This is a genomic window from Micromonospora sp. LZ37 (genome assembly GCF_059359015.1).
Window position 1 is genome coordinate 1 of sequence record NZ_JCADBL010000013.1, and the last position, 223,539, is coordinate 223,539.

At 73.7% G+C, this 223,539-nt stretch carries 196 protein-coding genes, 3 tRNA genes, 1 rRNA gene, 1 other RNA gene and 3 pseudogenes; 123 read left to right on the plus strand and 81 right to left on the minus strand.

Annotated elements, in window-relative coordinates; genetic code table 11:
• The 4 genes from rrf to AC5L3Z_RS23870 all read left to right on the plus strand — a co-directional run.
• A 5S ribosomal RNA gene (gene rrf / locus AC5L3Z_RS23855) occupies positions 1-75 on the plus strand; the annotation flags it as partial.
• A gap of 75 nt (positions 76-150) precedes the next feature.
• On the plus strand, positions 151-1,059 hold the full coding sequence (locus tag AC5L3Z_RS23860) for a helix-turn-helix domain-containing protein (RefSeq protein ID WP_494845406.1): 909 nt from the start codon (positions 151-153) through the stop codon (positions 1,057-1,059).
• Between the two features lie 66 nt (positions 1,060-1,125).
• Positions 1,126-1,707 carry a dihydrofolate reductase family protein gene (locus AC5L3Z_RS23865; RefSeq protein ID WP_494845167.1) on the plus strand — a complete coding sequence of 194 codons (582 nt, stop codon included), beginning with the start codon at positions 1,126-1,128 and terminating at the stop codon, positions 1,705-1,707.
• 752 nt (positions 1,708-2,459) lie between these two features.
• Complete coding sequence (locus tag AC5L3Z_RS23870; protein WP_494845168.1) at positions 2,460-3,086, plus strand: NADPH-dependent F420 reductase; 627 nt, start codon at positions 2,460-2,462, stop codon at positions 3,084-3,086.
• Between the two features lie 64 nt (positions 3,087-3,150).
• On the opposite strand, the gene AC5L3Z_RS23875 is transcribed toward AC5L3Z_RS23870, so the two are convergent.
• The gene (locus tag AC5L3Z_RS23875) at positions 3,151-4,968 is read right to left on the minus strand and encodes a VanW family protein (protein ID WP_494845169.1); all 1,818 of its coding nucleotides are present in this window, start codon (positions 4,966-4,968) and stop codon (positions 3,151-3,153) included.
• Between the two features lie 155 nt (positions 4,969-5,123).
• Between AC5L3Z_RS23875 and nudC the strand changes: the two genes are divergently transcribed.
• A complete protein-coding gene (gene nudC, locus AC5L3Z_RS23880; protein ID WP_494845171.1) occupies positions 5,124-6,041 on the plus strand; it encodes an NAD(+) diphosphatase in 918 nt (305 codons plus the stop codon).
• On the opposite strand, the pseudogene AC5L3Z_RS23885 reads toward nudC, so the two are convergent.
• Positions 5,935-7,261, minus strand: a pseudogene (locus AC5L3Z_RS23885) (polysaccharide biosynthesis protein). The gene nudC and the pseudogene AC5L3Z_RS23885 sit on opposite strands and share 107 nt — an antisense overlap.
• A 182-nt stretch (positions 7,262-7,443) precedes the next feature.
• Between AC5L3Z_RS23885 and AC5L3Z_RS23890 the strand changes: the two are divergent.
• Positions 7,444-8,199, plus strand: coding sequence for an FkbM family methyltransferase (locus AC5L3Z_RS23890; protein ID WP_494845172.1), 756 nt, complete (start codon positions 7,444-7,446; stop codon positions 8,197-8,199).
• 21 nt (positions 8,200-8,220) lie between these two features.
• On the opposite strand, the gene AC5L3Z_RS23895 is transcribed toward AC5L3Z_RS23890, so the two are convergent.
• Positions 8,221-10,629 (minus strand): hypothetical protein, encoded by a 2,409-nt coding sequence (locus AC5L3Z_RS23895; protein WP_494845173.1) that lies wholly within the window; start codon positions 10,627-10,629, stop codon positions 8,221-8,223.
• Between the two features lie 122 nt (positions 10,630-10,751).
• Between AC5L3Z_RS23895 and AC5L3Z_RS23900 the strand changes: the two genes are divergently transcribed.
• Together AC5L3Z_RS23900 and AC5L3Z_RS23905 are read left to right on the plus strand one after the other, a co-directional pair.
• Positions 10,752-12,470, plus strand: a complete 1,719-nt coding sequence (locus AC5L3Z_RS23900; protein WP_494845174.1) for an MmpA family trehalose lipid delivery protein — start codon at positions 10,752-10,754, stop codon at positions 12,468-12,470.
• Positions 12,467-12,634, plus strand: a complete 168-nt coding sequence (locus tag AC5L3Z_RS23905; RefSeq protein ID WP_334531583.1) for a hypothetical protein — start codon at positions 12,467-12,469, stop codon at positions 12,632-12,634. The genes AC5L3Z_RS23900 and AC5L3Z_RS23905 overlap by 4 nt, the downstream gene beginning before the upstream one ends.
• 87 nt (positions 12,635-12,721) lie before the next feature.
• Here the strand turns inward: AC5L3Z_RS23905 and AC5L3Z_RS23910 are convergent, their stop codons facing one another.
• A complete protein-coding gene (locus tag AC5L3Z_RS23910) occupies positions 12,722-13,885 on the minus strand; it encodes a glycosyltransferase family 4 protein (RefSeq protein ID WP_494845176.1) in 1,164 nt (387 codons plus the stop codon).
• Between the two features lie 256 nt (positions 13,886-14,141).
• Here AC5L3Z_RS23910 and AC5L3Z_RS23915 point away from each other — a divergent pair, with 256 nt between their 5' ends.
• The 6 genes from AC5L3Z_RS23915 to AC5L3Z_RS23940 all read left to right on the plus strand — a co-directional run bounded on the left by AC5L3Z_RS23915 (position 14,142) and on the right by AC5L3Z_RS23940 (position 24,967).
• Complete coding sequence (locus AC5L3Z_RS23915) at positions 14,142-15,803, plus strand: substrate-binding domain-containing protein (RefSeq protein ID WP_494845177.1); 1,662 nt, start codon at positions 14,142-14,144, stop codon at positions 15,801-15,803.
• Positions 15,800-20,170: an alpha-(1->3)-arabinofuranosyltransferase domain-containing protein gene (locus AC5L3Z_RS23920; protein ID WP_494845178.1), complete on the plus strand. Its 4,371-nt coding sequence runs from the start codon at positions 15,800-15,802 to the stop codon at positions 20,168-20,170. Before AC5L3Z_RS23915 ends, AC5L3Z_RS23920 begins: the two co-directional genes overlap by 4 nt.
• The gene (locus tag AC5L3Z_RS23925; protein WP_494845180.1) at positions 20,167-21,015 is read left to right on the plus strand and encodes a class I SAM-dependent methyltransferase; all 849 of its coding nucleotides are present in this window, start codon (positions 20,167-20,169) and stop codon (positions 21,013-21,015) included. The genes AC5L3Z_RS23920 and AC5L3Z_RS23925 overlap by 4 nt, the downstream gene beginning before the upstream one ends.
• A gap of 69 nt (positions 21,016-21,084) precedes the next feature.
• A complete protein-coding gene (pgfA, locus tag AC5L3Z_RS23930) occupies positions 21,085-22,320 on the plus strand; it encodes a cell envelope lipid trafficking protein PgfA (RefSeq protein ID WP_494845181.1) in 1,236 nt (411 codons plus the stop codon).
• Between the two features lie 388 nt (positions 22,321-22,708).
• Positions 22,709-23,305: a DUF6230 family protein gene (locus AC5L3Z_RS23935; protein ID WP_334531596.1), complete on the plus strand. Its 597-nt coding sequence runs from the start codon at positions 22,709-22,711 to the stop codon at positions 23,303-23,305.
• Positions 23,306-23,386: 81 nt separating this feature from the next.
• The gene (locus AC5L3Z_RS23940; RefSeq protein WP_494845183.1) at positions 23,387-24,967 is read left to right on the plus strand and encodes a DUF6114 domain-containing protein; all 1,581 of its coding nucleotides are present in this window, start codon (positions 23,387-23,389) and stop codon (positions 24,965-24,967) included.
• 63 nt (positions 24,968-25,030) lie between these two features.
• On the opposite strand, the gene AC5L3Z_RS23945 is transcribed toward AC5L3Z_RS23940, so the two are convergent.
• The gene (locus AC5L3Z_RS23945) at positions 25,031-26,701 is read right to left on the minus strand and encodes a DUF885 domain-containing protein (RefSeq protein ID WP_494845184.1); all 1,671 of its coding nucleotides are present in this window, start codon (positions 26,699-26,701) and stop codon (positions 25,031-25,033) included.
• Between the two features lie 52 nt (positions 26,702-26,753).
• Positions 26,754-27,353, minus strand: a complete 600-nt coding sequence (locus AC5L3Z_RS23950) for a Uma2 family endonuclease (protein ID WP_494845185.1) — start codon at positions 27,351-27,353, stop codon at positions 26,754-26,756.
• A gap of 116 nt (positions 27,354-27,469) precedes the next feature.
• On the opposite strand from AC5L3Z_RS23950, the gene AC5L3Z_RS23955 reads away from it, so the two are divergent.
• Complete coding sequence (locus AC5L3Z_RS23955) at positions 27,470-28,453, plus strand: DMT family transporter (RefSeq protein ID WP_494845186.1); 984 nt, start codon at positions 27,470-27,472, stop codon at positions 28,451-28,453.
• 17 nt (positions 28,454-28,470) lie between these two features.
• Here AC5L3Z_RS23955 and AC5L3Z_RS23960 read toward each other — a convergent pair whose 3' ends face one another.
• From AC5L3Z_RS23960 to AC5L3Z_RS23970, 3 genes are all read right to left on the minus strand, one after another.
• Positions 28,471-29,541: a PHP domain-containing protein gene (locus AC5L3Z_RS23960; protein ID WP_494845188.1), complete on the minus strand. Its 1,071-nt coding sequence runs from the start codon at positions 29,539-29,541 to the stop codon at positions 28,471-28,473.
• A 72-nt stretch (positions 29,542-29,613) separates the two neighbouring features.
• A complete protein-coding gene (locus tag AC5L3Z_RS23965; RefSeq protein ID WP_494845189.1) occupies positions 29,614-32,511 on the minus strand; it encodes a glycosyl hydrolase in 2,898 nt (965 codons plus the stop codon).
• A gap of 170 nt (positions 32,512-32,681) precedes the next feature.
• Complete coding sequence (locus AC5L3Z_RS23970; RefSeq protein ID WP_494845190.1) at positions 32,682-33,437, minus strand: M23 family metallopeptidase; 756 nt, start codon at positions 33,435-33,437, stop codon at positions 32,682-32,684.
• Positions 33,438-33,514: 77 nt separating this feature from the next.
• Between AC5L3Z_RS23970 and AC5L3Z_RS23975 the strand changes: the two genes are divergently transcribed.
• From AC5L3Z_RS23975 to AC5L3Z_RS23990, 4 genes are all read left to right on the plus strand, one after another.
• The gene (locus AC5L3Z_RS23975; RefSeq protein ID WP_494845191.1) at positions 33,515-33,907 is read left to right on the plus strand and encodes a hypothetical protein; all 393 of its coding nucleotides are present in this window, start codon (positions 33,515-33,517) and stop codon (positions 33,905-33,907) included.
• Between the two features lie 73 nt (positions 33,908-33,980).
• Positions 33,981-34,148 (plus strand): hypothetical protein, encoded by a 168-nt coding sequence (locus AC5L3Z_RS23980; RefSeq protein WP_165942613.1) that lies wholly within the window; start codon positions 33,981-33,983, stop codon positions 34,146-34,148.
• Between the two features lie 118 nt (positions 34,149-34,266).
• The gene (locus AC5L3Z_RS23985) at positions 34,267-34,794 is read left to right on the plus strand and encodes a tRNA adenosine deaminase-associated protein (RefSeq protein WP_494845193.1); all 528 of its coding nucleotides are present in this window, start codon (positions 34,267-34,269) and stop codon (positions 34,792-34,794) included.
• 205 nt (positions 34,795-34,999) lie between these two features.
• On the plus strand, positions 35,000-35,443 hold the full coding sequence (locus tag AC5L3Z_RS23990) for a nucleoside deaminase (RefSeq protein ID WP_494845408.1): 444 nt from the start codon (positions 35,000-35,002) through the stop codon (positions 35,441-35,443).
• A gap of 13 nt (positions 35,444-35,456) precedes the next feature.
• On the opposite strand, the gene AC5L3Z_RS23995 is transcribed toward AC5L3Z_RS23990, so the two are convergent.
• The gene (locus AC5L3Z_RS23995; RefSeq protein ID WP_494845194.1) at positions 35,457-36,611 is read right to left on the minus strand and encodes a sensor histidine kinase; all 1,155 of its coding nucleotides are present in this window, start codon (positions 36,609-36,611) and stop codon (positions 35,457-35,459) included.
• Positions 36,608-37,264, minus strand: coding sequence for a response regulator transcription factor (locus AC5L3Z_RS24000; RefSeq protein ID WP_494845195.1), 657 nt, complete (start codon positions 37,262-37,264; stop codon positions 36,608-36,610). Before AC5L3Z_RS24000 ends, AC5L3Z_RS23995 begins: the two co-directional genes overlap by 4 nt.
• 129 nt (positions 37,265-37,393) lie before the next feature.
• On the opposite strand from AC5L3Z_RS24000, the gene AC5L3Z_RS24005 reads away from it, so the two are divergent.
• From AC5L3Z_RS24005 to AC5L3Z_RS24020, 4 genes are read left to right on the plus strand one after another with little or no spacing between them, the layout of a single operon-like run.
• Positions 37,394-37,924, plus strand: a complete 531-nt coding sequence (locus tag AC5L3Z_RS24005) for a hypothetical protein (protein ID WP_494845197.1) — start codon at positions 37,394-37,396, stop codon at positions 37,922-37,924.
• Complete coding sequence (locus tag AC5L3Z_RS24010; protein WP_494845198.1) at positions 37,921-39,012, plus strand: efflux RND transporter periplasmic adaptor subunit; 1,092 nt, start codon at positions 37,921-37,923, stop codon at positions 39,010-39,012. Before AC5L3Z_RS24005 ends, AC5L3Z_RS24010 begins: the two co-directional genes overlap by 4 nt.
• 8 nt (positions 39,013-39,020) lie before the next feature.
• Positions 39,021-39,698: an ABC transporter ATP-binding protein gene (locus AC5L3Z_RS24015; RefSeq protein ID WP_334616349.1), complete on the plus strand. Its 678-nt coding sequence runs from the start codon at positions 39,021-39,023 to the stop codon at positions 39,696-39,698.
• 7 nt (positions 39,699-39,705) lie between these two features.
• Positions 39,706-40,911 carry an ABC transporter permease gene (locus tag AC5L3Z_RS24020; protein WP_494845410.1) on the plus strand — a complete coding sequence of 402 codons (1,206 nt, stop codon included), beginning with the start codon at positions 39,706-39,708 and terminating at the stop codon, positions 40,909-40,911.
• Between the two features lie 58 nt (positions 40,912-40,969).
• Here the strand turns inward: AC5L3Z_RS24020 and deoD are convergent, their stop codons facing one another.
• Positions 40,970-41,677, minus strand: coding sequence for a purine-nucleoside phosphorylase (deoD, locus tag AC5L3Z_RS24025; protein WP_334616318.1), 708 nt, complete (start codon positions 41,675-41,677; stop codon positions 40,970-40,972).
• Positions 41,678-41,752: 75 nt separating this feature from the next.
• Here deoD and AC5L3Z_RS24030 point away from each other — a divergent pair.
• Positions 41,753-41,839, plus strand: a tRNA-Ser gene (locus AC5L3Z_RS24030).
• A 100-nt stretch (positions 41,840-41,939) separates the two neighbouring features.
• Here the strand turns inward: AC5L3Z_RS24030 and AC5L3Z_RS24035 are convergent.
• Complete coding sequence (locus AC5L3Z_RS24035; RefSeq protein WP_494845199.1) at positions 41,940-43,238, minus strand: WD40 repeat domain-containing protein; 1,299 nt, start codon at positions 43,236-43,238, stop codon at positions 41,940-41,942.
• Positions 43,239-43,448: 210 nt separating this feature from the next.
• Between AC5L3Z_RS24035 and AC5L3Z_RS24040 the strand changes: the two genes are divergently transcribed.
• The gene (locus tag AC5L3Z_RS24040) at positions 43,449-45,101 is read left to right on the plus strand and encodes a hypothetical protein (RefSeq protein WP_494845201.1); all 1,653 of its coding nucleotides are present in this window, start codon (positions 43,449-43,451) and stop codon (positions 45,099-45,101) included.
• An 80-nt stretch (positions 45,102-45,181) separates the two neighbouring features.
• Here AC5L3Z_RS24040 and AC5L3Z_RS24045 read toward each other — a convergent pair whose 3' ends face one another.
• The 4 genes from AC5L3Z_RS24045 to AC5L3Z_RS24060 all read right to left on the minus strand — a co-directional run bounded on the left by AC5L3Z_RS24045 (position 45,182) and on the right by AC5L3Z_RS24060 (position 47,414).
• Positions 45,182-45,712, minus strand: a complete 531-nt coding sequence (locus AC5L3Z_RS24045; RefSeq protein ID WP_494845202.1) for a hypothetical protein — start codon at positions 45,710-45,712, stop codon at positions 45,182-45,184.
• Positions 45,709-46,323, minus strand: a complete 615-nt coding sequence (locus tag AC5L3Z_RS24050) for a hypothetical protein (protein ID WP_494845204.1) — start codon at positions 46,321-46,323, stop codon at positions 45,709-45,711. Before AC5L3Z_RS24050 ends, AC5L3Z_RS24045 begins: the two co-directional genes overlap by 4 nt.
• 141 nt (positions 46,324-46,464) lie before the next feature.
• Positions 46,465-46,656, minus strand: a complete 192-nt coding sequence (locus tag AC5L3Z_RS24055) for a DUF397 domain-containing protein (protein ID WP_494845205.1) — start codon at positions 46,654-46,656, stop codon at positions 46,465-46,467.
• A complete protein-coding gene (locus AC5L3Z_RS24060; RefSeq protein WP_494845206.1) occupies positions 46,647-47,414 on the minus strand; it encodes a helix-turn-helix domain-containing protein in 768 nt (255 codons plus the stop codon). Before AC5L3Z_RS24060 ends, AC5L3Z_RS24055 begins: the two co-directional genes overlap by 10 nt.
• A 271-nt stretch (positions 47,415-47,685) precedes the next feature.
• Between AC5L3Z_RS24060 and AC5L3Z_RS24065 the strand changes: the two genes are divergently transcribed.
• Positions 47,686-47,985 carry a flavin reductase gene (locus AC5L3Z_RS24065; RefSeq protein WP_494845207.1) on the plus strand — a complete coding sequence of 100 codons (300 nt, stop codon included), beginning with the start codon at positions 47,686-47,688 and terminating at the stop codon, positions 47,983-47,985.
• 164 nt (positions 47,986-48,149) lie between these two features.
• Here AC5L3Z_RS24065 and AC5L3Z_RS24070 read toward each other — a convergent pair whose 3' ends face one another.
• Positions 48,150-48,320: a hypothetical protein gene (locus AC5L3Z_RS24070; protein ID WP_494845208.1), complete on the minus strand. Its 171-nt coding sequence runs from the start codon at positions 48,318-48,320 to the stop codon at positions 48,150-48,152.
• 178 nt (positions 48,321-48,498) lie between these two features.
• Positions 48,499-48,583: transfer RNA gene (locus AC5L3Z_RS24075), tRNA-Ser, on the minus strand.
• Positions 48,584-48,665: 82 nt separating this feature from the next.
• Between AC5L3Z_RS24075 and ffs the strand changes: the two genes are divergently transcribed.
• The 9 genes from ffs to AC5L3Z_RS24120 all read left to right on the plus strand — a co-directional run bounded on the left by ffs (position 48,666) and on the right by AC5L3Z_RS24120 (position 58,731).
• Positions 48,666-48,755: signal recognition particle sRNA small type (gene ffs / locus AC5L3Z_RS24080), an RNA gene on the plus strand.
• Between the two features lie 108 nt (positions 48,756-48,863).
• Entirely contained in the window at positions 48,864-51,377 is a 2,514-nt protein-coding gene (locus tag AC5L3Z_RS24085) for a DNA polymerase III subunit gamma and tau (RefSeq protein WP_494845210.1), read from the plus strand.
• 109 nt (positions 51,378-51,486) lie between these two features.
• Positions 51,487-51,795 (plus strand): YbaB/EbfC family nucleoid-associated protein, encoded by a 309-nt coding sequence (locus AC5L3Z_RS24090; protein WP_334531696.1) that lies wholly within the window; start codon positions 51,487-51,489, stop codon positions 51,793-51,795.
• A gap of 8 nt (positions 51,796-51,803) precedes the next feature.
• Positions 51,804-52,397: a recombination mediator RecR gene (gene recR / locus AC5L3Z_RS24095; RefSeq protein ID WP_334531699.1), complete on the plus strand. Its 594-nt coding sequence runs from the start codon at positions 51,804-51,806 to the stop codon at positions 52,395-52,397.
• 396 nt (positions 52,398-52,793) lie between these two features.
• Entirely contained in the window at positions 52,794-54,461 is a 1,668-nt protein-coding gene (locus tag AC5L3Z_RS24100; protein ID WP_494845212.1) for an ABC transporter substrate-binding protein, read from the plus strand.
• An 81-nt stretch (positions 54,462-54,542) separates the two neighbouring features.
• Complete coding sequence (locus tag AC5L3Z_RS24105) at positions 54,543-55,547, plus strand: ABC transporter permease (protein ID WP_494845214.1); 1,005 nt, start codon at positions 54,543-54,545, stop codon at positions 55,545-55,547.
• Positions 55,544-56,506 carry an ABC transporter permease gene (locus AC5L3Z_RS24110; RefSeq protein ID WP_494845215.1) on the plus strand — a complete coding sequence of 321 codons (963 nt, stop codon included), beginning with the start codon at positions 55,544-55,546 and terminating at the stop codon, positions 56,504-56,506. Before AC5L3Z_RS24105 ends, AC5L3Z_RS24110 begins: the two co-directional genes overlap by 4 nt.
• Positions 56,507-56,515: 9 nt before the next feature.
• Positions 56,516-57,631, plus strand: a complete 1,116-nt coding sequence (locus AC5L3Z_RS24115) for an ABC transporter ATP-binding protein (protein WP_494845216.1) — start codon at positions 56,516-56,518, stop codon at positions 57,629-57,631.
• Positions 57,628-58,731, plus strand: a complete 1,104-nt coding sequence (locus tag AC5L3Z_RS24120) for an ABC transporter ATP-binding protein (protein WP_494845218.1) — start codon at positions 57,628-57,630, stop codon at positions 58,729-58,731. Before AC5L3Z_RS24115 ends, AC5L3Z_RS24120 begins: the two co-directional genes overlap by 4 nt.
• A gap of 48 nt (positions 58,732-58,779) precedes the next feature.
• Here AC5L3Z_RS24120 and AC5L3Z_RS24125 read toward each other — a convergent pair whose 3' ends face one another.
• Entirely contained in the window at positions 58,780-59,172 is a 393-nt protein-coding gene (locus AC5L3Z_RS24125) for a hypothetical protein (RefSeq protein WP_494845219.1), read from the minus strand.
• Entirely contained in the window at positions 59,154-59,813 is a 660-nt protein-coding gene (locus AC5L3Z_RS24130) for an HNH endonuclease family protein (protein WP_494845221.1), read from the minus strand. The genes AC5L3Z_RS24125 and AC5L3Z_RS24130 overlap by 19 nt, the downstream gene beginning before the upstream one ends.
• Before the next feature lie 107 nt (positions 59,814-59,920).
• Here AC5L3Z_RS24130 and AC5L3Z_RS24135 point away from each other — a divergent pair, with 107 nt between their 5' ends.
• The gene (locus tag AC5L3Z_RS24135; RefSeq protein ID WP_494845222.1) at positions 59,921-61,366 is read left to right on the plus strand and encodes an MFS transporter; all 1,446 of its coding nucleotides are present in this window, start codon (positions 59,921-59,923) and stop codon (positions 61,364-61,366) included.
• 56 nt (positions 61,367-61,422) lie between these two features.
• Here the strand turns inward: AC5L3Z_RS24135 and leuA are convergent, their stop codons facing one another.
• The 4 genes from leuA to AC5L3Z_RS24155 form a co-directional block, all read right to left on the minus strand.
• Complete coding sequence (gene leuA, locus AC5L3Z_RS24140) at positions 61,423-63,174, minus strand: 2-isopropylmalate synthase (RefSeq protein ID WP_494845224.1); 1,752 nt, start codon at positions 63,172-63,174, stop codon at positions 61,423-61,425.
• Positions 63,175-63,416: 242 nt separating this feature from the next.
• Complete coding sequence (locus AC5L3Z_RS24145) at positions 63,417-63,968, minus strand: hypothetical protein (protein ID WP_494845225.1); 552 nt, start codon at positions 63,966-63,968, stop codon at positions 63,417-63,419.
• Between the two features lie 134 nt (positions 63,969-64,102).
• The gene (locus tag AC5L3Z_RS24150; protein ID WP_494845227.1) at positions 64,103-64,633 is read right to left on the minus strand and encodes a nitroreductase family protein; all 531 of its coding nucleotides are present in this window, start codon (positions 64,631-64,633) and stop codon (positions 64,103-64,105) included.
• Positions 64,634-64,717: 84 nt separating this feature from the next.
• On the minus strand, positions 64,718-65,548 hold the full coding sequence (locus AC5L3Z_RS24155; RefSeq protein WP_494845228.1) for a hypothetical protein: 831 nt from the start codon (positions 65,546-65,548) through the stop codon (positions 64,718-64,720).
• A gap of 291 nt (positions 65,549-65,839) precedes the next feature.
• Between AC5L3Z_RS24155 and AC5L3Z_RS24160 the strand changes: the two genes are divergently transcribed.
• Together AC5L3Z_RS24160 and AC5L3Z_RS24165 are read left to right on the plus strand one after the other, a co-directional pair.
• Complete coding sequence (locus AC5L3Z_RS24160; RefSeq protein ID WP_494845229.1) at positions 65,840-67,105, plus strand: aspartate kinase; 1,266 nt, start codon at positions 65,840-65,842, stop codon at positions 67,103-67,105.
• Positions 67,106-67,110: 5 nt separating this feature from the next.
• Positions 67,111-68,175, plus strand: coding sequence for an aspartate-semialdehyde dehydrogenase (locus tag AC5L3Z_RS24165; RefSeq protein ID WP_494845231.1), 1,065 nt, complete (start codon positions 67,111-67,113; stop codon positions 68,173-68,175).
• A 23-nt stretch (positions 68,176-68,198) separates the two neighbouring features.
• Here the strand turns inward: AC5L3Z_RS24165 and AC5L3Z_RS24170 are convergent, their stop codons facing one another.
• Positions 68,199-69,575 (minus strand): sensor domain-containing diguanylate cyclase, encoded by a 1,377-nt coding sequence (locus AC5L3Z_RS24170; RefSeq protein ID WP_494845412.1) that lies wholly within the window; start codon positions 69,573-69,575, stop codon positions 68,199-68,201.
• A gap of 255 nt (positions 69,576-69,830) precedes the next feature.
• Between AC5L3Z_RS24170 and AC5L3Z_RS24175 the strand changes: the two genes are divergently transcribed.
• On the plus strand, positions 69,831-70,610 hold the full coding sequence (locus tag AC5L3Z_RS24175; RefSeq protein WP_494845232.1) for a phosphodiesterase: 780 nt from the start codon (positions 69,831-69,833) through the stop codon (positions 70,608-70,610).
• A gap of 304 nt (positions 70,611-70,914) precedes the next feature.
• Positions 70,915-71,370 (plus strand): lamin tail domain-containing protein, encoded by a 456-nt coding sequence (locus AC5L3Z_RS24180; protein ID WP_334531747.1) that lies wholly within the window; start codon positions 70,915-70,917, stop codon positions 71,368-71,370.
• 200 nt (positions 71,371-71,570) lie between these two features.
• On the opposite strand, the gene AC5L3Z_RS24185 is transcribed toward AC5L3Z_RS24180, so the two are convergent.
• Positions 71,571-72,368, minus strand: a complete 798-nt coding sequence (locus AC5L3Z_RS24185) for an alpha/beta fold hydrolase (protein WP_494845234.1) — start codon at positions 72,366-72,368, stop codon at positions 71,571-71,573.
• Positions 72,369-72,689: 321 nt separating this feature from the next.
• On the opposite strand from AC5L3Z_RS24185, the gene AC5L3Z_RS24190 reads away from it, so the two are divergent.
• Complete coding sequence (locus AC5L3Z_RS24190; protein ID WP_494845236.1) at positions 72,690-74,402, plus strand: bifunctional metallophosphatase/5'-nucleotidase; 1,713 nt, start codon at positions 72,690-72,692, stop codon at positions 74,400-74,402.
• Positions 74,403-74,651: 249 nt separating this feature from the next.
• Here AC5L3Z_RS24190 and AC5L3Z_RS24195 read toward each other — a convergent pair whose 3' ends face one another.
• Positions 74,652-75,932, minus strand: a complete 1,281-nt coding sequence (locus AC5L3Z_RS24195) for an MFS transporter (RefSeq protein ID WP_494845237.1) — start codon at positions 75,930-75,932, stop codon at positions 74,652-74,654.
• A gap of 120 nt (positions 75,933-76,052) precedes the next feature.
• Here AC5L3Z_RS24195 and AC5L3Z_RS24200 point away from each other — a divergent pair, with 120 nt between their 5' ends.
• The 3 genes from AC5L3Z_RS24200 (at position 76,053) to AC5L3Z_RS24210 (ending at position 78,439) form a co-directional block, all read left to right on the plus strand.
• On the plus strand, positions 76,053-76,526 hold the full coding sequence (locus AC5L3Z_RS24200; RefSeq protein WP_494845239.1) for a hypothetical protein: 474 nt from the start codon (positions 76,053-76,055) through the stop codon (positions 76,524-76,526).
• A gap of 75 nt (positions 76,527-76,601) precedes the next feature.
• On the plus strand, positions 76,602-77,126 hold the full coding sequence (locus AC5L3Z_RS24205) for a SigE family RNA polymerase sigma factor (RefSeq protein ID WP_494845240.1): 525 nt from the start codon (positions 76,602-76,604) through the stop codon (positions 77,124-77,126).
• On the plus strand, positions 77,123-78,439 hold the full coding sequence (locus AC5L3Z_RS24210; RefSeq protein WP_494845241.1) for a hypothetical protein: 1,317 nt from the start codon (positions 77,123-77,125) through the stop codon (positions 78,437-78,439). Before AC5L3Z_RS24205 ends, AC5L3Z_RS24210 begins: the two co-directional genes overlap by 4 nt.
• A gap of 56 nt (positions 78,440-78,495) precedes the next feature.
• Here AC5L3Z_RS24210 and AC5L3Z_RS24215 read toward each other — a convergent pair whose 3' ends face one another.
• Complete coding sequence (locus AC5L3Z_RS24215; RefSeq protein ID WP_494845243.1) at positions 78,496-79,602, minus strand: calcium:cation antiporter; 1,107 nt, start codon at positions 79,600-79,602, stop codon at positions 78,496-78,498.
• A 193-nt stretch (positions 79,603-79,795) separates the two neighbouring features.
• On the opposite strand from AC5L3Z_RS24215, the pseudogene AC5L3Z_RS24220 reads away from it, so the two are divergent.
• Positions 79,796-80,242 (plus strand): annotated as a pseudogene (locus AC5L3Z_RS24220) (SRPBCC family protein); the annotation flags it as partial.
• Positions 80,243-80,928: 686 nt separating this feature from the next.
• On the opposite strand, the gene AC5L3Z_RS24225 reads toward AC5L3Z_RS24220, so the two are convergent.
• Together AC5L3Z_RS24225 and AC5L3Z_RS24230 are read right to left on the minus strand one after the other, a co-directional pair.
• Positions 80,929-81,900, minus strand: coding sequence for a hypothetical protein (locus tag AC5L3Z_RS24225; protein ID WP_494845244.1), 972 nt, complete (start codon positions 81,898-81,900; stop codon positions 80,929-80,931).
• A 211-nt stretch (positions 81,901-82,111) separates the two neighbouring features.
• Positions 82,112-82,918 carry an SDR family oxidoreductase gene (locus tag AC5L3Z_RS24230; protein WP_494845246.1) on the minus strand — a complete coding sequence of 269 codons (807 nt, stop codon included), beginning with the start codon at positions 82,916-82,918 and terminating at the stop codon, positions 82,112-82,114.
• Positions 82,919-83,117: 199 nt separating this feature from the next.
• On the opposite strand from AC5L3Z_RS24230, the gene AC5L3Z_RS24235 reads away from it, so the two are divergent.
• A complete protein-coding gene (locus AC5L3Z_RS24235) occupies positions 83,118-83,387 on the plus strand; it encodes a DUF6959 family protein (RefSeq protein ID WP_494845247.1) in 270 nt (89 codons plus the stop codon).
• 688 nt (positions 83,388-84,075) lie between these two features.
• On the opposite strand, the gene AC5L3Z_RS24240 is transcribed toward AC5L3Z_RS24235, so the two are convergent.
• On the minus strand, positions 84,076-84,516 hold the full coding sequence (locus AC5L3Z_RS24240; RefSeq protein WP_494845248.1) for a hypothetical protein: 441 nt from the start codon (positions 84,514-84,516) through the stop codon (positions 84,076-84,078).
• 154 nt (positions 84,517-84,670) lie between these two features.
• Between AC5L3Z_RS24240 and AC5L3Z_RS24245 the strand changes: the two genes are divergently transcribed.
• Positions 84,671-85,234, plus strand: a complete 564-nt coding sequence (locus tag AC5L3Z_RS24245; RefSeq protein WP_494845250.1) for a hypothetical protein — start codon at positions 84,671-84,673, stop codon at positions 85,232-85,234.
• A gap of 323 nt (positions 85,235-85,557) precedes the next feature.
• Here AC5L3Z_RS24245 and AC5L3Z_RS24250 read toward each other — a convergent pair.
• Together AC5L3Z_RS24250 and AC5L3Z_RS24255 are read right to left on the minus strand one after the other, a co-directional pair.
• Positions 85,558-85,634: transfer RNA gene (locus AC5L3Z_RS24250), tRNA-Pro, on the minus strand.
• 177 nt (positions 85,635-85,811) lie between these two features.
• Complete coding sequence (locus AC5L3Z_RS24255; protein ID WP_494845251.1) at positions 85,812-86,705, minus strand: metallophosphoesterase; 894 nt, start codon at positions 86,703-86,705, stop codon at positions 85,812-85,814.
• A gap of 25 nt (positions 86,706-86,730) precedes the next feature.
• Here AC5L3Z_RS24255 and AC5L3Z_RS24260 point away from each other — a divergent pair, with 25 nt between their 5' ends.
• On the plus strand, positions 86,731-87,186 hold the full coding sequence (locus AC5L3Z_RS24260) for a GatB/YqeY domain-containing protein (RefSeq protein ID WP_494845252.1): 456 nt from the start codon (positions 86,731-86,733) through the stop codon (positions 87,184-87,186).
• A gap of 62 nt (positions 87,187-87,248) precedes the next feature.
• Here the strand turns inward: AC5L3Z_RS24260 and AC5L3Z_RS24265 are convergent, their stop codons facing one another.
• A complete protein-coding gene (locus tag AC5L3Z_RS24265; protein ID WP_494845254.1) occupies positions 87,249-89,696 on the minus strand; it encodes a penicillin-binding protein in 2,448 nt (815 codons plus the stop codon).
• A gap of 404 nt (positions 89,697-90,100) precedes the next feature.
• Here AC5L3Z_RS24265 and AC5L3Z_RS24270 point away from each other — a divergent pair, with 404 nt between their 5' ends.
• Positions 90,101-90,418, plus strand: a complete 318-nt coding sequence (locus tag AC5L3Z_RS24270) for a WhiB family transcriptional regulator (protein WP_334531781.1) — start codon at positions 90,101-90,103, stop codon at positions 90,416-90,418.
• A 6-nt stretch (positions 90,419-90,424) separates the two neighbouring features.
• Here the strand turns inward: AC5L3Z_RS24270 and bagB are convergent, their stop codons facing one another.
• From bagB to AC5L3Z_RS24285, 3 genes are read right to left on the minus strand one after another with little or no spacing between them, the layout of a single operon-like run.
• Complete coding sequence (gene bagB, locus AC5L3Z_RS24275) at positions 90,425-91,573, minus strand: ATPase BagB (protein WP_494845256.1); 1,149 nt, start codon at positions 91,571-91,573, stop codon at positions 90,425-90,427.
• A gap of 54 nt (positions 91,574-91,627) precedes the next feature.
• Positions 91,628-92,605 carry an ATPase BagA gene (gene bagA / locus AC5L3Z_RS24280; RefSeq protein ID WP_494845258.1) on the minus strand — a complete coding sequence of 326 codons (978 nt, stop codon included), beginning with the start codon at positions 92,603-92,605 and terminating at the stop codon, positions 91,628-91,630.
• Positions 92,606-92,631: 26 nt separating this feature from the next.
• Positions 92,632-93,228 (minus strand): Rv0361 family membrane protein, encoded by a 597-nt coding sequence (locus AC5L3Z_RS24285; protein ID WP_494845259.1) that lies wholly within the window; start codon positions 93,226-93,228, stop codon positions 92,632-92,634.
• 319 nt (positions 93,229-93,547) lie between these two features.
• Between AC5L3Z_RS24285 and AC5L3Z_RS24290 the strand changes: the two genes are divergently transcribed.
• The 7 genes from AC5L3Z_RS24290 to AC5L3Z_RS24320 all read left to right on the plus strand — a co-directional run bounded on the left by AC5L3Z_RS24290 (position 93,548) and on the right by AC5L3Z_RS24320 (position 101,371).
• Positions 93,548-94,030: a hypothetical protein gene (locus AC5L3Z_RS24290; protein WP_494845261.1), complete on the plus strand. Its 483-nt coding sequence runs from the start codon at positions 93,548-93,550 to the stop codon at positions 94,028-94,030.
• A 48-nt stretch (positions 94,031-94,078) separates the two neighbouring features.
• The gene (gene sp36, locus AC5L3Z_RS24295) at positions 94,079-94,234 is read left to right on the plus strand and encodes a Sp36 family protein (RefSeq protein WP_334531793.1); all 156 of its coding nucleotides are present in this window, start codon (positions 94,079-94,081) and stop codon (positions 94,232-94,234) included.
• Positions 94,231-94,692, plus strand: coding sequence for a RidA family protein (locus AC5L3Z_RS24300; RefSeq protein WP_334531795.1), 462 nt, complete (start codon positions 94,231-94,233; stop codon positions 94,690-94,692). The genes sp36 and AC5L3Z_RS24300 overlap by 4 nt, the downstream gene beginning before the upstream one ends.
• Positions 94,693-94,817: 125 nt before the next feature.
• Positions 94,818-95,615 carry an MBL fold metallo-hydrolase gene (locus tag AC5L3Z_RS24305; RefSeq protein ID WP_494845263.1) on the plus strand — a complete coding sequence of 266 codons (798 nt, stop codon included), beginning with the start codon at positions 94,818-94,820 and terminating at the stop codon, positions 95,613-95,615.
• On the plus strand, positions 95,612-99,190 hold the full coding sequence (locus tag AC5L3Z_RS24310; RefSeq protein ID WP_494845265.1) for an adenylate/guanylate cyclase domain-containing protein: 3,579 nt from the start codon (positions 95,612-95,614) through the stop codon (positions 99,188-99,190). Before AC5L3Z_RS24305 ends, AC5L3Z_RS24310 begins: the two co-directional genes overlap by 4 nt.
• A gap of 143 nt (positions 99,191-99,333) precedes the next feature.
• Complete coding sequence (locus tag AC5L3Z_RS24315; protein ID WP_494845267.1) at positions 99,334-99,813, plus strand: hypothetical protein; 480 nt, start codon at positions 99,334-99,336, stop codon at positions 99,811-99,813.
• Between the two features lie 31 nt (positions 99,814-99,844).
• On the plus strand, positions 99,845-101,371 hold the full coding sequence (locus tag AC5L3Z_RS24320) for a serine/threonine-protein kinase (protein WP_494845269.1): 1,527 nt from the start codon (positions 99,845-99,847) through the stop codon (positions 101,369-101,371).
• Here the strand turns inward: AC5L3Z_RS24320 and AC5L3Z_RS24325 are convergent.
• On the minus strand, positions 101,358-101,684 hold the full coding sequence (locus AC5L3Z_RS24325; protein ID WP_494845271.1) for a hypothetical protein: 327 nt from the start codon (positions 101,682-101,684) through the stop codon (positions 101,358-101,360). The two genes, AC5L3Z_RS24320 and AC5L3Z_RS24325, sit on opposite strands and share 14 nt — an antisense overlap.
• Positions 101,685-101,942: 258 nt before the next feature.
• Between AC5L3Z_RS24325 and AC5L3Z_RS24330 the strand changes: the two genes are divergently transcribed.
• The 5 genes from AC5L3Z_RS24330 (at position 101,943) to AC5L3Z_RS24350 (ending at position 106,832) form a co-directional block, all read left to right on the plus strand.
• Positions 101,943-102,326 carry a hypothetical protein gene (locus AC5L3Z_RS24330; RefSeq protein WP_494845272.1) on the plus strand — a complete coding sequence of 128 codons (384 nt, stop codon included), beginning with the start codon at positions 101,943-101,945 and terminating at the stop codon, positions 102,324-102,326.
• 2 nt (positions 102,327-102,328) lie between these two features.
• Positions 102,329-103,624 (plus strand): alpha/beta hydrolase, encoded by a 1,296-nt coding sequence (locus AC5L3Z_RS24335; RefSeq protein WP_494845274.1) that lies wholly within the window; start codon positions 102,329-102,331, stop codon positions 103,622-103,624.
• A gap of 141 nt (positions 103,625-103,765) precedes the next feature.
• The gene (locus tag AC5L3Z_RS24340) at positions 103,766-104,707 is read left to right on the plus strand and encodes a transporter substrate-binding domain-containing protein (protein WP_494845276.1); all 942 of its coding nucleotides are present in this window, start codon (positions 103,766-103,768) and stop codon (positions 104,705-104,707) included.
• Entirely contained in the window at positions 104,704-105,774 is a 1,071-nt protein-coding gene (locus AC5L3Z_RS24345) for a hypothetical protein (RefSeq protein WP_494845277.1), read from the plus strand. Before AC5L3Z_RS24340 ends, AC5L3Z_RS24345 begins: the two co-directional genes overlap by 4 nt.
• A gap of 542 nt (positions 105,775-106,316) precedes the next feature.
• Positions 106,317-106,832 carry an allene oxide cyclase barrel-like domain-containing protein gene (locus AC5L3Z_RS24350; RefSeq protein WP_494845279.1) on the plus strand — a complete coding sequence of 172 codons (516 nt, stop codon included), beginning with the start codon at positions 106,317-106,319 and terminating at the stop codon, positions 106,830-106,832.
• 137 nt (positions 106,833-106,969) lie between these two features.
• Here AC5L3Z_RS24350 and AC5L3Z_RS24355 read toward each other — a convergent pair whose 3' ends face one another.
• The 10 genes and pseudogenes from AC5L3Z_RS24355 to AC5L3Z_RS24400 all read right to left on the minus strand — a co-directional run bounded on the left by AC5L3Z_RS24355 (position 106,970) and on the right by AC5L3Z_RS24400 (position 119,802).
• Positions 106,970-107,959 (minus strand): hypothetical protein, encoded by a 990-nt coding sequence (locus tag AC5L3Z_RS24355; RefSeq protein WP_494845281.1) that lies wholly within the window; start codon positions 107,957-107,959, stop codon positions 106,970-106,972.
• A gap of 109 nt (positions 107,960-108,068) precedes the next feature.
• Positions 108,069-109,232 carry an acyl-CoA dehydrogenase family protein gene (locus tag AC5L3Z_RS24360; RefSeq protein WP_494845282.1) on the minus strand — a complete coding sequence of 388 codons (1,164 nt, stop codon included), beginning with the start codon at positions 109,230-109,232 and terminating at the stop codon, positions 108,069-108,071.
• Entirely contained in the window at positions 109,229-111,250 is a 2,022-nt protein-coding gene (locus AC5L3Z_RS24365; protein WP_494845284.1) for an acetyl/propionyl/methylcrotonyl-CoA carboxylase subunit alpha, read from the minus strand. The genes AC5L3Z_RS24360 and AC5L3Z_RS24365 overlap by 4 nt, the downstream gene beginning before the upstream one ends.
• Before the next feature lie 70 nt (positions 111,251-111,320).
• Positions 111,321-112,922 carry an acyl-CoA carboxylase subunit beta gene (locus AC5L3Z_RS24370; RefSeq protein WP_494845286.1) on the minus strand — a complete coding sequence of 534 codons (1,602 nt, stop codon included), beginning with the start codon at positions 112,920-112,922 and terminating at the stop codon, positions 111,321-111,323.
• 56 nt (positions 112,923-112,978) lie between these two features.
• On the minus strand, positions 112,979-114,172 hold the full coding sequence (locus AC5L3Z_RS24375) for an acyl-CoA dehydrogenase family protein (RefSeq protein WP_494845288.1): 1,194 nt from the start codon (positions 114,170-114,172) through the stop codon (positions 112,979-112,981).
• Positions 114,169-115,905: an acyclic terpene utilization AtuA family protein gene (locus AC5L3Z_RS24380; protein WP_494845290.1), complete on the minus strand. Its 1,737-nt coding sequence runs from the start codon at positions 115,903-115,905 to the stop codon at positions 114,169-114,171. The genes AC5L3Z_RS24375 and AC5L3Z_RS24380 overlap by 4 nt, the downstream gene beginning before the upstream one ends.
• Entirely contained in the window at positions 115,902-116,705 is an 804-nt protein-coding gene (locus AC5L3Z_RS24385; RefSeq protein WP_494845292.1) for a TIGR03084 family metal-binding protein, read from the minus strand. Before AC5L3Z_RS24385 ends, AC5L3Z_RS24380 begins: the two co-directional genes overlap by 4 nt.
• A 146-nt stretch (positions 116,706-116,851) precedes the next feature.
• Positions 116,852-117,454: pseudogene (locus AC5L3Z_RS24390) on the minus strand (TetR/AcrR family transcriptional regulator); the annotation flags it as partial.
• Positions 117,455-117,886: 432 nt separating this feature from the next.
• A complete protein-coding gene (locus AC5L3Z_RS24395) occupies positions 117,887-119,005 on the minus strand; it encodes a metallophosphoesterase family protein (RefSeq protein ID WP_494845294.1) in 1,119 nt (372 codons plus the stop codon).
• Positions 119,006-119,124: 119 nt separating this feature from the next.
• Positions 119,125-119,802, minus strand: coding sequence for a Crp/Fnr family transcriptional regulator (locus AC5L3Z_RS24400; protein ID WP_067306583.1), 678 nt, complete (start codon positions 119,800-119,802; stop codon positions 119,125-119,127).
• A 220-nt stretch (positions 119,803-120,022) separates the two neighbouring features.
• Here AC5L3Z_RS24400 and AC5L3Z_RS24405 point away from each other — a divergent pair, with 220 nt between their 5' ends.
• From AC5L3Z_RS24405 to AC5L3Z_RS24430, 6 genes are all read left to right on the plus strand, one after another.
• Complete coding sequence (locus AC5L3Z_RS24405; protein ID WP_494845296.1) at positions 120,023-120,685, plus strand: adenosylcobinamide amidohydrolase; 663 nt, start codon at positions 120,023-120,025, stop codon at positions 120,683-120,685.
• Positions 120,686-120,742: 57 nt separating this feature from the next.
• Complete coding sequence (locus tag AC5L3Z_RS24410; RefSeq protein ID WP_494845297.1) at positions 120,743-121,903, plus strand: CapA family protein; 1,161 nt, start codon at positions 120,743-120,745, stop codon at positions 121,901-121,903.
• Positions 121,904-121,964: 61 nt separating this feature from the next.
• Positions 121,965-122,753: an endonuclease III gene (nth, locus tag AC5L3Z_RS24415; protein WP_494845298.1), complete on the plus strand. Its 789-nt coding sequence runs from the start codon at positions 121,965-121,967 to the stop codon at positions 122,751-122,753.
• Positions 122,750-123,367: a TlpA family protein disulfide reductase gene (locus AC5L3Z_RS24420; protein ID WP_494845300.1), complete on the plus strand. Its 618-nt coding sequence runs from the start codon at positions 122,750-122,752 to the stop codon at positions 123,365-123,367. The genes nth and AC5L3Z_RS24420 overlap by 4 nt, the downstream gene beginning before the upstream one ends.
• 20 nt (positions 123,368-123,387) lie before the next feature.
• Positions 123,388-124,086 (plus strand): NUDIX hydrolase, encoded by a 699-nt coding sequence (locus tag AC5L3Z_RS24425; RefSeq protein ID WP_494845414.1) that lies wholly within the window; start codon positions 123,388-123,390, stop codon positions 124,084-124,086.
• 58 nt (positions 124,087-124,144) lie between these two features.
• Positions 124,145-125,323: a MarP family serine protease gene (locus tag AC5L3Z_RS24430; protein WP_334521298.1), complete on the plus strand. Its 1,179-nt coding sequence runs from the start codon at positions 124,145-124,147 to the stop codon at positions 125,321-125,323.
• Positions 125,324-125,363: 40 nt separating this feature from the next.
• Here the strand turns inward: AC5L3Z_RS24430 and AC5L3Z_RS24435 are convergent, their stop codons facing one another.
• The 4 genes from AC5L3Z_RS24435 to eccCa form a co-directional block, all read right to left on the minus strand.
• Positions 125,364-126,089, minus strand: coding sequence for a phosphatase PAP2 family protein (locus tag AC5L3Z_RS24435; RefSeq protein WP_494845302.1), 726 nt, complete (start codon positions 126,087-126,089; stop codon positions 125,364-125,366).
• A 30-nt stretch (positions 126,090-126,119) separates the two neighbouring features.
• Positions 126,120-126,917: a phosphatase PAP2 family protein gene (locus AC5L3Z_RS24440; RefSeq protein WP_494845304.1), complete on the minus strand. Its 798-nt coding sequence runs from the start codon at positions 126,915-126,917 to the stop codon at positions 126,120-126,122.
• A 42-nt stretch (positions 126,918-126,959) separates the two neighbouring features.
• Positions 126,960-128,321 (minus strand): type VII secretion-associated serine protease mycosin, encoded by a 1,362-nt coding sequence (gene mycP, locus AC5L3Z_RS24445; RefSeq protein ID WP_494845306.1) that lies wholly within the window; start codon positions 128,319-128,321, stop codon positions 126,960-126,962.
• Between the two features lie 74 nt (positions 128,322-128,395).
• Positions 128,396-132,370: a type VII secretion protein EccCa gene (gene eccCa, locus AC5L3Z_RS24450; RefSeq protein ID WP_494845307.1), complete on the minus strand. Its 3,975-nt coding sequence runs from the start codon at positions 132,368-132,370 to the stop codon at positions 128,396-128,398.
• A 100-nt stretch (positions 132,371-132,470) separates the two neighbouring features.
• On the opposite strand from eccCa, the gene eccD reads away from it, so the two are divergent.
• Positions 132,471-133,871, plus strand: coding sequence for a type VII secretion integral membrane protein EccD (gene eccD, locus AC5L3Z_RS24455; protein WP_494845309.1), 1,401 nt, complete (start codon positions 132,471-132,473; stop codon positions 133,869-133,871).
• Positions 133,872-133,927: 56 nt separating this feature from the next.
• Here eccD and AC5L3Z_RS24460 read toward each other — a convergent pair whose 3' ends face one another.
• Positions 133,928-134,434 (minus strand): inorganic diphosphatase, encoded by a 507-nt coding sequence (locus AC5L3Z_RS24460; protein WP_334521285.1) that lies wholly within the window; start codon positions 134,432-134,434, stop codon positions 133,928-133,930.
• A gap of 452 nt (positions 134,435-134,886) precedes the next feature.
• On the opposite strand from AC5L3Z_RS24460, the gene dacB reads away from it, so the two are divergent.
• The 4 genes from dacB to AC5L3Z_RS24480 all read left to right on the plus strand — a co-directional run bounded on the left by dacB (position 134,887) and on the right by AC5L3Z_RS24480 (position 140,287).
• Complete coding sequence (dacB, locus tag AC5L3Z_RS24465) at positions 134,887-136,392, plus strand: D-alanyl-D-alanine carboxypeptidase/D-alanyl-D-alanine endopeptidase (protein WP_494845415.1); 1,506 nt, start codon at positions 134,887-134,889, stop codon at positions 136,390-136,392.
• A gap of 67 nt (positions 136,393-136,459) precedes the next feature.
• A complete protein-coding gene (locus AC5L3Z_RS24470) occupies positions 136,460-137,527 on the plus strand; it encodes a zinc-dependent metalloprotease (RefSeq protein WP_494845311.1) in 1,068 nt (355 codons plus the stop codon).
• A 10-nt stretch (positions 137,528-137,537) separates the two neighbouring features.
• The gene (tilS, locus tag AC5L3Z_RS24475; RefSeq protein WP_494845313.1) at positions 137,538-138,554 is read left to right on the plus strand and encodes a tRNA lysidine(34) synthetase TilS; all 1,017 of its coding nucleotides are present in this window, start codon (positions 137,538-137,540) and stop codon (positions 138,552-138,554) included.
• A 101-nt stretch (positions 138,555-138,655) separates the two neighbouring features.
• A complete protein-coding gene (locus AC5L3Z_RS24480; protein WP_494845315.1) occupies positions 138,656-140,287 on the plus strand; it encodes a gamma-glutamyltransferase family protein in 1,632 nt (543 codons plus the stop codon).
• A gap of 12 nt (positions 140,288-140,299) precedes the next feature.
• On the opposite strand, the gene AC5L3Z_RS24485 is transcribed toward AC5L3Z_RS24480, so the two are convergent.
• Positions 140,300-141,262 (minus strand): GlxA family transcriptional regulator, encoded by a 963-nt coding sequence (locus AC5L3Z_RS24485; protein WP_494845317.1) that lies wholly within the window; start codon positions 141,260-141,262, stop codon positions 140,300-140,302.
• Between the two features lie 99 nt (positions 141,263-141,361).
• Between AC5L3Z_RS24485 and AC5L3Z_RS24490 the strand changes: the two genes are divergently transcribed.
• The 4 genes from AC5L3Z_RS24490 (at position 141,362) to folE (ending at position 145,358) form a co-directional block, all read left to right on the plus strand.
• A complete protein-coding gene (locus AC5L3Z_RS24490; RefSeq protein ID WP_494845423.1) occupies positions 141,362-141,550 on the plus strand; it encodes a hypothetical protein in 189 nt (62 codons plus the stop codon).
• Between the two features lie 101 nt (positions 141,551-141,651).
• Positions 141,652-142,227, plus strand: a complete 576-nt coding sequence (gene hpt, locus AC5L3Z_RS24495) for a hypoxanthine phosphoribosyltransferase (RefSeq protein ID WP_494845319.1) — start codon at positions 141,652-141,654, stop codon at positions 142,225-142,227.
• Between the two features lie 420 nt (positions 142,228-142,647).
• A complete protein-coding gene (gene ftsH, locus AC5L3Z_RS24500; protein ID WP_494845321.1) occupies positions 142,648-144,657 on the plus strand; it encodes an ATP-dependent zinc metalloprotease FtsH in 2,010 nt (669 codons plus the stop codon).
• Between the two features lie 35 nt (positions 144,658-144,692).
• Positions 144,693-145,358 (plus strand): GTP cyclohydrolase I FolE, encoded by a 666-nt coding sequence (folE, locus tag AC5L3Z_RS24505; protein WP_334521344.1) that lies wholly within the window; start codon positions 144,693-144,695, stop codon positions 145,356-145,358.
• Positions 145,359-145,376: 18 nt separating this feature from the next.
• Here folE and AC5L3Z_RS24510 read toward each other — a convergent pair whose 3' ends face one another.
• Positions 145,377-146,072 carry a hypothetical protein gene (locus AC5L3Z_RS24510; protein WP_494845323.1) on the minus strand — a complete coding sequence of 232 codons (696 nt, stop codon included), beginning with the start codon at positions 146,070-146,072 and terminating at the stop codon, positions 145,377-145,379.
• A 55-nt stretch (positions 146,073-146,127) separates the two neighbouring features.
• Positions 146,128-148,695, minus strand: coding sequence for an FtsK/SpoIIIE domain-containing protein (locus tag AC5L3Z_RS24515; protein ID WP_494845324.1), 2,568 nt, complete (start codon positions 148,693-148,695; stop codon positions 146,128-146,130).
• Positions 148,696-148,899: 204 nt separating this feature from the next.
• Between AC5L3Z_RS24515 and AC5L3Z_RS24520 the strand changes: the two genes are divergently transcribed.
• On the plus strand, positions 148,900-149,460 hold the full coding sequence (locus AC5L3Z_RS24520) for a hypothetical protein (RefSeq protein ID WP_494845416.1): 561 nt from the start codon (positions 148,900-148,902) through the stop codon (positions 149,458-149,460).
• 4 nt (positions 149,461-149,464) lie between these two features.
• On the opposite strand, the gene AC5L3Z_RS24525 is transcribed toward AC5L3Z_RS24520, so the two are convergent.
• From AC5L3Z_RS24525 to AC5L3Z_RS24555, 7 genes are read right to left on the minus strand one after another with little or no spacing between them, the layout of a single operon-like run.
• Positions 149,465-150,067: a hypothetical protein gene (locus tag AC5L3Z_RS24525; RefSeq protein ID WP_494845326.1), complete on the minus strand. Its 603-nt coding sequence runs from the start codon at positions 150,065-150,067 to the stop codon at positions 149,465-149,467.
• Positions 150,068-150,080: 13 nt separating this feature from the next.
• Positions 150,081-151,250, minus strand: coding sequence for a M23 family metallopeptidase (locus AC5L3Z_RS24530; protein WP_494845417.1), 1,170 nt, complete (start codon positions 151,248-151,250; stop codon positions 150,081-150,083).
• Between the two features lie 8 nt (positions 151,251-151,258).
• Positions 151,259-151,816, minus strand: coding sequence for a hypothetical protein (locus tag AC5L3Z_RS24535; protein ID WP_494845328.1), 558 nt, complete (start codon positions 151,814-151,816; stop codon positions 151,259-151,261).
• Positions 151,813-153,756, minus strand: a complete 1,944-nt coding sequence (locus AC5L3Z_RS24540) for an MFS transporter (RefSeq protein ID WP_494845330.1) — start codon at positions 153,754-153,756, stop codon at positions 151,813-151,815. The genes AC5L3Z_RS24535 and AC5L3Z_RS24540 overlap by 4 nt, the downstream gene beginning before the upstream one ends.
• A gap of 1 nt (position 153,757) precedes the next feature.
• Complete coding sequence (locus AC5L3Z_RS24545; protein WP_494845332.1) at positions 153,758-157,351, minus strand: ATP-binding protein; 3,594 nt, start codon at positions 157,349-157,351, stop codon at positions 153,758-153,760.
• Between the two features lie 49 nt (positions 157,352-157,400).
• Positions 157,401-157,763, minus strand: coding sequence for a hypothetical protein (locus AC5L3Z_RS24550; protein ID WP_067302246.1), 363 nt, complete (start codon positions 157,761-157,763; stop codon positions 157,401-157,403).
• 13 nt (positions 157,764-157,776) lie between these two features.
• On the minus strand, positions 157,777-158,094 hold the full coding sequence (locus AC5L3Z_RS24555; RefSeq protein WP_334521247.1) for a hypothetical protein: 318 nt from the start codon (positions 158,092-158,094) through the stop codon (positions 157,777-157,779).
• A 358-nt stretch (positions 158,095-158,452) separates the two neighbouring features.
• Between AC5L3Z_RS24555 and folP the strand changes: the two genes are divergently transcribed.
• From folP to AC5L3Z_RS24590, 7 genes are all read left to right on the plus strand, one after another.
• Positions 158,453-159,313 (plus strand): dihydropteroate synthase, encoded by an 861-nt coding sequence (gene folP / locus AC5L3Z_RS24560; RefSeq protein ID WP_494845333.1) that lies wholly within the window; start codon positions 158,453-158,455, stop codon positions 159,311-159,313.
• Complete coding sequence (gene folB, locus AC5L3Z_RS24565) at positions 159,310-159,669, plus strand: dihydroneopterin aldolase (protein WP_494845335.1); 360 nt, start codon at positions 159,310-159,312, stop codon at positions 159,667-159,669. Before folP ends, folB begins: the two co-directional genes overlap by 4 nt.
• On the plus strand, positions 159,666-160,193 hold the full coding sequence (gene folK, locus AC5L3Z_RS24570; RefSeq protein WP_494845336.1) for a 2-amino-4-hydroxy-6-hydroxymethyldihydropteridine diphosphokinase: 528 nt from the start codon (positions 159,666-159,668) through the stop codon (positions 160,191-160,193). The genes folB and folK overlap by 4 nt, the downstream gene beginning before the upstream one ends.
• A gap of 70 nt (positions 160,194-160,263) precedes the next feature.
• The gene (locus tag AC5L3Z_RS24575) at positions 160,264-160,746 is read left to right on the plus strand and encodes a DUF3180 domain-containing protein (RefSeq protein ID WP_494845337.1); all 483 of its coding nucleotides are present in this window, start codon (positions 160,264-160,266) and stop codon (positions 160,744-160,746) included.
• A gap of 100 nt (positions 160,747-160,846) precedes the next feature.
• A complete protein-coding gene (locus tag AC5L3Z_RS24580; protein ID WP_494845419.1) occupies positions 160,847-162,064 on the plus strand; it encodes an ABC transporter permease in 1,218 nt (405 codons plus the stop codon).
• 73 nt (positions 162,065-162,137) lie between these two features.
• Positions 162,138-162,443: a hypothetical protein gene (locus tag AC5L3Z_RS24585; RefSeq protein ID WP_334521239.1), complete on the plus strand. Its 306-nt coding sequence runs from the start codon at positions 162,138-162,140 to the stop codon at positions 162,441-162,443.
• Positions 162,444-162,505: 62 nt separating this feature from the next.
• Positions 162,506-163,006, plus strand: coding sequence for a hypothetical protein (locus AC5L3Z_RS24590; RefSeq protein ID WP_494845338.1), 501 nt, complete (start codon positions 162,506-162,508; stop codon positions 163,004-163,006).
• Positions 163,007-163,046: 40 nt separating this feature from the next.
• Here the strand turns inward: AC5L3Z_RS24590 and AC5L3Z_RS24595 are convergent, their stop codons facing one another.
• Positions 163,047-164,039, minus strand: a complete 993-nt coding sequence (locus AC5L3Z_RS24595) for an ABC transporter ATP-binding protein (RefSeq protein ID WP_494845339.1) — start codon at positions 164,037-164,039, stop codon at positions 163,047-163,049.
• A gap of 2 nt (positions 164,040-164,041) precedes the next feature.
• Here AC5L3Z_RS24595 and AC5L3Z_RS24600 point away from each other — a divergent pair, with 2 nt between their 5' ends.
• From AC5L3Z_RS24600 to AC5L3Z_RS24615, 4 genes are all read left to right on the plus strand, one after another.
• A complete protein-coding gene (locus AC5L3Z_RS24600; protein ID WP_494845340.1) occupies positions 164,042-164,728 on the plus strand; it encodes an ABC transporter permease in 687 nt (228 codons plus the stop codon).
• Positions 164,725-165,450 carry an ABC transporter permease gene (locus AC5L3Z_RS24605; protein WP_494845341.1) on the plus strand — a complete coding sequence of 242 codons (726 nt, stop codon included), beginning with the start codon at positions 164,725-164,727 and terminating at the stop codon, positions 165,448-165,450. The genes AC5L3Z_RS24600 and AC5L3Z_RS24605 overlap by 4 nt, the downstream gene beginning before the upstream one ends.
• A 152-nt stretch (positions 165,451-165,602) precedes the next feature.
• A complete protein-coding gene (locus AC5L3Z_RS24610; RefSeq protein WP_494845342.1) occupies positions 165,603-166,607 on the plus strand; it encodes a glycine betaine ABC transporter substrate-binding protein in 1,005 nt (334 codons plus the stop codon).
• A gap of 113 nt (positions 166,608-166,720) precedes the next feature.
• Positions 166,721-168,259, plus strand: a complete 1,539-nt coding sequence (locus tag AC5L3Z_RS24615; RefSeq protein ID WP_494845343.1) for a hypothetical protein — start codon at positions 166,721-166,723, stop codon at positions 168,257-168,259.
• 28 nt (positions 168,260-168,287) lie between these two features.
• On the opposite strand, the gene AC5L3Z_RS24620 is transcribed toward AC5L3Z_RS24615, so the two are convergent.
• Positions 168,288-169,457, minus strand: a complete 1,170-nt coding sequence (locus tag AC5L3Z_RS24620) for an NADH-quinone oxidoreductase subunit D (RefSeq protein ID WP_494845345.1) — start codon at positions 169,455-169,457, stop codon at positions 168,288-168,290.
• Positions 169,454-170,500, minus strand: coding sequence for an SAM-dependent methyltransferase (locus AC5L3Z_RS24625; RefSeq protein ID WP_494845346.1), 1,047 nt, complete (start codon positions 170,498-170,500; stop codon positions 169,454-169,456). The genes AC5L3Z_RS24620 and AC5L3Z_RS24625 overlap by 4 nt, the downstream gene beginning before the upstream one ends.
• Before the next feature lie 266 nt (positions 170,501-170,766).
• Between AC5L3Z_RS24625 and AC5L3Z_RS24630 the strand changes: the two genes are divergently transcribed.
• The 7 genes from AC5L3Z_RS24630 (at position 170,767) to AC5L3Z_RS24660 (ending at position 177,612) form a co-directional block, all read left to right on the plus strand.
• The gene (locus tag AC5L3Z_RS24630; protein ID WP_494845347.1) at positions 170,767-171,744 is read left to right on the plus strand and encodes a Rossmann-like and DUF2520 domain-containing protein; all 978 of its coding nucleotides are present in this window, start codon (positions 170,767-170,769) and stop codon (positions 171,742-171,744) included.
• 55 nt (positions 171,745-171,799) lie between these two features.
• Positions 171,800-172,648, plus strand: a complete 849-nt coding sequence (panC, locus tag AC5L3Z_RS24635; RefSeq protein ID WP_494845420.1) for a pantoate--beta-alanine ligase — start codon at positions 171,800-171,802, stop codon at positions 172,646-172,648.
• A gap of 33 nt (positions 172,649-172,681) precedes the next feature.
• Entirely contained in the window at positions 172,682-173,107 is a 426-nt protein-coding gene (gene panD / locus AC5L3Z_RS24640) for an aspartate 1-decarboxylase (RefSeq protein ID WP_494845348.1), read from the plus strand.
• Between the two features lie 108 nt (positions 173,108-173,215).
• Positions 173,216-174,112, plus strand: coding sequence for a septum formation family protein (locus tag AC5L3Z_RS24645; RefSeq protein ID WP_494845349.1), 897 nt, complete (start codon positions 173,216-173,218; stop codon positions 174,110-174,112).
• A gap of 73 nt (positions 174,113-174,185) precedes the next feature.
• On the plus strand, positions 174,186-175,880 hold the full coding sequence (locus AC5L3Z_RS24650) for an L-aspartate oxidase (RefSeq protein WP_494845351.1): 1,695 nt from the start codon (positions 174,186-174,188) through the stop codon (positions 175,878-175,880).
• Positions 175,877-176,773, plus strand: a complete 897-nt coding sequence (nadC, locus tag AC5L3Z_RS24655; RefSeq protein ID WP_494845352.1) for a carboxylating nicotinate-nucleotide diphosphorylase — start codon at positions 175,877-175,879, stop codon at positions 176,771-176,773. The genes AC5L3Z_RS24650 and nadC overlap by 4 nt, the downstream gene beginning before the upstream one ends.
• Positions 176,774-176,853: 80 nt before the next feature.
• The gene (locus tag AC5L3Z_RS24660) at positions 176,854-177,612 is read left to right on the plus strand and encodes a type III pantothenate kinase (protein WP_334521205.1); all 759 of its coding nucleotides are present in this window, start codon (positions 176,854-176,856) and stop codon (positions 177,610-177,612) included.
• Positions 177,613-177,647: 35 nt separating this feature from the next.
• On the opposite strand, the gene AC5L3Z_RS24665 is transcribed toward AC5L3Z_RS24660, so the two are convergent.
• Positions 177,648-178,388, minus strand: a complete 741-nt coding sequence (locus tag AC5L3Z_RS24665; RefSeq protein WP_494845353.1) for a class I SAM-dependent methyltransferase — start codon at positions 178,386-178,388, stop codon at positions 177,648-177,650.
• A 91-nt stretch (positions 178,389-178,479) separates the two neighbouring features.
• Here AC5L3Z_RS24665 and lysS point away from each other — a divergent pair, with 91 nt between their 5' ends.
• From lysS to AC5L3Z_RS24680, 3 genes are all read left to right on the plus strand, one after another.
• Entirely contained in the window at positions 178,480-179,988 is a 1,509-nt protein-coding gene (gene lysS / locus AC5L3Z_RS24670) for a lysine--tRNA ligase (protein ID WP_494845354.1), read from the plus strand.
• 107 nt (positions 179,989-180,095) lie between these two features.
• Positions 180,096-180,440, plus strand: a complete 345-nt coding sequence (locus tag AC5L3Z_RS24675) for a histone-like nucleoid-structuring protein Lsr2 (protein ID WP_494845356.1) — start codon at positions 180,096-180,098, stop codon at positions 180,438-180,440.
• 422 nt (positions 180,441-180,862) lie between these two features.
• Complete coding sequence (locus tag AC5L3Z_RS24680; RefSeq protein WP_494845358.1) at positions 180,863-183,394, plus strand: ATP-dependent Clp protease ATP-binding subunit; 2,532 nt, start codon at positions 180,863-180,865, stop codon at positions 183,392-183,394.
• A gap of 356 nt (positions 183,395-183,750) precedes the next feature.
• Here the strand turns inward: AC5L3Z_RS24680 and AC5L3Z_RS24685 are convergent, their stop codons facing one another.
• On the minus strand, positions 183,751-184,656 hold the full coding sequence (locus tag AC5L3Z_RS24685; protein ID WP_494845359.1) for an HhH-GPD family protein: 906 nt from the start codon (positions 184,654-184,656) through the stop codon (positions 183,751-183,753).
• Positions 184,657-184,752: 96 nt separating this feature from the next.
• On the opposite strand from AC5L3Z_RS24685, the gene AC5L3Z_RS24690 reads away from it, so the two are divergent.
• The 3 genes from AC5L3Z_RS24690 to AC5L3Z_RS24700 all read left to right on the plus strand — a co-directional run bounded on the left by AC5L3Z_RS24690 (position 184,753) and on the right by AC5L3Z_RS24700 (position 186,646).
• Entirely contained in the window at positions 184,753-185,265 is a 513-nt protein-coding gene (locus AC5L3Z_RS24690) for a glycine cleavage system transcriptional repressor (protein WP_494845361.1), read from the plus strand.
• A complete protein-coding gene (locus AC5L3Z_RS24695; RefSeq protein WP_494845362.1) occupies positions 185,262-185,825 on the plus strand; it encodes a peptide deformylase in 564 nt (187 codons plus the stop codon). The genes AC5L3Z_RS24690 and AC5L3Z_RS24695 overlap by 4 nt, the downstream gene beginning before the upstream one ends.
• A 107-nt stretch (positions 185,826-185,932) precedes the next feature.
• Positions 185,933-186,646: a hypothetical protein gene (locus AC5L3Z_RS24700; protein ID WP_494845363.1), complete on the plus strand. Its 714-nt coding sequence runs from the start codon at positions 185,933-185,935 to the stop codon at positions 186,644-186,646.
• Between the two features lie 12 nt (positions 186,647-186,658).
• On the opposite strand, the gene disA is transcribed toward AC5L3Z_RS24700, so the two are convergent.
• The 4 genes from disA to AC5L3Z_RS24720 form a co-directional block, all read right to left on the minus strand.
• Complete coding sequence (gene disA / locus AC5L3Z_RS24705; protein WP_334614492.1) at positions 186,659-187,840, minus strand: DNA integrity scanning diadenylate cyclase DisA; 1,182 nt, start codon at positions 187,838-187,840, stop codon at positions 186,659-186,661.
• Positions 187,841-187,982: 142 nt separating this feature from the next.
• Positions 187,983-189,437 (minus strand): DNA repair protein RadA, encoded by a 1,455-nt coding sequence (radA, locus tag AC5L3Z_RS24710; protein WP_494845365.1) that lies wholly within the window; start codon positions 189,435-189,437, stop codon positions 187,983-187,985.
• Positions 189,438-189,529: 92 nt separating this feature from the next.
• Positions 189,530-190,279, minus strand: a complete 750-nt coding sequence (locus tag AC5L3Z_RS24715; protein ID WP_494845367.1) for a copper chaperone PCu(A)C domain-containing protein — start codon at positions 190,277-190,279, stop codon at positions 189,530-189,532.
• 141 nt (positions 190,280-190,420) lie between these two features.
• On the minus strand, positions 190,421-191,260 hold the full coding sequence (locus AC5L3Z_RS24720) for a UbiA family prenyltransferase (protein ID WP_494845368.1): 840 nt from the start codon (positions 191,258-191,260) through the stop codon (positions 190,421-190,423).
• Positions 191,261-191,305: 45 nt separating this feature from the next.
• Here AC5L3Z_RS24720 and AC5L3Z_RS24725 point away from each other — a divergent pair, with 45 nt between their 5' ends.
• The 4 genes from AC5L3Z_RS24725 (at position 191,306) to AC5L3Z_RS24740 (ending at position 195,097) form a co-directional block, all read left to right on the plus strand.
• Positions 191,306-192,058, plus strand: a complete 753-nt coding sequence (locus AC5L3Z_RS24725; RefSeq protein WP_494845369.1) for a methyltransferase domain-containing protein — start codon at positions 191,306-191,308, stop codon at positions 192,056-192,058.
• A gap of 43 nt (positions 192,059-192,101) precedes the next feature.
• Positions 192,102-193,268 (plus strand): acyl-CoA dehydrogenase family protein, encoded by a 1,167-nt coding sequence (locus tag AC5L3Z_RS24730; RefSeq protein WP_494845370.1) that lies wholly within the window; start codon positions 192,102-192,104, stop codon positions 193,266-193,268.
• A gap of 34 nt (positions 193,269-193,302) precedes the next feature.
• Positions 193,303-194,358, plus strand: a complete 1,056-nt coding sequence (locus tag AC5L3Z_RS24735; protein ID WP_494845372.1) for a type III polyketide synthase — start codon at positions 193,303-193,305, stop codon at positions 194,356-194,358.
• Positions 194,359-194,488: 130 nt separating this feature from the next.
• Positions 194,489-195,097 carry a hypothetical protein gene (locus tag AC5L3Z_RS24740; protein ID WP_494845373.1) on the plus strand — a complete coding sequence of 203 codons (609 nt, stop codon included), beginning with the start codon at positions 194,489-194,491 and terminating at the stop codon, positions 195,095-195,097.
• A gap of 8 nt (positions 195,098-195,105) precedes the next feature.
• Here AC5L3Z_RS24740 and AC5L3Z_RS24745 read toward each other — a convergent pair whose 3' ends face one another.
• A complete protein-coding gene (locus tag AC5L3Z_RS24745) occupies positions 195,106-195,831 on the minus strand; it encodes a hypothetical protein (protein ID WP_494845374.1) in 726 nt (241 codons plus the stop codon).
• A 332-nt stretch (positions 195,832-196,163) separates the two neighbouring features.
• Between AC5L3Z_RS24745 and AC5L3Z_RS24750 the strand changes: the two genes are divergently transcribed.
• The 4 genes from AC5L3Z_RS24750 to AC5L3Z_RS24765 are packed head-to-tail and all read left to right on the plus strand — an operon-like array spanning position 196,164 to position 198,927.
• A complete protein-coding gene (locus AC5L3Z_RS24750; RefSeq protein ID WP_007073334.1) occupies positions 196,164-196,649 on the plus strand; it encodes a CarD family transcriptional regulator in 486 nt (161 codons plus the stop codon).
• 54 nt (positions 196,650-196,703) lie between these two features.
• Complete coding sequence (ispD, locus tag AC5L3Z_RS24755) at positions 196,704-197,399, plus strand: 2-C-methyl-D-erythritol 4-phosphate cytidylyltransferase (RefSeq protein ID WP_494845375.1); 696 nt, start codon at positions 196,704-196,706, stop codon at positions 197,397-197,399.
• Positions 197,400-197,415: 16 nt separating this feature from the next.
• Entirely contained in the window at positions 197,416-197,898 is a 483-nt protein-coding gene (ispF, locus tag AC5L3Z_RS24760) for a 2-C-methyl-D-erythritol 2,4-cyclodiphosphate synthase (RefSeq protein WP_494845376.1), read from the plus strand.
• A 6-nt stretch (positions 197,899-197,904) separates the two neighbouring features.
• Positions 197,905-198,927 carry a tetratricopeptide repeat protein gene (locus AC5L3Z_RS24765; protein ID WP_494845378.1) on the plus strand — a complete coding sequence of 341 codons (1,023 nt, stop codon included), beginning with the start codon at positions 197,905-197,907 and terminating at the stop codon, positions 198,925-198,927.
• A gap of 22 nt (positions 198,928-198,949) precedes the next feature.
• Here AC5L3Z_RS24765 and AC5L3Z_RS24770 read toward each other — a convergent pair whose 3' ends face one another.
• Positions 198,950-200,116: a homogentisate 1,2-dioxygenase gene (locus AC5L3Z_RS24770; protein ID WP_334521140.1), complete on the minus strand. Its 1,167-nt coding sequence runs from the start codon at positions 200,114-200,116 to the stop codon at positions 198,950-198,952.
• A gap of 94 nt (positions 200,117-200,210) precedes the next feature.
• Here AC5L3Z_RS24770 and AC5L3Z_RS24775 point away from each other — a divergent pair, with 94 nt between their 5' ends.
• The 5 genes from AC5L3Z_RS24775 (at position 200,211) to AC5L3Z_RS24795 (ending at position 204,655) form a co-directional block, all read left to right on the plus strand.
• The gene (locus AC5L3Z_RS24775; RefSeq protein WP_494845379.1) at positions 200,211-201,095 is read left to right on the plus strand and encodes a hypothetical protein; all 885 of its coding nucleotides are present in this window, start codon (positions 200,211-200,213) and stop codon (positions 201,093-201,095) included.
• Between the two features lie 46 nt (positions 201,096-201,141).
• Positions 201,142-202,341, plus strand: coding sequence for a fumarylacetoacetase (gene fahA, locus AC5L3Z_RS24780; RefSeq protein WP_494845381.1), 1,200 nt, complete (start codon positions 201,142-201,144; stop codon positions 202,339-202,341).
• A 154-nt stretch (positions 202,342-202,495) separates the two neighbouring features.
• The gene (locus AC5L3Z_RS24785; RefSeq protein WP_334521133.1) at positions 202,496-202,705 is read left to right on the plus strand and encodes a DUF397 domain-containing protein; all 210 of its coding nucleotides are present in this window, start codon (positions 202,496-202,498) and stop codon (positions 202,703-202,705) included.
• A 105-nt stretch (positions 202,706-202,810) separates the two neighbouring features.
• Positions 202,811-203,293, plus strand: coding sequence for an SRPBCC family protein (locus AC5L3Z_RS24790; protein ID WP_494845382.1), 483 nt, complete (start codon positions 202,811-202,813; stop codon positions 203,291-203,293).
• Between the two features lie 108 nt (positions 203,294-203,401).
• Positions 203,402-204,655 (plus strand): outer membrane protein assembly factor BamB family protein, encoded by a 1,254-nt coding sequence (locus AC5L3Z_RS24795; protein WP_494845384.1) that lies wholly within the window; start codon positions 203,402-203,404, stop codon positions 204,653-204,655.
• Positions 204,656-204,698: 43 nt separating this feature from the next.
• On the opposite strand, the gene hisC is transcribed toward AC5L3Z_RS24795, so the two are convergent.
• From hisC to hppD, 4 genes are read right to left on the minus strand one after another with little or no spacing between them, the layout of a single operon-like run.
• Positions 204,699-205,802, minus strand: a complete 1,104-nt coding sequence (gene hisC / locus AC5L3Z_RS24800) for a histidinol-phosphate transaminase (RefSeq protein WP_494845385.1) — start codon at positions 205,800-205,802, stop codon at positions 204,699-204,701.
• Positions 205,799-206,758, minus strand: coding sequence for an RDD family protein (locus tag AC5L3Z_RS24805; RefSeq protein WP_494845386.1), 960 nt, complete (start codon positions 206,756-206,758; stop codon positions 205,799-205,801). Before AC5L3Z_RS24805 ends, hisC begins: the two co-directional genes overlap by 4 nt.
• Complete coding sequence (locus tag AC5L3Z_RS24810; protein ID WP_494845387.1) at positions 206,755-207,510, minus strand: RDD family protein; 756 nt, start codon at positions 207,508-207,510, stop codon at positions 206,755-206,757. The genes AC5L3Z_RS24805 and AC5L3Z_RS24810 overlap by 4 nt, the downstream gene beginning before the upstream one ends.
• An 11-nt stretch (positions 207,511-207,521) precedes the next feature.
• Complete coding sequence (hppD, locus tag AC5L3Z_RS24815) at positions 207,522-208,727, minus strand: 4-hydroxyphenylpyruvate dioxygenase (RefSeq protein ID WP_494845389.1); 1,206 nt, start codon at positions 208,725-208,727, stop codon at positions 207,522-207,524.
• A gap of 145 nt (positions 208,728-208,872) precedes the next feature.
• On the opposite strand from hppD, the gene AC5L3Z_RS24820 reads away from it, so the two are divergent.
• The 6 genes from AC5L3Z_RS24820 to AC5L3Z_RS24845 all read left to right on the plus strand — a co-directional run bounded on the left by AC5L3Z_RS24820 (position 208,873) and on the right by AC5L3Z_RS24845 (position 218,072).
• Positions 208,873-209,397, plus strand: a complete 525-nt coding sequence (locus AC5L3Z_RS24820; protein WP_494845391.1) for an Lrp/AsnC family transcriptional regulator — start codon at positions 208,873-208,875, stop codon at positions 209,395-209,397.
• 112 nt (positions 209,398-209,509) lie between these two features.
• Positions 209,510-210,925 (plus strand): hypothetical protein, encoded by a 1,416-nt coding sequence (locus AC5L3Z_RS24825; RefSeq protein ID WP_494845421.1) that lies wholly within the window; start codon positions 209,510-209,512, stop codon positions 210,923-210,925.
• Positions 210,926-210,992: 67 nt separating this feature from the next.
• On the plus strand, positions 210,993-212,660 hold the full coding sequence (locus AC5L3Z_RS24830) for a fumarate hydratase (RefSeq protein WP_494845393.1): 1,668 nt from the start codon (positions 210,993-210,995) through the stop codon (positions 212,658-212,660).
• A gap of 262 nt (positions 212,661-212,922) precedes the next feature.
• Positions 212,923-215,904: an AfsR/SARP family transcriptional regulator gene (locus AC5L3Z_RS24835; protein ID WP_494845395.1), complete on the plus strand. Its 2,982-nt coding sequence runs from the start codon at positions 212,923-212,925 to the stop codon at positions 215,902-215,904.
• A gap of 35 nt (positions 215,905-215,939) precedes the next feature.
• Complete coding sequence (locus AC5L3Z_RS24840) at positions 215,940-217,349, plus strand: class II fumarate hydratase (RefSeq protein WP_494845396.1); 1,410 nt, start codon at positions 215,940-215,942, stop codon at positions 217,347-217,349.
• 150 nt (positions 217,350-217,499) lie between these two features.
• Positions 217,500-218,072 carry a GNAT family N-acetyltransferase gene (locus tag AC5L3Z_RS24845; RefSeq protein ID WP_494845397.1) on the plus strand — a complete coding sequence of 191 codons (573 nt, stop codon included), beginning with the start codon at positions 217,500-217,502 and terminating at the stop codon, positions 218,070-218,072.
• On the opposite strand, the gene AC5L3Z_RS24850 is transcribed toward AC5L3Z_RS24845, so the two are convergent.
• On the minus strand, positions 218,032-218,577 hold the full coding sequence (locus AC5L3Z_RS24850; RefSeq protein ID WP_494845399.1) for a CGNR zinc finger domain-containing protein: 546 nt from the start codon (positions 218,575-218,577) through the stop codon (positions 218,032-218,034). The genes AC5L3Z_RS24845 and AC5L3Z_RS24850 overlap by 41 nt on opposite strands.
• A gap of 83 nt (positions 218,578-218,660) precedes the next feature.
• On the opposite strand from AC5L3Z_RS24850, the gene AC5L3Z_RS24855 reads away from it, so the two are divergent.
• The 3 genes from AC5L3Z_RS24855 (at position 218,661) to AC5L3Z_RS24865 (ending at position 222,093) form a co-directional block, all read left to right on the plus strand.
• Positions 218,661-219,620, plus strand: a complete 960-nt coding sequence (locus tag AC5L3Z_RS24855; RefSeq protein WP_494845400.1) for an EamA family transporter — start codon at positions 218,661-218,663, stop codon at positions 219,618-219,620.
• A gap of 13 nt (positions 219,621-219,633) precedes the next feature.
• On the plus strand, positions 219,634-220,323 hold the full coding sequence (locus AC5L3Z_RS24860) for an HAD family hydrolase (RefSeq protein WP_494845401.1): 690 nt from the start codon (positions 219,634-219,636) through the stop codon (positions 220,321-220,323).
• An 87-nt stretch (positions 220,324-220,410) separates the two neighbouring features.
• Positions 220,411-222,093 (plus strand): S8 family serine peptidase, encoded by a 1,683-nt coding sequence (locus AC5L3Z_RS24865; RefSeq protein WP_494845403.1) that lies wholly within the window; start codon positions 220,411-220,413, stop codon positions 222,091-222,093.
• A 164-nt stretch (positions 222,094-222,257) separates the two neighbouring features.
• On the opposite strand, the gene AC5L3Z_RS24870 is transcribed toward AC5L3Z_RS24865, so the two are convergent.
• Positions 222,258-223,295 (minus strand): endonuclease domain-containing protein, encoded by a 1,038-nt coding sequence (locus AC5L3Z_RS24870; protein WP_494845405.1) that lies wholly within the window; start codon positions 223,293-223,295, stop codon positions 222,258-222,260.
• Positions 223,296-223,539: the final 244 nt, after the last annotated feature.

Consider the following 223,539-nt stretch of genomic DNA (forward strand, 5'->3'; position numbering starts at 1 on the left):
AACCCGGAAGCTAAGCCCTCCAGCGCCGATGGTACTGCACTCGGGAGGGTGTGGGAGAGTAGGACGCCGCCGGACAACCATTCCATTCAGGCCCACCCCTTGCGGGGTGGGCCTGAATGCGTTCCACCACTAGAAACCGGCGCCGGCTCGATGCTGGCGACAGCGCGGCTGGACCATTTCGGCGCGCGATGCCGGCGGGGCGTCGGCGATGATGTGGGCGTGGAGTACGTGTCCAGAGTGCCGCGACCGCCGCTGGACGGGCTGATCGACGACCTTTACTACCTGGAGGGTGCGTCGCCGTACGCCCGGCTGACGCTGCCGCCGATGCCGGCGGCGTTGCTCATCGTCAACCTCGGGGCGCCGTTCCGCATCCGCGCCGGCACCGACATCGAGCCAGCCGAGTACGCCGACGGCTGCGTGGTCACCATGCCCACCCGCGCGTCGGAGTTCGGCTACCCACTCCGGACCCGGTCCGTCGGCGTGCACTTCAAGCCGTGGGGGATGGCGCCGTTCCTGCCGATGCCCGCGGCCGAGCTGTGTGACCGACCGGTGACGGTAGAGCAGGTCTGGGGTCGGCCCGCCATTGCTGAGCTGCGAGACCGGCTGGCCACGGCGGACGGACCGCACGAGATGCTGACGCTGCTCGAGGAGGAGCTGATGCGACGGCTGGGCGAAACCACCGGCCTGGGACTGGTCCGCCATACGAGCAGCGTCATCGCGGCGACCAGCGGGGCGGTGAAGATCGGCGACCTGAGGGTGGCAGCCGGTGTCAGCGGCACTCATCTGGCACAGCGGTTCAAGGAGCTCATCGGCGTCACGCCGAAGCGGCTGGCCCGCACCTACCGCTTCGCCGCCACCGTGTTCTCGATCAACCCCGCCGGACCGATCGACTGGGGCGACCTCGCCGGTCGCGCAGGCTACTTCGACCAGGCCCACTTCGGTCACGAGTTCCGGGCGATCACCGGGCTCACGCCGACCCGGTACGTCGAAGTCCGGCGGCGGTTCCTGCGCGAACATCCCGGCCACGTGCTGGACAGCTGGCCGCTGCCGGCCAATTGATTTCTTACAAGAGCGACAGCTCACGACACGCTAATTTGGGGGCACCCCACAGCAGAGGAGAGCCCCGTGGGCAAGGTGGTCATGTACAGCTCGGTGTCGGTGGACGGCTTCGTCGCGGACGAGAATGACCAGCCCGGACCGCTGTTCGACTGGTTGTCCAGCGGTGACGTCCCGTTGGACGAAAGCGGCGGGGTGAAGGTGTCGCAGACGTCCTACGACTACACCCGGCCGTACTGGGACCAGATCGGAGTCACGATCGTCGGCCGCCACGTCTTCGACATGACGGACGGCTGGGACGGGAAGCCTCCGGGCGGGATCGACCACGTGGTCGTCGTGACGCACCGGCCGGAGCCCGAGGGCTGGGACCCCGAGGCGCCGTTCCACTTCGTCGACGGCGTCGAGGCAGCCGTGGCCAAGGCGCAGGAGCTTGCGGGTGACCGCATGGTCGAGGTCGCCGCTGGCGACGTCGGTGGCCAGGTGCTTGCCGCGGGCCTGGTCGACGAGGTGCGCATGGACGTCGTACCCGTCGTGTTCGGGTCCGGCAAGCGCTACTTCGGGTCGGTCCACGCGCAGCACCTGTTGGAGGATCCTGACGTGGTGATTCAGGGCAGCCGGGTGCTTCACCTGCGCTATCGGGTGCGCCGTTGACCGATCTGAGCGGGTACGCGAAGAAGTCCACTGCGAACGGTGACACCAGATCGGCCTCCGGCTGCGTTTGCGCATCGCTGTCCCTGGTCGGGCAGCCGACGCCGATCCGCCCCAGCACCTCACCTGTGGCAAGTTCAACCCAAGATCACTCGTCGCCGGTTTCCGTCGTATCTCTGGTCGACCCCCAGGAAGAGCGGCAGGGTGGTCGGTGGCCGGCCCAGCGGCTCGTGCGTCAGGCACGTCGAGGTCTTCCAGATGGGCGGCGTAGGAACCTCCATCCTCGGAAGACCTCGACACCTACCCCGGGACCGACGCGCCAGCCACCAGCCAACCAGCGACTACACCCTCAACTGTGCAGAGCCGGGATGGGGCCGTCGGTTCGGTGGGCCTCGTGAGCTGGGCTGGCTGAGCCGCGAAGACCCGTGCGCCTGGCCTGCCCGGCGCTCTTGGCTGGGCTGTGGAGCCGCGGCGCCTGGTTGGCCCGGCCCGTGGAGCGGGCTGCGGCGATGAGGGCGCGGCCCGCCGGCGCGGGACGGCCGGCGGGAAAGACCGGCCCCGATCGGCGAATCGGGCCGGGTGGCCGTCTCCGGGTCGGTACCGTCGTGGCGGGGCCGTCTGCCGACGTGTCCCTCAGGGTGATGGCGAAACGTGACGTGGTGTACGCCTCGTCCGCAATCGGGGCGGACCGGTCGGGGTACCTGCTGACGGTACGACCGGAACTGACCGTCGGGACCGGCGGAGGCAGGAGTGTCATGAAGATCGGAATCATCGGCTCGGGGCACATCGGTGGGACGTTGACCCGGCGGCTGCGCGCCCTCGACCACGACGTGACGGTGGCGAACTCGCGGGGCCCGGAGAGCCTCACCGATCTGGCGCAGGAGACGGGCGCGACCGCCGGCACCCTGGAGCAGGCGGTGGGCGACGCCGAGGTGGTGATCGTGGCGATCCCGCTGCTGGCCGTACCGGCGCTGCCCGCCGAGCTGTTCGACGGCAAGCTGGTCGTCGACGCCAACAACTACTACCCCGAGCGCGACGGTGACATCCCCGAGCTGCTGGACCGCAGCCTCAGCTCCAGCCGTTGGACCGCGGAGCACCTCAAGGGCGCCCGGGTGGTCAAGGCGTTCAACAACATCCAGGCGGCGCACCTGATGGAGAACGGTCGCCCGGCCGGCTCGGCTGACCGGATCGGACTGCCCGTGGCCGGCGACGACGCCGAAGCGAAGCAGCTGGTGATGGAGCTGGTCGACTCGCTCGGCTTCGACCCGGTCGACGCCGGGACGCTGGACGGGAGCTGGCGGCAACAGCCGGACACGCCGGTCTACGGCACCGACCGCAACGCCGAGGGCGTACGGCAGGGCCTGGCCAAGGCGCGACCCTGACGTCGTACCCCAGATGGAAAAGCCCCGCCGGCGACGAGCCGGCGGGGCTTCCTCGTGTCCGGGGTCAGGACGGCTCGGGGCCGCAGATGAACTTGGGCTCGGCGTCGTAGGTCCAGGTGAACTTCTCCCGCTTGACGACCTTGCCGTCCTTCTTCATCACCCGGAAGGCGTCCTGGGTGAAGCCGTCACTGCCCACGGCGGCGATGCACTTCGGGCCGGGCTCCAGGTAGACCGTCTTCGGCTTGGTGATGTTGCGGCGGGGACCGTACTCGGTCTTCACGCTGTCGTAGATCTTCGTGCTCCACATCGACACGGTGATCGTGTCCGAGGTGTACGACGTGTCGATCAGGACCCCGTACGGGGTGTTGTTGCGGAACTTGAAGTCCAGGTCCGGCCAGAAGATCGTCGACTCGATGACCGCCGGGTACCGGCTGAAGTAGTACGAGTGCGGCTTGTGCTCGACGTCCTCCAGGCCGGCGTAGTAGCTGGCGTTGAAGAGCGTCGTGGTGAACTGCGAGACACCGCCACCCACGCCCGGCACCAGCTTGCCGCCCAGGATCACCGGGGCGTCCTTGTAGCCCTGGTCGTAGCCCCGCTCACCGGTGTGCCCGTTGAGCGAGAAGGTCTTCCCCGGCTCGACGATCGTGCCGTCCACGTCCTTGGCGGCCTGGATGATGTTCTGGCTGCGCGGCGAGGAGAGCCCGCCGGGGAAGCGGGTGGAGAAGGTGGAGACCCGCTCCTTGATGCCCAGCTCCGCCAGCTTCGCCTCGGTCAGCTCCGGCTCGGCCGTCTTGAGCGTGGCGGTGATCGTCCGCCCGTCCGACTTCGGCAGCACGGCGAGCAGGTCCCGGCCGAGCGCGGCGGAGTCCACCTGCTTACCGGCACGACCCGGTACGACCTTCGGCTTGCCACCCGCGATGGTCAGCCCGGCGTCCTTCGGCGCCACCTCGATCGCCGCCAGCCGGTCGCCGAGGGCGGCGCGGAGCCGCTTGACGTCGACCCGGGGGGTGAGCTTGCCGGCGTCGTCGGCCGAGAACCGCAGGCCGCGGGCGATCGCGGCGGGCGGGATGGTGACCGAGCCCTTGTCGGTGCTCAGGGTGACCGGGGCGGCCACCGCCGGCCGCGCCAGCTCGGTGACGAGCTGGTCGACCTCCTCACGGGTGGTCGCCGGGTGCTTCTCCACCAGCGGCACGGTCACCGGCCGTCCCGCCAGCCAGCCGTCCCGGACCACCTGGGTGGAGCGCTCCGGGTCCAGCGCCAGGCTCGGCTTCGGGTAGACCGGCTTGGGCGTGGTGCCGGTGAAGATGATCGCCGGCATGGTCATCTCGCGGCCCTGCTTGCCGACGAGCTCGCGCAGCTTCGCGTCGAGCCGGGCCGCGTCGACGGTGACCACCGGCTTCACCTCGCGGGAGCCGAAGAGCCGGCCCGTCGGGCCCGCCTCCGCCTCGGCCGCCGCCGCCACGGTCGCGTCCACGTCCACCGCCAGCCCGACCTCCGCCGGCGTGAGCTGCGCCTCCTTCTCCCCCACCAGAACGGTGAGCGGGGCGTTCAGGGTGGCGGACCGCCGGTCCAGCTCGGCCCGGAGCTCCCGGGCCGCCTCGGTCCGGCTCCGGCCGCCGAGCTCCGCGCCGAGCACCGTCGTGCCGCGCGGCACGTCACCGGCGTACGCCCACGCCGCCGCGCCGCCGACGCCGGCCAGCACCACGGCGGCCAGCACGCCGGCGAGCAGGACGCGGGCGCGTCGTGACCACGACCCGGGACCCCGGCCCGAGCCGGCGGACTTGCCCGCCTGCTCGTCCTCGCCCGGCCAGGAAACCGCGGTGACCTGCACCGTTGGCCGGTCGTCGGAGAGACTTTTGTCGCCGTACAGGGTCACAGCCACCTCGATCGGGACGTACCACAGAGTTCTTGCTCCCCCAGGGAGACACCTACGGTAGCCGTCGCCCGGTCGGGGCGACACCGTGCGCTCGGCCATCCTCGCCCCCGCGTGTCGGGTCCGGTTCGGCGCTTGCGCAGTGTTCGTGGCACGGTGTCCGGGTGAGCGATCGGGTGCTGGCGTACGGGGGCGGTTGGCTGGACCGGGCCGGGGCGCTGCGCGCCGACCCGGGGTGGGTCTCCGCGCGGTTGACCGACCCGACGGCGGTGGTGCTGCCCCTGTGGCGGGACCGTTGTCTGGTCTCCGTCGCGCAGGCACCCGTACGGCTCACCGGGGTCGACGCCGCCGGGGCGCTCGCCGCCGCCGACGAGACCGTCTTCCTCGGCCTCGAGGACGGGACGCCGGTCTTCGCCGTGGACCTCTCCGAGCGCGCCGAGGCCGACGCCGTGGCGCTCACCGGCGCCGCCGGCACGGTCGACGTACGGGCGCTGGTGGGCCGGCTCGGCCCGGCCGAGGCGGCGGTGCAGGCGTACGCGCGGGGCCTGCTGCACTGGCACCGCCAGCAGCGGTACTGCGGCACTTGCGGGGCGGCCACCCGGCCGCGTGACGGTGGGCACGTGCGGGCCTGCGCGGCGCCGCGCTGCGGCCGGCTGATCTTCCCCCGCATCGAACCGGCGGTCATCGTGCTGGTGGAGGCGCCCGCCGGCCCGGACCGTTGCCTGCTGGCCCGGCACGCCGGCGCGCCGGAGGGGGCGTACTCGACGCTCGCCGGGTTCGTCGAGGTGGGCGAGAGCCTGGAGGACGCGGTCCGGCGGGAGATGGCCGAGGAGGCCGGGGTGAGCGTCGCCGGACTGGCGTACCAGGGCTCGCAGGCGTGGCCCTTCCCGGCCGGGCTGATGGTCGGCTTCCGGGCCACCGCCGCCACCGAGGAGGTGCGGGTCGACGGCGTGGAGCTGCTCGAGGCGCGCTGGTTCACCCGGGACGAGCTGCGTGAGCGGGTCGCCGCCGGCCGGCCCCTGGGCCGGGTCGACTCGATCGACCACCAGCTGCTCCGCGACTGGCTCGCCGCCGCCGACTGACCGGCCGGGCGCGGCGGTCAGGGGCGGGGGCGGAAGGCCAGCCAGGTCATCACGGCGGCGGTCAGCGCGGCGGTGGCCAGGGCGCAGGCGAGGACCCCTTCGACCGTGCGCGGGGCGACCAGCAGGGCCGCTGCGGTCAGGCCGGCGGTGGCCACCCACAGCGGCGCGGCGGGGAACCGGGCACTGCTGGCGACCCGGTCGTTGACCAGCATGAAGACCACCGCGTAGAGCGCCCCGGTGGCGGCGAAGAGCGGCGCCTGGCCCGCCAGGTGCAGGTAGTCGGCGCCGCCGGCCAGCCGGAACGCCAGCTCCCCGCCGAGCGTGGCGGCCGTCACCAGGGCCGCCCCGCAGGCGAGGATCAGCGCGAGCCCCGACGCGCGGGCCCGGCGGTCACCCCGGGCGAGCCGGGGCAGCACCAGCAGGGTCACCACCTGCGGCGCCCAGAGCGCGCCCTTGGTGAGCACCGCGCCGACCGCGTACGCGCCGGAGCCGGCCGCCGGGAGCAGCTGCCGGGCCAGGATCAGGTCCGCGTACGAGATGGTGAGCATGGCCAGCGTGGCCGCGCACGCGGTCATCACGTGGGTGGGGCGCAGGTCGCGGTCGCCCGGCGGGCCCGGGTCCGGCGCGGCGCCGGCACCGGCGGCGAGCCGGGCCAGCACGGGCAGGGCGAGGAGGCCGGTGACCGCGGCGAGCGCCAGCGCGGTGACCGCGCCGCCGCCCAGCGCCAGGCCGGCGACCAGACCGCCGTAGCGGCCGACGGCGAGCACGGTCATCGCCGCGGCGAGGCGCAGGAAGCGCTGGTCGCCCTGGAGTTCACCGAGCCAGCGACCGGCCAGCACGGTGGCGAACGTGGTCGCCGCGAGCAGCAGGGTCAGCGCCGCCGGCAGCCGCAGCAGCACGGTCAGCAGGGGCGCCGCCAGCACCGTCGCCCCGGCGGTGAGGGCGGCGGTGACCAGTGCCAGCCGGCCGGTGCGGGTGGCGCCGTGCCGCGCCCGGTGCACCGCGACGGCGATCTGGAGGCCGAAGCCGGGTACGGCCGCGATCGCGGCCAGCGCCAGCACGGTGGCCAGCGCGCCCAGCTCCGCCGCGGCCAACCGGCGGGCGCCCAGCACCGGGACCAGGTACGCGAGCGCGTTGGTCAGGGTGGTGGCCACGGTGACGGCAGCGCCGGCGGCGCCGAGCCGTGCCGCGCCGGAATCCCTGCCGATCGTCTGTGTCATGCCGCCCCGGGTCGCCTGCGCTGCGCTGCTCTGCCGGCGCGGGCCGAGCCCGTCGCGGCCGGTGTGCGGCCGGGACCGCCCCGGCCCGAACCAGGAGACGGTACCGGTCGACCGACCGGCTCGTCAGCCCCGCACCGGTGACCCCTGCCCCCGCCGCCGGGAACGGTCTAGTGTGCTGCCCCATGGCGTCGACGAACGTGACCGCGGCAGCGACCTCCGGGCTGGCCGCGAAGCTCCCCGAGCGGTGGGTGGCGGACGGGATCCGGCTGGTCTATCCCCGGGTGGAGCCGGAGCTGGCCCGGCTGGCCGACTTCGTCCCGCGCGGCGGCACCGCCCTCGACGTGGGCGCCTGGTACGGCCCGTGGACGGCCCGGCTGCTGCGTCGCGCCGACCGGGTCGTCTCCGTCGAGCCGACGCCCCCGCTGGCCCGACAGCTGCGCGCCGCGTTCCCCGACGTCGAGGTGGTCGAGGCCGCCGTCTCCGACCACGAGGGCACCGCCGAGCTCTACCTCCCCGACGGCGGCGCGATCGTCGGCACCTCCTCGCTGGAGGATCCCGGGCAGGGCGACCCGTTGCAGGTGCCGCGGATCACCCTGGACTCCCTCGGCCTCACCGACGTGCGCTTCGTCAAGCTCGACATCGAGGGGCACGAGCTGCCCGCGCTGCGCGGCGGCGCGGAGACCATCCGCCGGGACCGGCCGGTGCTGCTCGTCGAGGTCGAGGAGCGGATCCAGCCGGTCGAGCCGCTGCTGGAGCTGCTCACCGGCTGGGGCTACCGGGGGTACGTGCTGCCGGGGCGTACCTGGGTGCCGCTGGCCGACTTCGACCTCGGGCGGCACCAGCGCGAGGCGATCGCCCGGGTGGGGCAGAGCTTCGCCCGCCGGGTCCTCTGGCCCCGCCCCCGGTACGTCAACTCGGTGCTCTTCCGCCCGGAGTGAGCCCGCCCGGGTCCGGGCCGGTCACTGCTGCGGGGTCGGGGTGCCCACCGCGACCTCGTTGGTGCAGAGGGTGACGTCGGGGTCGGCGAGGCTCAACTCGGCGGTGTCCCCACCGCCGGTGAACTCGAAGAAGATCTGGTGCAGCCCAGTCTTCACCGGGAACCGCTTCTCCGTGTCGCCCAGCCGGAAGGTGGCGGTGGTGTCGCCGGAGCTGAGGTAGCCGATCCGGACCACCCAGAACCAGTCGTCCCGGGGCCCGCTCAGCGGCATCCGCACCGTCTCGCCGTCGGCGACCTTCCAGCCGCAGGCCTGCTCGGGCCCGGGCTGCGCGGTCGGGCCGTCGATGGTGACCGGGGTGATGCGGCCGGTCCGGTCGAGCAGCGACGGCGTCTCCGCCTCGGTGACGAAGACCGGCCCGTCGGGCAGGGCGCGGAAGAAGTGCGACTGGCGGTTGTAGGGGCCGGAAAGCTCCGGCACCACCTCCCCCGGGACCGTCTGGTCGAAGAAGACCGTGCCGGGGGGCGCGGCGGCCAGCTCCGCCCGGACCGTGTCCAGGTAGGTCCGGCCGCTCTTCACCGCCCACTCGTCACCGAACCGGGCCGTCGTCCAGGCGGTGCCGAGACCGCCGGCGACCAGGGCGAGGGCCAGGCCGGCGGAGACCGCTTCCCGGTGGCGTGCCAGCACGGCGGGCGGCGGCGGGTCGTCCGGGTCGCGGTCACCGAAGATCGGCAGGGCGCCCCGCGCGCCGACCGGGACGGGCCGGTGGTCCGGGTCGTCGGCCGGCGTCCCCGGGTGGCCCGGTGCGCCGGTAGCGGGCCGCTCCGGTCCGCCGGTGGCCGGCCGGGCAGGTACGGCCGCGGTGGCCGACGCCGACGGGCGCTGGGGCGGGGTGTCGAAGGGCCGCGCCGCCTGGGGGCGGACCGGCGCCGGGAGTTCGTCGTCGTCGTACTCGGCGTGGATGACGCCGTGGCCCCGGTAGGCGGCGGCCGGGACGGCTACCCGCGGCGCGGGCGCCTCGACCGGAGCGGGCTCGTTGCCGGTGTGCGCCGGGTCGTCGGCCGGCCGCCCGGCGGTGGAGCTGGTTCCCGCGCTCGTCCCCGCCGTGGCCCGGTCCGGTTCCGCCGGGTCCGTCACGCGCTCCGGGTCGCCCGCCGCCTCCCGGGCCTCGTCGTCCGGCGTTCCCGCCACCCCCGTCGTCGGGGTGTCGTCGTCCGGTCCCGTCGGGCGGTCACCGTCGCGGTCGGGCGACGCCGCCCCGGCGGTCGCGAAGCGGTCCGGCGCGGACCGCAGCCCCAGCAGGGCCACGCCGATGCAGAGCGCGGCCACCACCACGACGTCGCTGACGTAGCGCGGGACGGCCCCGGCGACGTCGCTGTAGATCGAGCCGAGCCGGGTGGCGCCCAGCAGCGCGGTCACCAGGGTCAGGTACGAGGCCAGCAGCAGCCAGGCCCGCCCGGCGACCCGGCGCAGCCGTACGGTCACCACCACCAGCACCAGGAAGGCCGCCCAGGCGACCCAGCGGCCCAGCTCCGGCGGGGCGGTCACCGGGGCGCCGTCGCCGGCCGGCAGCCAGCGCCACGGCCCGCCGAGCAGGCCGGGCACGACGGTGGAGCCGAGCAGCTGCCACAGGAACGAGAACACCTCGCCCAGCGAGTCCGGCCGGCGCACCGACGACTCCGCCCGGGACCCGTAGAGGGCGAGGAAGCCCAGCGAGAGCACGGTCAGCACCAGCCACGACGGCCAGTACCGGCGGACCGTGGTCAGCACCGCGCGCACCGGCGGGCCACCGACGAGGAGGAACGCGGTGAACAGGAAGACCAGCGGCACCACCAGCAGCGCCTTCTCGAAGAAGAGCAGCCCGAACAGCACCGCCAGGGCCAGCGTCGCCAGGTGCCGCCGCCGGCCGGTGCGGACGTACCGGAGCTGGGCGCCGATGGCGAGCACCATGGCGATCTGCATCGGCAGCATGTTGACCCCGACCGCCCACCAGGAGGTGGCCTCCAGGGTGAGCGGGCTGAACAGGAACACCGCCAGCGGCACCAGCAGCGCCCAGCCGGGGCGGACCAGGGTGCGCAGCAGTCGGGCGAAGCTGATCGCCAGCACCGCCTGGGCGGCGGTGAGCAGCAGCACGTACGGCCAGTAGGCGATGCCGGCGGCGCGGGTCACCAGCCAGGTGACCAGCAGGGCCGCCGGCATGAAGTGGTTGTTGTAGAGGGTGAGCAGGAAGCCCGGGGTCAGGTCGGACTCCGCGGCACGGGCGATCAGCACCCAGTCGTCGACCGCGAGGTGACCGCGGGACGCGAGCTGGGCCCGCCAGACCAGACTGACCAGGATCATCGCCACGGCCACCGCCCGGACCGGATGGACCCGGGTCCAGCCGCCGAGGAGGCCGCTCCGATCGGTGGTGGGGGTAGCGCCGGTCGATGCCATGGCGGGAAGACTGCCACACCGGTCGGCGGACGTCCCATCAGGTCAACGGGTGGTTCGCGCGTACAGTGGCCGCCACACCAGCGCGGCCCGGGTCGCGCCCGGCAGGCAGGTGAGGTCGAGGGATGCGGGAACGGCTGGTGCCCCACGGCGTGGCCGCCGCCGTGACGGCGGCGGTGCTCGCGCCGCTCGCGCTGCCCGGGTACGTGCTCCGCTACGACATGGTCTTCGTGCCCCGGTCGGCGCTGAGCTGGGAGCTGATCGCCCCGGCCTCGGCGCTGCCCCGGGCGGTGCCGCAGGACGCGGTGGTCGCGCTCGCCACCCAGCTGATGCCCGGCTGGCTGCTGCAACGGCTGGTGCTGGCGGCGATCCTCTGGCTGGCCGTGCTCGGCGCCGCCCGGCTGGTGCCCACCGACCGGACCGCCGTGCGGGTGGTCGCCGCGCTCGGGTACGCCTGGACGCCGTACCTGGCCGAGCGGCTGCTGATCGGGCAGTGGGGGCTGCTGCTGGCGTACGCGATGCTGCCCTGGCTGGTGGCCGCGGCGCTGGGGGTGCGCGCGGCCCGGCCCGGGGCGCTGCCCCGGCTGCTGCTGGCCGCCGCCGTCTCCGCGATCACCCCGACCGGCGGGCTGATCGCCCTCGTGGCGGTGCTGGTGCTGCTGCCCGGCCGGTATCCGGGGGCGCTCCGGCGGGCCGGGACGGCGGTCGCGGCGACGGTGCTGCTGAACGCGCCGTGGCTGGTGGCCGGGTTGGGCAGCGCCACCGGCGGCCGCTCCGACCCGGCCGGGGTGCCGGCCTTCGCCGCCCGCGCCGAGAACTGGGGCGGGCCGCTGGTCGCGCTGGCCGGCACCGGCGGGATCTGGAACGCCCTGACCGTGCCGGTGTCCCGCCAGGTCGCCGTGGTGCCGCTGGCCACCGCGCTGCTGCTGCTCCTCGCCGGGTACGGCGTGCCCCTGCTGCGCCGGCGCTGGCCGGCGGGCGCGGCCGGGCGGTTCGGGCTGCTGGCCGTCGGGTCGTGGCTGGTGGCGGCGCTCGGCGTGCTGCCCGGTGGGGCCGCGCTGCTCGGCTGGCTGGTCGACACCGCGCCCGGGGGAGGGCTCGTCCGCGACGGTCAGAAGCTGCTCGTCCCGTACGCGCTGGCGCTGGCGGTGGCCGGGGCGCTCGGCGCGGAACGGCTCGCCGACCGGCTGGCCGCGCGGTTCGACCGGACCACCGGCGGGGTGCTGCTGGTCGGCGTGGCGCTGCTGCCAGTGGCGCTCCTGCCCGACCTGGCCTTCGGGGCGCTGGGCCGGCTGACCCCGGTCCACTACCCGGCGGACTGGGCGGTGGTGGCGCGGCAGGTGGCCGACCGGCCGGGTGAGGTGGTCTCGCTGCCGTTCCAGGAGTACCAGCGGTACGCCTGGAACGACGGGCGGGTGGTGATCGACCCGGCCCCCCGCTATCTCGCCGCGCCGGTGCTGATCGACGACACCCTGCGGGTGGGGGACGTCGCCGTCGGCGGGGAGGACCCGCGCGCGGCCCGGGTGCGCGAGCTGCTCGCCGCCGGTCGTCCGGTGGCCGGCACCGCCGTGCGGTGGGTGCTGGTGCAGCGGGCGGCGGGACCGCCGGTGCCGGTGACGGCCCTGGCCGGACTGCGGCTGGCGCACGCCGGACCGGAGCTGTCCCTCTACGAGAATCCGGCCTGGGTGGCCCCCGCGCCGCAGCCCGGTCCCGGCCCGGTCGGGTGGGCGCACCTGGTGGCCGGAACGGTGGTCGTGGCCATCGGTTTTTCGGGCACTGCGCGGGTGCTCCGGCGCGTGGTAGCGTCCCGGGACGCGAGTCCCGCGGAAGGAGAAGGTGGATGAGGAACCTGCCCGCGTTCGTCGCCGTCGGGGTACTCGGGGTCGTGCTCGGCCTGCTCGGCGCCGTCGGTCTGGCGAATGCGCTCAGTCCGTCCGCCCAGGAGGCGCTCAACAGCACTTCGGTGAGTGAGCAGGGCTCCGAGAGCACCCTGTACGGCACGCGCTGAACCACCGTCGACCGGGGCGTCCGCTGACTGCGGGCGCCCCGGTCGCGTATCCACCGTCGGGCGTCGCGCCCCCGACCGGTGGCGGGCCTACCGGCGGGCGGCGGTCAGCCGGCCGACCAGCTCGGCGAAGCGCGCCCCGGTCGCCGTCCAGGTGAAACGGGCCGCGTGCGCCAGCGCCGCCTCGCCCATCGCCTTGCGGCGCACGTCGTCGGCGAGCAGTTCCCGCACCCGGGTGGTGAACTCCGCCTCGTCGTCGACGAGCAGGCCGGTCTCGGTGTCGACCATCGCCTCGGCGACGCCCCCGGCGTAGCGGAACGCGATCGTCGGGGTGCTCCGGGCGGCGGCCTCCACGATGGTCAGGCCCCAGCCCTCCTTCAGCGACGGGGTGAGGGCCAGCCAGCAGGAGGAGAGCACCTCGTGCTTCTCCTCCTCGCTGATGAAACCGGTGAAGCGCACCCGGTCGGAGACGCCCAGGGCGTCGCTGAGCTCCCGCAACGGCGCCTCCCACCAGCCCTGACCGGCCACCACCAGCTCCAGGTCGGGCAGCTCCGCGGACAGCTCGGCGACCGTACGCAGCGCGATCTCCACCCGCTTGTGCGGGACCAGCCGGCCCAGCACCAGCAACGACGGGTGGTCGGTGCGGGGCAACGCCGGGCCGGTCACCGGCGGGGTGCCGTTCGGCACCACCTCGATCCGGGTGGCGTCCACCCCCAGCTGGGCCAGCTCCGCGCGGCTCGCCTCGGAGACCGTGACGTAGCGGCAACGGCGGTAGAGGCGCACCGCCAGCCACGACTCGATCCACCAGCCCAACCGGCACATCACCGGGCCGAAGACCACCGGCCACTGCTCCCGGTGCACGTGGTGCACCAGGGCGAGCACCGGCCGGCCGGCGTAGAGCGGGGAGAAGAAGGGCACCCCGTTGCAGACGTCCACCACCAGGTCCGGCAGGCCCAGCCCACGCCGGCCCAGCGGGCCCAGCCCCAACCGGCCGGCCAGGTAGGTCAGCGCCGTGCGGGCGTACACGGTGTGCCGGGAGCCGCGGCGCAGCACCCGCACGCCGTCGGGGTTGGTCTCCTCGGGCGGGCCGTCGGCGTGGGCGGCGCAGAGCAGCGTCACCCGGTGACCGGCCGCGACCAGTTCGGCGGCGATCCGCTCGATGTACACCTCCGAGCCGCCACCCTCGGGGTTCGCGGTGTCCCGCCAGTTGAGGAACAGCACGTGGCGAGCGGTGGTGCTGCTGGAGTCGTCCACGCTGCTCCTACCGGTCGGTAACGGCACGATCGCGCCACCCTAGGGCGGTCCGGCCCGCGTACGCAATGGGTCGTCTCGGCAGCGACGATCGGATAAAGCTCCTCCGACGGGGGTTTGCCGGGGACCCGAAAGCTTGGCAGGGTGTGTCAGCGCGGAACGATGCGGGGCCGGTGGACACACCGGCCGGACCGCCCGCGACACCCGTGACCTGCGGCAGGTCGATGCCGACGGGCGGACGACGAGAGGGGAGGCGGCCGTGGTGCGCGACGTGTCGGTGCGGTCCCTCACCCGACGATCGCCGGTGGTGCTGCTCAGCGCCGCCCTGGTGCTGCTGCTGGTCGGCTGGGGCGGGTACAGCTGGCTGCGCGACGAGCGCACCGCGCCGAGCTGCACCGGGCAGGTACGCCTGCGGGTGGCCGCCGCCCCGGTGGTCGCCCCGGCGGTGGACCGGATCGCCCGCGCCGCCGTCGGCCGGCAGCCCTGCGTCTCCATCGCGGTCGAGTCGCGGGAGTCCGAGGCGGTCGCCGCCGAGCTGGCCAACGGCGTCGACGCGGCGGACGCCTGGCTGCCGGAGTCCACGTTCTGGCTCCGCCGGGCCCGCGCGGCCGGCGCCTTCGAGGTGCCCGGGCAGGGCACCTCGGTCGCCAGCACCCCGGTCGTGCTGGCGGTGACCGAGCCGGTGGCCCGCAAGTCCGGCTGGCCGCGCCGGCCACCGACCTGGAGATCGCTGATCGGGCCGAAGGCCACCAAGGTCAAGGTGGGGCTGCCCGACCCAGCCGTCGACCCCGCCGGGGTGGGCGCGCTGCTCGGCGTCCGCGCGCTGGCCGCCGGGGAACGCGACCCGGGCGGCGCGGTGGCGGGGACGCTGCGCCGGCTGGCCGGCCGGACCTTCAGCCCCGGCGGTACGGCCGCCGCGCTGCCCCCGTCCGGCGGGCTCCCCGGCAAGGCGGAGGCGGTGGCCACCACCGAGCAGGCGGTGCTCGGGCACAACGCGCTGGCCGGCGCGGACAAGCTCGTCGCCGCGTACCCGGAGGTCGCCGTCCCCTCCCTCGACCTGCCGTACGTGGTGCTGCCGGCCGCCCGAGACGCGGTCCGCGACGCGGCGGCCGGCTTCCTCACCGACCTGCTCGCCAGCGCCTCCCGGGAGGTGCTGACCGGGTACGGCTTCCGCACCGCGGCCGGCTACCCGCCCGCGGTGCCGCGGGACCGCCGGCTCAGCCCGGACGTACGCGACCCGGTGCCGCTGCCCGGCGAGGAGACCGTCACCGAGGCGCTGACCGGGTGGAGCGGTGTGCAGCGCAGCGCCCGGATCCTCACCGTGCTGGACATCTCCGGGTCGATGGCCGCCCGGGTGCCCGGTGGCGGCACCCGGCTCGACGCCACCCTCGCCGCCGCCCGGGAGGGCGCCGGGCTGCTGCTGGACAACAGCGAGCTGGGCATCTGGGTCTTCGCCACGAAGGTGGACGGCGACCGGGACTACCGGGAGATCCTCCCCGTCCGGCCGTTGCGCGCCCAGCGGGCCGCGGTGGCCCAGCGCCTCGCTGAGGTCAAGGTGAAGCCGAAGGGCGGCACCGGGCTCTACGACACCACGCTCGCCGCGTACCGGGACGCCCGGCGGCACTGGACCCCCGGACGGATCAACCTGGTGCTGGTGATGACCGACGGTCGCAACGAGGACACCGACAGCATCGGTCGAAGCAGGTTCCTCACCGAGCTGAAGGCCCTCCAGGACCCGCGCCGGCCGCTGCCGATCGTCTTCATCGGACTCGGCCGGGACGTCGACCCGGACGAGCTGAACGCGATCGCCGAGGTCACCGGCGGTCAGGTGTTCCGCACCGCCCAGCCGAAGGGGATGCGGCAGATCTTCTTCTCCGCGCTGGCCGACCTGAGCTGCCTGCCGCCGGAGTGCCGGCGGTGACCACGACGCTGCCGGGGCGGTTGGCGAACCGGTTGGCCCGGCCGGTCCGGGAGGCCCCCGCGACCGCGCTCTGCCTGCTGCTGCTCACCGCCGTCGCGTTCGCGCAGCGCCCCGGCCAGGTCACCTTCGACACCAAGCTCGACCTGGCCGCGAACCCGGTGCACTTCCTGGCCCGGGCGCTGCATCTGTGGAACCCGGAGGCCACCTCCGGCGAGCTGCAGAACCAGGCGTACGGCTACCTCTTCCCGATGGGGCCGTTCTTCGCCGCCGGGCAACTGCTCGGCGTGCCGCCGTGGATCACCCAGCGGCTCTGGTGCGCGCTGCTGTTCTGCGCCGCCTTCTACGGCCTGCTGCTGCTGGCCCGCACCATGCGGATCGGCACCGAGCCCACCCGGTACGCCGCCGCGCTCGGCTACGCGCTGGCGCCCCGGATGCTCACCGAGATCGGCGCGCTCTCCTCGGAGATCCTCTCCGCCGCGATGCTGCCCTGGGTGCTGCTGCCGCTGGTCCGGGTGAACCGGATCGGCTCCCCGCGCCGGGCCGCCGCGCTCTCCGCGCTGGCCGTGCTCGGGATGGGCGGGATCAACGCGGCCGTGGTGCTGCTCGCGCTGGTGCTGCCCGGGGTGTGGCTGCTCTCCCGCCGCTGGGACCGCCAGCACCGGCGGCTGGTCGCCTGGTGGTGCCTCTGCGTGGTCGCGGTATGCCTGTGGTGGATCGTCCCGTTGCTGCTGCTCGGCCAGTACAGCCTGCCGTTCCTCGACTACATCGAGTCGTCCACCACGACCACCGCGGTCGCCTCCCTCTTCCAGGCGGTCCGCGGCACCAACCAGTGGGTGGCGTACATCGTCCAGGGCGACCCGTGGTGGCCGGCGGGGTGGCTGCTGATCGACCACCCGGTGCTGATGGCGCTGACCGCGGTGGTGGCGCTGGTCGGCCTGGCCGGCCTGGCCGGCAACCTGCTGCCGGAGCGGCGCTTCCTGGTGCTCGGTTTCCTGGCCGGGCTGACCCTGCTCACCATGGGCTACGTCGGCAGCCTGGACAGCCCGCTGTCCGGGCTGGTCCGGGACCTGCTCGACGGCCCGCTGGCCCCGTTCCGCAACGTGCACAAGCTGGAGCCGGTGCTGCGACTGCCGCTGATGCTCGGCTTCGCGCACGGGGTGGACGCCTGGGTCACCCGGCTGCACACCGCCACCCGCCGGCGCCGGCCCGGGCTGCGGCTGCGGCCGGTGGTGTTCGTGCCGGTGTTCCTGCTGGTCGTCGGGGCCGCCGCGCCGGCCTGGACGGGTCTGCTGCGGCCCGGCCCCGGCTGGTCGGACCTGGCGCCGCACTGGCGGGCCGCGGCCACCTACCTGGCCGACCGGGACGCCCTGGCCCGGACCCTGGTGGTGCCGGGCTCCGGCTTCGGCCAGTACGACTGGGGACGCACCGTCGACGAGCCGTTGCAGTCGCTGGCCGGGGCGCCCTGGGCGGTACGCCACCAGATCCCGCTCGGCTCCGCCGGCAACACCCGGATGATGGACACCGTCGAGACCGTCCTCGCCAACGGGCGTGGCTCCGCCGGGCTGGCCGACTTCCTGGCCCGCTCCGGCTTCCGCCACCTGCTGCTGCGCAACGACCTCGACCGGACCCAGGTGGACGCCCCGCCGGTGGCGGTGCTGCGCCGGGCGCTGGCCGGCTCGCCGGGGATCGTCCGGGTGGCCACCTTCGGCACCACCGACGCGGTGGAGCGGGCGCCGGGCAGCCCGGTCGACGACGACGCCGGTCCGCTGCCGGCCGTCGAGATCTACGAGGTGGACGGCGCGGTGCCGCTCGCCTCGGCGGTGCTCACCGCCGACGTGCCCACGGTCAGCGGCGGCCCGGAGTCGCTGCTGCCGCTGCTGGAGCAGGGCCTGGTCGAGCGGGACCGCCCGGTGGTGCTCGCCGGCGACCGGCCCGACGACGCGACGGTCGAGGCCACCGGGGACCGGTGGATCGTCACCGACGGGCTGCGCCGCCGGGAACGGGACATCGGCCGGGTACGCGACAACCTCAGCCAGACGCTGACCGCGGCCGAGGCGAGCCGGCAGGGGCGGGTCGCGCTGGACCTGCTGCCGTTCTCCGGCCGCCGGCACCACACCCTCGCCACGTACCAGGGGATCCGCGAGGTCACCGCCTCCACGGCGGCCAGCTTCGTCGACAACCTGGCCCCCGCCGACCCGTCCCACCTGCCGTTCGCGGCGGTCGACGGGGACGCCGGCACCTCCTGGCGTTCGGCGCCGCTGGCCGGGCCGGTCGGGCAGTGGATCCAGCTCGACCTGGACACCCCGCGCGAGGTCCAGCGGGTCTCGCTCTCCTTCGTCGACGACCTCGGGGTCGGCTGGCCGGTGACCCGGTTCCGGATCAGCACCGACCGGGGCGCGGTCGACCACGACGTCGCCCCCGGCCTGGGTGCGCAGACGTACTACACGCTGCCCGGTGCCACCAGCAAGGTGCGGATCACCGTGCTGGCGGTGGCCGGGGGCCGGCTCGACGGTGGGGTGGGCGTCCGCGAACTGTCCCTCCCGGAGATCACGCCCCGTCGGGCGCTGCGGGTGCCGACCGACCTGCCCACGGCGGTCACCGGCCCGGTCTCCTGGTCGTTCAGCCGGGGGTCGGCCAGCCGGCCCGCGTGCTTCCCCGCCCCCGCACCCACCTCCTCGTCCCACTCCGTCCCGGTCGGCTCCGACGCGGGCGGGCGCAACGGCATCCGGGCGGCCGGCACGGTCGTCCGGTGCGACCGCTTCCTGGCCCGGGTCGGCGAGGAACCGCTCGGCGTGGACCGGCTGTTCCGCAGCACGAGTCCGGGGACGTACCAGTTGGCGCTCACGGCGGTGGCCCGACCGGGTGGCGCGCTGCGACCGGCGGGGACGCGGGTGACCGCCGCCGCCTCGTCGTACCTGGCGGGGGCCGCCGCGGTGGCCGGATGGGCGGCGGTCGACGGCGACCCGGGAACGGCCTGGCTCGCCGAGGTCGGCGACCTGCGTCCCACGCTCACCCTGAGCTGGTCGGGGCAGCGCCGGATCGACCGGCTGCGGCTGCGCCCGGCGGAGCTGCCGATCGGCTCGCTGCCCACCCAGGTCGAGGTGCGCGCGGGCGGCCGGACCCAGGTGGCGTCGGTCGACCCGGACGGGCTGGTCCGCATCGCCGCGGTGCGCACCAACCGGGTGGAGATCGTGGTGCGTGGGACGGCCGACCGGATCGCCGACCGGCGCGGCAACGGCTGGACGGCGACCGTCGGCATCGCCGAGGTGGAGATCCCCGGCCTGGCCGGCCTGATCCGGCCGCTGCGGCCGGACGCCCCGCTCACCGCGCCCTGCGGCGCCGGTCCCACGGTCGAGCTGGACGGCTTCCGGTACGACACGGCGGTCACCGGCACCGTCGCCGACGCGGTCGCCGGCCGGCCGATGCCGGTCACCCTCTGCGGCGACACCGGCGCGGTGGTGGACCTGCCCGCCGGCGGTCACCGCCTGGCGACCTCGCCCTCGGCCGGGTTCGTGGTGCAGGACGCCACCCTGCGGCCCACCGGCGCGACGACTGCCGCGCCCCGGCACCGGGAGGTGACGGTGCGGGACTGGGCGCCGACGCAGCGCCGGGTACGGGTCGGCGCGGGCGAGCGCGCGCTGCTGGTCGTACCCGAGAACGCGAACGCCGGGTGGACGGCGACGCTGGACGGACGGGCGTTGCCGGCGACCCGGGTCGACGGCTGGCAGCAGGCGTGGGTGCTGCCTGCGGGCGCGGGCGGTGAGGTCCGGCTGGAGTTCGGCCCGGACCGCGCCTACCGGGGCGGCCTGGCCGTCGGCGCGGCGACGGCGCTCGGCGTGCTGGTGCTCGCCGCCTGGCCGCTGCGCCGCCGGCCGGAGGACGGGGCGGCGATCCCGGCCGAGGGGCCGCCCTGGCTGATCGGCACCCTGCTGGTGGTGCTGCTCGCCGCGCTGGGCGGGGTGCTGCCGGTGGCGATCGTGATCGCCGCGATGCTGCTGCGCCAGTTCGCCCGCCGGGCGCTGCCGGTGGTGGTCTTCGGCGGGTTGGCGGTGGCCACGGTCACCGCGGTCGCGGGCCGGCTGCGCGGTCTCGGCCAGGAGTGGGCGTACGGGACCTGGGTGCAGGCCGGGATGCTGGTGGCGATCGGCGCGGTGGTCGCGGCGGTGGTGCCCGTCCCCGGCACCCCCGTCGACGCGGCAGACCCATCCGCGGTGGACATCGACCCATCCGCGGTGGACATCGACCCACCCCCTGCGGAGCCGGATCCGTCGCGGGTGGACGATGGTCCGTCCGAGAGCGTGACGAGCCCGGTGGCCGGCGCCCGGCCGGGCACCGGTGAGGACGAGGACGGGACGGAAGTGCGATGACCGCAGAGCAGGGGCGGGCGGCCCGCCGCCGGTTCGCCACCCTGGGTCGCTCGGTGGCCCTGTTCAAGGCGTTCCTGGTGGAGCAGACCGACCCCGACCGGTTCTACGGCCTGCTGGCCGACGACTCGGTACGCCAGGTCCGCGGCTACACCGGGCTGACCGACCGGACCGTGCTGGACGTGGGCGGCGGTCCCGGCTACTTCGCGGCGGCCTTCCGCGCGGCCGGCGCGTACTACGTCGGGCTGGACCCGGACGTCGGGGACTTCTCCGCGGCGGACTCGGCCGAGGGGATGCTCCGGGGCAGCGGTACGGCGCTGCCCGTGCGCACCGGCAGCGTGGACGTCTGCTTCTCGTCGAACGTCCTCGAACACGTCTCGGAGCCGCACCGGATGCTGGACGAGATGGCCCGGGTGACCGCACCCGGGGGCGTCCTGTTCGTCTCGTTCACCCCGTGGCTCTCGCCCTGGGGTGGGCACGAGACGGCACCCTGGCACTGGCTGGGCGGCGAGCGGGCCCGTCGGCGGTACGAGCGCCGGATGGGCCACCCGCCGAAGAACCGTTACCGGGAGACGCTCTTCCCGGTCTCCGTCGCCGACGCGCTGCGCTGGGCCCGGGGCAACCGGCAGGTCGAGGTGATCGAGGCGCTGCCCCGCTACCACCCCTGGTGGGCGCGGTGGGTGGTGCGGGTGCCGGGGGTCCGGGAGGTCGCCTCGTGGAACTTCGTGCTGGTGCTGCGGCGGGCCGGCGGGCAGCCGGAAGGCGCCCCGCCGGCAGCCGTCGGTACGGGGGAAGAACCGGCTGCGGCGGAAAAACAAGAGCTGACCGGGGGTCGCGTCGCCATGTGACCAGGTAGTAACCTCGCGGCCATCTCACCGATCGACAACGACGAAATTGAGCTCCTCCAGGGAGGAAACATGAAGCACCGCGCCGTTGGTGCCGTGCTGTTCGGGATTGGCGTACTGCTCCTGGCGCTGGCCGCCGGGCTGGTGTTCGTCGTCGCCCCCGCGTTGACCAAACTCCCGTACGACCTGGAACCTTCGACGTCGGTGGCGGAAGCCAGCAACGCGAAGTTCCTCCAGATCAACAACGGGTCCATCAAGGTCAACGACGGCGACCTCCGTTCGACCGTGCTGGTCACCCCGTCGAAGAAGGACACCGCGAAGCTCGACGGTGACCTCGACGGCAAGGCCGTGGTCTGGCAGGTCGGCCAGACCGTGGACCGGACCGACAACAAGGAGCTGGTCAGCGCGTACGGCGCCAAGCTCGCCCTGGACCGGGTCTCCGGCGCTGCGGTGGAGTGGAAGCAGGCCTGGCTGGACGACGCCGGCGAGCAGGACCCGGTCGCCTTCAAGGGCCAGATGTACAAGTTCCCGTTCAACACCGAGAAGCGGGACTACGAGATCTTCGACCGCGACCTGCGGCAGGTCCGGCCGGCCAAGTTCGCCGGTACGGAGAACATCAAGGGCGTCGAGGCGTACCGCTTCGAGCAGGTGATCACGGACGAGACGCTGAACCTCGCCGCGGAACGGGTCGGGCTGCTGGTCGGCGCTCTGGCGCAGCCGGGGGCGACGCAGGGCACCGTCGTCTACAGCAACCAGCGCACCGTCTGGGTGGACCCGGTGACCGGGTCGTTCCTGAAGGTCCGCGAGGTGCAGAAGAAGGTCCTCACGCCGAACGTCGGCGCACCGGTCACGCTGCTGGACGCGGACTTCGCCTACAACGAGGCGACCATCAACGCGTCGGTGGACCGGGCGAAGGACAGCCGGGGCAAGCTCCAGCTGCTCAGCGTCTACGTGCCGGTGGGCCTGGCCGTGCTGGGTCTGCTGCTGCTGGCCGTCGGCCTGCTGGTGGCCCGTCGGGGTGCCCCCGCCGTCGCCGGCGAGGCGCGGCACCGGGCGGCCGCCGCGCCGGCCCCGGCCGCGGTCGACGCGCCCACCCGGCACGAGGAGCCGGTCGTGGAGGAGGAGCGGCCGACCGCTGAGCAGCCCGCGGTCGACCGTGCGGGTGGTCCGTTGAGCGACGAGATCCCGCCGGCCTCGACGAACTGGAAGTCGGACGACGAGCCGACCGTCCCCACCCAGCGGACGGCCGGCGACGAGCCGACCGTGCCCACCCAGCGGGTGGCGGACGACGAGGCGGAGAAGCGCTGACCTGAGGCAGGGTCAAGGAAGGGCGGGTCGGCTTGTGCCGACCCGCCCTTCGCGTTTCCGCGATCACCCTGAGCGCTTGTTACTGAATCGTAATGCGTCGATGGTATGCGTACCGAACGTGACCGAGCGCCGAGTGGATTGCCCTATTTGAAGGGTTGATCCCAGGGCTCGTGCGGCGGCTTGTTGCACGGAGCGTGAGATCGGGGGCTGTCCGTGCCGTCGGTAACCTACGGAACCGTAAGTGGGCTCTTGTGACCCACGCCTCACTGGGTGCACCATCAGGCGCACGTTCGTTACCCGCCGGTAACAGGTGTCACCGTCCGGCACGGGGCGCGCACCAGCCGACCGGCCCACCCCGAAGAGCACCGCCCCCACCGAGGAGGAATCCGTGCAGGATCGGATCTACAGACCGGGGCGTACCCGGTGGCGGCGTTTCGCCGCGATGATGGTGCCGGCGACCGCAGCCGTCGGCGCCATCCTGTTCGGCATGCAGAACGGCGCGATCGCGTCCGACATCACCGTCTCCGGCCAGACCTTCAAGATCGCGGCCGAGCGCCTGGAGGGTGACGGCTTCAAGCAGTACGGCGGCAAGGTGCGGGAGAAGGGCGGCACCGTCCACCCGATCGCCCTCGCCGAGATCGAGAGCGCCGAGCTCTACAAGCTCTGCCAGTCGGTGCGCGCCAAGGGCATCCCGGTGGTGCTCACCATCCACGCCGGTGAGGGCAAGGAGCCGGCGAGGGCCAAGGACCTCCTCATCGCCATGGACAGCCTGGAGGGCAACGCGACCTTCACCAACATCAAGATCGGCCGGGACGCCTCCGAGCTGAACGCGACGGCGGAGGCCGGCTCCTTCGGCCAGAATGCGGACCGGGTCACCATCCGCGACCTCCAGCAGGTGTCCCGCTACACCACCGCCTCCACGTTCACCCTGGTCGGCCTGCGCCTAAAGGTCAACATCGGGGCGGACGCGAAGGAGTGCTTCTGAGCTGAGCCGAGGCCCGCGGCGCCCACCCGCCGCGGGCCCGGGCTCCGTCCCTCATCCCTCAGCTCCGCTCAGGAGGAGTACGTGACAACCCCTGATCCGCAACACGCCCGCCCCGGCGGCCCCGGCGAGTTGTGGCGGGCCTTCCGCCGCTGGCGGCTCAGCCGGCCGTTCTGGGGCGGCCTGTTCACCGCGCTGGCCGGCGTGGAGATGTTCGCCTCCACCCGGATGACGCTCAACGGCCTGACTTTCACCAGCGGATCCACCGGGCTCTACTCCCTGCTGATCCCGATCATCCTGGTGACCTGCGGACTGCTGCTCTGGTTCAGCCCGGCCCAGCGGCCGTTCTACTCGATCGTCGCCGCGGTCACCGCGGTCTATTCGCTGATCGGGCTCAACCTCGGCGGCTTCTTCGTCGGCCTGCTGCTCGGCATCCTCGGCGCCGCCCTCGGTTTCGCCTGGACGCCCGTCGCCCGGCCCACCCCCGCCGACCCGGCCTCCGACCCGGTCGCGGCGGCGCCCGCACCGGCCCTCGTCGGGCCGGACGACCCGACGTTGGAGGACGAACTGCTGCCGGTCGACGAGCGGGGCATCCCCCGGCAGCGGGGGCCGGTCCCGTCCCCCGGGTACGCGCCGCAGGAGCACGGCGGGCCCGGCCACCCCCCGGACGGCGACGCCCACGCCGGCCCCGGCCCGACCGGGTCGCCGGGCGGCTCGCGGGATCCCCGGTACTTCGCCCTGGTGCTGGTCGTGCTCGGTCTCTCCGCCGGTGGGCTGGCGGTCACCCAGCCGCCGCCCGTGCTGGCCGCGCCGGCGACGCCGGCCGGTCCGGCCTCGACCGCCTGCCCGACGCCGACCGCCGAGGCGCCCGCCCCGACCGCCAAGGCGCCCACCTCGACCGACAGGGCGCCCGCGCCGCCGGCCCCGGCGGGGCGGGGCACCTCGACGCCGACGGCCAGTCCGAGCCCGTTCCCGGAGTCCACCTCGGACGGCAACCTGATCACCGATCTCCTCCGGGGCATCGGCGACCTGCTGACCGGTGGGGGGAACGAGCCCGCCGCGACGCCGTCGGCGAGCCCGACGCCGAGCGCGACGCCGGCCGCGACCCCGACCGCCACCGGCACGCCGACGCCGACCGGCACGCCGACGCGTCGCGCCGGCACCTGCCCGAAGCCGAAGCCGACCCGACCCGGGACCGTCCAGGCGGGCGAGCTGATGCCGAGGATCGCCGCCGAGCCGGGGCAGCCGAGGGTGGCGCAGCAGCCGTCCAAGCTGACCGGTTCCAAGGTCACCATGACGGGTCTGCGGTTCGAGGGGATCGTCGACCTGCCGACCGCGAACGGGACGCTCAAGGCGCTGAAGTTCAGCATGCGCAAGGCGGTCACCGACGACTTCAAGCTGGTGGCGGACGGGCCGGCGGACCGCGCCCAGCAGTACGTCACGGACCGGCTGACCGTGCAGGGCGACGTGTCGTTCTACGCCACCCGCTTCGTCGGCCGGCTGCTCGGCATCAAGATCACCCTGACCCCGGACCTGCCGTTCCCCGACGGCATCCCGATCACCTCGCCGATCCCGATCACCTTCACCAGCCCGGTGATCGACCTGGCCTTCGTGGAGTCCGACACGCTGACCGCCCGGCCCTCGCTGGAGCTCAGCGTTCCCTGACCTCCGTCCCACCACCACCGGTGACCGGGGGCGGGCCGTCCCGCCCGCCCCCGGTCCGACGGCTCAGAGCCGGGTCAGCGCCTTGCGCAGCGGGTCGAGGCCGAGCGAGCCGAGGTCGAGTGCCTGGCGGTGGAACTCCTTGAGGTCGAAGTCGGCGCCCTTGCGGGCCTGCGCGTCCTCCCGGGCCTGGAGCCAGATCCGCTCGCCCACCTTGTACGACGGGGCCTGACCCGGCCAGCCGAGGTAACGGTTCAGCTCGAAGCGCAGGTTCTCGTCCGGCACCCGGCAGTGCGCCCGCATGAACTCCCAACCCAGCTCCGGGGTCCAGCGCTCGCCCGGGTGGAAGCCGAACGGGTTGTCCTTCGGGATCTCCAGCTCCAGGTGCATGCCGATGTCCACGATCACCCGGGCCGCCCGGAACGCCTGCCCGTCGAGCATGCCGAGCTTGTCACCCGGGTCCTCCAGGTAACCCAGCTCGTCCATCAGCCGCTCCGAGTAGAGGGCCCAGCCCTCGCCGTGCCCGGAGACCCAGCAGAGCAGCCGCTGCCAGCGGTTGAGCAGCTCGGCCCGGACCGCGGTCTGCGCGACCTGGAGGTGGTGGCCCGGCACGCCCTCGTGGTAGACCGTGGTCACCTCACGCCAGGTGGAGAAGTCGGTGATGCCCTGCGGCACCGCCCACCACATCCGGCCCGGACGGGAGAAGTCCTCGCTCGGGCCGGTGTAGTAGATGGCGCCGTCGCTGGTCGGGGCGAGGCAGCACTCGATCTGCCGGACCTGCTCCGGGATGTCGAAGTGGGTGCCGTGCAGTTCGCTGATCGCCTTGTCCGCCAGCGCCTGCATCCAGTCCCGGAACGCCTCCTTGCCCTGGATCGTCCGGGCCGGGTCGGCGTCCAGGGCGCTGACGGCATCACCGACAGTGGCACCCGGACCCGCGATGCGCCCAGCAACGGTCCGCATCTCGGCCTCCAGGCGGGCCAGCTCCGCGAAACCCCACGCGTACGTCTCGTCGAGGTCGACCTTCGCGCCGAGGAAGTACTGCGAGGCCAGCTCGTACCGTTCCCGGCCGGCGGCCTGCTTGTCCCGGCCGTGCGGGGCCAGCTCGTCGCGGAGGAACCGACCGAACTCGGCGGTCGCCGCGGTGGCGGCGGCCGCCCCCCGGCGCAGCTCGGCGCCGAGCGTGCCGTCGGCGCCCAGCCGCTCCACCAGGCCGTGGAAGAAGTTGTCGCCGTCCGGGTCCGTCCAGATGTCGCACTGCTTGGCCACCTCGACCAGCTGCACCTTGGAGCTGACCTGGCCGGCGGCGGCCGCCTCGCGCAGCGTGGTCTTGTAGCCCTCCAGCGTCGAGGCGAACCGGTTGAGCCGGGCGGCGATGTTGGCCCGCTCCGCCTCACCCTCGGTCGGCATCAGGTCGAAGACCATGCGGATCTCGTGCAGGCCGCTGGAGATCACGTTGACCTCGCTGGTCACCTCGCCGGCGTCGTACCGGGCGAGGTCCAGGCCGAGGCGCTCCTGCATGGCCTCCTTGGCGGTCCGTTCCGCCTCGGACTCCGGCTCGGTGACGTCGAGGTCGGCGAGGGTGCGCCGGGTCAGGTCGGCCCGGGCCGCGTAGCCGGCGGGCGAGAGATCGTCGAGCTGGTCGTCGTAGCCGGCGATGCCGACGTAGGTGGCGCCGGTCGGGCTCAGCGGGGCCCAGTCGGCCACGTAGCGGTTCGCGAGGTCATCGATTCGTCCCACGCTGCGACCCTACGTGACCGACCGGTGCGGATGTCGACCGTGTTTGCCGTGTTCAGGGGAGCAGTCCGGCCGGGTCGAAGTCGATCGGGAAGGGCGCGTCGGCGCGGAGTCGTCGCCCGCTGACCGCCTCCGCGACGGTGTCGTAGCCCCCCAGCCTCCCGAGGGTGAACAGCTCCACCGCCACGTGCCGCAGGCGGCGGGAGATCTCGACCCGCATGAAGTACGGCACCCGACCCTCCGCGCAGCGGCGGGGCTTGTCGACGAAGTCCTGCCGCCGGCTGCCGGGAGAGACGAACTCAACGGCCATGGTGCAGAGGCCGGCGGGGATCCACCGGTCCTCCTCGTCGGTCTTGGGCAGGGCGTGCAGCACGGTGACGTCCGGCTGAATCCAGCGCTGCGGCGCGAAGGTCAGGTTCACCTGTCCGAAGACGTAGAAGCCGGCGGCTTTCGCGGCCGGCTTCAGGAGGTGAGCCAGCTCGATTTGCCCGTAACTGTTCGTACCGACCTCGGCGGGGGTCATGACCAACCTTCCGTCGATGCACTCGTAGCGCGCATCGGGCAGCTCCGGCAGCGGGAGGTAACGCTCGGCGAGCTGGGTCGTCCACATTCCGTCGAGGTCGACGAGCGGGTCGAAACGCATCGGCATCGCCATCGGGCGCACCTCCTCGGCTGGTCAACGCCCCACCAATGTAAGTGGTTCCTGTGGCGGTGGACACCGCGTCCGAATATCGCGGGACTTCGTCGTACCCCTGCGGCAGAGTGCAAGGGGTGACGGCCCACATCGCTCCTGACCGTACGGCGCTGCGCAGCTGGCTGCCGGGTTTCCTCGCGCTCGCCGCCATCTGGGGTTCGAGCTTCCTGTTCATCAAGGTCGGGGTCGAGGAGCTGCACCCGCTGCACCTCACCCTCTACCGGGTGGCCACCGGCGCGCTGACCCTGCTGGTGGTGCTCGCCCTGCTCCGCGACCGGCTGCCCCGCGAGCCCCGGATCTGGGCCCACCTCCTGGTGGTCGGCGCGTTCGGCGTGGCCATTCCGTTCACCCTGTTCGGCTACGGCGAACAGCGGGTCGAGTCGATGCTCGCCGGGATCTGGAACGCCACCACCCCGTTGATCGTGCTGCCGCTGGCGGTGCTGGTCTTCCGCACCGAGCGGCTGACCACGCGCCGCGCGGTCGGGCTCGGGCTGGGCTTCGTCGGGGTGCTGGTGGTGCTCGGCGTCTGGGAGGGCGTCGGCGGGGCGCACTTCACCGGCCAGCTGATGTGCTTCGGCGCGGCGGCCTGCTACGGCGTGGCCATTCCGTACCAGAAGAAGTTCCTCGCCGGCAGCGCGCACTCCGGTCTCTCGCTCTCCACCGCGCAGCTGCTGGTCGCCGCGCTCCAGCTCGCCGTGGTCGCGCCGCTGGCGGCCGGCGCCCCGCCGGTCCCGACCGGCCTCTCCGCCGAGGTGGTGGGCAGTGTGCTGGCGCTCGGCGCGCTCGGCACCGGCCTGGCCTTCGTGATCCACATGCGCAACATCCGGGTGGCCGGGGCGAGCACCGCCTCCACGGTGACCTACCTGATCCCGATCTTCGCGGTGCTCATCGGCGCGGTGGTGCTCGGCGAGCGGCTGAACTGGCACCAGCCGGTCGGTGCGCTGATCGTGCTGCTCGGGGTCGCGGTGGCGCAGGGCCTGGTCGGCCGTCGCCGGCCGCGCGCGGCGGTCGGGGTGGCCGCGCCCGCCGTCCCGACGGTCGAGCCGGCGTCCCGCGGCTGAGCCCGCGGTGGCGTGGGTCAGCCCCGCGCCCGGGTCCACTCCACCAGGCGGTCCGCCGGCCAGCTGTTGACCACCCGGTCGGCGGGGACGCCGCAGCGGGCGGCCCGCTCGCAACCGAACCGCTGCCAGTCCAGCTGGCCGGGGGCGTGCGCGTCGGTGCTGATCGCGAACCGGCAGCCCGCCTCCAAGGCCCGGCGGATCAGCCGCTTCGGCGGGTCCTGCCGCTCCGGGCGGGAGTTGATCTCGACGGCCACGTCGTGCTCGGCGCAGGCGGCGAAGACGGCGTCCGCGTCGAAGTCGCTCTCCGCCCGGGTACGTGCCCGGTGCGCCCGGTCGCCCGGCCCCTTCACCCCGGCCGGGCGCGAGGAGACCATCCGGCCGGTGCAGTGGCCGAGGATGTCCAGGTGCGGGTTGGCGATCGCGGCGAGCATCCGGCGGGTCATCTTCGCCCGCTCGTCGTTCAGCCCGCTGTGCACCGAGCCGACCACCACGTCGAGCCGGGCCAGCAGCTCCTCGTCCTGGTCCAGGGAGCCGTCGGCGAGGATGTCCACCTCGATGCCGGTGAGGATGCGGAAGCCCGCCGGCAGCGCCTCGTTGACCGCCGCCACGTGGTCGAGCTGCCGGCGCAGCCGGTCCGCGGTCAGGCCGCGGGCCACCTTGAGCCGGGGTGAGTGGTCGGTCAGCACCACGTACTCGTGGCCCAGCTCGACCGCGGCGAGCGCCATCTCCTCGATCGGCGACCCGCCGTCGGACCAGTCGGAGTGGGTGTGGCAGTCCCCGCGCAGCGCGGTGCGCAGCGCGGTCGCCTCGGCGTCCAGGTCGCTGCCCTCGGTGGCGACCAGCCGGCGCAGGTAGACCGGCTCCTCACCGGCCAACGACTCGGCCACGCAGCGGGCCGTGACGTCGCCCACCCCGGGCAGCTCGGTGAGCTTGCCGGTGCGGGCCCGCTCGGCCAGCTCCTTCGCCGGCAGCGCGCCGAGCGCCTTCGCCGCCGACCGGAACGCCCGGACCCGGTAGGTGGCCTCGTTCGCCCGTTCCAGCAGGAACGCGATCCGGCGCAGGTCGGCGATGGCATCCCGGGCGCTCATGCCCTGCAAACTACGCGCCCGCGCCGCCGGTCGCGGGGCGACCGGCGGCGCGGGCTGGTGGTGGGGGTGGGATCAGGCGTACGGCAGCTTGACGAAGGACCGGTCACCGATGCCGAGGGTGGTCGGGTTGGCGCCGATGGCGGACCAGACCTCCACCTTCACCGTGCCGTTGGAGAGGTTGCCCAGGCTGCCGACGGCGGAGAGGAGCCCGGCGTTCTGGGTGTAGTGCTCGTAGCCGGTGACCGGGTCGGTGGCGAAGTACCGGTACGTCTCCACCCGGTCGAAGCTCCCGTCACCGGTCAGGTCGTAGGACACCCGGGCCTGAACCCCGTTGCCGACCGCCGCGCCGGCGTCGAGGAACAGGTCGAACGTGGTCTGCCCGCCGGCGTGGGCGAGGTTCAGGCCGGTCGTGGTGAACACCAGGGGGTTGGTCGGCGTGCCGTCGTGGTTGGCGCCGCCGGCGCCGGCCACCGTGGCGGTCGCCGCGCTGCCGGCCGCCCCCAGGCCGCCACCGGGCAGCAGGTACCGCGTCGGCGAGCCGCTCGGCGGCGGCGTGGTCGGCGGCGGCGTCGGGGTCGGGTCGGTCGGGGTCGGGGTGGGATTGGTGCCGCCGCCCGCGCTGCCGCCGCTCCACGTGTACGCCCCGGTGGTCGCCGTCCTGCCGGCCGCCACCGTGAGCCGGGTGCCGTCGGAGAAGCTCACGGTCAGCGGGGCGGCGGTGATGTTGCTCGCCACGTAGGTGCGGGCGCCGTTGCGTTGGAAGACCGCGGCCAGCGGATGGTTGGCGGTGACCCCGGTGTCGACCTGACCCAGCGCGGCGAGGTTGCGGACCCAGTGGAAGGTGTGCGCCCGGCTCTCGCCCTCCTCGGGGGTGTAGCCGGGGTTGGCGCGCAGCTTCGCCAGCGCCGCGTCCGGGTCCCCGAGCGCCAGGAACTGCCAGAGGATGTCCTGCCACACGGTGGGTTCCCCGCCGTTGTTGCGAACGACTTCGGCGTAGTTCGTCCGGTTGTAGGCCGGGCGGTAGCCGAGGTAGAGGTGGCCGCCGGTGACCGGGAGCATGTTGATGCCCTGGATCATCTCCGGCTCGGCGGTGAACCAGGTGGCGTACGCGCCACCGTCGCCCCAGACCATCCCGACCGTGGAGTGCCCGAACCCCGCCGGGAAGTTCTCGTCGTCGACGTCGAACCAGTACTCCTGGATCGCCGCCGCCTGGGTGGTGTACATGAAGACACCGGCGTCGCGTACGGCGGTGTTGCCGGTCGCCTGTCCCCACTGGATGAGGGCGTTGGCGAAGTTCATCCCCTCCGACGACGACTCCTGGTTGTTGCCGGAGGCGAAGGAGCCGTGCCCGGAGGCCCAGTCGTGGCCGGCGTAGATGTCGAAGTCGCGCAGGTACGGGAAGCGGGTGTCGGCGCGGCTGTAGTTGTTGGCGTCCCGGATGAGCAGGTCGACCATGCCGCCGTACCGGTCGTTGGTGGCCCAGGTCGGGTCGAACTTGGCCAGCGTGGCGGCCGCCGCGATGAAGTAGCCGTAGTGGAAGTGGTGGTCGTTGAGTTCCTGGTCGGACCCGTACGACGCCGGGTAGCCGATCAGGGTGCCCCAGTTCCGGTCGTAGTAGAAGACCTTGGCGGTCTTGCCGGGCGTCGCGGTGAACCAGTCGTTCAGGGTGGTGCGGATGGCGTTCAGCGCGGCGGTCCGGGTCTCCGTGTCGCCGACCTGGTCGGCGATCTCGGCGATCCGGGCGGCCCGACCGAGCCCCTTGCCGGTCCAGTAGGTGTCGGTGCCGCGCTGGTCCATCGGGTTGCTCCGCACCGCCGCCAGCTGCTCCCGGAGCTGGGCCAGGTCGGCCCCGGCGCCGGTGGCGACGGCCGGCAGCTCCGGCAGCACCCCGTGGTAACGCATCGAGGTGCGGAACTCGCCGACCCCGGCGAGCACCTTCATCCGGCCGCGCGCCGACGGGTAGGTCGGGCTGAGCGGGGTGGAGCCGGTCAGCGACTTCCACTGGTGCGGGTAGAGACTCACCACCGTCTGGGTGGTGGTGCCCTCCCGGGGCGTGGTGGTGAAGCCGTACGTGGTGCGCACGGTGCTGCTGGCCGGGTCGTACGAGTAGGAGACCCGGGTGCCGGTGACGTGGGCGTGGGCGTACCGGCCGAAGGTGGACGCCAGCTCGGCGCGGGCGGTGGCGCCGGTGGCCGGCGTGGTGGGGAGCAGGGCGACCGAGAAGTAGCCTCGCCCGGCCAGCGTGGAGGTGATGCGTCCGTTCTGGACGGTCCAGGTGGCGCCGGTGGGGGCGTAGGCGACGTAGTCGTGGCCCTTGACGGTGAAGCCGATGGTGGCGCCGCTGTTGGACCAGACGGTGGGGGTGCCGCCGGTCGGGTTGATCAGGGCGTCGCCGCCGCTGGTCCGGAAGTACGCGAACGGCAGGCCGTGACCGATGGTGGCGCGCAGGGTGCGGGTGCCGTCGCTCCAGTACGGGCTGACCGTCCAGTCGGTCCAGTCGTCGACCTTGACGACGGGCGCGCCGAGCCCGCTCACCCCGACCCGGATGTCCTCGGAGTAGGCGTACTTGTACTCGCCGACGCCGGTCGCGGTGCCGCTGATCGTCGGGGTGGAGGTGGCGGAGAAGCCAAGGCCGTCGCCGAAGGGCTGGTAGGAGACCGGGTGCGCGTGCAGCGGCTCGCTGTACGCGCAGTTGGTCCGCTTCCACAGCAGCGACGACCACCAGTCGTTGGTGGGGACCGGGCCGGCCGGCGCGTTGGCGGTGGCGAACTGCCGGGGGTTGGTGGACATCGGACCGCAGCCGGAGGGGAGCGGGCCCACCGGGTCGGTGGTGTAGCTGCCGGCGCCGACCGGGGCGGCCGCGGCGGTGCCGGTGGTGGCGGCGAAGGTCAGGCCGCCGACGAGGACGGTGAGGGCGGTGGTGGTGGCGAGCACCCAGCGGGTGCGGCGGGGCGGGACGGGAGGTGTCATCGTTCCTCCAGCGGGCCGGCGTACGGGCCGACCGCGCGGTTCGCCGGAATTAGGGAGTCTTGTTAGGTGAGAGAGCGCTCTCTCTCCCTCGGACGTTAACCGGTTGATAACACTTCGTCAATGTGTCGGGCGGATGACAAGCCCCTGGCCGCGCCCGGCGGTCGCCCTGCTCAGTTGGCGCGCGGGGCCGCTGGGCAGCCGTGTCTGCGCTCCCACGCGGCCACCTCGGCCGCCGGCGAGCGGTTGCCGCGGTCCCGCCACGAGTCCAGGTACTTCGCCGGCCAGACCACGCCGCGCCGGATCCACCAGTCGTCGTGCCCGGTGCACTTCGGCGACAGCCCGAAGTGGAGGTGGCAGACGTTGTTCGCGTTGCCCGTCCGGCCCACCTCGCCGAGCTGCTGCCCGGCCCGCACCCGGACCCCGGCGTCCACCCCGGCGCGGACCATCCGCAGGTGCGAGCCGTAGTACCGCACGCCGTCGTCGCCGAGCAGCGACACCGACAACCCGCCGTTGTGCGGCCCCCTCGGACCCCGCCGGTCGAACCGGTCCACCCGGCTCACCTCCAGCACCGTCCCGTCGGTCACCGCCACGAACGGCTCACCGCAGTCGGCGAAGATGTCCGTACCCGGGTACGCCGAGTGCGTCGGGTGGTAGGCGACCTTCCGGGCGGGAACCGGGAAGACCCGGCGTGGCTCGGCCCGGCTCGGCGTGGCCGACGGCGACGGCGACCGGGCGGGCGGCGTCGGCGTGGCCCCCGTGGCGGCCGGCTGCCCGGCGGTGGCCGCCCCGCTCGGGCCGTCCCAGACCGCGCTCGGCGCGGCGACCGGCCGACCGGCCGTCCCGCAGCCGGCGAGCAGCGCCGCCGCGAGGAGCACCAGCACCGGGTACGCCGGACGCGCGCGGCACCCGATCGATCGCGACGACATCCGGCCATCCTGACAGACCGATACGGTGGGGGTGGCCCCCCGGCAGCGACGGTCCGAGAACGGGAGCAGCGACGGCGATGAACGGTCAACCCGCCTTCCCGGCCGAACCGGTGACCAACCACCCCGGCCACCTGCCGCGCATCCCGTCGGGGCTCTTCCCGGCCGGCCCGCCGCCCCGGCCGACCTGGCGCGAACCACACCCGGTCACCGGCGGCGGAGTCGCCGCCGGTGGCGCGCTCGCCGCGGCCTGGCTGCTGCTCTTCGGCCTGCTCGGCCGGGACGTGCCCAGCTACGCCTGGTGGACCGTCGTCGCCGTCGCGGTGGCCTGGCTGGCCGCGCTGGTGCTCGTCCGGCACGGCGACCGCGGGGTCGCCACCGGGGTGGCGATCGTCACAGCGGGTGGTGCGAGCATCGCGTTCGCGGTCGTGGTGGTGCGCTGGGCGACCAGCGCGGACTGGCCGATGTGGTGACACTGTGTCACCGCCCGGCTTCGCTTCGAACGCCATCTTGACGTACCCGCTGTGACTGGGGACGCTTTGCGGTATGGCCTGGACCACCCCGCGGCTCGACCCGGAGCGCAGCCGTCGCCGCCTGCAGATTCTCGCCGAGTTGGCGGGGGCCCGCGCGGTACGACAGCGCGAGCGGCCGCAGCGGGAGCGCACCGAGCGGCTGCGGCAGCTGATCGCCACCCGCCGCCGCGTCGCGGGCTGAACAGACTTTTCCAGGATTGACCGGCCCTTCGGGGCGTTGACCGGTCGCCTGCCGACCCGACCGGTTAACGTGCACGCGTAACGAGTCGGCGTGCTGGGCCGAAGCCTTTGGGGGGACCGTGTCGTACTTCGCTGCCGCCGTGGTGCGCGACGAGGGCGGCTGGAGCGCCGCCGAGGTGAACCTGCGGGGCGCCACCGACATCGACGACGTGGCCGACCGGCTGCGCGACGTCGAGCCGGACGCCGACCTGTCACTGCTCTTCGTCGAGGCCGACGACGCCTACCTGGTGATCCTGCGCCTGGACGAGGGGGAGGACCTGCGGGTCTTCGGCTCCGACTCCGCGTACGCCGAGGAGTCCCGGCTGGGGGCGCTGCTCATCGGCGACCTCAAGACCTCGGTCACCGGGCTGGAGGAGGCCGACGAGCCCCGACCGGCGGCCGGCGGCGACGAGGAGACCGACCAGCCGGCGGTGGACCCGGAGGCCGACCCGGTCGGTGACGCCGACCTCCTGGCCGACCTGGGCATCCCGGCCCAGAAGCTGCTCGCGCTCTGCGGTCACGAGGGGATGCTCCCCGCCGACGTCACCGCCGAGATCTGCGCGGTGCTGGGCTGCGGCGACGAGGTCGAGGAGCTCCGTGAGGTCTGACCCGCCGTCCTCCGGGCCGCACCTGTCCGGCGGCGGCTCGCCGTCGACCGGGGCCGCCGAACCGGCCGACGCGACCGACCCCGCGCTGGGGACCGTACGCCCCGGGTATCCCACCCCCGGCGCGGCGGGCCGGGTCGGGCCCGGCGCCCACGAGGGGCTGGCCGATCCGGGCGAGCTGGGCCGCCGGCAGCGGCACGAGCTGTGGATGCGCCGGGCGCTGGAGATCGCGGTCACCGGCCCGGAGCCGGACGGCGACGCGGTGACCGTCGACGACGTGCCGGTGGGTGCCGTCGTCTACGGCCCGGACGGCGCCGAGCTGGCCGTCGGCCGCAACGAGCGGGAGCTGACCGGAGACCCGACCGCTCACGCGGAGGTGCTGGCGCTGCGCCGGGCCGCCGCACGGCTGGGCCGCTGGCGGCTCGACGACTGCACCCTGGTGGTCACCCTGGAGCCCTGCACGATGTGCGCGGGGGCGATCGGGCTGGCCCGGATCTCCACGGTGGTCTTCGGCGCCTGGGAGCCGAAGACCGGGGCGGTGGGGTCGCTCTGGGACGTGCTGCGTGACCTCCGCGCCACCCACCGACCCGAGGTGTACGGCGGGGTGCTGGAGGCGGAGAACGCGGCGGTGCTGCGGGCCTTCTTCCGCTGACCGCCCGGCGTCGTCAGGGCGCCGGCAGGGTCACCGTGACCGTCAGGCCGCCGCCGTCGCGGGGCTGCGCCTCGACGGTGCCGTGGTGGGCGCGGGCCACCGCGCGGACGATCGACAGGCCCAGGCCGAAGCCGCGGGTGCCGGCCGTCCGCTCCCGGGCCAGCCGGCGGAACGGCTGGAAGATGGTCTCCAGGTCGTAGCCGGGGACCACCGGGCCGGTGTTGCCGACCGTCAACGTGGGCCGGCCGTCGACCAGGCCGGTGCGTACCTCCACCCGGCCGTCGGCGGGCAGGTTGTGCCGCAGCGCGTTCTCCACCAGGTTGACGGTGAGCCGTTCCAGCAGCACCGGGTCGCCGACGGTCCAGGCGGGGGCCAGCTCCCGGTGCACCGGGATGCCGTCCGGCGGGGCCACCTGGTCGATCACGTAGCCGGCCACCTCGGCCAGGTCCACCGGGGACCGGTCGGTCAGCTCGGACTCCGAGTCGGCGAGGGTGAGCAGCCCCTCGATCAGCCGCTCGTGCCGCTCGTTCACCGCCAGCAGCGACTCCCCGAGCCGGCGGGTGTCCGGCGAGGCGTCCGGCCGGGTCACCGCCAGCTCCACCAGCGCCCGGTTCAGCGCCAGCGGGGTACGCAGCTCGTGCGAGGCGTTCGCCACGAACCGCCGCTGGCCGTCGAACGAACGGTCCAGCCGTTCCAGCATCTCGTCGAAGGTGTCGGCCAGCTCGCGTACCTCGTCCCGGGGTCCGGCGAGGGCGATCCGCTCGTGCAGGCCGCGCCCGGCGGTGTCCGCGCCGGCGATCCGGCGGGCGGTGCCGGTGATCTGGTGCAGCGGTTGCAGCGCCCGGCCGGCGAGCAGCCAACCGAACGCGACCGCCGCCGCGGAGACCAGCACCAGCGCGATCCCGCCCTGGGTGAGCAGCGACTCCAGGGCGTTGCGCTTCGCCTCGCTCTGCACCTCGAGGACCAGCCGGCGCAGGTTGTCCTGGTCGCCGGCCGGGACGCCGGGCATCGGCCGGACCTGGGGGACGTCGTCCAGCTCCATCCCGAACGGCTGCGGCATCCGCTGGTCGACCAGGACGTACGTCACGGCGAGCAGCACCACGCCGGCCAGCAGGAAGAGCCCCCCGTAGATCAGCGTCAGCCGGGCCCGGATGGTCAGTCGGGTCATCGGATCCGGTACCCCGCTCCGGGCACCGTCTCGATCACCGACGGGTCGCCGAGCTTGCGGCGCAGCTTCATCATCGTCACCCGGACCACGTTGGTGAACGGGTCGATGTGCTCGTCCCAGGCCCGCTCCAGCAGATCCTCCGCCGAGACCACCGCCCCCTCGGCCCGCAGCAGCTCGACCAGGACCGCGAACTCCTTGCGGGACAGCGGCACGTACCGGCCGTCCCGGTGCACCTCCCGGCGGGCCGGATCGGCGACGATGCCGGCCCGGACCAGCGCCGGCGGGACGGCCGGACGGGCGCGCCGGGTCAGCGCGTGCACCCGGGCGGAGAGCTCGACCAGGGCGAACGGTTTCGGCAGGTAGTCGTCGGCGCCGAGCGCCAACCCGGCCACCCGTTCCCGGACGGCCGCCGCGGCGGTGAGCATCAGCACCCGGGTCTCCCCGCCGGCCGCCACGATCGCCCGGCACACGTCGTCACCGTGCACCACCGGCAGGTCCCGGTCGAGCACCACCACGGCGTACTCGTTCACCCCGAGGCGTTCCAGCGCCGCGTCGCCGTCGTACGCGACGTCGACGGCGAACGCCTCGCGCCGCAGCCACTCCGCGACGGCGTCCGCCAGGATCGGCTCGTCCTCCACCACCAGCACTCGCACCGGTCCATGGTGCCCGGCCCCGGATAACGCCCCCGTTAACGGCCGCGGTTACGCCCCGGATACCGACACCCGGGTCAACTGGGTCGCAACGTCCGGCGGACCGCGCCGGACCCGGACAGGAGACGGACCATGATGCGACGACGAATGCTCGCGCTGCCGGTGCTGCTCGCCCTGGCGCTGGCCGGCTGCGGCGACCCGGCCGACGGCGCGGCGGTGGCGACCGCCGGCGGTGGTGGCGCGCAGCCCAGCGCCGCGGTGACCGGTGCCGCCCTGAGCGACCCGGACCGCCAGCTCGAGTTCGCCCGGTGCATGCGGGAGAACGGGGTCGACATGCCCGACCCGCAGGCCGGCGGCGGGCCGGCGTTCCGGTTCGCCGAGGGCACCGACCCGCAGCAGGTCGAGCAGGCCATGGAGAAGTGCCGGAACCTGCTGCCCAACGGCGGCCAGGCCCCCCAGCTGAACGCCGAGCAGACCGAGCAGCTGCGGAACCTGGCGAAGTGCATGCGGGAGAACGGGGTGCCGGACTTCCCCGACCCGGACGCCGGCGGCCGGATCCAGATCCGGCCGGGCAGCGGCGGGATCAACCCGAACGATCCCACCATGAAGACCGCGCTGGAGACGTGCCGGCGGTACGCCCCGCAGCTCGGCGGTGGCCAGTGAGCCGCTCCGCCCGCCGCCCGCGGTTGCGAGCCCTGGCGGTGGGCGCGGCCGTGCTGCTGGTCGGCGCGCTGGGCGTGGTCGCCGCCGTCGGTGTCGGTGGCGGTTCGGGCGGGGAGGCCGCGGTCGCGGCCACCGCCCCGCCGGCCACCGCCACGGTCACCCGGCAGACCCTGGCCGACGCCGAGACCGCCGACGGGGAACTCGGCTACGGGGCGACCCGCACCGCCACCAGCCGGCTGGCCGGGACGATCACCGCGCTGCCCGCCACCGGGGCCACCGTCACGCGGGGCCGGGCGCTCTACACCGTCGACGCCGGGCCGGTGGTGCTCCTGTACGGGCGGCTGCCCGCGTACCGGCAGCTCGCCCCCGGGGTCGAGGGCGCCGACGTGAAGCAGTTCGAGCGCAACCTCAAGGCGCTCGGCTACGCGGGCTTCACCGTCGACGACGAGTACACCGGCGACACCGCCGACGCGACCCGGGACTGGCAGGAGGACCTGGGCCTGCCGGAGACCGGCCGGGTCGAGCCGGGCCGGATCCGGTACGCCGACGGCCCGGTCCGGGTCGCCGCCCACCAGGCCGAGGTGGGCGACGCGGTGCAGCCCGGCCAGGCGGTGCTGACGTACACCGGGACCAGCCGGTCGGTCACCGTGGAGCTGGACGTCGACGACCAGCGGCTGGCCCGGCGGGGCGCCACCGTGCAGGTGGCCCTCCCCGACGGCGGGCGGGTGGCCGGGAAGATCAGCAAGGTGGAGACCGTCATCACGACCGGCTCCAGCGGGGGCACCGGACAGTCCGCGGAGGCCGAGACGAAGGTCGAGGTGACCGTGACGGTCGGCGACCCGAAGGCCCTCGCCGGCTTCGACCACGCCTCGGCCCGGGTCACCTTCACCGCCGCCGAACGCGAGGGCGTGCTGACCGTCCCGGTGGCGGCGCTGCTCGCGCTGGCCGAGGGGGGCTACGGCGTCCAGGTCGTCGACGGCGGCGCCACGCGGATCGTCGCCGTACGGACCGGGCTCTTCGCCGGCGGCCGGGTCGAGATCACCGGCGACGGCCTCGCCGAGGGCACCACCGTGGGGGTGCCGAGGTGACCGCGGACGTGATCGTGCTGGACCGGGTCGGCAAGCGGTACCCCGGCGGGGTGGTCGCCGTGGACGACGTCTCGCTCACCGTCGGACGGGGCGAGCTGGTCGCCATCGTCGGCCCCTCCGGCTCCGGCAAGTCGACCATGCTGAACCTGATCGGCACCCTCGACCGGCCCACCTCCGGCACCGTCACCATCGACGGGTACGCGGTGGCCCGGCTCGCCGACCGGGAACTCTCCGCCCTGCGGGCCACCCGGATCGGCTTCGTCTTCCAACAGTTCCACCTGGCGCCCGGCGTACCGATCGTGGACAACGTCGCGGACGGGCTGCTCTACGTCGGCGTACCCCGGTCGGAGCGGCGGCGGCGCGCGGAGGCCGCGCTGGTCCGGGTGGGGCTGGCACACCGGCTCGGCCACCGGCCGCACGAACTCTCCGGCGGCGAACGGCAGCGGGTGGCGGTGGCCCGGGCGGTGGTCGGCGAGCCGGCGGTGCTGCTGGCCGACGAACCGACCGGCAACCTCGACTCGGCTGCCGGCGCCGGTGTGCTGGACCTGCTGCACGAGCTGCACCGGGCCGGCACCACGGTGGTGGTGATCACCCACGACCGGGAGATCGCCGACCGGCTGCCCCGGCAGGTACGGATGCGCGACGGCCGGATCCAGGCCGACACCCTGCTGAGCGGGGTGAGCTGAGGTGGTCGTGCTCGCCCCCGCCCGGCTCCGCCCCGCCCGCCTCCGCCCCGGCGACGTGCTGCGCGTCGGCGGGGTGGGCCTGCGCACCCGACCGCTGCGGGCGTTCCTCTCCGCGCTCGGCATCGCCATCGGCATCGCCGCGATGATCGCGGTGGTCGGCATCTCGTCGTCGTCCCGGGCCGAGCTGGACCGCACCCTCGACGCGCTGGGCACCAACCTGCTCACCGTCTCCCCGGGGAACACCCTCTTCGGCGACGAGGCCGAGCTGCCGACCGAGTCGGTGGCGATGATCGATCGGATCGGGCCGGTGACCGAGGTGTCGGCGACCGGGCAGGTCCCCGACGCGCCGGTCTACCGCTCCGACCGCATCCCGGCCGCCGAGACCGGCGGGATCGCCACCCGGGCGGCCCGGCTGGAACTGCCGCACACCGTCGGCGCGACGCTGGCCAGCGGCACCTGGCTCAACGAGGCGACCGCCCGCTACCCGGCGGTGGTGCTCGGGTCGACCGCCGCCCGGCGGCTCGGGCTCGGCGCCGCCGGTGCGGACGTCCAGGTCTCGATCGGCGGCCGCTGGTTCACCGTCGTCGGCATCCTGGCCCCCGTGCCGCTGGCCCCGGAGCTGGACACGTCCGCGCTGGTCGGCTGGCCGGCGGCGGCGACCTACCTCGGCTTCGACGGGCACCCGACCACCGTCTACACCCGGGCGGCCGACGACCAGGTGGAGGCGGTCCGGGCGGTGCTCGGCGCGACCGCCAACCCGGAGGCCCCCAACGAGGTGGAGGTGTCCCGGCCGTCCGACGCGCTGGCCGCCGCCGAGGCGACCGACGCGGCGTTCACCGGGCTGCTGCTCGGCCTCGGCGCGGTGGCACTGCTGGTGGGTGGGGTCGGCGTGGCCAACACCATGGTGATCTCGGTGCTGGAACGCCGGGCCGAGATCGGCCTGCGCCGCTCGCTCGGCGCCACCCGGGGTCAGGTCCGCGTCCAGTTCCTCGCCGAGTCGCTGCTGCTGTCGGCGTTGGGTGGGATCGGCGGAGTGCTGCTGGGCATCCTGGTCACCGCCGGCTACGCCGTCTCGCAGGACTGGCCCACCGTCGTCCCCGCCTGGGCGACCGTCGGTGGCGTGGCCGCCACCCTGCTGATCGGCGGGGTCGCCGGCCTCTACCCGGCCGTCCGCGCCGCCCGCCTCTCCCCGACCGAGGCCCTCACTGCGTGAGGAGGGGCCCCCGGTCGACGCCTCGCGGCGTACCGGGGGCCCCTCTCGACGAGCCGGATCAGGCGATGACCGTGTCCAGGGCGATCTCGACCATCTGGCCGAAGGTCTGCTCGCGCTCCTGTGAGGTGGTCTTCTCGCCGGTCTTGATGTGGTCGCTGACCGTGAGGATGGTCAGCGCGCGGGCCTTGAACCGGGCGGCGATCGTGTAGAGCGCCGCCGACTCCATCTCCACGGCCAGCACGCCGTAGTCGGCGAGGGTGTCGTAGAGGTCCGGCCGGTCGGTGTAGAAGGCGTCCGCGGCCAGGATCGGCCCCACCCGCATGCTGATGCCGCGCCGCTCGGCCACCTCGACCGAGGTACGGAGCAGCCCGAAGTCGGCGACCGGCGCGTAGTCGATCAGCCCGTCGAACCGCATCCGGTTCATGTTCGAGTCGGTGGACGACCCGATCGCGGCCACCACGTCGCGCAGCTTGAGATCCTCGCTGAGGGCGCCGCAGGAGCCGACCCGGATGAGGGTCTTCACGCCGTACTCGTTGACCAGTTCGTGGGCGTAGATCGAGGCGGACGGCATGCCCATGCCGGAGCCCTGGACGGAGACCTCCACCCCGTTCCAGCGGCCGGTGAAGCCCAGCATGCCGCGGACCGTCGAGTAGCACGTGGCGTCCTCGAGGTAGGTCTCCGCGATCCACTTGGCCCGCAGCGGGTCGCCCGGCATCAGGACCCGCTCGGCGATCTCTCCCGGCTTCGCGCCGATGTGCGTACTCATGGCAAAGATCCTGCCAGGCCGGGTGCGGGGACGCCGGTTCGGCATCCGAACCCGCGGTCCTGTACCCTCGTCGGCGGTGGCGTGTCCGAGTGGCCTAAGGAGCACGCCTCGAAAGCGTGTGAGGGTTTACGCCCTCCGCGGGTTCAAATCCCGCCGCCACCGCTCGTGAACAGCGAGGACGCCCGGTCGATCCGCGAGGATCGCACCGGGCGTTCCGCTTTCCGGGCCCGGCCCGTCGGGTGACGGGCCGGGCGATCAGGGGTCAGGGCAGGGTACGGATTCGCAAGGTCACCATCTCCGGCTCGGCCAGCTGGTCGGTGACCGCGTAGATCTTGGTGCCGGACACGGCCAGCCCACCCTTGACCAGGTTGTGCGCCCACGTCTCCTGGTTCGGCAGGTGCCCGAACTCGTACGTGGCGATCGGCGTGGTGCCGCCCGGCTCGAAGACCCGGACGTCCTTGTCGTACGACGAGTCGGTGCCGGCGACGACGAGGCCGTCGGGCCGGATCGCCACGGCGTTCGGGTACGGCACGGTCGGATACCGGTGCACCTCGACGAGGTCGGACGTGCGCAGGACCGGGTGGTGGTACGGCGCACCCGAGGGGACGATCACCCCGGTGCCGTCCGGGGTGACCGCCAGCTGCGTGACCGAGCCACCGTCGGTACGGCTGATGGCCCGCTGGACCAGCCCCGTCGCGGTGGCCTCGAAGCGGACCAGCAGGGCGGGGCTGCTACCCGTCGCGCCGGCGATCACCATGTCGGGCTGAGCGGGCGAGGTGGCCAGCAGCATCGCCGAGCTGATCCGCTCGTCGATGGCGTCGACGGCGTACGCGTCGAACCTGCGGGTTGCGAGGTCGACCCGGCCGATGCCGGCCGTCGGCTCGTTCTCGCACCCCCAGGCGACCCAGAGCTGGCCGGCCGCGAAGGCCATGTCCTTCGGGCACGTCATGGTCCCGTCGGTCTTCCCGGTGAACTGCCCGTCCAGTTCCCAGGTCTCCAGGTCGACGATCCTGAGCCAGTCCTGGTCGCCGGCGGCGATGTAGAGCTTGCGGCCGTCCGGGCTCAGCGTCATCCCGGCGGCCCCCGGCGCGATGCCCGGAAGGGTGCGCAGAACCTTGCCGTCCAGGTCGGTGACGATCAGACCGTCGGTGCCCTTGCCCCCGGTGAGGTAGACCCGGCCACGTGCCTCGTCCACCAGGATGTCGCCGAACCGGAAGCCGGTGACGTACCCCGGGATCGGGATCTGCACGTTCAAATCGGTGCTCGGCGGCGAGGTGGTGGTCGGGGTCGGCGTCGGGCTGGCGGTCGGGCTGGACGTCGGCGAAGGGGTGGGACGTGGCTTCCGTCCCGGCTGTGGCGACTTGGGCGCCCGGTCGACCTTGGCGGTGGTGCCTTCGGCGACCAGTTGCGCTTCCGCGGTGTTGCGGTCGGCGGGCCGGTCACTGCCCGCCACGGTACTGCCCGCCACGGCCGTGCCCGCACCGGCGGTCAGAAGGGCGAGCGCGCCCACCCCCACCAGCCAGATCCGTGCGCGTCGGCCCCGGTGTGCTGTTCGGCTCATCGTTCCCCGTTCGTGATGTGCGACGCGGGTCGGAATCGGACCCGGCCCGCCGACCAGAAGGCGTTCCGAAGTGCACGGACGTTACGCGAACCCCGGTCCTTTCGGCCGGTGATGGTGACCGGTCGTCGCCGCATGTGCCCGCCCGTCGGCGATTGCCAATGATCCATTTCTCCCTAGGATGTGGGAGCCCACAGGGAGCGGAGGATTTTTTTGCGACGAAGAATTGCCGGGGTCTCGGTGCTGGCGGTGGCCGCCGGACTGGCGGTCGGTGCCCCTGCCGAGGCGGCGGACGAGTTCCGGACCATCACCCGGGACGGCATCGTCCTGCAACACCACCGGGTGGCGAAGACGGGTGCCTCTATGAAGGGGACCGGTGTCACCCGTTCCGACTTCGACGGTGACGGCGTGGACGACATCGCTGCCGCCGCCGACCCCCTCAACCACAACCTGCCCCACTATCCGACCGGTCTGGTCGCCGTGCGCTACTCCTCGGCGGCGCAGGTCGACTACTTCTTCGGTGCCATGCTGTCCGACAACGGCGGCTCGTTCGGATCGGCGATCGCGGCCGGGAACTTCAACGGCGACGCCTATGACGACTTGGCCGTCGGTGACGCCGACGAGGCCGATCCGCGTAACAAGGCCCGCGCCGGCGGGGTCTGGATCATCCCGGGCAGCAGCAGCGGCCTGGTGGTGGACTCGGCGAAGCACTTCAACCAGAGCTCGCCGGGCGTGCCCGGCGACCCGGAGAACCTCGACTGGTTCGGAGCGTCCCTCGCGGCCGGCGACCTCAACGGCGACGGCCGCGACGACCTGGCGGTCGGGGCGTACAGCGAGGCGATCGGGACCAAGGCGCAGGCCGGCGCCGTCACCGTCCTCTTCGGTGGAACGGGTGGCCTGACGGCCACCGGCGCGCAGTACTTCCACCAGGACCAGGCCGCGGTGCCCGGCGCGGCGGAGCGCAACGACCAGTTCGGCCGGACGCTCGCGATCGGAAAGGTCAACGGCGACCGGTACGCCGACCTGGCCATCGGCGCTCCCATGGAGAACGACGGCTCGTCGTCGTACGGCACCGGCATCGTCACCCTGCTGCGGGGTTCGGCCGCTGGTGTGTCGAGCACCGGCGTCACCGCGGTCACCGGCGCGGGGGTGCACGGCGCGACGGGCGACCGGTACACCATCGCGTGGTACCTGGGTCTGGCGCTCACCATCGGCGACGTCAACGGTGACGGGCTGGGCGAGGTGATCGCCGGGGCGCCGAGCGCCCAGACGCCACAGCTCGACGGCGGTCTCATCACGGTCTTCACGGGCCGCACCGGTGGTCTCTCCGGCAGCGCCGTGCGGGTCATCACGCAGCGGACGGCCGGCGTACCGGGGGACCCCGAGGGCGGGGACCGGTTCGGTGCGGCGGTCGCGGCCGGCGACGTCACCGGCGACGGTAAGGCGGACGTACTGGTCGGTGCGCCCGGCGAGGCGATCGGCTCGACGGGTGAGGCCGGCGTCGTCACCCTGCTCAAGGGTGCAGCCGGCGGGCTGAGCGGGAGCGGAGCCCAGGCGTTCGATCAGAACCACGCGGTCGTCCCGGGCTCGGCGGAGCGCGGAGACAACTTCGGGGCCCGCGTCGCGTTGCTCAACCTCAACGGCACCGGCGGGCTGGACGCCCTCGTGGCGTCGCCCCGGGAAGAGGTCTCCGGCGACACCGCCGGGTACCCCTCCGGGACCTTGAGCTCGTTCTACGGCGCCACCGGCGGGCTCGTACCGCAGAGCACCTCGACGAGCGGTCTGAACCTGCGCAGCAACCGCACCTCGCTGCTCGGGTACGGCAGTCGTATCGCCGCGCCGGAGAGCAGCGTCCCGCTGTACTGAGCTGTCTTCGTGTGACAACGCCCGGTCGGTCCGTGAGGACCGGCCGGGCGTTCCGCTTCCGGTCCCGGCTCCGTTCCGGCTCAGCAGGGGCCGTGGCCCTCGTCGAAGAGGCGGCGGGCCCATTCGGCGTACCCGGCGATGATTTTCTGGACGGTGACCCCGTCGTGCAGGAAGAGGTACGCGCGGTCGCCGTCGCGGGCCAGCAGCCCGTCGAACCGGTACGTCCGCTGTGGAGCATGCAGCCGGGTCGCCGATGGGTAGCTGGCGAGCACCTCGCCGATCGGCGTGCCGACCGTGATCCCCTCCGGGGTGCTCATCGGGTCGTCCAGCCAGAGCAGCACCAGCCGGTCCTCGACGAAGATCGGGCTGACCTCCTCGTGCCCGGCCAGCGTCGGGCCGCAGGCGTCGACCTCGGCCCGGAGCGCGCCGCGCCGGGTGAGGTCCTGTTCGGTGTCGCCGAACTCGATGCCGCCCAAGCCGTCCAGGTCGACCACCTGGGCGTCGCCGACGGGGCGGGCCGGCACAAGCGGCCCTTGTGGACTGACGCCGCTGCCGGCGATCGAGGCAGCCGTGAGCAGTGTGGCGATGAAGCCGAATTGTCGCAATTTCATGGAATCCCCCAGTCCCCAACGGGACCGGGGCGTTCAGGTTGCTGGTCGACGCCGGATTGCCGGTATTCCCACTCCTCGGCCAGCTCGTCCCAGTAGTCGGCGGTGAGTCCGCGCCGGCCGTGCGCGAGCCAGCCGTCGGTGTGCCGCTCCAGGTGCAGCCCCAGCTCCGCGAAGGGGTCGATCCACCGTCCGGGTTCGGCGCCCAGCCGGGCCAGCGCCGCGTTGATCGGCCATTCCGGGCGGGGCACGTCGAAGGCGTCGGCGAAGCGGGGCCCCCAACTGAGGTGCCCGTCCAGCCACACCACGGCCGACTGCCGCCCGGCGCCTCCGGCGAACTCCGCCTCCAGGTACGCCACCGGCCCGTGCCGCGACCAGCGGGCCAGCAGCTCCACCAGCGCCGGCGAGAGGACCAGCTCGAACGGCTGGCCGGCGTCCGGTTCCCCGGTGGCGTAGTCGGGCAGCGCGCCGGTCAGCTCCTCCACCAGCTGCGGGGTGACCGGCAGCAGGGCGAAGTCCTGCCGCAGCGCCGCGAGGACCGCGTGGTCCAGCCCGGCGGTCTGCTCGCGGAGCAGTTCGACGTCCGCGACCACGGCGCTGAGCTGGTAACTCATCCGGTCCCCCCGCCATCCACAGGCTGTGGATGGAACATGTGTACGACGGATCCCGCGCCCGCCGCCGATCTCCCGCACGGTACCGGCCGGCGCGGCGGGGCCGCGTCAGGCCGCCGCGGGCGCATGAGCTGAGGTACGAGGTCAGGCCCGCCCGGCGACCCGGGCGACGAACGCCCGCCACGCCGCCGGCGCGAAGACCAGCGCCGGCCCGGCCGGATCCTTCGAGTCGCGTACGCCGACGATGCCGGGGAGGTTGTCGGCGACCTCGACGCAGTTGCCGCCGTTGCCGCTGCTGCGACTGCTCTTGCGCCACCGCGCGCCGTTCAGCTCCATGTCTCCGCCACTTCCGTGATGAGGTCGACAGACTGCCAGTGGGAGAGCGCCTCGCCGCGCACGTTCTCCCACGCTGCCATCATGGCCGCGATGTCCTCCGGGTCGCTAACCACTTGTCCCTGGAGTTGGTTGTCGAGGTAGCCGGCGACCCGGAGGTCGTGGCTGTTGGCGATCACGAATGGCCCGTTCAGTCCGGCGTAGGCGCCGACGGTGGACGGCACGACGTGCACCCGGATGTGCGGCTCGACGCACGCCTTGACCAGGGCCCGGAGCTGCTCGTGCATGGTCGCGCGGCCCCCGACCGGCCGGCGGAGGACCGCCTCATCGACGACGGCCGTGAATTGCGGTGGGTCGTCCCGCGTGAGGATGCTCTGGCGGGCGAGCCGGGCCGCCAGGTGCCGCTCGATGTCGCTACGGGCGAGCAGTCCGCCACCGGCGAGCACCGCGCGGGCATACGCCTCGGTTTGAAGGAGTCCTGGCAGGACGACCGATTCAAACGACCGCAGCGACACCGCCTCGCGCTCGATCTCCTGCCATGGGCGGAACCAGGTCGGGTCCCGACGTCGCGAAATGTCCGGCCATATGTCCGCCACGTCCCGACCGAGGGCTTCCGCGGCGGTAAGGCGGTGGCGGGGGTGTGGGATGCGGCCCTCGGTCAGCCAGCGCCCGACGGTCTTCGGGTCGACGCCGACGCGTGCGGCGAGAGATTCGGTGGTGTGCCCGGTGTCGCTGAGCGCCATCCGCAGCGCGTCGTTCACGGCCCCTCCATCGGACGTCTCGAATATCCGCCGACCATATCGCTACGCGGTGTACGTGTCCGGTGACGCGCGGGAGGGTGGTGCCGCAGGACGGCGTGGCCGGTGGAGGCGAGGGAGCCCGGCGGCCGGCGTCAGTCAGGGGCCGCCCTGACGGGGAGGGCGGGGCGGCCCCCTCCACCGCGAAGGAGGCCCCGCCCATGCCAGCCAGGTCCCGCGTCGGCGTCGGCGCCACGATCCGCATCCCCGCCGTCGCCGTCGAGGTGCCGTCGCGGTGAGTCGCCGCCGGGAGCACGTCGCCAGCCGACCCACCTGGCGCTGCCGGTCCTGCGGCATCGCCTGGCCCTGCTCGCCGGCGAAGCTGCGGCTGCTCGCCGAGTACCGCCACGACCGGGTCGCACTCATGGTCTACCTGGCGACGCTTCAAGCCGAGGCCGCCGACCAGTTGGCCGGTTCCGGCCACGGCACGTCCCCGGCGGGCCTGACGGACCGCTTCGTCTCCTGGGCCCGCCCGCGGGGGCGAGAGGAAGGCACCCGGGATGGTGAGCCACTTCTGTGTGAGCGTGATACCTGAGAGGCATATTGATGACTCAGAGGTATCACTGTCGTGGGGGTCATGCCTCCCAGCGGCGTCACGCGGCGTAACCGCCGGCCTTCCTGGCGTACGACGAAGGGCGGCCCCACGGCGGGGCCGCCCTTCGTGTCGGGCTGGGACGACGACGCCAGCCTGAGCACCGCCTACAGCACGTAGGAGGCAACCATGTGCCCGAGCTGCCGAATGTCCGAGCCCCCCTTGAACTCCAGCCGGACCTTTCCGAGCCCGCTGAACCACAGGTCCAGTTCGGCGTCGAGATCGGCCGGGTTGCACGGATTCAGTTTGAACACGGAGCCGTTAGAGAAGTCGATCATGGCGTCACCCTAGCCAGGCTGCCCAAACAGAAGATCAACCAGTCGGGTCCCGTCCACGGGTGGTCGGGCGACACGTCATGACTGTTCCGGTGGTCTCCGTGGCGCCGGCGGCCCGGTAGAGACGACTCAGGGCCGGTCCCCGTGGGGCCGGCCCTGTCGTTCGTGCTGCTCGAGCGAGCGGAGGATACGAGATTCGAACTCGTGAGGGTGTTAACCCAACACGCTTTCCAAGCGTGCGCCCTAGGCCTCTAGGCGAATCCTCCGCGAGCCAGAATACAGGTCCCCGACGGCCCGGCCACCCCACCACCCCCTGAAGATCCACGCCGGGTCGGGTAGGGTTGGGCTCACCTCCCGTGCGGCGGTATCTCGTGAACCTCCCCAGGGCCGGAAGGCAGCAAGGATAAGCGGGCTCTGCCGGGTGCACGGGAGGCCTTTTTTGTCTCCGGGCGCCGGTACCGTACCTGCGGGTCAGGTAACGGGGTGGTGGGTGGTCACCCGCGCCTGACCGGCGCAGAATGGCTCGGTCGAGAGGAGGCGGTACGGGTGGCACTGGCCCTTTACCGCAAGTACCGGCCGCGCACCTTCGCCGAGGTCATCGGTCAGGAGCACGTCACCGAACCACTGTCGCAGGCGCTGCGCAGCGGGCGGCTCAACCACGCCTACCTCTTCTCCGGCCCGCGCGGCTGCGGCAAGACCTCCAGCGCCCGCATCCTGGCCCGCTCGCTCAACTGTGAGCAGGGTCCCACCCCGGAGCCGTGCGGGCAGTGCGAGTCCTGCCGCTCACTGGCCACCGACGGTGGGTCCATCGACGTGCTGGAGATCGACGCGGCCAGCCACGGTGGCGTCGACGACGCCCGTGAGCTGCGCGAGAAGGCCGTCTTCGCGCCGGCCCGCAGCCGCTTCAAGATCTACGTCATCGACGAGGCGCACATGGTCTCGTCGGCCGGCTTCAACGCCCTGCTCAAGCTGGTCGAGGAGCCGCCGGAGTACGTCAAGTTCATCTTCGCCACCACCGAGCCGGAGAAGGTCCTCGGCACGATCAAGTCGCGGACCCACCACTACCCGTTCCGGCTGATCCCGCCGAAGACGCTGCGGCCCTATCTGGAGCAGCTCTGCGAGGCCGAGGGCGTCACGGTGGAGCCGGCGGTCTTCCCGCTGGTGGTGCGCGCCGGCGGCGGCAGCGCCCGGGACAGCCTCTCCGTGCTCGACCAGCTCATCGCCGGCGCCGGCCCGGAGGGGGTCACCTACGCCCGGGCCGCCGCGCTGCTCGGCGTCACCGACTCGGCGCTGATCGACGAGATGTGCGACGCCCTGGCCGCCGGGGACGGCGGCGCCGCGTACGCCACTGTCGACCGGGTGGCCGAGGCCGGGCACGACCCGCGCCGGTTCGCCTCGGACCTCCTGGAACGGCTGCGCGACCTGATCGTGCTCCAGCAGGTGCCGGACGCCGCGACCAAGGGCCTGATCGACGGCCCGTCCGACCAGATCGAGCGGATGGCCGCCCAGGCCCAGCGGCTCGGCCCGGGCACCCTCTCCCGCTGCGCCGACATCGTGCACAACGGCCTGGTGGACATGCGCGGCACCACCGCGCCCCGGCTGCTGCTGGAGCTGATCTGCGCCCGCATGATGCTGCCCGGCGTCGACGACACCACCGGTGGCCTGCTCCAGCGCCTGGAGCGGATGGAACGGCGGCTCACCCTGGGCGGCGTCGAGCTGCCGTCGGCCGCCGCCGGGCCCGCGCCGGTCACCCCCGCTCCTCAGGTACGCCCCGAGCCGCCCGCCCCGCCCGCGGCTGCCGCCGCGCCCCACCCGGAGACCGCCGGCACGCCGGCGGCTGCCGCTCCCCCCGTCGGGGCGGCCCCGGCCAACGGGCGTCCCGCCCCGGCTGCCGCCGGTGGCCCCGCCGGGGCGTCCGCTCCGGGCGGGTCCGCCCCGACCGCTGGGGAGCCGGGGGCGCCGCGACGGGTGCCGCCGTCGGCGATGATGCGCGACCCGGCCACCCCCGAGCCGCCCCGCCCGGGTGCGGAGGCGCCCGGAGCGCTGGACGCGGTCGCGGTGCGTCGGGTCTGGCCGGAGGTCGTCGGCAAGGTCAACCGGAGCAACAAGCGGATCGCGGCGTTGATGCGCGACGCGGTGGTCCGCGACCTCGACGGCGACACCCTGGTGCTGACGGTGAAGTCGTCGGTGCTGGCCAAGATGATGTCCGACCACGCCGCGGTGCTCACCGACGCGCTCTACGAGGAGCTGGGCGGGCGCTGGCAGATCCGCTGCGAGGTGGCCGGTGAACGGGGTGGGGTGTCGCTCGGCGCCTCCCGCGTCGCGGCCCCGCCGCGCCCGGCGCCGACCGCCCCGCCCGGCGACGCGAACCCTCCGACCCCGCCGCGTCCGGCTCCGGCCGCCGCGCCGGGCCGCCCGACGCCGCCGCCCGGCTCCGGTGCTGCCGCCCCCGACGCGGGCGGGGACGAGGACTGGCCTGAACCGGCCCGCCCCGGCGGCTCCCCGACGACCGCCGGCTCCCCGCCGACCCCCGCCGCCGACAGCGGCGCCGGTGACGGGGACTGGCCCGAGGCGGCCAGGCCGGGCGGCACCCCGCCCACCCCGCCGACCCCTTCGGCCGGCTCGGCCGTGTCCCCGGCCCGGCCGGCGGCCGGCGCGGCGCCGGCCGCGCCGAAGCAGGCTGTCCCGCCGGTGCAGTCCGCGCCGACCGCCGGCAAGGGCGCCCCGGTGAGCAGCGCCATCGCGGCGGCCCGCGCGGCCGCCGCCGCGGCGGGCTCCGGGGCGGCGAAGGGGCCGCGTACCGCCCAGGCCACGCGGAAGACCGCGGACGCCGACTGGGCCGGCGAGCCGCCGTACGACCCGGACTTCGACGGCCCGTTGGGTGGCGGCGGCGTCCAGCCGGCGGCCACCCCGACGTACGAGGGGTTCGACCCGGGCGACGAGCCGCTGGACGAGGTGATCGACGAGCGGACCGCCCGGCAGTCCAGCGAGGAGCAGGCGGTGCAGCTGCTCCGGGAGGCGCTCGGCGCCGAGAAGATCGACGAGGTGGACGCCCGCTGAGGCGGGTGTTCCCCGGGCGGGGTACGGGTCGCCCCCGGCTAGGCTGGGCGCGGCCGAGCAGACGAGTGCGAGAAGGAGCCCATCCGTGCGCCCAGGTGGACAGCCGAACATGCAGCAGATGCTGAAGCAGGCGCAGAAGATGCAGCAGCAGATCGCCAAGGCCCAGGCCGAGCTGGCCGAGGCCGAGCTGACCGGCACGGCCGGCGGTGGCCTGGTCACCGCCACCGTCTCCGGTGCCGGTGAGATCAAGAGCATCAAGATCGATCCGAAGGCGGTCGACCCGGAGGACGTGGAGACGCTGGAGGACCTGGTGGTCGCCGCGCTGCACAACGCCGCCGAGGCGGCCCGGGAGCTGACCGAGAAGAAGATGGGCCCGGTTACCGGCGGCATGGGCGGCCTCGGCCTGCCCGGTTTCTGAGCCGGCAGATGTACGAAGGCGCCATCCAGGACCTGATCGACGAGCTGGGGCGGCTGCCGGGCGTGGGCCCGAAGAGCGCCCAGCGGATCGCGTTCCACGTCCTGTCGGCCGACCCGGCCGACGTCAACCGGCTGGCCGGCGCGTTGCGCAAGGTCAAGGAGCTGGTCCGGTTCTGCACCACCTGCTACAACGTCGCCGAGTCCGACCAGTGCCGGATCTGCCGCGACCCGCGCCGCACCGACGAGGTGCTCTGCGTGGTCGAGGAGCCCAAGGACGTGGTGGCGATCGAGCGGACCGGTGAGTTCCGGGGCCGCTACCACGTGCTCGGCGGGGCGATCAACCCGTTGGAGGGCATCGGCCCGGACAACCTGCGCATCCGCGAGCTGATGACCCGGCTCAGCGGCGGGGCGGTCCGTGAGCTGATCCTCGCCACCGACCCCAACACCGAGGGCGAGGCGACCGCGACGTACCTCGCCCTGATGGTCAAGCCGATGGGGATCGCGGTGACCCGGCTCGCCAGCGGCCTGCCGGTCGGTGGCGACCTGGAGTACGCCGACGAGATCACTCTCGGCCGGGCGTTCGAGGGCCGCCGCGCGGTCTGAGGTCACGGGCGCCGGGGTGGGCCGCGGTCGAGGCCGCGGCCACCCCCGGCGTGCCCCGCGTACGCCGGCGCGGTGCTCGCCACCGCTGACCCCCCGGGTTCCCGCGGTCGAGCCTCTGCTCCCGCCGGTCCGGCCGGCACCGTCGCGCGGACCCTCTCGCGATCTGACACCGAAGGTCCGCAGCGGCCCGGATGACGTAACAGTTTGGCATCGCAGTTTCGGATTGTTCGGCGACGAGGGCTATTTGCCTTCGATTCGTCGGCCATGTCGCGGCTGGGACACGATCCGATACCAACCAGCCATCCGCCGGTTTCCGCAGCGTCGAAACGGGGGCTATGGTCACCGCCATCGGTGACCCCTGTCACCACGTTGTCCGTACCCCCAAGGAGAAGCACCATGCGTGCATCCAGGCCGAAGGTCGCGATCGCGGCCGTCGCGGTCGCGGCCCTCGCGGTAGCAGGCTGCGCCGAGAGCGACCGTGATGGCAGTTCCGGTGACGGCAAGAAGAAGGACACTCTCGTCTTCGGCGTAGCCGGAGACCCGAAGGTGCTGGACCCGAGCTTCGCCAGCGACGGTGAGTCGCTGCGCGTCGCGCGTCAGGTCTTCGAGACGCTGGTCCGCCCGGAGGAAGGTGGCACGAAGGTCACCCCCGGCCTGGCCGAGTCCTGGACCCCGGACGCCGCCGGCACCACGTGGACCTTCAAGCTGCGCTCCGGCGTGAAGTTCCACGACGGCACCGAGTTCAACGCCGAGGCGGTCTGCAAGAACTTCGACCGCTGGTACAACGCGAAGGGCCTCATGCAGAGCCCCGACGTGACCGCGTATTGGCAGGACGTCATGGGCGGCTTCGCCAAGAACGAGAGCGCGGACCTGCCGCCGAGCCTCTTCAAGTCCTGCACCGCCAAGGACGCCACCACGGTCGACCTGGCCTTCACCCGGGTCTCCAGCAAGATCCCGGCCGCGCTGATGCTGCCGTCGTTCTCCATGCACAGCCCCAAGGCGCTGGAGCAGTACGACGCCAGCAACGTGGGCGGCACCGCCGAGGACATCAAGTACCCGTCCTACGCGACCGAGCACCCCACCGGCACCGGCCCGTTCAAGTTCAAGTCCTGGGACGTCGCCAACAAGACGCTCACCATCGAGCGCAACGACGACTACCACGGCACCAAGGCCAAGCTGAAGACCCTCATCTTCAAGACGATCTCCGACGAGAACGCCCGCAAGCAGGCGCTCCGCTCCGGTGACATCCAGGGTTACGACCTGGTCGGCCCGGCCGACGTCGAGCCGCTGAAGAAGGAGGGCTTCAACGTCCTCACCCGCCCGGCGTTCAACGTGCTCTACCTGGCGATCAACCAGAGTGGCAACCCGAAGCTCGCCGACCTAAAGGTCCGGCAGGCCATCGCGCACGCCCTGAACCGGCAGGCGCTGGTCGACTCGAAGCTGCCCCCGGGCGCCAAGGTCGCGCTGAACTTCATGCCGGACACCGTCGAGGGCTGGAACGGCGACGTCACCAAGTACGAGTACGACGTCGAGAAGGCGAAGAAGCTGCTGGCCGAGGCCGGCGCGGCGAACCTGAAGCTGAAGTTCCACTACCCGACCGAGGTCACCCGGCCGTACATGCCGAACCCCAAGGACATCTTCGAGCTGCTCTCGGCGGACCTCAAGGCGGCCGGCATCCAGGTCGAGGCGATCCCGCTGAAGTGGAGCCCGGACTACCTCAACGCCACCACCTCCGGCAGCAAGCACGACCTGCACTTCCTCGGCTGGACCGGTGACTACGGCGACGCCTACAACTTCATCGGCACCTTCTTCGACCGGAAGAAGGACGAGTGGGGCTTCACCAACAAGGCCCTGTTCGACCAGTTCAAGGACGCCGACAGCACCGCCGACCCGGCGGCCCGGGTGGAGAAGTACAAGGCCCTGAACAAGGCCGTCATGGACTTCCTGCCGGGTGTCCCGGTGTCGCACTCGCCGCCGGCGATCGTGTTCGGCAAGGACGTGACCGGGATCAAGGCGAGCCCGCTCACCGACGAGCGGTACGCCAGCGCCGAGTTCAAGTCCTGACCTGACGCACGCAAGGAACGCGGGCGGACGCCGTTTCGACGGCGTCCGCCCGCAACCCTCCGCACCCCCTTCGAGGCCACCGTGTTCCGGTTCATCGTCAGACGCCTGCTCCAGCTGATACCGACGCTGTTCGGGCTCTCCCTCCTGCTCTTCATCTGGCTCCGTCGACTGCCCGGCGGTCCGGAGACCGCCATCCTCGGCGAGCGCGGCACACCCGAGATGCGCGCCGCGATCCGCCGCAACATGGGCCTGGACGAGCCGATCCTGGTGCAGTACGGCCGGTTCGTCCGGCGGCTGATCCGCCTGGACCTGGGCACCTCGACCGCCACCAAGCGCCCGGTCACCACCGAGTTCCTGGAGCGCTTCCCCGGCACCGTCGAGCTGACGATGATGGCGCTGGTGCTCGCGATCGGGATCGGCATCCCGCTCGGCTACCTGGCCGCCCGCCGCCGGGGCCGGCTGCTCGACCACCTCTCGGTCGGCGGTTCGCTGATCGGCATCTGCATCCCGGTCTTCTTCCTGGCGTACGTGTTCAAGGCGATCTTCTCGGAGAACCTCGGCTGGTTCCCGTCCGCCGGTCGCCAGGACCCGACCATGGACGCCACCCGGATCACCAACTTCTTCTTCCTCGACGGTCTGCTGACCCGGGAGTGGGACGCCGCGGCCGACGCGCTGTGGCACCTGGTCCTGCCCGGCCTGACGCTGGCCAGCATCCCGCTGGCGATCATCGTGCGGATCACCCGGGCCAGCGTGCTTGAGGTGCTCAACGAGGACTTCGTCCGCACCGCCGAGGCCAAGGGCCTGACCGAGTCGACGGTGCGCCGCCGGCACGTGCTGCGCAACGCCATGCTGCCGGTGGTCACCTCGATCGGCCTGCAGACCGGGCTCCTGCTCTCCGGCGCGGTGCTGACGGAGACCGTCTTCGGGTTCACCGGCATCGGTGCCTTCGTCGCCGAGGCGATCAGCCAGCGCGACTACCCGGTGCTGATGGGCTTCATCCTGATCATCGCGGTGGTGTACGTGCTGGTGAACCTCCTGGTCGACCTCTCCTACAGCCTGATCGACCCGAGGGTGAGGGTTCGATGACGATCACCTCCGGCAAGAAGAAGCAGAAGATCGACCGGCTCTCCGAGCTGGCCGCCCGGGAGGACGAGCGGGGGGTGAGCCTCTGGCAGGAGGCGTTCCGCCGGCTCCGCCGCAACCCGGCCGCCATCGTCGGCACCGTGATCCTGGCGATCTTCGTGCTCGTCGCGGTCGTCGGCCCGTTCTTCGTGCCGTACAGCCCGACCGACACGATCGGTATCAGGGACGGGCTGATCAAGCCTGGCGTCATCCCCGGCATCGACGGTGACCACTGGCTCGGCTACGACCACCAGGGTCGGGACGAGTTCAGCCGGCTGATCGTCGGTGCCCGGCAGACCCTCCTGGTCGGCGTGGTCTCCACGCTGATCGGCCTGGCCGTCGGCGCGCTGATCGGCGGCGTCGCGGGCGCCGCCGCCGGCCTCGGCGGCCGGTGGGGGCGGTGGATCGACAGCATCCTGATGCGCTTCATCGACATGATGCTGGCGCTGCCCAGCCTGCTGCTCGCGGTGAGCATCGCCGCCCTGCTCGGGGCGAGCCTGACCACCGTCATGATCGCGGTCGGCGTGGTCTCGGTGCCGGTCTTCGCCCGGCTGCTGCGCGGCTCGATGATCTCCCAGGCGAACAGCGACTACGTGCTGGCCGCCACCTCGCTCGGCGTGAAGAAGCCGAAGATCGCACTGAGCCACGTGGTGCCGAACTCGCTCGCCCCGGTCATCGTGCAGGCCACCCTCACCCTGGCCACCGCGATCATCGAGGCCGCCGCGCTCTCCTTCCTGGGGCTCGGCAACCCCGACACCTCCGTGCCGGAATGGGGTGTGATGCTCGCCGACGCGCAGCAGTACATCGACATCCGGCCGGGCCTCGCGGTGTACCCGGCGGTCGCCATCATCATCACCGCGCTCGGCTTCACCCTGCTCGGTGAGGCGATGCGCGAGGCCCTCGACCCGAAGCTGCGGAAGTAGGTCGACCTAATGGCACTGCTCGAAGTGGATGACCTCTCCGTCACCTTCTCCCGGCGCGGTCAGCGCACCGTGCACGCCGTCGACGGGGTCTCGTTCTCCGTCGACGCCGGCGAGGTGGTCGGCCTGGTCGGTGAGTCCGGCTGCGGCAAGAGCGTCACCTCGCTGGCCATCATGGGGCTGCTGCCCAAGCAGCCCGGCCTGCGGGTCGGCGGCAAGGCGGTCTTCGACGGCACCGACCTGCTCCAGCTCGACGACCGCTCCCGCCGGGACATCCGTGGCCGCGACGTGGCCATGATCTTCCAGGACCCGCTCTCCTCGCTGAACCCGGTGATCCCGATCGGGTTGCAGGTGACCGAGGTGCTCACCCGGCACCGGGGGATGAAGGGCGCGGCGGCGGAGAAGGAGGCGGCGTCGCTGCTCGACCGGGTCGGCATCCCCGACCCGAAGCGGCGCCTGAAGGAATATCCGCACCAGCTCTCCGGCGGCATGCGGCAGCGCGCCCTGATCGCGATGGCGGTGGCCTGTCAGCCCCGGCTGCTGATCGCCGACGAGCCGACCACCGCGCTGGACGTCACCATCCAGGCGCAGATCCTGGAACTGCTCAAGGACCTGGTCCGGGAATCCGACACCGCGCTGGTCATGATCACGCACGATCTCGGCGTGGTCGCCGGCATGTGCGACACCGTCAACGTCCTCTACGCCGGTCGGGTGGTGGAGACGGCCCGCCGCCGTCCGCTGTTCCGCGAGCCCCGGCACCCGTACACCGTGGGGTTGCTCGGGTCCGTGCCGCGCCTGGACGCCGGGCGGGGCGAACGGCTCAACCCGATCCCCGGTTCGGTGCGGGACGTGCTGCCCTGGCCGGACGGCTGCGCCTTCGCCCCGCGCTGCACCCGCCGGGTCGACGCGTGCGTGGGGGAGCCGCCGGAGCTGGTGCTCGCCCACGACGACCGCAGCTACCGCTGCGTCAACCCGGCGCCGGTTCCCGGACTGACGCCGGCCGAGGACGTCCGGGCCGTGGTGCCGACGGACGCGCAGCCGGGTTCGGTGCCGGCCCAGGCCGTCCCGGACGACCCGCCCACGGTGCCCGGCCTGGGCCCCGCGCCGCGCGAGGAGGAGAAGCCGTGACCGAGAGCGACATCCTCGTCGAGGTCCGCGACCTGAAGGTGCACTTCCCGATCAAGCGCGGGGTGATCTTCGACCGGACGGTCGGCCAGGTGAAGGCGGTCGACGGGGTCGACCTCAGCATTCCCCGGGGCAAGACGTACGGCCTGGTCGGCGAGTCCGGGTGCGGCAAGTCGACGCTCGGCCGGGCGCTGCTCCAGCTCACCCCGCCGACCGCCGGTGAGGTCAGCTTCGACGGGGTCGAGCTGACCACCCTGCCGGCCGGGAAGCTGCGCACCATGCGTCGTCGGATGCAGATGATCTTCCAGGACCCGATGTCGAGCCTCGACCCCCGGCAGAACGTCGAGTCGATCCTCACCGAGGGGTTGCAGACCCACGGCATCGGCACCGACCGCAACGACCGGCGGCGGATCATCGGCGAGACGCTGGACGCCGTCGGGCTGCCCCGCTGGGCGCTCTCCCGCTACCCGCACGAGTTCTCCGGCGGGCAGCGGCAGCGCATCGGCATCGCCCGGGCGCTGGTGCTCGGCCCGGACCTGATCGTGGCCGACGAGCCGGTCTCCGCGCTCGACGTGTCGATCCAGGCCCAGGTGGTGAACCTGCTGGACGAGCTCCAGGAGAGCCTCGGCCTGACCTACCTGGTCATCGCGCACGACCTCGCCGTGGTGCGGCACATCTCCGACGTGATCGGCGTGATGTACCTGGGCGCCCTGGTCGAGGAGGCGCCGAGCGACCGGCTCTACACCGAGCCGCTGCACCCGTACACCCGGGCGCTGATGTCGGCGGTGCCGGTGCCGGACCCCGACGTGGAGGACCGGCGGGAGCGCATCCTGCTCGCCGGCGACCTGCCCTCCCCGGCGAACCCGCCGTCCGGCTGCCGGTTCCACACCCGCTGCCCGTGGGCCCAGCCGACCCGGTGCGCGGACGAGCGCCCGGCGCTGCGGGAGATCCGCGGCAGTCGGGTCGCCTGCCACTGGGCCGAGCAGATCGCCAGCGGGGAGCTGAAGCCGCACGCGGTCAGCGCCGAGGTGGTCCGCCCCGAGGGCGAGGGTGAGGCGCCGGGCGTGGTCTCCGCGCCCAGCGAGCCCGGCTCGTACGTCTGAGAAGTCGGCGGGCGGGACACCCGGGTCGGGTGTCCCGCCCGCCGTGGTTCAGCCCTCCGGGCGGTGGAGCAGGGCGACCGCGATCGCGTGCACCGCGTCCAGCCCGGCCGGGTCGGTCAGCGGGGCCTTCCCACCCGTCACCACGTACCACTCGTCGGCGTCCTTGTACTGCACGGCGAGGGTGACCTGGCCGTCCGCGTACCCCGTCCGCAGGGTCAGCTCGCCGGTGACCACGCCGACCTCGTCGGTCATCACCCCGCCCGGGCCGGCGACCAGGTCCGCGGTCAGCTCCCGCGAGGCGCCGGTGCCGCCGGCGTCGGCGCTCATCCCCGCGCCCGGCACCTCGGCGGAGGCGGCCGGGCTGCCGTCGGCGGTCATCCCGGCGGTGGTGGCCCCCGGGGCGGGCGTCGCCCCGGCCCCGGTCACGGCTTGTTCGCCCATGTGCAACCCTCCAACATGTCGCTGAGGGCGGCCTTCTCGGCGCTGGTCACCGTCAGCCGCCAGTGGTGCTTGACCGTCACCCAGTCCTCGGCGTACTTGCACCAGTACGACCGGTTCGCCGGTTTCCACTGCGACGGATCCTGGTCACCCTTTGCCCGGTTGGAGCTCGCGGAAACCGCGATGAGCTGCGGTCGGGTCAGGTCGTTGGCGAAGTCCCCGCGCCGCGCGTCGTCCCACTCGGCCGCACCCGAACGCCACGCGTTCGCCAGCGGGACCATGTGGTCGACGTCCACGTCGGAGGGATCGGTGAAGGACCGCCCGTCGTAGACGCTCTCCCACCGCCCCGCCACCACGTTGCAGCCGGAGAGGCGGATGTCGTCGCCGTCCCGCTTCAGCACGCTGTCCCGCACGTCGCAGTTCGTGCCGGTGTCCCGCCAGTGCGGGAACCGCTCCCGGCTGTAACCCTTCATCGACGCGGCCTTCGCCACGGTCAGCTCGGCCAGTTGTTCACCGACGTTCCCGGCGCTGCTCGGCGGCGCCTGCGGCTCGTCGACCCCGACGTCGCAGCCGCCCACGCCGAGCGCGAGCACCGCGGCGAGCGCGCCCGCCACCGTCCCGCGGGCTCCTGATCTGGTACGCACAGTCGACACCTCTCCAGCTTGCGGGCTCCCGGCGATCCCGCACAGTACCCAAGCGGGGTTTCGTCGTTTCGTGGCGTGTCCGGTGCCCGCCCGGCAGATTGGTACCCATGACCGCACCCGACCACGCGCTCCGGATGGGCACCGTCCCCGCCCGGGGGACGCTGCTCGCGGCGGTCCTCGCCTCCGGCATGGTCTTCCTCGACAGCACCGTGGTCAACGTGGCGCTGCCCCGGCTCGGCGCCGACCTCGACGCCACCGTCGCCGGTCTGCAATGGACGATCAACGGCTACCTGTTGATGCTGGCCGCGTTCGTGCTGCTCGGCGGGGCGCTCGGGGACCGGTTCGGCCGCCGGCGGGTCCTCCTGCTCGGGGTGGTGTGGTTCGCGGTCGCCTCCGTCGCCTGCGGCCTGGCGCAGGACACCGGCCAGCTCGTCGCCGCCCGGTTCCTCCAGGGCGCCGGCGGCGCGCTGCTCACCCCCGGATCGCTCTCGGTGCTCCAGGCCAGCTTCCGCCCCGACGACCGGGCCCGGGCCATCGGCACCTGGTCCGGGCTCGCCGGGGTCTCCACCGCGCTCGGCCCGTTCCTCGGCGGCTGGCTGGTCGACGTCTTCTCCTGGCGGTGGATCTTCCTCGTCAACCTGCCGCTGGCGGCGGCCGTGGTGCTGGCCGCGCTGCGCTGGGTGCCGGAGAGCCGGGACGCCGACGCCGCCCGCGCCGGGCCGGGCCGTCGCTTCGACGCGGCCGGCGCGCTGCTCGGCGCGCTCGCCCTGGGCGGGATCACGTACGCCCTCATCGACGCCCCGGCGCGTGGCCTGCGCTCGCTGCCGGTGCTCGCGTCGGCGCTGGTCGGGGTGCTGGCCGCGGTGGCCTTCGTGCTGCTGGAGCGGCGGCGGGGCGACGGGGCCATGCTCCCCGCCGGCCTCTTCACCAGCCGGCTCTTCACGGTGCTGAACCTCTTCACCGTGGTGGTCTACGCGGCGCTCGGCGGGTTCACCTTCTTCTTCGCCGTCTACCTGCAGAACGTGGTCGGCTGGTCGGCGCTGCGCACCGGGCTGGCCACCGTGCCGATGACCCTGCTGCTGCTGGTGGGCTCGGCCCGCGCCGGTGCCCTGTCGGCGAAGATCGGTCCCCGGCTGCCGCTGACCGTCGGGCCGGTGATCGCCGCCGTCGGCCTGCTGCTGCTGCACCGGATCGGACCGGGCGCGTCGTACTGGGCGGACGTGCTGCCCGGGGTGCTTCTCTTCGGACTCGGACTGACCCTGGTGGTGGCGCCGCTGACCGCATCGGTGCTGGCCGCCGTCGCCGACCGGTTCGCCGGGGTGGCCAGCGGCTTCAACAACGCCGCCTCCCGGGTCGGCGGCCTGCTCGCGGTGGCCGCGCTGCCGCTGCTGGTCGGCCTCTCCGGTACCGGGTACGAGCAGGCGACCGAGCTGACCGACGCGTACCGGGGGGCGATGCTCTGGTGCGCCGGTGGGCTGCTGGCCGGCGCGGTGACCGCGGCCGTGCTCATCCACCGGCCCGACCGCAGGGAGCCCCCATCGCCGCACCGCTGAGCGGAGGGACCCCCTGCTCCGCCCGAGGCGTCGACCGGGGGTCCCTTCCGCCCGCGTCAGTCGCGTGCGCGGTTGACGGCGCTGGTCACCGCCTTGATGGAGGCGGTGACGATGTTCGCGTCGGTGCCGACGCCCCAGACGGTACGGCCGTCCACGTCGCACTCCACGTACGCGGCGGCCTGCGCGTCACCACCGGAGGAGAGCGCGTGCTCGTGGTAGTCGAGCACCCGTACCGCCACGCCCACCGACTGGAGCGCGTTGACGTACGCGTCGATCGGGCCGTTGCCGACCGCGTTGATCGGGCGCTGCTCCCCGCCCAGGCCCACCCGGGCCTCGATCTCGACCTTGCCGTCGACGGTGCCGATCGTGTAGCCGGCCAGCGTGAGGTCCGGGTCCACCTGGTGGTCGAGCAGGTAGTTCCGGGCGAAGATGTCCCACATGGTGCCCGGGTCGACCTCGCCGCCAGCGTGGTCGGTGACCTGCTGGACCACCCCGGAGAACTCGATCTGGAGGCGGCGCGGCAGGTCGAGCTGGTGCTCGGTCTTCATGATGTACGCGACGCCGCCCTTGCCGGACTGCGAGTTGACCCGGATGACCGCCTCGTAGGTGCGCCCCAGGTCCTTCGGGTCGATCGGCAGGTAGGGCACCGCCCAGGTGTGCTCGTCGACCGGCACCCCGGCCGCCGCCGCGTCGGCGGTCAGCGCGTCGAAGCCCTTCTTGATGGCGTCCTGGTGGGAGCCGGAGAAGGCGGTGTAGACGAGGTCGCCCGCGTACGGGTGCCGCTCGTGCACCGGTAGCTGGTTGCAGTACTCGACGGCGCGCTTGACCTCGTCGATGTTCGAGAAGTCGATCATCGGGTCGATGCCCTGGGAGAAGAGGTTCAGCCCCAGCGTCACCAGGTCGACGTTGCCGGTGCGCTCGCCGTTGCCGAAGAGGCAGCCCTCGATCCGGTCGGCGCCGGCCAGCAGGCCCAGCTCGGCGGCGGCCACCCCGGTGCCCCGGTCGTTGTGCGGGTGCAGGCTCAGCACCAGGCTGTCCCGCCGGGGCAGATGCCGGTGCATCCACTCGATCGAGTCGGCGTACACGTTCGGCATGGCCATCTCGACGGTGGCCGGCAGGTTGACGATCAGCTTGCGGTCCGGGGTCGGGTCGACCACCTCGATGACCTTGGCGCACACCTCCAGCGCGTACTCCAGCTCGGTGCCCGTGTACGACTCCGGCGAGTACTCGTAGTGGATGTCGGTGTCCGGGGTGTGGATCTCGGCGTACTTCCGGCAGAGCCGGGCGCCCTGCGTGGCGATGTCGGTGATCCCGTCGCGGTCCAGCCCGAAGACCACCCGCCGCTGGAGCGTCGAGGTGGAGTTGTAGAAGTGCACGATCGCCCGCCGGGCGCCGCGCAGCGACTCGAAGGTCCGGTCGATCAGGTGCTCCCGGCACTGGGTGAGCACCTGGATGGTGACGTCCTCCGGGATCAGGTCCTGCTCGATCAGCTGCCGGACGAAGTCGAAGTCGGTCTGGCTGGCCGAGGGGAAGCCGACCTCGATCTCCTTGTAGCCCATCTGCACCAGCAGCTGGAACATCCGGCGCTTGCGCTCCGGCGACATCGGGTCGATCAGGGCCTGGTTGCCGTCGCGCAGGTCGACCGCGCACCAGCGGGGCGCGGCCTCGACGTGCCGGGTGGGCCAGCTGCGGTCCGGCAGGTCGATTCGGAACTGCTGCTGGTACGGCTGGTAGCGCCGGAACGGCATGCGGCTGGGGCGCTGCCGGGCGATCGGATCGGTCTCGGCGTCGGTGACGGGTTGAGCCATGGCGGAGTGCTCCCGTGAGGTCATGTCGGGCGTCAGCAATCGGAAGGTGTCGGCGAGGTGTCTGGGCGACGGTGCCCGCGCGGTGCCGAGGGGAAGTTCGGATGTGCTGGACGGCGCGGTTCGACTCCGCGACGAGGTGCCGGCCGGTCAGGCCTCGTCGCGGCGACCAAGGAGAAGGTACGCCTGCCACATGACAAGGTCACCCTACGTGGTGAGACGGGGGGTGGGAAGGCAGGTCCGGACTATGGGATCGGAGTCGCAGCTTCCGGTGCCGGCCCCGGTCCCGGTTCGCGCGGGATCGGCCCGTCCCGGCGACGCAGCGACATGATCCGTTGCTGATCCCGTCCGTACAGGGACTCGTACCGGACCTCAATCTGGAGCCGGTGCCGGATGAGGTGCCAGAACCAGGCGTCGGCCTCCGGCCGGTACTCCGGCAGGTGGAAGAGGAAATCGTGGAAGCCGGCGGGTAGCACCTTGCGGTCCCGCAGCGTCAGGACCCTCGGACGGATCGGCAGTGATGCGCTGATCCGGTCGACCGCGAACTCCTCCCAGGTGCCGAGCTGTTCGCCGTCGAGTGTGACGGTGGTGCCGGTGACGACCGCGGGGCCGAGCCCGTGGTTGGACAGACGCATGCCGGTCTTCTCGTGAGGCTGCCACACGAATTCGAACTGGAGGACTGGTCGCACGGATTGGCGGTTGTGGCGTCGGGAGGCCCGAGCCTCGGTGATCGAGACGGCGAGCGAGGCCACCGCGATGCCGGTGGCGCAGACGGCGGTGATCGTGTTGGCGTCCATGGCACTCCGATGTCACCAGGTGCTCGACCGACGTCGCCCACCGTAGTGCCGCTCCGCAACGTCGGCGACGCTCGCCGGGCGGGCCGCCCACCGTGCCGGACCCCGTCGGGCGGGCGGCGGGCCGGCGCCGGTGGTCAGCGCAGCAGCAGCGCGGCGACCGGGCGTCGGCGGCGCAGCGCGGTCTCCCGGCGGCGCAGCTCCTCGGGCAGGTCGAACGGGTCGCCGAGCCGCCCGACGGCGGCCACCACCAGCGGGCGTACCTCCGGGGGGAGCTCCAGGTCGGCGGCGAGGGCGGCCCGGTCGAAGCCGGCCAGCTGATGTACGTGCAGGCCGAGCGCGGTGGCCTGCACGGTCAGGTGGGCCACCGCCTGCCCCAGGTCGTACGCGGCCCGTTCCTGGTTGCCGCCGGTGTGCGCCCCCACCACCAGCGCGGCGGCGTGCCGCGCCCAGCCCTGGTCGTACGCCGGCAGGCTGACCAGGATCCGCTTCCACGTCTCGTCGTCGCGGTGGCCGAGCGCGAACCGCCACGGCTGGGAGTTGCCGACGGACGGGGCCCAGCGGGCGGCCTCCAGCAGCGAGGCCGCCTCGTCGCCGGTCAACTCGGCGTCCGGGTCGAACGCCCGGGGGCTCCAGCGGAAGGCGAGCAGCGGGGTGAGGTCGGCCATGGGAAGAGAATCCCGTATGGGCGTTTCGCACCTTGGGAGGGGTGGGGCGAATGTGGGCAAGACCACCCGTAACGCCACGCCGAGTCAGGGCGTTCCCGCGCCCGGACCCCCGGACGGCTCGGCCGTGTCGGTGCCGGGCGAGACCGCGTCGGTGCCCGACGGGTCGACCGCGTCCCGACCCAGCGGCGCGGCCTGCACCACCGGGCCGGCCAGCGACACGGTCGCCGGCCCCGGGCCGGGCACCCCGGCCAGCGTGAGCGTGCCGAGCGCGGCCCGCACGAAGGTCGGCGTGCCGTCCCGCTCGTAGCAGTAGATGCCCACGTCCAGCGGGGGGCTCAGCGAGGCGGAGGTGGTCTCCACCGCGTAGCAGCTACCCGTCGCGCCGGGCGGCGGCACGGCGACCGAGACCGACAGCGCCGCCCGCCGGTCGGTGAGCACCTCCAGCCAGTCCGTGAACGGATGGTGCACCCGCGGGTCCAGCCGGCTCGGCAGGGAATCGTCGCGGTCGCCGAGGCGTACGCAGGTCGCCGGCTCCGGGCGGGCGGCCGAGGGCAGGCCGCACTGGAAGAGGCCGTCCCGGGTGGCGGCGAGCGAGACGTCGGCGCCGCCACCGAGCGCTCCGCCGGGCACGTCGACCCGCCAGCTGCCGTCGTCCGCGGTGGTCACCGTGATGTCCCGGGTGGTGCCGTCGGAGTCGGCGAGCGTGTAGCGGGCGGTCAGGTGACGGTCCCGGGCGGCCGCCGCCAGGGCGGCCAGCCCGTCCCGGGCGGCGTCCGACTCCGACGGCGCCGCGGCGGAGGCCGGGGTGGGGGCCGGGGTCTCCGGTTCCTCGTCGCCGCAGGCGGCGAGGAGCGCGGGAAGGAGCAGGAGCAGGGCGCCGGTCGACCGTCGCGGCGCGCGGAGGTGGGCATGCACCGGGTCATTCTGCTGCCCGCGAGGCCGCCGACGGGCCGGCGCCATCCGCCGCCCACCCGCGTGTCGCGCAGCCGCTGTCGACGCCCCCGATGGCGGAGAATCCCGCGCCGACGACGCTCGGCCGACCCGGCGGACCCGGGTCGGACCGGGGGTCCGCGCCGGATGGTGGGATCACCCGACCTGTCCTCGCGTACCGCCCGATACCCTGGACAGGTCTGACACGCGCCGCCGGACACCGGGCCCGGCGGCGTCGGCACGCTCAGGGTCGTCGCTGGGAGGGAGTGCGCCGTCGTGGCACTCGTGGTGCAGAAGTACGGCGGGTCCTCCGTCGCGAACGCCGAGCGGATCAAGCGGGTGGCCGAGCGCATCGTGGCCGCCCGCAAGGCCGGCGACGACGTGGTGGTGGTGGTCTCCGCGATGGGCGACACCACCGACGAGCTGCTCGACCTGGCCAACCAGGTCAGCCCGTTGCCGCCGGGTCGTGAGCTGGACATGCTGCTCACCGCCGGGGAGCGGATCTCCATGGCGCTGCTCGCCATGGCCATCCACAACCTGGGGTACGAGGCGCGCTCGTTCACCGGCTCGCAGGCCGGCGTGATCACCACCTCGGTGCACGGCCGGGCGCGGATCATCGACGTCACGCCGGGCCGGCTCAAGGGCGCGCTCGACGAGGGCGCGGTGGTGATCGTGGCCGGCTTCCAGGGCGTCTCGCAGGACACCAAGGACGTCACCACGCTCGGCCGGGGTGGCTCGGACACCACCGCGGTGGCGCTCGCCGCCGCGCTGCACGCCGACGTCTGCGAGATCTACACCGACGTGGACGGCATCTTCAGCGCCGACCCGCGGATCGTGCCGAACGCCCGGCACATCAAGCACATCACCTACGAGGAGATGCTGGAGCTGGCCGCCTGCGGCGCCAAGGTGCTGCACCTGCGCAGTGTCGAGTACGCCCGGCGCGCGGGGTTGCCGATCCACGTCCGTTCGTCATACTCGACCAACACCGGCACCATGGTCACCGGATCGATGGAGGACCTTCCTGTGGAACAGGCACTGATCACCGGGGTCGCCCACGACCGCAGCGAAGCCAAGATCACCATCGTCGGGGTGCCGGACGAGCCGGGCGCCGCGGCCCGCATCTTCGACACCGTGGCCGGTGCCGAGATCAACATCGACATGATCGTGCAGAACGTCTCCACCGAGGGCACCGGCCGCACGGACATCTCGTTCACGCTGCCCAAGACCGACGGCCCCACGGCGATGGCCGCGCTCAGCAAGATCCAGGAGACGGTCAAGTTCCGGGGCCTGCTCTACGACGACCACGTCGGCAAGGTCTCGCTGATCGGCGCCGGCATGCGGTCGCACCCCGGCGTCGCGGCCGGCTTCTTCGCCGCCCTCGGCGCGGCCGGGGTCAACATCGAGATGATCTCCACCTCGGAGATCCGGGTCTCGGTGGTCTGCCGGGACACCGACCTCGACAAGGCGGTCCGCGCCATTCACGACGCGTTCGAGCTGGGCGGCGACTCCGAAGCCGTGGTCTACGCGGGGACCGGGCGGTAGCGCCGATGACGGCGCTGCCCACCCTCGCCGTGGTCGGGGCGACCGGTGCCGTGGGCACCGTGATGTGCCAGCTGCTCTCCTCCCGACGCAACGTCTGGGGGGAGATCCGGCTGCTCGCCTCCGAGCGCTCGGCCGGGCGGAAGGTGCACTGCCGGGGTGAGGAGCTGACCGTCCAGCCGCTCACCCCGGAGGCCTTCGACGGGGTCGACGTCGCCATGTTCGACGTGCCGGACGAGGTCTCCGCGCAGTGGGCGCCGATCGCGGTCGCCCGGGGCGCGGTCGCGGTCGACAACTCCGGCGCCTTCCGGATGGACCGGGACGTCCCGCTGGTGGTGCCGGAGATCAACCCGGAGCAGGTACGCAACCGGCCCAAGGGCATCATCGCCAACGCCAACTGCACCACCCTCGCCATGATCGTGGCGATCGCCCCGCTGCACCGCGAGTACGGGCTGCGCGAGCTGGTCCTCGCCTCCTACCAGGCGGTCTCCGGCGCCGGCCAGGCCGGCGTGGACACCCTGCACACCCAGCTCACGAAGATCGCCGGTGACCGGGTGCTCGGCTCCCGCCCCGGCGACGTACGGCAGGCCGTCGGCGACGAGCTGGGCCCCTTCCCCGCACCGCTGGCGCTCAACGTCGTGCCGTGGGCCGGGTCGTTCGCCGACGGGGGCTGGTCCTCCGAGGAGATGAAGGTCCGCAACGAGTCCCGCAAGATCCTCGGGCTGCCCGACCTGAAGGTCTCCGCCACCTGCGTACGGGTGCCGGTGGTGACCGGCCACTCGGTGGCGGTGCACGCGGTCTTCGCCACCGAGGTGGACGCCGAGGGCGCCCGCGAGGCGCTGCGCAACGCCCCCGGGGTGATCCTGGTCGACGACGCGGCCGCCGGTGAGTTCCCGATGCCCATCGACGCGGTGGGCACCGACCCCTCCTGGGTCGGCCGCATCCGTCGCGCGCTCGACGACCCCCGGGCCCTCGACCTCTTCGTCACCGGCGACAACCTCCGCAAGGGCGCCGCCCTCAACACCGCCCAGATCGCCGAACTCCTCGCCAAGGAACTGACCCCCCGCTCCTGACCCCCTCACCCCACGCGTCGGGGTCAGGCGGCGGAGAGGTGGACGCCGTCGCGGCCCTGGCGTTTGACCCGGTAGAGGGCCTGGTCGGCGCGGCGGAGGGTCAGCTCGGGGGACTCGCCGGGGTGGGGGAGGGCCACGCCGACGCTGATGGTCCGGCCGGTCCGCCGCGCCGCCTCGGTCAACCGCTCCGCGACACCCACCGCCTCCTCGGGGCGGGTCACCTCGATCACCGCCACGAACTCGTCGCCGCCGATCCGGTACAGCTCGTCGCCGTGCCGCAGCGCCCCCTCCAGGGCGCGGGCCAGCCCGACCAGCAGCCGGTCGCCGGCCTGGTGGCCGTACGTGTCGTTGACGGTCTTGAAGCCGTCCACGTCGATCGCGAGCAGGGCGGTACGCCCCGGCGTGGCGGCCCGGATCCGCTGCCCGAACGGCCCGGTGTGCCGCAGCCCGGTGAGCGGGTCGGAGCTGGCCTGCTCGCGCAGCTGGGTCAGGGTGCGCAGCCGGTCCAGCGCGCCCCACGCCTGCCCGGCCAGCAGCTCCATCAGGTTGACCGTGGTCGGGTCGGGTCGCAGCAGCCGCTCGTCGGCCACCAGCAGCACCCCGCCGTCGTCCGGGCGGCCGACCGGCACCGACACCAGGGTGCGCACCCCCGCCCGGGCCAGCGGTAGGTAGTCGTCCGTCGGCGGGTGCCCCGCCTCGCCCAGCGTGTACGCCGACCCGTGCCGGTGGGCGCCGGCGATCATGCGGCCGAGCGGGCTCGCGCCGGCCTCGGTCAGCTCGGCCCGGATCCGGGACTCCAGCTCGCCGGTGGCGCCGGTCGGCTCGCTCACCCGCGGGCCCCGCCGGCCCGCCAGCACCAGCACGGCCGCGGAGAGGGTGGAGACGTCCCGGGCCGCGGTGATGGCGGCGGTCATCAGGTCCCACTCGGTGGGGGCGGAGGTCATCGCGGTGGCGTGCCGGAGCAGCTTCTCGCTGCGGCTCTCGGCCGGCGGCCCGCCGAGTGCCATGATCCGGGCGCCGAGCCGGGCGGCGAGCCGCTCGGCGGTGGCTCGCCAGGGCGCCAGCTCGACCGGTCCGCTCCACTGGAGGTCGAGCACCCCGACCGGCCGGCCCGCCGGGTCGAGCACCGGTACGCAGATCTCGGCGGTCACGTCGGGGCGTACCGGGAGGTGGTCGGGGTCGGCGGTGACGTCGGGGACGGTGGCGGCCTCGCCGGAGGCGTAGACCCGGCCGACGACGCCGGACTTCGGCGGCACCGTGGAGAAGACCTGCCAGGACCCGGTGGCCGCGACGCAGCGCAGCCGGTCGTGCGCCTGGAGCAGGACGGAGATCGTCGCCGGGGTGTACCGGGCGAGGGCGGTCACGGTCCACTGGCACGCCTCGATCGCGCTCGACGCCATCGGCAGGCGGACCGTGACGTCCCGGACGACTCGCTCGTGATCCACGTTCTTCCAGGTGGGGAGGGCCCGGACGGGCGCCGGGGCTGGGAGCAAGCGTACTCAGCCGGCGGCGGTCCGCCCACGGTCAAGATCACCGGCTGTTCGTACGCATGTGCCATCCACAGGCTGTGGACAGGGGCTGTGGGGCTGCGGGACGGGCCACGCCGGGGAGCCTGCCGGGGTTAGCGTGAGGGTCCCGGTCGCAGTGGAGGAGCCATGCTCGTCGCCCAACTGACTGACCCGCACGTCACCACCGGCGCGCTCGCCGCCGTGCCCGCGGCCGGCCTGCACCGCGCGCTGGGCCGGGTGCTGGCGCTGCGCCCCCGCCCGGACTGCGTGGTGATCACGGGCGACCTGGTCGAGCAGGGCCGCCCCGACGAGTACGCGGCGCTGCGCGAGGTGCTCGGGCGGTACCCGCTGCCGGTGCACCTGGCCGCCGGCAACCACGACGACCGGGAGTCGCTGCTGGACGCCTTCGGCGGCACGCCGTGCCTCGGTGGCGGCTTCTCCGCGTACTACCACGTCGACCACCCGGAGGTGACGGTCGTAATGCTGGACTCGTCGACCCCCGGCGAGGACGGCGGCCGCCTCGGTGAGGAGCAGCTCGGCTGGCTCGACGGGGTGCTCGGCGGCCGTACCGAGGTGCCCGCCCTGGTCTGCCTGCACCACCCGCCGGTCGCCGTCGGCGTCCCGGCCGCCGACGCCATCCGGCTCGCCGACGGCGACGCGCTCGCCGAGGTCATCCGCCGGCACCCCCACGTGGTACGAGTCGCCGCCGGCCACCTGCACCGCCCGGTGACCACCGCGTACGCCGGCACGGTGCTCACCGTCGCGCCGAGCACCTGGCGGCAGGCGTCGCTGACGATGAGCGCCGACGACCAGATCGGTTGGGTGGACGAGCCGACCGCCTTCCTGCTGCACGCGATCGACGGCGACGGCTGCGTCACGCACACCGTCCAGGTCAGCCACGCCGCCGGGCAGACCTGCGGCTACTGAGCCGCACCGGTGGAACTGCTCCTGCTTCGCGGCTGCCCCCGGCCGAGCCACCGGTCGTCGGTCGTCCGCGGACCGGCGTGGACCGGCCGACGCGCCGGCCGGTCGGGCGGCGGTCGTCGGCGAAAGGGTCATCGCCGGCCCGACGACCGCCCGGCCCATGATCACCCTCCGGTTCGGACAGTCGACCCTCACGGATTTGTTTGCCGACGCAGAGGTTTCACAGTCCACGATTGCCCCGCGACATCGATAGCCTCGGCCCACTCGTGGCCGACCCCCGGGTCGGCCCACCACATGTGGGGAACGCATGAAGCAGAAGCTCATCGGTTACGCGGCGACGCTCGCCGCCGTCCTCGGCGGCACGGTCGCTGTCGCCACGCCGGCGCAGGCGGCCACCCCGGCCATCCAGATCACCAAGGTCTACTACAACTCGCCGGGCACCGACAACCGCTCCAACAGCAGCCTCAACGCCGAGTACGTCAAGCTCACCAACCGGCGCAGCACCACCATCAACCTCAAGTCCTGGACGCTGCGCGACAAGTCGAGCCACGTGTACAAGTTCGCCACCGACTTCCGCCTGGCCTCCGGCGCCAGCGTCTACATCCACACCGGCAAGGGCACCAACACCTCCACCCACCGGTACTGGGGCTCCGGCGCGTACATCTGGAACAACACCGGTGACACCGCCTACCTGCGCAACTCCGCCGGTACGGCGATCGACTCCTGCTCCTGGGGCAGCAGCGGCAGCTACACCTACTGCTGATCCGCGCGGGCCGGCACGGGCCCGCGTGACCCACGCTGAGACGGCCGGCACCCGCGTGAGCGGGAGCCGGCATTCGACCGACCGCCCCGGGCAGCCGGCGGCTCCTCCGCACCGGGAGCCGCCGGCCCGCCCGGGGCGGTCGTCCGCCTCACGGACCGCCGAGCCGTCGCCCGCCCGGATGCGAGAACCGGCGACGGCGGTCAGCTCCGCAGGAAGCGGCGCAGCTCGACGGCGAGCAGCTCGGCGGGCACCTCGTGGAAACCACCCGCCAGGCTCACCCGCCGGGCACCCGGGACCGCCTCGGCGGTGGCCCCCGCCGCGTCGCGCAGCCAGTCCGGGCTGCCGTTGCTCTCCACCACGACGGTCGGCACGCCGATGCCGGCGAGCAGCTCCGCGGGGAGCGTCCCGTCGCCGGTGACGGTGGCGTCGTGGACCAGGGACGGAGCCATCAGCTCCAGCCACGACCACATCGGTTGCTCGCGCATGCCGCGTACCTGGTCGGCGGGGATGCCCACCGCGTCGAGCAGGAAGCACTCGACGGCGTCGCCCCGCCGGCCCGCCGCCACCAGCTCGGCCAGCCGGGGTGCGAGCGCCGGGCCCGACCCGGCACGCGGCCCGACCCGGAACGGCGGTTCGAAGAGGGCCAGCCCGGCGACCGGCAGCCCGGCGGCGGTCGCCAGGGCGGCCAGGATCGCGCCGGAGGAGACCCCGTACAGGTACGCCGTGCCGCCGGCCGCCTCGATCAGGGCCGCCAGGTCCTCGATCTCCCGACGCACCGCGTACGGGGCGGTGTCGCCGCTGTCGCCCCGGCCGCGCCGGTCGTACCCGAACACGGTGAAGTCACCCGCCAGCGCGGCGGCCACCGCCCGGGTGGTCGACCGGTCGTTGAACGCGCCGCCCACCAGCACCATCGCCGGCCCCTCGCCGCTGCGCTCGTACGCGATGGTGGTGCCGTCGGCGGAGCGCACCGTGCCCACCGCCGGGGTCGTGTCGGTCATCCGCGGGTCCTCTCCTCGTCGTGTCGTCCTCCATCCTGGTCGGTGCCGCCGACAGGAATTCGACGCACGCCGGACCGCTTCCACCACCCGTCATGTCGCCAATGGTCCGAACGTCCGTCCCGGGTCACCTCACGTATCCGCAGGTCTGTCGACTTCCCCGGTCGACCGGGGTGGCCGGAGGTGAGAGGCTGACAGCCGACGGGAGCGGCGACCCCCGACCGCCGCCATCCGCGAACGACCCCTGTCACGGCACGGATCAGGGTCGCTCGGGCGAACCATCGCCCGGGGGAGCGTCCAACGCCGAACCTCACAAGGAGTTCCATGTCCGTCCCCGGGATGCGTCGCGCCGCCATCGGCCTGACCGCACTCGCCGCGGCCGCGCTGAGCACGGTCGCCGTCCACCCGAGCCAGGCCGACGCCGGCCCCAAGCCGGTCGACGTCAAGCTGCTCGCCCTCAACGACTTCCACGGCAACCTCGAGCCGCCGACCGGTTCCAGCGGCACCATCGCCGGCCAGTTCGCCGGCGGCGCCGAGTACCTCGCCACCCAGCTCGCCGCGCTGCGCGGCACCACGGAGGAGGAGCAGGAGCGCACCATCACGGTCGCGGCCGGCGACCTGATCGGCGCCTCCCCGCTGCTCTCCGCCGCCTTCCACGACGAGCCGACCATCGAGTCGCTCACCCTGGCCGGGCTGGACTTCGCCAGCGTCGGCAACCACGAGTTCGACGAGGGCGCCGACGAGCTGCTCCGCATCCAGAACGGCGGCTGCCACCCGGTCGACGGCTGCGCGGACGGCACCCCGTACGCGGGCGCCGGCTTCCAGTACCTCTCCGCGAACGCCTTCAAGACCGCGACCGGCGAGCCGCTGCTGCCGCCGTACGGGGTGAAGAAGGTCGCCGGCGTCAAGGTCGGCTTCATCGGGATGACCCTGGAGGGCACCCCGCAGATCGTCAGCCAGGAGGGCGTCGCCGGCCTCACCTTCAGCGACGAGGCCGAGACCGCCAACCGGTACGCCCGCATCCTGCGCGCCCAGGGCGTGGAGACCATCGTCGTGCTGCTGCACGAGGGTGGCCAGCAGGACGCCACCGGCGGCATCAACGACTGCGCCGGCTTCACCGGCCCGGTCGTCGACATCGCCAACCGGATGGACCCGGCCATCGACGTGGTGGTCAGCGGGCACACCCACCAGGCGTACAACTGCGAGATCAACGGCAAGCTGGTCACCAGCGCCAGCTCCTTCGGCCGCCTGGTCACCGACATCGACCTCCAGATCGACCGGAAGACCGGCGACGTGCTGACCGCCCGGGCCAACAACGTCGTGGTCACCCGGACCGTCGCGAGGGACCCGGCGCAGACCGAGCTGATCACCCGGTACAAGACGGCGCTCGGCCCGGTCGCCACCAAGGTCGTCGGCCAGACCGCCGAGCCGCTCAACCGCGTCCAGGAGACCCTCTTCGGTACGGCGAAGGGCGAGTCCCCGCTCGGCAACGTGATCGCCGACGCGCAGCTCGCCGCGACCGACGACGAGCAGGGCGCGCTCGGCGCGTTCATGAACCCCGGTGGTGTCCGCGCCGACCTCGACGCCGGCCCGGTCACCTACGAGGAGGCGTTCACGGTCCAGCCGTTCGCCAACAACCTGGTGACGCTCGACCTCACCGGGGCGCAGCTCTACTGCGTGCTGGAGCAGCAGTTCGTGGTGGGCCGCACGCTCTACCCGTCCTCGTCGGTCCGCTACACGGTCGACGTGAACGGCGTCACCGGCACCACCACCGACCCGTGCGCGGGCAGCCGGGTCGTCCGGGGCAGCCTCAGCCTCGGCGGCGTGGCGGTCGCCGAGGGCGCCACCTACCGGGTCACGGTGAACAACTTCCTGGCCGGCGGCGGGGACGGCTTCACCGTCCTCAAGGGTGGCACGAACCAGGTCACCGGCATGATCGACCTGGACGCGTTCGTGGCGTACCTGACCGCGTCCTCGCCGGTCTCCGCGCCGGCCCTGGACCGCATCCGCACCACCGCCGAGACCCCCGCCGCCTGACGGCAGGACTCCCGCGCGAACGGGCCCCGGAGCGACCGCTCCGGGGCCCGTTCCGTACCCGCCGTTCCCGCCATCCCGCCGCCCGCTTCCGCTCGCCCCGGCCGTCGAGATCGTGCTCGATCCCGGTTGTAGTGGCCTCCGACGTGCTCCGAACCCACTACATCCAGGATCGAGCACGATCATGGCCGCGAGCCTGGTCCTTGCCGGCGTGGGATGCGGGCGTCGGATGCGGGCCCGGGCGGGGGCGGGTCAGGCGGGGGTGGGGGCGGTGATCGGGTCGTCGGCGGTACGGACCCGTCCGTCCTGCACGGCGGTGAGGAGTGGGCGCAGGGAGAGGGCGATGACGGAGGCGACCAGGCAGCCGCCCACCACGACCGCCACCCAGATCCGGCCGTCGGCGGCGCCGATCAGCGGGCCGGCGGTCACCGGACCGATCACCCCGCTGATCCCGAAGATCATGGAGCTCATCGCGTTGTACCGGCCGCGCAGCTCGTCGGTGGCGAGCGCGTTGGTCAGCGCCGGCATCACCGGCGACAGCATCGTCTCGCCGAACCCGAAGATCGCCGCGCAGGTCACCACGCCGAGCGCCGCCGCCAGCGCGTTCTCCGGGCCGATCAGTCCGGCCGCGCCGAGGACCAGCCAGGCGGCCGCGAAGACCACACCGACCAGGGCGAGCGCCCCGGTCCGGCTGCGCCCCTCGATCCGCCGGATCATCAGCAGCTGGGAGAGCACGATCATCACCGTGTTGGCGGCCAGCGCCGAGGCGACCACCCGCGGGGTCACCTCGGCCACCCGGACGGCGTACGCGGTGAAGCCGACCTCGATCTGGGCGTACCCGCAGGTGGTGAGGACCAGGCCGAAGATCACCAGGCGGCGGAACGGCCGGTCCCGCAGCACGGTCAGGTAGCCGCCGGAGCCGGCTCCGCCCGCCCCACCGGCGGTGCTGAGCCGGTGCCCGACGTGCGGCAGGGTGAGCAGGATGAGCGCCGGCATCAGGTAGCTGACCGCGTCGAGCAGGTAGATCAGCTCGAAGGTGACCGGCCGGCTGATGTCCACGATGGCGCCCGAGGTCAGGCCGCCGATCCCGATGCCGAGGTTGAGCAGGGCGAAGTTCAGGCCGTACACCCGTTGCCGCTCGTCGTCGGCGGTCAGCGACGCGAGGATGGTGTTCTGCCCGGACCAGATCGCGGAGCTGCCGATCGCGATCAGGGTGGCCACCACGAACGCCGAGGCGGTCGAGTCGACCAGGGCGAGCGAGCCGGTCCCGACCGCCTCGACCAGCAGGCAGGGCAGGACGATCCGGCGCGCGCCGAACCGGTCGATCAGCGTGCCGCCCAGCGGCGACAGCGCCAGGGTCACCGCGCCGTACCAGCCGATGACCAGGCCGGCGCGGGGATCGGAGAGGCCCCGGACGTCGGTCAGGTAGATGAAGAGGAACGGCAGGGTGAGGCCGCGACCGATCGCCGACAGGAGGGTGCCGAGGAGGATCCGTCGGGCTTCCGGGCGGCGGGGGAGGGATCGGCGCAGCATGCGGGGATTCTGCTGGCCGGGTACGACGATCCGCGAGCGGTTTACCGCCCCACGGGGTGCCTGGGTGGTCAGGTCTACGGCCACCGCCTGCGTGTCGGGGTGCTCTGCCATGCTGGGCCGGTGACCGTGACCTGGCGACACCTCCCCGCGCCCGCCCGCGAGATCGCGGTGGCGGCCACCGACGCCGTCCACGCCGCCCGGGCCCGCGACGGCGAGGCGTACGAGGCGGCGGTCGACCGGCTCGGCGGCGCCGAGCGGGCCGGCCTGGTCCTCGGCGTGGTGGTCCGGCTGCTGCTGGAGGAGACCCACCCGGACGGGCTGGACGGCGACGACGTCCGGCAGGTGCTCGAACGCTGCGTCCGCGCCGCGGTCCCGTGGCGGCCCGACGTCGACCCGCACGTGGTGCTGGTCCTGCTCGCCGGGGCGCTCGGCGTCTACGACCCGGGCGACGACGACTCCCCACCCGACCCGGCGGCGGTCGCCCGGCACGCCCCACTGCTCGTGGCCGACCTGCTGGCGGCGGCGGACCGGCCGCTCGACGGTTACCTGCACGCCGCGTTCGCCGAGATCGAGCGGACCGAGCGGCACGACTGACGCGAAATCTGCCGCGTCGGGTCAACCTCGTGGGCCTCCGCGTTGTCTTGGTTGGCGGACTGACCGGGAGGGCAGATGCGGGATTCACGGGGCGCGGAGTTCGACGACTTCGTCCGGACACGATCGGTGACCCTGTTACGGGTCGCCTACCTCTTGACCGGTGACCGGAACGCGGCGGAGGACCTGCTCCAGGAGGTGCTGGAGCAGGTGTACGTGCGGTGGCGCCGGGTGCACACCACCCCGGAGGCGTACGCCCGCAAGGCGCTGGTCAACCGGGCGGCCAACCGGTGGCGCCGACGTGCCCGCCGGCCCGAGCGAGCCCTGGCCGAACACGACGGGGTACGGCAGGACCACGCCGACGACGTGGCGATCCGCGAGGGGATGGTCGCGGCGCTGCGCACCCTGCCGCCCCGGCAGCGCGCCACGGTCGTGCTCCGGTACCTGGAGGACCTCTCCGTCACCGACGTCGCCGCGGCCCTCGGCTGCTCGGAGGGCGCGGTGAAGAGCAACACCTCGCGCGGACTGGCCCGCCTGCGGGAGTCCCTGGCCGGTTCCGGTCTCGTCCTGTCCTCCTCCGCCGTTCCCAGGAGCCCGCGATGACCATGAGCGACAGTGACGTCCGTGCCGCCCTGCACCGCGCGACGGATCAGCTGACCACCCCGCCGGACCTCCTGCCCGCCGTACGCCGGGGTGGGCGCCGCCGGTTGGCGCGCCGCCGGGCGTTCCTGGCCGTCGCTCTGGCGGCCGTGGTGGCGGTGCCGGTCGGCGGGGCGCTGCGCCTGGCCGAACGGGGCGAGCCGGTCGAGGTCGCCTCGCCGCTGCTGGACGAGCCGACCCGCGGCGACCTGGCCGGCGACCAGGGATACCTGCGGCAGGTCCGGGAGGCGTGGCGACGTCACCTGAGCCGCGGGGAAGCCGGGGCGATGCGGGGCGAGCCGCACGTGGTGTGGGCGGGGAACACGCCCGCCGGTCCGGCCGCCTACGTCGCCCAGCGCACCCGGACCGAATCGGTCGTCAGCGAGCCGGGGGGCGACCGCAACTTCGCCGCGGCGGCCTTCGTCGAACCCACCGCGGAGGGGCCGAAGGTGTTGACGGTGGAATCGGTCACCACGGCCGGCACCGACGGCAACTCCCAGGCGGTCCTGCTCGGCGCCGAGCGGGACGTGCTGGTGGTCCTCGACTTCGGCGAACCGGTGGTGTTCTCGCCGCGGCTGAGCTACACCGCCGAGGGCCGGGTCGAACGGGACTTCCGGCCGGTGCCGTTCCGGGACGGTGCGGCCGTGCTGTCGGTGCCGCCGCAGCGCGGGAAGATCACCGTCGCGCTGTCCCGGACGCCGGTGAGCGCGCTGAACATGGTCCACATCGCAAACAGCTCGGCCATCCTCTTTCCCACCAGCGAGGGCGGCGGGAGTCCTGAGCCGAAGCGGCTCACGTTCACGCTGCCGGGAGCGGAACGGGCGTGGGGCGGTGACCCCGCCACGGCGGCGGAGCCCACCAACCAGGGGGAGAACCCGCTCACCCCGTACGTCGACGTGGCCGGCAACCACGCTGGCGGTGGTTCCCCCCTGCTCACCGTCTACGGGGCCACCCCGGACGGGCGGCGGCTGCGGATGGAGACCATCCAGTACGACGACGACCCGGCCCGGGTGGTCGCGACGCTCGCCCCCGCCGAGAGTCCCTTCATAGCGGTGGCCAGTGGGTTCGTCGACTGGAACGCGCCCCTGCCGGTGCGTCTGCGGCTGCCTGACGGGCAGGGCGTCCTGGTCGCCGCCGAGGGCGCGACGTTCAGTTACCGGACCGGCGCCGGCGGATGGCGTGCCGCCGGCCGCGACGCGGCCCTGCTGCCCGCCGCGGCGACCGAGGTGCGGATCATCGGGGCCCGCGGCACCACCACCGTGCCGCTGACCGGCTGACCCGCCCGAGCCGGCGACGCCTCCGTCCACCGGGCCGGTGGACGGAGGCGTGCGGGTCAGGGGCTGGCGGCGAGGAAGACGAACGCGGCCAGCAGCACCAGGTGCACTCCGCCCTGGAGCACCGTGGCCCGGCCGGGGACGACGGTGAGCACGCCCACCACGGCGGTCAGCGCCAACAGGGCCAGTTGGGTGCCGCCCAGGCCGAGCAGCAGCGGTCCGTCCAGCCAGATCGAGGCGATGGCGATGGCCGGGATGGTGAGGCCGATGCTGGCCATGGCGGAACCGAGCGCCAGGTTGAGGCTGATCTGCACCCGGTCGCGGCGGGCCGCGCGGGCCGCCGCGAGGGTCTCGGGAAGGAGCACCAGCAACGCGATGACGACACCGACGAAGGCCTGCGGGAGGTTCGCGGCGGCCACCCCGGCCTCGATGGTCGGGGAGACGGTCTTGGCCAGGCCCACGACGGCGACCAGTGCGACGAGGAGCAGGGCGAGGCTGACCAGCGCCGTGCGCGTCGGCGGCGGGTCGGCGTGGCCGTCGCCGTCGGCGTCGACCACGCTGCCGTCGCTGGTCACCGGGAGGAAGTAGTCCCGGTGGCGGCCCGTCTGCACCAGGACGAAGAGCCCGTAGAGGGCGAGCGACGCCACCGCGGCGAAGGCCAGTTGGGCGGGGGAGAACTCCGGGCCGGGCCGGCTGGTGGTGAAGTTCGGCACCACCAGGCTGAGCGTCGCGAGGGTGGCCACCGTGGCCAGCGCACCGCCGGTGCCCTCCGGGTTGAAGACCGCCACCCGACGCCGGAGCGCGCCGAGCAGCAGGGACAACCCGAGGATCCCGTTGCAGGTGATCATGACGGCGGCGAAGACGGTGTCCCGGGCCAGCGCCTGGGCCTTCTCGCCACCGCTGATCATCAGGCTGACGATCAGCGCCACCTCGATCACCGTGACCGCCACCGCGAGCACCAGCGAGCCGTACGGTTCACCGACCCTGTGGGCCACCACCTCGGCGTGGTGGACGGCCGCCAGCACCGCCCCGGCCAGGAAGGCGGCCGCCACCGCCACCACCACCCCCGGCAGGTCGCGCCCCCAGGTCAGAACGAGCAGCACGACAGCGAGGACGGGGACGGCGAGCGTCCAGTCGGTCAGGCGGGTTCGGGTGAGCGCGGCCATGTCCCAACCCTGCCAGGCGCGCCGACCGGCCGCTCACGGGTAGCGACCCGACCACTGTCAGCGATCAGGCTTCGCGTCGGGCCGACATCGCGCCGTTCCGATTGAGCCGCCCGCACGGGGGTACGGAATTCCTTGGACGAGGACGGCTCTCTCCCGAGTGGAGGGAGGATTCGACCGAACGAGGAGGAATGCCATGACCACCGTGGTGGAAAAGTCGATCGAAGTGGACGTCCCGGTCAGCACCGCCTACAACCAGTGGACGCAGTTCGAGGAGTTCCCCCGGTTCATGGGTGGCGTCGAGGAGGTCCGCCAGCTCGACGACAAGCGCATGCACTGGGTCGCCCAGATCGCCGGCGTCAAGCGCGAGTGGGACGCCACCGTGCTGGAGCAGGTGCCGGACGAGAAGGTCGCCTGGGCGGCGACCGAGGGCGCGACCAACGCCGGCGCGGTCTACTTCCAGCCCGTCGGCGCCGGCCGGACGATGGTCCGGCTGCACCTGGAGTACGAGCCGGAGGGCCTGGTCGAGAAGGCCGGCGACAAGCTCAACATCGTCGAGAAGCAGGCCGAGTCGGACCTGGAGAAGTTCAAGAGCTACATCGAGTCGCGGGGCGCCGAGAGCGGCGCGTGGCGCGGCTCCGTCGGTGAGGGACACGGCGTCGGCACGCCGGGCGTCGCCCACGCCGCGTCGTCGAAGGGCGACAGCGGCAAGGCGGGCGTCTCCGGCACCGCGGTGGCGGCGGGTGCCGCCGTCGCGGGTGCGGCGGCGGCCGCCGCGGCGGCCGCGGCGAAGCACCGCTCCGGCAGCGACGAGGACGACCGTACGACCACCGGCACCGAGTCGGACTACGTGGTGACCGAGATCGACGTGGTGCCCGAGCCGGGTACGACCACGTATCCCGGTGGCCCGGTGAGCGAGCCGAACCGCCCGCTCTGACGTACCTCCGCGGGGCCCGGCGGACCGACCACCCGGTCGGACCGTCGGGCCCTTCGCGGTGTCGCGGGCCCCAGCGGCCCCGCACCGGGGCCGGGTGGCGGCGGGGGACGGCTCGTCTAGACGCGGATGGCGGGGGAAAATGCCGCCACCGCGGGGACGTGACGGTGGCGGTGGGAACCGCTCAGGCCGATCGAAGGTCAGCGCGGACTGCGGACCCTTCCGCGGCGCATCGAGTTCACGTTCGTCACGGACGTCGACTCCGAACCCCTGCTCGACGTCGCGGGCACCTGGTGGCACGCCCACGAGTGCCTGTCCCCGCCCGCCGCCGCGGCCTTCCCCGACGACTGGCCACCAGAACAGGCCGACGCCTGACCTGCCGACCGGGCGATCCCTCAGGGGGCCCAACGGGCACGCAGGACGCCGTCCGGGTCGGGCAGGACGGCTTTCAGCAGCGGGTGACATTCGTCCACGAGCGTGGAGAGGACCGCGGCGGCACGGGCGTCGGCCAACCGGTTGCGAAGCGCAGGATGGTCCGTCTCGTCGACGCGTCGCCAGTTGAGCCGACCGCTGTGGTCCTGCCAGACGACCTCGCTCTGGCCCTCGTCGGGCAGGTGCGCCAGGACGGCGTCGACGTCGGCGTCGAGGTCGGGCCAGACCAGTAGCCGCGCCCGGGGAGCCATCCGGGCCCGGACGGCAGCCACGTCGCTGGTGGTGACGCGGTGCCAGCGAGCGGCGTTGTACACGTGCCCCTCTTCGAGAAGCACGGCGCCGCGCGCCGCGGCGGCAGCGGCGACGTCGTCCCAGAAACCGCTGTCAGCCGGCCGGCGGCCCGCGTCGCCCTCGGCGAGCACCGGATCGTACGGCGACCGGGTGATTGGTTCCGCGAACAGCCCGTACCGGTGGGCGAGGGCGATCGCCCGCTCGCCCGGGTCGGTGCCGCCGACGTACACGTACTGGTCCCAGCCGACGTGGATGAAGAAGCGGTCTCCGGCTTCGAGGCGGCACCAACCAGGGCCACCGCGCAACATGAGGCGTACGAGATCCAAGCCGACCGCCAGGGGCACCTGCGCGCCGTCGTGGTAGCCGATCAGATCCGGCCCGAACAGCACCGCGAGCATGCCGTCGTGCTCGTCGCCGTCCAGCCCCACCGGTGCCGCCGCCTCGGGTTCCCGGATCGCCAGCCCGGTGACCTGGTTGTCTTCCGCGAAGGCGGCGACAGCCGCCAGGTGAGCGGCCTCAACCGGACCGTGGTCGCTGTCGGTGTCCTCAGCACCGATGTAGTGCCCACGTTCGTCCCGGTCGGCGGGGTCGTACTTCGACACTCGGAAGACGTGGGGCAGGGGCCCGGGATCGTCGACCGTCACCGGACACCCGCCACCGGGGCGAGCCCGAGCGTGGCGGCGTCGGGGTGAGGACGGCGATCCGCCCTCGCTCCGGTGGGACCACGTCGCGGCATCAGCCGCGCCGTCCGATCCAGACTGCCCGCACCACGGCCACAGGCTATCCGTGCCGGCGGTGTCCCACCTGCCCCGCGTCCGGTCCGACGCACCCGCCGCGATGGCCGGGTGCGAATTGTCAGATGCGCGCCTCCCACCTCTCGGACTGGTCCTTCTTCACCAGGTCCTCGACGAACTGTGGGATCACGTTGCGGAATTTGCCCTCGTCCGAGGGGACGATCTTCACCATCGCGTCGATGATCTCGGTCGGGTCCAGGCGGCCTTCCGGAGTCCGGAGCATGCTGTCGAACACGGCGCGCAGCTCCGCCCGCTTCGTGAAGTTCTTCGAGTCGTCGAGCCAGCGAAAGGGCGTATCGGCCATGGTCTCGTTGTATCCGGTGAAGTACGCGCCCGGATTGATCGTCTGAACCTTGATGCCGAACGGCGCCAGCTCGTGGCTCAGTGACTCGGCGATCCCCTCGAGGGCATGCTTCGCCGCGGTGTAGGCCGAGTAGCCCGGGGGAGTGAACAAGCCGCCCATCGACGAGGTGAAGACGATCTTGGCGGTCTTCTCCTCGGTGACCCACCGCTTCACGAAGCCCTGCGTCAGGGTCAGCGGCTTGAACACTATGGTTTCAAAAGTGCGCCTGACCAGGTCCAGCGGCATTTCCGAGATCGGGCCGCACTCTCCGATGGCAGCGTTGTTGTGCAGGACGTCGATGTCCCAGGTGTGGGCGTAGGCGATGTCGTAAGGATCGTGCAGGTCGAGTTTCTCGACCCGCAGGTTCTTCAGGTTGAGTTCTTCGACCTTCCCGCGCAGTTGGGCGACCTGCGGGGATATCTGGGCGGTCGCGATGACGTTGTGCCCCGCCCTGGCGAGCCCGATCGCCGCGCCCTCTCCGAAGCCGGACCCGGCACCGGTGATGAGGATGGTCCTGCTGCTCATGACTTTCGCTGCCCCCTGGCGCGCCGGCTGCATGCCGACGCCCGACCCCGGACTCGGCGACCCCCGCAAAGGGGTGGTTCACCCGCCCCGAGGGCGGCCGCATCATGCTATCGGCCCAATCACGCATACCGGCAGATATCAGTCAGTTGCCTATGAATTTCAAGTGGCGCTGGACCACCGGGCGGTGGATCCTGCTCGGATGAACCAGGAGCAGGCGCAGGTGTTGAACCGTGGCACCAACTGCGCCGTCGTGCAGCTCGCGGGCAGGGCGTTTCCCGGCCTCCACTTACAGGGCGACACGTTCGCCGCCCTTTCGACGCAGCTCGCGGACGCGGCTCGCGCACTTCGCCAGGACCCCGCCGACGGCGAGGCTCTCGACGACCTGGATCACGCCACCCGAGAAATGGCGGCCTTCCTCGGCTTCTACGAAGCGACGCTCGCGGAGCGAGGGATTCGGCGGCCGTACTGACCCGAGCTGTCGCGCAAGCCCCGGTGCTGCGCCAGGGCGCGGCGGCCATGGATGAGAACGAGATCACCCGGGACATGACGAAGGGCCAGGCGAGATCGGCTAGCCCGGATCGATGGCGGGCGGGATGGCCTACCGCAACCACCCACGAACCTGGACCCGCCGACGGAGCCCCGGCCATCGTGGAGCCGGAGCGCCATCGCCGGAGGCGCACTAACCGCAACCCCGCGACCGCCGCCAGCTCGCTGACGCCGCCGGCGTCCGCTCCCCTACGCCGCGCGGGCTCGTGGCCGCGCGGCCCGGCCGGCTGCCGGCCCACCACCACCCGGTCAACGGCCTGTTGTGCTGCGGCGGGCCACCGGGATTCCCGCTGTCCGCGCCAGCCGCCGGGCGTGTTGCGTGGCCGGAGTCGGAGCGCCAGCGGAGCGACGGACTCGCGCCCAGGCGGCGGCGCGTGCGGCCCGTTCAGGGCAGCCTTGAAGACGTACAGAAACCTGAACACATCGCCGGCAGCCGGGTGTCGTACTTCGCTTGATGCGTTACGTCGTTGGCTTCACTTGATGCGTGACACGATGCCCTGGCTCGTTGGCTACCCGCTGTCGCGGGGCGGCCGGAGAGGCTGGCGCATCCGCTTCTGCCGAGTCGAGTACGTCGTCGCAGCGGCGGCAGGGATGATCGTGGCCTTGATTGCTCAGCGAGCTGTCGCGCGCAACGCCTCTTCGTACTGGACGCGATCGAAGGCAATCTCTCGCAGCTCGCGGTAGTCCCAGTCGCGATGCCCCGTGCGGTAGCCAGACCAGGTAACCGTGTCCTCAGCCACCCTAACGATCGCGGTGAACGGCCAGCAGCCCCAGTCACCGCAGCCGCAGCCGAGTAGGACGGTGTCGCCATCGCCGAACCAGCTGAGGACTGGGTTACCCAGGTAGTGCCGGCTCGGCCAGCGCACCTCGTCCTTCGGTAGGCCCACGTAGCTGCCCGCGAGGTCGGGCTTTCCCTCACCGCGCGAGAAGGGCAGCTCAGCCTTGCGCACCAGGTCGGGCAAAGGCACGCCATTCAGGTGCGGGACGAGCGTCGGGAACACCCCACCGACGCCGAAATCCTGCTCGATGGTGCGGAACTCGATCCCTTCCATGCCGCCAGGCTAAGCCGTCTTTGGCGACGAGGTCATCCCGGTCCCTGCGTCATCTTTTCCCACAATCACCCCCTCCGCGGATGATGCACTTTTCTGCCGCGGAGCGTAAGCGACGCAGCGTCGGTCGTCTGCGCGTCCGACAACGGATATGCTAATGAGACGCGTCGATCGCGACGTGGCCCGGTTCAAGGAGCTGTTCCGGCGAGCGCTCACCGTGAATTCGAGCAGCGCCCCTGCGCGGTACCTCGCCAAGCAATACCGAAGGATCCGCCGCAACAGCATGGCGGTCGCGGTATGGCTTGCGGCCACCCCGGCCGCGGTCGCGCTGCTGGTTCACTGGTTCGCCGTTGACGACGCGTCGAGCGACGCTGGCTGGATCATGTGGCCTGGTCTTGTCTCCATGGCCATCGGCTTTCTCAGCCTCCTGGTCGCGAGGTCGGCCCGTACCGCGCCGCTGATGCTCACACTGCCCCAGGTGTCCATCGCGATGGGCGTCGCCGGAGTCATCGCGGCAGGTGCGGGGTACGCCGGCACCCACGCCGTCCGAGCCGCAGCCGCCCTCGGCTTGGCCTCGGTCGCGGTGTCGGGTTTCTTCTGGTTCTACCTGCTTCGCCCCGTACGGTACGGCGGCGTGCCGGAAGAGCCCACGACCGGACGTGGATCGTCTAGCCGGAAGGGTCACACACGTCCCGAGACTGGGCTGTCACGCAAATCCTGAGACCATCATCCGGTCCTGCTCATCGACGAAGAGCGCACCCGCCGCCACCTTGGGGGTGGCCTGCGGACGTGCGTCCTTGGCTTGGGCTGGTCACATCCTCGGACTCTACGGATCTCGGACGGTGTGCCGATCAACGACGTGGCGAAGGTGACGGGTCACGAGCAGGCGTCTACGACCTTGGACCGCTACCCGCACTCGACGCGTGACCGGGATCGCAGGTTGCTCGCGTCGTTCGCTGCCTTCTCGCTGCCTCCGGAGGAGCAGTGATCGGCGGAAACGAATCAAGGCCCCTCCGTGGAGGGGCCTTGACCTTCACTTACCTCTGGTCGGGGTGGCCGGATTCGAACCGACGACCTCTTCGTCCCGAACGAAGCGCGCTACCAAGCTGCGCCACACCCCGAGGCGTGCCGACAAATAGTAGCCCACCCGGTCCGATGGTCAAACTCGGTACCCCCCGGCGCGGCCCGGCCGCCCCGCCCCGGCCTGAATCGTCAACGTCATCAGCTCCAGAGCAGCCGGGCGGCACATCCGGGCCCGGCCGCCGGGTGGATGAGTCACCCCGTCGGCGACGCCGGGCTCAGCGGGGGATGAGGGTCAGCACGCTCGCCTCGGGTGGGCAGGCGAACCGCACCGGCGCGGTCGGGTGCGTGCCGAGCCCGGCGGAGACGTGCAGCCAGGAGTCCGAGCCGGGCCAGCGGTGCAACCCCCTGGCCATGGAGCGGGGCAGCCCGCAGTTGGTCACCAGCGCCCCGTAGCCGGGTACGCAGACCTGACCGCCGTGGGTGTGCCCGGCGAGCAGCAGGCCGAAGCCGTCGGCGGCCATCTGGTCCAGCAGGGCCGGTTCCGGCGAGTGCGCGAGCGCGATGGCCAGGTCCGCCGAGGCGGCGACCGGGCCGGCGACACTGCCGTAGTCGTCCCGTTCGATGTGCGGGTCGTCCACGCCGACCAGCTCCACCTCGCGGCCGCCGGCCTTGACCGAGGTACGCGCGTTGTTCAGGTCGACCCAGCCGGCCCCGGTGAAGACCTCGCGCAGCTCCTCGTACGGCAGCGCGACGCCCTCGGTGTACTCCCGGTCGGACAGGAAGTAGGTGAACGGGTTCTTCCACACCGGGCCGGTGTAGTCGTTGGAGCCGAAGACGAAGGCGCCCGGGTAGCCGAGCAGCGGTTGCAGCGCCCGCAGCACGCCCGGGACGGCGTCGGGGTGGGCCATGTTGTCCCCGGTGACCACCACCAGGTCCGGGTCGAGGGCGGCCAGCGACGCCACCCAGTCCTGCTTGCGCCGCTGGTTGGGCATCATGTGCAGGTCCGACAGGTGCAGCACGCGCAGCGGCTCCGCGTCGGCCGGCAGCACCGGCACGTCGTACCGGCGCAGGGTGAACATGTTGCGTTCGACGAGGGACGCGTACGCCAGGGTGGCCGCGCCCGCGGCGACGGTGCCGGCGCCGAGTCGGAATAGTGTGCGCTTTCGCATGCCGTTCAGGGTAGTTTGACCGTCCATGAGCACGCTGAAGGACCGCCTCACCGCCGACATGCGCAACTCTCTCAAGGCGCGCGACGAGCTGACCACCTCGACCCTCCGGATGGCCCTGGCCGCCGTGGGGACCGCCGAGGTCGCCGGCAAGGCCAAGCGCGAGCTCACCGACGACGAGGTGCTCGCGGTGCTGACCAAGGAGGCGAAGAAGCGGCGGGAGGCCGCCACCGCCTTCGCCGACGCCGGCCGCACCGAGCAGGCCGCCAAGGAGACCGCCGAGGGTGAGGTGCTGGAGCGCTACCTGCCGAAGCAGCTCACCGACGAGGAGTTGGCCGAGCTGGTCGCGGGGGCGCTCGCCGCGGGCGGCTTCACCGGCAAGGCGCAGATGGGCCCGGCCATGAAGGCGGCCCAGGTTGCGGTGGCCGGCCAGGCCGAGGGGGGCCGGGTCGCCGCCGAGGTACGCCGACAGCTCGGCCTCTGACCGTCGTACGCGAAACGGGCGGGCCCCCTCGCAGGGTGCCCGCCCGTTCGTTCTCGCCTACGTCAGCCGCGCGGCCGGCCGGTGGGCCGGCCCGGCACGACCGGTGCCTGCGGACCGCCGGGGGTGACGTTGCCGGGCGTGTTCGGCGCAGTGCCGCCGCCGCTGCTCACCTCGATGGTGACCACGCCGCCCTTGATCGTGCGGCCCTCGGGGCTGGTGCCGGCGACCGTGTTCGGCGCGCAGTTCGACGCAACCTTGTTGTCGGAGACGATGACGTCGAAGCCGGCCTCCTTCAACTCCGCCCTGGCGCTCTCCACCGACTGGCACCGGACGTTCGGAATGCTCCGCTGGTCACCATTGATGATCTTGCCGCTGGGCGGGGTGAACTGGATCCGTTCCTTGTTCTTCATGGCGGCCTTCAGCGTGTTGTAGACCGCCGGGTTGATGCCCTGGGGCTCGTCGTGACCCATCTTCTGCGTGGTCTGCGGCCAGTCCGGGTCGGCCATGATGCCGGCGACCGAGTACTGCTTGGTCATCGCGACCAGGGAGGAGGTCTTCTCGCTGTCGGTGGTGCCGGACTTGCCGGCGACCGGCGCGTCGACGATGCTCTTGACGTTCCGAGCGGTGGCGCCCACGCACTTCGAGGTCGACGACCGGTCACCGACCGGGCAGCGGGCGGCGTCGACGGCCGCCCGGGCCACCTCGGTGCTGATCCGCTGCTCGCACTTCGGCTTCGCGATGTCCAGCGTCTTGCCGTCCGGACCCTTGATCTCCTGCACCGGAATCGGCTCGCAGTACTTGCCGTCCGCGGCGAGGGTGGCGTACGCGTTGGCCAGCTCGAGCGGGGTGGTCTGCGAGACGCCCAGGGTGAACGCGCCCCACTGGTTGGCGCCACCCTCCTTGGTCGCCCGCCGGGCGTCCCCGCTGTCCCGGAAGGTGATGCCGAGCTTCTGCGCCGCCTTGATGACGTTCTCCGCGCCGACCTGCTGCTGCAGCGGAACGAAGAAGGTGTTGACCGAGGAGCCGAAGGCGCTCCACATGTTGTGGACACCCGCCATGCTCTTGGAGGCGTTCTTCGGGCAGTAGAGGTTCGTGCCGGCGCAGGCGGCCGGGGAGTTCCGCTCGATGATGTAGTCGGACTTGAATTCGTCCGGCGAGTTGATCTGGTAACTGAGCGGGATGCCCTTCTCCAGGGCGGCCACGATGGTGAAGATCTTGAACGTCGAGCCGGCCTGGTAGCCGGTGATGCCCTGACCGCCGCTGAGCAGCGGGTTCACCGTGTTCGGGTAGTTGCCCCGGATGTTCTTCTTGGCCTTCCGGGGCTCGCTGGCGATCTTGTTCTGCGGCTTGTTCGGATCGTCGATCTTGAAGTTGCGGTTCACCGAAAGGGCCCGTACCCGACCGGTGCCCGGCTCGACCACGGCCACCATCCGGGCCGCCTTGCTCTTCACGCCGAGATTGGCGCGGACGGCCTTGTCGGCACCGTTCTGCGCCTGGACGTCGAGGCTGGTGGTGATGGTGTAGCCACCGCTCTTGAGTCGCCGCTCACGGTCGTACGTGGTCGAGCCGAAGGTCTCCTGCTGCATCCACCAGCGGTAGAAGTAGTCGCAGAAGAAGCCCCAGTCCTTCTGGTTGGTGGCGACGCAGCCGTTCGGGGTGCGCTTGTCCTTGACGGTCATCGGCAGGGCGATGGCGGCGTCCGCCTCCTGCTGGCTGATGGCACCGATCTCGGCCATGTTCTTGATGACGTAGTTGCGCCGGTCCAGGGCGAGCGGGCGACCGCTCTCGGTGTTCGGGTCGTTGGTGGTCGGCGCCTTCACCATGCCGGCCAGCATGGCCGCTTCCTCGAGCTTCAGCTTGCTTGGCGGCTTGCCGAAGTAGACCTGGCTGGCGGCGTAGACCCCGTACGCGCCGTTGCCGAAGGAGGCGATGTTCAGGTAGCGCTCCAGGATCTCGTCCTTGGAGAACTCCTTGTCGATCTGGAGCGCGTAGCGCATCTCGCGGAGCTTGCGGGCGCTGGTGTCCTCGGTCGCCGCGACCACGTCCGCCGGGTGGGTGGCCGAGTAGGCGATGGCCAGCCGGACGTACTGCATGGTCAGCGTCGACGCGCCCTGCTGCGAGGCGGTGCCGGACTGGTTGTTGACGAAGGCGCGGGCGATGCCGTTGAGGTCGACCCCGTTGTGCTTGTAGAAGTCGTGGTCCTCGGCCGCGATGATCGCCTTCTGCATGAACGGCGAGATGTCGGCGAGCTTCACGTCGCGCCGGTTCTCGTCGTACATGGTCGCCAGCGGTGTCTTGCTGTCCGAGGCGAGCAGGTAGCTGATCTGCGGCGCCCGGGCCACGGTCAGTTCCTTGGGTAGTGCGCCGAAGGTCTCGGCGCCGGCCTTGGCGGCAAGTCCGGACATCGCCACCGCGGGGAAGGCCGCCGCGGCGACCACCACGCCGGCCAACAGGCCACAAATGAGCAGCGATGCGGCGTTGGTGAAGACATTGTGGTCACGTTTCCGCATCCAGGTCACCTCGACAGGGTACGCGAGTAGGGAACGAGGGGCGCTGGGGCGTTCTTTCCCCATTTCCTGCGCGCGCCGACCTCGTTGTGCTAAACGCACGGCCCCCGGTACTTGGTTGCGTGTGACCTGGCGTCGAGTCTCCACCGATCGGGTGGAGCCGCGCAGCGTTTTCACGTACTCGGGCCGGGTATGCGGCAGGCGAAGGCCCGGGAAGCCGGGAGTGTCCGGAATGATGGATTTCGCCGACAACGTTGCGTAATCAGGCGACTACAGAGCATGATGGTGGCGGCGACAGGGCCACACGTCGTCCGTGCCTCCTTGGGGAAGGAACGGGCCGGACGACCGGGGGGATCCACGGCTGGTCGCACGAGGTCGGTAGGTACTGCAAGGGGGGACGTGTACACATGGGCATGATCACTGACTGGCCGTCACTGGCGGCATGTCAGAACGGGGACCCGGACGCGTTGTTCGTACAGGGCGCCGAACAGAACGTGGCGAAGAGGATCTGCCGGAGCTGCCCAGTTCGGTACGAGTGCCTGGCCGACGCGCTCGACAACCGCATCGAGTTCGGGGTGTGGGGTGGGATGACCGAACGCGAACGTCGGGCGCTGCTGCGACGTCACCCGCAGGTGACCAGCTGGCGCAAGATGTTCGAGGCGGCGATGAAGAAGAACGCCAAGGACAAGGCCGGCAAGGACAAGATCCTGGTCACCACCGGCTGACGCCGGTCACGGCCGGCTGATCGCCGCGCCGATCGTCCGCAGCCCGTCGACGTCGTGCACGTCGGCGGGCTGCGCCGTCACCGACACCGCCGGCACCGCCGGGAACGCCTCGGTGAACCGGGCCGCCACCCGCTGCTCCCGGACCGCCTGCTGGGCCAGCGTCGCGTGCGCCCGCAGCACCTCCACGGTGCTGTCGTGGCCGCCCAGCTCGGCCAGCCGCTCCGCGGCGGCGAGGCTCTCGGCCGCGGCCAGGTCGACCGCCGGGCGGTGCACCCGGTTGAGCACCAGCCCGGCCAGCGGCATCCGCTCCTCGCGCAGCCGCCCGGCGAAGTAGGCCGCCTCCCGGACCGCGTCCGACTCCGGCGCCGCGACCAGCAGGAAGGCCGTCTCCCGCGCCTGGAGGATCCGGTACGTCTGCTCGGCCCGCTGCCGGAAGCCGCCGAACATCGAGTCCAGCGCGGCGACGAAACCGGAGAGGTCGGTGAGCAGTTGGGCGCCGAGCACCTTCTGCACGACCTTGGAGAACATCCCGAAGCTGGCGGTGACGAGGCTGAACATGCTCCGCCCGCCGGTGCGGGCGGGCGCCAGCAGCAGCCGCAGCATCCGGCCGTCCAGGAAGCGGGAGAGCCGGGCCGGGGCGTCCAGGAAGTCCAGCGCCGAGCGGGACGGCGGGGTGTCCACCACGATCAGGTCCCACTCGCCCCGGGCGTGCAGCTGGCCCAGCTTCTCCATCGCCATGTACTCCTGCGTGCCGGCGAAGGTCGAGCTCATGGCCTGGTAGAACGGGTTGGCGAAGATCTCCGCCGCCTTCGCCGGATCGGTGTGCTGGAGCACCACGTCGTCGAAGGTGCGCTTCATGTCCAGCATCATGGCGTGCAGCTCGCCGCCGCTGGTCTCGACGTCGATGCCCTTGACCTGCCGGGGCGTGTTGTCCAGCTCGGTCAGGCCGAGCGACTGGGCCAGCCGGCGGGCCGGATCGATGGTGAGCACCACCGTCCGACGGCCGTGCTGCTCGGCGGCGCGCAGCGCGAGCGCCGCCGCCGTGGTCGTCTTACCCACGCCGCCCGCCCCACAGCACACGATGATCCGCACGCCGGGGTCGGCGAGGATCCGGTCGACGTCAAGCCGTGGCGCCGCGTCTGTGGAAGGCACCAATCGAGCGTATCGGGCCGGTGGGGCCCGCGCGCCCGGGCCGAGGTCAGGTGTGAGTCAATCGGCCCGGCGGAGGAGCTCGGCGAGGGCGTCCAGCCCGGCCCGGTCCACCCCGTCGGGCAGCAGCGGCAGCTCGGTCAGGGGCAGGCCCAGCTCGGCCAGGTCGGTGCGGAGGGAGTCCTCCAGCTCGCGCCGGACCCGCTGGTCACGCGCCTCGTCGGCCAGCCCGGCGACGGTGCCCCGGTCGGTCGGCAGCCCGGCGGCGAGCAGCCCCCGCTTCAGCTCGGCCTGGGTCACCTCGCGCCCCGCCGGCACCGGCGGCCGGGCGCCGTTGACGATCACCCGGCCGACGCCGAAACCCAACTGGGTCAGCTCGGCGATCGCGTCGACCGTCTCCTGGACCGGCATCTCCTCCAGCAGGGTCACCACGTGCACCGCGGTCATCGGGGAGCGCAGCAGCGCCGACACCCCCTCGCTCTGGGTCTTGATCGGGCCGACCTTGGCCAGCCGGGCGGTCTCGGCGGTGACGTTGAGGAAACGACCGATCCGTCCGGTGGGGGGCGCGTCGAGGACCACCGCGTCGTACGCCCGGCGCTGGCCGGTGGTGCGGGTGGTCGCCTCCTTCACCTTGCCGGTGAGCAGCACGTCCCGCAGGCCGGGGGCGATGGTGGTGGCGAAGTCGATCGCGCCGAGCTTGCGCAGCGCCCGGCCGGCCGCGCCGAGCTTGTAGAACATGTCCAGGTACTCCAGCAGGGCCTCCTCGGCGTCCACCGCCAGGGCCCGCACCTCGCCGCCGCCGGGGGCGTCGGTGAGGTGCCGCTCCTCGTAGGGCAGCGGGTCGGTGCCGAAGAGCTGGGCGATGCCCTGCCGCCCCTCCACCTCGACCAGCAGGGTGCGCCGGCCGTCGCGGGCCAGGGCGAGCGCCAGGGCCGCCGCCACGCTGGTCTTGCCCGTGCCACCCTTGCCGGTCACGACGTGGAGGCGGGCCGGCCATCCGGTGCCGGCGGGATCGCTCGGCTGCTCAGCTGCTCGCACCCGTCGAGCGTATCCACTGCGCCGGGTCAGGCCACCTCGCAGACCCACCAACCCGTCGTGCGCACCACCGTGAAGCGCAGCGCCTGCTCGGCGACCTTCTCGTCGGTAGTGGTCATGGTGAGCTTGGCGGTGACGGTGGCCCGGTCACCGGTCTGGTTGTCCACCTTCGGGGAGGACCACCGGAAGCGCGGGTTCTGGTAGCCGGCGGCGTACCGCTGCACGTCGGCGACCTTCGCGTCGATCTTGTCCTGGTCCCGGGAGTCGGCGCAGACCAGGCTGGCCGCCTTCTTCGCGTCCCGGTCCCGGTAGACGGCGGAGAGGAAGTCGTCCACCGCCACGGTCGGCTCCTTGGCGCCCTTGCCGCTCTCGGTGTCCCGCAGGGCCAGGAAGGCGGCCGTGCCGCCGCCGAGCAGGACGGCGGCCAGGGCGATCGCGGCGAGGAGCAGGCCGCGCCGACGGGGCGTGGCCGGCGCCGGGTACGCCGGGTAGGCCGGCGGGGGCGGTGGGATGGCGCCCGGAGCGGACGTGCCGGGGGAGGCCGGACCGGGCTGGCCGGGTACGTCCTGCCGGGATGCCGGGACATCCGGCGATCCGGTCGCGCCACCGCTGGGCGGTCGGGTCATGTGGTCCCCCGGGGGAAGGGCGTCCTCGCCGCCCCTGGCGATGACGCGGGGTCAGGGCCGGGCGGGCGCGGCCCGTCCGACGGGAAGGGTAGCGGCGATGGGCGCCTCTGTGGCGGAGCGCTCACGACCTGTTGTTCCGTGGGGTCGCGTTACGGACGAGTAATGTGTCGCATATGTGACTTGGGGTGATCGTGCGTGCGCGTCCCGTTGTGGCTGCCCACGCGTCGGTCCTACGTTCGTGCCGGTGCGGGGGAGCGGGTCGGGCGGAGGGCCCGGTCCGGACGGTGGTCAATCACGGCACGAGGCCCGGAGGCAGTACATGCGCGACGCGGACAACTTCGCCCGAGCCCAGTTCCCTCCCGGCGACCGGGCGTCGTGGCGGCTGGGCGCGGCCGGTGACGTCGACGGGCCGGTCGGGTTGCCGGTGAACGAGCGGTCCTACCGGCGCTGCGCCGAGCCGTCGGAGGTGCTGCGGGTGCTGGGCCGGTCCGGGCCGCGGCAGCGGGACGAGGAGGAGCCGGGGTACGTCATCCACCTGCCGATCCGGGTGGCCGACCTGTCGGCGGCGACCGCCCTGGCCGGGACGGTGGCCACCTCGCTGGGCTTCCTGGTCGAGCTGGACGCCGGCGAGACGACCGTCTCGACCGCCGACGACCAGAACAACCGGCACCGGGTCTTCTGCGACCTGCTGCTGCCGGACCGGTCCCGCTGCCCGCAGCCGTACGACCACGAGGGCCCGTGCGGGGAGGTGCCCACCGCGCCCGAGCAGCGTCCCGCACCCCGGCCGTCGCCCGGACCGTAGGCTGTGCCTGCACAGTAGTCCGAGCGCAGGCAAGGGAGCCTTCCACCGATGCAGAAGTGGGAATACGCCACGGTCCCGCTGCTGGTCCACGCGACCAAGCAGATCCTCGACAACTGGGGTGAGGACGGCTGGGAACTCGTCGCCGTGGTCCCCGGCCCGAACCCGGACCAGCTGGTCGCGTACCTGAAGCGGGTGAAGGCGTGAGCAACGGTCCGCACGCGAAGCTCGCCGAGCTGGGCATGGCCCTGCCGGACGTGGTGCCCCCGGTGGCCAGCTACGTCCCGGCGGTGCAGTCCGGCCAGCACGTCTACGTCTCCGGTCAGCTGCCGATCGCCGAGGGCAAGCTGCTCGCCACCGGCAAGGTGGGCGCCGGCGTCTCCGCCGAGCAGGCCAAGGACCTCGCCGAGCGGTGCGCGCTGAACGCCATGGCCGCGATCGACTCGCTGGTCGGCCTGGAGAACGTCGTCAAGATCGTCAAGCTGACCGGCTTCGTGGCGAGCGCGCCCGGGTTCACCGGCCAGCCCGGCGTGATCAACGGCGCCTCCGACCTCTTCGGCACCGTCTTCGGCGAGGCCGGCCGGCACGCCCGCTCCGCGGTCGGCGTCGCCGAGCTCCCCCTCGACGCGCCGGTCGAGGTCGAGGTCATCGTCGAGGTCTCCTGACCGGTCACCGTCCGCCCCTGTGATCTTGCGGTTCGGGCCGGGGCGAAAGCCGTGAACGGCCACAAACCAGGGGCCGAAATCGCAAGATCGCGGGGAGTGGCGGACAGGGTCGTACGATCGCAGCCATGACCGGGCATCTGACGGCGCCGGCGGCGGCGCTCGCCGACGCGCTGCCGGACTGGGTGACGCTGCTCCGCGCGCCGAACCCGGGGCCGATGACGCTCGACGGCACCAACACCTGGGTGCTGCGCGCGGCCCCGGGCGCGCCGGCCGTGGTGATCGACCCCGGGCCGGCCGACGACGGGCACCTCGACCGGATCGCCGGGCACGGGCCGGTCGCGTCGGTGCTGATCTCGCACGGGCACCCGGACCACACCGAGGGCTCCGCCCCGCTGGTCGACCGCCTCGCCGGCGTGGCCGTCCGGGCCGTCGACCCCGCGCACACCATCGGCGGCGCGCCGCTCGACCCGGACGCGCCGATCGAGGCCGCCGGCCTGACCGTCCGGGTCCTGCCCACCCCCGGCCACACCACCGACTCCGTCTGCTTCCTGGCCCAGCTCGGCGACGAGCGCGTCGTGCTCACCGGCGACACCATCCTCGGCCGGGGGACCACCGTCGTCGCTCACCCCGACGGGCACCTCGGGGACTACCTCGCCAGCCTTGAACTGCTCTCGGTGTACCGGGGAATCCCGGCGCTGCCCGGGCACGGCCCGGCGCTGGCCGACTGCGCGGCGGCGGCCGAGTACTACCTCGCCCACCGCCGCGCCCGGCTCGACCAGGTCCGCGCCGCCGTCGCCGAGGGCGCCACCACTCCCGGCGAGGTCGTCGCGAAGGTCTACGCCGACGTCGACCGGTCGCTGTGGTGGGCGGCCGAGTGGTCGGTCCGGGCCCAGCTGGAACACCTCGGGGTGGAGCAGCCGTGACCTGTCCGGTCTGCGGCACCGTGGCCGTACCCGGCGCCCGGTTCTGCCACAACTGCGGCGCGGCCCTGCCGGCCGCCGCCACGCTGCCCGCCGCCGAACGCCGGGTGGTCACCGTGCTCTTCGGCGACCTGTCCGACTTCACCTCCTGGTCGGAGGACCTCGACCCGGAACGGGTCGGCGCGGTCACCGACCGGGTGCTCGCCGCGCTCGCCGGGGCGGTCAAGACCTTCGGCGGGCACGTCGACAAGCTCACCGGCGACGGGATCATGGCGGTCTTCGGCGCGCCGGTGGCGCACGAGGACGACGCCGAGCGGGCGATGCGCGCCGCCCTGTCCATGCAGCGGGCCGTCCGCCGGGTGCTCGACGACGAGCGGGGCGGCGGTGCGCCGCTCGGCCTGCGGGTCGGTTTGAACACCGGCGACGTGATCGCCGGCATCCAGGCGGCCATCGAGTACACCGTCATCGGCGACACGGTGAACACCGCCGCCCGGCTCGCCGACGCCGCCGCCGTCGGCGCCGTCTACGCCGGCGCGCGGACCGCCGCCGCCACCCGGCACGTCGCCTCCTGGCGGGCGCTGCGCCCGCTGCGGCTCAAGGGCAAGCGCGAACCGGTCGAGGCGTACGAGCTGCTCGGTCTCCTGGACGCCCCGGGCACCCGCTCCGGTCTCGGCGACGAGGCGCCCTTCGTCGGCCGGGAGACCGAGATCGGTCGGGTCGCCGGCCGGCTCGCCGAGGTGATCGACCGGGGCGAGCCCCGGGTGCTGCTGATGACCGCCGAGGCGGGCATCGGCAAGTCCCGCTTCGCCGCCGAGGTGGAACGCCTCGCCGCCGGGTACGACGTCGGCGCCGGCCGGTACGCCGCGCACAGCGGCGCCCGGGTCCTCTCCGTACGCTGCGCCGCCTTCGGTGAGCGGCGCCGGCTCGCGCCCCTGGCCGACCTGGTCCGGGCGGCGGTCGGCCTGCCCAACGACACCGCCACCGCGCTGACCCGCCCGGCGGTCGAGGAGCGGCTGCGCCGGCTCGGGCAGCGGCTCGCTCGGCTCCGCCCCGCACCGCCGCCGATCGCCACCGACCAGCTGCTCGCCCTGCTCGGCTACGCCGAGCTGCCCACGGCCGGCCCCGCCGAGCAGGGTGAGTGGGCCACCGCCCTGCCGGCCACCGACGCCGAGGCGGTGCCCAACGCGGTGGCCGGGCTGCTCAGCGCCCTCGCCGCCGAGGCGCCGCTGGCGATCGTGGTGGACGACCTGCACGACGCGACCGCCGAGACGATCCGCGCGCTGGGGCTGACCCTGTCCCGGCTCGGTGGCCCGGTGCTGGTGCTGCTGCTCGGCCGGCCGGAGCTGGTGCGTACCGCCGGGGCGCTGACCCGGGTCGCGGACGCCGAGGTGCACGCGCTGCCCCCGCTGCGCGGCGCGGACGCCGCCCGGCTGCTCACCACCTACCTCGGCGGGGGGAAGCTGCCGCAGGCCGACACCGACCGGCTGCTCTCCACCGCCCAGGGCAACGCGTTCTACCTGGCGGAGCTGGTCACCCTGCTCCGCGAGCGGGGCGCGCTGACCGCCGGCGGCGACGGCGGCTGGCGGCTGGCGCCCGGCTCGCTCGGCAGCCGGCTGCTCTCCCGGGACCTGGCCGCCGTCCTCGCGGCGCGCATCGACGCGCTGCCGCCGGACGCCCGCTCGGTGCTGCGGGACGCCGCCGTGGTCGGCGACACCGTGCCCGCCGGCACCCTGGAGGCGCTGCGCGAGCAGCGGGGCGGGCGGGACGGCCGGCCGGCGGCGGTGGCCGCGGTCGAACTCGAACGGGCCGTCGAGGAGCTGCTGCAACGCCGGATGCTGCACCGCACCCGCGTCGGGTACGCCTTCGCCACCCCGCTGATGCGGGAGGCCGCGTACGCCGGGGTGAGCAAGGCCGAGCTGGCGGAGCGGCACGCCGCGCTCGCCCGCTGGGCCGCCCCCGGGCCGGAGTCCGCCGGCCCGGCACCGGGCGGCTTCACCGACGCGGCCCGGGACGACTTCGTCGCCGAGCACGTCGAGCGGGCCGCCGCCCTGGCCGACGCGGTCAAGCTGCGCCCGGACGCGTCGGCCCGGACGGTCGCGCCGCTGGGCGTGGCCGCGCTGGGCCGGGCCGCCCGCCGGTCGCTCGCCGCCGGGGAGCCCGCCGGCGCGGTCGAGTACGCCGAACGCGCCGCCGAACTGGCCCGGGACGGGGTGCCACCGGCCGACCGGGTGGTGCACGCCCGGGCCCTGCTCCAGGTCGGGCGCCCCGCCGACGCGCTCGCCTACGCCGAGAAGATCGCGGCCAACACCGGCGACGAGGCCACCCGGGCCAGCGCGCTGCTGCTCGCCGGGCAGGCCCACCAGACCCTCGGCGACCAGGACCGGGCGACGACCTCCTATGAGGAGGCGTTGCAGGTGGCCGGCGCCGGTGACCTGCCCAACCTGCGCGCCTCGGCGATGCGCCGGCTCGGCATGGCGGACTTCGTCGCCGGCCGGCTCGGCCAGGCGAGCAGCCGGCTCGCCGCGTCCTACCAGGTCAGCCTCGCCGCGAAGGACGCCCGGGGGCAGGCCTGGTCGTTGCAGAACCTGGCCTGGGTGACCACCACCCGGGGCGACTTCGCCGGCGCCGAGGCGGTCCTCGGCCGGGCCGCCCGGCTCTTCGCCGAGCTGCGGGACCCGTACGGCCGGGCCTGGCTGCGCGGCACCACCGCCTTCGCCCGGCTGCTCGCCGGGCGGCTCGGGGAGGCCCGCCGGTTGGCGAACGTCTTCCTGCCCTTCGGTGAGCGGGTCGGCGAGGCATGGGCGGTGGGCACGCTGCGCGCCGTCGAGGCGTTCGCCGGGGCGGAGCTGGGCGAGATCGCCGAGGCCGACCGGGCGGCGCGCCGGGCGTACCGGGACTTCGCCGAGGTCTCCGACGACTGGGGTCGCGGCTTCGCGCTGGTCGTACGGGGGGTGGTGGCGCGCGGGCTGGGCGAGCCGGAGCACGCGGCCGACCTGCTCACCGACGCGCTGGCGTACGCCGGGCGCACCTCGCATCCGCTGCTCACCGGGATGGCCGGCACGCTGCGCGGCTTCGTCGCGCTGGACATGGGTGACTGCGACATGGCCGAGCGGGACGCCCGGGCGGTGCTCACCGCGGTGGAGCCGCACAATCCGCAGGCTCCGGCGCAGGCCGCCCCGCGGGTGCTGCTGGCCACCGCCCGGCTCGCCGCCGGTGACTCGGCCACCGCCGTCGGCCTGCTCGCCCCGGTGGCCACCACCGCGGCGAACGCTCCGACGCTGCTCTTCTCCCGTCGCCAGACGCTGGCCCGGTACGCCTCCGCCCTGCTCGCGCACGGCCAGCGGGAGCAGGCGCTGGACTGGGCCCGGCGGGCGGTCGCCGCCCCGGCGGAGGACGTCCGCAGCCAGGTGATCGGGGCGAGCGTGCTGGCCGAGGCGCTGGCCGCCTGCGGTCAGCCGGTGGAGGCGCTGGCCTGCGCCGAGGAGGCGGTCCGGTTGGCGTACGCCACCGAGCAGCGCAGCGAGCGGGCCGCCGCCGACGCCCTCCGCGCCCGCCTGGCCGCCGGTACGGCTTCCTGACCCGCCGGCCCGGCCGTGCCGCGAGGGCAGGCGGGGGCAGGTCTGGCGGTTTCGGGGATGTGCGCGTCGGTGGGGGCGGCTAGCGTGTCACTCCACGCGGTTGTCCATCGGTGACGGTCGCGCCGTCTGGCTGGGGAGGACAGATGAGGCTGCCACGCTCCGCCGCCGGCTGGACGATCGCGGTCTTCGGCGTCCTGGCGCTGCTGCTGGGCGCGCTCGGGCTGGTCTGGCCCGAGGCGCAGTTGCGGATGCTCGGCTTCGAGGTGCCGCAGACCCGGTCCGCCGGGGACTACACCGGCACGTTCCTCACCGCGTCCTCGATGGCCGCGTTCAACATGGGCGCCTACTACCTGCTGGCGGTCGCCACCGAGTGGCGGGCGTTCTACCGGTTCACGGTCTTCTTCCGGCTGGTCACCTTCACCGTCTTCACCCTCACGGTGCTGGCGGACGTGGCCCCGGACCGGTTCTTCGGGGTCGCGCTCTGGGAGGGGCTCGGCGCGCTCGCCACCGCCCTCGGCCTGCGTTGGGACGCCCGCCGCGCGGCCGGCGCGACGTCGGTCGATGGCCCGGGTGGCGTCGGCGAGAGCACCGGTCCGGCGCCCGCCGCCGGTACGGTTCGCTGAGCGCTCCGGCGGGACGGGTATTTTCAGAGCTGTGACCGAGACCCCGCCCGGTGCCCTTCGGCTGCCCATCGTGCCCGGTCTGACTGATTTGCAGGTGTTCGCCCGGGGTGGTTACGCCACCGTCTACCGTGCCACCCAGATCTCGGTGGGGCGTGAGGTCGCCGTCAAGGTCGAGAACCGCACGCTGGACAGTGAGCGGGACCAGGCCCGGTTCCTGCGCGAGGCGCGGGCCGCCGGCAAGATGTCGTCCCACCCGCACGTGGTGGACCTCTTCGATGTCGGCGTCACCGTCGACCAGCATCCATATCTGATCATGGAGCTCTGCGACGGCTCGTACGCCGAGCGGATGCGGCACTGCCCGCTGGGCGCCGCCGAGACCCGTGACCTCGGCGTCAAGATCGCGGACGCGCTGGCCCACTCGCACGCCGCCGGAGTGCTGCACCGCGACGTCAAGCCGGCCAACATCCTCTACTCGCACTTCAACCCGGCGGTGCTCGCCGACTTCGGGCTGGCGGTGCTGGCCGAGGTGCGCGACGCCTCGGTCACCCTGGAGGTGCTCACCCCGGCCTACGCCCCGCCGGAGATGTTCAGCCACAGCCCGCCGTCGCCCGCCGTCGACGTCTACGCCCTCTGCGCCACCCTGTACGCGGTGATGAGCGGCCGCCCGCCCCGCTGGCAGTCCGAGCGGAACCCGAGCCTGGTCACCGTGCTGGAGATGTTCCACCAGCCGATCCCCGGGCTGCCCGGGGTGCCGGACGAACTGGTCGACGTGCTCCGGGCCGGGATGGACAACGACCCGGACGCGCGCCCCTCCGCGATCGAGGTGCGCGACCTGCTCGCCGCGCTGCCGCTGGACTCCTCGCCGGCCCCGGTCAGCGGAGCGCCGATCTCCGGGGCGCCGCTCGGCGGTGGCTCCACCACGGGATCCCCGTACCCCGGCGGCCGGACGGACCCGCGGCCCCCGGCCCAGGACGACCACCCGACCGTGCCGCACGACCGGCGACGCCGGCGGCGACGCTGGTTCCTCGGCGGCGCCGGGGTCCTCGCCCTGGCCGCCTCCGCCGGCGCCGGCGCCTGGATGGCCGGGGGGACCCCACCGGTGGCCGGCCCCACGGCGGCGCCGACGTCCAGCGGGGCGACCTCGCCCACCGCCGGCTGGGGCACCCTGCCCGGCTGTGCGCCGGGCGCCCCGGCCGCGCCGCTGCCGGTGGGCGCGCGCTGCGCCGCGGAACTGGAGTGCTTCGGGCCGGTGCGGCTGCGCGGCGACCGCGCGGAGGCGGCCCGGGTGTCGTGCGACGGCCGGCACACCTGGGAGACGTACGCCCAGGGTGACCTGCCCGCGGCGCTGGTCGGTGCTGGTCACGCGGCGATCAGCGCGGATCCCGCCGTCCGGAGTGTGTGCAGCCCGCACACCTTCCGGTTGACCAGCGGGATGGCCTCGGCCGCCGGCTGGAACCTGGAGGTGCTGCCGCCGGGTGACGCGCCGGACGGTACCTACCGCTGCCTGGCGGGTCGGGGCGTCGACGCGCTGGTGATGCCGACCCTCACCGGTCGCTGACCCGGCCCGGCGAGCGGGGCCGGGAACGCACCGCCGCGCTGTCCAGCGCGTCCAGGGTGTCCGCGTCCAGCACCGACGTCCCGAGGTCCGGCTGACCGGCCCCCGCGTTGTCGTCCTCCTGCCGCCCGTTCCGGTCGCGCATCGCCGACACCGCGGTGCCGGCGATCGTGGCGAGCAGGACGCAGAGCAGGGCCAGCATGACCGACACGATGCCGCTGGTGTGCCCGACGACCAGGACCACGAGCACCGCGATCGCCGCGAGCGACGCGACGACCGCCACGGTCCGGGCGTCGGGCCTGAGGATTCGTCCCACCCGACAAGCATGTCGGCGTCACACCGGCTGTCAACCCGCACTGCGGTGCGGCGTCCGCCGGAAGTCCCGGGGCCGCCACCGGTGCCCGTGACGAACCGACGGCAAATAGCGTCGACCATGAAATTGTCGTTACATCGCTCCGGCGTTATGCCCTATTGGTTGGCAAATGTCGCACCAGTTCCGTTGGCTGGCATTCCTACAGTGACGAGGGCCGAGGGTCACCTCGACAGTCCCCGTTCTCCACCGGAAGGCATCCACATGCCACGTAGAACCCGGTCCCTGGCCGCGGCAGGAATCGCCGGCCTCCTCCTCGCCGGATCGGCGGTTGCGCCCGCAACCGCGGCCCCCGACAGCCCCGACCGAGGTCGCCCCACCACATCGGACCGCACCAGCCCCGCCGAGGCACGGCGGGTCGACCGCGTCCCCACGCCGACGCTCGACTGGTACGCCTGCTACGGCGACGCCGAATGCGCGACCGTCCAACTGCCGTTGGACTATGACAAGCCGAACGGCGCCACCACCGAGATCGCCCTGCTCCGGGTCAAGGCCCGCGACCAGCAGGCCCGGGTCGGCAGCCTCTTCCTCAACCCGGGCGGCCCGGGCGGCTCCGGCACCGAGATCGCGCTCGCCGCGCCGGACTGAACGTGGCCTTCCCGTGGACGAAGGCCGAGGAGAAGGCGTACGTCGCCTCCTCCGAGGCGGTCGGCCGGGCCTGCTCCACCACGGGCCGACCGCTGAGCGGGGCGATGTCCACCGCCGAGGTCGCCCGCGACATGGACGTGCTGCGCCGGGCGGTGGGTGACCCGAAGCTGAACTTCCTCGGCTTCAGCTACGGCAGCGCGCTCGGTCAGTACTACGCGAACATGTTCCCCGACCGGGTACGCGCGCTGGTCATCGACGGGGTGCTCAACCCCGAGAAGTGGGTCGGCAGGGGCAAAGCCCGCGGCCAGCTCCAGGAGACCCGGCTGCGCAGCGCCGACGGGGCGTACCGGGCGCTGCGTGAGATCCTGGTCCGGTGCGAGAAGGCCGGCGAGCAGGCCTGCCCGCTCGCCTCGGGTGACCCGCTCGCCTCCTACGAGCTGGTGGCCCAGCGGCTGCGCGAGAAGCCGCTGGTGGTGGACGACCCCAAGCTCGGCTCGTTCACCGTCAGCTACGCGGACTTCGTCAGCGCCAGCCTCAGCTCCCTCTACAGCCCGGACGGCTGGAAGTCCATCGTGTCCATCACGGCAGACCTGCTGGCCCTCATCGAGGCGCGGTCGGCGTCTCCGGCCCGCCTCGCCGAGGCGCGCCGGGCCATCGCGGAGCGCGCCGAGCAGGTCCGCCAGCAGCGCCGCTACGACTTCCCGTACCAGAACGGGCTGGAGACCTTCCTCGGGGTGGACTGCACCGACGGGTACCACCCGAGGGACGCCGGCGCCTGGCCGGCGCTCGGTGCCAAGGAGGACCAGCGCGCGCCGTACTTCGGGCGGGCCTGGGCCTGGATCACCGCCCCGTGCGCCCGGAAGACCTGGACGGTGCGCGACGAGGACGCCTGGACCGGTCCGTTCGACCGCAGGACCAGCGCACCGGTGCTGGTGGTCGGCAACTACTGGGACCCGGCCACCAACTACGACGCCGCGGTCAGCTCGGCGAAGCTGCTGCCGAACAGCCGGCTGCTCAGCAGCGACAGCTGGGGCCACACCGCGTACGGGACGTCGGCCTGCGTGACCGGCGCGGTGGACGCCTACCTGCTCACCGGCGCGCTGCCCCGCCGGGGAACCGTCTGCACCGGCGACGTGCAGCCCTTCGTCGAGCTGCCGGACCGGCCGGAGGCGACCCAGCGGGCCGCCGCGCCGAAGGGTGCGTCGGCCGGGCAGGCCGCGCCGACCCGCGGTGAGCCGAAGCGGTTGCCGCCGGTCGTCGCGCCGCTGCCCGCGGTGGGCTCGCTCACCCTGCGCTGACGGGCCGTCGAGGTACGGCGGGCGCCCGGTGCGCCCGTCGTACCCCGGTGCGCCGTCCGGACGTCCCCGCCCGGCCACGGGATGGACGCGTGCCGATACTCTCGGTGTCCCGCAGGCCGTGCCCGTCAGCGAGGTTGCCCGATGAACGCCAACGTGTCCCCGCACCGGTTCCGCTCGGTCACCACCACGATCGCGGTGGCGCTGACCCTCACCCTGGCAGCCGCAGCCGGCTGCGACAGCCAGCGGGAGCCGTCGCTCCCCTCGGTGCAGGAGAAGCTCCGCGAGTCCCACATCTGGGGCCAGCCCACCCTGCGGGTCGGGGTGGCGACCAACGAGCCGTTGATGGGCGAGGTGCGTAACGGCGTCCGTGTCGGCTTCGACGTCGAGATCGCCCGCTACATCGCCGCCTCCCTCGGCTACGAGGGGGACCAGCGGGTCGAGTTCGTGTCGATCTCCACGGAGGACCGCATCCCGGCCCTCCAGGGCGGCGTGGTCGACTTCGTGGTGTCCAGCTTCTCCATCACCGAGGAGCGCAAGAAGCTCGTCAGCTTCGCCGGGCCGTACTTCGTCACCACGCAGGAGGTGATGGTCCCGACCCGGCACAAGGACGCCATCCGGACCATCGAGGACCTGCGCGACCCGAAGTACAAGATCTGCACCAGCGGTGGCTCCACCACCGAGGCGGAACTGGAGAAGCACCAGGTCCGTACGCAGGTGGTGAAGAACGTCGGGAACTGCGTCGAGGGCATCCGGGCAGGGCGGTACGACGCGGTCAGCTCCGACGAGACCATCCTCGCCGGTTTCCTGGCCCGTTACCCGACCGAGTTCGAGATCGTCGACATGCCGTTCGGCACCAGCGAACTGCTCGGCGTCGGCGTGCCGATCGGTGACCCGGCGCTGCGGGACCTGGTGGCCTACTTCCTCGACAAGAGCTACCAGCAGGGGCGTAAAGGGCAGGCGAGCCCGTGGCAGACCGCCTACAACCGGACGCTCGGGCCGTGGATGCGCTCGGAGAAACGGCAGCCGCAGCCGCTCGACGTACCCAGGCTGGTCGACTTCGACGACAAGGCGCCGCAGCGATGAGTACGGCGGCGACCACCGTCCCGGGTGATCCGGACGCCGGTGTGCGCACGCCGCCCGTTCCGTTCGAGCCGACCGAGACCCGGGCGGCGGCCGGCGGGCACCCCGGCTGGGGGCAGGCCGAGCGCCGGGCGCGGGCCAGCCAGTCGTTCTGGACGGCCGTGGTCGGCGTGCCGGCGATCTTCTCCGTACTCCGGCTCGGCGTGGAGGCCGGCGGCGAGTTGCAGACCACGCTGCTGCTGGTGGCCAACGTCGGGCCGATCAACCTGCTGGCCGGCTTCCTCACCACGGCGGCCCGCCTGCTCGCCACCGCGCTCGTCGCGGTCTTCGCGCTCGGCGCGGTGCTCGGCGCCAGCGGGGTTGGTGCGGCACGCCGGCCTCTCTTCGCCCGCTGGGTCGAGGTCACCCCGACCTGGTTCGTGGCGGCGAGCTTCCTGATGGCCCTGGTCACCTGGCCGTTGCTGTACCTGCCGCTGCTGGTGCCCGCCGCTTTCGCGGCGTTCCAGGTGCGGCCGGAACGGCTGCACGAGCAGCCCGTGGCTCGGGTCCTCGTCGTCGCGGCGGTGTTCGGCGGGTACCTCTTCCTGCTCGTGCCGACGTTGCGGGACGCGTGGCGGCAGGGAGAGGCGCTGGCGATCGTCCTGCTGGTCGTACCGCCGCTGCTGGCGCTCTTCGTCGCCGGGCCGCTGCCCGGGGTGGTGATCCGGCCGCTGGCCACGCTCACCCAGCTAGCCGTGCTGGTGGTGCTGGTCTGGGCGGCGCTACCGGTGATCAGCACACCGGTCCTGCCGCTGACGGTCACCACGGTCGGGGGCGGCTCGGGGGCCAGCGAGGACGTCCGGGGCCACGTGGTGACCACCGACGACGTCAACATGGTGATCCTCCAGGAGCGCGGCGGGGTGCGCTACGTCCCGGTCGACCAGGTACGCGGGCAGGTGCTCTGCCCGTCCGAGGAGGAGTTGCCCCGGCACCGGCTGCGGATCCACGACTTCCACGTGGAGGACTCGCTCCTGGAGGGGCTGGGGCGGCGGGTGCGTCCGGTGCACCGGGTGGACGCGGCGTGCCGGTGAGTCCCGCCTTCTGCACGTAGATCGTGCGGCGGGCGATGGCGGTGCCCTTGGCGTCGAGCTGGTAGCCGTCCAGCCAGACCCAGCCGTCGGCGGCTGAACATCACGGTTCGTGCTGGCGGTGGCCGCTCAGGCGGGCGATCAGCGACCCCCGGTAACGACGCCTCATCAGCTTCAGATCTTCTCTAGAGGAGAGCTCACCACCAGCACGGGCGCGGTTCACTGAACCCTGCCTGGTCGAGGAGTCGCCGTAGTTGAGCGACCACGGGTGCAAACAGGGCCGAACGCATATGGACGTATGGGGACTGCGTTCGCAGGGTCTGAGTACGCGTTCGGAGACCTGTCCGTCCGGGCTTCCGGGGAGCGGTGAGGCAATCGGCGGGGCCTGAAGCGGCCGGTGTCGAAGCGGCGGGTGCGGGAAACCGAAGCATTCCTGCGGACGGACCCGATGCCCCGCAGGCGTCAGATCACCAATATGACTGGGTCAGCCCACGGTCGGGTGTGCGGCGCCCGGTCGGCCGATCCGGACAGAACGGAGTTGCACCTTGTCGAATGCGCTGAAGGACACGAAGTTGCCTTATCTGAGTGCGGCCACCGGAATGGCTGCCGCTCTCGTCGGTGGCGTCGCCCTTGCTCCGTCGGCCTCGGCCGACACGTCGAACTTCAACAGTGCCCCGGTGGTTGAGGAGCGCACACAGACCTTCGAGTTGGTCGGCAAGCAGACCGCGATCGCAGATCTCGATGTGGGTGGACCCGGGGTCGGTCTGGGGGACCAGCGCGTCGTCCACGAAGACCTCTACCGTGACGGCAAGAAGGTCGGAGATCATAGTGTGGTCTGCACGTACACCCGTGTCGACCCGGCCGCGCTGCAGTGCGTGGGCACGTTCTCACTGCCCGAGGGACAGTTCGCCGCGCAGGCTCTGCTCCATCTGCCTGCCCCCTCCAGTGTCGATGTCGGCATCACCGGCGGTTCGGGCGACTATCGCAACGCCCAGGGCTTTGTCCGCACTGTTCCCGCTGGTGAGACGGAGCGGCGCTTCACCGTTCACCTGGAGCGATGACACCCGTCGCGACGAGCAGAGCCCGGCGAAGGGCGCCGCCTGCCGCACGGTGCGCTGAGCCGACCCACCACGGCTACGACCGGCCCGCCCGGCGCCCGGGCCCGGCGTCGCCCCGCCGGCCCCGGGCGCGCGGCCGGTCAGCCGAACGCGGTGGTGTAGTACCGGACCCGGTAGAAGCGGGCGCCGCTCTTGCTGTGGTTGCCGGAGCTGAAGTGGATGGTGCGGCTCCAGTCACCCTCGCCGGAGCCCGGCACCACCCAGGTCCGCACCCCGTTCGGCAGCCGGGTGTACGCCTTGACGTGGTCGGCCCCGCTGACCTGGCTGGAGGTGAACTGCCAGCTGGTGCCGGCGTACACCAGTTGCAGCGAGCGCACGTTGTACGACGAGGTGAAGAAGTAACCGCTGCCGTCGTGGTCGGGCAGGATGTCGTGCCCGACCTTCGCCCGGCCCGCGCCGTCGCTGAAGGTCAGCTTCGTCCGGTACGACAACCGGGTGCTGGACCCGTTGCCGGTGATCCCGTAGAGGCGCACCTCACCGGTGCCCACGGCGATGATGAAGCCGTTCTGGTTGTAAATGACCCCGTGCGCGCCGGGGAAGCCGTAGAACTTCACGGCCCGGGTGCCCGGCTTGCCGCCGTTGGTTGACGGCACGAACAGGTGCAGGCCACCGCCCCCGGCCGAGCCGGTCGGCCCCTTGGAGGTGGCCACCACGATCGCCCCCTTGCCCTCGATCCGCTCGATCGAGTGCGGGTTGCCGTCCACCGTGGCCTGCCAGACGATCCCTCCGGTCCGCGCGGAGCCGATCGCGCTCTCGTCGATCATCGCGGCCCGGCCCAGGTAGTCGCCCACCCCGGAGGACGTCACCAGCATGACGTTGCCCCAGATCGCGGTGCCCCGCCGCTTGACGTCCGAGAGGTTCGTCCAGGTGCCGGTGGTGGCCGGCGCCTTCCACAGCACCGTGCCGCTGCTCCAGGCGGCCGGGTTGAACCTGAGGATCCGACCGCTGGCCTGCTCGGTTGCCATCACGTAGTGGGTCGCGGCCTCGGCCGGCGCGGCGCCGAGCAGGCCGCCGGCGGGCGCGGCCACCGCCGCGCCCGCGAGCCCTCTGAGTACGGCTCTTCTGTCCATGACATCCTCCCCTGTGGTCTGTCACCCCTGATCGTGACAGTGGGGAGTCGTCGGATCACGGTGTCGGTCCGGTCACCCTTTCCGGTCCGGCACTGCCGGATCGGTCAAGTTAGTACGACTTGTCCTGGCCCAGCACGTGCTGGGCGACGAAGTTGAGGATCATCTCCCGGCTGACCGGGGCGATCCGGCCGGCCCGTACCGCCCCGAGCAGCGTCGCCACCCCGTACTCGGTGGTCATGCCGGCCCCGCCGAGGGCCTGCACGGCGGTGTCCACGGCGAGCGCGGCGGCCTCGCCGGCGGCGTACTTGGCCATGTTGCCGGAGACGCCGGCCTCCAGGTCCCGCCCGGCGTCGTAGAGGGTGGCCGCCTTGTGGATCATCAGTCGGGCCAGCTCCACCTGCACCGCCGCGTGCGCCAGCGGATGGGAGACGCCCTGGTGCGAGCCGATGCTCCGGCCACCCCAGACCTTCCGGGTGGCGGTGTACTCGCTGGCGCGCTCGATGGCGTACCGGCCGGTGCCGGCGCCCATCGCGGCGACGGTGATCCGCTCCGGGTTGAGCCCGGCGAAGAGCGCCGGCAGCCCGGCGTCGAGGGACTCACCGACCAGGGCGTCGGCGGGGAGCCGCACCTCGTCCAGGTAGAGCAGGAACTGGTTCTCCGGGGAGAGGATCTCCATGTCCAGCTTGGACCGGGTCAGCCCGGGCGCGTCGGTCGGCACGATGAAGAGCGCCGGCTTGAGCTTTCCGGTCGATTCGTCCTCGGTGCGGGCCACCACCAGCACGTACTGCGCCTCGTCGACGCCGGAGATGTAGCACTTGCGGCCGGAGAGCAGCCAGTCGTCGCCGTCGCGGCGGGCCACCGTGCCGAGCCGGTGGAAGTTCGAGCCGGCCTCCGGCTCGGTGATCGCGAAGACCACCTTGAGCGAGCCGTCGGCGAAGCCGGGCAGGAAGCGTTTGCGCTGCTCGTCCGTGCCGTGCTTGTTGATCACGGTGGCGGCGATCGCGGGGGAGACCACCAGCAGCAGCAGCGGGCAGCCGGCCGCCGCCAGCTCCTCGCAGACGATGGCCAGCTCGGTGATGCCGCCGCCCCCGCCGCCGTACTCGGTGGGGATGTTGACACCCAGGTAGCCGAGGCGGCCGGCCTCGTCCCACAGCTCGGTGGTGTGCCCGCCGGACTTCGCCTTCTCCACGAAGTAGCCGTGGCCGTACTTGCGACCCAGCGCGCGGACGGCGTCGCGGAGCTGGTCCTGCTCAGGGGTGAGGTCGAAGTTCATGACTGAGCCTCCTCGGGGTTGACCACGGCCAGCACGGCGCCCGTGTCGACCTGACCGCCGGCCGGCACCGGCAGCTCGGCGACCACGCCGTCGGTCGGGGCGAGCACGGGGTGTTCGAGCTTCATCGCTTCCAGGGTCAGCAGCAGGTCACCGGCGGCGACCCGCTGACCGACCTCGACGTGCACCCGGGTGACCGCGCCGGGCAACGGCGCGAGCAGCGACCCGGCGGCCAGCGCCGCGGTGGGCAGCGGGAAACGCGGCAGCTCCGCCAGGCTCGCCGCCCCGTTCGGGCCGTCCACGAAGACCGCCGACCCCACCCGGTGTACGCGGAACGCGCACCGCACCCCGTCCACGTCGAGGACGACCCGGTCCGGGGTGGCCGCCACCTGCGTGACGGTCGGCGACCGGTCAGCGCCGGCCGCCACGGCTCCGTCCCCGGCCGACGGCCCCTCGGTCGGCGCCGGGTCGGTGGACCACTCCGCCAGGGCGCCGGTGCGGTCCAGCCGGTACCGGACCTCGACCTCGCCGTCCGGTCCGGCGTAGCGGGTGACCTGCGGGAAGGCGGGCACGTTCCGCCAGCCCGAGGGGAGCCCGGCGAGCACCGGTGCGGTGGCCCGCCGCCCGGCCGCGCCGGCCAGCGCGGCGGCCAGCGCGGCCAGTGGCACCTGCGCGGCGGGCAGCAGCGGGGCGAAGACCTCCGCGTGCCGCTCCAGGAAACCGGTGTCCACCTCGGCGCGGCCGAACTCGGGGCTGCGCAGCACCCGGACCAGCAGGTCCCGGTTGGTGGCGACGCCGTGGAGTTCGGCCCGGGTCAGCGCGGCGGCCAACGCCCGGGCCGCCTCGGACCGGGTGGGGGCCCAGGCGACCAGCTTGGCCAGCATCGAGTCGTAGTGCACGCCGACCGTCGAGCCGTCCACCACCCCGGAGTCCAGCCGCAGCCCCTTCGTCGGGGTGAACTCGCCGGCCACCCCGGGGATCGCGAAGCGGTGCAGGGTGCCGGTGGCGGGGCGGAAGCCCTGCGCCGGGTCCTCCGCGCAGAGGCGTACCTCGATCGCGTGGCCGTCGGTCGGCGGGGTCGCCGCCACCGGCAGCGGCTCGCCCTCGGCGACCAGCAGTTGCAGCCGGACCAGGTCCAGCCCGGTGACCGCCTCGGTGACCGGATGCTCCACCTGGAGCCGGGTGTTCATCTCCAGGAAGAAGAACTCGCCGGTCGGGGCGAGCAGGAACTCCACCGTGCCGGCGCCGACGTAGTCGACCGCCCGGCCGGCGGCCACCGCCGCCTCGTGCAGCCGCCGCCGCAGCTCCGGGGCGACCACGGCGGGCGCCTCCTCGACGATCTTCTGGTGCCGGCGCTGGATCGAGCAGTCCCGCTCGCCGAGGGCGACCACCGTGCCATGGCTGTCGCCGAAGATCTGCACCTCGACGTGGCGCCCGCGCTCGACGTACCGCTCGATGAAGACCGTGCCGTCGCCGAACGCGGCGGCCGCCTCGCGGCGGGCGGAGGCGACGGCCTCGGCGAGATCGGCGGCGTCGCGGACGACGCGCATGCCCCGCCCGCCGCCGCCGGCGGACGCCTTGACCAGCACCGGGAAGTCGGTGATCTGTTCGGGGTCGGTCCAGGTCGGCAGCATCGGCACGCCCGCCTCGGCGAGCAGCGCCTTCGCCTCCATCTTGTCGCCCATCGCGGCGATGGCCTTCGCCGGCGGGCCGACCCAGGTCAGCCCCGCGTCGGTGACCGCCGCCGCGAACTCGGCGTTCTCGGCGAGGAAGCCGTAACCCGGGTGGACGGCGTCCGCGCCGGCCTTCCGGGCCGCGTCCAGGATGAGGTCGATCCGCAGGTACGTCTCGGCGGGCGTGTTGCCCGGCAGGCGTACCGCGTGGTCGGCGGCGGCCACGAACGGCGCGTCGGCGTCCGCGTCGGAGTGCACGGCGACCGTCTGGACGCCGAGCGCCCGGCAGGTGGCGAAGACCCGGCGGGCGATCTCCCCCCGGTTGGCCACGAGCAGTCTGGTGATCATTGCAGCTGAGCCTGCCTTTCGTTCGCGACTGCGGGACTCCGCTGCGCTGCGTTCCTCGCGCTCACGGCGATCACATCCGGAAGACGCCGAAGCCGTCGGCGCCCTTCACCGGTCCGTTGTGGATCGCCGACAGGCAGAGCCCGAGGACGGTACGGGTGTCCCGGGGGTCGATCACCCCGTCGTCGTAGAGCCGGCCGGAGAGGAAGAGCGCCCCGGACTGGGACTCGATCTGCTGCTCGACCATCATCCGCATCGCCGCGTCGGAGTCCTCGTCGTAGTCGCGCCCCCGCGCGGCGGCGGCCTGCCGGGCGACGATGGAGAGCACCCCGGCCAGCTGCGCCGGCCCCATCACCGCCGACTTGGCGTTCGGCCAGGTGAAGAGGAACCGCGGCTCGTACGCCCGGCCGCACATGCCGTAGTTGCCGGCGCCGTAGGAGGCGCCCAGGTTGACCGTCAGGTGCGGCACCCTCGAGTTCGACACCGCGTTGATCATCAGGGCGCCGTGCTTGATGATGCCGCGCTGCTCGTACTCGGTGCCCACCATGTAGCCGGTGGTGTTCTGGAGGAAGACCAGCGGGGTGTCGGCGGCGTTGGCGAGCTGGATGAACTGGGCCGCCTTCTGCGCCTCCTCGCTGAACAGCACGCCCCGGGCGTTGGCGAGCACGCCGACCGGCCACCCGTGCAGCTCGCCCCAGCCGGTGACCAGGGCGGTGCCGTAGTTCGGCTTGAACTCGTCGAACTCGCTGCCGTCCAGCACCCGGGCGAGCACCTCCCGCGGGTCGAACGGCACCTTGAGGTCGGCGCTGGCGATGCCGAGCAGCTCCTCCGGGTCGTACTTCGGGGGCTGCGGCACCGGGTTGCGCGGCGGCGGGCCCTGCTTGCGCCAGTTCAGCCGGCGTACGCACTGCCGGGCCAGCCGGATGCCGTCCCGCTCGTCGGAGGCCAGGAAGTCGGCCAGGCCGGACTTCGAGGCGTGCATGGCGGCCCCGCCCAGCGACTCGTCGTCGGTGACCTCCCCGGTAGCCATCTTCACCAGCGGCGGTCCGGCCAGGTAGACCTGCGACCGGTCCCGGATCATGATGGTGAAGTCGGACATCCCCGGCACGTACGCGCCGCCGGCGGTGGCGTTGCCGAAGACCACGCTGACCGTGGGGATCTTCGCCGCGGAGAGCCGGGTCAGGTCGCGGAACACCCGCCCGCCCGGGATGAAGATCTCCGCCTGGGTGGGCAGGTCCGCCCCGGCCGACTCCACCAGGTTGACCATCGGCAGCCGGTTGGCGAGGGCGATCTCGCCGGCCCGCCGGGTCTTGGCGAGGGACCACGGGTTGACCGCGCCGCCGCGCACCGTCGGGTCGTTGGCGACGACCAGGCACTCCACGCCCTCGACCACGCCGATGCCGGTCACCACGCTCGCCCCGACGGGGAAGTCGGTGCCGAAGGCCGCCACCGGGGAGAGCTCCAGGAACGGGCTGTCCGGGTCGAGGAGCAGCTCGATCCGCTCCCGGGGGAGCAGCTTGCCGCGCCGGTGGTGCCGCGTCACGTACTTCTCGCCGCCGCCCGCCCGCGCCTGGTCCAGCGCGGCGTCCAGTTCGGCGAGGCGCTCCAGCAGGGCCTCGCGGTTGGCCCGGTGGGCCGGCGAGGACGGGTCGATCGCGCTGTCCGGTGTGGTCACAGTGCTGCCTTCCGTTCGTGACTGCGGGGCTCGCAGACCCGGCTCACTCCTCGCACTCACAGGCCCATGCCCTTCGCGATGATCTCGTTCATGATCTCGGTGGTGCCGCCGCCGATACCGAGGATCCGGGCGTCCCGGTAGTGCCGTTCCACCTCGGCGTCGCGCAGGTAGCCGAAGCCGCCGTGCAGTTGCAGCGCCTGGTCGACCACCTGGTCGCAGGCGGCCACCGCGACGTTCTTCGCCATCGCCACCTCGGTCACCACCGGCTCGCCGGCCGCGACCCGGGCCGCCACGTCGTGCACGTACGCCCGGGCGGCCTCCGCGCGGGTGTGCATCTCCGCCAGCCGGTGCCGGACGAGCTGTCGACCGGCCAGCGGCCGACCGAAGGTGGTCCGGTCCCGGCACCACCGCACGGTCAGCTCCACGCAGCGCTGCGCCGTGGCGTACGCCTGGGTGGCCAGCGAGAGCCGCTCCGCGGCGAAGTGCTGCATGATCGCCAGGAAGCCGGTGTCCTCCTCGCCGATCCGGTTGGTCACCGGCACCCGGACGTCGACGAAGGAGAGCTCGGCGGTGTCCGAGCAGTGCCAGCCCAGCTTCTCCAGCCGGCGTCCCACGGTGAAGCCCGGCGTGCCCTTGTCGATCACCAACAGGGTCAGCTCGCCGCTGCCGGGGAAGTCGGCGCAGACCGCGGTGGTCACGAAGTCCGCCCGGACGCCGCTGGTGATGTACGTCTTCGACCCGTTCACCACGTAGTGGTCGCCGTCCCGGCGGGCGGTGGTGCGGATCGCGGCGACGTCCGAGCCGCCGTCCGGCTCGGTGATCGCCAGCGCGCCGATCATCGTCCCGGCCAGGGTCGGGCGGACGTACCGGTCGATCAGGTCGTCGTCGGGCGCCTGCTCCGCGCCGAGTCGGCCGCCGAGTGAGCCGCCGAGCCGGCCGCCGCCCGCGGCGACCATGTGCGGCAGCGCGATGCCGTGCGTGAAGAGCGCCGCCACCAGCCCGGACGAGCCACCCGAACGGATGATCTCCTCGGTGACGATGATCGAGTCGAGCAGGTCGCCGCCGCTGCCGCCGACCTGCTCGGGGAAGCCGATCCCGAGCAGGCCGATCTTCGCGGCGGTGGCGTGCAGCTCGCGGGGGACCTCACCGGCCCGCTCCCAGTCGTCCAGGTGCGGCAGCACCTCCCGGGTCACGAAGGCCCGGGTCAGCTCCCGCAGTTGCCGCCGCTCAGGCGTGTCCACGATGGTCACACCGTCACCTCCCGGGCGGTGCCGGGGCCGGGGGCGGTGGCGGCCCGCTCCGGCTGGCTGGGTGACAGCTCGACCGGCAGCTCCACCACGCGGGAGCGGAGCAGCTCGCCCAGCGCCTTGGCCTGCGGGTCGAACCGGGTGGAGGCGGCCACCCCCGGCCCGAGCAGCCCGCGGATCACGAAGTTCACGGCCCGCAGGTTCGGCAGTTCGTACCGTTCGACGGTCAGCTCGGCGGTCTCCGGCAACAGCCCCGCCAGCCGCTCGACGGTGAGCCAGCCGCGCAGCCAGGCCCAGGTGGCGTCGGTGCGCGCCCAGACGCCGAGGTTGGCGTCGCCACCCTTGTCGCCCGAGCGGGCACCGACCAGCTCACCCAGCGGCCCGCGCCGGCCGGTGGTCGAGGACGGGGACCCCGTCGATGCCTGCGGCTGCGCCGGCGGCTCCTGGGCGGAGGTCACGGGCGGCGGCGGGATCGGCACCCGCTCGCCGCCGGGCAGCACCGCGACGTGGGGCACCGCCTCCTGCGGCACGAAGTCGGCGGTGAAGACGCCGTACGGGGTGGCGTCGCCGGGCAGGGTGGTCAGCGTGCAGCCCGGGTAGGAGGCCAGCGCCAGCTCCACCGCGGCGGCCGAGAACGCCCGCCCGGCCCGCGCCCTGTCACCGTCGCGCAGGTGTACGTGCAGCAGGGCGCTCGCCGCCTCGGTGTCGCCGGTGTCCGGATGATCGGTGCGGGCCAGTGTGAACTCCAGCCCGTCGACGCCGACCGCCTCCTCGAGCTGCCCGCGGACCAGGGCCGCCTTGGCCGGGATGTCGAGCCCGCAGAGCACGAACGTCATCGAGTTGCGGAAGCCGCCGAGGTTGTTGATCCCGACCTTCAGTGTGTCCGGCGGTGGGGTGCCCCGGACGCCGCTGACCCGTACCCGGTCCGGGCCGTCCTGTCGGAGGGAGACGCTGTCCAGCCGGGTCACCACGTCCGGGCCCAGGTACGCCGGTCCGGCCACCTCGTACAGCAGTTGGGCGGTGACCGTCTCCACGGTGACCGCGCCGCCGGTGCCGGAGTGCTTGGTGAGCACCGAGGAGCCGTCCGGGTGGATCTCCGCGATCGGGAAGCCGGGCCGGTGGCCGCCGTCGGGCAGTTCGGTGAAGAAGCTGAAGTTGCCGCCGGTGACCTGCGCGCCGCACTCGATCAGGTGCCCGGCGACGGTTGCCCCGGCCAGCGCATCCAGGTCGTACCGTCCCCAGCCGAACCGGGCGATCGCCGGCCCGACCGCCAGCGAGGCGTCGGTGACCCGCCCGGTGACCACCACGTCCGCCCCGGCGTCGAGGCAGGCCGCGATGCCGAACGCGCCGAGGTAGGCGTTGGCGGTCAGCGCGTCCGGCCGGGCCAGGGCGTCGCCTTCGACGTACCCGATCCGGGCGGTCAGGCCGAGCCGGTCGGCGAGCGCGCCGATCGCGGCGGCCAGGCCGGCGGGGTTGAGGCCGCCGGCGTTGGTCACGATCCGCACCCCCCGGTCCAGGGCGGTGCCGAGGACGCCTTCGAGCTGGCGGAGGAAGGTCCGGGCGTAGCCGAGGGAGGGGTCCCGCAGCCGGTCCCGGCCTAGGATCAGCATGGTCAGCTCGGCCAGGTAGTCGCCGGTGAGCACGTCCAGCTCGCCGCCGTCGAGCATCTCCTGCCAGGCGGTGAACCGGTCGCCGTAGAAACCGGACGCGTTGCCGACCCGCAGCACCGCGCTCATGCCCGCGCTCCCGCCCGGCGGGCGGCCCCCGGCTTCCGCCCGGCGCCGGGCGGCCCCGCGAACGCCTGCGCCACGTCCAGCCACTCGTCGGCGGTCGGCCCGGTGGCGACCAGGGCGAGGTCGGCGCGGTGCCGGCGCTGGGTGACCAGCAGGCAGAAGTCGAGCGCCGGTCCGGTGACCCGGTCGGCGGCGTCCGCCGGCCCGAAGGCCCAGGTGGATCCGTCGGGCGCGGTCAGCGTGACCCGCACCGGCGCCGTCGGCGCCGCGCGGCCGTGGGCGGCGAAGCCGTGCCCGAGGGTACGGAAGCCGAGGTGTGCGACGTGCCGCAGCCGAGCCGTCGGGGTACGGGTGACGCCGAGCGCTTCGGCGACGTCCTCGCCGTGCGCCCAGGTCTCCATGATCCGGGCGGTGGCCATCGAGGTGGCCGACATGCGGGTGCCGTACCAGGGCAGCTTCTCTCCGGGCGGAACGGCGGCGAGGGCCTGGGCGAGCGCGGTGCGGCCGGAGCGCCAGCGAGCGAGCAGCCGGGCCGAGGGTGCGAGGAACTCCGCCGCGCCGTCGTCGACCAGGCGGGCCGGGTCCGGCGCGGCGATGACCGAGCCGTAGAAGGCCGCCGGGTCGGTCGCGGCGAGCCGGGCCACGTGGTCGGTCCAGGCCAGGTGGGCGATCTGGTGGGCGATCGTCCAGCCGGGCGCCGGCGTGGGCCGGCGCCAGGCGTCCGGGGGCAGCGCGACGACCAGGGCGTCGAGCTGCTCGGACTCGGCGGCCAGGTCCGCGAGCAGTGCTGTCAGGTCGACCATGGTGCCTCCGGGCTGTGGTGCCGGTCAGGGCGGGTGGGTCACTGCCTCACGCGGTCGACTCGGCCGGGCGGCGCGTCGCCCGCTGCCGGCGCCGCCGCGTCCGGGGCTCTCGCCGCCGGTCGGTGACCCTCGACCGGATGCGCGTCGGGCGTGAGGAGGGTGGCGAGCTGCCGCTTCCAGGTGTGCAGCAGGGCGGTGCGGCGGGCCGAGTCGTCGTTGAGCAGGTTGGCGACGCCCAGCCCGCGGAGCAGGTCGAGAGTGGCCTGGACCGCCTCCCGTACGCCGGGCCGGCGTTCGTCCACATCGAGCAACGCGACGGTGAGTCGGTGCATCTCCCGGCCGACCCGGGCCTCCAGCGGCACCAGGGCGTCGCGGAGTTCGGCGTCGGTGCGGGCGGCCACCCAGAGTTCGAGGGCGGCGACGAAAAGCGGCCCGGTGAAGGCCGCGCCGAGCAGGTCGATCACCCGGTCGAGTCGTTGCGGCCCGGCGGGCAACCCCTCCGCCTCGGTGCGCAGTTCGTCCGCCCGCCGGTCGGCGAGGTGCGCGACGGCGGCGGTGACCAGGGCGGCCTTGGTGGGGTAGTGGTGCAGCTGGGCGCCGCGCGAAACCCCGGCCCGGGCGGCGACGACCGTGGTCGTGGTGCCGGACCAGCCGTGCTCCACCAGGCAGTCGACGGTCGCCTCCAGCAGCCGGGCCTGAGTGGCGCGGCTACGCTCCTGCTGAGGGACGCGCGTCGATGCGGTGGACACGGGGACAGCGTGCCGCCCCCGAAACAAACAGTCAAGACTGACTTTTTCTCACCCCGCCCGTCGCCCGCCCCGCCTGTCGCCCACCCCGCCTGTCGCCCACCCTGCCCGGCCATCGCCCTGCCCGGCCGTCGCCCTGCCACCGCTGCTGCTCCGGCCCTTGCTGCTGCTGTAACCCTTGCTGCTCTGCGGCCATTGCGGCGTGGCGGCACTTGCGGCGTGGCGGCTCTGCGGCGTGGCGGCTGTGCAGCGCCCGGGCCCGAACCGGCCTGCTACTCGCCCGGTGTCCTTCTGACCTCGCCCCAGCCCCGTCTGGCTCCGCCCCAGCTCCGCCCGGACCTCTTCCGGCTCGCAAGCCCTGCCTCTTCCCGGCCCTTGTCGTGGTGTTGCCATCCTTTAGAGCTGATGACGTAAACGACTCAGCGGGCGATCCGTTTACGTCATCAGCTCTAAAGTGTCCGCCAGTGAAGTGGGCGATGGGATGAGCATCGGGCAGCCGCCCCCCGCCCACTGCGCGCCGCGCCCGCGCGGGCCGGATCGGTCGCACTGCACCGCATCGGCCTTGCCGCGGCGCCGCGCCGCTCTCACGCCGTTGCGCGGGCCGGCCGCCGTCGCACGGCTGCGCGCCATCGCACGGGCCCACGCCATCGCATGGGCCACACGCCAGCGCAGGGGCTGCGCGCCATCGCATGGGCTGCGCGCCATCGCGCGGGCCGCGAAGCCATCGCGCGGGCCGCGAAGCCATCGCGCGGGCCGCGAAGCCATCGCGCGGGCCGCACCCATGGCACCCGCTCGGGCGGTGTGTCGGTGGTCAGCGACCGTCCCGGGGGCCGAAGGCGGTGAGGGCGTCGGCGTCGCTGTGCCGGGATCGCAGGTACTCGTCGGCCCACTCGGCCGCGTGGGGGAAGCCGATTCGGCGGCGACGCGGGCGCAGGTGGCATCCACGTCGTACGGGGTGCGGCGCAGTTGCACGCCCGGTCCGAGCAGGGCCCACCACGCCCCGGCGCCGCCGTACGGCATGCCGACGCTGCCCGGGTTGACCACCAGCCGGCGGTCGGCCAGGCGGGTGAACGGCATGTGGGTGTGCCCGCAGACGATGGTGCCCACCTCGGCCGGCACCCCGGCGAGAACCTCGGCCCAGCGGTCCATCCGGGAGTCGACCAGCACCACCTCCTCGTCGTCCCGGGGTGTGGCGTGGCAGAAGAGCACCGGACCGAGGCCGGCCACCGCCAGGGTCACCGTCAGCGGCAGCGCCGCCAGCCGGGCCACCTGGTCGTTACGGAGCTGCCCGGCGGCCCAGTTGGAGACCTCGATCGGAGCGGGTCGGCCGGCCCGGGCCCCGACCAGTTCCCGGTCGGCGTTGCCCCCGACCCAGCAGGCCCGGTCGCCGAGGCCGGCGAGCAGGTCCAGGACCTCGACCGGCTGCGGGCCGGCCGCGATGTCGCCGGTGAGCACGACCAGGTCGGCGGTGGCGACGTCCGGCTCGGCCAGCACGGCCTCCAGCGCGGGCAGCGCCCCGTGGATGTCGGAGAGGACGGCTACGCGTTCCAGCATGCGGTCACGGTGCCGGGCGGGCGCCGTCGGTGTCGAGCATTTCTGCGGCCGGCAGAGCAGTCCGGACACGACGAGGCCAGGGACACCTTGCGGTGTCCCTGGCCAGGTCGTCGATTGGGTCAGACCCGCGCGCGGCGGGCCAGGCGCTCCGGGTCGAGGATGATGATGCTCTTGCCGTCCAGGCGCAGCCAGCCACGCGAGGCGAAGTCGGCGAGCGCCTTGTTGACGGTCTCCCGGGAGGCGCCGACCAGCTGGGCGATCTCCTCCTGGGTCAGGTCGTGGGTCACCCGCAGCACGCCGCCGTCGCGGGTGCCGAAGCGGCCGGCCATCTGGAGCAGGTTCTTGGCGACCCGGCCCGGCACGTCCGTGAAGATCAGGTCGGCCAGCGAGTCGTTGGTCCGGCGGAGCCGGCGGGCCAGCACCCGCAGCAGCTGCTCGGCGATCTCGGGCCGGTTGTTCAACCAGGGCCGCAGCGCCTGCTTGCGCAGCCGCACCAGCCGGGTGTCGGTCACCGCCGTGGCGGTCGCCGTACGCGGACCGGGGTCGAAGAGCGACAACTCGCCGACCATGTCCGACGGGCCCATCACCGCGATCAGGTTCTGCCGGCCGTCGGCCGCCCGACGCCCCACCTTGATCTTGCCCGACAGGAGGATGTAGAGACTGTCGCCGGGCTCGCCCTCGTTGAACACGATCTCGCCCTTGCGGACGTCGATCGTCTCCATCTCCTTGGCGAGCGCCTCGGCAGCCTCCGGGTCGACACCCTGGAAGATCCCGCTGCGGGCCAGTACCTCGTCCATCGCGCACCTCCGGTTGCGCGTGCCGTCCGTCGGCCGGGTCCGCCGTCCGCTGATCCCTCGCGCGCCGCCAAGTCTAGGCGCACGTGAGCACGAATCAGAGCCGCACCCCTGGAATCTTGATCGTTGGACGTAACCTCCGCGCCCTGATCAGGACTAGTATCGCCAGCTCCCGCCCGGGTGGTCACCGGCCGTCGCCGCCACGGGTCGTAGGGTGACCGACGTGCTGAGCGAGCCCGTGCTGACCACCCGCCCCGAGGACGGCTGCGATCCGCCGTTGCTGGTGTGGCGCGCCGACCGACCGCTGCGGGCGGCCAGCTCCGCCGCGCTGGGCGGGGGCGTCGGCGTACGACGGTGGGTGGTCAACGCGACCGTGCCCATGTCGTACCACCGGGACGACCCCGCGGTCCACCTGGCCGCGCTGGCCGACGGCCTCGGCCTGGCCGGGCCCGGGGTCGGCCTGCTCACCGGGGTCGACGTCGCCGAGGTGGTGGCCCGGGCCGACAGCGGCGTGCGGGCCTGGGCGACGGTCGGGCTCGGCACCCCGGTCTGGGCCGCGGCACCCGCCCCGGCGGCACCGGCCCAGCGGGTCGGCACGGTCAACATCGTGGTGTACGTCCCGGCGGCGCTCTCCGACGCCGCCCTGGTCAACGCCGTCGCCACGGCGACGGAGGCGAAGGCGCAGGCGATCTGGGAGCTCGGGCTGCCCGCCACCGGCACCCCCACCGACGCGGTCACCGTGCTCTGCCCGGTCGACGGTCCGGCCGAGCCCTACGGCGGTCCCCGGTCCGCCTGGGGTGCCCCGCTCGCCCGCGCCGTCCACGCCGCCGTCCGGGACGGCGGGTCCGCGCCCTGCGTCCCCTGGTCAGACAAGCGGACGGGCTGAACTTCCGTCCGATCGGCCCGTCGTCGGAGCGTTCACCGCCGGGTAGCGTCGCGGGCGATGTACGCTGCCGCCCCCCTCAGCCCCCGCCGTCGTCCGCGAGCCCTGCTCGCCCTCGGTGTGCTCCTCGCCGTGCTCGCCGCCGGATGCGGTGAGTCCGACGCCACCGCTCCCACCTGGCAGCCGGGCGGAGGTGGCGGGGCCACCGGCTCCCCGGTGCCCGCCGACAAGCCGACCGACGCGCCGGCCGGCGACGAGATCACGCTTTCGGCCACCGGCGACATCGTCATGGGCATGGCCCCCTCCCGGCTGCCCGCCAACGGCGGCAAGGGCTTCTTCGACGAGATCAAGGGCGCGCTCGAGGCCGACCTGGTGATGGGCAACCTCGAGGAGCCGCTCACCGAGGACACCGGCGCGGGCAAGTGCGGCGCCAACTCCACCGCGTGCTTCCAGTTCCGGGCCCCGCCCGGCTACGCCGCCCACCTGCGCGACGCCGGTTTCGAGCTGCTCAACCAGGCCAACAACCACGGGTACGACTACGGCAAGGCCGGCTACGAGAACACCCGGCAGGCGCTGGAGAAGCATGGGCTCAAGCACACCGGCGCGCCGGACCAGATCACCGTGGTCGACGTCAAGGGCGTCAAGGTGGCCGTCCTCGGCTTCTCCTCGTACCCCTGGTCGAACAGCCTGACCGACATCGACGCGGCGAAGGCGGTCGTCGAGAAGGCCGCCACCCAGGCCGACGTGGTCGTGGTGCAGGTGCACATGGGCGCCGAGGGCGCCGACAAGACCCGGGTGAAGCCGGGCACCGAGATCTTCTACGGCGAGAACCGGGGCGATCCGGTGAAGTTCTCCCACGCGGTCATCGACGCCGGGGCCGACCTGGTGGTCGGGCACGGCCCGCACGTGCTGCGCGGCATGGAGTTCTACCAGGGTCGGCTGATCGCCTACAGCCTCGGCAACTTCGCCGGTGGCGCCCGGTCGCTGAACCCGTCCGGCCGGCTGGGCTGGGGCGGGGTGCTCAAGGTGTCGCTCAAGCCGGACGGCAGCTACGCCGGGGGCTCGTTCACCTCGACCCGGATGAACTCGGTGGGCAAGCCCACCATGGACCCGGCCGACCAGGGGCTCGGGTTGATCACGCAGGTCAGCCGCAGCGACTTCCCGCGCACCGGGGCCCGGCTCGACAGCTCCGGCAAGATCAGCGCGCCCTCGGCCGGCTGACCCGGCGGCCAGCGGGCGTGGGCCCGGCGGGTGGTCGTTCCGGCGACGTAGGCTGGCCGGCGTGACAGAGAGCTTGCCCGGCCGGGCGGAGACGGACCTCGGCCGTACCCGTCGCGCCCGCCGGATCGGCCGGGCGCTGACCGAGGCGCACCCCGACGCGCACTGTGAACTGGACCACTCCAACGCCCTGGAGCTGGCCGTCGCCACGATCCTCTCCGCGCAGTGCACCGACAAGAAGGTCAACGAGGTCACCCCGAAGCTCTTCGTCCGCTACCCGACGGCGGCCGACTACGCCGGGGCCGACCGGGCGGAGCTGGAGGAGCTGATCCGGCCGACCGGCTTCTACCGCAACAAGACCGACTCCCTGATCAAGCTGGGTCAGGCCCTCGTCGAGCGGTACGACGGACGGGTCCCCGGCAAGCTGGTCGACCTGGTGACGCTTCCCGGCATCGGCCGCAAGACGGCCAACGTCATCCTCGGCAACGCCTTCGACGTCCCCGGCATCACCGTCGACACCCACTTCCAGCGGCTGGTGCAGCGGTGGCGGCTGACCGCGCAGACCGACCCAGTCAAGATCGAACACGAGATCGGGGCGCTCTTCCCGAAGCGGGAGTGGACCATGCTCTCGCACCGGATCATCTTCCACGGCCGGCGGGTCTGCCACGCCCGCAAGCCCGCCTGCGGCGCGTGCACGCTGGCGAAGCTCTGCCCCTCGTACGGGACCGGGCCCACCGAGCCGGCCGCCGCCGCCAAGCTGCTCAAGGGCTCCCGCGCCCGGGACCTCGCGGTCGCCGCCGGGGTGGACCCGGAGCTGGTGCCGCAGCAGGCCGTCGCCGCGGAGGTGCCGTGAACCGCCGGTTCGCCGCCCTGCTCGTCCCGGTGCTCCTCGCCGTCGCCGGCTGCACCGCCACCGAGCAGGACGCCCCGCCCACATCGGCCGCTCGGGCCGAGCGACCGTCCCCGTTCGCCGACTGCGCCACGCTGACCGCCGCGCCCGCGGCGGCCGGCGCCGCCACCCCGGCGCCGGCCGGCGACGCCGGGGAGCGCCTGCCCGAGCTCTCCCTCTCCTGCTTCACCGGCGGCGCCCCGGTGGCGCTGCGCGACGTGCGCGGCCCGGTCGTGGTCAACCTCTGGGCGTCCTGGTGCGCGCCCTGCCGCCAGGAACTGCCCGCCTTCCAACGGCTCAGCGAGCGCTCCGCCGGGAAACTCCAGGTGCTCGGCGTCAACAACCGGGACAGCCGGGGCGGCGCCCAGTCCATCGGGGAGGACTTCGGCGTGCGCTTCCCGATGCTGTTCGACCAGGGCGGTGCGCTGCAACGGGAGCTGGAGCGCAACGCCATGCCGCTGACCGTGTTCGTCGACGCCGACGGCCGGATCCGCCACGTCGACTCCACCGGCGCCCTCGACGACGCCCGCCTCACCGAGCTGGTACGCCGGCACCTCGGCGTGGAGGTGGCACCGTGAGCGTGAGGAGTGAGCTGGGTTTGAGCGGCCGCCCACCGAGCTGGATCGACCCGCTGCTGAACCGGCTCGGCACCGCCCGGACCGAGGACTTCACCCGGCTCACCACCCCCGAGGAGGGCGGCCGGGAGAGCGCGGTGCTGGTGCTGCTCGGCGAGGAGCCCGGGACCGGCCCCGACGTGCTGGTGCTCCAGCGGGCCGCGACCCTGCGCAACCACGCCGGTCAGCCGGCCTTCCCCGGCGGCGCCGCCGACCCGGAGGACGCCGACGCGTCCGCCACCGCGCTGCGCGAGGCGAACGAGGAGGTGGGGCTCGACCCGGCCAGCGTCACCGTCCTGGCCGAACTGCCCCGGCTCTGGATCCCGGTGAGCGACTTCGTGGTGACCCCGGTGCTGGCCTGGTGGCACACCCCGCACCCGGTGCACCCCCGGGAACCGGCCGAGGTGGCACACGTGGCCCGGCTGCCGATCGCCGAGCTGGTCGACCCGGACAACCGGCTGCGGGTACGCCATCCCAGCGGCTGGATCGGCCCGGCCTTCTCCGTCCGGGGGATGCTGGTCTGGGGCTTCACCGCCGGGGTGATCGCCACGCTGCTGGAGATGGGCGGCTGGGCCCGCCCGTGGCCGCGGCACCGGGTGGTCGAGCTGCCGCCCCCGGTGGCCGCTCCGGCGCCCTCCGCCGGCACCGACGAGGTCGACGAGATGGCCGGTCCGCTTACCTGACGGGCACGTTCCGCAAGCGGTGGCCGTGCCCGGTGCCCGGTGCCCGTACCCTTGACCCGTGTCCGCCGTGGATCTCGTACTGCTCCTGCTCATGCTCGTGTTCGCGATCAGCGGATACCGTCAGGGCTTCGTCATCGGAGCGCTGTCGTTCTCCGGGTTCTTCCTGGGCGCGCTCGTCGGCCTCCAGGTCGGTCCGATGATGGCCCGCCAGTTCGTCGACAGCGGCACCCGGGTGCTGATCTCGCTGATCGCCGTCTTCGGGCTGGCCGTGCTCGGCCAGGCGCTGGCCGGCTGGCTCGGCTCGCACCTGCGCCGCACCATCACCAACGACGTGGCCAAGCGGGCCGACGACGTGGGTGGGGCCTTCGTCTCGATCTTCGCGGTGATGATGGTGGCCTGGCTGGTCGCCGTGCCGCTCGGCTCGTCGTCGTTGCCCTGGCTGGCCGCCTCGGTCAAGAACAGCGCCCTGCTGAACGTGGTGGACACCGTGCTGCCGGACCGGGCCCAGGAGCTCTCCACCGCCCTGCGGGACACGGTCGACACCAACGGTTTCCCGGAGGTCTTCAACGGACTCGGCCGTACCTCGGCACGGCAGGTCTCTCCGCCGGACCCGGCGCTCGCCGGCTCCCAGGTGGTGGCGAACAGCCAGCGCGCGGTGGTCAAGGTGCTGGGCTCCGCGCCCAGTTGCGCCCGCCGCATCGAGGGCTCCGGTTTCGTGTACGCGGACGACCGGGTGATGACCAACGCGCACGTCGTCGCCGGCACCCGTTCCGTCGCGGTCGAGCTGCGCGGTGACCGGTACGACGGCCAGGTCGTCGTCTACGACCCGGACCGGGACCTCGCCGTGCTGTACGTGCCGGGGCTGCCCGGCCCGTCGCTGCGCTTCGCCGCCGGTCAGGCCGGCAGCGGCGCCGACGCGATCGTGCTGGGCTTCCCCCTGGACGGCCCGTACGACGCCCGGCCGGCCCGGGTACGCGACGTCGACCGGATCACCGGGCCGGACATCTACTCCTCCGGGGACGTGACCCGGGAGATCTACACGATCCGGGCGCTGGTGCGCAGCGGCAACTCCGGCGGCCCGCTGGTCTCCTCGAACGGCCTCGTCCTCGGGGTGATCTTCGCGGCTGCCGCGGACGACCCGAACACCGGCTTCGCGGTGACCGCCGCGGAGGCCCGGTCGGTGGCGCTGGCCGGCGCGGAGCGTACCCGTGGGGTGGGCACCGGCGAGTGCACCTGAGGCCCCCGGACGGACGGTGGCCGGGTGACCGCGACCGGGGTCAGCCCCGGGCGCCGGCCCGGGCCGCGACGTCCCCACTCGACGGGGCGAGGCCGGGCAGCGCGGCCGGCCCCCAGCGCACCGTCCGGTCCAGCACCGAGCGAGCCATGATCGCCACGCAGGTGCCGCCGTTGAGGAAGGACGCCACCACGTCACTGGGGTGGTGCATGCCCCGGTACATCCGGGTGAGCGCCACCCCGACCGGCACCAGCACCAGCAGCGTCCACCAGGTCGCCTTCACGGCGGTGCTCCGCGCCTGCAGGGCCAGCAGCAGCGCGATGCCGACGTAGAGCGCCACCGCCGCCGAGGTGTGCCCGGAGGGGAAGCTGGAGGTCGGCGGGGAGACGTCCATCTTCTCCACGGCCGGGCGGTTCCGGTCGATCGCCATGGTGGTCAGCAGGAACACCAGCGCCTGGGCGCTCACCGCGGCGCACAGGAAGATCGGCTCCCGCCAGCGGTGCAGCACCAGCCGCAGGATCAACGCGACGACCACGGTGACCACCACGACCATCTGGGTGCTCGCCAGGGTGCTGAACACCAGCGACACGTCGTTCCAGCCGCCGGTGCGGTCGGCGGCCAGTTCCCGGTTGACCGCGTCCTCCGCCGTGAACGGCCAGACCGTGTGGAACACCCGGGTCACCAGCAACCCCAGCGCCACCATGACGGCGAGCAGCAGGGCCACCGGCAGCAGCACCCGCTTGACGACCTGCACCGCGAAGTCGGACATGGGCCGCTCATTACCCCGGGCGGTCGCGAACTACGCTCGCGGCCCGTCCGGGTCGGCCAGCTCCGGCTCCACCCCCTCGGTGGCGGGCCGCGTCGGACGCAAGCCGACCTGCTCCCGCCAGGTGGTGAACGCGGCGGCGGTCCCGGCCACCACCGCCACCCCGAGCACCCAGCCGCCCACCACGTCGCTGGTCCAGTGCACGCCGAGCGCGATGCGGCTCCACCCGGTGACCACGGTCAGCAGCACCGCCGCCAGCCACAACGCGAGGCGCGACCCGGGCCGGCCCCGGGTGAACGGCAGGAAGACCAGCAGCAGCACCCCGGCGGCCAGCGCGGCGTTCAGCGCGTGCCCCGACGGGAAGGCGAAACCGGCCGCCCGGGCCACCGGGTCGAGCAGGTCGGGGCGGTGCCGGCCGACGAGGAGCTTCAGCAGCGCGCCGAGCAGGCCACCGACGGCCATCGTGGTGACCACCCAGAGCGCCAGCCGCCGCGCCCGGCGATGCCACAACCAGACCACCAGCGCCAGCGCGGCGATCCGCAGCGGCCCCGGACCGAAGACGTTCGTCCACACCGTCATCGTCCACACCCAGGCCGGATGGTCGAGGGCGTAGCCGTGCAGCGCGTGGGTGACCGTGGCGTCCAGGTCGTGCAGCGGCGGCCACGCCCCCAGCACCAGCACGGCGAGCAGCCCGAACGGCACCAGCACGAGGAACGCCGCGACCGAGGCCAGGGTCAGCCGCAACCCCAGCGAATGGTCCACGTCGAGGCGCCGGTCCCACCAGGACCGGTCACCGGGGCGAACGGGTGTGTGCTGACCGGGCGAATCCATGCCGCGTCCACTACCCAGCCGGGAACCGGATCAGACCGGCTCTCAGCGACCCCACAGCCGGAACCGGCGGATCATCAGCGCGGTGCCGGTGACCAGGGCGGCCAGGATGGCGACGCCGGTCCAGAGCCGGCGGGGTGCCGGGTCCTCGCCGGCGCCGGCCGGTTGGGCCGACCACCGGGTCTGCTGGCGGGGAGCGGTGAAGCCGAGCGGGTCCGCGCCGGTGCCTCCGGCCTGGGCGTCGTCGGTGGAACCGGGTGCCGGGCCGAAGCCGACCACGCCGGGGGAGTCGTTGTCGTCCAACGGGTTGTGGTGCACCAGCGGCACGTCCGCCGTCAGTGCGGCGACCGGGTCGACCAGGCCGTACCCGAAGCGGTCGTCCCGGCCGGTGGGGCCGATGTCCCGCGCGGTGGTCAGCAGCCGGTTGACCACGTCCCCGGCGGACATCTGCGGGTAGCGGGACCGGATGAGCGCGGCGGCGGCCGCCACCAGCGGGGCGGCGAAGCTGGTGCCCTGGACCCCCCAGTAGCCGCCGGGCGGCCGGGCCCCGACCAGGCCGGTGGCCGGGGCGCTGAGGATGGTGGCGCGCCCGGTGATCGAGCCGGGCCAGAGGTTCTCGCTGTCGCGTTCCAGGCCGGCCACCGCGATCACACCCGGCTCGCGGGCCGGGTACCAGACCTTCGGGCTGTTGGAGGTGGCGACGTTGCCGGTGCAGGCCACCACGACCACGTCCCGGGCGAAGGCGTAGTCGAGCGCGGCGGCCAGCGCCGGGCTGTCACCGCTGCCGCCGAGGGACAGGTTGATCACCCGGGCGCCGTTGTCGACCGCCCAGCGCACCCCCTTGGCGACGATCAGCGCGTCGTCGTAGCGGTTCTCGTCGTCCAGGACCCGGACGGGCAGGATGCGCGCGTCGGGCGCCAGCCCGACCACGCCCCGCTTGTCGTCGCTGCGTCCGGCGATCAGGCTGGCCACCGTGGTGCCGTGACCCACCGGGTCGGGCTGGGGGGCGCCGCCCGGTGAGACCAGGTCGGTGCCGGGCAGCACCTGGCCCACCAGGTCCGGGTGGGAGGCGTCCACTCCGGAGTCGACCACCGCGACCGTCACCCCACGGCCGGTGGAGCTGCGCCACGCCGCGTCCGCCCGCAACTGGTCGAGCTGGAACTGGTCGTCGCGGACCCGGTCGGCCCGGGCCGTCGTGTCCACCGGCGCGAAGCGGGGCACGGCCAACGCCGCGTGGGTGACCGGCGCGGCGACGCCGATCGGCGGGGACGCGGCGGCCGACGCCGCCGGCGGGGGCGCCCCGACGAGCGTCACGGCCGTCGCCGCCACCCCGACCAGCGCGCGCCCGGCGAACCGGTGCAGCGCCGTCGGGGAGCCGTGCCGAACCCTGGTCACATCCTCCGCCATTCATCGCGACAGACACGTGCTGCTGGGAGATTACCGGGTTTCACCGCCACCACGGGACGTTCCACTCACTCGCGTCACGGTGGCGGCAGGTGCGCCAGCTGCACCAGCCGTACGCCCTCGCGACGGGTGACCAGCCGGCCCCGCCCCGGGGGCAGCGGGCCGGGGCGGACCGGACCGACCAGTTGCCCCTCGTCCGGGCTGCCGCTCATCACCAGCCCGGCCGTCGAGAGCTCCCGCAACCGCTGGATGATCGGCTCGTACTGGGCCCGGGCGGCGCCGCCGGAACGGCGGACCAGCACCAGGTGCAGGCCGATGTCACGGGCCTGCGGCAGGTGCTCCACCAGCCCGTGCAGCGGGTTCGCCGGGCCGCTGGACACCAGGTCGTAGTCGTCCACCAGCACGAACAGCTCCGGCCCCGACCACCAGGACCGCTCCCGCAACTGCGCCGGGGTCACCTCCGGGCCGGGCATCCGCCGCTGCATGTAACCGGCGACCGACTCGACCAGCTCGGCGGTGTGCGCCGCCGCGCTGCCGTACCCGATGACGTGCGGCTCGTCGGTGAGGGGTTGGAGGCTGCGCCGGTAGTCCACCAGCAGGATCCGGGCCTGCTCCGGGGTGAACCGGTCGATGATCGAGGTGGCCAGCGCGCGGAGGAACGACGACTTGCCGCACTCCGCGTCGCCGAAGACCACGAAGTGCGGCTCGCTGGCGAAGTCCAGCAGCACCGGACGCAGGTCCGCCTCCGCGACCCCGATCGGGAAGGCCAGTCCGGTGGTGGCGGAGCGGTCCAGCTCGGCGTACGGCAGCACCGGCGGCAGCAGCCGTACCCGGGGGGCCGGCGGACCGGCCCAGGCGCCACCGACCGCCTTGACCAGGTCGGTGGTCTCCGCCCCGGCGACCTGGGGCAGAGCGGTCAGGAAGTGCAGGCCCTGCGCGGTGATGCCCCGGCCCGGCGTCTTCTCCGGCACGGTCACCGCCACCGTCCGCTTCACCACCGTGTCCGACGGGTCGCCGAGGCGCAGCTCCAGCCGGGAGCCGAACAGGTCGCGGATCGCCGGGCGGAAGTCCAGCCAACGCACCGCGCTCGCCACCACGTGCACCCCGTACGACAGGCCCCGGGTGGCCACGTCGGTGACGAGGGGTTCCAGGTCGTCGTACTCGCCGCGCAGGGTGGCCCAGCCGTCGACGACGAGGAAGACGTCGCCGAACGGGTCGACGGCGCGCTGTCCGGCCGCCGCCGGCACCGTGCGGCGCTGCCGCCAGGCCGCCATCGACTCCACGCCGAGCTCCGCGAAGCGGCGTTCCCGCTCGGCGAGGAGGGTGGCGATCTCACCGATCGTCCGGCGCACCACGGTCGGGTCGGCGCGGCCGGCGACCCCGCCGACGTGCGGCAGGTCGCGCAGCGCGGCCAGCCCGCCGCCGCCGAAGTCCAGGCAGTAGACCTGCGCCTCGGCGGGCGTGTGGGTGAGCGCCAGCGCGCAGATCAGCGTCCGGAGCAGGTGCGACTTGCCGCTCTGCGGGCCGCCCACGACGGCGACGTGCCCGGCCGCGCCGTCCAGGGCCAGCCAGAGCAGGTCGCGCCGCTGCTCGTACGGCTTGTCGACGACGGCCACCGGCACCTGGAGGGCGCCGTGCAGCTCGGGATTGCCGACGGTGAGGCCGCGCGCCGGGTCGACGGCGACCGGCCCGAGCAGCTCGTCCAGGGCGGGTGCCCGGTCCAGCGGAGGCAGCCAGACCTGGTGCGCGGGCGGGCCCTGCCCGGCCAGCCGGTTGACCAGGACGTCGAGCAGGCTCTCCCCGCCGACCTCCTCCTCCGTGGGCGGCGCCGGGGTGGCCGGTTCCGGCACCGGCACGAGGTGGGTGGAGAAGGTCAGCAGCCGGGCCGGTTCGCCCGCGCCGCCGCCGGCCGCGCCGGCCCGCCGGCGGACCGGCCCGGAGACGTACGCGGCGCGGAACCGGACCAGCGGGTCGGTGCCGGCGCGCAGGTAGCCGTGCCCGGGGGAGCGGGGCAGTTCGTGCGCGTCGGGCACGCCCAGCACGGTGCGCGACTCCAGCGCCGAGAAGGTGCGCAACCCGATCCGGTACGACAGGTGGGTGTCCAGCCCCCGGAGCCGGCCCTCCTCCAGGCGCTGGCTGGCCAGCAGCAGGTGGACGCCGAGCGACCGGCCCAGCCGGCCGATCTGCACGAAGAGGTCGATGAAGTCCGGCTTGGCGGAGAGCAGCTCGGAGAACTCGTCGCAGATCAGCAGCAGGGACGGCAGCGGGGCGAGCGGGCTGCCGGCGGCCCGGGCCCGCTCGTAGTCGCGCAGGCTGGCGAAGTTGCCGGCCCGGCGCAGCAGCTCCTGGCGGCGGACCAGCTCGCCGTTGATGGCGTCGACCATCCGGTCGACCAGCGGCAGCGCGTCGGCCAGGTTGGTGATCACCGCGGCGGTGTGCGGCAGCCGGTCGAAGGAGGCGAAGGTGGCGCCGCCCTTGAAGTCGACCAGGACGAAGTTGAGCTGTTCGGAGCTGTGCGTGGCGGCCAGTCCGAGCACCAGCGTCCGCAGCAGCTCGGACTTGCCGGAGCCGGTGGCGCCGATGAGCAGCCCGTGCGGGCCCATCCCGTCCTGCGCCGACTCCTTCAGGTCCAGCTCGATCGCGCCGCCGTCGGCGCCGATGCCGATCGGCACGCGCAGCCGCTCCCGGGCGGAGCGGGGCACCCAGCCCTGGTCGGCGGTGAAGCCGTCCGGGTCGCCGATGCCGAGCAGTTCGGGCAGGCCCAGCTCGGCGCCGGGCGCGCTCTCCGTCCCCCGTACGGTGGTGGCGATCCGCAGCGGGGCGAGCCGTCGGGCGATCGCCTCGGCGTCGGCGATCTCCAGCCGGTCGGCGGTGCCGACCTCGGCGTGCCCCTCGGCGGACCAGGAGTGCAGCCGGTCGCCGCGCAGCTCCAGCAGGAGGGCGAAGCGGTCCAGCAGTCGGGGCGGCGGGGTGTCCAGGTCGATCACGGTGACCGCGTCGATGCCGCCGTCGCCGGCCAGGTCGGTGGCGCCGGTGAGGTCGCCGCCGTCGAGCAGCACCACCACGTGCGGCCCGTCGGTGGCCGGCCCGGCCGGGCTGAACCGGGACCGGCTGGCCAGCACCTCGTCGAGCAGCCGTTCCAGCTCGACGGCCGAGCTGGTGACCAGGCGTACCGGGCCGAGCGCGTCGACGCGGGCCGGGTGGTGGGCGTGCGGCAGCCACTTCACCCACTCCCAGAGCGCGCGACGCTCGGGGCCGGCGCAGACGGCGATCAGCAGCTCGTCCGGGGCGTGGAAGACGGCCAGTTGGGTGAGCATGGCCCGGGCCAGCGCCTGCGCCGGCGCGGAACCGGTGTCCGGCCGGCCGGTGCCGGGGCGCGCCGGGCCGGCGGGCCCGTCCCGGACGAAGACCCGGGCGAAGCTGCGCAGCGAGAGCGCCACCGGCAGGTCCGGCACCACCGAGTACGCGTCGAGGAAGCGGCGCAGCGCCCCGGCGGTCATCGGTTCCAGCTCCTCCAGCGGCCGGGTGACCGGGGGGACCAGCGGGGTGGCGAGGGTCTGCGGCCCGACCGCGACCCGGACCACGGCGAAGTCCGGGTCGGCCGGCCGGCGCTCCCAGACCCGGTGGCTGTCCACCGTGGACCAGAGCTGCCCCGGGTCGGGGTGGCGGTAGTAGAGCCCGGCCCGCTGCTGGCCGGCGGTCTGCCGGACCCGGCGGCGCAGCGCCGTCAGGTGCCGCAGGTACTCCCGGCGGGCGGCCATCATCTCCGACTTCTTCGGGGTGCCGGAGGCGCTGCCCCAGGAGGTCATCAGCATCGCCAGTGAGGAGAGGCCGAACATGCCGCCCACCACGTAGGAGTACGCGCCACCGCCGCGGCCGAACATCATCGCCATGGCGACCGTGCCGCCCAGCATGGGCAGCACCATCAGCGCCTGCTGCCAGCGACCGCCGGTGACGGCGGGGATCTCCGGAGGCGCCTCGACGGGCAGTTCACCGACCGGTATATCCGGTGCCGGACGGCGTGGCGGCCGCTTGATGACGACAGTGGACACGGAGCCTCCCCATGGCGCTCGGTAACCCGAGCCTGGCTCATGGTAGGTAAAGTCCTGTCGTCCGTCAGCCACCGCTCCCGATCGATATGGAGATAAGTCGATGACCACCGGACTGGCCCGGGTCACGATCAGCGCTCCGCAACGCCGGGTGGACGTGGCCCTGCCGGAGCAGGTACCCCTGGCCGAGCTGCTGCCGGAGGTGCTCCGGCACGCCGGGGAGGGGCTGGCCGACGACGGTGAGCGGCACGGTGGCTGGCTGCTCCGGCGGGCCGACGGGGCGGTGCTGGCGACCGCGCAGGCGCTGCTGCCCCAGGGCGTCCGCGACGGCGAGGTGCTGCACCTGGTGCCGGCCCACGACCAGTGGCCCGAGCTGGAGTACGACGACGTGGTCGAGGCGATCGCCGACGGCGCCCGTCGGCGCGGCAGCGCCTGGTCGCCCCGGGCCACCCGGACCGCCGCGCTCGCCGGGGCGGGCGTGCCGCTCGCCGTCGGGCTGCTCGCCGTCCTGGCCGGCGGGCCGGCGCAGCGCTCCGGCTGGGCCGTCGCGGGCGCGGTGGCGCTGCTGCTCACCCTCGCCGGCACGGTCGCCTCCCGGGCGTACGGGGACGGACCCGCCGGCGCGACCCTCGGCGGCTACGCCCTGCCGTACGCCGCCGCCGCCGGCGCCCTGGCGGTCAGCTCCGGCGACCCGGTCGGCGCGTTCCGGCCGTTGCCCTGGCTGGGCGCCCCCGAGCTGCTGGCCGGCGCGGTGGCGCTGCTGCTGGTCGCGGTGCTGGGCCTGCTCGGCACGGCCGCCCGGCTGCGGGTCTTCGTGGCCGGCGCGACGGCCGGCGCGGCCGGCGCGCCGGCCGCGGCCGGGGGTTTCCTGCTCGACCCGGCGGGCACCGCGGCGGTGCTGCTCTGCGTGCTGGTCTTCGCCGTCGGCGCGCTGCCGCTGCTGGCGATCCGGCTCGGCAAGGTGCCGCTGCCGCCGATCACCCTGCCCACCGGCCCGACCGGCGGGCCGGACGCGGTGCGCGACCTGCCCGACCGGGCCCGGGTGCACGCCGCGGTCGCCCGGACCGAGGAGATGCTGACCGGCATGCTGATCGGGCACGCCGTGCTCGCCGTCGCCGCGGCGGTGGTGCTGGGCGCGACCGGGGGGACCGCCGGCCGGCTGCTGGTGGCGGTGGTCGCCGCGGTGCTGCTGCTGCGCTCCCGGCTCTTCGTGGCGGTCCGCCACCGGGTCCCGCCGGTGCTCGCCGGGCTGGCCGGGTTCGCGGTGCTCGGCGCGGTGCTGGCCGCTCGGGCGGGCGGGGCCGGCCTGCTCGCGCTGACCGTCGGCGGCCTGCTGGTCGCCCTGGCCGCCGTCGCGACCGGCACGACGTACGCCCGGCGCCCGGTGTCGCCGTACCTGGGTCGGGTGGCCGACCTGACCGACACCGCGCTGGTGGTCTCGGTGGTGCCGGTGGCCTGCGCGGTGCTGGACCTCTACGACGCCGCCCGCGGCCTGCTGGGCTGACCCGTACGACGAAGGCCCGGACCGACCGGCCCGGGCCTTCCTCGAAGAGTGTCGCGTCAGTGCGCGGACTCGCCGTGCTCCTCGGCGTCCTTGGCCCGCTGGTACGAGGCGCGGATCTCCGCCTCGGCCTCGACCCGGCCGACCCAGGTGGCGCCCTCGACCGACTTGCCCGGCTCCAGGTCCTTGTAGACCTCGAAGAAGTGCTGGATCTCCAGCCGGTCGAACTCGCCCAGGTGGTGGATGTCGCGCAGGTGCTCCTGGCGGGGGTCCTCGTAGGGCACGCAGAGGACCTTGTCGTCGCCGCCCTTCTCATCGGTCATCCGGAACATGCCGATGGTGCGGCACCGGATCAGGCAGCCGGGGAAGGTCGGCTCGGGGACGAGCACCAGCGCGTCCAGCGGGTCGCCGTCCTCGCCGAGGGTGCCCTCGATGAAGCCGTAGTCGGCCGGGTACTGGGTCGACGTGAAGAGGGTGCGGTCCAGCCGGATCCGGCCGGTCACGTGGTCCACCTCGTACTTGTTTCGGTGACCCTTGGGGATCTCAACCGTGACGTCGAAATCCATTTCCCACGCTCCCTCGTCTGCCCACGCTGGCTGAACGGAACCATAGCGCCCCCCGGACGGGTGAAAGGCCACCCCTCGGCTCCGGACGCCGCATAGTCTTCGGACCGAAGTAGTGTCACCCAGGCGGGTTTCGGCCGCAGGAGGAGGGGGTCGTGGGGAGGGAAGATTCACAATACCGTCCGGGTGGGGTTGACGGACGCGGATCCGGCGGATCCGCCAGCGGGCGGGTTCCCGTGCCCGACGCCAACGTGCCCCGCCACCCCGGGCCCCCGCCGTCCCCCGCGTCGAGCCCGGCGGAGCGTCAGCCACCCCCGGCGTGGCGTCCCCCCGGCGTGCCTGCCTCGTCCGGTTCCGGCCCCGATCGTCCGGGATCCGGCACCGCACCCCGTCCGAACCCGGCGTGGGGAGCGCCGGTCGACGCCACCGCGCCCGTGTCGTCACCGACCGGCGCCATCCCGGTCTCCCCGCCACCGGCCGGGGCCTATCCGCACCCGCCGGCGCCCGTCGCGCCGCCCCGCCGGCGCCGCCGGTGGCCGGCACTGCTGGTCGTCCTGCTGCTGGTCGCCCTGGCCGGGGCCGCCTTCGTGGTCCGCCCCGGACCGGTCGCCGGCTGGCTGGGCGACGGTCGGCCCGCCCCCGCGGCCTCCGCGGGGGCGCCGGAACCCGACCCGTCCCCGGTGCTCGCCGGCCCCGACGCCGGCGCGCCCGAACCGACCCCCGACGCGGTACGCGCCGCGGTCGAGCCGCTGCTGGGCGCCCCCGAACTGGGCGAGCGGGTCAACCTGTCGGTGGTCGACGTGGCGAGCGGGAACTCCCTCTACGCCCGCGGTGGCGACGACGGCACCGTGCCCGCCTCGGTGACCAAGCTGGTGACCGGGGTGACCGTGCTGGCGGCCCGGGGCGCCGGCCACCGGATCCCGACCCGCGCGGTGGCCGGGGCGAACCCTGGCGAGGTGGTGCTCGTCGGTGGCGGCGACCCCACCCTGGCGATCGACAAGAAGGGCTTCTACCCGGGTGCGGCCCGCCTGGACGACCTGGCGAAACAGGTCAAGCAGGCGCTCGGCGGGACGGCGCCGACGAAGGTGGTCGTCGACTCCACGCTCTTCCCCGGCCCCGTACACGGCCCGGGCTGGGACGACGACATCCCGACCGAGGGTTTCGGCGCCTCGATCAGCGCGCTGATGACCGACGGAGCGCGGCGGGACCCGGTGTCGGCCCGGAAGAACTTCGACGACACCCACGGCGCGGCGGAACGCGACCCGCGGCCGGACCTGGCCGCCGGCCGGTCCTTCGCCCGGCTGCTCGGGCTCCCCACGACCGACGTGGCGAAGGGCTCGGCCCCGGCGGCCGGCGGCAGCGCGGCGGCCGGCGCCCCGGCCCCCGGCACCGAGCTGGGCAAGGTCGAGTCGCTGCCGATGATCCGCCTGGTCGACATCATGATCAGCGACAGCGACAACGTGGTCGCCGAGGCGCTGGCCCGGCAGGTCGCGCTGGCCCGCAACCAGCCGGGCTCCTTCGCCGGGGGCGCGGCGGCGATGGACACGGTCGTCGCCGAGTTGGGCCTGCCGGCCGACGAGATCAGCCTCGCCGACGGCAGCGGGCTGTCCCGCACCAACCGGATCAGCCCCTCCCTGCTCACCGACCTGATCGCGCTCGCCGGCGACGGCAGCCGCCCGGAGCTGGCGGCCATCTTCGGCGGCCTGCCCGTCGGCGGCTGGTCCGGCACCCTGAAGGAGCGGTACCAGGTGGCGGCGACGGCCGCCGGGGCCGGCGTGGTGCGGGCCAAGACCGGGACGCTGACCGGGGTGCAGGCCCTCTCCGGGCTGGTCACCACCGCCGACGGCCGGCTGCTCGCCTTCGCCGTGCTCACCGACCAGGCGCCGGCCGGCGACCCGGACGTCCCCCGCCGGGCCCTGGACCGGATCGCCGGCGCGCTGGCCGCCTGCGGCTGCCGCTGACCCCGTTCGCCGGGGGCTGCCGCCCACGCCCCCGGCCGGGGTGTCGCGGCGCGGGTACGGTGGGTGCATGGCGCAGTTCGTGGACTGGGATCTGGCCGCCGCGACCGCGGGGGCGCTGAGCAAGTCGGGCCCCCGGGTGTCGTACGCGGAGGCCACCGAGGTGGTCGGCGACCTGCGGCGGCTCACCGACGAGGCGGCCGGGCACGTGGCCGACTACACCGGGCTGCGCTCCCAGGTCAGCCATCCGCCGGTGCGGGTGGTGGACCGGCGGGACTGGGCGGCCGCCAACATCGCCGGGCTACGCGAGGTGATCACCCCGCTGGTCGACCGGCTCTCCGGCGACCGCCGTCCCGGCCCGCTCACCGAGGCGATCGGCTCCCGGCTGACCGGGGTGCAGGCCGGCACCGTGCTGGCCTACCTGAGCGGCCGGGTCCTCGGCCAGTACGAGGTCTTCTCCGGCGACCCCGGCCAACTGCTGCTCGTCGCCCCGAACATCGTCGAGGTGGAGCGGAAGCTCGGGGCGGATCCGCGTGACTTCCGGCTCTGGGTCTGCCTGCACGAGGTCACCCACCGCACGCAGTTCACCGCCGTGCCGTGGATGCGGGCGTACTTCCTCGGCGAGGTGCAGGCCTTCGTGGACGCCTCGCAGAGCAGCGAGCACCTCGTCGAGCGGCTGCGCCGCGGGGTGGCCACCCTCTCCGACGCGGTCAAGGACCCGGAGAGCCGCACCAGCGTGCTGGACATCGTGCAGACCCCGGGGCAGCGGGCCGTGCTGGACCGGCTCACCGCGCTGATGACCCTGCTGGAGGGGCACGCCGAGTTCGTCATGGACGGGGTCGGCCCGCAGGTCATCCCGAGCGTCGAGCGGATCCGGGCCGGGTTCAACCGGCGCCGCGAGTCGGGCAACCCGCTGGAGAAGGCGATCCGCCGGCTGCTCGGCGTGGACGTCAAGATGCGCCAGTACGCCGAGGGCCGCAAGTTCGTGCACGGCGTCGTCGAGCGGGTCGGCATGGACGGCTTCAACAAGATCTTCGGTTCGCCGCTGACCCTGCCCCGGCTGGAGGAGCTGGGCGACCCGGACGCCTGGGTGGCCCGGGTGCACGGTCCCGCCGCGGCCACCCCGACCGCCGGCTGACCGGGCGCCCGTGGCCGCGCTCGCCCCGCCGGTCGCCGCGACCCGGGTCGCGGTCCGCCGCGCGCTGGCCGGCCTGCCCGGCGCCGGGCCGGTGCTGGTGGCCTGCTCGGGCGGGGCGGACTCGCTGGCCCTCGCCGCCGCCACCGCCTTCGTGGCGCCCCGGTTGGGTCGCGCCGCCGGCCTGGTGACCGTCGACCACGGCCTGCAACCCGGCTCCGCCGAGCGCGCCGCCGCCGTCACCCGATGGGCGGTCGAGGCCGGCCTGGATCCGGTCGAGTCGGTCCCGGTGACCGTGGCCGGGCGACCGGGCGGCCCGGAGGCGGCCGCCCGCGAGGCCCGCTACGAGGCCCTGATAGCCGCCGCCCGGCGGCACGACGCGGTCGCCCTGCTCGTCGGGCACACCCGCGACGACCAGGCCGAGACGGTCCTGCTGGCGCTGGCCCGGGGGGCCGGCCCGCGGGGGCTGGCCGGGATGCCCGAGCGCCGCGACCTGGCCGGCGTGCCGCTGCTGCGCCCGCTGCTCGACGTCACCCGGGAACAGACCCGCAAGGCGTGCGCCGCGCTCGGGCTGACCCCGTGGGACGACCCGCACAACGTCGACCCGTCGTACGCCCGGGCGCGGGTGCGCGCCGACGTGCTGCCGGCGCTGACCCGGGCGCTCGGCCCGGCGGTGCGGGACAACCTGGCCCGGACGGCCCGGCTGGTCGGGGCGGACACCGCCGCGCTGGACGAACTGGCCGCCGCCGCCCTCGCCGCCGCGCCCGTGGCGGCGCCACCCCCGGCCGGGGTGCGGGCGGTCGAGGGTGGGCTGCGGGTGGCGGCGCTGGCCGCGCTGCCGACCGCGGTACGCACCCGGGTGCTGCACGCCTGGGCCCGGGAGCTGGGCGCCTACGGGGCCGCCCTGTCGCACCGGCACGTCGCGGCGCTGGACGCGCTGGTCACCGACTGGCACGGGCAGGGGGCGACCGCCCTGCCGGGTGGAGTGCGGGTGGTCCGCCGCGACGGGCGCCTCGTGCGCCTCGACTGAGGGCCGGAGCCGGCGACTCGGCACGCCGACCCGGACGCCCCTGGGGCATCCACCGCTCCGGCGGACTGCCCGGGAGCCGCCGGAGGCGGTAGACATGGCGGATGGCGTACCCCCGCAAGCCGCTGTTCGCCCCGCACGGCGCCGTCGCGACCAGCCAGCCGCTCGCGGCGGCCGCGGGCCTGGCCGTGCTGCGGCGCGGCGGCAACGCCGTCGACGCCGCGCTGGCCACGGCGGTCGCGCTGACCGTGCTCCAGCCGCCCTCGAACGACATCGGCGGTGACCTCTTCGCGATCGTCTGGGACGGCGAGCGGCTGCACGGGTTGACCGCCGCCGGCCGGTCGCCGGCGGCGCTCACCCGGGAGATGGTGCTGACCGCCACCGGGGGCCGGGCGGCCGAGCCGATGGCGGCGCTCGGCGGCGCCCAGGCGCGCGGGCCGGCGATGCCGGCCCGGGGCTGGCTGCCGGTGACGGTGCCGGGGGCCCCGGCCGGGTGGCGGGACCTGCACGACCGGTTCGGCTCGCTGCCCTTCGCCGACCTCTTCACCGACGCGATCGGCTACGCCGAGCACGGCCACCCGGTCTCCGCCGGCACGGCGGCCGGCTGGGCCCGCGCGGTGGCCGGCCACGCCGGCCTGGTCGGTGCGGAGTTCGCCGAGTTCGAGCGGGTCTTCACCGTCGACGGGCGGGCCCCCCGCCCCGGCGAGCGGTGGCGCAACCCGGACGCGGCCCGGACGCTGCGTCGCATCGCGGAGACCGGCGCGGACGACTTCTACCGGGGCCGGATCGCCGAGGCGTTCGACGCGCACGCCGCCCGGACCGGCGGGCTGATCAGCGGCGACGACCTGGCCCGCCACACCTCCACCTGGGTCGACCCGGTCAGCGTGCGGTACCGGGGGCACGAGGTGTGGGAGCTGCCGCCGCCCGGGCAGGGGATCGCCGCGCTGCTCGCGCTGAACATCCTCAACGGGTGGGACCCGGCCGGCGCCGACCCGGTGGAGCGGCTGCACCGGCAGGTCGAGGCGGTGAAGCTCGGCTTCGCCGACGCGCACGCCCACGTCGCCGACCCGGAGCGGGCCCCGGTGCCGACCGCCGCCCTGCTCGACCCGGCGTACGCGGCCGCCCGGCGGGCCCTGCTGACCGAACGGGCCGGTGACCCGGTGGCCGGCGACCCGGAGCGGGGCGGCACGGTCTACCTCTGCACCGCCGACGCGGGCGGGATGATGGTCAGCCTGATCCAGTCCACCTACCTGGCGTTCGGCTCGCACGTGGTGCTGCCCGGCCACGGCTTCGCCCTGCAGAACCGGGGCACCGGCTTCCGGCTCGACCCGGACCACCCCAACGTGGTGGGTCCGGCGAAGCGCCCGTTCCACACCATCATCCCGGGCTTCCTGACCCGCGACGGCGCACCGGTCGGGCCGTTCGGCGTGATGGGCGGGCACATGCAGCCGCAGGGGCACGTGCAGCTGCTCGCCGGGACGCTCGACGCGGGTCTCGACCCGCAGGCCGCGCTGGACGCCCCACGCTGGTACTGGCACGCCGGCCGCACCCTGCTCGTCGAGCCGGAGCTGGCGGCGCGGCCCGGCCTGGTCGCGGGGTTGCGCGCCCGGGGGCACGAGGTCGCCGTCGCCGCCGAGCCCTCCGTGTTCGGGTACGGGCAGGCGCTCTGGCGCGGTGCCGCCGGCTGGGTCGTGGGCTCCGAGTCCCGGATCGACGGTGCTGCTGTCGGCTACTGACGCCGGTCCGGCTCAGGTGGCGGGCACGCGGTCGTGGAAGGTGGTCCGGTAGGCGTGCGGGGTGGTGCCGACCCGGCGGGTGAAGTGGTGGCGCAGCACGGCGGCGTCGCCGAAGCCGGCCCGGTCGGCGACCGTGTCCACGCTGAGCCGGGTCTCCTCCAGCAGCCGGCGGGCCAGCAGCACCCGCTGGTTGGTCAGCCAGTCGTGCGGGGTGGTACCGGTCTCGGCGCGGAACCGGCGGGCGAAGGTACGCGCCGACATGCCGGCCCGGGTGGCCAGTTCGTCCACCGTGGTCGGCCGGTCCAGGTGCCCCATCAGCCACTCCAGCACCGGCTCCAGGGTGGGCGCCTCGGGCGCCTTCGGGATGGGGGCCTCGACGTACTGGGACTGTCCACCGTCCCGGTGCGGGGGGACCACCATCCGGCGGGCCAGCCGGGTGGCCGTGGCGGAGCCGTGGGCCTGGCGGACCAGGTGCAGGCTGGCGTCGATGCCGGCGGCGGTGCCGGCGCTGGTGAGCAGCCGCCCGTCCTGCACGTAGAGCGAGTTGCACCGGACCCGCGCGGCGGGGTGCCGGCGTTGCAGCTCGTCGACGTACCGCCAGTGGGTGGTGCACTCCCGGCCGTCGAGGAGGCCGGCCTCGCCCAGGATGAACGCCCCCGAGCAGACGCTGAAGAGGTACGCCCCCCGCTCGGCGGCGCGGCGCAGCGCGTCGAGCACGCAGGCCGGGGTGGCGCCGCTGCTCTGGTGGGCGGGGACGGCGACGAGGTCCGCCTCCTCGAGCGGGCCGAGGTCGGCGTGCGGGGCCAGGTCGAAACCCGAGGAGGTCCGCACCGGGCGGCCGTCGGGGCTGCACACCTGGAAGCGGTAGGCGGGGAACCCGTCGTCCGTCCGGTCGGTGCCGAAGACCTCGGCGAGCACGCCGAGCTCGAAAGGGGCGACCTGGTCCAGCGCGAGGACGGCGACCGAGCGGAGCATGTGACGAGGGTAACCGCATCGGTGGCAGGAAATCGATGGGCGATGGCATTTCTGCCACTGTCCGGTGTGGGACGGCCCGCGCAGACTGGGTGCAGTCCGGTGCGCACCGGCGGCGAAACCGACATCAACTACGCGAAAGCGAGCGCCGCCATGGGAATCCTGCTGCTCCTGCTCCTGCTCGTCGTCCTGGCCGTCGCGTCGGCCGCCGGCCTCACCGCCGACACCCGCGACTCGGCCGACTGGAAGCCCTCCGACCAGGGCCGCCGTTGGCAGTCCGGCACCTGCTGAGGTGATTGGTCCGGGATTGCCGAAAAAATCCCCGGCGGGACCGCGCCAAAAGGGGCGGCCCCGCCGACGGGAGCGGGTCGGCGTACGGCAGGCTAGGAGTCATGGCTGACGGCTCCTGGTACGACGCCGACATCGATCACGTGATCATCTCCGAGGCGCAGATCCGCGAGAAGACCGCGGAACTCGCCAAGCAGGTCTCGGCGGACTACGCCGGAGTCGAGGACGGGCTCCTGCTGGTCTGCGTGCTCAAGGGCGCGGTCATGTTCATGGCCGACTTCGCCCGGGCGCTGGGCCGACACGGCCCGCCGGCCGAGCTGGACTTCATGGCCATCTCCTCGTACGGCCAGGGCACCACCTCCTCCGGCGTGGTCCGCATCCTCAAGGACCTGGACCGGGACATCGCCGGCCGGCACGTGGTCGTCGTCGAGGACATCGTCGACTCCGGGCTGACCCTCTCCTGGCTGCTGCGCTACCTGGAGTCCCGCTCCGCGGCCAGCGTCGAGGTCGTCGCCTTGTTCCGCAAGCCGGAGGCGGTGAAGGTCCCGGTGCCGGTGAAGTACGTCGGCTTCGACATCCCGACCGAGTTCGTGGTCGGCTACGGCCTGGACTTCGGCGAGCGCTACCGCGAGCTGCCCTACGTCGGCGTGCTCAAGCCCGAGGTCTACGCCCGCGCCTGAGCCGCCCGTCCGGGCCGCGGTCACCACCCGGCCCGGATCCGCGGTCCGCTCGCATCGGAGTCCATCGAGCGGACGTTCAGCGGGCTCTCAGCGATTCCGACTACGGTAGGTGTCGGTGGCGTGGAGTGATCTCCGCGCCCGGCCCCTCGACCCGCGTGACCGGGCGGTCGGGGCGGCCGGTCCGCGGCTCTCCGCCACGCCGGCTGAAACCCTGGTTCGCCGTACGCGTAAGTGCCGGGCTCGGAAGCTCACATCCGGCACCTACGGTGTACCGTCGAATGACCGCGGCGCGGCAGTTCGCGCGCCCCGGGGTCGAGGCCGGCCCGCACGGCGGCTCCGGCGCCGCCGCGGCGGCGACACCATTCAGACGGTCAGGACGTCGATCAGGAGGATGCGGGCGCCCCGGCGCTCGACAACAGTATGGAACGTACGCGTTTCTTCCGCCGACCGGTGGTCTGGATCATCCTGGTCATCCTCGGCGCCGTTGTGCTCAGTCAGCTGTTCACCGCTGGTCCCAGCTACCACCGCGTGGACACTTCCATTGCGCTCGACCACCTCAACACCGGCGAGCCCAAAATCGACAAGGTCGTCTTCCAGGACAAGGAACAGACGATCCAGCTCAACCTGTCGCAGAAGGTCAAGTTCGGTGACACCACCACCGACAAGATCGAGGCCCAGTTCCCGTACGAGGTCGGCGACGAGGTTTGGAACGAGGTCCTGGAGGCCAAGGCGAACAACCGGGTCACCGGCCCGGCCGACGCCAAGGTGTCCTCGGACAGCATCTGGGTGAGCCTGCTGGTCAACCTGCTCCCGATCGCCCTGCTCGTGCTCCTGCTGCTCTTCTTCATGTCGCAGATGCAGGGCGGCGGCTCCCGGGTGCTCAACTTCGGCAAGTCCAAGGCGAAGATGATCACCAAGGACACCCCGAAGACCACGTTCGCGGACGTGGCGGGGGCCGAGGAGGCCGTCGAGGAGCTGCACGAGATCAAGGACTTCCTGCAGAACCCGGCGAAGTACCAGGCCCTGGGCGCCAAGATCCCGAAGGGCGTGCTGCTCTTCGGTCCGCCCGGTACCGGTAAGACGCTGCTGGCCCGCGCCGTCGCGGGCGAGGCCGGGGTGCCGTTCTACTCGATCTCCGGTTCCGACTTCGTGGAGATGTTCGTCGGTGTCGGCGCCAGCCGGGTCCGCGACCTCTTCGAGCAGGCCAAGGCGAACGCCCCGGCGATCGTCTTCGTCGACGAGATCGACGCCGTCGGCCGGCACCGTGGCGCCGGCATGGGCGGCGGCCACGACGAGCGCGAGCAGACCCTCAACCAGCTGCTCGTCGAGATGGACGGCTTCGACACCAAGGGCGGCGTCATCCTGATCGCCGCCACCAACCGGCCGGACATCCTCGACCCGGCGCTGCTGCGCCCGGGCCGCTTCGACCGGCAGATCCCGGTCGACGCCCCCGACATGGAGGGCCGCAAGGCGATCCTGCGGGTCCACGCCAAGGGCAAGCCGTTCACCCCCGACGTCGACCTCGACTCGGTGGCCCGGCGCACCCCGGGCTTCAGCGGCGCGGACCTGGCCAACGTGATCAACGAGTCGGCCCTGCTCACCGCCCGCAAGGACCAGCGGGCGATCACCAACGACTCCCTGGAGGAGTCGATCGACCGGGTGATCGCCGGTCCGCAGCGTCGGACCCGGGTGATGAGCGACCAGGAAAAGAAGATCACCGCGTACCACGAGGGTGGCCACGCGCTGGTCGCCTGGGCGCTGCCGCACGCCGCGCCGGTGCACAAGGTGACGATCCTGTCCCGTGGCCGCTCGCTGGGCCACACCCTGGTCCTGCCGACCGAGGACAAGTACACCCAGACCCGCGCCGAGATGGTCGACACCCTGGCGTACGCGCTGGGTGGCCGGGCCGCCGAGGAGCTGGTCTTCCACGAGCCGACCACCGGGGCCGGCAACGACATCGAGAAGGCCACCCAGCTGGCCCGCGCGATGATCACGCAGTACGGCATGAGCTCCAAGCTCGGTGCGATCAAGTACGGCACCAGCGGCGACGAGCCGTTCCTCGGCCGCAACATGGGCCACGAGCGGGACTACTCCGACGTGGTGGCCGCCGAGATCGACGGCGAGATGCGGGCCCTGATCGAGCTGGCCCACGACGAGGCCTGGGAGATCCTGGTGGAATACCGGGACGTCCTGGACAACATCGTCCTGGAGCTGATGGAGAAGGAAACCCTCTCCACCGCCGACATGGCCCGGATCTGCGCCCGGGTGGCGAAGCGCCCGCCGATGGCCCCCTACCACGGCTTCGGCAAGCGTCAGCCCTCCACCGAGCCCCCGGTGCTCACCCCGGCCGAGAAGGACAAGCTCAAGGCGCAGGCCCAGGCCGACGGCGCGGCCGTCGGCGGCTCGAACAACTCGGACGGTACGCACTGAACACGGACGCCGCGGCCAGCCCCGACCACTCGGGGCTGGCCGCCTCGTCGACCGAGCCCGACGGCGACGAGGCCCTCGACTACGTGGCCGCCCGGCTGATCAGCGGCAAGCTCACCGGCCGTCCCGTCGAGGAGACGATGGACCTCGGCCGGATCGAGCGGGCCGTCCGGGAGATCCTCATCGCGGTCGGGGAGGACCCCGACCGCGACGGCCTCCAGCAGACCCCGGCGCGAGTCGCCCGCGCCTACGTCGAACTCTTCGCCGGCCTCCGGGTCGACCCGGCCCAGGTGCTCAGCACCACCTTCGAGGCCAACCACGAGGAGCTCGTCCTCGTCCGCGACATCGACGTGATGAGCCTCTGCGAGCACCACCTGCTGCCGTTCCGGGGCAGCGCCCACATCGGCTACATCCCCGGCCCGGACGGCCGGATCACCGGGCTGTCCAAACTGGCCCGGCTGGTCGAGGTCTTCGCCCGCCGGCCGCAGGTCCAGGAACGGCTCACCTCGCAGATCGCCGACCTGCTGATGAACAAGCTGGCCCCGCGCGGCGTGGTCGTGGTGCTGGACTGCGAGCACATGTGCATGGCGATGCGCGGCATCCAGAAGAGCGGCGCCAAGACCATCACCTCGGCGGTACGCGGCACCCTCCAGCACGACGCCAAGTCCCGCGCCGAGGCGATGGCCCTCATCATCCCCCGCTGACGGCGGAGGGCCGGCGGCTCAGCCGGCCAGCAGCGCCAGCATGATCCCGGCCGCCACGAGCACCGCCGGGACCAGGCAGACCAGCGCCCCCAGCCGGGGCGTCCGGTCCAACCGCACGCCCGGCTCCGGCGGGAACAGTCGGCCCACACCCACCCAGCCGACCGCGAACGCGACCGCCGGCATCGGCAACCCGACCACCAGCGCGAAGGCACTGGCCACCCCCACGCCGGTGACCAGGAAGACGACCAGCTGGAGCACCGGCACCACCAGCGCCAGCGGCCCGTACAGCAGCACGTTGCGCACCGCCGGCGGCCACGCCGCCGGGCGCAGCCGACCGCGCGCCACCAGCGCCGCGTCGGCGGCGTCCGCCCAGCCCCGGGCCGCGCGCAGCGCCGCCAGCACCGCCGCCGGACCACCCACCATCGACCGGGCCGCCTCGGTCACCTCCGGCGGCGTCGGGGCCAGCGAGATCGCGGGTACGCCCAGCTCCCGCAGCCGGGCCTGCTGCGGCGCCAGCCGGGCGTGCACCCCGGCGAGCTCCTCGCGGGCCGCCTCCACCGCCCGGGCCTGCTCGGCGGCGGCGGTCGCCGCACCCCGGCGTACCCCGTCCAGCTGCCGCGCGGCGGCCACGTACTCGGTCCAGGCGGCGGCGACCGGCTCGTCGCCGACCCGCGGCCGGACCACCGGCACCGTGGACACGTCGTCGAGGCTCATGGTGCCCCTTCGGTTCGCGGCTGCGGGGCTCGCAGGCCCGGCTCACTCCTCGCGCTCACGCCACCACCTCCTCGTCGGCGAACGGCACCAGCACCACGCCCCGCTCGCCCGGAGCGTCCCAGAGCACCGCGCGGCCCGGCCGGGGGCGCCACTGCACCGCGCGCCCGAAGAGCGGGGCGAGCTGGGCGGCCGGCACGTTCACCGCGGCGACCGCGGCGAGCTTGTCGACCTCACCGTCGGGTTCGGTCAACGCGGCGAACGGCGGCACTGTACGCCACCAGCCCAGCAGGTGCGTCCCGGCCGGCGGACCTTCGCGCAGCAGCGTGCGCAGCCGCTCGACCGGCAGCTCACCCGGCGTCGGCACGTCCACCCCGAACACCACCAGGTACGCCGGCCCGCCGTCGTCCAGCGCCGCCAGCAGACCGGCACCGTCCACGATCTCCACCCGCTGCCGCCCGGCCAGCTCCGCCGCCAGCGCGGTGGCCCGGGGCGCGGACCCGTCGGCCAGCGGCGCGAGCACGAACCGGGCGGTGCCCGGCGGGTGGTGCGCGGCGGTGCTCCGGGCGGCCGTGACCAGCAGCCGGGCGGCCTCCTCGCCGGGGCCCAGGACGGCGAGGTTGCGGCCCGCCACCGGGCCGAGCGGAACGGCGACCGTCGTCCGGGAGACGTCCACGGCCCGGCCGAGCAGGGCGGCCGGGCCGCCCCCGTGCCCGGCCAGCGCCGCCCGCAGCCGGGGATCGTTGCGCAGCAGCGGGCGCGCCCAGCCGGCGAAGACACTCGGCGGCGCCGCCCCCTCCGGGCGGGCCTCGAAGAGCCGGCGGCGCAGCCGCTCCACCGAGCCCGGGTCGTCGTGCGGGTCGGGGAAGCGGACCAGCCGTTCGTGACCACGGGTGGCACCGCGCGGCCCGCCGAGCCCGCCGGCGGTGTTGACCACCGCGGAGCCCACCGCCAGCCCGGCCGCCGCGTCGTTGGTCGGCATCAGCACCGCGCCGCCGCCGGAGAGCGCCACCCGCACCGGAAACTGGCCCAGCACCGAGTCACGGGGGGCCGGCCCGGCGCCGATGCCCAGGTCGCCCGCGCCGGCCAGGACCAGATGGACACCGTACGCGCGCCCGGCGCGGGCCAGCCCGTCCAACCGGGCCAGCACCTCGGCGGCGACCGGATCACGATCGGCCAGCAGCAACGGGAAATTGTCGAGCACACAGACGATCCGGGGCAGCCGCTGGTGCTGCCGCAGCTGCGCGAAGCGCTGCCCGCCGGCCCGGGCGCCGGCCTCCTCACGGCGGCGGGTCTCCGCCTCGAGCTCGTCGAAGAGATCCCGCACGTACTCCGGATCTGCGGCCATCGCGGCGGCCCGGACCTGCGGTACCCAGGAACGGTCCCGCTCCGTCTGGAGAAACTCCACGAAGGACTCACCGGCGCCGAGGTCAACCAGGTGCAGGACCAGCTCGTCCGGGCCGTACCGGGCGGTGAGGCCGAGCAGCGCGGTGGTGAGGAAGGCGGACCGGCCGGCGTCCGAGCGACCGCTGACCAGCCAGTGCGGGGTCAACTCGGTGAAACCGACCGTCACCGGGCGGCCGTTGGCGTCCCCGACCGGGGTGGACAGCCCGTCGGCGGAGCTCGTCACCCACAGGGCGTCGTCGGGCGGCGGCAGCAGCTCGGCCAGGCCCAGCCGGGAACCCGCCTCCACCTGCTCGGCCAACCGGCGGCAGACCGCCCCGGTCAGCTCCGCGCCCGGGTCGTCGTCGACGAAGACCGGGGAATTCAGGCCACCCGGCGAGTCCACGCCCGGCCCGCTGAACGGGCTGCCCGGCGGATCACCGAGCAGCGCGTACGCGGTGCGCAGCTCCACCGCGGTCGCCCGGGGCAGCGGCGGTCGGACGGCGTACGGGCCGGGTGGGGGCCAGCCGGCCACCACCAGGTGCAGGCCGGCCGCCGGGCCCTGCACGGCCAGCGCCTCGATCCGCTCCAGGTCGCTCGACGCGGTCGGCTCGGGCAGGCCGGCGATCACCAGCAGCAGCGCCCGGTCGTGCCGGCGCGGCCGGCCGGTCCCCGGCGAAACCCACTGCTCGGCCTCGGTCAGCACCGCCCGCAGCCCGGCCACGTCGACCGCCGGGGGCGGCAGCAGACCCGCGTCGGCCAGCGCCGCGAAGGGCGCGAAGACCTCGCCCGGGCCCGCGCCGTCCACCGCACGGATCAGCAGGCAGCCGGCCGGCGTCGCGGCGAGCAGCCGCAACAGTACGGCCCGGAGCAGCCCCGCCGCGCGTGGCTCCCGCGCGTCCACGTCGAGCGTCAGGTGCCCGGCCGCGAGCAGCGGTACGAGAGCGGGAAAGCGGGCGTCGTCCAGCGGTGCCGCCGTGCCGATCCGGACGAAGGGCGGAGTCGCCTCGCCCGCCGGGGTGTCCGCCCGCAACGTCTCCAGCGGCGCCCCGGCCCAACCCGGTGCGAGCTGCGCGGCGGCGGTGCGGAGCCGGTCCGCCAGCTCGTACTGCCGACGCTGGTCGGCGGGGGCGGGACGGGTCTCGTCGAGCACGCCCGCCGCGGCGGCGGCGGTGGCGGCGGCGCGCCGGTGCAGGGCTGCGGCGCGGTTGGTGCGAACCTTCGGACCGGCCACAGCGTCCACCCCCTCTTCCCGAGGTTGGAAACCTCCCCGAGTGCAGACGGTATCCCAGGAGCGACCGCTCACCCCGCAAGCGCTGCGGCGGTGCGCCGGGCTTGTCGCAAATGCGGACGCACTCTCACCTGCCGGGTTCGTCCTGTCACGATCCGCAGCATCTGGGGCATTGGGTACGAGGCGCTCAGCCGATAGCCTCAGGGGGTGGAATCAGTGCAGCCCCCCGCCGGTTCCCAGGTGTCCCGCGTACCGGCGCAACGGACCCCACCCGACCAGTTGGCGCCCCCCACCCCCGCGCCGGCGCCACAGCGGCCGCGCCGCCGGACCCGCACCGTCCTCAGTGTCGTGGCCGGGGTGCTCGCACTGCTCTGCGTGAGTGGGGCGGTGGTCGGCTACGTGCTGTACGACCGCGCGACGACGCCGGATCGCAGCGCGCCGGACGTGGTCGTGGACAACTATCTGCGTGAGTTTCTGGTCAACCGCAACGACACCAGAGCAGACCAGCTGACCTGCGAGGGCAACACCGACGGTCGCAGCGAGTTGCAATCGCTGAGGGACGACCTACGGGCCAGGGAGCAGCGCTTCTCGACCGCCTTCACGGTGAGCTGGGGCGCGCTCCAGGTCCAGGAGCAGGGGGCGAGTGCCGAGGTGGAGACCGACCTGATCATTTCGGCATCGGTGGACGGCATTAGGCAGAGTGATCGTCAGCGTTGGCGCTTCCGGACGCAGTTGGGGGAGCACTGGCGAGTTTGTGACGCTGCGCGCACTGCCTGAGCTCCTACTCGACCCAGAGCAGGTGCACCGGCACTTCGCGAGTGGACGGCGGCTGTCCGCGCCAGGCCCAGCGGTACCACTCCAGCTCCGGCGTCACCCGTACGCAGATGTCGCCCTCGGCCCCCGAGTAGGTCTCGGTCACCGCACGCAGGTCCCGGTGTTCCACCGAGTCCTCCACGTGCACCACACGTCGGCCGCTGACCGAATCGGCCTCGAAGACGGGCGTGGGTGCGCGATTGGCGGGAGCGTCCAGCGAGACCAGCCGGATGCCCGGTTCCCGGGCTTTGCCCTCCGGCGCCGGGCGGCCCCCGAGCGTCTCCACCCAGACCCGCTCCACCGGGATCAGTGGTGCGAAGACCTCCACCTGGTCCGACTCGGCCCGGTACCACTCGTGTTCCGGGATGACCGGGACGTAGGTGCGGCTGCCCTGCACGACCCGTTCGTCGGCGCGCAGGTCACCCCGCCAGCCGAGGCCGGGCAGCCCGACGAGCACCCGCCGGCCCCGCAGCTCCACCCGTCCGGTGGCGGGCACGATCTCGATCGGGCGCGGTGGCAGCGGCGCCCAGTCCGGTTGCCCGGCGAACGGGTCCGGGAGCGGCCCGGTCATAGTCGTGCGGACCTCATGCCGTGCCCTCCAGCGGTGCGCCCCGCTGCCGCATGAACGGCACGGGGTCGGTCGCCCCCTGCCATCCCCGGTCGCCGTCCAGGTGCACCTCGAAGTGCAGGTGCGGCCCGGAGGAGTTGCCGCTGCTGCCGACCCGCCCGATCACCTCGCCGGCCTTCACCAGCTGGCCGGGGACCACCAGTGGTTTCTCGACCATGTGGCAGTACCGGGTGATGTAGCCGCCGGCGTGCAGGATGTCGACGAACCAGCCGCAGCCGCCCTTGCCCGGAAAGCCGTCGACGTCGCAGTCGAGGCGTCCCCGGCGGTCGGGGTCGCAGCGGGCGACGAGCACCCGTCCGGTCGAGGCGGCGTGGATCCGGGTGGTCCCCTTCGGGGCGCCGATGTCCACCCCGTTGTGCCGCGGCCGGCTCGCGGTCCGGAAACCGGAGCCCACCCCGCCAGGGATCGGCGCCGTCCAGCCCGAGGCGGCGATCATGGTGGCGGAGGCGCTGTCGCAGACCACCTTGTTGGCGATCCGGACGGTCCGGGCGGCGCCCCCGGCGAGCGCATTGACGATCTGGCCGGCCAGCTCCTCGTGCTTGGCGTAGGCGTCCGGGTAGGCGCTGACCTGTACCTTCTGGGCGGCCCGGGTCAGAGGGAGCCGTTCCCAGCCGTCGACCTCGAGCAGCTTCTCGTAGAACTTGCGGGCGGCGTAGTCGGGGCTCATCCGCTGGGCGACGCTGCCCCAGCTGGCTCGTTGCTGGAAGAGTCCGAGTGAGTCGTGGTCCGCGCCGATGCCCTCGTTCGGGATGTCGCGCGACCCGGCGACGGTGCTGTTCGCGAGGTTGCGCAGGCCCGATTCCTGCATGGCCGTGGCCACCGCGACCACCCAGCCCCGGGGTGGCACCTTCATGTCCTGACCGACCTTGATGATGACGGCGGCGTTGCGCAGCTGACTCTTGCCGTAGGCGGACATCCGGGGCATGTCTCCGGTGACCTTGACCCGGTGATTCAGGCCGCAGTCCTGCGCGGCGGCGACCGTCCTCTCCTCGTCACCCCCCAGGTTGGTGAGGAAGAAGGCGCTGGTGCCCCCGCCGCAGCAGAGCAGGACGAGGGTGGCGGTGAGCGCGACGGCCACGGCGCCGACCCGGAGTCGACGTCGGGGCGGCTGGTCCGCCCCAGAGATCTCAGCAGTCATTCCCGCTCCCAGTCCACCGCGTCCACCAACCAGCGCCCCTCCGGCGCCACGAGTTCCAGGCGCAGCCGGCCGTTCTCCAGCGGCACGAGCACCTCCGTGAACGCCGCCGTCCGTGCCCGCAGCGTCGGCGCTCCGGCCACCTTCGCCACCGGTACGCCCTCCGGGCCGGCGCCGGCCAGCTTCTCGGTGAGCGCCGGCGTGGAGAGCGGACGCAAATTCGCCTGCCACTCCTCCGCGGTGACGCCGGGCCCGCCGAGCCAGGCCGTGGTGAACCGTCCGGCGGTCTGCTCCGGCGTGAGTTCGCCGGTCCTCGTCCGTGGCGACTCCGGCACCGGCGTCGCGATGACCCCGTCGTCCTCCTCGCTGGGATCGACCGTGGTGATGGGTTCCCGGGGTCGGCTGCTCAGCCCACTCGTGGCGTCGACCGGCCCGGCGACCAGGCGGGCCGTCCCGATCACCCCGAAGACCAGCACCGCGATCGCCAGCGCCACCCCGAGCCGGGAGCGGAGGACCCGGGTCACCAGCATCTCGACAGCCCTACGCATCGCCGTCACCGTGCCTCGGAGCGCACCCGTGGGCTCGGCTTCGCGGGTGCCCGTTCAGCCGAGTCGGGACGGTAGACCGCGAAGTTCGGCACCTCCTCCGGCACGTCCGGCTCCGTCCAGTCGGCCGCCTGTCGGCGCGGGCGTGGCGCGGTGGTGGCAGGCCTCGCCTCGCGATGGGGCGTCGGCTCCGTCTCGTCGGTGCGGTCCCGACCGTCCGGGCGATCCGGCGGGGCGGAGGTGCCGGTGGCGGAGTGCGACGGGTCCTCCCGTCGGGCCTCCGGGCGCAGCCGGGACGGCTCCAGCGCCAGCCCCCGCCGTCGGGCGAGCGCCGGCTCGGTGGTGCCGCCGGGCTCCACCACGTCGAGCCGGGCGGCGATGCGCATGTCCCGGAAGAAGCGGCGGTGCCACGAGCCGGCCGAACTGACCGCCTCGCTGCTGTCCTTGCCGCCGAGCTGGGTGATCCGGCGGTAGGGGCGCAGCAGCAGCCAGCCGACCACGCCGCAGAGCCACACCAGCACCACCTGGAGCCAGCCGGGCAGGGTGGGCGTGCTCATGATCAGGTCCACCGCGAAGAGGTAGATCGCGGCGCCGGTGCCGAAGATGGCGATGTTGAAGAGCGCGGCCACCACCGCGTTGCCGAGGCGGCGCAGCCCGGCGCTGGCCGGCCTCAGCAGGCCGACCGTGCCGAGGATCGGCGCCGCGATGACCGCCCACCGGAAGACCAGGAAGCCGAGCAGCACCAGCAGTGAGGCGGTCAGGTCGAACATCGCGAAGAGCAGCGCCGCCAGCACCGCGATGAAGCCGGAGCCGATCCGGTCCATGTCCCGGGCACCCTGGAGGTACTCGTACGCCTCCGGATCCTCCACCTTGATCTGGTCCGCCACGGTCATCCACTGCTGTTGCTTCGCCTTGATCGTCGCCGGCCGGGTGGCCGGGTTCTGCCGGAGCTTCTCCGTCTCCTCCCAGGAGAGCGACTTGGCGTCGTAGAGCGCGGGACCGTACTTCTTGGCGGTCTCGCTGTCCGCCGACCCGAGCACTCCCCGCAGCCAGTTGCGGTAGAGCATCGATTCGGTGGCCGTGTCACTCGCCCGGACCGCTGGCGGCCGCTTGTCAACGCACGCATCCGGATTGGGGAGAGCGCATTTGTCCGCAGGTATGTCCCGGGCTGCGGGACCCACGGCGTCGTGTACGACACCGAGCGAGGTGATGAGGGTGCCGTCGGCGATGTTGGCGGACTTGACCGGCCAGGCGGCCAGTGCGGTCACGGCCACCATCACCAGCAGCGCCCAACCCGCCGTGGTCATCGCGTTGCTCATGTCCGACTGGCGGGAGCGCCAGAGCAGGTAGAGGCCCACCACGCAGAGGGTGACGATGCCGAAGACGCTGAACACCTTCTGGTACACGGCCTTGGTGGCCTTCTCCACCAGCGGGTCGGCCCAGCCCCACATCGAGCGGGGATCCCAGGCCCGCTCCCGCAGCGCGTTGGAGGCCCCCACGATGGCGGTGGCGATCATGAACTCGCCGTTGGCCACGGTGGTGGTGAACTTGTAGTCCGGATGGAGCACGGTCGACGCGCAGCCGCCCTCCACGTCGTACGTGTTGAAGCTGTACCCGCCGTAGCCGTAGTCGCTGTACAGGCCCTTCGGGCCGGGCAACTTGGCGGAGTCCGGCCGGGAGGCGAACCAGCCGGCCAGGCCCGAGTCCGGTGCGGTGGGCACCGGCGGCTTCCGGCAGTCGATCTCCGCCTCACCGACCTGCTTCAACTTGGCGACGCAGGCCCTGAAGTCGGTCTGCCACTCCTTGGTGCTGCACAGCTCGGCCGCCGCCTGTGCCGCCGGAGGAGCCGCGACGGCCGGTGTGGCCCCGACGACCGGCCAGCCGATCGTGGCACCGGCGAGCACGCCGAGCGCGAGGAGGAGCGCCGTGATCCGTGCCCGGGCCCTCGCCATGTCACGCCTCCAGATCAGCCAGGACGGTCGGCAGCTGCCCGGCGGCCTGGGCCACCGCGGCGGGGGTGGTGTCCAGGTGTTCGAGCAGCCCGTCGACGTACGACACGTCCACCCGGACCTTCTGCACCCGGCCGTCGACGTCGCGCATGACGAACTCGCGGAAGCCGAGCCGGGCGGCCGACGTGGTGTCGACCGCGGAGAGGGAGGCGAGGGTGGCCTCGTATCCGTCGTTGACCGGCACCCGGAGCAGCCGCAGCGCCTCGGAGGCGATCTCGGTGTCCTCGGCGATCCGGCCGACGAAGACGGTGGAGACGAGGTTCTGAACGTCGAGGCCGAGGATGTCCTTCGGGTTCTGCGACGCGACCAGCGCGGCGAGGTTCCACTTGCGGGAGTCGCGGGCGAGCCGGACCAGGAAGGACCGACCGGAGCGCCAGCCCTCCATGAAGTGCGCCTCGTCCAGGCCGACCAGCTTCCGGGAGGACATCGACCCGCCGTAGCAGCGGCGCACGGCGAGGCGGTGCGCGGTGTGCAGCATCGGCAGCGCGAGCGCCTCCTCGGCGGACCAGTACTCCCGTTCGATCTTGAGGTCGGGCAGCCGCAGGCCGGCCATGGTGATGACGGTGAGCGCGGCGTCGGCGCCGAGCAGCCCCTCCGGCGGGCGGCCGAAGAAGAGCATCGCCAAGGGCATCTCGGCGGTGTCGAGCAGCAGGTTGGCCAGCTCGCGCCCGGCGTCGTCGTCCATGCCCTGCAGGCAGGCGACCACGTCGTCCAGGGTGGAGGTCTCCTCCGCCGGCACCTGGCGTACGGCGTGCCGGAACAGCGTCGCGGTGGACGCCTCGCGGGCCACCTGCGGCGGCACCAGCATCATGCAGATGTCCTGCACCAGCATCCGGCGCTCGGCCCGGGCGTTGGAGACCGCGATCTCGAACTCCCGGTCGCCGGCCGCGCCGCCGCCGAACTCGCTGCGCAGCGGGGTGGGGATGAGCGAGTACGGGGCCAGCGTCCCCTGCTCCGACCCGGTGAGGTTCAGCACCCGGGCGTACGGCCGCAGTTCGGGCATCGCGCAGAGCCGGGCCAGCGGGCCGGACGGGTCGAGCAGGGTCACCTGGACCCCGCGCCGGGCGGCCAGGTAGCCCAGCGCGCCGAGCAGGGTGGACTTGCCGCCGCCGGGCTCGGCGACGAACACCGCCAGGCCGGAGCGTTCCCGCACCTCCATCGGGAAGTGCAGGTCGAGGAAGACCGGCCGTCGGCAGGTGCCGGCGGTACGGCCGATCAGGTCGCCCCGGCGGTCGCCGACGGTCGAGGCGGCCTGCGGGAGCGCGGCGGCGAGCAGCGGCACCGGCATCCGCCGGACGTAGCCGGTGTTGGCGATCGGCTCACCGGGGATGAACTCGCGGGCCAGCCAGTCCTGGTTCTTCGGGTGCTGGAGCGAGATGCGCAGCTCCCGGCTGTAGAGCTGGGTCAGCCGGCGGGCCCGTTCGAGGCACTCCTCGCGGGTCCGGCCGCCCACGGCGATCCGGTGCCAGCCGTGCGCCCGGGCCGAGTCGACCGGCAGCCCGGTGGTCATCTCGTCGCCGATCACCAGCGCCCGCTTCGCCAGCCGCTCCAGCTCGGGCGGGGCGTCGATGCCGTGCTCGGCGTAGTCGAGCTGCTGGGACCGGATCATCCGCAGCCGGTGCTCGAGGTTGCGGAAGGAGTCACCGGAACCGAGGATGTCCACCCGGGTGGAGATCTCCATCGGCCAGGGCAGCCGCTCGTGGAAGTGCAGCCAGGGCTCGTGCCGTTCGGGGATCTCCAGCGGCTCCATCCGGCCGACGGCGAGCACGGCGACGTGCCGTTCCTCGCCGGTCATCCGGTTGACCAGCTTGACCGTCGAGCCGTACGGGGTGCGGTAGCGCTCCACCTGCTCGGTGAGGGCGAGCAGATCGCCACGTTCCCAGCGGCCGTTGGTCACCGGGGAGAGCGTGCCGGGCGGGGCCATGCAGAGCGCGACGGAGCGGTAGAGCAGCCACTCCAGTTCCTGCGCGGTGACCCGGCGGCCGCGCATGCCGAACGCGCCGAGCACCTCGTCGAACTGCTCGACGGTGCGGCTCAGCTTGCGGCGCTCACCGTCGGCGGTGCCCCGGCCGAAGGTGCGCAGCACCCGCTCGGTGAGCGAGTCGCCGAGCGAGCGCCGGGCGAAGGTGACCCCCAGGTAGGTCTGCCCCTCGGCGTGGTTGACGGACATCAGGTGCCGCTGCGCGGCGACCAGGTGGTCGGCCCAACCGGCGGTGCCGGGGACGTCGGGCAGCGGCGAGGCGGTGTGGGCGTCGATGGTGCGGGCCCACTCGTCGGCCGGGAAGGGCCGGGTGGTGCGCCGCAGGTGGAGCCGGAACCCGGCCAGGCCGGCGTACTGCTCGGAGATCGCCGAGAGCAGCGCCTCGCGTTCGGCGTCGGGGCGGAACGCCCACCGCACCTCGGGCAGCCAGTACCAGGCGGTGACGGTGTTGGGGGTGAAGGTCAGGTGCCCGGCGATCTCGGTGATGGCCAGGTCGATCGACGGGTCACGGTCCCCGAACTTGATCTTCGGCGGTTTCACCCGCACCGGCTTCGCGGGGGTGCGCCGCTTGCTGGCGGCGCGCTCGCGCGGTGGCGCCAGCTCCCGGGAGACCCGCTCCGCCGGCTCCTTCGGGCCGGTCTCGGCGAGCTGCCGTCCGGTCGGCTCGACGGTCTCCCGCCGGGGCTGCGCGACGGGCTCGGGAATGGCCCGATCCGCCGGCTCGTGCCAGCTCCGCTCCGCCGGCTGCGGCCAGGCATCCTCTGCCGCCTCCGGCCAGGCCGGCTCGGGCCGGTCCTGCTCGGCGGGCTCCAGAGTGGCCGGCGCGGCGGCCTCCCGCCGGGTCCGCTCGGCAGCTTCCCGCCGGGCCTGCTCGACGGCTTCCCGCCGGGCCCGCTCCGCGGCCTCGCGGGCGGTGCGCGGCTCTCCGACGTCGGTGGTGGTGGCGGGCAACGCGGTGACCCGACGCGGGGTCCGTGGCGGCGGGGCCGCCGGCCGTTCGGTGACCAGCTCGGCCTCGCTCGACGGGCGGAGCGCCGGCAGTCGGTCACCCGACTGGTGCGGGACGCGGGCGCGGGTGGACCGGTCGGCGGCGGGGGCGTCGATCCCGGGCGGCGGTTCGACGTCGATCGTGGGCGGCGGCACGGGGGCCGGTACGGCCGAGGCGGGGGGCGCCACCGGCTGGTGCGGGATCTGCGGATGCTCCCGCCCGGTGCCGCGCCGCGGCGCCACCGCGGGCGGGGGAGCCGGCCGCGCCGGCACCGGGCCCGGGTGCGCGCCGCCGAAGAGGTCGAGGAACGGCGAGTCGATGTCGGTGCCGTCACCGGCCAGCATCGGTGGGGCCGACGCCGGTTCGGCCGGCGGCACCGGCCTGCCGGGTGCCGGCCGGGGGGCCTGGAACACCCCGACGCCGCCGTGACCGGGGCTGGTGACGAGGGCCGGGTCGTGGATCTCCTCGCCACCCACCTCGTCCGCCGGGTAGTCGAACGACCGCGCACGGTTACCGTGCGAGGCGTTGTGACGTCCGGCCGGATATCCCGGCGTGGAAGAGCGACTCATTCGACCGCCTCACCCGCGTTGCTCGACTGCCCGATCGGCGTACGCCCGGTCATGCCAGTTCCTCCCGGATCCTGATCCGGCTGCCCACCAGGCGGGGGTCCCGCAGTTCGGCGGCCGGCTCCCGGGTGCGTCGCCAGTCCGTCAGCGCGGTGCGGATGACCATCCGCGCCGGCCGGTCCGGGTCGACGTACCGGAAGATGAACGAGGTGCTCACGATGGCGAGGGCGATCTCCCAGGCGGGGAAGAGCTCGACCTGGAGCGTGAACAGCCAGTGGATGAACATGTAGAGGGGTACGAGCAGCATGAACAGGCCGTACTGGGCGTACGGGAGGTGGACGGGCAGGGTGTATCCGGGCGGCCCGAGGTAGACCAGGCGGGCCCGGTAGATGTCGTCGTCGGTGCGCAGCCGCATCTCTCGCCCGCGCCTATTCGAAGATCAGGTCGATCAGGTAGTCACCGACGAAGAAGAGTGTGGCCGCGCCGGCGATGAAGGCCAGCCCGACGATCGCGATGGCGGAGCTCGTCAGCACCTTGGAGATCTCACCCCGGCTGGCCCGGCCGATGAAGATGACACCGAGCACGGCCAGCAGGATCGGTGCGATCTTGCTGGCGAAGAAGGTGACGACGCTGTTGGTGTCGATGCCCTTCGGAGCCGGTTCGGCGAGCGGAGCGGCCGACGCCAGGGTGTGCAGCGCCTGCGTGACGCTGGACGACGCCGTCTCCATGAGCTCGAAGGCGATCACTGGAAACCTCCCCATAACGCGGCCGGCGGTGCCGCGGCGGTGCAGTAGGCAAGCCTGGCGGGAAAATTCGGTCACTCTGCGCAGCGTCGGCGACGCTACGTCCGTTACTCACCACGGAGAGTGGCGAGCTTTGGGGGGATTTTTCCCGCTTAGGCCCTCCCTCCAGGCTTCGCCATCTCGATGCTGGGCAATTCCACAGCGTACGGGCCGTCCACCTTTGCGACAACCCGCGAAGAGTCGGCCCGAAACCGCCCGGACGCCCGATCGTACACCTGTTCCAAAGCCCACGTCAGGCCCCGCTCCGAGGGGGCCGACGGGGGCCGCCGGAGCGGTCGGTCACGACCGGTACCGTCTAGTCGTGACCGATCTGGTACGGGCGCAGGCCCCGGTGGTGATGGGCGTCCTCAACGTCACGCCCGACTCCTTCTCAGACGGTGGCCGGTACGCGGACCTCGACGCGGCGGTCGCCCACGGAGTGCGTCTCCAGGCAGAGGGCGCGCACCTCGTCGACGTCGGCGGCGAGTCCACCCGGCCCGGCGCGGACCGGATCGACGCCGACACCGAGGCGGCCCGGGTGCTGCCGGTCGTCCGCGAACTCGCCACGGCGGGTGTGCCGGTCAGCATCGACACCAGCCGGGCCTCGGTGGCCGAGGCGGCCCTGGCCGCCGGCGCCGCCGTGGTCAACGACGTCTCCGGCGGCCTGGCCGACCCGGACATGGCCCGGGTCGTCCGCGACGCCGGGTGCCCCTGGGTGCTCATGCACTGGCGCGGCCACTCCCGGGGGATGGGCGAGCTGGCCAGCTACACCGACGTGGTCGCCGACGTCCGCGCGGAGCTGGCGCAGCGCGTCGACGAGGCGCTCGCCGCCGGCGTCGCCGCCGACCGGATCATCGTCGACCCGGGCCTCGGCTTCGCCAAGACCGCCGCGCACAACTGGGAACTCAGCGCCCGCCTGCCGGAGCTGCTCGACCTCGGCCACCCGTTGCTCTTCGGGGCCAGCCGCAAGTCCTACCTGGGTCGGCTGCTCGCCGGCCCGGACGGCGAACCCCGACCCACTGCGGGCCGCGAGGCGGCCACCGTCGCCACCAGCCTGCTGGCGGTCGCCGCCGGCGCCTGGGGAGTACGCGTGCACGACGTCCGCGGCACCGTCGACGCGCTCACCGTCTGGCAGGCCACCGGCCGCCCCCGCCTCACGAGCCCCGGAGAGGGAACACGATGACCGACCGGATCGCGCTGACCGGCCTGCGGGCCCACGGCCGGCACGGCGTCTACGACTTCGAGCGCGCCCGGGGGCAGGAGTTCGTGGTCGACGCCGTGCTCGAACTCGACCTCGCCCCGGCGGCCCGCTCGGACGAGGTCACCGACACCGTGCACTACGGCGAGCTGGCCGAGCGGCTGGTCGCCGTGGTCACCGGCGAACCGGTCAACCTGATCGAGACGCTCGCCGACCGGCTGCTCGCGGTCTGCCTCGCCGAGCCGCTGGTCGCCGCGGCCACGGTGACCGTGCACAAGCCGGAGGCCCCCATCCCGCACGCCTTCCGGGACGTGGCCGTGACGATGCGGCGGACGCGGTGACCCAGGCCGTGCTGTCGCTCGGCAGCAACCTCGGTGACCGGCTCGACCACCTGCGGACGGCGGTCACCGCCCTCGGCGACGCGGTGCTGGTCGTCTCCGGGGTCTACGAGACTCCACCGTGGGGTGACGCCGAACAGCCGGCGTACCTCAACGCGGCGGTGCTGGTCGCGGACCCGGCGGCGACCCCGCGCGACTGGCTGGACCGGGCCCGGGCCGCCGAGAGGGCGGCCGGCCGGGTCCGTGACCCGCAGCGCCGCTTCGGGCCGCGCACCCTCGACGTGGACGTCGTCGCGGTCTGGGACGACGCCGGCGAGCCGGTGCTCCGCGACGACCCCGAACTCACCCTGCCGCACCCCCGGGCCCACCTGCGCGCCTTCGTGCTCCGGCCGTGGATCGACATCCAGCCGTACGGGCGGCTGCCCGGGCACGGCTGGCTGACCGACCTGCTCAACGCCGAACCGGTGGCCGGTGACGCCCTGGAACTGCGCCCGCGGCCGGAACTGACGTTAGAGTCGGACGCATGACCCACTGGAGCCGGCCGGCATGACCCAGGCGCACCGTCCACCGCGCGGTCCGGAGCCCGACGGTTCGAAGATGGGCCCCACCCGGATCTCCACCCTGGTGGTCGCCGCGCTCGCCGCCGCGGCGCTGGCCTGGCTGCTGATCAGCACCTTCTACTACGACGTCGCGCCGGAGCTGCCCTGGCTGCCGGTGGTCACGCTGGCCGGGCTCGCGGTGCTCGAGGCGTACGCCGCGGTCAACACCCGGGCTCGGATCGACCGCAAGCCCGGGCGGGAGCCGGTGAACGCGCTGCTGGTGGCCCGGTTCGTGGTGCTGGCCAAGGCCTCCGCGCTGGCCGGCGCGATCTTCACCGGCTTCTACGCCGGGCTCACCGGATGGCTCCTGCTCGACGGCACCACCCGGGCCGCCGCCGAGGACCGGCCGGCCGCCGTGGGTGGCCTGCTCGCCTCGCTCGCGCTGGTCGCCGCCGCGCTCTGGCTGGAGCGCTCCTGCCGGGTGCCGGAGAAGGACGACGACGAGGACCGCGAAGGCCCGGACCTGCCCAGTCGTCGCTGACCAGGGGGTTACGCCCGGCCCTCCGCGCAGGTACCGTCCCTGGCGACCGGAGATAGCCGGCCGTCAACGGTGACGGCCGGGCATGTGGGAGGCGCTCGGCATGGCGTACGACGAACCGGGCCGGACCGCGTCGGGGGAGTCCACACCGAACGTGCCCGCGGCCGTACTGGAGAACGTCTTCGACGACCCCGCCCACGGGGAGCCCGGCCGCGACCGGGTCGCCGTCCACCTGGTCTGGGAGACCGCGCTGCTGGTCGGGCTGGCCGCGCTGACCTTCCTGCTGTGGCGGGCGGACGCCGGCGCCCTGCGCGGCACCGGCCTGCGGACCCTCCTGGTCGACGTGGTCGCGCTCGGCCTGCTCGCCCTCGCCGCCGGGCTGAGCCTGCGTACCGGCGCGGTCAACCTCGCCGTCGGGCCGGTCGCGGTCGCCGCCGCGCTGCACTTCGCCGAACAGGGCGACCGGGGCGCGCCCGCGGCCCTCGTCCCGCTCCTGGTGGCCGCCGCGGTCGGCGGTCTCGCCGTGGCGCTGGTCGTGGTGGTGCTGCACGTCCCCGGCTGGGCCGCCAGCCTGGCCGCCGCCGCCGGCGTGGTGGTCTGGATCGAGCGGCGGGCCGCACCCGTCACGGTGCAGGGCGAGTACGACCCGCGCCGCACCGCCTTCTACCTCTTCGCCGGCTTCGCCGCCGCCGCCGCGCTGGGCGGCATCTTCGGGGCGATCCGGGCGGTCCGGCGGCTGGTCGGCCGGTTCCGGCCGGTCTCCGACCCGGCCCGGCGCCGGGGCGCGGTGGCCGCCGTGGTGACCGCCGTCGCGCTGGTCGGCTCGACTGTGCTCGCGGCGCTGGCCGGGGTGCTGATCGCGGCGAACGGCTCCGGCCCGGTCGTGCCCGGGCCCGGGCTGGACTGGACGGTGCTGGCGGTCGGGGTGGCCCTGCTCGCCGGCACCAGCGCGTACGGCCGCCGCGGCGGCATCTTCGGCACCCTGTTCGCGGTCGGCCTGGTCGTCGTCTTCCTGGCCTGGCTGGCGGCGGAGGACCGCTCGGTCAGCCGCTGGGCGGTCGGCGCCGTGCTGCTCGGCGCCGGGCTGGTGGTGACCCGGCTCGTCGAGGCGTACGGGCGGCCGCGCAGGTCCGCTGTCGAGGCGGGCGAGCTGACCCCGGCCGGCGACGGCACGATCAGCACCGGCTGGTCGCTGCACCGGCCCGGCCCGGCCCAGAACTGGCCGCCCGCGCTGCCGGCCCAGTCGACCGCCACCCCACCCGACCCGTGGGAGGCGCCGCGCTGGGACGCCGGGCCGGACCGCTGGGACGACGACCGCTGACCCCCGGACTCCGCACCTGGTCCCGGCCCCGTCCGGCCGGCCGGAGGTGATCTCGCCGGTTAGGCTCGCGGGCATGAACGGAACTCCTTCCGCCGGCACCGGCCGCAGCTTCGACGAACTCGACGCGCTCTCCACCGAGGAGCTGCGGGAGCAGGCCTTCTCGCTGGCCCGGGAGCGCCGCGACGTGGCCTTCTTCTGGTCGGTGCTGCGGCACCTCCCGAACGCCGACGAGGCCGAGGTGCTCGACGGGGCCCCCAACTCGGTCGGACCCCTCATCGACGAGGCCTCGGCGCTGTGGCGGGAGCTGACCGGTCACGGCTACGAGGAGTCGGAGCCGCTGCTGCGGGCGGCGTTCATCGACTACCTGTCGAAGCACTGACCGGCCGTTCCGCCGGGTGGCGGAGGTTTGCCCCCCGCCGGGGCTCGGGAACTTCCCGCCGCATGGCCCTCACCAACCGCCCCCGGACCGTCAGCGGGCACGGCACCGCCGCGGGCACCGGCACCCTCGCCGCGCTCATCCTCGTCGCAGTCTGCGGCAGCCCGTGGTACGTCGGCTGGGCCGAGACCCACACCGACCCGAACTCCGCCGGTGGCTGGTTCATGCGGCTGCTCGCCTGGCCGGCCTGGGAATTCGACTCCGACGACCCGGCGCAGGGGGTGCTCGCCACCGACCTGCGGGCCATCCTGGTGCTGCTGCTCGCCGCGACCTTCCTCTATCTGGTCCCCACCTCGCAGGTGGCCCGGGTGCCGGGCTCGGCCAGCCAGTTCCTCTCCGGCTGGGCCGCGTACGTCCTCGCCGCCGGTGCCGGCACGCTGGTGGCCACCCTGCTGACCGGCGGCGGTCCCCTGCTCGCCGCCTTCCAGACCACCGGGGCGGGCGCCACCTACGGCTTCTTCGCCGGTTGGATCATCGGTCTGGCCAGCCTCGGCGGCCGGGCCTGACGCGCCGCCGCCCCCACCTGGCCGGGGCGGGCGGGCAGGCTCAGCGCTGTCCGAGTTCGAGGACCCGGGCCCGGGTGAGTGTCCCGACCGGGCGGTCGTCGGCGGTCACCACGACCGCTTCCGCGCCCGAGGTGAGCATCGCGGCCAGCGCGTCGTACGCCGACCCGCCCAGTGGCACCACCGGCAGGTCGGCGGCCGGGTCCGCCGGGGGGTCGAGCACGTCCCGGCCGACCGGGGTCACGGCCAGCCGGCGGATGCCCCGGTCGGCGCCCACGAACTCCCGGACGAACGGCGAGGCGGGCGCGCCGAGCAGGACGGCGGGGCTGTCGTACTGCTCCAGCCGGCCGCCCTGGGAGAGCAGCGCGATCCGGTCGCCCAGCCGGACCGCCTCGTCCAGGTCGTGCGTGACCAGCACGATGGTCTTGCGGACCTCGGCCTGGAGCCGCAGGAACTCCTCCTGGAGGCGGGTCCGCACGATCGGGTCGACGGCCGAGAACGGCTCGTCCATCAGCAGCACCACCGGGTCGGCGGCGAGCGCCCGGGCCACCCCGACCCGCTGGCGTTGGCCACCGGAGAGCTCGTGCGGGTAGCGCCGGCCGAACTGCGCCGGGTCGAGACCGACCAGCTCCAGCAGCTCGCCGGTGCGCCGGCGGATCTTCTCCTTCGACCAGCCGAGCAGCCGGGGGACGGTGCCCACGTTGGTCTCCACCGTCTGGTGGGGAAAGAGCCCGACGTTCTGGATCACGTAGCCGATCCGGCGGCGCAGCCGCACCGGGTCGACCCGGGTGATGTCCTCGTCGCCGAGGAGGATCCGTCCGCCGGTCGGCTCGATCAGCCGGTTGACCATCCGCAGCACGGTGGACTTGCCGCAGCCGGACGGTCCGATGAGCACCACCAGCTCGCCGGCCTTCACCTCCAGGCTCAGCTCCCGGACCGCCTCGGTGCCGTCCGGGTAGCGCTTGCGGATGCCGTCGAGGGTGATCGAGGCAGCGCTGTGCCCGGCGTCGCCGGTGCTCACCGGGGTAACGTCCACGTGTGTCCTTCCAGCTGAGCTACCTGGCCGACCCGGGTAACCCGTGGTTCTCCTGGCAGTACGTGCGGGACAACTCTGACACGATCCTCGCCGCGGTGCGGGAGCACGCGTCGCTGACCGCCCGGGCGGTGCTGATCGCCGCCCTGGTGGCGCTGCCGCTGGCGGTGGCCGCGTACTGGTTCCGGGCCCTCGCCGGCCCGATTCTCGCACTCACCGGGGTGCTGTACACGATCCCGTCGCTGGCGCTCTTCGCATTCATCGCCCCCTACCTGGGCATCGGCGCGGTCACCGTGCTGACCGTGGTGGTGCTGTACGCGCTACTGGTGATCGTGCGCAACGCGGTGGCCGGGCTCAACCAGGTGCCCCCCGAGGTTCGGGACGCGGCCGAGGGCATGGGGTACGGCCGCTGGGCCCGACTGTTCCGGATCGACCTGCCGCTGGCCCTGCCCGGCATCCTCACCGGGCTGCGGTTGGCCACCGTGTCCACCGTCGCGCTGGTCACGGTCGGGGTGGTGGTCGGTCGGGGCGGCCTCGGACAGCTGATCTTCGCCGGCTTCCAGAACAACTTCTACAAGGCCCAGATCATGACGGGGACGCTGCTCTGCGTGCTGCTGGCGCTGGTGCTGGACCTGATCCTGGCCGGGGCGGGCCGGCTGCTCACCCCGTGGCTGCGCGGGCGGGCCCGATGAGCAACCCGTTCACGCAGGCGGTGGTCTGGCTCAACGACCCGTTGAACTGGACCAACCCGGGTGGCGTCCTGGACCGGCTCGGCGAGCACCTCAGCATCTCCGCCGCCGCCGTGCTGCTCGGCTGCCTGGTGGCGTGGCCGGTCGGGCTCTGGCTCGGGCACACCGGGCGCGGCGGCGGGGCGGTCGTGCTGATCTCCAACCTCACCCTCGCCATCCCCACCCTGGCCCTGCTGACCATCCTGCCGCTGACCTTCCTCGGCTTCGGCCGGCCGGCGGTGGTGGTCGCGCTGGCCGTCTTCGCGGTCCCGCCGTTGCTGGCCAACGCGTACACCGGGGTGCGGCAGGCCGACCCGGAGGCCCGGGACGCGGCGCGGGGGATGGGGCTCTCCGGGGGGCAGGTGCTCCGCCGGGTGGAGTTGCCGCTGGCGGTGCCGTACCTGGCCGCCGGGTTCCGTACCGCCGCCGTGCAGGTGGTCGCCACCGCCGCGCTCGCCTCGTTCGTCAACGGTGGCGGGCTCGGGCAGATCATCCGGGCCGGCTTCGGGCTGGACATCGCCGCCGGCGGTGGGCAGATCCTCGCCGGCGGTCTGCTGGTCGCCGGGCTGGCGCTGCTGGTGGAGGGGCTCCTGGCGGTGATCGAGCGGCTGGTCACTCCGCGCCCGTTGCGGCGTACCCGGAGCAGGGCGAGCCGGCGGGCGGCGGACGCGGTGGCCGGAGCCTGAACCGGTCGATGACGATCAGGTGACGAACGCCGCACGGGTTTGTCGGTCGCACCGGGAGGATGTTGGCTGGAGGTACGGGCGGCCGGCCGGATCGCCCGTCGGACACGCGGCCGGGGCGAGGGCCCCGCGCCGGGACACGGAAGGCGGGCACGATGCGCGTACGGACACGGCTCACGGTCGGCGCGGTGGGCGCCCTGACGTTGGCGGGGCTGCTCACCGGCTGCGGGGACGCCGGATCCTCCGGCACCGACGCGCCGGAGCAGGGCGCCGGCGGTGCGGGCTGCGCCCCGGTCGCCGGTGACCGGCTGGTCGTGCTGACCGACGACAAGAAGCTCCAGAACACCGACAACGTCATCCCGGCGGTGAACGCGAGGGCCGCCAACCCCCAGTTGCTGGCCGCGCTGGACAAGGTCTCCGCCGCGCTGGACACCCCGAAGCTGATCGCGCTCAACAAGGCCGTCGACGTCGAGCGCAAGAGCCCGAAGGCCGCCGCCGAGGAGTTCGCCTCGGCCAACGGCCTCACCGCGGGCATCGCCAAGGGCCCGGGCGGCGAACTCGTGGTGGGCGCCGCCAACATCACCGAGAACCAGACCCTGGCGGAGCTCTACAGCATCGTCCTCACCGCGGCCGGCTACGAGGTCAAGGTGCAGACGATCGGCAACCGGGAGCTCTACGAGCCGGCCCTGGAGAAGGGCGAGATCCAGGTCGTCCCGGAGTACGCGGCGACGATGGCCGAGTTCCTCAACACCAAGGCCAACGGCCCGAACGCCACCCCGGTCTCCTCGCCGGACCTGGACAAGACCGTGACCGCACTGAAGGCCGCCGGCGACAAGGCCGGCCTCGTCTTCGGCGCCCCGTCCGCGGCCCAGGACCAGAACGCCTTCGCCGTCACCTCGGCCTTCGCCGACAAGTACGGCCTGAAGACCCTCTCCGACCTGGCCGCCAAGTGCTCCGGCACGGCGACCGTGCTGGCCGGTCCCCCGGAGTGCCCGCAGCGGCCCAAGTGCCAGGCCGGCCTGGTCGAGGTCTACGACTTCAAGGCCGGTTCGTTCAGCTCGCTGGACGCCGGCGGCCCGCAGACCAAGAACGCGCTGAAGACCGGTCAGGCCAGCGTGGGCCTGGTCTTCTCCTCCGACGGCGCGCTGGCGACCAGCTGAGCGTCGTCCGGTCGCGGTCGGCGTTTCGTCGACCGCGACCGGACCCGTAGGGCCGGGAGAAGAGCCTCGCGGACCGTTCCCCGCCAGGACAACTCTCGGTAGGCTGCACAGCCATGCCCGCCCCGGTCCTCCCCGAGAAGCACAACCCGCAGCTGCTCAGCGTCCTGTTCTGGATCGGCGTGGCGTTCGCGCCGATCGCGGCGCTGATCCTGCTGATCGCCGACGGCAACGGGCCGCTGCGCTTCGCCGCGGTGCTGGCCATCATGGCGGTGGTCCTGATCGGCCTGTCGATCGCGCTGCGCGCGGACGGCGGTGGGCGGCCCGTCGGCGACGACCTGCTGGACGAGTTGGAGCAGCTGCGTCGTGAGCTGCGCAGCGAGATCGTCGCCGCGGCCCAGCGCGGCAACCAGGCCCTCGACCAGGCACAGCGGGTCGAGGACCAGATGACGGCGCTGCGCCGCCGGCTCGACGCCGCCGCGGCCGGGATCGCCGCTGCCGCCGGGATCAGCCCGCCCGTCGCCGACCCGGCGGCGGGCGGCGGTCGGGCGCGGGTGCCGTCCGCGGAGAGCCACCATGAGGAGTCCGGCCGGCGACGTGCGGCCACGCCCGAGGAGACCCCGGTCGCCCGGGGCCGGTCCTACGGGGAGGACGACGAGGCGGCCGGCCGTCGCTACGCCACCGAACGCCCGTCCGCCGGCCAGGCCGGCGTGTACGGCGCGCCGGCGCGCGAGGGGTGGAGCGCCGCCTCCGACCCGGCGCCCCGTCCGGTGGTGCGGCACACCGAGACCGTGCACGTCACCACCCGGCACACCGTGGTGGACGGCGCCGACCCCGCCGCCGGCAACCGCTACGGCGGCGGGTACGCCGGCCGTTGGTCGTCCGGCGCGGAGGAGCCGGCCTGGGGCGAGGGCGAGTCGGAGCCCTGGCCGGGACCGGCCGAGCCGGTCGACCGGGGCTGGCCGGACCCGGCGGACGAGCGTTCCCGGGCCGGCGCCGGTCAGCGCGACGACCGGCCCTGGGCGGGGGGTCATCGCGAGGAGCGGCCCTGGGCGGGGGGTCATCGCGAGGAGCGGACCCAACCGGCCGACGAGCACGCCGAGCAGTCCTGGGCGGAGCGGTCGTACCCGGCCGAGGCGGGTTGGTCCGGGGTGCGGGCCGGTGACCGGTGGGCCGAGGTGCGCGACGACGGGCACGGCCGGGAGGTGCGGGTCGGCGAGCGGCGGGCGGAGGTGCACGCCGACGGCGCCCAGTTCCGGGTCTCCGACCGCTGGGCGGCGGTACGCCACGACGAGCCGCGCCGGGACCGCGACCCGGGTGAGCAGTGGGGTGGTGGCGGCTGGTCGGATCCGGCGGACCGGGCGCTGCCGGCCGGCGGGGTGCCGGTGCCGGACGAGTGGCGACCCTCGGGGCGGGGCGAGCAGCCGGCCGAGGAGTGGCGTTCCGCCGGGCGGGGCCAGCGGGCGGCCGAGGAGTGGCGGGGTACGCCGGGCCGGGAGCCGGTGGTGGAGTGGCGCGGCCAGCAGTCGACCGACGAGTGGCGACCGCCGGCGCAGCGGGACCGGCGGGCGGCCGAGCCGTCGGACTCCCGGCAGTGGGGGCCGGGCTACCCGGCGCAGGACGACGTACCGCGCGCCGGCGGGGGCTGGCGCTGACGGTGTGGGGCGGACGGCGACCGGGCCGTCACTTGTCGATGTCGCCGACCACGAAGAACATCGAGCCGAGGATGGCGATCAGGTCGGGCACCAGGCAGCCGGGGAGCAGGGTGGCCAGCGCCTGGACGTTGGCGTACGACGCGGTGCGCAGCTTGAGCCGCCACGGGGTCTTCTCGCCGCGGGACACCAGGTAGTAGCCGTTGATGCCGAGCGGGTTCTCCGTCCAGGCGTAGGTGTGCCCCTCGGGCGCCTTGACGACCTTGGGCAGCCGGGTGTTGACCGGCCCGGTCAGCCGGTCCACCCGGTCCAGGCACTGCTCGGCGAGGTCGAGCGAGGCGTACACCTGGTCGAGCAGCACCTCGAAGCGGGCGTGGCAGTCCCCGGCGGTGCGGGTGACCACCGGCACGTCCAGCTGGTCGTAGGCCAGGTAGGGCTCGTCGCGGCGCAGGTCCAGGTCGAGGCCGGAGGCGCGGGCGACCGGGCCGGACGCGCCGAAGGCGGCGGCGTCGGCGGCGGTGAGCACCCCCACGCCCACGGTGCGGGCCAGGAAGATCTCGTTGCGCCGGATGAGGTTGTCCAGGTCGGGCAGGCGGCGGCGGACCTCGCCGATCGCGGCGCGGGCCCGGCCGGTCCAGCCGGCCGGCACCTCCTCCTTGAGCCCGCCGACCCGGTTGAACATGTAGTGGACCCGGCCCCCGGAGACCTCCTCCATCACCGCCTGGAGGGTCTCCCGTTCCCGGAAGGCGTAGAAGACCGGGGTGATCGCGCCGATCTCCAGCGGGTACGAGCCGAGGAACATCAGGTGGTTGAGCACCCGGTTCAGCTCCGCGAGGGCCATCCGCAGCCAGACCGCCCGCTCCGGCACCTCCATGCCCATCAGCCGCTCGACGGCGAGCACCACGCCCAGCTCGTTGGAGAACGCCGACAGCCAGTCGTGCCGGTTGGCCAGCACGATGATCTGCCGGTAGTCGCGGACCTCGAAGAGCTTCTCCGCGCCCCGGTGCATGTAGCCGACGATGGGTTCGGCGGAGACCACCCGCTCGCCGTCGAGGACCAGCTTCAGCCGGAGCACGCCGTGCGTGGAGGGGTGCTGCGGGCCGATGTTGAGCACCATGTCGGCGCCGAGCTGCTCGCCGCCCGCGCCGGTGCCGACGGTCAGTTCGCGGAGGTCGCCGGCGTCGGTGGTCATGCCCGTCATCGTGCCATGAACGCGGTCGGGTCGACGCCGACCAGTTGCCGTAGCCACCAGTGCCCGCCCAGGCCGGTCGGGTCGGTCAGCTCGGCCACCGCCGAGGCGGCGGCCAGCGCCCGGACGTAGCCGGCCGGGTCGCGGGCGGCCAGGCTGAGCGGCGGTCGGCCGCCGTCGGCCCCGAGCGCCCGCAGCGCCTCCCGCTGCGAGACCAGGGAGTACGCACACCGGGCGACCCGCTCACCGGCGGAGGCGACCGAGTCCATGGCGACGTGCGCGGTGACGTCGGCCGACCCGTCGGGCACCGGCGGCACCTGCCGCCCGTGCCGGTACCCGGTCAACGTCCCGTGCCACGGCCGCCCGTCGCGCAGGTGTCCGTAGTCCACGGCCAGCGCCAGTCCCCGGTCGACGTGCCGGACGGCGTCGGCCCAGGCTTCGTCCCGGGTCCTTCCGATCTCGGCCCGCCCGCCGACCGCGGGGGACCCGGTCGGGGTGGGCCACCACCGGTCGAGCCAGTCGGCGTCGGCGGCGCCGACCGCCTCACCGGCCGTCTCCTCGCCGGTGGCCGGGTCGACCAGCAGGTACCGCCAGCCGTCGGCGGTGGGCACGGCGATGTCCAGCGGTACGTTGTCCAGCCATTCGGTGGCGAGCAGCAGCCCGGTGATCCGGTGGGGGACGTGCTCCGACCATTCGACGCGTGCGGGGAGGTCCGCGGGCCGGGGCGCCTTCTCGACCGCGGTGAGCCGTACCCGGTCGGCGAGCGGAACCGGCGCGGCGGGCGACGGGTCGGCGGAATCCGACGGACGGGCCACGGCCGCCAGCAGCGCGCGCAGCAGCTCTCCTCGACCGGCCCCCACGTCGACGACGGCGAGGACCGCCGGGTGGCCGAGGGCGGCGTCGACCTGGGTGAGCAGGCGGAACAGGGCCGAGGTGAAGGCCGGGGTGGCGTGCACGCTGGTGCGGAAGTGGGCGGCCGGTCCGGCCCCGGACACGAAGAAGCCACCGGGCCCGTAGAGCGCCCGGTCCATGGCGTCCCGCCAGCGCATCGACATCGGTTCGTCCCTCGTTCGGGGGTGCGTCACGGTGCCGACCCTACGGTCAGCCGGTAGGCGGCGGCTGTTCATCCCCGCGCTGGTGGTCGTGCCGGTGCCGCAGTGGTATCCACCCTGCGGCCCGATTTCTCCGGTGGCCCGAGGCGGCCGCCGGAGGGGCCCTCCCGGCCGGTGGTGAAGGTTTTCACACATGCTTGTTCGGGCTCTGTAACCCCGGCGCATACTTGCGGTCGACCGGTACCCCCTTCGAGGACTGGATCGATGCCATGAGCGCACCGCTGCGCCCGCGCCCGGCCACCCGGCGCGGGGCCGCCGCACCGTCGGGCGGCGCCCCTGCCGGCGCCCCGCTCGCCTTTCCCCGCAACCTGACCGTCGGCGTCATCGGCGCCGGCCGGGTCGGTGCCGTGCTGGGCGCGGCGCTCGCCGCCGCCGGCCACCGGGTCGTCGCCGCCTCCGGGGTCTCCGGCGCCGCCAAGGCCCGGATCGCGCTGCTGCTGCCCGACGCCCGGAACCGGTCCGCCACCTCGGTGGCCCGGGCCGCCACCGACCTGCTGCTGATCGCCGTACCGGACGACGCGCTCGCGGGCGTGGTCGCGGGGCTGGCCGAGACCGGTGCGCTGCGCCCCGGGCAGGTGGTCGCGCACACCTCCGGCGCGCACGGCCTGGCGGTGCTCGCCCCGGCCGCCGCGGTGGGTGCCCGGCCGCTGGCCCTGCACCCCGCGATGACCTTCACCGGTACGCCGGACGACCTGGGCCGTCTCGCCGGCATCTCGTACGGGGTGACCGCCCCGGCGGAGCTGCGTCCCCTCGCCGCCCGGCTCGTCGCCGACCTGGGCGGGGTGCCCGAGTGGATCGGGGAGGCCGACCGGGCGCTCTACCACGCGGCCCTGGCGCACGGCGCCAACCACCTGGTCACCCTGGTCAACGAGGCGGCCGACCGGCTGCGCGACGCCGGGGTGGGCAGTCCGGAGAAGGTGCTCGCCCCGCTGCTGCGGGCGGCCCTGGAGAACGCGCTCCGGTTCGGCGACGACGCGCTGACCGGCCCGGTGTCCCGGGGCGACGCGGGCACGGTACGCCGGCACCTGGCCCGGCTGGCGGAGACGGCGCCGGAATCCGTCGCCCCCTATCTGGCGTTGGCCCGTCGGAGCGCCGACCGGGCGATCGCTGCGGGCCGGCTGCGGCCGGTGGACGCGGAATCGCTGCTGGACGTGTTGGCGGGAATCCACCGGGAGGTGGCCGCGTGAGCGTGAGGAGTGAGCCGATCTTGCGAGCCCCGCAGTCGCGAACCGAGGTGGCCCCCTGATGGAACTGGTGCACACGCGGGCGGAGCTGGCGGCGGCGCGCGACGGGCTGAAGGGCACCGTCGGCGTGGTGATGACCATGGGCGCGCTGCACTCGGGCCACGAGACGTTGCTGCGGGCGGCCCGCGAGCGGGCCGACCACGTGGTGGTGACGATCTTCGTCAACCCGTTGCAGTTCGGGCCGAACGAGGACTTCGACCGCTATCCGCGCACTCTCGACGACGACCTGGAGATCTGCCGCCGGGCCGGGGCCGACGTGGTCTTCGCTCCGTCGGCGACGGACATGTACCCGGACGGGCAGCCGCTGGTCCGGGTGAACCCGGGTCAGCTCGGCGAGGACCTGGAGGGGCAGAGCCGGCCGGGCTTCTTCCACGGGGTGCTGACCGTGGTCATGAAGCTGCTCCAGCTCACCCGACCGGACCTGGCCTTCTTCGGCGAGAAGGACTACCAGCAGCTCACCCTGGTCCGGCGGATGGCCCGCGACCTGGACGTGCCGGTGGACGTGGTCGGCGTGCCGACCGTCCGGGAACCGGACGGGCTGGCGCTGTCCAGCCGCAACCGCTACCTCTCCCCGGACGAGCGGCGTTCCGCGCTGGGCCTGTCGGCCGCGCTGCGGGCCGGCGCCGCCGCCGCCGACGAGGGGCGCGACGCCGGGGAGGTGCTGGCCGCCGCGCACCGGGCGTTCGGTGCGGCCGCCCCGGGCGCCCAGCTGGACTACCTGGTGCTCACCGACCCGGACCTGGAGCCGGGCCCGGTGGCCGGCCCGGCGCGGCTGTTGATCGCCGCCTGGGTGGGCGGTACCCGGCTGATCGACAATCTGGCGATCCGGCTCGCCCCCCGTTCCTGACCTCCTCCACCACACCTGCTGAAAGGCACCCCGATGTTCCGGACGATGCTCAAGTCGAAGATCCACCGGGCCACGGTGACCCAGGCCGACCTGCACTACGTCGGCTCGGTGACCGTGGACCAGGATCTGCTCGACGCCGCCGATCTGCTCCCCGGCGAGCAGGTGGCGATCGTGGACGTGACCAACGGTGCCCGGCTGGAGACGTACGTGATCCCGGGTGAGCGGGGCAGCGGCGTGATCGGCATCAACGGTGCCGCGGCGCACCTGGTGCACCCCGGTGACCTGGTCATCCTCATCTCGTACGGCCAGATGGACGACGCCGAGGCCCGCTCGTACCAGCCCCGGGTGGTCCACGTCGACGCGGACAACCGCGTCGTCGCCCTGAACGCCGACCCCGCCACCGCCGCCCCCGGCACCGCCGGCACCCCCACCCCCAACCCCCTGGCCCTCCTCAACTGACCCGACCTCTGGCCGCGGGGGCGGACATCCGGTCTGTCACCGGAAGGTCATTTTTGGTTACCCTGGGCGGACCGTCGGATTGACGGTCGTCGGCTGGGGGAGGCCGCGATGCGCCGAGCGATGACGACCATGGTCGCCGGGTTGGTCGCGGGGGCCCTGCTGACCGGCTGCGGCGCGGGCGGCGGGACCGACGGGGACCTCACCGACGACTGGAAGGCCATGGCGGCCGCCGGGCCGTTCACCCCCGGGGCCGGGGTGTGCCAGGTCGCGGACTTCACCGAGACCGTCGGGCTGGACGGGTACGCGCCGGTGGACTGCGCGGTGGCGCACCGGGTGGAGACCGTGCACGTCGGCGCGTTCCCGGCCGACCGGGCCACCCGGCCGGCCACCGGCTCGCCCGAGTTGCGGGGCGCGTTCGCCGAGTGCGACACGCGCGCCACCGGCTACGTCGGTGACGACTGGCGGGCCGGGCGGCTGCGGCTGGCCGTGGCGCTGCCCACCGTCCCGGGCTGGGCGGCCGGGTCCCGCTGGTACCGCTGCGACCTCAGCGAGGTGAACACCGTCGAGACGGCCGCCGTCGTGGTCACCCGCACCGGCAGCCTGCGCGACGCGCTGAAGGGGGCGTCCCCGCTGCGGCTGGGCTGCCAGCAGAGCCGGTCCGGCCGTGGCCGCGGGGTGCAGACCCTGGTCCCGGTGGCCTGCCAGACCCGGCACGACGCCGAGTTCGTCGGGGTGTGGAAGGCCCCGGACCGGCCGTATCCGGCCAAGGACGCCGACTGGGCGCCGCTCTACACCGGCTGCCGCACCGCCCTCGGCCGGTACGTCGGTGTGCCGGACGACGCCGACCTGCGCTTCCGCAGCGGCGTGGTGGTACGCCCACCCGGCCCCGGCCGCTGGCGGGTCGGTGACCGGGGGGTCCGCTGCTACCTGTGGCTCAGCGACCGGACGGTGACCGCCTCGCTGAAGGGCGCCGGACCGGTCGGCCTGCCGGTGCGGACGAAGTAGCGGACGCCGTAGCCGATACCACTCGTCCCGCCCCCGCCGCCCGTGGTGAGGCCCCTTCGGGTTGACTGTGCTCATGGACCTTCCGACCGTCGACCTGCCGGCCGTGCCCCGACTGCTGGCCGCTCCCGCGCCCGGCTGGGTGGAGACCACCGACGTGATCGTGGTCGGGTCCGGGGTCGCCGGGCTCACCGCCGCGCTGCACCTGCGCGAGGCGGGTCTGCACGTCACCGTGGTCACCAAGGTCAACATCGACGACGGCTCGACCCGCTGGGCGCAGGGCGGCATCGCCGCCGTGCTCGACCCGGCCGACACCCCGGCCGCCCACGCGTACGACACGGAGGTCGCCGGGGTCGGGCTCTGCGACCCGGCGGCGGTGCGGGTGCTGGTGGAGGAGGGCCCGACCCGGCTGCGCGAGCTGATGCGCATCGGCGCCGAGTTCGACCGCAACCCGGACGGTTCGCTGATGCTCACCCGGGAGGGTGGACACCGGGCGGACCGGATCGTGCACGCCGGTGGCGACGCCACGGGGGCGGAGGTGCAGCGGGCGCTGCACGCGGCGGTCCGGCGCGACCCGTGGATCCGGCTGGTGGAGCACGCCCTGGTGCTGGACCTGCTGCGCGCCCCCGGGGACGGCCCGGACGGGCTCGGCCCGGCGTGCGGGATCACCCTGCACGTGCTCGGCGAGGGCAGCGAGGACGGCGTGGGCGCGCTGCTGGCCCGGGCGGTGGTGCTGGCCACCGGCGGGATGGGGCAGGTCTTCTCGGCCACCACCAACCCGGCGGTCTCCACCGGGGACGGGGTGGCGCTGGCGCTGCGGGCCGGCGCGGCGGTGACCGACGTCGAGTTCGTCCAGTTCCACCCGACCGCGCTGATCACCCCGGCCGGCGCGGGCGTGCCCGGCGCCGGGCGGGCCCAGCAGCCGCTGGTCTCCGAGGCGCTGCGGGGCGAGGGCGCCCACCTGGTCGACGGCGACGGCAAACGGTTCATGGTGGGCCAGCACGAGCTGGCCGAGCTGGCCCCCCGGGACGTGGTGGCGAAGGGCATCCACCGGGTGCTGCTGGCCACCGGCGCCGACCACGTGTACCTGGACGCCCGGCACCTCGGCGGTGACCACCTCGCCGGGCGGTTCCCGACCATCGTCGCCTCCTGCCTGGCCATCGGCGTCGACCCGGCCACCGACCTGATCCCGGTCGCCCCGGCCGCCCACTACGCCTCCGGCGGCGTCCGCACCGACCTGCGCGGCCGGACCTCCATCCCCGGCCTGTACGCCTGCGGTGAGGTGGCCTGCACGGGTGTGCACGGCGCGAACCGGCTGGCCAGCAACTCCCTGCTGGAGGGGTTGGTCTTCTCCCGCCGGATCGCCGAGGACATCGCCGCCGGCCTGCCGGAGCAGGCGAAACCGGCGGAGACGGGCGCCTGGGTGGGGGGCGAGGGCTGGGTGGTGCCGGCCGACGGCACGCCGGCCCTGCAGCGGGCGATGACCCGGGGCGCCGGGGTGCTCCGGTCGGCGCGGACGCTGGCGGGGACGGCGGTCACGCTGGGCGAGCTGGGCCGGGGGCGGGGCACGCCGCGCACCGCCGACTGGGAGGCGACGAACCTCATCACCGTGGCGTCGGCCCTGGTCGCCGCCGCGTACGCCCGCCAGGAGACCCGGGGCTGCCACTGGCGGGAGGACTTCCCGACGGCCGACGAGCGGTGGCGGGGCCACCTCGTCGAGGCGGTCGGGGCACGGGGCCGGTTGGCGCAGCAGTGGGAGGAGTTGTCGTGAGGGAGTCGACGGAGCGGACGTTGCGGGTTGGTGGGCTGGACCCGGAGCGGGTGCGGCGGGTGGTCACCGACGCGCTCGCCGAGGACCTGGGCGCGGACTTCCTCGACGTGACCAGCGTGGCCACCATCCCCGACGGGCAGAACGACACCGCCGACCTGGTCGCCCGCGCCGACGGCGTGGTGGCCGGGCTGGCGGTGGCCGCGGCCGTGTTCGAGCTGGTCGGCGAGGTGACCGGGGCGGGTCGTACCGTCGAGGTGTCGTTGGTGGCGCAGGACGGGCAGCGGGTGGCGCGCGGCGACGTGCTGGCCACGGTGACCGGCCCCACCCGGTTGCTGCTCACCGCCGAGCGGACGGCGCTCAACCTGCTCTGCCGGATGTCCGGGGTGGCCACCCACACCCGGGCCTGGGCGGACGCCCTCGCCGGCACGAAGGCGATGGTGCTGGACACCCGCAAGACGACCCCGGGCCTGCGGGCCCTGGAGAAGTACGCGGTGCGGGCCGGCGGGGGGACCAACAAGCGGATGGGCCTGCACGACGTCGCCATGATCAAGGACAACCACAAGCTCGCCGCCGGCGGCGTCGCGCCCGCCTACCACCGGGTCCGGGAGGCGTTCCCGGACGTGCCGGTGCAGGTGGAGGTGGACACGGTCGCCGAGGCGGTGGAGGCGGTCGGGGCCGGCGCGGACTTCCTGCTGCTGGACAACATGTCCCCGGAGATGCTGCGCGAGGTGGTGGCGCGGGTCGGGGACCGGGCCGAGCTGGAGGCGACCGGCGGCCTCACCCTGGACGTCGCGGCGGAGTACGCGGCGACCGGCGTGGACTTCCTGTCGGTGGGCGCGCTGACGCACTCGTCACCGATCCTGGACATCGCGCTGGACCTGCGGGTGGAGTGAGGCGGTCGCTCGCCGGGGCCGGTGGGGTTCGCGGGGCCGGCTCGCTCCTCGCGCTCACCGGCGGCGTCTAGGCTGCGCGTGTGCTGCTCTGCATCGACATCGGAAACACCAACACCGTGCTGGCGACCTTCGACGGCGACAAGCTGGTGCACTCCTGGCGGATCAAGACCGATGCCCGGTCCACCGCGGACGAGCTCGGGCTGATGTTCCGCGGGTTGCTCGCCGGTGACGCCGTGGAGATCACCGGGGTGGCGGCCTGCTCGACCGTGCCGGCCGCGCTGCGTTCGCTGCGGACCATGCTGGGTCGCTACTACGCCGACCTGCCGAGCGTGATCGTCGAGCCGGGGGTGCGCACCGGTGTGCAGCTGGCCATCGACAACCCCAAGGAGGTGGGCTCCGACCGGGTGGTCAACACCCTGGCGGCGTACACCCTCTACGGCGGCCCGTCGATCGTGGTGGACTTCGGCACCACCACCAACTTCGACGTGATCAGCGGGCGGGGCGAGTTCCTCGGCGGCGCCTTCGCCCCGGGCATCGAGATCTCCTTCGACGCGCTGGCCGCCCGGGCGGCGCAGCTGCGCAAGGTGGAGGCGACCAAGCCCCGCTCGGTGATCGGCAAGAACACCGTGGAGTGCCTCCAGTCGGGCCTCTACTTCGGCTTCGCCGGGCAGGTGGACCGGATCGTCGAGCGGATGGTCGAGGAGCTGGGCGAGGTGAAGGCGGTGATCGCCACCGGCGGTCTCGCCTCGGTGGTGATCGGTGAGTGCCGCACCATCACCCACCACGAGCCGATGATCACCCTGATCGGCCTGCGGATGGTCTACGAGCGCAACACCTGACCCCGGCCGCCGCCGGGGGCGGGGCCGCGCCGGCGTCAGCGTCGCCGGGCCCGGAACACCAGCGTCCGGTACGGCAGCTCGACAATCTCCCGCCCGGCCAGGTCCGGGTGGGTGGCGAGCAGTTCCCGCAACTCCCGCTCGACCCGCCGCTGCTGCCGCGGCGCCGAGGTGAGGTGGTACGAGCGGGTCCTGATCATGCCGATCACCTCGTCCGGGGTGAGGGTGGCGCGGTGGGTGAACTCGCCGGCTTCCACGGCGCCGAAGGCCGGGCCGAAGTCGCGTACCCGCCCGACCTGGTCGTCGCCGGTGTCGCCCAGGTGGGCGATCCGGCCCAGCTCGGCCACCCAGTCGACGCGTTCGTCCCGGATGTTCCAGATCGGGGCGAACGTCCCGCCGGCCCGGAGCACCCGGGCGATCTCGTCGTGCGCCCGCTCCCGGTCGAACCAGTGGTACGCCTGCCCCACCAGCACCGCGTCCGCCGTACCGGCCGGCAGCGGTGTCCGCTCGGCGGTCCCGGCCAGGGCGGTGACGCCGGGGGTGACCGCGTCCAGCCGGGCCCGCATCCCCGGGTCGGGCTCGACGGGGAGCACCTGGTGGCCCAGGGCGAGCACGCCGCGGGTGAGGATGCCGGTGCCGGCGCCCAGGTCGACCACCCGGGCGGGCGCGGTGAGCCCGTCCAGCGCCCAGCGCAGGGCGTCCTCGGGATACCGGGGGCGGAACCGGTCGTAGTCGGCGGCGGCGGCCCCGAACGAGAGGGCGTGAGTGGGGTCCGTCATGGCGGGCACGTTATCCGGTAACGGCCTCCTGGGGGCTTGAGTACGCTCGGGGACTGACCCCGCCGATATCTCCCTTCTGAGGAAGCGTGCCGTGACCGAGCAGAACGCCGTTCCAGTCGACCCCGCCGACGACCTTCCCGAGCAGATGAAGGTCCGCCGGGAGAAGCGGGACCGGATGCTCGCCGAGGACGTCGAGCCGTACCCGGTCGGCTTTCCCCGCACCAGCACGCTGGCGGAGATCCGCGAGAAGTACGCCGACCTGCCCACCGACACCGCCACCGGCGACCGGGTCTCGGTCACCGGCCGGGTGATCTTCGTACGGAACACCGGCAAGCTCTGCTTCGCCACCCTGCGCGACGGCGACGGCACCGAGCTTCAGGCGATGCTCTCCCTGGACCGGGTCGGCGCCGAGCGGCTGGACGACTGGAAGCGCCTGGTCGACCTCGGCGACCACGTCGGCGTGGCCGGTGAGGTGATCACCAGCCGCCGGGGCGAGCTGTCGGTGCTGGCGGACGAGTGGGCGGTCACCGCCAAGTCGCTGCGCCCGCTGCCGGTGGCCCACAAGCCGCTGAGCGAGGAGGCCCGGGTCCGCCAGCGTTACGTGGACCTGATCGTCCGGCCGCAGGCGCGGCAGATGGTCCGTACCCGGGCGGCGGCGGTCCGCGCCCTGCGCGACTCGTTGCACGACAAGGGATTCATCGAGGTCGAGACCCCGATGCTTCAGTTGCTGCACGGTGGCGCGGCGGCCCGCCCATTCGTGACCCACAGCAATGCGCTCAGCACCGATCTGTATCTGCGAATCGCGCCGGAACTGTTTCTCAAGCGCGCCGTGGTCGGCGGGGTCGACCGGGTCTTCGAGATCAACCGCAACTTCCGTAATGAGGGAGTGGACTCCTCGCACTCCCCGGAGTTCGCCATGCTGGAGGCGTACCAGGCCTACGGCGACTACGACACCATGGCCGAGTTGACCCGCAATCTCGTCCAGCAGGCGGCGATCGCGGTGAGTGGCTCGACCGTGGTCACCCACGCCGACGGGCGCGAGTTCGACCTCGGTGGCGAGTGGCGTTCGGTGACGCTGTTCGGGGTGCTTTCCGAGGCGCTCGGCGAGGAGGTCACGGTCCGCACCGACCGGGCCCGCCTGGTCGAGTACGCCGAGAAGGTCGGTCTTTCCGTGGACCCGAAGTGGGGGCCGGGCAAGCTGGCCGAGGAGCTGTTCGAGGAGCTGGTCGTGCCGGGCCTGCAGGCGCCGACCTTCGTCCGGGACTACCCGGAGGAGACCAGCCCGCTCACCCGGGCCCACCGGAGCGAGCCGGGGCTGGCCGAGAAGTGGGACCTCTACGTGCTCGGTTTCGAGCTGGGCACGGCGTACTCCGAGCTGGTGGACCCGGTGGTGCAGCGGGAGCGGCTGGTCGCCCAGGCTCAGCTGGCGGCCCGCGGCGACGACGAGGCGATGCGGTTGGACGAGGACTTTCTCCGGGCGATGGAGTACGGAATGCCGCCGGCCGGGGGTATGGGAATGGGAATCGACCGGCTTCTGATGGCGCTCACCGGCCTGGGAATTCGGGAAACCATCCTCTTCCCGTTGGTCCGCCCGGAGTGACGGCGAAGCTTCCCCAGGTCGTTACCGCCTCCCATTGACGCGCCGAGCATCGGGCGGGTTATTGTGCTTCCATTGCAGGAGCACCCTGCTCGAAAGGAATGTGGGACGTGGCCAAGCAGATCATTCACAAGCTGGTCGATGACCTGGACGGCGGGGACGCGGACGAGACCGTCAAGTTCGCCCTCGACGGCGTTCAGTACGAGATCGACCTGTCGAACTCCAACGCCGCCAAATTGCGCGAGGTATTCGCTCCGTACACCGCCCACGGCACCCGGGTGGGTCGGGGTGGCGTGGTCGTCGGCGGCCGGGCGGCGCGGGGCCGGGGCGGCGCCACGGCCGATCGCGAGCAGAACAAGGCGATCCGGGACTGGGCCAAGAAGAACGGCAAGGAGATCTCCGACCGGGGTCGCATCCCGCAGGAGATCGTCGACGAGTACCACGCGTCCCGCTGACCGGGACGACCAGGCGACCCGACGCCGGGCCGGAGCACGACTCCGGGCCGGCGTCGCCGTTTCCGGGGTGCCCCGGACGGGCCTCGGCCGGCGGGAAGATTCCCCGGCGGGGAGGCGTTGTCCACAGGCGGTGGGGACTTCGTCCACAGCCTGTGGATGGGCCACCAGGCCGCCGGAGGGCCGATCGTGCCCCGGGCGAATTTCGCTCTGCGCGTACAGGTCGGGGTCCCGGAACACCTCCTGAGCGCGGATGGTTGGTCAAAACGACGTCAGAACGGCTCGTCGCGGGGACACACGACCTCAGCGGAGTCGGTCGGCGGCGATAGAGTAAGGAGGCACGGACGCCCGTCCTGGACGTCCGCGCACCGGCCCCGCCAAGATCTTGGCTATCAAGGCGCACGGCACGTGAGGAGCACGAGGGCATGTTCGAGCGGTTCACCGACCGAGCGCGACGGGTTGTCGTCCTGGCCCAAGAAGAGGCCCGGATGCTCAACCACAACTACATCGGTACGGAGCACATCCTGCTGGGCCTCATCCACGAGGGTGAAGGCGTCGCGGCAAAGGCCCTGGAGAGCCTCGGCATCTCCCTCGAGGGCGTCCGCCAGCAGGTCGAGGAGATCATTGGCCAGGGTCAGCAGGCGCCGAGCGGGCACATCCCGTTCACGCCGCGGGCCAAGAAGGTGCTGGAGCTGTCGCTGCGTGAGGCGCTTCAGCTCGGCCACAACTACATCGGCACGGAGCACATCCTGCTCGGTCTGATCCGCGAGGGTGAGGGCGTCGCCGCCCAGGTGCTGGTCAAGCTCGGCGCCGACCTCAACCGGGTCCGCCAGCAGGTGATCCAGCTGCTCTCCGGCTACCAGGGCAAGGAGCCGGCCGCGGCGGGCGCCGCGCCGGGCGAGGCCGCGCCGTCGACCAGCCTGGTGCTGGACCAGTTCGGCCGCAACCTGACCCAGGCCGCCCGCGAGGGCAAGCTCGACCCGGTCATCGGGCGCGAGAAGGAAATCGAGCGGGTCATGCAGGTGCTCTCCCGCCGTACCAAGAACAACCCGGTCCTGATCGGTGAGCCCGGCGTCGGTAAGACCGCCGTGGTGGAGGGCCTGTCCCAGAAGATCATCAAGGGCGAGGTGCCCGAGACGCTCAAGGACAAGCAGCTCTACACGCTCGACCTCGGTGCCCTGGTGGCCGGTTCCCGCTACCGCGGTGACTTCGAGGAGCGCCTCAAGAAGGTGCTCAAGGAGATCCGCACCCGCGGCGACATCATCCTGTTCATCGACGAGATCCACACCCTGGTGGGTGCGGGTGCCGCCGAGGGCGCGATCGACGCGGCGAGCATCCTCAAGCCGATGCTGGCCCGTGGCGAGCTGCAGACCATCGGCGCCACCACGCTCGACGAGTACCGCAAGCACCTGGAGAAGGACGCCGCCCTGGAGCGTCGTTTCCAGCCGATCCAGGTGGGTGAGCCGTCGCTGGCCCACACCATCGAGATCCTCAAGGGACTGCGCGACCGGTACGAGGCGCACCACCGGGTGAGCATCACCGACGCCGCGCTCGTGGCTGCCGCGACCCTGGCCGACCGGTACATCTCGGACCGCTTCCTGCCGGACAAGGCGATCGACCTGATCGACGAGGCCGGTGCCCGGATGCGCATCCGTCGGATGACCGCGCCGCCAGACCTGCGGGACTTCGACGAGCGCATCGCCCAGGTGCGTCGCGACAAGGAGTCCGCGATCGACGCGCAGGACTTCGAGCGCGCCGCCCAGCTGCGTGACAAGGAGAAGCAGCTCCTCGGTCAGAAGGCGCAGCGGGAGAAGGAGTGGAAGGCCGGTGACCTGGACGTCGTCAGCGAGGTCGACGACGAGCAGATCGCCGAGGTGCTCGGCAACTGGACCGGCATCCCGGTCTACAAGCTGACCGAGGAGGAGACCTCGCGCCTGCTGCGCATGGAGGACGAGCTGCACAAGCGCGTCATCGGCCAGGAGGACGCGGTCAAGGCGGTCTCGAAGGCGATCCGGCGTACCCGGGCCGGCCTGAAGGACCCGAAGCGGCCATCCGGCTCGTTCATCTTCGCCGGCCCGTCCGGCGTCGGTAAGACCGAGCTCTCCAAGGCGCTCGCCGAGTTCCTGTTCGGCAGCGAGGACGCCCTCATCCAGCTGGACATGTCCGAGTTCCACGACCGGTACACGGTGTCCCGCCTGGTGGGTGCCCCTCCCGGCTACGTCGGTTACGACGAGGGCGGGCAGCTGACCGAGAAGGTGCGGCGTCGGCCGTTCTCGGTGGTCCTCTTCGACGAGATCGAGAAGGCCCACCCGGACGTGTTCAACACGCTGCTCCAGATCCTGGAGGACGGTCGGCTCACCGACGGTCAGGGTCGGATCGTGGACTTCAAGAACACGGTCATCATCCTGACCACCAACCTCGGTACCCGCGACGTCGCCAAGGCGGTGTCGCTGGGCTTCCAGGCCTCCGAGGACTCCGAGTCGACCTACGACCGGATGAAGCAGAAGGTCAACGACGAGCTCAAGCAGCACTTCCGGCCTGAGTTCCTGAACCGGATCGACGACACCATCGTCTTCCACCAGCTGCGCCAGGGCGAGATCCTCTCGATCGTGGACATCATGATCCAGCGGATCGAGACGCAGCTGCGCAACAAGGACATGGGTCTGGAGCTGACCGACAACGCCAAGAAGTACCTGGCGAAGAAGGGCTTCGACCCGGTGCTGGGCGCCCGTCCGCTGCGTCGCACGATCCAGCGCGACATCGAGGACAACCTCTCCGAGCGGATCCTCTTCAACGAGCTGACCCCGGGTCAGATCGTGGTGGTGGACTGCGAGGGCGACCCGGAGGACATCGACAAGTCCAAGCTGGTCTTCCGCGGTTCGGACCGGCCGGCCGAGGTGCCGGACGCCGTTCCGGCCGACCTCGGTGGCGCGGCCACCGCGGGGGCGGACGAGTAAGGACGAAGCACGAGGGCGGCGGCCCCGGACGGCGAGAGCCTCCGGGGCCGCCGCCTTTCGTCATGCCCGACCCCGCATGCCCGACCGCGTGCCCGGCCCGCTCTGCGGCCGGTCCTGGGCGGTCGGACACAGTGATCGAAGCGCTTTGCGGCGTGTCGCGGTTTCCTCGGCGCCGGACACCCCGACATGCCGCCAAAGCGGGGTCGAGAGCCAGCGCCGGGCGCCGGACGGGCCCTGCCCGACGGGCCGGGCCGTCACGACTTGCGGTGTGTCGGGGTGTCTGGCACGTAGGACGCCGCGACACGCCGCAAAGGGGGGAACAGCCTGCGGCCCGGGACCCCCGGCGGGGGGCGTGGTCAGGGGAGGGGGAGCGGGGTGGGACCGCCGTCGCCCACCAGCCGGAACGACTCCTCGCCGACCGGCTCGACCAGGCCGTCCCTGACCAGCCCGGCCAGCGCCCGCGACCGCTGCACGTCGTCGGTCCACACCTGGTCCAGCCGCTGGTGCGGCACCGGACCGGTGGCGTCCCGGAGCACTCCGAGCAGCAGCCCGCGTACCTGGCGGTCGGTGCCGGCGTACCGCTGGGGGCGGCGGGTCGGCCCGGCGGGCGCCTCCTGGCCGGAGGCCCGCCACCGGCAGACCGACTCGACCGGGCAGACCGCGCAGCGCGGCGAGCGGGCCGTACAGACCACCGCACCCAGCTCCATGAAGGCGGCGCTGGCGAGCGCGGCGGCGGCGGGATCGGCGGGCAGCAGCTCCTCGCAGGCGACCAGGTCGGCCGGCCGGGTGGCCGGTCCGGCGTCCGGTTCACCGGCGATCGCCCGGGACACCACCCGCCGTACGTTGGTGTCGACCACCGGGTGCCGCTGCCCGTACGCGAACGCCGCGACCGCCCGAGCCGTGTACGTGCCGACCCCGGGCAGCGCCAGCAGCTGGTCCAACCGGTCCGGCACCTCGCCGCCGTGCCGCTCCACGACCGCCACCGCGCAGTCGCGCAGCCGTACCGCCCGGCGGGGGTAGCCGAGCCGTCCCCACATCCGGATCGCCTCGGCCGGGGTGTCGTCGGCCAGCGCGGCCGGCGTCGGCCAGCGGGTCATCCAGGCGTGCCAGGCGGGCAGCACCCGGACCACCGGGGTCTGCTGGAGCATCACCTCGCTCACCAGGATGGCCCAGGCCCCGACGCCGGGCTCCCGCCAGGGCAGGTCGCGGGCGTTCTCCTCGTACCACCGGCTGACCCGGGTGGCGAAAGTGGGTTCAGTCATCGCGCCGCCGATGATGTCACGGGGCGCGGTCCCGCACGTTGGGCGGCCCGGGCGGGGCGGCGCGGCTGGCCGGTGATGATCGGGCAGAATGCCCGGATGAACGAGCTCGCGATCACCGTCATCGGCCGGGACCGGCCCGGCATCGTGGCCGACGTCGCCGAGGTGCTCGCCCGGCTCGGCGCGAACCTCACCGACTCCACCATGACCCGGCTCCGGGGTCACTTCGCGATGACCCTGATCTGCGTCGGCCCGGCCGCCGCCGAGGTCGAGGCCGCGCTGGCCCCGCTCGCCGCCGACGGCCAGCTGCTGGCCACCGTACGCGCGGTCACCCCCGACGGCGAGGTGGCACCCGCCGGCGAGCCGTACGTGATGGCGGTGCACGGTGCGGACCGGATGGGCATCGTGGCGGCGATGACCCGGGTGCTCACCGACGCCGGCGGCAACGTCACCGACCTGAGTACCCGGCTCGCCGGCTCGCTCTACGTGGTGGTGGCCGAGGTGGACCTGCCGCCGGGCAGCGCCGACGAGCTGGCCGGCCGGCTGACCCGGGCCGCCGCCGAGTTGGGCGTCGGGGTCTCCCTCCGGCCTGCCGACCCGGACCTGCTGTGAGCGAGGAGGAGTACGCCGGTCTCGGCGACTGGACGCCGGCGGTGCTGGCGGTGCCGGGCGAGGTGCGCCCGGTGGTGGCCGCCCCGCATCCGGTGCTGAGCCGGCCCGGCGAGGCGGTCGACCCCACGTCGGCGGAGACCGTACGGCTGGCCGCCGACCTGATCGCCACGATGCGGGTGTCACCCGGCTGCGTCGGCCTGGCCGCTCCGCAGGTCGGGGTGGGCGCCCAGGTCTTCGCGGTCGACGTCACCGGCCATCCGAAGTCGGTCACGCTGCACGGGGTCTTCGTGCTCTGCAACGCGCGGGTGGTCGAGGCGACCCGGTGGAAGCTGGCGCGGGAGGGCTGCATGTCGGTGCCCGACCTCACCGGTGACGTGAAGCGGGCCAGCCGGCTGGTGGTGGAGGGGGAGCTGCCCGGCACCGGTGAGTCGATCCGGCTGGTCACCGACGGCTTCGAGGCCCGCGCGTTGCAGCACGAGATCGATCACTGCGACGGGCTCCTGTTTCTCGACCGGGTGGCCGGCGCGCACGCCGTCTACCAGCGCAAGGTCTACCTGTGAGTCGGCCCGGGCGACTGTCGTGAGTGGAAGGACGTCGGGGTGAGGCGAGCGAGGTCCGGCGCGTCGCGGGGGATCTCCGCGTGCCGCGCGGCTACGGTGGGGGCATCATGCGTCTGACGGTCGGTCCCCTGCCATCCGCCGTGTACTGGCGGCGTCGCGCCGTCGTACTCGGAGCCGGGCTCCTCTTCCTGATTGTCCTGCTGTATTCGTGCAACCGGTCGGGTGACACCACCACCACGCCGGGGGCGCGGTCGGCGCCGTCCGCCCCGGCGGTCGGGGCGTCGCCGACCGGCGCCGCGCCGTCCCCGGGGTCGTCCGGCGCGCCGGACCCGTCGGGTGCCCCGGACGGCTCGGCGGCCGACCCGGCGCCGACCAGCGCGCCGCCGCCGCCCGCCGTGCCGGCCAACCCGGCCGCCGTGGACGACGGCACCTGCACGGACGCCGAGATCACGGTCTCCTCGGTGGCGCTGCCGAGCGAGGCGCGGCGGGGCGCTCCGGTCGACCTGACCCTCAAGGTGAAGAACCGGTCGCAGCGCACCTGCAGCCGGGACGTCGGGGCGGACGTGCAGGAGCTCTTCGTGAAGTCTGGCGCCGAGAAGGTCTGGTCGTCGGACACCTGCGGCACCGGCAAGGGCTCCGACCCGCAGTCGTTCACCCCGGGCTTCGAGCGCACCTACCAGCTCACCTGGAACGGGATGGACGCCAGCCGGTGCGCCAAGGGCGTGGCGGCGGGCCCCGTGCCGCCGGCCGGGACGTACCAGGTCTTCGCCCGGGTCGGCACCAAGCTCAGCGAGCCGGTGAAGCTCACCATCACCGGCTGAGCGGCGGCCGGGTCAGACGTAGCGTTCCAGGATGGACGCCTCGGCGAGCCGCGACAGACCCTCCCGTACGCCCCGCGCGCGGGCGTCGCCGACGCCCTCGACGGCCTGGAGGTCCTCGACGGTGGCGCCGAGCAGCCGCTGGAGGCTGCCGAAGTGCACGACCAGCCGGTCGACGATCGCCACCGGCAGCCGGGGCACCTTGGCCAGCAGCCGGAACCCGCGCGGGCTGACCGCCGCGTCGAGGGCGTCGGAGGCGGCGGGATAGCCGATCGCCTTGGCGACCGAGACCAGGTCGATCAGCTCGGTGGCGCCGAGCAGGTCCAGTTCGACCAGCGCCTCGTCCAGGGTGCGGGACTTGCGGCCGGAGGGCAGGTAGTCGCGGATGACCAGGGTGCGGTCGGCGTCGACGCCGGCCATCAGCTCGTCCAGCTGGAGGGCGAGCAGGCGGCCGTCGGTGCCCAGCTCCACCACGTAGCCGGCGATCTCGTCGGCGATCCGGCGGACCATCTCCAGCCGCTGCACCACCGCGACCGCGTCCCGTACGGTGACCAGGTCCTCGATCTCGAGCGCGGAGAGGGTGCCGGAGACCTCGTCCAGCCGGAGCTTGTAGCGCTCCAGGGTGGCCAGCGCCTGGTTGGCCCGGGACAGGATGGCCGCCGAGTCGTCCAGCACGTGCCGCTGGCCGTTGACGTAGAGGCTGATGATCCGCATGGACTGGCTGACCGAGATGACCGGGTAGCCGGTCTGCCGGGCCACCCGCTCCGCGGTGCGGTGCCGGGTGCCGGACTCCTCGGTGGGGATGGACGGGTCGGGCATCAGGTGCACGGCGGCCCGGACGATGCGGGTGCCGTCGCTGGAGAGCACCACCGCCCCGTCCATCTTGCACAGCTCGCGGACCCGGGTGGCGGAGAACTCGACATCGAGCGGGAAACCGCCGGTGCAGATCGTCTCGACCACCTTGTCGTAGCCGAGGACGATCAGCGCACCCGTGCGGCCGCGGAGGATCCGCTCCAGCCCGTCGCGCAGCGCGGTGCCGGGCGCCATCAGGGCGAGGTTCGCCCGCAGCGGGTCACCGGCGCTGCCGGCGCCCCCGGTCACGCTCACGCTGATCGCACGGGCGGGCGAGCCCACGGCAGCGGTGCGGGCGTGGGGCGGCGCGCCGGCAGGCTTGGTGGTATCGCGGTCGATCGGCACGGGCACAGTCTACGGACTGCCGTGCGGTGGGTGCTCTCGTGGTTACTGTGATGTGTCACGTCGTCGGGTCCTCCCCGGCGGGACCGGCCCGGTGGGCCTGTCCGGTATGGCCCGGGCGGTCCGGCCCGGCGGGCGTCGCCGGTCACTCGGCGGACGCGCGGGCGACACACTGCAGCGCCGCGCGGACGTCGGTGACCTCCATCACCCGCATGTTCTCCGGGGTGACGCCGGTGCTGCCCGGGCCGCAACCGGGCGGCACGAGGGCCACCCGGAAGCCGAGGCGGGCCGCCTCGGCCAACCGCCGGGACACCGCCCCGACCCGGCGCACCTCGCCGGTGAGGCCCACCTCGCCGATCGCCACCAGGTTGGGGGCGATGGCCAGGTTGAGCCCGCCCGAGGCGACCGCCAGGGCGACCGCGAGGTCGGCCGCCGGTTCGACCACCCGGATGCCCCCGACGGTGGCCGCGAAGACCTCCCGGTCGTGCAGGGTCAGCCGTTCGGTGCGGCGCTGGAGCACGGCGAGCACCATGGCCAGCCGGGCGCCGTCCAGGCCGGAGACCGTACGCCTCGGCGAGCCGGCCACCGTCGCGCCGATCAGCGCCTGCACCTCGGTGAGCAGCGCCCGCCGCCCCTCCATCGCCACGGTGACGCAGGTGCCCGGCACCGGTTCGGAGTAGCGGGTCAGGAAGAGCCCGGACGGGTCGGCGAGGCTGCTGATGCCCCCCTCGTGCATCTCGAAGCAGCCCACCTCGTCGGCGGCGCCGAAGCGGTTCTTGACGCCCCGGACCATCCGCAGCGACGAGTGCTTGTCGCCCTCGAAGTGCAGCACCACGTCGACCAGGTGCTCCAGCACCCGCGGGCCGGCCACCTGGCCGTCCTTGGTCACGTGGCCGACCAGCACGGTGGCGATGCCGCGCTCCTTGGCGACCGAGACCAGGGCGGCGGTGACGGCCCGGACCTGGGTGACCCCGCCGGGCACCCCCTCGGTGCCGGTGGTGGAGATGGTCTGCACCGAGTCGAGCACCAGCAGCCCCGGCTTGACCGCGTCGAGGTGGCCGAGGACGGCGCCCAGGTCGCTCTCGGCGGCCAGGTAGAGCTGGTCGTGCAGGGTGCCCATCCGCTCGGCGCGGAGCCGGACCTGGCTGACCGACTCCTCACCGCTGACCACCAGCGAGGGGCTGCCCGCGCCGGCGGCCCACTGCTGGGCCACGTCGAGCAGCAGGGTCGACTTGCCGACCCCCGGCTCCCCGGCGAGCAGCACCACCGCGCCGGGGACCAGGCCGCCGCCGAGCACCCGGTCGAGCTCGCTGACGCCGGTGGGCCGGGCCCGGGCGGGAGCGGCGCTGATCGTGGCGATCGGTCGGGCCGGCTCGCTCGGCATCCGGGAGCTGACCACCCGGCCGGAGACCATCGGACCGGTGACCGTGGACTCGACCACCGAGCCCCACTCGCCGCACTCCGGGCAGCGCCCCACCCACTTGGGCGGCTGGTGCCCGCAGGCGTCGCACTCGTAGGCCGGGCGCGGCTCGCGGGCGGCCCGGCCCCGGGACGCGCCGGAGGCCGCGCCGCGGGGGGAGGTCGATCGGGGAGTGGTCACCCCAGGACGCTAACCCCCGGATACGACGAAAACACCGCCGGCGTGGTGGTGACCACGCCGGCGGTGTCGTCGGCAGTTGCGTACCTCCGGGGTCAGCCGTGGCCGGAGCCACCCTCCTCGCCGCCACCCTCCTCGCCGGAGCCACCCTCGCGGTGGATGATCGGGGAGGGCTCCGGGACCGGGGTCAGCGGCACGGCGATCGGGGCCGGAGTGTCGATGGTCCGGCCGTTGCCGAAGTCGAAGGTCAGGTTGACCTGCTGGCCGGGGCGCAGCGACTCCTTCAGGCCCACCAGCTGGAGGCTGCGACCACCCTGCAGGTTCAGCTGGACGTAGCCCAGTGCCGGGATCTCGATCCGGGCCGGCTCACCGGCCGGGGCGGACGGGCTGGGCGAGGCGCTCTCCGACGGGCTGGCCGAGGCCGAACCGGACGGCGACGCGCTACCCGACGGCGAGGCGCTCTCCGACGGCGAGGCCGTGGCGGACGGGCTGGACACGCCGGCCTGGGTCCCCGGCTCGGCCTGGCCGGTGATCACGACCTCCCGGGCGCTGTCCGTGGTGACGGTCACCGTCACCGGGCTCTCGGTGTCGTTGTAGAGCACGGCGTTGAGCGGGGCGTTCGCGCCGGCGGCGTAGCCGGTGGCGCCCGGGTACTCGACGTAGAGGCTGCGCACCTTGTACTCGTTGTCCGGAGTCTGGACGTTGATGCCCTGGATCGACGGCTCCTTGTTGGCGGTCTCGGCCACCTGGCCGGTCCCGCAGCCGGTGGCCAGCAGGGCGGTCGCCGCCGCCATGCCGGACAGCAGCAGGGCCGCCCGCCGGGAACCCCTGATCGAGCGCGTCACGTCGGTCCTCCTCGTCACGATCCCCACCCGGCCGTACCCCGGGCGCGGGGTGGTCATACCCGCGCAGACCGCGCTCCAGGGTAGTTGGGCCTGATCGACGCCCGCACGCCGACCCGGTGCCGCCACCCGCGCGGGTGCGGGTCAGACCACCCGACCGCTCGCCACCAGCAGCACCACGTCGATCAGGGCTACCACCATCACCGCCCGGAACGCGGCGACCGGCCGTCGACCGGCGCGGACCGCGGCCCGTCCGCCGTACCAGCCGAGGGCCGGCACCACGGCGGCGGCCGCGACCGCCGACAGCCCGGCCCAGGACGGCGGACCGGGCGGCCCGAGGACCAGCGTGACGGTGGCGGCGAGCAGCAGCCCGGCGGCGGCCACCCGGCTGCCGGCCGGGCCGAGCCGGTGCGGCAGCCCGCGCACCCCGGTGCGGGCGTCGTCGGCCAGGTCGGGCAGCACGTTGGCGAAGTGCGCCCCGGCGCCCAGGCAGGCCGCGGCGGCGACCAGCCAGGCCGGCGGCGTCGGCGCGCCGGGCAGCGCGAGCACCACGAAGGCGGGCAGCGCGCCGAAGGAGACCGCGTACGGCAGCACGGAGGCCGGAGTGGACTTCAGCGGCCAGTCGTAGAGCAGCGCCGAGACCAGGGCGACGGTGATGCAGAGCGCCGCCGCCGGGGTGGTGGTCAGGGCCAGCGCCGGGGTGGCGAGCGCGGCCAGCGCCGCGCCGACGGCCACCGTCCGGCGGCTCACCGCGCCGACGGCGACCGGCTTGTCGGTACGCCCCACCGTGGCGTCCCGCTCGGCGTCCAGCGCGTCGTTGGTCCAGCCGACGGCGAGCTGGCTCGCCAGCACGCTGCCGACGACCACGGCCACCCCGGCCGGCGGGTGCCCCACCCCGACGGCCAGCAGTCCGGTGACCACGGTGACCGCGGCCGCCGGCTCCGGATGGCTCGCCCTGACCAGCCCTAACACCGTTGACGACATAAGGGAAGTCTGGTCGTTACCGGCCGGTCGTGTCACGCTCGGTCCATGCGGAACGGTCCGGTCTCGACTCCGCCCCGCGTGCTGCCCCCCAACGACCCCCGCCAGTACGACGACCTGGCCGGCGAGTGGTGGCGACCGGACGGCGCGTTCGCCATGCTGCACTGGCTGGCCCGGGCGCGGGCCGCGCTGGTGCCACCGGCGACCCGCCCCGGCGCGCTCCTGGTCGACCTGGGTTGCGGCGCCGGGCTGCTCGCCCCGCACCTGGCCGGCAAGGGCTACCGGCACGTCGGCGTCGACCTCACCCGGTCCGCCCTGGCGCAGGCCGCCGCGCACGGGGTGGTCGTGGTCAACGGGGACGCGACCGCCGTGCCGCTCGCCGACGGCTGCGCCGACGTGGTGGCCGCCGGCGAGCTGCTGGAGCACGTGCCCGACTGGCGGCGCGCGGTCGGTGAGGCGTGCCGGCTGCTGCGGCCGGGCGGCCTGCTGGTGCTGGACACCCTCAACGACACCGCGCTGGCCCGGCTGGTGGCGGTGCGGATCGGTGAGCGGCTGCCCACGGTGCCTCGGGGCATCCACGATCCACGGTTGTTCGTGGACGACGAGGATCTGGTCGCCGAGTGCGCCCGGCACGGCGTCGACCTGCGGGTCCGGGGTATCCGTCCGGAGCTGCGCGGCACGCTGGCCTGGCTCGTCCGGCGGGCCCGGGGGGCTTCCGCCGGGACGGGCGCCCAACCGCGGGTGAAGGCGACGTGGTCCACCGCCGTGCTGTACCAGGGGTGTGGGGTGCGGCACGGGTAGCGGGATCGCGCGGGGGTATCAGGGACGTCGAGAAGGGGGCGACATGACGGTGCACGCGCTGGAGGCGGCCCGCCGGTTGGCGCCGCGGTTCGCGGCACGCGCCGAGCGGCACGACCGGGACGGCTCGTTCCCGGTCGACGACTTCGCCGACCTGCGTCAGGCGGGCCTGTTCGGGCTGATGGTGCCGCGCGAGCTGGGCGGGATGGGCGCCACCTTCGCCGAGTACGCGGCGGTCGCCACCGAGCTGGCCCGGGGCAACGGCGCGACGGCGCTGGTGTTCAACATGCACGCCTCGGTCACCGGCGCGCTCGGCGCGGTCACCGAGGAGCTGGCCGAGGCGCTCGGCGTGCCGGACGAGGCGCTGGCCGCGCGGGACCGCCTGCTCCGCGCCGCCGCCGAGGGCTCCTGGTACGCGGTGGCGATGAGCGAACGCGGCGCGGGCGCGCGGTTGTCCCAGCTCAGCACCGTCTACGAGCCGGTCGAGGGCGGCTGGCACCTCAAGGGCAGCAAGACCTTCTGTTCCGGCGCCGGCCATCCCGACGGCTACCTGGTGGCCGCACGCAGCGCCGCCGACCCGGCGGTGGTCTCCCAGTTCCTGGTCCCGGCCGGTGACGGGTCGACCGTGGAGCCGACCTGGGACTCGTTGGGCATGCGCGCCACCTCCTCGCACGACCTGCACCTGGACGTCACGGTCCCCGCCGACCGGCTGCTCGGCGGGGTGGAGGGGCTGGCCCTGGTCGTGGCTCAGCTGATGCCGCACTGGCTGGTCGCCAGCTACGCGGCCGTCTACGTCGGGGTGGCCCGGGCCGCCGTCGACGCCGCCGCCGAGCATCTGAACGCCCGCAACCTGTCCGGGCTGCCGGCGGTCCGGGCCCGCCTCGGCCGGGCCGACGCGGCGGTCGCGGCGGCGCACCTGGTGGTGGCGGAGGCGGCCCGACGGGTCGACGAGGCGCCCGGCGACGAGGAGACCAACCGCTGGGTCTGGCGGGCGAAGCTGCTGGCCGGCACGACCGCCGCCGACGTCGCGGCGTCCATGCTGGAGGCGGCCGGGACGTCGGCCACCCGGCGGGGCCACCCGCTGGAGCGGCTCTACCGGGATGCCCGCTGCGGGTCGCTGCATCCGGCCACCTCGGACGTCTGCGCCGACTGGCTCGGCATCGCGGCGCTCGGCGGCGACCCGGATCGTGACGGATCGACCCCTCGTTGGTGAACGGGCGGGACAGTCAGGACGAGAGGTGGGGGACATGGCCGTGCCAGTGATCGCGGGTCTCGGTACGGCGCATCCGCCGGGCGCCGCACAGGACGAACTGTGGGAGGGTTTCTTCTCCCGGCACTTCTCCGGCACCACCCGGGCCCTGGCCCAGCGGATCTTCGCCAACTCGGGGGTGTCCCGGCGGCAGGCGGCGGTCAACCCGTTGCTGGAGGACGTCTCCGACTGGCCGACGGAGCGCCGGATGCGGCGCTACCAGGTCGAGGCGCTGCCGCTGGGCAAGGAGGCGGTGGGTCGCGCGCTGACCTCCGCCGGCATCACCGCCGGTGACGTCGGGCTCTTCGTGGTCTGCTCCTGCACCGGGTACGCCACCCCGGGGCTGGACATCCTGCTCGCCCGGGACCTCGGCATGGCCCCCGACACCCAGCGGATGTTCGTCGGCCACATGGGCTGCTACGCCGCGCTGCCCGGGCTCGGCGCGGCCGGTGACTTCGTCACCGCGCGGGGCCGCCCGGCGCTGCTGCTCTGCGCCGAGCTGACCAGCCTGCACATCCAGCCGGCCAGTGCCCGGGTGGACACCCAGCAGATCGTGTCGCACGCCCTCTTCTCCGACGCCGCGGTCGCCGCCGTGCTGGTACCCGACTCCGGGGTCGGCGGTTACCGGCTGCGTGAGGTCGTCTCGGTCACCGACACCTCCACCGCCGACCACATGACCTGGGAGGTGACCGACACCGGTTTCCGGATGGGGTTGTCGCCGAAGGTGCCGCAGGTGCTCTCCACCCACGTCCGGGGGTTGGTCGACGACCTGCTGTCCCGGCACGGCACCGGCGTCGCCGAGGTGGACGGCTGGGCGGTGCATCCGGGCGGCCCCCGCATCCTCAACGTGGTGGAGCGCGAGCTGGCGCTGCCCCCGACGGCCCTGGCCGCCTCGCGGGCGACGCTGGACGAGCACGGCAACTGTTCGTCGCCGACGGTGCTGCTGATCCTGGACCGGCTGCTGCGCGCCGCGGTCCGGCCGGAGCGGATCGTGATGCTCGCCTTCGGCCCCGGTCTCACCCTCTACGCCGCCCTGCTGGAACGGCGCCCCTGAGACCGGCGCCGCGTTCGACCCTCGACTGTCGGCCCGTCGGCGGCGACGCCGCCGACGGGCCGGGAGCCGGGACTCAGCCGGCGCGCGTCGCGGGCCGGCGGGGTTGGCGCGCGCTGGTTACGCTCGGCGGGTGGGCGACGCGACGGGTGACCGACTGCGTGGTGCGGTGCTGGTCGGAACGGCCCTGCTCCTCCTGGTCGCGGGTGGCTGGTGGTGGCGGGCGAGCGCGCCGGCCACCGGCGCGGACCGGGCCGACGGGCGGGACAGCGGCGCGTTCCTGGAGGTCGGCGTCAGGCCGCCGGGGCGCCCCGTCCCGCGCTCCCCGGCCCTCGAGCGGGAGCCGACGGTGGGGGCGGCCGGTCCCGAGGACGGGATCCGGTTCCGGGTCGACGCCAGCGGGCGACTCGTCGAATCGACGGCGCTGCCGGGTGACGTCGGGCTGCCCCGCTCCGGGGACGTCCGGTGGCGGGAGGAGCTGACCCTGGTGCCCGGCGCCGAGCCGGTCCGCCGGGAGTCCCGGGCGGACGGCGTGCGGCGCCTGTTGCAGTACCGCTGCACGGGCGACGGTGAGCTGCTGATCTCGACCGTGCACGCGCCGTACACCGACACCAGCCAGACGAACTGCGACGGCGAGCCGGGTTGGCTGGAGCTTCCGGAGCCACAGGTGCCGACCCGGCTGGAGTTCTCCGCCGTGGCCGGGCCGGTCCGGGTGCAGGCGCAGGTCGTCGCCCTGTCCTGAGCGGGCCCTCAGCCGGCCAGGCGGACCAGGTCGGCGCGGTAGTCGGCGGCGGCGCCCAGTTCGGGCAGCACGCGTACGACGGTGCCGGTGCGGTCGACCAGCAGCGCGGGGGCGGTGCCGGGGCGGGCCGGGAGGTGCAGCGCGGCCCGGACGCCGCCCGCCGGGTCGGCGAGGGCCCGGACCCGCGCGTTGCCGGCCGGTACACCGGTGGTGCTGCGACCGCCGGCGACGGTGACCACGGAGACCGCGGCCGGGGCGGCGCCGGCGGCCGTGGCGACCTGTTCGGCGCAGGCGCAGGCGTCCACCAGGATGATCATCGCGGGCAGCAGCCGACGCAGCGGCACGGTCGCCTGGTCGGCGTCGACCAGGTCGAGGGCCGGCAGGGGCCGGCCGGTCAGCGCGGCGGTGGTCGTCGGGTACGGCAGGACGGTGGGCCGGTCGGCGCCGCGCGGTGAGCGGGGCCAGGTGACCGCGGCCAGACCCGCGAGGGTGGTCAGCACCGCCACCAGCAGGACCAGCAGGGGCAGCCCGAGGCGTGGCCGGCCGTCCCGTCGGGGGGTCGGCCACGGGTGCCGGGGGTCGGTGCCGTCCGGGCCGCGCAGCTCGCGGCGGAGCTGCTCGGCCTCCGCGGCCAGCGCGGAGGCGTCGTCCGGTACGACCACCCGGCCCCACTCGGGCGGCAGGTCGGGCAGTCCGTCGGGCGGGCCGGGGCCTTCGGCGTCAGTCATGCCCATCGGACCCCCGGGGGTGAGCGGCTCGGCGAGCGGGCGGCGGTACGACCTCCAGCGTCCCCCACCGGGCCCTCCTCCCGCCAGATCTGGGCGCGTCGGGCGGCATCGGGATACCATGTGAGAAGCGCATAGCCCGAGATTTCCACGCTCCGATCACCCGCACCGGGTTGTCATCCGTTCGTCACGGAGCGTGTGCGAACCATCGGTTTGACCGCCTGTCAAGCTGAAGAAATACCTCTCACAGGGCCCCTGAGCTGCGCCAACGGTCAGGACAGCGGTGGGACATCGGTGCCTGAGCGTGTTACCCTAGACACAGCGAAAGGGGTTTCGAACCTATGGTTTTCAGTGTCGGCGAGACCGTTGTTTACCCCCACCACGGGGCCGCACTCATCGAGGCAATCGAGACTCGGGTCATCAAGGGCGAGCCCAAGCAGTACCTCGTCCTGAGGGTCGCGCAGGGTGACCTGACGGTCCGGGTGCCCGCTGAGAACGCCGAGATCGTGGGTGTGCGCGAGGTGGTCGGCGAAGAGGGCCTGGGCAAGGTCTTCGACGTGCTCCGGGCTCCGCACACCGAGGAGCCGACCAACTGGTCGCGGCGTTACAAGGCGAATCTGGAGAAGCTGGCCTCCGGCAACCCGCTGAAGGTCGCCGAGGTCGTCCGCGACCTGTGGCGCCGGGAGCGGGAGCGGGGCCTGTCCGCGGGTGAGAAGCGCATGCTCGCCAAGGCCCGCGACATTCTCGTCGGCGAGGTCGCGCTGGCCGAGAAGAGCACCAAGGACGAGGCGGAGACGCTGCTCGACAAGGTCCTGACCGAGGCCTAGTTCCCACAGCATCGTCGTACCCCGACATCGGCAAAGAAATCCGAGGACCGCGACGTGACCGCGCAGCTCAATCCGCGCGGTGACGTCGCGGTCCTCGTGCCTGCGGCCGGTGCCGGGGTACGCCTCGGTCCGGGCGCGCCCAAGGCGCTGCGCCTGCTCGGCGGCGAGCCGCTGCTGGTGCACGCGGTACGCCGGATCGCGGCCGCCCCGTCGGTGCACACGATCGTGGTGGCCGCCCCGGCGGCCGACGTGGCGGCGGTACGGCGACTGCTCGCGCCCGTGGCGCCGGTGGTGGTGGTGCCCGGTGGCGCGGAGCGTCAGGCCTCCGTGGCCGCCGCCCTCGCCGCGGTCCCGCCCGGCCCGGACATCGTCCTGGTGCACGACGCGGCCCGGGCGCTCACCCCGCCCGCGCTGGTCGAGTCGGTGGCGACGGCGGTCCGGGCCGGTCACGACGCGGTGATCCCGGTGCTGCCGGTGGTCGACACGGTCAAGGAGGTCGGGGCCGACGACGTCGTTCTCGGCACCGTCGACCGGTCGGCGCTGCGCGCCGTGCAGACCCCGCAGGGCTTTCGGCGGGGGGTGCTCACCGCCGCGCACGCCGCAGCCGGCGACCCGCTGACCGACGACGCCGGACTGGTCGAGAAGCAGGGCGTCCCGGTGTTCTGCGTGCCCGGCTCCGAGTACGCGCTGAAGGTCACCCGCCCGTTCGACCTCGCGCTGGCCGAGCACCTGCTGGCCGCCGGCCGTTGACGCGTACCCTCGGGTCATGATCGTTCCTCGGGTCGCCATCGGGACCGACGTGCACGCCTTCGAGGCGGGCCGGCCCTGCCAGGTGGCCGGCCTGCACTGGCCGGACCAGGACGGCCTGGCCGGGCACTCCGACGCGGACGTCGCCGCACACGCCGCCTGCAACGCGCTGCTCTCCGCCGCCGGGCTCGGCGACCTCGGCGCGAACTTCGGGGTCGGCCAGCCGGAGTGGGCCGGCGCCTCGGGGGTGGCGCTGCTGACCGAGTCGGCGCGGCGGGTCCGGGCGGCCGGCTTCGAGATCGGCAACGTCTCCGTGCAGGTGATCGGCAACCGCCCGAAGATCGGACCGCGCCGGGAGGAGGCGCAGCAGGTGCTCTCCGCGGCGGTCGGCGCCCCGGTGACCGTCTCCGCCGCCACCACCGACGGTCTCGGCTTCACCGGGCGCGGGGAGGGGCTCGTCGGGATCGCCGTGGCCCTCGTCCACGACGCCCCGGCCGGCTAGACCGCCATGACCGGGGACGCCGACTCCGACCGGTCCGCCGCCGACGGCTACCGGCAGCGGGCGCAGCTCCTCGCCGAGCTGGGCCGCTACGACGAGGCCGCGGAGGAGTTGGGCTTCGCGCTCGCCCTGGGCCCGACCGACGCGGTGACGCTGACCCTGCTGGCCCGGCTGCACCTCGCGGCGGGCCGCCCCGCCGAGGCGCTCACCGCAGCCGACTCGGCGTCGGCCGCCGCCCCCGACGCGGTCGCGCCCCTGGTCGCCCGCGGCTTCGCCCTGACCGACCTGGCCGAGTACGCCGAGGCGGCCCGGACCGCGGACCGGATCCTCACCGTCGCGCCCACCGACGCTTACGCCCAGCGCAGCGGGGCGGCGCTGCTGGCCGAGGCGCGCAACGGCCAGCCGGCGCTGCACGCGGCCTGGCGCGGCGTGGAGCTGGCCCCCGACGAGTCGCAGGCGCACCTGGTGCTGGCGCTGGTCGCCGGCCGGTTGGAGCTGTTCGACCTGGCCGAGCGGGCCTACCGGGAGGCGTTGCGGCTGGACCCCGAGCTGGCCGACGCCCGCGACGACCCGGGCGTGCTGCGGCTGGAGCGACGGCGCTGGGCCGAGGCCCTGGAACTGGTCGCCGCGACCGCCCCGGTCGAGCCGGGGCGGGCACTCGCCCCGGCCGGCCCCGACGACCTGCGCCGGCTGGTGGTGCGGGGCGCCGCCTGGTCCCTGGTGGCCAGCGTGCTGATCGCCGTCCTGGCGTCCGGCGGGGCGGGCCTGAGCCGCGCCGCGGCCCTGCTGGCGGCGCTCGGCGGGGCGCTCTACGTCCGGCGCCTGGCCCGGCGGGTGCCCGAGCTGGTCCGGGTCGTGCTGCCGGCGCTGCTGCGCACCGACCGTCCACTGGCGCTGGCCGGCTACGCGGTCGCCGCCGGCCCGCTCCTGCTGCTGCTCTACGCGCTGGTCGGCACCCCGTGGCCGCTGGTCGCCGCGATCGCGGTCGCCGCCGCGGCGGAGCTGACCGTCCTCGGGCGCGCGCACCGCTGACCCATCGGCGGCGGGCGGCGGGTCAGCTCCGGCGGGCCCAGGTCCAGGCGTACCCGTCGTCCTCGCACTCCGCCGCGGCCTCGCAGAGGTCCAGCGGACGGAAGGTGTCGACCATGACCGCCAGCTCGTCGAAGAAGTCCGCGCCGATGGAGCGTTCCGCCGCGCCGGGCTGCGGCCCGTGGGTGAAGCCGGACGGGTGCAGCGAGATCGAACCCTGCTCGATACCCGAGCCGCGCCGCGCCTCGTAGTTGCCGCCGGTGTAGAAGAGCATCTCGTCGGAGTCGACGTTGTGGTGGTTGTACGGCACCGGGATGGCGTCCGGGTGGTAGTCCACCTTGCGCGGCACGAACGAGCAGATGACGAAGTTCGGGCCCTGGAAGGTCTGGTGCACCGGCGGCGGCTGGTGGATCCGCCCGGTGATCGGCTCGAAGTCGTGGATGGAGAACGCCCACGGGTACATGTGCCCGTCCCAGCCGACCACGTCGAAGGGGTGGTTGGCGTAGACGTACCTGGTCCAGCCGCGCCGGTGGCGGACCAGCACCTCGACGTCGGCGCCGTCGACCAGCAGCGGCGCGTCCGGTCCACGGACGTCGCGCTCGCAGTACGGCGCGTGCTCCAGGAACTGGCCGCGTACCGAGAGGTAGCGCTTGGGCGGGCCGATGTGCCCGGTCGCCTCGATGGTGAGCAGCCGGGTGGGCTGGTCGCCGGTGGGCACCAGCCGGTGGATGGTCGAGGTGGGGATGACGACGTAGTCACCGGCGACCGCGTCGAGCACGCCGAAGGTGGACTCCACCCGCAGCGTGCCGGCCTCGACGTAGAGGCACTCGTCGCCGGTGGCGTTGCGGTAGAGCGGGGAGGGCCGGTCGGCCAGCACGTAGCCGATCCGTACGTCGTCGTTGGCGAGCAGCTGCCGCCGGCCGAGGACCGGGTCGGCGCCGGAGCCGTCGAGCTTGTGGGTACGCAGGTGGCGCGGCTTGAGCGGCAGGTTCGGCACCCGGGTGGTGGCCGGCGGGGTGAACTCCTCGGCGGCGACGATCGCGGTGGGCGCGTACCGGTGGTAGAGCAGGGACGAGTCGGAGGAGAAGCCCTCCTGGCCCATCAGCTCCTCGGCGTAGAGGCTGCCGTCGGGCTGGCGGAACTGGGTGTGCCGCTTGCGAGGTACCTCGCCGACGCTGCGGTAGTACGGCATGTCGCCTCCCGTTATATCCCGTTCTCCGGCCGACCGCGTCCGATAATCGGACGCTGTTGTCCGTTCCTCGTAGCGTCCCGTAGATTCTTGTCTCGTGTCAACGCAGGTGCCCCGTCTCTTCGCCGGCCTCGTCGACGACGCCGCCGTCTTCCCGCCCGGCAGCGCGTCGCTGCCGGACGCCGTGGCCGCGCACCGCCGACACCGCGACTCCTGGTACGCCGACCTGGTCGGCCCGCTGCTGCTGCCCGCCACCCGGCTGGCGGAGCTGGCCGCCCTCCTCGACGCCGACGAGCGGATCGCCGTCGGCGTGATCGCCGACGGGCCGCTGGACCGGCTCGCCGAGGCCCGGGCCGGCGCCGACCCCCGCATCGAGATCCGCCAGGTCGAGGCGGCGGTCGCCCGCCGCGGCGAGGACCCGCTCCCGGGGCTCGCCACCCTGGTCGACCTGGCCCGCGACGCCGCGCGCCCGGCAGCCGGGTCGCCCGCCGCCGGACCCGACTGGTACGCGGAGATCCCGCTGACCTTCGGGCTGACGGCCGCGCTCGACGCCCTCGCCGCCGCCCGCGCCGACGGGGTGCCGATCGCCGCCAAGTTCCGCACCGGCGGACTGGCCGCCGAGCTCTTCCCCACGCCGGTGGAGCTGGCCGCGGTGATCGGCGCCTGCCGCGACCGCGACCTGCCGTTCAAGCTGACTGCCGGCCTGCACCACGCGACCCGCCACCTGGACCCGGAGACCGGCTTCACGCACCACGGCTTCGGCAACGTGCTCGCCGCCACCCTCGCCGCCGCCGGGGGCGCCGGGACCGACCGGGTCGCCGGGCTGCTCGCCGCCCTCGACCCGCTGCCGCTGGTCGAGCCGGTCCGGGCCCGGCGCGACGACGAGCGTCCGCTGTGGATCGGCTTCGGCTCGTGCAGCATCCTGGAACCACTGACCGATCTGATCCGGCTGGGGCTGGTGAACGGGGGATTAGACGGATGAGCGAGCGCATCAGCAGGTGCGGTAGGGCACGGAGCGGAGTGGCGGCATGAGCTGGGTGACGGGCGTCGACGGTTCCCCGTACGGGGTGACCAACCTGCCGTACGGGGTGTTCCGGCAGGGCGGGCGCGAGCCGCGGATCGGCGTACGCGTCGCCGACCTCGTACTCGACCTGGCCGGCGCGGAGGCCGCCGGGCTGGTGCTGGCCGCCGGGGCGCTCGGCCGGCCCACCCTCAACGACTTCATGGCGCTCGGCCGTCCGCAGTGGACGTCCGTGCGGCAGCGGATCGTCGAGCTGCTCACCGACGAGGCCCACCGGGCGGCGGTGGAGCCGCTGCTGGTGCCGCTCGCCGAGGTCGAGCTGCGGCTGCCGTTCGAGGTCGCCGACTACGTCGACTTCTACTCCTCCGAGCACCACGCGTCGAACGTCGGGCAGATCTTCCGCCCCGGTCAGCCGCCGCTGCTGCCCAACTGGAAGCACCTGCCGATCGGGTACCACGGCCGGGCCGGCACGGTGGTCGTCTCCGGCACGCCGGTGGTCCGCCCCAGCGGGCAGCGCGCCACCCCGCAGGGTCCCACCGCCGGGCCCTCCGTCCGCCTCGACATCGAGGCCGAGGTGGGCTTCGTGGTGGGCGTGCCCAGCGCGCTCGGCGACCGGGTCTCCGTGGACGACTTCACCGACCACGTCTTCGGGGTGGTGCTGGTCAACGACTGGTCGGCCCGGGACATCCAGGCCTGGGAGTACCAGCCCCTCGGCCCGTTCCTGGGCAAGTCCTTCGCGACCTCCGTCTCGGCCTGGGTGACGCCGCTGGACGCGCTCGCCGAGGCGTTCGTGCCCGCCCCCGACCAGGACCCGCCGGTGCAGGACTACCTGCGCGACACCCCGCACCTGGGGCTCGACCTGCGCCTGGCGGTGGAGTGGAACGGCGAGCGGGTCGCCGAGCCGCCCTTCGCCACCATGTACTGGACCCCCGCCCAGCAGCTGGCCCACCTGACCGTCAACGGGGCCTCGCTGCGCACCGGAGACCTCTACGCCTCCGGCACCGTCTCCGGCCCGGAGCGCGGCCAGGTCGGCTCGTTCCTGGAGCTGAGCTGGGGCGGCGCCGAGCCGGTCAAGGTCGGCGGCGGGGAGACCCGCACCTTCCTGGAGGACGGCGACACCGTCACCATCCGGGCCACCGCCCCCGGTCCGGACGGCACCACCATCGCCCTCGGCGAGGTGACCGGGCGGATCCTTCCCGCCCGCTGACCCGTACCGTCCCGCGGTCGCACCGGCTGTCCGATCGGCCGGGCCTCCTGCCGCGTTGATCGACCGGATTCGGTCACCACCCCACGCCGTCCCGCCCCGGGGCGGCGTGGGTCGTGACCGACACGGCACGTTCCAGCGGACAGGAGGTACGAGCATGAACGATCTCGTGGGCGCGGTCTGGCGCACCAGCAGCCGCTCCAACGACCAGGGGCTCTGCGTCGAGGTGGCGGACAATCTCGCCGGCACCCGAGGTGTGGTCGGGATACGCGACTCCAAGGACCCGCGGGGGCCGGTGCTCGTGGTCGGCCCGCCGGGCTGGACCGCGTTCGTCGACGCGCTCCGGGGCGGTCACCTCCGTCCCTGAGCCGGCCGTCGCCGGTGCCCCGACCGGGGCACCGGCGACGGAATTTCCATCCAGGGCTCCCGTGCCCCGCTCACCCGCCGTACGGTGGACGACACGGGAGGTGTCATGTCCACGGTCACGGTCACCGAGTTCATCGAGGCGCCGGCCGCGGACGTCTGGGCGCTCCTGGCCGAACTGCCCGTCCGCGTCGACTGGCTCTCCACCGTCGGCGGCGTCGAGCTGCTCACCCCGGGCCGGTTCGGACCCGGCACCGCCTGGCGGGAGACCCGCACCAGGCCGGACGGCGGCGGCCAGGCGGAGGAGTTCGTGGTGCTGGCGGTGACGCCACCGCACCAGCTGGTGCTCAGCTCGCCCGGCATCGGCGTGGACTACCGGATCACCTGGACCCTGCGGACGGTGCAGCGCCGCCGCCGCAGTCGCACCGCCGTCACCGTCGAGCACGAGGCGGTGCCGATCGCGCCGTGCGGTCGGGTGATGGCGCTGCTCTTCGGCGGGCTGGCCGCGCGGGCGGTGGAAGGGGCGATCCGGCGCGACATCGCCGACCTGGCCGCCGCCGTCGGCACCACCGGTACCGCCGTGGCGGCCTGAGCCGCCGGGGGGAGACCGCGCGGCCGGCCGACCCGACGGCGCGCCCTGCCGCGACCTGACCGGGGCGCGCCGCGATTGCCTGGGTAGGGTGCCGGGCGGAGGTGCGGCATGGGTGTCCCGAAGGGCCGGCGACGGATGGTGGTCGCGGTCGCGGCGCTGCTCACCCTCGGGGCGATAGCCGTCATCGGCTACCGGGTGCTCGCCCCCGCCGAGGTCAGCACGCCCGCCCGGGGTGAACTGCCACCGGCGACCACCCCGAAGATCGGCGTGGTGGGACGGCTACCGGCCGCGCCCCTGATCGTCGACGGCCGGCTGCGGGTGTACGCCACCACCCGCCAGGTGTACGCCGACCGCCCGGTCGACAGCCGGCACCGGGTCACCCCGTTCTGGTCGTACCGGCGGTGGCCGGCGCAGGTCAACGGGGTGCTGGCCAGCGGCACGACCGTGGTGACCCACTGGTCGGACGGGAAGGTCGTGGCGCTCGACGGGCGTACCGGTCGGGTGGCCTGGCGGGCGGACGGGCCGGAGCCCGGCGCGGGGTTCACGGCCCGGCGCACCGGCGCGGCCACCGTCTGGGACCCCCCGGGCATCTCCGTCGGGCAGGGCCCGGGCGGCGGGGCGGTGCTGGTGGTCTCCGGACCGGGCGGGCTGCGCGGCTACGGGCTGGCCGACGGGCGGGAGCTGTGGCGGGCCGGCGGCGGCGCGGACTGCCGTACCGGCCTGGGCACCACCGCGGCGGGCCGGTTCGTCTCCGTCGACGCCTGCGCGGGCCCGGCGACCGTCGAGTTCCGGGACGTGGCCACCGGCGCGGTGGTGACCCGCTGGCGGCCGCCGGACGCCGGGGCGGAGCTGGTCGTGACGCCGCTCGGCTGCCTGACCCCCCGGTCGCAGTGCCGGGGGCTGCGCACCGCCGCGCCCGGCGACGCCGTCGGACGGGGTTGGCTGGTCGGCGCCGGTGAGCCGGTGCCCGCCCCCGCGCTCGACGGGGCGGAGGCGGTCCTCGCCGGTGACCTGGCGGTCGGCGTGACCGACGGGGTGCTGAGCGGCCGTGACGCGCGTACCGGCAAGCTGCGGTGGCGGCGGGGCGACCTGGGCGAGGTGCGGGTCGTCGCCGCCGAGCCGGGCCGGGTGTACGCGTTGACCGGGTCCCGCGAACTGATCACACTCGACCCGGTGACCAGCGCGGAGCGGTCCCGCTTCCCGCTCACCGTCGGGCAGGACGGGACCAGCTGGAAACCCGGGTTGGCCCACGCGGTGGACGGCTACGTGGCGGTGGAGCGGGTCCGTGGGAACGCCCGTCCGGGCGCCGGCGACCAGGAGTGGTTCCTGATGACCGAGCCGGTGGTGCTGGCCGCCACCTGAGACCACCGGGCCGCCGCCGATCGGGGCGGCCCGGTGTCCCCGCTCAGGCCAGCGCGGCTTCCGCCGCGGCCAGGAAGGCGTCGTTCTCGGCCGGGGTGCCGATGGTGACCCGCACCCCGTCCCCGGCGAACGGCCGAACGATCACGCCGCGCGCCTCGCAGGCCCGGCCGAACTCGACCGCCCGGTCGCCCAGCGGCAGCCAGACGAAGTTGGCCTGGCTGGACGGCACGTCGGGGAGCAGCTTGCGCAGCGCCTCGGTGACCCGGTCCCGCTCGGCGACGACCAGCGCGCACCGCCGCCGCACCTCGTCGGCCTGGGCCAGCGCGGCCAGCGCGCCCGCCTGGGCGGCCATGCTGGTGGAGAAGGGGGTGACCACCTTGCGGACGGCCGCCGCCACCTCCGGCGCGGCGACCATCCAGCCGATCCGCAGGCCGGCCAGGCCCCAGGCCTTGGAGAGGGTGCGCAGCACCACCACGTTCGGCCGGTCCAGGTAGGTCAGGCCGTCCGGCACCTCCGGGTCGGTGACGAACTCCCGGTACGCCTCGTCGATGACCACCAGCACGTCCTCGCCGACGGAGTCGAGGAAGCGGTCCAGCTCCGCCCGGCGGACGGCGGTGCCGGTCGGGTTGTTCGGGTTGCAGACCAGCACCATCCGGGTCCGGTCGGTCACCGCCGCGGCCATCGCCGTCAGGTCGTGCCCGTGCCCGGCGTCGTTGGGCACCCGCACGCTGGTCGCGCCGCTGGTCGCCGCGATGATCGGGTACGCCTCGAAGGAGCGCCACGAGTAGAGCAGCTCGTCGCCGGGCAGGCAGGTGGCCCGGACCAGGTGCTCGGCCAACGCCACCGACCCGCAGCCGGTGGCGATCCGGTCGGCGTCCACGCCGTACCGCTCGGCCAGCGCCGCGCGCAGCGCCACCACCCCCATGTCCGGGTAGCGGTGCGAGCCGGCGACCGCCTCCGTGACCGCCTCGACCACGCCGGGCAGCGGGCCGTACGGCACCTCGTTGCTGGCCAGCTTGATCGCCTCGTCCAGACCCAGCTCGCGGGCCAGGTCGGCCGGGCTGCGACCCGGTACGTAGTTGGGCAGCGCGTCCAGGTCGGCGCGGGTCAGCCGCAGCGAGGACTGGTGACGTCCGGTGTCGGTCATGGGGTGTCTCCCGGGGGGTCGGCACGGTCGTGCGGGGCGGGACGGGTCGCGGTGCCGCCGGTTCGCGGCAACTGCACCACGACGGTCTGGGCGCGCCTGTCGTGCAGGGCCTGGCGCATCGGGTGGTCGAAGAGGGCGGAGACCGCGTCGACGAACTGGAGCAGCAGGCCGAAGCCGCAGCAGTACCAGAGCAGCGTGGGCAGGCCCAGGGTGCTCCACCGGCGGGTGGCCCGGCCGAAGCCGAGCGGCTGGTCCGCCTCCACCGGCACCGCCCGTACGCCCATCAGCCGCTTGCCGAAGGTCTGCCCGCTGGCGGCCATCGACGGCACCTCGTACGCGTACCAGAGCGCGGTGGCGATGAGCAGGATGGCGACCAGCAGCGACCCGCTCTGCGCCCCGGCCGCCGGCAGCGGTTCGGTGCTCAGGTCCCGGGCGTTCACCCGCCGCCAGTACTCCTGGAACGGCGGGGCGATCTCCAGCGCGAACCGCCAGACGAACCAGCCGTTGACCAGCACGTTGAGCAGGAGGACGACGCCGAAGTCGATCAGTCGGGCGATCAGCCGGGCGCCGTACCCGGCCAGGGGCAGGCCGTGCGGGCGCGGCGCGGGCGGACGGCCCGGCCAGGTCGGATAGGGCCAGCCGGGCGGTGGTCCCTGCGGGTGTCCCGGCCCGTGCGGGTGGAGCTGCCCGGGGCCGTACGGGGGGACCGGGCCGTACGGGGGGACCGGGCCGGTCGGGTGGCCGCCGACCGGTCCGGGCGGCGCCGGCGCACCGGTGGCCGGTGGGGCGGCCGGGGACGCCGGGGGGGCCGGTTCGGGGGCCGGCTCGGGTGGCGGCGGCCCCTCGGGGGGCGTGACGTCGACCGGGACGGGCGCGCCGATCCAGCCCTCGCCGTCCCACCAGCGCCTGGTGGAAGGGTCTGCGGGGTCGACGTACCAACCGGGTTGCACACTCACCCGGACACCTTAACGACGACGGTGCCGGCGAACTTGTCGTGGAGGCACTGCTGCCAGGGCTTGTCCCAGAGCTGCCAGAGCCCGTCGAGGTAGCTGAAGCCGGGAATGAACGATCCGCCGATCTGGTGGGCGACCCACCGCTTCGCCGCCGCCCTCCGGTCCAGCGTGGCGGCCGGGTTGAGCGGGACCACCCGCAGCTTCATCACCCACTTGCCGATCGTCTGCCCGGTCTTGAACATCATCTCGACGTGGAGGACGTACGTCACGCCGATCGCGAACAGGAGGATCCCCGCCTCCAGGGCGAGGAACGGCAGCAGGAAGTCGGCGACCGGGTCCGCCTCGACGTAGCCGCCGTGGGCCGTGGTGGCGGTCAGGTCGGGCAGGACCGCAATGAAGAAGACGAGCACGGCGGGCAGGACCACCACCATGCAGACGCCCATGAGCACCATGCCGTCGATCAGCACGGCCAGCAGCCGGTCGCCGAAGCTGGCCAGCGGTTGCCCGTTCGGTGCGAGCGGCACACCCGGGAGGCCGGGTCGGGGCGGACCCGCCGGGTACACCGGCAGCCCGGCGTAGGGGCCGGCCTGCGGCGGCGCGCCGTACGGGTTGGCCTGCGGCGGCGGGCCGTACGGGCCGGGCTGGGGCGGCACGGCGTACCCCTGGGGGGTGGGGCCGGCGGGGGGCGCGAAGCCGCCGGCGGCGGGCGGGGGCCCACCGGCCGGCGGCGTCGGGTACGTCGGAGGCTGCGTCACGCTCGACAGTGTTACAGGTTGCCGCGCGCTTCCTGCTCCCGCTCGATCGCCTCGAAGAGCGCCTTGAAGTTGCCCTTGCCGAAGCCGAGCGATCCGTGCCGCTCGATCAGCTCGAAGAAGACCGTCGGGCGGTCCTGCACCGGCTTGGTGAAGATCTGGAGCAGGTAGCCGTCCTCGTCCCGGTCGACCAGGATCTTGCGGGCCTTCAGCTCCTCGATCGGCACCCGCACCTTGCCGATCCGGGCGCGCAGCTCCGGGTCGTCGTAGTACGAGTCCGGGGTGTCCAGGAACTCGACACCCGCGGCGCGCATCGCGTCGACGCTGGCCAGGATGTCGTTGGTGGCCACGGCGATGTGCTGGGCGCCCGGGCCCTGGTAGAACTCCAGGTACTCGTCGATCTGCGACTTCTTGCGGGCGATCGCCGGCTCGTTGAGCGGGAACTTCACCTTGCGGGTGCCGCTGGCGACGACCTTGCTCATCAGCGCCGAGTAGTCGGTGGCGATGTCGTCGCCGATGAACTCCGCCATGTTGGTGAAGCCCATGACCCGCTTGTAGAACTCCACCCACTCGTCCATCCGGCCGAGCTCGACGTTGCCGACCACGTGGTCGATGGCCTGGAAGAAGCGCTTCGGCTGGAGGCCGGCGTCGATCATCGGATGCCGGTCCACGATCGGGCCGCGGGCGACGAAGCCGGGCAGGAACGGGCCGGTGTAGCGGGACCGGTCGACCAGGGTGTGCCGGGTGTCGCCGTACGCGGCGATGGCGGCCATCCGGACGGTGCCGTGCTCGTCGCTCACCTCGTGCGGCTCGACCAGCCCGGTGGCGCCCTGGGCGACGGCGTGCGCGTACGCGGCGTCGACGTCCGGCACCTCCAGCGCGATGTCGGAGACGCCGTCGCTGTGCCGGGCGACGTGGTCGGCGCCGGCCGCGTCGGGGCGGACCGCGCCGGTCAGCACGAACCGGGCCGAGCCGCTGGTCAGCACGTACTCGGCGTGGTCCCGGTAGCCCTGCTCCGGCCCCCGGTACGCCACGCAGGTCATGCCGAACGCGGTGGAGTAGTAGTGCGCGGCCTGCTTGGCGTTGCCGACCAGGAAGTGCACGTGGTCGAGGCCCCGGACCGGGAAGGGGTCGCGGCTGATGTCGTGGTCGACGGCGCCGACGAGCAGGTCGACGTCGACCTCCTCGGTCGACTGGGGTCGGTCGATCGCCTGGGTCATGGTGTCCTCCCTGCGTACCGGCCGGCCTGGTGGGCCGCCGCGGTGGTTCGGTTGCTCTTGTGGGGAGGATCGCGGTTACCGGGTTCACTGGGCAACCGTTGCCGGTTCGTCTGGTCAGCTTGCGCATAACGTAGGGTCGTAGGACATGAATGCTGGACAGGATGTACAGCTCGACGAGCTGGATGCCCGGCTCATCCAGTTGCTCGCCGACGAACCGCGGATCGGGGTGCTCGAGTGCTCCCGCCGGCTCGGGGTGGCCCGGGGCACCGTCCAGGCCCGGCTGGACAAGCTGGTCGACCGGGGGGTGGTCGGCGGGTTCGGGCCGGACATCTCACCGGCCGCCATCGGGTTCGGGGTGACCAGCTTCGTCACCCTGGAGATCAGCCAGCGGCAGGGCCACGACGCGGTCACCGCCCACCTGGCCGCCATCCCCGAGGTGCTGGAGGCGCACACCATCACCGGCGCCAGCGACCTGCTCTGCCGCATCGTGGCCCAGTCCAACACCGACCTGCAACGCGTGATCGACCAGATCGTCTCCTACGAGGGCATCCGCCGGGCGTCGACGATCATCGCGCTGGCCGAGCAGATCCCGTACCGCGTGCTGCCCCTGGTCCGCTCCGCGGCCCGGCGCGCCGAAGGGCATCCCGGCGCGGGTGCGGCCCCTTCCTGACCCGGCGGCGACGCGGAGAAAGGGCGGCGACACTCCGGGCCGGGAGCGGGAGAGGTCGGTGATCGTCGCTACGGTGTGCGGTGTGAAGGGCCTTGGGGGCGTGCGGGGGGCGTTGCTGCTCGGGCTCGTCACCGTGGTCGTGCTCGCCGCCACCGGGGTGTGGAACCCGTTCCCGGGACTGTGGGACTGGGTGAACCGCAGCCAGCCGATCTCCGAGCCGGACGTGGTCTGGCAGCAGCGCGTCGGCGGCACCCCGAAGAGCGTCACCATCGCCGGGGACACCGTCGTCGTGGAGCAGCGCACCCGGGTCGAGGCGCGCAGCCTGGCCGCCGGCACGCAGCTGTGGGAGCGCAAGGCGGACTGGGCCGCGGTGGCCGGCGGCGACCGCGACGCCGTCGTCGCCGTGGGCAAGCTCCTGGTCAAGGGGTACGAGCTGCTCGACCCCACCACGGGCGTGGTCCGCCGGCGCGACGACGACGCGGTGGCCGTGTGGACCTACCGGAACCTGCTGCTCGACGCGCGCTGCACCGAGGCCACCGACTGCACCCTCAGCGCCTGGGATCCGCGCGGCACGGCGCCACTGTGGACGGCGTTCCTGCCGGGCGTCAGCACCGGCCTCTTCGCCGACAATCCCCAACTGCTCGGCACCCGCCGGCTCACCGCCCGGCGGGTGGACGACGGTGCGGCCGGCCCGGAGCGGGTGCCGCCGCTGCTGGGCTTCCCCGTCGACGGGCGGGTGCACGTGGTCGACACCGCCACCGGCCGGGTCGTGCAGAACGTCGAGCCCGGGCGGGACGAGCGGCTCGCCGTGGTCGGCGGGCGGATGCTGCGGATCACCGCCGTCTCCGCCGACGGCAGCTGCCGGTACGCCATCTCCGGCCGCGACCCGGCCACCGGCCAGGAGGTGTGGCGCCGGGCCGGGGTGAACGTACGGACCGCCGACAGCGCCGGCTGCGCCCAGCGGGAGGACCCGCAGGGCGCCCGGAACGTGCTCGTCGGAGTGGCGCCGGACGGCCGGGAGGCGGTCCTCGACGGGTACGACGGCCGGCTGCTCCTGGTCGACGCCGAGGGGGAGAAGCTGCTCGCCGTCGACGACCGGTACGCCCTGGTGCGCAGCGCCGACAAGCGCACGATCACCGGCCGGGAGCTGGGCGCCGACCGGGTGCGCTGGACCCGTCCCGCCGGCGGCAAGCCGGGCGCGGCCCTCACCCCGTACGCGGCGGTGGTCGCCGAGGAGAAGCCGGACCGGCTCACCGCCCTCGACCCGCGTACGGGTCGGGAGCTGGTGGTGCTGCGCACCAGCGCGAACGTGCTCGCGGTCGGGCCGAACGGCATGATCATCGGCGAGGGGCGGGAGATCGGGTACGTGCGCTTCGGCGCCGGCGCCGCGGTTCCACCGGCGCCCCCGCCCGACGGCGGCGTCCCCGCCCCGGGCGACCCGGGTGACACCGGCGGCGTCCCGACCGACGGGAACGACTGCGGACCGAAGCGGGAGCTGTGCGGGACCGAGGCCCCCAAGGACGGATGAGAGCGGCGTCCCACGACCGACCCGGCGGGTGTCACCGATCGACCGGTCTGCCCTAGGCTTTTCCGTCATGAGCAGTGCCGCCGCGTTCTCGTACGCCCCCTTGCTGCCGACCGGTCCGGACACCACGGAGTATCGCCTGGTCACCGACGAGGGCGTGGACGTCGTCAACGGCCCGGGTGGCCGCCGCTTCCTCACCGTCGACCCTGCCGCGCTGACCGCGCTGACCGCCGAGGCGATGCACGACATCGCCCACTTCCTGCGCCCCGCGCACCTGGCCCAGCTGCGGTCGATCATCGACGACCCGGCGGCCTCGCCGAACGACCGGTTCGTCGCGCTGGACCTGCTGCGCAACGCCAACATCGCCGCCGGCGGGGTGCTGCCGATGTGCCAGGACACCGGCACCGCGATCGTGATGGGCAAGCGCGGCCGGCACGTGCTCACCGACGGGGCCGACGCGGAGGCCATCTCCCGTGGCGTCTACCAGGCCTACACCCGGCTCAACCTGCGCTACTCGCAGCTCGCCCCGCTGACCATGTGGGACGAGCGGAACACCGGCAGCAACCTGCCCGCCCAGGTGGAGCTCTACGCCGAGGACCCGGACGGCCACCCGGACGCGTACAAGTTCCTCTTCATGGCCAAGGGTGGCGGCTCGGCCAACAAGTCGTACCTCTACCAGGAGACCAAGGCGCTGCTGAACCCGACGCGGATGATGCAGTTCCTGGAGGAGAAGCTACGGCTCATCGGCACCTCGGCCTGCCCGCCGTACCACCTGGCCATCGTCATCGGCGGCACCTCCGCCGAGTACGCCCTGAAGACCGCCAAGTACGCCTCCGCCAAGTACCTCGACGCGCTGCCCACCTCCGGTTCGATGACCGCGCACGGCTTCCGGGACCTGGAGCTGGAGGCGGAGGTGCTGGAGCTGACCCGCAACTTCGGCATCGGCGCGCAGTTCGGCGGCCGGTACTTCTGCCACGACGTCCGGGTGGTCCGGCTGCCCCGGCACGGCGCCTCCTGCCCGGTGGCGATCGCCGTCTCCTGCTCCGCCGACCGGCAGGCGGTCGCCAAGATCACCCCGTCGGGCGTCTGGCTGGAGCGGCTGGAGACCGACCCGGCCCGCTACCTGCCCGACGTCACCGACGAGACGCTGGACGCCGAGATGGTCGTCAAGGTCGACCTCAACCGGCCGATGGACGAGATCCGCGCCGAGCTGTCGAAGTACCCGGTGAAGACCCGGCTGTCCCTGACCGGCCCCCTGGTGGTGGCCCGGGACATCGCGCACGCCAAGATCGCCGAGCGACTGGACGCGGGCGAGCCCATGCCGCAGTACCTGCGCGACCACGCCGTCTACTACGCCGGCCCGGCGAAGACCCCCGAGGGCTACGCCTCCGGCTCGTTCGGCCCGACCACCGCCGGGCGGATGGACGCCTACGTGGAGAAGTTCCAGGCCGCCGGCGGCTCCCAGGTGATGCTCGCCAAGGGCAACCGTTCGTCCCAGGTCACCCGCTCCTGCGCGCAGCACGGCGGCTTCTACCTCGGCTCGATCGGTGGCCCCGCAGCCCGGCTCGCCCAGGACTGCATCAAGCACGTCGAAGTCCTCGAATACCCCGAGCTGGGCATGGAGGCGGTCTGGAAGATCCAGGTGGAGGACTTCCCGGCCTTCATCGTCGTCGACGACAAGGGCAACGACTTCTTCGCCGAGGTCACCAAGCCGGTGCTGACCATCGGTCGCCGCTGACCTCGCGTACCCGAAAGGGGGCGCCGGGCTTCCGCCCGGCGCCCCTCTGTCATCTGGTGCTCGCCGACATCGGTGCGCCCGCCGCCCGGTGGGGCGTGGCCGGCGGGCGCACCGCCCCCGTCGGATGTCGTCACCGACAACCACGATGAGTGTCGGCTCCGCTGCTGTCGTTCCGCTATCGGATCGCTATCGTCCGCGTGAGGCGATCTGTGACCGTCGGGCTACGCTGCTGGAAGGTGCACAGAAGCGTGCGGGGGCGCAGATGCGGTTCGGGATCCTGGGACCTCTGCGGGTGGGCGGCGGCGAGGCCACCATCACCGCAGGTCGGGACCGGACGGTGCTCGCCATGTTGCTGCTGCGGGCCGGACGGGTGGTGCCGGTCGAGGAGTTGATCGACGCCGTCTGGGAGGACCGGCCCCCGGCCACCGCCCGGACGCAGCTCCAGATCTGTGTGTCGCGCCTCCGACAACGACTGGCGGCGGTCGGGCTGCCGCCGGAGATCATCGTCACCGACCCGGTCGGTTACGGAATCCGGGTCGAGCCGACCGATCTGGACGCCGAGGTGTTCGGCCGCGCGGTCGAGGCCGGTCGCGTCGCCGTCGCCGACGGTCAGGCGGCGGAGGCCAGCCGGCACTACCGCTCCGCGCTGGCCCTCTGGCGTGGCCCGGCGCTGAGCGGGATCGCCAGCCGGAGCGTACGGCGGCGCGCCCAGGCCCTCGACGAGCAGCGGCTCGCCGTGCTGGAGGAGTGCGTCGACGTCGAGCTGCGGCTACGACGGGCGGCCGACCTCATCGACGAGCTGACCGAGACCGTCGAACGGCATCCCCTGCGGGATCGGCTGCGGGGCCAGCTCATGCTGGCCCTGTCCGCGGTCGGGCGACAGGCGGGCGCCCTCGCGGTCTACCGCGAGGGCCGCCGGATCTACGCCGAGGAGTTGGGCATCGAGCCCGGCGCGGCGTTGCAGGAGCTGCACCAGCGGGTGCTCGCCGGCGACCTGGCGCTGGTCGGTCCGGAGGATCCGGCGCCCGCCCCGGTCCGCGCGCTGCCCCGGGCCATCAACGACTTCATCGGGCGGCAGCAGACCGTCTCCCGGCTGGTGAAGGAGATCGAGGAGGACGGAGCGCGGATCCAGCTCATCGACGGCATGGCCGGCAGTGGCAAGAGCACCCTGGCGGTGCACCTGGCGAACGCCCTCGGTGACCGTTACCCCGACGCGCACCTCTTCATCGATCTGCACGGGCACAGCGAGCGCACTCCGCTGAGTCCGGCCGCGGCGGTGGCCACCCTGCTCCGCCAACTCGGCGTGCCGGCGGAACGGGTGCCGCTCGACCCGGACGACCGGCTGACGATGTGGCGGACCGAGCTGGCCCAGCGCCGCGCCCTGCTGGTGCTCGACAACGCGGCCGACGCCGCGCAGGTGACCCCGCTGCTGCCGAACGGCCCGAACTGCCTGGTGCTGATCACCAGCCGCCGCCGGCTGGTCGGCCTGGACGAGGGGCGCCCGTCGTCACTGCCGGTGCTCGACCCACAGGAGGCGGTCGAAATGCTCGGACGGGTCGCGGGGCCGGAGCGCGTCGTCGCCGAGCCGGACGCGGCCGTCGAGGTGGCCCGGCGCTGCGGCCACCTGCCGCTCGCCATCCGGCTGGCCGGGGCCCGGCTCGCGCACCGGCCGCGCTGGCGGATCGCCGATCTGGCCGATCGCCTGGCCCAGGGGCGTAATCCGCTGGCCGAGTTCGCGGCGGGGGACCGGTCCGTCGGGCAGGCCTTCGCCCTGTCGTACGCCCAGATCACGCCGCCGGCACAGCGGCTGTTCCGGTTCCTCGGCCTGCATCCCGGCGTACGGATCGACAACCGGGTGGCCGCCGCCCTCGCCGACCTGCCCCTGCCGGAGACACAGGACCTGCTGGACGAACTGGTCGACGCCCACCTGGTCGAGGAGGCGGAACCGGGCCGGTACCGGCTGCACGACCTCATCCGGGAGTACTCGCGGCTCCTGCTCGGCGAGCCGGAGCGGGTCGAGGAACGGCGGGACGCCCTGCGCCGGTTGCTCGACCACCACCTGTACGTGGCCGCCGAGCTGACCCGGCAGGTGGAGCGGGCGAGCAGCCGGCTGGCGCTGCGCCTGCCCGAGCCCGCCCGGCCCGATCTGCTCGCCGCCTCGGTCGCCGACGGACGGGCCTGGTTCGACGAGAACCGGTCGGCGTTGCCCGCGTTGAGCCGGCTCGCGGAGGCCGAAGGGTTCCCCCGGCACTGCTGGCAGCTCGCCCGGGCCAGTTGGCGGGCCCAGTTCGACGGCGGTCACCTGGACGACCTGATCGAGATGCACGAGGCGGGCCGCCGGGCCGCCGCGACGATGGGCGACGACGAGGCCGTCGCGACCATGCTCAACTACCTGGCCTCGGCGTACTACCGGCTGGCCCGCTTCTCCGAGGCCATCGGGCTGATGGAGGCGGCACTGGACCTGTGGCGGCGGCTCGGGTTGCACCACGAGGTGCGGAACACCCTGGGCAATCTCGCGACCTCCCACGCCGCCAACGGGGACCTGCCGCAGGGGCTCGCGTGTTATCAGGCCGCCAAGGCCATGTACCAGCGGCCCGGAGAGCTGGGTCATCTGGCCCAGCTGCTCAACAACCTGTCCTTCGCCCACTTCGTGGCCGGGCGGTACGAGGAGGCGTTGCGGGTCGCCCGCCGGCACCTGTCACTGGCACGGCAGGTCGGCGATGCGCGCCAGGTGGGGCACGCGATCGCCCACCTCGGGATGATCCGCCACCGGCTGGGGCACGGGGAGCCGGCCCACCGGCTGCTGCGGCTGGGTCTGCGCCTCAAGCGGAAGTCCGGCAACCGGTTCGGTGAGGGCGAGATGCTCAACGAGATCGGGCTGGTCGAGCGCCGGGCGGGCCGGCTGGACGCGGCGGCCGCCCTGCACCGGGAGGCGCTGGTCCTCATGATGGAGGTCGGCGACCGGATCGGGCAGTGCGCCTCGCGCAACCTGCTGGCCCGGGCACTGCTCGACCAGGGCGACGTCGCCAGCGCGCTGGACCTGCACCGCCGGGTGCTCGCCGACGCCACCCGGCTCGGCGCCCGCCGCGAGCAGGCCCGGGCGCTCGACGGCATCGCCCGGTGCCTGCGCGGCACCGACCTGACCGCGGCCCGCTCCCACTGGATGCGGGCCCTGGCGCTGTTCCGCCAGGTCGAGTCGCCGGACCAGCACGAGGTCGCCCGGCTGCTGGCGGAGCTGGACTGAGCGATCATCTGCGAGTCGGCGGCGGGCGCGGCAGGATGGTACGCGTGACGACTCCAGAGGCGACCGGTTACCGGATCGAACGCGACTCGATGGGTGAGGTGGAGGTGCCCGCCGAGGCGCTGTGGCGGGCGCAGACCCAGCGCGCGGTGCAGAACTTCCCGATCTCCGGGCGGGGCATCGAACCGGCCCAGATCAAGGCCCTGGCCCAGATCAAGGGCGCCGCCGCCCAGGTCAACGGCGAGCTGGGCGTGATCGGGGCGGACGTGGCCGCGGCGATCGCCGCGGCCGCCGCGCACGTCGCCGACGGGGGCTACGACGACCAGTTCCCGGTCGACGTCTTCCAGACCGGCTCGGGTACCTCGTCCAACATGAACACCAACGAGGTCATCGCCACCCTGGCCGGCCGCGAGCTGGGCCGGCCGGTGCACCCGAACGACGACGTCAACGCCTCGCAGTCCAGCAACGACGTCTTCCCGTCCTCGATCCATCTGGCCGCCACCCAGGCGGTGGTCGAGGACCTGCTGCCCGCCCTGAAGCACCTCGCCGGGGCGTTGGAGGGCAAGGCGGAGGAGTTCGAGACGGTGGTGAAGGCGGGGCGTACCCACCTGATGGACGCCACCCCGGTCACCCTCGGGCAGGAGTTCGGCGGCTACGCCGCGCAGGTCCGCTACGGGGTGGAGCGGCTGGAGTCGGCGCTGCCCCGGCTGGCCGAGCTGCCGCTGGGCGGCACCGCCGTGGGCACCGGCATCAACACCCCGCTGGGCTTCGCCGCCCGGGTGATCGGGAAGCTGCGCGAGTCGACCGGCCTGCCGCTGACCGAGGCGCGCAACCACTTCGAGGCGCAGGGCGCCCGGGACGCCCTGGTGGAGACGTCGGGGCAGCTGCGGACCGTCGCGGTGGGGCTGTACAAGATGGCCAACGACATCCGCTGGATGGGTTCCGGCCCCCGCGCGGGCCTGCGTGAGCTGCGCATCCCCGATCTCCAGCCCGGCTCGTCGATCATGCCGGGCAAGGTGAACCCGGTGGTCGCCGAGGCGATGCGGCAGGTCTGCGCGCAGGTGGTCGGCAACGACGCCACGGTCGCCTTCGCCGGGTCGCAGGGCGACTTCGAGCTGAACGTGATGCTCCCGGTGATGGGGCGCAACCTGCTGGAGTCGATCCGGTTGCTGGCCGCGTCGAGCCGGCTCTTCGCCGACCGTCTGGTGGTCGGCCTGGTCGCGGACGCCGAGGTCTGCCTGGCGTACGCGGCGGGCTCGCCGTCGATCGTCACCCCGCTAAACCGTCACCTGGGGTACGACGAGGCGGCCTCGATCGCCAAGGAGGCGCTGGCCAAGCAGATCTCGATCCGCGAGGTGGTGATCGCCCGGGGCCACGTCGACTCCGGCAAGCTGTCCGAGACCCAGCTCGACGAAGCCCTAGACCTCCTCCGCATGACCCACCCCTGATCCCCTGGACCGCTCCACTCCGTTGCGCCGATCTGGCGGTGTCCGGGGCAGGGTGATACCGCCACGTCGCCGACGTGGAGTGGATCATCCGTGCGGCGGGCGCCGGGATATCGGTCGACCGGCGCGGGTGGGGGGCGGGATCATCGGGGCATGACCGCTGGGGTGCTGCTGGAGACCGCGCGGCTGCGGCTGCGCCGGTTCCAGCCGGACGACGTGGAACACCTGGTCGAGCTGGACAGCGACCCGGAGGTCATGCGCTTCCTGACCGGCGGCCGGCCGACCCCGCGCGCCACCGTGCGCGACGAGCAGCTGCCCCGGCTGCTGCGCCGGTACGACGCACACCCAGGGCTGGGGCGGTGGGCGGCGGAGGACCGGGACAGCGCCGGCTTCCTGGGCTGGTTCGCGCTCGACCCGTCCGACGACGGGACGCAGGCCGAGCTGGGCTACCGGCTGCGCCGGAGCGCGTGGGGACGGGGACTGGCCACCGAAGGTTCGCTGGCCCTGGTGCGGCACGCCTTCGACACGGTGGGCGTGCGGCGGGTCTGGGCCCAGACCATGACGGTCAACAGCCGGTCCCGGGCGGTGATGGCGAGGGCCGGCCTGCGGTACGTGCGCACCTTCCACCTGCACTTCGACGACCCGGCTCCGGGGACCGAGCACGGTGAGGTGGAGTACGAGCTGCTCAGGAGCGACTGGCGGCCTTCCTCGCCCGGTACGCGTTGACCGCGGCCCGGTTGCCGCAGCCCGCCTCGCAGAACCGGCGGGACCGGTTCTTCGACAGGTCGACCAGCACGTTCTCGCAGCCCGGGTGGGCGCAGATCCGCAGCCGGCCCAACTCGTCGGCGCGGACCAGGTCGGCCATCGCCATCGCCGCCTCGACCGCCATCCGGGTGGCCAGCGGCGCGTCCCGCGGCACCGCGTGCAGGTGGTACGGCTGGTCGTCGTGCCGGATCAGCTGGGGCAGCGCGTGGGACTCGCGCAGCAGTGCGTTGACGATGGTGACGACCTCGTCGACGTCGGCGTGCCAGATCCGGCGCAGCCGGGGGCGCAGTTGGCGTACCGCGTGCAGCTCCGCCTCGGTGTGCTCGTGCCGGCCGGTCCAGCCGTTGGAGACGACGAACCGGTCCAGCGCGGCCACGTCCGGCAGCCCCTCGTCGTCCGGGTCGTCGGTGTTGACGAGGGCGGCCGCCGCGATCAGCCCACACTCGGTGTCATGAGCAAAAAGCAACTTGACTCCTGTCAGCATCGGCCGTTAGCGTCACCAGCATAAGCATATTTCGCTCATGACACTGTGCCGGCGAGGAGAGCCCGATGCACGAACGATCCGCCGGCGCGGGCCTGGGGCTGGCCCTGGTCTCGGCCGTCACCTTCGCCACCTCGGGCACCTTCGCCCGATCCCTGATCGGGGCCGGCTGGTCGGCGGAGGCCGTCGTCGTCGCGCGGGTCGGGATCGCCGCCCTGGTGCTCGCGGTACCGGCCCTGCTCTCTCTGCGCGGCAAGGGTGCCGTGCTGCGCCGCAACCTCGGCCCGATGACCGTCTTCGGCCTGCTCGGCGTGGCCACCGCCCAGGCGTGCTTCTTCAACGCCGTGCGCTACCTGCCGGTCGGGGTGGCCCTGCTGCTGGAGTACCTCGGCATCATCCTGGTGGTGGCCTGGATGTGGCTGATGCACGGCCAGCGCCCCCGACGGCTCACCGTGGTCGGCTCGGTGGCCGCGCTGGCCGGCCTGGCCTTCGTGCTCGACCTGACCGGCGCCGGCCGGCTCGACCCGGTGGGCGTGCTCTGGGGGCTCGGCGCCGCGGTGGGACTCGCCGGCTACTTCGTGCTCGCCGCCCGGGTCGACGCCGAACTGCCGTCGGTCGCCATGGCCAGCGGTGGCATGGCGATCGGCGCGGCGGTCTTCCTGCTGCTCGGGCTGGTCGGGGTGCTGCCGCTGCGGGCCACCTTCGGCGAGGTCGACTTCGCCGGGCAGCGCACCAGCTGGCTGCTCCCGATCGTCGGGCTGTCGCTGGTGGCCGCGGTGGTCGCGTACCAGGCCGGCATCGCGGCCACGCGGATCCTCGGCGCCCGGCTGTCGTCCTTCCTCGGGCTGACCGAGGTGATGTTCGCGGTGCTCATCGCCTGGCTGGTGCTGGGCGAACTGCCCACCGTGGTGCAACTGGCCGGCGGCACCCTGATCGTCGCCGGGGTGGCGCTGGTCCGCCTCGACGAGCTGCGCGGCGTCCGCGCCGAACGGTCGGAGACCCCGACCGGAGAGCCCGCCCTGACGTGAGATCGTCGGCGCCGTGCTGACCGTGCTGGTGTTCGACGCCGACGAGACCCTGCTCGACCTGCGCCCGGCGGTCACCGGCGGGCTGGTGGCCGTACTCGAGGAGATGCGGAGGCTGACCCCGGCGGCGGCCGGGGTGTCGCTGGCGGACCTGGAGTCGGACTGGGGTGCGGTCTTCGGCGCGATGAGCGCGGCCCCGGTGCAGGAAATCCGGCGGTCCGCGCTGGCCCGCTCCCTGGCCCGGGCCGACCTGGCCCAGCACCTCGACGAGCTGGCGGCGCTCTTCTTCGCCCGGCGGTTCGCGCTGACCCGCCCTTACGCCGACGTGCTCCCCGCCCTGGCCACGCTGCGGCGCGACTTCCGGCTCGGCTACGCCACCAACGGCAACAGCCGCGCCGAACGCTGCGGGCTGGCCGGCGAGTTCGCCTTCGAGCGGTACGCCCACGACGACGGCCTGCCGAAGAAACCCGACCCCGGGTTCTACGCGGCGGTCGTCGAGGCCGCGGGCGTGCCGGCGGAGCAGATCGCGTACGTCGGAGACTCGCTCGCCCACGACGTCGCCGGCCCGCAGCGCGCCGGCCTGCGGGGGATCTGGCTCAACCGGCTCGGCCTCCCGTGCCCGCCCGGGATGCGCCCCGACGCCGAGGTCGCCGGCTTGGCGGCGCTTCCCGCCGCGCTGGCCGGGCTCCAGCTCAAAGCCGGATAAACGTCCAATCCGGACGCTCACCTGGCGGAACTCGCATCGGTGTTGTCTGATGGCTGCGCACGTCCCTCAACGAGAGGAATTGATGTGGTGAGCACTCGCTTCACCGCCGGGGCCGTCGCGACCGCGGCGACCCTGGCGCTCACGGTGACCGGACTCGTGGCTCCGGCCAACGCCGAGCCGACCAGCACCCGGACCTTCACCGTGGTCGCCGAGGACGGCGTCTCGGCGGACGCGGCCATCGCCGCGATCCGGTCCGCGGGCGGCACCGTGGTGTCCCGCACCGACGACGTCGGCCTGTTCCAGGTCACCAGCGACCGGGCCGACTTCGCCAGCCGGGCGACCGCCGCCGGCGAGCTGGTCGGCGCCGCCGAGCAGAAGGCCATCGGCCGCAAGCCGAAGCTGGACCGGGTCGAGCAGGAACACCTGCTGACCGAGGCCAAGGGCGTCGCCGCCCGGGGGCAGGGCAGGAAGCTCGACCCGCTGGACGACAAGCTCTGGGGCCTGGAGATGATCCGCGCCGACCGGGCCCGGAAGATCGAACCGGGTGACCGGCGGGTGACCGTCGCCATCCTCGACACGGGCGTCGACGCCAACCAGCCGGACCTCGCGCCGAACTTCGACTGGTCGCTGTCGCGCAACTTCGCGCCGGACAAGACCGACGTCGACGGCCCCTGCGAGGTGGCGAGCTGCCTCGACCCGGTCGGCACCGACGACGGCGGGCACGGCACCCACGTCGCCGGCACCATCGGCGCCGCCGCGAACGGCTTCGGCCTCTCCGGTGTCGCCCCGAACGTCTCGCTGGTCGAACTCAAGGGTGGCCAGGACTCCGGCTACTTCTTCCTCGACCCGGTCGTCAACTCCCTGGTGTACGCCGGCAAGGCCGGCATCGACGTGGTCAACATGTCCTTCTACGTCGACCCGTGGCTCTACAACTGCACCGCCAACCCGGCCGACTCGCCGGAGGCGCAGGCCGAGCAGCGGGCCATCATCAAGGCCATGACGCGGGCCCTGAACTTCGCCCACCGCAAGGGCGTGACCCTGGTCGGCTCGCTCGGCAACAACCACGAGGACCTCGGTGCGCCCCGGACCGACGTCTCCAGCCCGGACTACGGCTCCGCCCCGTACCCGCGGCCGATCGACAACGACAGCTGCTGGGACCTGCCGGCCGAAGGGCCGCACGTCATCGGCGTCTCCGCCGTCGGCCCGTCCGGCAAGAAGGCCGACTACTCCAACTACGGCACCGAGCAGATCTCGGTCGCCGCACCGGGTGGCTGGTTCCGGGACGGCTTCGGCACCGACACCTACCGCACCGACGCCAACATGATCCTCTCCACGTACCCGAAGAAGGTGCTCCAGGAGGAGGGCTCGGTCGACGAGGACGGCAACATCGTGGCCGGCTTCGAGAACTCGGTCTTCAAGCAGTGCACCGCCGCCGGTGAGTGCGGGTACTACACCTACCTGCAGGGCACCTCGATGGCGTCGCCGCACGTCAGCGGCGTGGCCGGTCTGATCGTCAGCAAGTTCGGCAAGAAGCAGGGCCGCAACGGCTTCGGCCTGGCGCCGGACCTGGTGGAGCAGCACCTCTACCGGACCGCCGCCGAGCACGCCTGCCCGGAGCCGCGCCTGCAGTCCTACACCAACGAGGGCCGGTCGGCCGAGTTCGACGCGTACTGTGCCGGCTCGCTGAACTTCAACGGCTTCTACGGGTACGGCATCGTCGACGCGTACGCCGCGGTGAAGAGCCCGCTCAAGCCGCACATCCAGCCGTAACGCACCTTCCGTCGAGGGCCCGGGCGACAGCCGTCGCCCGGGCCCTTCGCCGTCCCCGGCGGGCCGTCCCGCCTCCGTCCCGGACGCCGTTTGCGGACGCCGTTTGCGGCGTGTTGCGGTGTCCAGGCGACTGAAGGGCGCGACACGCCGCAAACGGTGCGCGGTCACCGGCGCCAGCCCCGGGCGGCGAGAGCGGTGCGGATCTCGCGGAGGAGTGCCGGGAAGTCGTTACGGAGACGGCGGCCGGTCACGTGCAGCACGATCCAGCCGGCGGCCACCAACTGGTTGAGTCGGCGGCGATCGCGGTGCAGTTGGTCGGAGTCGGCGTGCCACTGGCCGTCGTACTCCACCGCCACCCGGAACTCCGGCCAGGCCAGGTCGGGGTGCAGCACCAGGCCGGACGGCAGCCGGACCGGGTGCTGGGTGACCGGCCGGGGCAGGCCGGTGAGGACCAGGCGTACCCGCAGGTGGGACTCCGGCGGGGACTGCGCTCCCGGGTCGGCCAGCTCGAACACCCGGCGGGCCCGTCGACCACCGGGCCGGTCGGCGAAGCGCTCCGCCACCGCAGCGAGGGCGCCGAGGTCGGTCAGACCGCTGGCCAGTAGGGAATCGACGATGCCGACCGCGCGGAGCGGGTCGAGCCACGCGGCGGTCTCCCAGGCGGCGACAGCCGGCTGCGACCAGGGCGACAGGCCGGCCGCGCGATAGACCGGTGCGCCGCCCGGCGGGAGGCCATCGGGCGGCGTGGACAGGCCGCCGACCACCGGACCCGGCGTGGTTGAGCCGCCGGCCACCGGACCGGGCGTGGGTCGTCGCCCGAGTCGGCCTGACGCGACGGCGTCGCCCGACCGGCGTGGCGCCAGCGTCGTGTGCACCCGAACTCCCCGCTGGGTGCGGACGCTCGTCGCCCAGGGGGCCAGGACATGGACGTCGTCAGCGAATCCCGCTGCGTGCTCGACTCCGTGCAGGTACGCCGCCGAGGGCCCGGCGAGCACCGTTCCGGCAGGCATCCGCAGGGACACCGCCTGGCAGGCCAACCGATGATCCCGATCGAGGCGTGAGTCGGCGTAGACGTCGTGACGCAGCCGCACCCAGGCGGTGCTGCGTAGTTGATGACGGCTCAGCAGACCGTGGCGGATCGCGTCCGAGCCGCGGAACACCTGCCAGGCCAGCACGCTGGGCCGATGTGCGAGAGGAGGCATGCCGGCCAGCGTGGCGAGTGCGGGGTGCCCGTCGACACCCCTGTGGACAGCCGGCGCACCACCCACCCGCCCTCCCTGTGGAAAAGCCCGACCCGCCACGCCGGCTGTGCTAAGCGGGGGCCGCGCCTTGATCCACTCGCTTTGCGGCGTGTGGCGGTGTCGGCGCGCTTGGGCTCAAGTGGTTGTTGCAACGGGGTGGATTCTCGTGAGGATGGGGATTCATGCCGGGGAAGCGGTTGTCGTC

Excerpts from the sequence above, each read along its gene's own strand:
- AC5L3Z_RS24245 (WP_494845250.1), top strand. The coding sequence starts at position 84,671 with ATGAGACGCGTCGATCGCGACGTGGCCCGGTTCAAGGAGCTGTTCCGG.
- AC5L3Z_RS24685 (WP_494845359.1), bottom strand. The coding sequence starts at position 184,656 with ATGACTGAACCCACTTTCGCCACCCGGGTCAGCCGGTGGTACGAGGAG.
- AC5L3Z_RS24035 (WP_494845199.1), bottom strand. The coding sequence starts at position 43,238 with ATGAGCCGAACAGCACACCGGGGCCGACGCGCACGGATCTGGCTGGTG.
- AC5L3Z_RS24145 (WP_494845225.1), bottom strand. The coding sequence starts at position 63,968 with ATGGACGCCAACACGATCACCGCCGTCTGCGCCACCGGCATCGCGGTG.
- AC5L3Z_RS24330 (WP_494845272.1), top strand. The coding sequence starts at position 101,943 with ATGCCACGTAGAACCCGGTCCCTGGCCGCGGCAGGAATCGCCGGCCTC.
- AC5L3Z_RS24835 (WP_494845395.1), top strand. The coding sequence starts at position 212,923 with ATGCGGTTCGGGATCCTGGGACCTCTGCGGGTGGGCGGCGGCGAGGCC.
- AC5L3Z_RS24305 (WP_494845263.1), top strand. The coding sequence starts at position 94,818 with ATGACCGGGCATCTGACGGCGCCGGCGGCGGCGCTCGCCGACGCGCTG.
- leuA (WP_494845224.1), bottom strand. The coding sequence starts at position 63,174 with ATGGCTCAACCCGTCACCGACGCCGAGACCGATCCGATCGCCCGGCAG.
- AC5L3Z_RS24830 (WP_494845393.1), top strand. The coding sequence starts at position 210,993 with ATGAGCAGTGCCGCCGCGTTCTCGTACGCCCCCTTGCTGCCGACCGGT.
- AC5L3Z_RS24855 (WP_494845400.1), top strand. The coding sequence starts at position 218,661 with ATGCACGAACGATCCGCCGGCGCGGGCCTGGGGCTGGCCCTGGTCTCG.
- AC5L3Z_RS23960 (WP_494845188.1), bottom strand. The coding sequence starts at position 29,541 with ATGAGCGCCCGGGATGCCATCGCCGACCTGCGCCGGATCGCGTTCCTG.
- AC5L3Z_RS23990 (WP_494845408.1), top strand. The coding sequence starts at position 35,000 with ATGCGCCGGGCGCTGGAGATCGCGGTCACCGGCCCGGAGCCGGACGGC.
- AC5L3Z_RS23870 (WP_494845168.1), top strand. The coding sequence starts at position 2,460 with ATGAAGATCGGAATCATCGGCTCGGGGCACATCGGTGGGACGTTGACC.
- AC5L3Z_RS24650 (WP_494845351.1), top strand. The coding sequence starts at position 174,186 with ATGGACCTTCCGACCGTCGACCTGCCGGCCGTGCCCCGACTGCTGGCC.
- AC5L3Z_RS23890 (WP_494845172.1), top strand. The coding sequence starts at position 7,444 with ATGGCGTCGACGAACGTGACCGCGGCAGCGACCTCCGGGCTGGCCGCG.
- AC5L3Z_RS24230 (WP_494845246.1), bottom strand. The coding sequence starts at position 82,918 with ATGAGCAGCAGGACCATCCTCATCACCGGTGCCGGGTCCGGCTTCGGA.
- AC5L3Z_RS24590 (WP_494845338.1), top strand. The coding sequence starts at position 162,506 with ATGGCCCTCACCAACCGCCCCCGGACCGTCAGCGGGCACGGCACCGCC.
- AC5L3Z_RS23925 (WP_494845180.1), top strand. The coding sequence starts at position 20,167 with ATGACCGCAGAGCAGGGGCGGGCGGCCCGCCGCCGGTTCGCCACCCTG.
- AC5L3Z_RS24265 (WP_494845254.1), bottom strand. The coding sequence starts at position 89,696 with ATGCGGAAACGTGACCACAATGTCTTCACCAACGCCGCATCGCTGCTC.
- AC5L3Z_RS24395 (WP_494845294.1), bottom strand. The coding sequence starts at position 119,005 with ATGCTGGAACGCGTAGCCGTCCTCTCCGACATCCACGGGGCGCTGCCC.
- AC5L3Z_RS24055 (WP_494845205.1), bottom strand. The coding sequence starts at position 46,656 with ATGGAGCTGAACGGCGCGCGGTGGCGCAAGAGCAGTCGCAGCAGCGGC.
- ftsH (WP_494845321.1), top strand. The coding sequence starts at position 142,648 with ATGGAACGTACGCGTTTCTTCCGCCGACCGGTGGTCTGGATCATCCTG.
- eccD (WP_494845309.1), top strand. The coding sequence starts at position 132,471 with ATGACCACCGGACTGGCCCGGGTCACGATCAGCGCTCCGCAACGCCGG.
- AC5L3Z_RS24210 (WP_494845241.1), top strand. The coding sequence starts at position 77,123 with ATGACCATGAGCGACAGTGACGTCCGTGCCGCCCTGCACCGCGCGACG.
- panD (WP_494845348.1), top strand. The coding sequence starts at position 172,682 with ATGTTCCGGACGATGCTCAAGTCGAAGATCCACCGGGCCACGGTGACC.
- AC5L3Z_RS24605 (WP_494845341.1), top strand. The coding sequence starts at position 164,725 with ATGAGCAACCCGTTCACGCAGGCGGTGGTCTGGCTCAACGACCCGTTG.
- AC5L3Z_RS24240 (WP_494845248.1), bottom strand. The coding sequence starts at position 84,516 with ATGGAAGGGATCGAGTTCCGCACCATCGAGCAGGATTTCGGCGTCGGT.
- AC5L3Z_RS24610 (WP_494845342.1), top strand. The coding sequence starts at position 165,603 with ATGCGCGTACGGACACGGCTCACGGTCGGCGCGGTGGGCGCCCTGACG.
- AC5L3Z_RS24770 (WP_334521140.1), bottom strand. The coding sequence starts at position 200,116 with ATGCCGTACTACCGCAGCGTCGGCGAGGTACCTCGCAAGCGGCACACC.
- AC5L3Z_RS24170 (WP_494845412.1), bottom strand. The coding sequence starts at position 69,575 with ATGGCGTCGAGCGCGATCGAGGCGTGCCAGTGGACCGTGACCGCCCTC.
- AC5L3Z_RS24380 (WP_494845290.1), bottom strand. The coding sequence starts at position 115,905 with ATGAGCGCGGTGCTGCGGGTCGGCAACGCGTCCGGTTTCTACGGCGAC.
- AC5L3Z_RS23905 (WP_334531583.1), top strand. The coding sequence starts at position 12,467 with ATGAGGAACCTGCCCGCGTTCGTCGCCGTCGGGGTACTCGGGGTCGTG.
- AC5L3Z_RS24435 (WP_494845302.1), bottom strand. The coding sequence starts at position 126,089 with ATGTCCGACTTCGCGGTGCAGGTCGTCAAGCGGGTGCTGCTGCCGGTG.
- AC5L3Z_RS24580 (WP_494845419.1), top strand. The coding sequence starts at position 160,847 with ATGGCGTACGACGAACCGGGCCGGACCGCGTCGGGGGAGTCCACACCG.
- AC5L3Z_RS24150 (WP_494845227.1), bottom strand. The coding sequence starts at position 64,633 with ATGGCCGACCTCACCCCGCTGCTCGCCTTCCGCTGGAGCCCCCGGGCG.
- AC5L3Z_RS23995 (WP_494845194.1), bottom strand. The coding sequence starts at position 36,611 with ATGACCCGACTGACCATCCGGGCCCGGCTGACGCTGATCTACGGGGGG.
- AC5L3Z_RS24260 (WP_494845252.1), top strand. The coding sequence starts at position 86,731 with ATGAGCACGCTGAAGGACCGCCTCACCGCCGACATGCGCAACTCTCTC.
- AC5L3Z_RS24460 (WP_334521285.1), bottom strand. The coding sequence starts at position 134,434 with ATGGATTTCGACGTCACGGTTGAGATCCCCAAGGGTCACCGAAACAAG.
- AC5L3Z_RS24625 (WP_494845346.1), bottom strand. The coding sequence starts at position 170,500 with ATGTCGATGCGCTGGCGGGACGCCATGGACCGGGCGCTCTACGGGCCC.
- AC5L3Z_RS23860 (WP_494845406.1), top strand. The coding sequence starts at position 151 with ATGCTGGCGACAGCGCGGCTGGACCATTTCGGCGCGCGATGCCGGCGG.
- AC5L3Z_RS24110 (WP_494845215.1), top strand. The coding sequence starts at position 55,544 with ATGACGATCACCTCCGGCAAGAAGAAGCAGAAGATCGACCGGCTCTCC.
- hppD (WP_494845389.1), bottom strand. The coding sequence starts at position 208,727 with ATGACCCAGGCGATCGACCGACCCCAGTCGACCGAGGAGGTCGACGTC.
- AC5L3Z_RS24365 (WP_494845284.1), bottom strand. The coding sequence starts at position 111,250 with ATGATCACCAGACTGCTCGTGGCCAACCGGGGGGAGATCGCCCGCCGG.
- AC5L3Z_RS24795 (WP_494845384.1), top strand. The coding sequence starts at position 203,402 with ATGGGTGTCCCGAAGGGCCGGCGACGGATGGTGGTCGCGGTCGCGGCG.
- AC5L3Z_RS24315 (WP_494845267.1), top strand. The coding sequence starts at position 99,334 with ATGAGGCTGCCACGCTCCGCCGCCGGCTGGACGATCGCGGTCTTCGGC.
- AC5L3Z_RS24290 (WP_494845261.1), top strand. The coding sequence starts at position 93,548 with ATGCGCGACGCGGACAACTTCGCCCGAGCCCAGTTCCCTCCCGGCGAC.
- AC5L3Z_RS24190 (WP_494845236.1), top strand. The coding sequence starts at position 72,690 with ATGTCCGTCCCCGGGATGCGTCGCGCCGCCATCGGCCTGACCGCACTC.
- AC5L3Z_RS23950 (WP_494845185.1), bottom strand. The coding sequence starts at position 27,353 with ATGGCGATGCCGATGCGTTTCGACCCGCTCGTCGACCTCGACGGAATG.
- AC5L3Z_RS24690 (WP_494845361.1), top strand. The coding sequence starts at position 184,753 with ATGAACGAGCTCGCGATCACCGTCATCGGCCGGGACCGGCCCGGCATC.
- AC5L3Z_RS24480 (WP_494845315.1), top strand. The coding sequence starts at position 138,656 with ATGGCGTACCCCCGCAAGCCGCTGTTCGCCCCGCACGGCGCCGTCGCG.
- mycP (WP_494845306.1), bottom strand. The coding sequence starts at position 128,321 with ATGGCGGAGGATGTGACCAGGGTTCGGCACGGCTCCCCGACGGCGCTG.
- AC5L3Z_RS24575 (WP_494845337.1), top strand. The coding sequence starts at position 160,264 with ATGGGCCCCACCCGGATCTCCACCCTGGTGGTCGCCGCGCTCGCCGCC.
- hpt (WP_494845319.1), top strand. The coding sequence starts at position 141,652 with ATGGCTGACGGCTCCTGGTACGACGCCGACATCGATCACGTGATCATC.
- AC5L3Z_RS24720 (WP_494845368.1), bottom strand. The coding sequence starts at position 191,260 with ATGTCGTCAACGGTGTTAGGGCTGGTCAGGGCGAGCCATCCGGAGCCG.
- AC5L3Z_RS24125 (WP_494845219.1), bottom strand. The coding sequence starts at position 59,172 with ATGGGCGAACAAGCCGTGACCGGGGCCGGGGCGACGCCCGCCCCGGGG.
- AC5L3Z_RS24485 (WP_494845317.1), bottom strand. The coding sequence starts at position 141,262 with ATGCTCCGCTCGGTCGCCGTCCTCGCGCTGGACCAGGTCGCCCCTTTC.
- AC5L3Z_RS24745 (WP_494845374.1), bottom strand. The coding sequence starts at position 195,831 with ATGGGCATGACTGACGCCGAAGGCCCCGGCCCGCCCGACGGACTGCCC.
- AC5L3Z_RS24285 (WP_494845259.1), bottom strand. The coding sequence starts at position 93,228 with ATGACCCGACCGCCCAGCGGTGGCGCGACCGGATCGCCGGATGTCCCG.
- fahA (WP_494845381.1), top strand. The coding sequence starts at position 201,142 with ATGAGCTGGGTGACGGGCGTCGACGGTTCCCCGTACGGGGTGACCAAC.
- AC5L3Z_RS24045 (WP_494845202.1), bottom strand. The coding sequence starts at position 45,712 with ATGAAATTGCGACAATTCGGCTTCATCGCCACACTGCTCACGGCTGCC.
- AC5L3Z_RS24510 (WP_494845323.1), bottom strand. The coding sequence starts at position 146,072 with ATGAGCCTCGACGACGTGTCCACGGTGCCGGTGGTCCGGCCGCGGGTC.
- AC5L3Z_RS24700 (WP_494845363.1), top strand. The coding sequence starts at position 185,933 with ATGCGTCTGACGGTCGGTCCCCTGCCATCCGCCGTGTACTGGCGGCGT.
- AC5L3Z_RS24630 (WP_494845347.1), top strand. The coding sequence starts at position 170,767 with ATGAGCGCACCGCTGCGCCCGCGCCCGGCCACCCGGCGCGGGGCCGCC.
- AC5L3Z_RS24235 (WP_494845247.1), top strand. The coding sequence starts at position 83,118 with ATGAACCAGGAGCAGGCGCAGGTGTTGAACCGTGGCACCAACTGCGCC.
- AC5L3Z_RS24725 (WP_494845369.1), top strand. The coding sequence starts at position 191,306 with ATGCGGAACGGTCCGGTCTCGACTCCGCCCCGCGTGCTGCCCCCCAAC.
- AC5L3Z_RS24050 (WP_494845204.1), bottom strand. The coding sequence starts at position 46,323 with ATGAGTTACCAGCTCAGCGCCGTGGTCGCGGACGTCGAACTGCTCCGC.
- AC5L3Z_RS24845 (WP_494845397.1), top strand. The coding sequence starts at position 217,500 with ATGACCGCTGGGGTGCTGCTGGAGACCGCGCGGCTGCGGCTGCGCCGG.
- AC5L3Z_RS24100 (WP_494845212.1), top strand. The coding sequence starts at position 52,794 with ATGCGTGCATCCAGGCCGAAGGTCGCGATCGCGGCCGTCGCGGTCGCG.
- AC5L3Z_RS24735 (WP_494845372.1), top strand. The coding sequence starts at position 193,303 with ATGGCCGTGCCAGTGATCGCGGGTCTCGGTACGGCGCATCCGCCGGGC.
- AC5L3Z_RS24680 (WP_494845358.1), top strand. The coding sequence starts at position 180,863 with ATGTTCGAGCGGTTCACCGACCGAGCGCGACGGGTTGTCGTCCTGGCC.
- AC5L3Z_RS24585 (WP_334521239.1), top strand. The coding sequence starts at position 162,138 with ATGAACGGAACTCCTTCCGCCGGCACCGGCCGCAGCTTCGACGAACTC.
- AC5L3Z_RS24215 (WP_494845243.1), bottom strand. The coding sequence starts at position 79,602 with ATGGCCGCGCTCACCCGAACCCGCCTGACCGACTGGACGCTCGCCGTC.
- AC5L3Z_RS24345 (WP_494845277.1), top strand. The coding sequence starts at position 104,704 with ATGAGTACGGCGGCGACCACCGTCCCGGGTGATCCGGACGCCGGTGTG.
- AC5L3Z_RS24525 (WP_494845326.1), bottom strand. The coding sequence starts at position 150,067 with ATGACCGGGCCGCTCCCGGACCCGTTCGCCGGGCAACCGGACTGGGCG.
- AC5L3Z_RS24070 (WP_494845208.1), bottom strand. The coding sequence starts at position 48,320 with ATGATCGACTTCTCTAACGGCTCCGTGTTCAAACTGAATCCGTGCAAC.
- AC5L3Z_RS23965 (WP_494845189.1), bottom strand. The coding sequence starts at position 32,511 with ATGACACCTCCCGTCCCGCCCCGCCGCACCCGCTGGGTGCTCGCCACC.
- AC5L3Z_RS24205 (WP_494845240.1), top strand. The coding sequence starts at position 76,602 with ATGCGGGATTCACGGGGCGCGGAGTTCGACGACTTCGTCCGGACACGA.
- AC5L3Z_RS24360 (WP_494845282.1), bottom strand. The coding sequence starts at position 109,232 with ATGAACTTCGACCTCACCCCTGAGCAGGACCAGCTCCGCGACGCCGTC.
- ispF (WP_494845376.1), top strand. The coding sequence starts at position 197,416 with ATGATCGTTCCTCGGGTCGCCATCGGGACCGACGTGCACGCCTTCGAG.
- AC5L3Z_RS23895 (WP_494845173.1), bottom strand. The coding sequence starts at position 10,629 with ATGGCATCGACCGGCGCTACCCCCACCACCGATCGGAGCGGCCTCCTC.
- pgfA (WP_494845181.1), top strand. The coding sequence starts at position 21,085 with ATGAAGCACCGCGCCGTTGGTGCCGTGCTGTTCGGGATTGGCGTACTG.
- AC5L3Z_RS24540 (WP_494845330.1), bottom strand. The coding sequence starts at position 153,756 with ATGGCGAGGGCCCGGGCACGGATCACGGCGCTCCTCCTCGCGCTCGGC.
- sp36 (WP_334531793.1), top strand. The coding sequence starts at position 94,079 with ATGCAGAAGTGGGAATACGCCACGGTCCCGCTGCTGGTCCACGCGACC.
- AC5L3Z_RS24645 (WP_494845349.1), top strand. The coding sequence starts at position 173,216 with ATGCGCCGAGCGATGACGACCATGGTCGCCGGGTTGGTCGCGGGGGCC.
- AC5L3Z_RS24440 (WP_494845304.1), bottom strand. The coding sequence starts at position 126,917 with ATGGATTCGCCCGGTCAGCACACACCCGTTCGCCCCGGTGACCGGTCC.
- AC5L3Z_RS23980 (WP_165942613.1), top strand. The coding sequence starts at position 33,981 with ATGGCCTGGACCACCCCGCGGCTCGACCCGGAGCGCAGCCGTCGCCGC.
- AC5L3Z_RS24115 (WP_494845216.1), top strand. The coding sequence starts at position 56,516 with ATGGCACTGCTCGAAGTGGATGACCTCTCCGTCACCTTCTCCCGGCGC.
- AC5L3Z_RS24090 (WP_334531696.1), top strand. The coding sequence starts at position 51,487 with ATGCAGCAGATGCTGAAGCAGGCGCAGAAGATGCAGCAGCAGATCGCC.
- AC5L3Z_RS24785 (WP_334521133.1), top strand. The coding sequence starts at position 202,496 with ATGAACGATCTCGTGGGCGCGGTCTGGCGCACCAGCAGCCGCTCCAAC.
- AC5L3Z_RS24175 (WP_494845232.1), top strand. The coding sequence starts at position 69,831 with ATGCTCGTCGCCCAACTGACTGACCCGCACGTCACCACCGGCGCGCTC.
- AC5L3Z_RS24665 (WP_494845353.1), bottom strand. The coding sequence starts at position 178,388 with ATGACGGACCCCACTCACGCCCTCTCGTTCGGGGCCGCCGCCGCCGAC.
- hisC (WP_494845385.1), bottom strand. The coding sequence starts at position 205,802 with ATGACCGACACCGGACGTCACCAGTCCTCGCTGCGGCTGACCCGCGCC.
- AC5L3Z_RS24385 (WP_494845292.1), bottom strand. The coding sequence starts at position 116,705 with ATGGTCGACCTGACAGCACTGCTCGCGGACCTGGCCGCCGAGTCCGAG.
- AC5L3Z_RS24400 (WP_067306583.1), bottom strand. The coding sequence starts at position 119,802 with ATGGACGAGGTACTGGCCCGCAGCGGGATCTTCCAGGGTGTCGACCCG.
- folB (WP_494845335.1), top strand. The coding sequence starts at position 159,310 with ATGACCGACCGGATCGCGCTGACCGGCCTGCGGGCCCACGGCCGGCAC.
- AC5L3Z_RS24165 (WP_494845231.1), top strand. The coding sequence starts at position 67,111 with ATGACGGCGCTGCCCACCCTCGCCGTGGTCGGGGCGACCGGTGCCGTG.
- AC5L3Z_RS24840 (WP_494845396.1), top strand. The coding sequence starts at position 215,940 with ATGGTACGCGTGACGACTCCAGAGGCGACCGGTTACCGGATCGAACGC.
- AC5L3Z_RS24135 (WP_494845222.1), top strand. The coding sequence starts at position 59,921 with ATGACCGCACCCGACCACGCGCTCCGGATGGGCACCGTCCCCGCCCGG.
- AC5L3Z_RS24355 (WP_494845281.1), bottom strand. The coding sequence starts at position 107,959 with ATGGACAGAAGAGCCGTACTCAGAGGGCTCGCGGGCGCGGCGGTGGCC.
- AC5L3Z_RS24470 (WP_494845311.1), top strand. The coding sequence starts at position 136,460 with ATGGCGCAGTTCGTGGACTGGGATCTGGCCGCCGCGACCGCGGGGGCG.
- AC5L3Z_RS24615 (WP_494845343.1), top strand. The coding sequence starts at position 166,721 with ATGCCCGCCCCGGTCCTCCCCGAGAAGCACAACCCGCAGCTGCTCAGC.
- AC5L3Z_RS24005 (WP_494845197.1), top strand. The coding sequence starts at position 37,394 with ATGATGCGACGACGAATGCTCGCGCTGCCGGTGCTGCTCGCCCTGGCG.
- recR (WP_334531699.1), top strand. The coding sequence starts at position 51,804 with ATGTACGAAGGCGCCATCCAGGACCTGATCGACGAGCTGGGGCGGCTG.
- AC5L3Z_RS24820 (WP_494845391.1), top strand. The coding sequence starts at position 208,873 with ATGAATGCTGGACAGGATGTACAGCTCGACGAGCTGGATGCCCGGCTC.
- AC5L3Z_RS24870 (WP_494845405.1), bottom strand. The coding sequence starts at position 223,295 with ATGCCTCCTCTCGCACATCGGCCCAGCGTGCTGGCCTGGCAGGTGTTC.
- AC5L3Z_RS24730 (WP_494845370.1), top strand. The coding sequence starts at position 192,102 with ATGACGGTGCACGCGCTGGAGGCGGCCCGCCGGTTGGCGCCGCGGTTC.
- AC5L3Z_RS24255 (WP_494845251.1), bottom strand. The coding sequence starts at position 86,705 with ATGCGAAAGCGCACACTATTCCGACTCGGCGCCGGCACCGTCGCCGCG.
- AC5L3Z_RS24750 (WP_007073334.1), top strand. The coding sequence starts at position 196,164 with ATGGTTTTCAGTGTCGGCGAGACCGTTGTTTACCCCCACCACGGGGCC.
- AC5L3Z_RS24545 (WP_494845332.1), bottom strand. The coding sequence starts at position 157,351 with ATGAGTCGCTCTTCCACGCCGGGATATCCGGCCGGACGTCACAACGCC.
- deoD (WP_334616318.1), bottom strand. The coding sequence starts at position 41,677 with ATGAGTACGCACATCGGCGCGAAGCCGGGAGAGATCGCCGAGCGGGTC.
- AC5L3Z_RS24790 (WP_494845382.1), top strand. The coding sequence starts at position 202,811 with ATGTCCACGGTCACGGTCACCGAGTTCATCGAGGCGCCGGCCGCGGAC.
- AC5L3Z_RS24765 (WP_494845378.1), top strand. The coding sequence starts at position 197,905 with ATGACCGGGGACGCCGACTCCGACCGGTCCGCCGCCGACGGCTACCGG.
- AC5L3Z_RS24180 (WP_334531747.1), top strand. The coding sequence starts at position 70,915 with ATGAAGCAGAAGCTCATCGGTTACGCGGCGACGCTCGCCGCCGTCCTC.
- AC5L3Z_RS24270 (WP_334531781.1), top strand. The coding sequence starts at position 90,101 with ATGGGCATGATCACTGACTGGCCGTCACTGGCGGCATGTCAGAACGGG.
- AC5L3Z_RS24410 (WP_494845297.1), top strand. The coding sequence starts at position 120,743 with ATGTACGCTGCCGCCCCCCTCAGCCCCCGCCGTCGTCCGCGAGCCCTG.
- AC5L3Z_RS23900 (WP_494845174.1), top strand. The coding sequence starts at position 10,752 with ATGCGGGAACGGCTGGTGCCCCACGGCGTGGCCGCCGCCGTGACGGCG.
- AC5L3Z_RS24550 (WP_067302246.1), bottom strand. The coding sequence starts at position 157,763 with ATGCGGCTGCGCACCGACGACGACATCTACCGGGCCCGCCTGGTCTAC.
- AC5L3Z_RS24620 (WP_494845345.1), bottom strand. The coding sequence starts at position 169,457 with ATGACGGGCATGACCACCGACGCCGGCGACCTCCGCGAACTGACCGTC.
- AC5L3Z_RS24185 (WP_494845234.1), bottom strand. The coding sequence starts at position 72,368 with ATGACCGACACGACCCCGGCGGTGGGCACGGTGCGCTCCGCCGACGGC.
- AC5L3Z_RS23970 (WP_494845190.1), bottom strand. The coding sequence starts at position 33,437 with ATGTCGTCGCGATCGATCGGGTGCCGCGCGCGTCCGGCGTACCCGGTG.
- AC5L3Z_RS23975 (WP_494845191.1), top strand. The coding sequence starts at position 33,515 with ATGAACGGTCAACCCGCCTTCCCGGCCGAACCGGTGACCAACCACCCC.
- AC5L3Z_RS24340 (WP_494845276.1), top strand. The coding sequence starts at position 103,766 with ATGAACGCCAACGTGTCCCCGCACCGGTTCCGCTCGGTCACCACCACG.
- AC5L3Z_RS24195 (WP_494845237.1), bottom strand. The coding sequence starts at position 75,932 with ATGCTGCGCCGATCCCTCCCCCGCCGCCCGGAAGCCCGACGGATCCTC.